The organism is Sutterella massiliensis (genome assembly GCF_016899755.1).
Lineage (GTDB): Bacteria > Pseudomonadota > Gammaproteobacteria > Burkholderiales > Burkholderiaceae_F > Sutterella > Sutterella massiliensis.
This window is the reverse complement of sequence record NZ_JACJJC010000001.1, coordinates 57,672-282,876: the sequence shown is the minus strand read 5'-3', so window position 1 is coordinate 282,876 and position 225,205 is coordinate 57,672. Positions and strand designations below refer to the sequence as shown.

General features: G+C 57.8%; 209 protein-coding genes, 2 tRNA genes and 1 riboswitch (2 of these 212 only partly in view). Of the genes, 70 read left to right on the top strand and 141 right to left on the bottom strand.

Annotated features, from left to right (window positions below; all coding sequences use genetic code 11):
* The 5 genes from H6A60_RS01305 to H6A60_RS01285 form a co-directional block, all read right to left on the bottom strand.
* Positions 1-1,784: the 5' portion of a type IV pili methyl-accepting chemotaxis transducer N-terminal domain-containing protein gene (locus tag H6A60_RS01305; protein WP_205101533.1), read on the bottom strand. Its footprint begins 22 nt before the window's first position; only the first 1,784 of its 1,806 coding nucleotides appear in the window; its start codon is at positions 1,782-1,784; the stop codon falls past the left edge of the window.
* A gap of 104 nt (positions 1,785-1,888) precedes the next feature.
* The gene (locus H6A60_RS01300; RefSeq protein WP_205101532.1) at positions 1,889-3,514 is read right to left on the bottom strand and encodes an NAD(P)-binding protein; all 1,626 of its coding nucleotides are present in this window, start codon (positions 3,512-3,514) and stop codon (positions 1,889-1,891) included.
* 17 nt (positions 3,515-3,531) lie between these two features.
* Positions 3,532-4,599, bottom strand: coding sequence for a thiamine pyrophosphate-dependent enzyme (locus H6A60_RS01295; RefSeq protein WP_205101531.1), 1,068 nt, complete (start codon positions 4,597-4,599; stop codon positions 3,532-3,534).
* A gap of 3 nt (positions 4,600-4,602) precedes the next feature.
* The gene (locus H6A60_RS01290) at positions 4,603-5,868 is read right to left on the bottom strand and encodes a transketolase C-terminal domain-containing protein (protein WP_205101530.1); all 1,266 of its coding nucleotides are present in this window, start codon (positions 5,866-5,868) and stop codon (positions 4,603-4,605) included.
* Complete coding sequence (locus H6A60_RS01285; RefSeq protein ID WP_205101529.1) at positions 5,861-6,442, bottom strand: 2-oxoacid:acceptor oxidoreductase family protein; 582 nt, start codon at positions 6,440-6,442, stop codon at positions 5,861-5,863. The genes H6A60_RS01290 and H6A60_RS01285 overlap by 8 nt, the downstream gene beginning before the upstream one ends.
* Before the next feature lie 317 nt (positions 6,443-6,759).
* Here H6A60_RS01285 and H6A60_RS01280 point away from each other — a divergent pair, with 317 nt between their 5' ends.
* Positions 6,760-7,269 carry a DUF3455 domain-containing protein gene (locus H6A60_RS01280; protein WP_205101528.1) on the top strand — a complete coding sequence of 170 codons (510 nt, stop codon included), beginning with the start codon at positions 6,760-6,762 and terminating at the stop codon, positions 7,267-7,269.
* A 160-nt stretch (positions 7,270-7,429) separates the two neighbouring features.
* Positions 7,430-7,924, top strand: coding sequence for a DUF1801 domain-containing protein (locus tag H6A60_RS01275; protein WP_205101527.1), 495 nt, complete (start codon positions 7,430-7,432; stop codon positions 7,922-7,924).
* A gap of 54 nt (positions 7,925-7,978) precedes the next feature.
* On the opposite strand, the gene H6A60_RS01270 is transcribed toward H6A60_RS01275, so the two are convergent.
* Both H6A60_RS01270 and H6A60_RS01265 read right to left on the bottom strand, forming a co-directional pair.
* Complete coding sequence (locus tag H6A60_RS01270) at positions 7,979-8,935, bottom strand: alpha/beta hydrolase (protein WP_205101526.1); 957 nt, start codon at positions 8,933-8,935, stop codon at positions 7,979-7,981.
* A gap of 2 nt (positions 8,936-8,937) precedes the next feature.
* Positions 8,938-10,278, bottom strand: a complete 1,341-nt coding sequence (locus H6A60_RS01265) for a sigma 54-interacting transcriptional regulator (protein ID WP_205101525.1) — start codon at positions 10,276-10,278, stop codon at positions 8,938-8,940.
* Positions 10,279-10,434: 156 nt separating this feature from the next.
* On the opposite strand from H6A60_RS01265, the gene cydP reads away from it, so the two are divergent.
* The 5 genes from cydP (at position 10,435) to H6A60_RS01240 (ending at position 14,245) form a co-directional block, all read left to right on the top strand.
* Entirely contained in the window at positions 10,435-10,638 is a 204-nt protein-coding gene (gene cydP, locus H6A60_RS01260) for a cytochrome oxidase putative small subunit CydP (protein ID WP_205101524.1), read from the top strand.
* A 42-nt stretch (positions 10,639-10,680) separates the two neighbouring features.
* Positions 10,681-12,231, top strand: a complete 1,551-nt coding sequence (locus tag H6A60_RS01255; protein ID WP_205101523.1) for a cytochrome ubiquinol oxidase subunit I — start codon at positions 10,681-10,683, stop codon at positions 12,229-12,231.
* 18 nt (positions 12,232-12,249) lie between these two features.
* A complete protein-coding gene (gene cydB, locus H6A60_RS01250) occupies positions 12,250-13,389 on the top strand; it encodes a cytochrome d ubiquinol oxidase subunit II (RefSeq protein ID WP_205101522.1) in 1,140 nt (379 codons plus the stop codon).
* 158 nt (positions 13,390-13,547) lie between these two features.
* On the top strand, positions 13,548-13,853 hold the full coding sequence (locus H6A60_RS01245) for a cyd operon YbgE family protein (RefSeq protein ID WP_205101521.1): 306 nt from the start codon (positions 13,548-13,550) through the stop codon (positions 13,851-13,853).
* A complete protein-coding gene (locus tag H6A60_RS01240) occupies positions 13,850-14,245 on the top strand; it encodes a globin domain-containing protein (RefSeq protein WP_205101520.1) in 396 nt (131 codons plus the stop codon). The genes H6A60_RS01245 and H6A60_RS01240 overlap by 4 nt, the downstream gene beginning before the upstream one ends.
* Positions 14,246-14,283: 38 nt before the next feature.
* Here H6A60_RS01240 and H6A60_RS01235 read toward each other — a convergent pair whose 3' ends face one another.
* Positions 14,284-14,844 (bottom strand): YaeQ family protein, encoded by a 561-nt coding sequence (locus tag H6A60_RS01235; protein WP_205101519.1) that lies wholly within the window; start codon positions 14,842-14,844, stop codon positions 14,284-14,286.
* 97 nt (positions 14,845-14,941) lie between these two features.
* Positions 14,942-15,349: a DUF4870 family protein gene (locus tag H6A60_RS01230; protein ID WP_205101518.1), complete on the bottom strand. Its 408-nt coding sequence runs from the start codon at positions 15,347-15,349 to the stop codon at positions 14,942-14,944.
* A gap of 107 nt (positions 15,350-15,456) precedes the next feature.
* Here H6A60_RS01230 and H6A60_RS01225 point away from each other — a divergent pair, with 107 nt between their 5' ends.
* From H6A60_RS01225 to H6A60_RS01210, 4 genes are all read left to right on the top strand, one after another.
* Positions 15,457-16,092 (top strand): hypothetical protein, encoded by a 636-nt coding sequence (locus tag H6A60_RS01225; protein WP_205101517.1) that lies wholly within the window; start codon positions 15,457-15,459, stop codon positions 16,090-16,092.
* Positions 16,073-16,729 (top strand): response regulator, encoded by a 657-nt coding sequence (locus tag H6A60_RS01220; protein WP_205101516.1) that lies wholly within the window; start codon positions 16,073-16,075, stop codon positions 16,727-16,729. Before H6A60_RS01225 ends, H6A60_RS01220 begins: the two co-directional genes overlap by 20 nt.
* A gap of 23 nt (positions 16,730-16,752) precedes the next feature.
* A complete protein-coding gene (locus H6A60_RS01215) occupies positions 16,753-18,090 on the top strand; it encodes an ATP-binding protein (RefSeq protein WP_205101515.1) in 1,338 nt (445 codons plus the stop codon).
* Positions 18,091-18,292: 202 nt separating this feature from the next.
* Positions 18,293-19,747, top strand: a complete 1,455-nt coding sequence (locus tag H6A60_RS01210) for a DegQ family serine endoprotease (protein ID WP_205101514.1) — start codon at positions 18,293-18,295, stop codon at positions 19,745-19,747.
* Between the two features lie 175 nt (positions 19,748-19,922).
* Here H6A60_RS01210 and H6A60_RS01205 read toward each other — a convergent pair whose 3' ends face one another.
* The 6 genes from H6A60_RS01205 to H6A60_RS01180 form a co-directional block, all read right to left on the bottom strand.
* Positions 19,923-21,203: a dicarboxylate/amino acid:cation symporter gene (locus H6A60_RS01205; protein ID WP_205101513.1), complete on the bottom strand. Its 1,281-nt coding sequence runs from the start codon at positions 21,201-21,203 to the stop codon at positions 19,923-19,925.
* A 210-nt stretch (positions 21,204-21,413) separates the two neighbouring features.
* Positions 21,414-22,082 (bottom strand): TetR/AcrR family transcriptional regulator, encoded by a 669-nt coding sequence (locus H6A60_RS01200; RefSeq protein ID WP_205101512.1) that lies wholly within the window; start codon positions 22,080-22,082, stop codon positions 21,414-21,416.
* Positions 22,082-23,545: an efflux transporter outer membrane subunit gene (locus H6A60_RS01195; protein ID WP_205101511.1), complete on the bottom strand. Its 1,464-nt coding sequence runs from the start codon at positions 23,543-23,545 to the stop codon at positions 22,082-22,084. The genes H6A60_RS01200 and H6A60_RS01195 overlap by 1 nt, the downstream gene beginning before the upstream one ends.
* Before the next feature lie 111 nt (positions 23,546-23,656).
* Positions 23,657-26,818 carry an efflux RND transporter permease subunit gene (locus H6A60_RS01190; protein WP_205101510.1) on the bottom strand — a complete coding sequence of 1,054 codons (3,162 nt, stop codon included), beginning with the start codon at positions 26,816-26,818 and terminating at the stop codon, positions 23,657-23,659.
* A gap of 18 nt (positions 26,819-26,836) precedes the next feature.
* Positions 26,837-28,027, bottom strand: a complete 1,191-nt coding sequence (locus H6A60_RS01185) for an efflux RND transporter periplasmic adaptor subunit (protein WP_205101509.1) — start codon at positions 28,025-28,027, stop codon at positions 26,837-26,839.
* Between the two features lie 91 nt (positions 28,028-28,118).
* Positions 28,119-28,331, bottom strand: coding sequence for a hypothetical protein (locus H6A60_RS01180; RefSeq protein WP_205101508.1), 213 nt, complete (start codon positions 28,329-28,331; stop codon positions 28,119-28,121).
* Here H6A60_RS01180 and H6A60_RS01175 point away from each other — a divergent pair.
* Positions 28,318-28,965, top strand: coding sequence for a MarC family NAAT transporter (locus H6A60_RS01175; protein ID WP_205101507.1), 648 nt, complete (start codon positions 28,318-28,320; stop codon positions 28,963-28,965). The genes H6A60_RS01180 and H6A60_RS01175 overlap by 14 nt on opposite strands.
* A gap of 75 nt (positions 28,966-29,040) precedes the next feature.
* On the opposite strand, the gene glmS is transcribed toward H6A60_RS01175, so the two are convergent.
* The 9 genes from glmS to hemE all read right to left on the bottom strand — a co-directional run bounded on the left by glmS (position 29,041) and on the right by hemE (position 40,222).
* Complete coding sequence (glmS, locus tag H6A60_RS01170) at positions 29,041-30,870, bottom strand: glutamine--fructose-6-phosphate transaminase (isomerizing) (protein ID WP_205101506.1); 1,830 nt, start codon at positions 30,868-30,870, stop codon at positions 29,041-29,043.
* Between the two features lie 32 nt (positions 30,871-30,902).
* Entirely contained in the window at positions 30,903-32,267 is a 1,365-nt protein-coding gene (glmU, locus tag H6A60_RS01165) for a bifunctional UDP-N-acetylglucosamine diphosphorylase/glucosamine-1-phosphate N-acetyltransferase GlmU (RefSeq protein ID WP_205101505.1), read from the bottom strand.
* A 143-nt stretch (positions 32,268-32,410) separates the two neighbouring features.
* Positions 32,411-33,922, bottom strand: a complete 1,512-nt coding sequence (locus tag H6A60_RS01160; RefSeq protein WP_205101504.1) for a high affinity choline transporter 1 — start codon at positions 33,920-33,922, stop codon at positions 32,411-32,413.
* Positions 33,923-34,198: 276 nt separating this feature from the next.
* A complete protein-coding gene (locus H6A60_RS01155) occupies positions 34,199-35,188 on the bottom strand; it encodes a Tim44 domain-containing protein (protein WP_205101503.1) in 990 nt (329 codons plus the stop codon).
* A gap of 65 nt (positions 35,189-35,253) precedes the next feature.
* The gene (ubiE, locus tag H6A60_RS01150) at positions 35,254-36,039 is read right to left on the bottom strand and encodes a bifunctional demethylmenaquinone methyltransferase/2-methoxy-6-polyprenyl-1,4-benzoquinol methylase UbiE (RefSeq protein ID WP_205101502.1); all 786 of its coding nucleotides are present in this window, start codon (positions 36,037-36,039) and stop codon (positions 35,254-35,256) included.
* 24 nt (positions 36,040-36,063) lie between these two features.
* The gene (locus tag H6A60_RS01145; RefSeq protein ID WP_205101501.1) at positions 36,064-36,480 is read right to left on the bottom strand and encodes a gamma-butyrobetaine hydroxylase family protein; all 417 of its coding nucleotides are present in this window, start codon (positions 36,478-36,480) and stop codon (positions 36,064-36,066) included.
* Between the two features lie 318 nt (positions 36,481-36,798).
* Positions 36,799-36,873: transfer RNA gene (locus tag H6A60_RS01140), tRNA-Arg, on the bottom strand.
* Between the two features lie 60 nt (positions 36,874-36,933).
* Positions 36,934-38,955, bottom strand: coding sequence for a replication restart helicase PriA (priA, locus tag H6A60_RS01135; RefSeq protein ID WP_338054820.1), 2,022 nt, complete (start codon positions 38,953-38,955; stop codon positions 36,934-36,936).
* 202 nt (positions 38,956-39,157) lie between these two features.
* Positions 39,158-40,222, bottom strand: a complete 1,065-nt coding sequence (hemE, locus tag H6A60_RS01130; RefSeq protein WP_205101499.1) for a uroporphyrinogen decarboxylase — start codon at positions 40,220-40,222, stop codon at positions 39,158-39,160.
* Between the two features lie 35 nt (positions 40,223-40,257).
* Here hemE and H6A60_RS01125 point away from each other — a divergent pair, with 35 nt between their 5' ends.
* Positions 40,258-40,581, top strand: coding sequence for a DUF167 domain-containing protein (locus H6A60_RS01125; RefSeq protein ID WP_205101498.1), 324 nt, complete (start codon positions 40,258-40,260; stop codon positions 40,579-40,581).
* A 7-nt stretch (positions 40,582-40,588) separates the two neighbouring features.
* Here H6A60_RS01125 and H6A60_RS01120 read toward each other — a convergent pair whose 3' ends face one another.
* The 16 genes from H6A60_RS01120 to mnmE all read right to left on the bottom strand — a co-directional run bounded on the left by H6A60_RS01120 (position 40,589) and on the right by mnmE (position 54,818).
* Positions 40,589-40,993 carry a universal stress protein gene (locus H6A60_RS01120; protein WP_205101497.1) on the bottom strand — a complete coding sequence of 135 codons (405 nt, stop codon included), beginning with the start codon at positions 40,991-40,993 and terminating at the stop codon, positions 40,589-40,591.
* 174 nt (positions 40,994-41,167) lie between these two features.
* Positions 41,168-41,587 (bottom strand): F0F1 ATP synthase subunit epsilon, encoded by a 420-nt coding sequence (locus H6A60_RS01115; protein WP_205101496.1) that lies wholly within the window; start codon positions 41,585-41,587, stop codon positions 41,168-41,170.
* Between the two features lie 67 nt (positions 41,588-41,654).
* Positions 41,655-43,058: a F0F1 ATP synthase subunit beta gene (gene atpD / locus H6A60_RS01110; RefSeq protein ID WP_205101495.1), complete on the bottom strand. Its 1,404-nt coding sequence runs from the start codon at positions 43,056-43,058 to the stop codon at positions 41,655-41,657.
* A gap of 33 nt (positions 43,059-43,091) precedes the next feature.
* Complete coding sequence (gene atpG, locus H6A60_RS01105) at positions 43,092-43,976, bottom strand: F0F1 ATP synthase subunit gamma (RefSeq protein WP_205101494.1); 885 nt, start codon at positions 43,974-43,976, stop codon at positions 43,092-43,094.
* A gap of 29 nt (positions 43,977-44,005) precedes the next feature.
* Complete coding sequence (gene atpA / locus H6A60_RS01100) at positions 44,006-45,547, bottom strand: F0F1 ATP synthase subunit alpha (protein WP_205101493.1); 1,542 nt, start codon at positions 45,545-45,547, stop codon at positions 44,006-44,008.
* Positions 45,548-45,564: 17 nt separating this feature from the next.
* Positions 45,565-46,116, bottom strand: coding sequence for a F0F1 ATP synthase subunit delta (locus H6A60_RS01095; RefSeq protein WP_205101492.1), 552 nt, complete (start codon positions 46,114-46,116; stop codon positions 45,565-45,567).
* A 2-nt stretch (positions 46,117-46,118) separates the two neighbouring features.
* Entirely contained in the window at positions 46,119-46,589 is a 471-nt protein-coding gene (locus tag H6A60_RS01090) for a F0F1 ATP synthase subunit B (protein ID WP_205101491.1), read from the bottom strand.
* Positions 46,590-46,689: 100 nt separating this feature from the next.
* Entirely contained in the window at positions 46,690-46,932 is a 243-nt protein-coding gene (atpE, locus tag H6A60_RS01085) for a F0F1 ATP synthase subunit C (protein WP_205101490.1), read from the bottom strand.
* A gap of 67 nt (positions 46,933-46,999) precedes the next feature.
* Positions 47,000-47,830, bottom strand: coding sequence for a F0F1 ATP synthase subunit A (atpB, locus tag H6A60_RS01080; protein ID WP_205101489.1), 831 nt, complete (start codon positions 47,828-47,830; stop codon positions 47,000-47,002).
* Positions 47,831-47,842: 12 nt separating this feature from the next.
* Positions 47,843-48,208: an ATP synthase subunit I gene (locus H6A60_RS01075; RefSeq protein WP_205101488.1), complete on the bottom strand. Its 366-nt coding sequence runs from the start codon at positions 48,206-48,208 to the stop codon at positions 47,843-47,845.
* A 179-nt stretch (positions 48,209-48,387) separates the two neighbouring features.
* Positions 48,388-49,257, bottom strand: a complete 870-nt coding sequence (locus H6A60_RS01070) for a ParB/RepB/Spo0J family partition protein (protein ID WP_205101487.1) — start codon at positions 49,255-49,257, stop codon at positions 48,388-48,390.
* Between the two features lie 11 nt (positions 49,258-49,268).
* Positions 49,269-50,063: a ParA family protein gene (locus H6A60_RS01065; RefSeq protein ID WP_205101486.1), complete on the bottom strand. Its 795-nt coding sequence runs from the start codon at positions 50,061-50,063 to the stop codon at positions 49,269-49,271.
* 75 nt (positions 50,064-50,138) lie between these two features.
* Entirely contained in the window at positions 50,139-50,810 is a 672-nt protein-coding gene (locus H6A60_RS01060) for a MarC family protein (protein ID WP_205101485.1), read from the bottom strand.
* A gap of 2 nt (positions 50,811-50,812) precedes the next feature.
* Positions 50,813-51,475, bottom strand: coding sequence for a 16S rRNA (guanine(527)-N(7))-methyltransferase RsmG (rsmG, locus tag H6A60_RS01055; RefSeq protein WP_205101484.1), 663 nt, complete (start codon positions 51,473-51,475; stop codon positions 50,813-50,815).
* A 28-nt stretch (positions 51,476-51,503) separates the two neighbouring features.
* Positions 51,504-53,423: a tRNA uridine-5-carboxymethylaminomethyl(34) synthesis enzyme MnmG gene (gene mnmG, locus H6A60_RS01050; RefSeq protein WP_205101483.1), complete on the bottom strand. Its 1,920-nt coding sequence runs from the start codon at positions 53,421-53,423 to the stop codon at positions 51,504-51,506.
* A gap of 18 nt (positions 53,424-53,441) precedes the next feature.
* Positions 53,442-54,818: a tRNA uridine-5-carboxymethylaminomethyl(34) synthesis GTPase MnmE gene (gene mnmE / locus H6A60_RS01045; RefSeq protein ID WP_205101482.1), complete on the bottom strand. Its 1,377-nt coding sequence runs from the start codon at positions 54,816-54,818 to the stop codon at positions 53,442-53,444.
* An 83-nt stretch (positions 54,819-54,901) separates the two neighbouring features.
* On the opposite strand from mnmE, the gene H6A60_RS01040 reads away from it, so the two are divergent.
* Complete coding sequence (locus H6A60_RS01040; RefSeq protein WP_205101481.1) at positions 54,902-55,216, top strand: hypothetical protein; 315 nt, start codon at positions 54,902-54,904, stop codon at positions 55,214-55,216.
* An 80-nt stretch (positions 55,217-55,296) separates the two neighbouring features.
* Here H6A60_RS01040 and yidC read toward each other — a convergent pair whose 3' ends face one another.
* From yidC to rpmH, 4 genes are read right to left on the bottom strand one after another with little or no spacing between them, the layout of a single operon-like run.
* On the bottom strand, positions 55,297-57,000 hold the full coding sequence (gene yidC, locus H6A60_RS01035) for a membrane protein insertase YidC (RefSeq protein ID WP_205101480.1): 1,704 nt from the start codon (positions 56,998-57,000) through the stop codon (positions 55,297-55,299).
* A gap of 15 nt (positions 57,001-57,015) precedes the next feature.
* On the bottom strand, positions 57,016-57,342 hold the full coding sequence (gene yidD / locus H6A60_RS01030; protein ID WP_205101479.1) for a membrane protein insertion efficiency factor YidD: 327 nt from the start codon (positions 57,340-57,342) through the stop codon (positions 57,016-57,018).
* Positions 57,339-57,803: a ribonuclease P protein component gene (locus H6A60_RS01025; protein ID WP_205101478.1), complete on the bottom strand. Its 465-nt coding sequence runs from the start codon at positions 57,801-57,803 to the stop codon at positions 57,339-57,341. Before H6A60_RS01025 ends, yidD begins: the two co-directional genes overlap by 4 nt.
* 35 nt (positions 57,804-57,838) lie before the next feature.
* On the bottom strand, positions 57,839-57,979 hold the full coding sequence (gene rpmH, locus H6A60_RS01020) for a 50S ribosomal protein L34 (RefSeq protein ID WP_040763118.1): 141 nt from the start codon (positions 57,977-57,979) through the stop codon (positions 57,839-57,841).
* Positions 57,980-58,561: 582 nt separating this feature from the next.
* Between rpmH and H6A60_RS01015 the strand changes: the two genes are divergently transcribed.
* The 6 genes from H6A60_RS01015 to H6A60_RS00990 all read left to right on the top strand — a co-directional run bounded on the left by H6A60_RS01015 (position 58,562) and on the right by H6A60_RS00990 (position 66,859).
* Complete coding sequence (locus H6A60_RS01015) at positions 58,562-59,908, top strand: chromosomal replication initiator protein DnaA (protein WP_338054819.1); 1,347 nt, start codon at positions 58,562-58,564, stop codon at positions 59,906-59,908.
* Positions 59,909-59,949: 41 nt separating this feature from the next.
* Positions 59,950-61,071, top strand: a complete 1,122-nt coding sequence (gene dnaN, locus H6A60_RS01010) for a DNA polymerase III subunit beta (protein ID WP_205101476.1) — start codon at positions 59,950-59,952, stop codon at positions 61,069-61,071.
* A 146-nt stretch (positions 61,072-61,217) separates the two neighbouring features.
* Positions 61,218-63,725 carry a DNA gyrase subunit B gene (locus H6A60_RS01005; RefSeq protein WP_439145071.1) on the top strand — a complete coding sequence of 836 codons (2,508 nt, stop codon included), beginning with the start codon at positions 61,218-61,220 and terminating at the stop codon, positions 63,723-63,725.
* Positions 63,726-63,791: 66 nt separating this feature from the next.
* On the top strand, positions 63,792-64,727 hold the full coding sequence (locus tag H6A60_RS01000) for a 5'-nucleotidase (protein ID WP_205101474.1): 936 nt from the start codon (positions 63,792-63,794) through the stop codon (positions 64,725-64,727).
* Between the two features lie 667 nt (positions 64,728-65,394).
* Complete coding sequence (locus H6A60_RS00995) at positions 65,395-66,099, top strand: Crp/Fnr family transcriptional regulator (RefSeq protein ID WP_205101473.1); 705 nt, start codon at positions 65,395-65,397, stop codon at positions 66,097-66,099.
* A 100-nt stretch (positions 66,100-66,199) separates the two neighbouring features.
* Positions 66,200-66,859, top strand: a complete 660-nt coding sequence (locus tag H6A60_RS00990) for a BON domain-containing protein (protein WP_205101472.1) — start codon at positions 66,200-66,202, stop codon at positions 66,857-66,859.
* Between the two features lie 101 nt (positions 66,860-66,960).
* Here H6A60_RS00990 and menA read toward each other — a convergent pair whose 3' ends face one another.
* The 3 genes from menA to H6A60_RS00975 are packed head-to-tail and all read right to left on the bottom strand — an operon-like array spanning position 66,961 to position 69,400.
* Positions 66,961-67,938: a 1,4-dihydroxy-2-naphthoate octaprenyltransferase gene (gene menA / locus H6A60_RS00985; RefSeq protein ID WP_205101471.1), complete on the bottom strand. Its 978-nt coding sequence runs from the start codon at positions 67,936-67,938 to the stop codon at positions 66,961-66,963.
* 9 nt (positions 67,939-67,947) lie between these two features.
* Positions 67,948-68,259 (bottom strand): YbeD family protein, encoded by a 312-nt coding sequence (locus H6A60_RS00980; protein WP_205101470.1) that lies wholly within the window; start codon positions 68,257-68,259, stop codon positions 67,948-67,950.
* Positions 68,252-69,400, bottom strand: coding sequence for a D-alanyl-D-alanine carboxypeptidase family protein (locus H6A60_RS00975; RefSeq protein WP_205101469.1), 1,149 nt, complete (start codon positions 69,398-69,400; stop codon positions 68,252-68,254). Before H6A60_RS00975 ends, H6A60_RS00980 begins: the two co-directional genes overlap by 8 nt.
* 257 nt (positions 69,401-69,657) lie before the next feature.
* On the opposite strand from H6A60_RS00975, the gene H6A60_RS00970 reads away from it, so the two are divergent.
* Genes H6A60_RS00970 through H6A60_RS00960 form a run of 3 tightly spaced genes read left to right on the top strand, consistent with a single transcriptional unit; the run spans position 69,658 to position 71,926 of the window.
* The gene (locus H6A60_RS00970) at positions 69,658-70,410 is read left to right on the top strand and encodes a biotin--[acetyl-CoA-carboxylase] ligase (protein WP_205101468.1); all 753 of its coding nucleotides are present in this window, start codon (positions 69,658-69,660) and stop codon (positions 70,408-70,410) included.
* Positions 70,411-70,413: 3 nt separating this feature from the next.
* Positions 70,414-71,196 carry a type III pantothenate kinase gene (locus H6A60_RS00965; RefSeq protein WP_205101467.1) on the top strand — a complete coding sequence of 261 codons (783 nt, stop codon included), beginning with the start codon at positions 70,414-70,416 and terminating at the stop codon, positions 71,194-71,196.
* A gap of 1 nt (position 71,197) precedes the next feature.
* Positions 71,198-71,926 carry an SPOR domain-containing protein gene (locus H6A60_RS00960; RefSeq protein WP_205101466.1) on the top strand — a complete coding sequence of 243 codons (729 nt, stop codon included), beginning with the start codon at positions 71,198-71,200 and terminating at the stop codon, positions 71,924-71,926.
* A 57-nt stretch (positions 71,927-71,983) separates the two neighbouring features.
* Here H6A60_RS00960 and H6A60_RS00955 read toward each other — a convergent pair whose 3' ends face one another.
* The 9 genes from H6A60_RS00955 to H6A60_RS00915 all read right to left on the bottom strand — a co-directional run bounded on the left by H6A60_RS00955 (position 71,984) and on the right by H6A60_RS00915 (position 80,589).
* Complete coding sequence (locus H6A60_RS00955) at positions 71,984-72,421, bottom strand: HIT family protein (RefSeq protein ID WP_205101465.1); 438 nt, start codon at positions 72,419-72,421, stop codon at positions 71,984-71,986.
* A gap of 48 nt (positions 72,422-72,469) precedes the next feature.
* Positions 72,470-72,685: a hypothetical protein gene (locus tag H6A60_RS00950; RefSeq protein WP_205101464.1), complete on the bottom strand. Its 216-nt coding sequence runs from the start codon at positions 72,683-72,685 to the stop codon at positions 72,470-72,472.
* Entirely contained in the window at positions 72,682-74,091 is a 1,410-nt protein-coding gene (locus H6A60_RS00945; RefSeq protein ID WP_205101463.1) for a M20/M25/M40 family metallo-hydrolase, read from the bottom strand. Before H6A60_RS00945 ends, H6A60_RS00950 begins: the two co-directional genes overlap by 4 nt.
* Before the next feature lie 34 nt (positions 74,092-74,125).
* Positions 74,126-74,986, bottom strand: a complete 861-nt coding sequence (locus H6A60_RS00940) for a septal ring lytic transglycosylase RlpA family protein (RefSeq protein WP_205101462.1) — start codon at positions 74,984-74,986, stop codon at positions 74,126-74,128.
* A gap of 12 nt (positions 74,987-74,998) precedes the next feature.
* Complete coding sequence (gene rodA / locus H6A60_RS00935) at positions 74,999-76,111, bottom strand: rod shape-determining protein RodA (protein WP_205101461.1); 1,113 nt, start codon at positions 76,109-76,111, stop codon at positions 74,999-75,001.
* Positions 76,108-78,030, bottom strand: coding sequence for a penicillin-binding protein 2 (mrdA, locus tag H6A60_RS00930; RefSeq protein ID WP_205101460.1), 1,923 nt, complete (start codon positions 78,028-78,030; stop codon positions 76,108-76,110). Before mrdA ends, rodA begins: the two co-directional genes overlap by 4 nt.
* A 14-nt stretch (positions 78,031-78,044) precedes the next feature.
* On the bottom strand, positions 78,045-78,527 hold the full coding sequence (mreD, locus tag H6A60_RS00925; RefSeq protein WP_239477499.1) for a rod shape-determining protein MreD: 483 nt from the start codon (positions 78,525-78,527) through the stop codon (positions 78,045-78,047).
* 93 nt (positions 78,528-78,620) lie between these two features.
* The gene (mreC, locus tag H6A60_RS00920; RefSeq protein ID WP_205101458.1) at positions 78,621-79,526 is read right to left on the bottom strand and encodes a rod shape-determining protein MreC; all 906 of its coding nucleotides are present in this window, start codon (positions 79,524-79,526) and stop codon (positions 78,621-78,623) included.
* A 19-nt stretch (positions 79,527-79,545) separates the two neighbouring features.
* Positions 79,546-80,589 carry a rod shape-determining protein gene (locus H6A60_RS00915; protein WP_205101457.1) on the bottom strand — a complete coding sequence of 348 codons (1,044 nt, stop codon included), beginning with the start codon at positions 80,587-80,589 and terminating at the stop codon, positions 79,546-79,548.
* Between the two features lie 274 nt (positions 80,590-80,863).
* Here H6A60_RS00915 and gatC point away from each other — a divergent pair, with 274 nt between their 5' ends.
* From gatC to gatB, 3 genes are read left to right on the top strand one after another with little or no spacing between them, the layout of a single operon-like run.
* The gene (gene gatC, locus H6A60_RS00910) at positions 80,864-81,151 is read left to right on the top strand and encodes an Asp-tRNA(Asn)/Glu-tRNA(Gln) amidotransferase subunit GatC (protein ID WP_205101456.1); all 288 of its coding nucleotides are present in this window, start codon (positions 80,864-80,866) and stop codon (positions 81,149-81,151) included.
* An 18-nt stretch (positions 81,152-81,169) separates the two neighbouring features.
* On the top strand, positions 81,170-82,627 hold the full coding sequence (gatA, locus tag H6A60_RS00905; RefSeq protein WP_205101455.1) for an Asp-tRNA(Asn)/Glu-tRNA(Gln) amidotransferase subunit GatA: 1,458 nt from the start codon (positions 81,170-81,172) through the stop codon (positions 82,625-82,627).
* Between the two features lie 28 nt (positions 82,628-82,655).
* Entirely contained in the window at positions 82,656-84,107 is a 1,452-nt protein-coding gene (gatB, locus tag H6A60_RS00900; RefSeq protein ID WP_205101454.1) for an Asp-tRNA(Asn)/Glu-tRNA(Gln) amidotransferase subunit GatB, read from the top strand.
* Between the two features lie 97 nt (positions 84,108-84,204).
* Here the strand turns inward: gatB and pyrE are convergent, their stop codons facing one another.
* Positions 84,205-84,882 carry an orotate phosphoribosyltransferase gene (gene pyrE / locus H6A60_RS00895; protein WP_205101453.1) on the bottom strand — a complete coding sequence of 226 codons (678 nt, stop codon included), beginning with the start codon at positions 84,880-84,882 and terminating at the stop codon, positions 84,205-84,207.
* A gap of 177 nt (positions 84,883-85,059) precedes the next feature.
* On the opposite strand from pyrE, the gene H6A60_RS00890 reads away from it, so the two are divergent.
* The 3 genes from H6A60_RS00890 to H6A60_RS00880 are packed head-to-tail and all read left to right on the top strand — an operon-like array spanning position 85,060 to position 87,923.
* Positions 85,060-85,839 (top strand): exodeoxyribonuclease III, encoded by a 780-nt coding sequence (locus H6A60_RS00890; RefSeq protein ID WP_205101452.1) that lies wholly within the window; start codon positions 85,060-85,062, stop codon positions 85,837-85,839.
* Positions 85,840-85,854: 15 nt separating this feature from the next.
* Complete coding sequence (locus tag H6A60_RS00885) at positions 85,855-86,565, top strand: pseudouridine synthase (protein ID WP_205101451.1); 711 nt, start codon at positions 85,855-85,857, stop codon at positions 86,563-86,565.
* The gene (locus tag H6A60_RS00880; RefSeq protein ID WP_205101450.1) at positions 86,565-87,923 is read left to right on the top strand and encodes an AmpG family muropeptide MFS transporter; all 1,359 of its coding nucleotides are present in this window, start codon (positions 86,565-86,567) and stop codon (positions 87,921-87,923) included. Before H6A60_RS00885 ends, H6A60_RS00880 begins: the two co-directional genes overlap by 1 nt.
* Positions 87,924-87,941: 18 nt before the next feature.
* Here the strand turns inward: H6A60_RS00880 and H6A60_RS00875 are convergent, their stop codons facing one another.
* The 4 genes from H6A60_RS00875 to H6A60_RS00860 are packed head-to-tail and all read right to left on the bottom strand — an operon-like array spanning position 87,942 to position 91,282.
* On the bottom strand, positions 87,942-88,655 hold the full coding sequence (locus H6A60_RS00875) for a YecA/YgfB family protein (protein ID WP_239477498.1): 714 nt from the start codon (positions 88,653-88,655) through the stop codon (positions 87,942-87,944).
* Positions 88,642-90,573 (bottom strand): phosphoenolpyruvate--protein phosphotransferase, encoded by a 1,932-nt coding sequence (gene ptsP / locus H6A60_RS00870; RefSeq protein ID WP_239477497.1) that lies wholly within the window; start codon positions 90,571-90,573, stop codon positions 88,642-88,644. The genes H6A60_RS00875 and ptsP overlap by 14 nt, the downstream gene beginning before the upstream one ends.
* A gap of 17 nt (positions 90,574-90,590) precedes the next feature.
* Complete coding sequence (locus H6A60_RS00865; protein ID WP_205101448.1) at positions 90,591-90,860, bottom strand: HPr family phosphocarrier protein; 270 nt, start codon at positions 90,858-90,860, stop codon at positions 90,591-90,593.
* Positions 90,857-91,282 carry a PTS sugar transporter subunit IIA gene (locus tag H6A60_RS00860; protein ID WP_338054818.1) on the bottom strand — a complete coding sequence of 142 codons (426 nt, stop codon included), beginning with the start codon at positions 91,280-91,282 and terminating at the stop codon, positions 90,857-90,859. Before H6A60_RS00860 ends, H6A60_RS00865 begins: the two co-directional genes overlap by 4 nt.
* Before the next feature lie 117 nt (positions 91,283-91,399).
* On the opposite strand from H6A60_RS00860, the gene H6A60_RS00855 reads away from it, so the two are divergent.
* The gene (locus H6A60_RS00855) at positions 91,400-91,792 is read left to right on the top strand and encodes a DUF1840 family protein (RefSeq protein WP_205101447.1); all 393 of its coding nucleotides are present in this window, start codon (positions 91,400-91,402) and stop codon (positions 91,790-91,792) included.
* Positions 91,793-91,809: 17 nt separating this feature from the next.
* On the opposite strand, the gene trkA is transcribed toward H6A60_RS00855, so the two are convergent.
* The 6 genes from trkA to fmt are packed head-to-tail and all read right to left on the bottom strand — an operon-like array spanning position 91,810 to position 99,453.
* Complete coding sequence (gene trkA, locus H6A60_RS00850) at positions 91,810-93,225, bottom strand: Trk system potassium transporter TrkA (RefSeq protein WP_205101446.1); 1,416 nt, start codon at positions 93,223-93,225, stop codon at positions 91,810-91,812.
* A gap of 51 nt (positions 93,226-93,276) precedes the next feature.
* Positions 93,277-94,128: a response regulator gene (locus H6A60_RS00845; RefSeq protein ID WP_205101445.1), complete on the bottom strand. Its 852-nt coding sequence runs from the start codon at positions 94,126-94,128 to the stop codon at positions 93,277-93,279.
* 38 nt (positions 94,129-94,166) lie between these two features.
* A complete protein-coding gene (locus tag H6A60_RS00840; protein ID WP_205101444.1) occupies positions 94,167-96,443 on the bottom strand; it encodes a sensor histidine kinase in 2,277 nt (758 codons plus the stop codon).
* Between the two features lie 6 nt (positions 96,444-96,449).
* Entirely contained in the window at positions 96,450-97,091 is a 642-nt protein-coding gene (locus H6A60_RS00835; protein WP_239477496.1) for a DUF4390 domain-containing protein, read from the bottom strand.
* A 2-nt stretch (positions 97,092-97,093) separates the two neighbouring features.
* Entirely contained in the window at positions 97,094-98,488 is a 1,395-nt protein-coding gene (gene rsmB / locus H6A60_RS00830) for a 16S rRNA (cytosine(967)-C(5))-methyltransferase RsmB (RefSeq protein ID WP_205101443.1), read from the bottom strand.
* A gap of 2 nt (positions 98,489-98,490) precedes the next feature.
* Positions 98,491-99,453 (bottom strand): methionyl-tRNA formyltransferase, encoded by a 963-nt coding sequence (gene fmt / locus H6A60_RS00825; protein ID WP_205101442.1) that lies wholly within the window; start codon positions 99,451-99,453, stop codon positions 98,491-98,493.
* Positions 99,454-99,650: 197 nt separating this feature from the next.
* Here fmt and H6A60_RS00820 point away from each other — a divergent pair, with 197 nt between their 5' ends.
* Positions 99,651-100,556: an alpha/beta fold hydrolase gene (locus H6A60_RS00820; RefSeq protein ID WP_205101441.1), complete on the top strand. Its 906-nt coding sequence runs from the start codon at positions 99,651-99,653 to the stop codon at positions 100,554-100,556.
* Positions 100,557-100,572: 16 nt separating this feature from the next.
* Here the strand turns inward: H6A60_RS00820 and def are convergent, their stop codons facing one another.
* Positions 100,573-101,106 carry a peptide deformylase gene (gene def / locus H6A60_RS00815; RefSeq protein WP_205101440.1) on the bottom strand — a complete coding sequence of 178 codons (534 nt, stop codon included), beginning with the start codon at positions 101,104-101,106 and terminating at the stop codon, positions 100,573-100,575.
* A gap of 455 nt (positions 101,107-101,561) precedes the next feature.
* Between def and H6A60_RS00810 the strand changes: the two genes are divergently transcribed.
* Positions 101,562-104,141, top strand: a complete 2,580-nt coding sequence (locus H6A60_RS00810; RefSeq protein WP_205101439.1) for a DNA topoisomerase III — start codon at positions 101,562-101,564, stop codon at positions 104,139-104,141.
* 105 nt (positions 104,142-104,246) lie between these two features.
* On the opposite strand, the gene paeA is transcribed toward H6A60_RS00810, so the two are convergent.
* On the bottom strand, positions 104,247-105,542 hold the full coding sequence (gene paeA, locus H6A60_RS00805) for a polyamine export protein PaeA (protein WP_338054817.1): 1,296 nt from the start codon (positions 105,540-105,542) through the stop codon (positions 104,247-104,249).
* A gap of 400 nt (positions 105,543-105,942) precedes the next feature.
* On the opposite strand from paeA, the gene H6A60_RS00800 reads away from it, so the two are divergent.
* The 5 genes from H6A60_RS00800 to H6A60_RS00780 all read left to right on the top strand — a co-directional run bounded on the left by H6A60_RS00800 (position 105,943) and on the right by H6A60_RS00780 (position 112,278).
* A complete protein-coding gene (locus tag H6A60_RS00800; RefSeq protein WP_205101437.1) occupies positions 105,943-106,962 on the top strand; it encodes an amino acid ABC transporter substrate-binding protein in 1,020 nt (339 codons plus the stop codon).
* Positions 106,963-107,094: 132 nt separating this feature from the next.
* The gene (locus H6A60_RS00795; protein ID WP_205101436.1) at positions 107,095-108,270 is read left to right on the top strand and encodes an amino acid ABC transporter permease; all 1,176 of its coding nucleotides are present in this window, start codon (positions 107,095-107,097) and stop codon (positions 108,268-108,270) included.
* Positions 108,271-108,673: 403 nt separating this feature from the next.
* Positions 108,674-109,387, top strand: a complete 714-nt coding sequence (locus tag H6A60_RS13710) for an amino acid ABC transporter permease (RefSeq protein WP_338054816.1) — start codon at positions 108,674-108,676, stop codon at positions 109,385-109,387.
* An 8-nt stretch (positions 109,388-109,395) separates the two neighbouring features.
* A complete protein-coding gene (locus H6A60_RS00785) occupies positions 109,396-109,875 on the top strand; it encodes an AtaL-like protein (protein WP_205101434.1) in 480 nt (159 codons plus the stop codon).
* A gap of 105 nt (positions 109,876-109,980) precedes the next feature.
* Complete coding sequence (locus tag H6A60_RS00780; RefSeq protein WP_205101433.1) at positions 109,981-112,278, top strand: Tex family protein; 2,298 nt, start codon at positions 109,981-109,983, stop codon at positions 112,276-112,278.
* Positions 112,279-112,365: 87 nt separating this feature from the next.
* Here the strand turns inward: H6A60_RS00780 and H6A60_RS00775 are convergent, their stop codons facing one another.
* Complete coding sequence (locus H6A60_RS00775; protein ID WP_205101432.1) at positions 112,366-113,694, bottom strand: solute carrier family 23 protein; 1,329 nt, start codon at positions 113,692-113,694, stop codon at positions 112,366-112,368.
* Positions 113,695-113,913: 219 nt separating this feature from the next.
* Here H6A60_RS00775 and H6A60_RS00770 point away from each other — a divergent pair, with 219 nt between their 5' ends.
* The gene (locus H6A60_RS00770) at positions 113,914-115,521 is read left to right on the top strand and encodes a peptide chain release factor 3 (protein ID WP_205101431.1); all 1,608 of its coding nucleotides are present in this window, start codon (positions 113,914-113,916) and stop codon (positions 115,519-115,521) included.
* 83 nt (positions 115,522-115,604) lie between these two features.
* Here the strand turns inward: H6A60_RS00770 and hydE are convergent, their stop codons facing one another.
* The 9 genes from hydE to H6A60_RS00725 form a co-directional block, all read right to left on the bottom strand.
* Positions 115,605-116,747, bottom strand: a complete 1,143-nt coding sequence (gene hydE / locus H6A60_RS00765) for a [FeFe] hydrogenase H-cluster radical SAM maturase HydE (protein WP_239477495.1) — start codon at positions 116,745-116,747, stop codon at positions 115,605-115,607.
* Between the two features lie 3 nt (positions 116,748-116,750).
* Entirely contained in the window at positions 116,751-118,010 is a 1,260-nt protein-coding gene (gene hydF / locus H6A60_RS00760; RefSeq protein WP_239477494.1) for a [FeFe] hydrogenase H-cluster maturation GTPase HydF, read from the bottom strand.
* A gap of 88 nt (positions 118,011-118,098) precedes the next feature.
* Positions 118,099-118,785, bottom strand: coding sequence for a cytochrome b/b6 domain-containing protein (locus H6A60_RS00755; protein WP_205101430.1), 687 nt, complete (start codon positions 118,783-118,785; stop codon positions 118,099-118,101).
* Entirely contained in the window at positions 118,778-119,134 is a 357-nt protein-coding gene (locus H6A60_RS00750) for an iron hydrogenase small subunit (protein WP_239477493.1), read from the bottom strand. Before H6A60_RS00750 ends, H6A60_RS00755 begins: the two co-directional genes overlap by 8 nt.
* A gap of 24 nt (positions 119,135-119,158) precedes the next feature.
* Positions 119,159-120,514: a [Fe-Fe] hydrogenase large subunit C-terminal domain-containing protein gene (locus tag H6A60_RS00745; protein WP_205101429.1), complete on the bottom strand. Its 1,356-nt coding sequence runs from the start codon at positions 120,512-120,514 to the stop codon at positions 119,159-119,161.
* Between the two features lie 525 nt (positions 120,515-121,039).
* Positions 121,040-122,356, bottom strand: a complete 1,317-nt coding sequence (locus H6A60_RS00740; RefSeq protein WP_205101428.1) for a coproporphyrinogen III oxidase family protein — start codon at positions 122,354-122,356, stop codon at positions 121,040-121,042.
* A gap of 106 nt (positions 122,357-122,462) precedes the next feature.
* Complete coding sequence (locus H6A60_RS00735; RefSeq protein WP_205101427.1) at positions 122,463-124,292, bottom strand: AMP-dependent synthetase/ligase; 1,830 nt, start codon at positions 124,290-124,292, stop codon at positions 122,463-122,465.
* A gap of 260 nt (positions 124,293-124,552) precedes the next feature.
* Positions 124,553-126,373 (bottom strand): ATP-binding cassette domain-containing protein, encoded by a 1,821-nt coding sequence (locus H6A60_RS00730; RefSeq protein ID WP_205101426.1) that lies wholly within the window; start codon positions 126,371-126,373, stop codon positions 124,553-124,555.
* Between the two features lie 69 nt (positions 126,374-126,442).
* Positions 126,443-127,975 carry a penicillin-binding protein activator gene (locus H6A60_RS00725; RefSeq protein ID WP_439145067.1) on the bottom strand — a complete coding sequence of 511 codons (1,533 nt, stop codon included), beginning with the start codon at positions 127,973-127,975 and terminating at the stop codon, positions 126,443-126,445.
* Here H6A60_RS00725 and rsmI point away from each other — a divergent pair.
* Both rsmI and ppk2 read left to right on the top strand, forming a co-directional pair.
* Positions 127,950-129,104 (top strand): 16S rRNA (cytidine(1402)-2'-O)-methyltransferase, encoded by a 1,155-nt coding sequence (gene rsmI, locus H6A60_RS00720; protein WP_338054815.1) that lies wholly within the window; start codon positions 127,950-127,952, stop codon positions 129,102-129,104. The two genes, H6A60_RS00725 and rsmI, sit on opposite strands and share 26 nt — an antisense overlap.
* A gap of 61 nt (positions 129,105-129,165) precedes the next feature.
* Complete coding sequence (gene ppk2 / locus H6A60_RS00715) at positions 129,166-130,515, top strand: polyphosphate kinase 2 (RefSeq protein ID WP_239477492.1); 1,350 nt, start codon at positions 129,166-129,168, stop codon at positions 130,513-130,515.
* Positions 130,516-130,806: 291 nt separating this feature from the next.
* Here ppk2 and H6A60_RS00710 read toward each other — a convergent pair whose 3' ends face one another.
* From H6A60_RS00710 to H6A60_RS00700, 3 genes are all read right to left on the bottom strand, one after another.
* On the bottom strand, positions 130,807-131,262 hold the full coding sequence (locus H6A60_RS00710; RefSeq protein WP_205101424.1) for a CBS domain-containing protein: 456 nt from the start codon (positions 131,260-131,262) through the stop codon (positions 130,807-130,809).
* 143 nt (positions 131,263-131,405) lie between these two features.
* Complete coding sequence (gene ttcA / locus H6A60_RS00705; protein WP_205101423.1) at positions 131,406-132,305, bottom strand: tRNA 2-thiocytidine(32) synthetase TtcA; 900 nt, start codon at positions 132,303-132,305, stop codon at positions 131,406-131,408.
* The gene (locus H6A60_RS00700) at positions 132,298-132,687 is read right to left on the bottom strand and encodes a dihydroneopterin aldolase (protein ID WP_239477491.1); all 390 of its coding nucleotides are present in this window, start codon (positions 132,685-132,687) and stop codon (positions 132,298-132,300) included. The genes ttcA and H6A60_RS00700 overlap by 8 nt, the downstream gene beginning before the upstream one ends.
* Before the next feature lie 105 nt (positions 132,688-132,792).
* Between H6A60_RS00700 and H6A60_RS00695 the strand changes: the two genes are divergently transcribed.
* The gene (locus H6A60_RS00695) at positions 132,793-132,984 is read left to right on the top strand and encodes a DUF2905 domain-containing protein (protein ID WP_205101421.1); all 192 of its coding nucleotides are present in this window, start codon (positions 132,793-132,795) and stop codon (positions 132,982-132,984) included.
* On the opposite strand, the gene H6A60_RS00690 is transcribed toward H6A60_RS00695, so the two are convergent.
* Both H6A60_RS00690 and H6A60_RS00685 read right to left on the bottom strand, forming a co-directional pair.
* Positions 132,981-134,108 (bottom strand): tRNA nucleotidyltransferase/poly(A) polymerase-related protein, encoded by a 1,128-nt coding sequence (locus tag H6A60_RS00690; RefSeq protein WP_205101420.1) that lies wholly within the window; start codon positions 134,106-134,108, stop codon positions 132,981-132,983. The two genes, H6A60_RS00695 and H6A60_RS00690, sit on opposite strands and share 4 nt — an antisense overlap.
* A gap of 10 nt (positions 134,109-134,118) precedes the next feature.
* On the bottom strand, positions 134,119-136,470 hold the full coding sequence (locus H6A60_RS00685) for a lytic transglycosylase domain-containing protein (RefSeq protein ID WP_205101419.1): 2,352 nt from the start codon (positions 136,468-136,470) through the stop codon (positions 134,119-134,121).
* Between the two features lie 69 nt (positions 136,471-136,539).
* Here H6A60_RS00685 and H6A60_RS00680 point away from each other — a divergent pair, with 69 nt between their 5' ends.
* A complete protein-coding gene (locus H6A60_RS00680; protein WP_205101418.1) occupies positions 136,540-137,160 on the top strand; it encodes a 5-formyltetrahydrofolate cyclo-ligase in 621 nt (206 codons plus the stop codon).
* Between the two features lie 155 nt (positions 137,161-137,315).
* Here the strand turns inward: H6A60_RS00680 and ahcY are convergent, their stop codons facing one another.
* The 3 genes from ahcY to metK all read right to left on the bottom strand — a co-directional run bounded on the left by ahcY (position 137,316) and on the right by metK (position 141,731).
* Positions 137,316-138,713: an adenosylhomocysteinase gene (gene ahcY / locus H6A60_RS00675; protein ID WP_205101417.1), complete on the bottom strand. Its 1,398-nt coding sequence runs from the start codon at positions 138,711-138,713 to the stop codon at positions 137,316-137,318.
* A gap of 26 nt (positions 138,714-138,739) precedes the next feature.
* Positions 138,740-138,861: riboswitch (S-adenosyl-L-homocysteine riboswitch) on the bottom strand.
* Positions 138,862-138,975: 114 nt separating this feature from the next.
* A complete protein-coding gene (locus H6A60_RS00670; RefSeq protein ID WP_205101416.1) occupies positions 138,976-140,280 on the bottom strand; it encodes a tryptophan--tRNA ligase in 1,305 nt (434 codons plus the stop codon).
* Positions 140,281-140,552: 272 nt separating this feature from the next.
* Complete coding sequence (gene metK / locus H6A60_RS00665) at positions 140,553-141,731, bottom strand: methionine adenosyltransferase (RefSeq protein WP_205101415.1); 1,179 nt, start codon at positions 141,729-141,731, stop codon at positions 140,553-140,555.
* A gap of 314 nt (positions 141,732-142,045) precedes the next feature.
* Between metK and H6A60_RS00660 the strand changes: the two genes are divergently transcribed.
* The 7 genes from H6A60_RS00660 (at position 142,046) to H6A60_RS13705 (ending at position 148,539) form a co-directional block, all read left to right on the top strand.
* Positions 142,046-142,924 (top strand): lysophospholipid acyltransferase family protein, encoded by an 879-nt coding sequence (locus tag H6A60_RS00660; RefSeq protein WP_205101414.1) that lies wholly within the window; start codon positions 142,046-142,048, stop codon positions 142,922-142,924.
* Positions 142,925-142,937: 13 nt separating this feature from the next.
* Positions 142,938-143,816, top strand: a complete 879-nt coding sequence (locus H6A60_RS00655) for a lysophospholipid acyltransferase family protein (RefSeq protein WP_205101413.1) — start codon at positions 142,938-142,940, stop codon at positions 143,814-143,816.
* A gap of 20 nt (positions 143,817-143,836) precedes the next feature.
* Positions 143,837-144,718 carry a diaminopimelate epimerase gene (gene dapF, locus H6A60_RS00650; protein ID WP_239477490.1) on the top strand — a complete coding sequence of 294 codons (882 nt, stop codon included), beginning with the start codon at positions 143,837-143,839 and terminating at the stop codon, positions 144,716-144,718.
* 49 nt (positions 144,719-144,767) lie between these two features.
* Positions 144,768-145,976, top strand: coding sequence for a class I SAM-dependent rRNA methyltransferase (locus H6A60_RS00645; protein ID WP_205101412.1), 1,209 nt, complete (start codon positions 144,768-144,770; stop codon positions 145,974-145,976).
* Positions 145,977-146,037: 61 nt separating this feature from the next.
* Positions 146,038-147,042: a CobW family GTP-binding protein gene (locus H6A60_RS00640; protein WP_205101411.1), complete on the top strand. Its 1,005-nt coding sequence runs from the start codon at positions 146,038-146,040 to the stop codon at positions 147,040-147,042.
* Positions 147,043-147,224: 182 nt separating this feature from the next.
* Positions 147,225-147,644 carry an RNA polymerase-binding protein DksA gene (dksA, locus tag H6A60_RS00635; protein WP_205101410.1) on the top strand — a complete coding sequence of 140 codons (420 nt, stop codon included), beginning with the start codon at positions 147,225-147,227 and terminating at the stop codon, positions 147,642-147,644.
* 103 nt (positions 147,645-147,747) lie between these two features.
* A complete protein-coding gene (locus tag H6A60_RS13705; protein WP_205101409.1) occupies positions 147,748-148,539 on the top strand; it encodes an HAD-IA family hydrolase in 792 nt (263 codons plus the stop codon).
* Here H6A60_RS13705 and H6A60_RS00625 read toward each other — a convergent pair.
* From H6A60_RS00625 to H6A60_RS00615, 3 genes are all read right to left on the bottom strand, one after another.
* Entirely contained in the window at positions 148,476-149,240 is a 765-nt protein-coding gene (locus H6A60_RS00625) for a HesA/MoeB/ThiF family protein (RefSeq protein ID WP_205101408.1), read from the bottom strand. The genes H6A60_RS13705 and H6A60_RS00625 overlap by 64 nt on opposite strands.
* A gap of 30 nt (positions 149,241-149,270) precedes the next feature.
* Positions 149,271-150,806: a S41 family peptidase gene (locus H6A60_RS00620; protein WP_205101407.1), complete on the bottom strand. Its 1,536-nt coding sequence runs from the start codon at positions 150,804-150,806 to the stop codon at positions 149,271-149,273.
* 77 nt (positions 150,807-150,883) lie between these two features.
* The gene (locus H6A60_RS00615) at positions 150,884-152,146 is read right to left on the bottom strand and encodes a murein hydrolase activator EnvC family protein (protein WP_205101556.1); all 1,263 of its coding nucleotides are present in this window, start codon (positions 152,144-152,146) and stop codon (positions 150,884-150,886) included.
* A gap of 196 nt (positions 152,147-152,342) precedes the next feature.
* Between H6A60_RS00615 and H6A60_RS00610 the strand changes: the two genes are divergently transcribed.
* From H6A60_RS00610 to H6A60_RS00600, 3 genes are all read left to right on the top strand, one after another.
* Positions 152,343-152,744, top strand: a complete 402-nt coding sequence (locus H6A60_RS00610) for a rhodanese-like domain-containing protein (protein ID WP_239477489.1) — start codon at positions 152,343-152,345, stop codon at positions 152,742-152,744.
* 166 nt (positions 152,745-152,910) lie between these two features.
* On the top strand, positions 152,911-153,441 hold the full coding sequence (gene secB, locus H6A60_RS00605) for a protein-export chaperone SecB (protein ID WP_205101406.1): 531 nt from the start codon (positions 152,911-152,913) through the stop codon (positions 153,439-153,441).
* A gap of 211 nt (positions 153,442-153,652) precedes the next feature.
* Positions 153,653-154,312 carry a response regulator gene (locus H6A60_RS00600; protein ID WP_205101405.1) on the top strand — a complete coding sequence of 220 codons (660 nt, stop codon included), beginning with the start codon at positions 153,653-153,655 and terminating at the stop codon, positions 154,310-154,312.
* 16 nt (positions 154,313-154,328) lie between these two features.
* On the opposite strand, the gene trmL is transcribed toward H6A60_RS00600, so the two are convergent.
* The 6 genes from trmL to ftsY all read right to left on the bottom strand — a co-directional run bounded on the left by trmL (position 154,329) and on the right by ftsY (position 160,185).
* The gene (trmL, locus tag H6A60_RS00595) at positions 154,329-154,799 is read right to left on the bottom strand and encodes a tRNA (uridine(34)/cytosine(34)/5-carboxymethylaminomethyluridine(34)-2'-O)-methyltransferase TrmL (protein ID WP_205101404.1); all 471 of its coding nucleotides are present in this window, start codon (positions 154,797-154,799) and stop codon (positions 154,329-154,331) included.
* Between the two features lie 113 nt (positions 154,800-154,912).
* A complete protein-coding gene (gene rpoH, locus H6A60_RS00590; RefSeq protein ID WP_205101403.1) occupies positions 154,913-156,007 on the bottom strand; it encodes an RNA polymerase sigma factor RpoH in 1,095 nt (364 codons plus the stop codon).
* Positions 156,008-156,140: 133 nt separating this feature from the next.
* The gene (locus H6A60_RS00585) at positions 156,141-157,028 is read right to left on the bottom strand and encodes a cell division protein FtsX (RefSeq protein WP_205101402.1); all 888 of its coding nucleotides are present in this window, start codon (positions 157,026-157,028) and stop codon (positions 156,141-156,143) included.
* Positions 157,025-157,696, bottom strand: coding sequence for a cell division ATP-binding protein FtsE (locus H6A60_RS00580; protein WP_205101401.1), 672 nt, complete (start codon positions 157,694-157,696; stop codon positions 157,025-157,027). Before H6A60_RS00580 ends, H6A60_RS00585 begins: the two co-directional genes overlap by 4 nt.
* 14 nt (positions 157,697-157,710) lie before the next feature.
* A complete protein-coding gene (locus tag H6A60_RS00575) occupies positions 157,711-159,177 on the bottom strand; it encodes a Ppx/GppA phosphatase family protein (RefSeq protein WP_205101400.1) in 1,467 nt (488 codons plus the stop codon).
* Positions 159,178-159,225: 48 nt separating this feature from the next.
* Positions 159,226-160,185 (bottom strand): signal recognition particle-docking protein FtsY, encoded by a 960-nt coding sequence (gene ftsY / locus H6A60_RS00570; protein ID WP_205101399.1) that lies wholly within the window; start codon positions 160,183-160,185, stop codon positions 159,226-159,228.
* A 30-nt stretch (positions 160,186-160,215) separates the two neighbouring features.
* Between ftsY and rsmD the strand changes: the two genes are divergently transcribed.
* Complete coding sequence (gene rsmD / locus H6A60_RS00565; protein ID WP_439145064.1) at positions 160,216-160,944, top strand: 16S rRNA (guanine(966)-N(2))-methyltransferase RsmD; 729 nt, start codon at positions 160,216-160,218, stop codon at positions 160,942-160,944.
* Positions 160,941-161,444: a pantetheine-phosphate adenylyltransferase gene (gene coaD, locus H6A60_RS00560; RefSeq protein ID WP_205101397.1), complete on the top strand. Its 504-nt coding sequence runs from the start codon at positions 160,941-160,943 to the stop codon at positions 161,442-161,444. The genes rsmD and coaD overlap by 4 nt, the downstream gene beginning before the upstream one ends.
* Before the next feature lie 21 nt (positions 161,445-161,465).
* On the opposite strand, the gene H6A60_RS00555 is transcribed toward coaD, so the two are convergent.
* The 14 genes from H6A60_RS00555 to H6A60_RS00490 form a co-directional block, all read right to left on the bottom strand.
* A complete protein-coding gene (locus tag H6A60_RS00555) occupies positions 161,466-163,691 on the bottom strand; it encodes an AsmA family protein (protein WP_205101396.1) in 2,226 nt (741 codons plus the stop codon).
* Positions 163,692-163,791: 100 nt separating this feature from the next.
* Positions 163,792-165,345 (bottom strand): alkyl hydroperoxide reductase subunit F, encoded by a 1,554-nt coding sequence (ahpF, locus tag H6A60_RS00550; RefSeq protein ID WP_205101395.1) that lies wholly within the window; start codon positions 165,343-165,345, stop codon positions 163,792-163,794.
* A 148-nt stretch (positions 165,346-165,493) separates the two neighbouring features.
* Positions 165,494-166,057, bottom strand: a complete 564-nt coding sequence (gene ahpC, locus H6A60_RS00545) for an alkyl hydroperoxide reductase subunit C (protein ID WP_205101394.1) — start codon at positions 166,055-166,057, stop codon at positions 165,494-165,496.
* A 154-nt stretch (positions 166,058-166,211) separates the two neighbouring features.
* A complete protein-coding gene (locus H6A60_RS00540) occupies positions 166,212-166,580 on the bottom strand; it encodes a helix-turn-helix domain-containing protein (protein WP_205101393.1) in 369 nt (122 codons plus the stop codon).
* A 188-nt stretch (positions 166,581-166,768) separates the two neighbouring features.
* Positions 166,769-167,863, bottom strand: coding sequence for a redox-regulated ATPase YchF (ychF, locus tag H6A60_RS00535; RefSeq protein WP_205101392.1), 1,095 nt, complete (start codon positions 167,861-167,863; stop codon positions 166,769-166,771).
* Between the two features lie 71 nt (positions 167,864-167,934).
* Positions 167,935-168,480 carry a 2-thiouracil desulfurase family protein gene (locus tag H6A60_RS00530; protein WP_205101391.1) on the bottom strand — a complete coding sequence of 182 codons (546 nt, stop codon included), beginning with the start codon at positions 168,478-168,480 and terminating at the stop codon, positions 167,935-167,937.
* Positions 168,481-168,492: 12 nt separating this feature from the next.
* Entirely contained in the window at positions 168,493-169,164 is a 672-nt protein-coding gene (gene pth / locus H6A60_RS00525) for an aminoacyl-tRNA hydrolase (protein ID WP_205101390.1), read from the bottom strand.
* Between the two features lie 110 nt (positions 169,165-169,274).
* Complete coding sequence (locus H6A60_RS00520) at positions 169,275-171,107, bottom strand: DEAD/DEAH box helicase (protein WP_205101389.1); 1,833 nt, start codon at positions 171,105-171,107, stop codon at positions 169,275-169,277.
* 283 nt (positions 171,108-171,390) lie between these two features.
* Entirely contained in the window at positions 171,391-172,005 is a 615-nt protein-coding gene (locus H6A60_RS00515) for a 50S ribosomal protein L25/general stress protein Ctc (RefSeq protein WP_205101388.1), read from the bottom strand.
* Between the two features lie 87 nt (positions 172,006-172,092).
* On the bottom strand, positions 172,093-173,052 hold the full coding sequence (locus H6A60_RS00510) for a ribose-phosphate pyrophosphokinase (RefSeq protein ID WP_239477488.1): 960 nt from the start codon (positions 173,050-173,052) through the stop codon (positions 172,093-172,095).
* Positions 173,053-173,196: 144 nt separating this feature from the next.
* Positions 173,197-173,271, bottom strand: a tRNA-Gln gene (locus H6A60_RS00505).
* Positions 173,272-173,281: 10 nt separating this feature from the next.
* Positions 173,282-174,157 (bottom strand): 4-(cytidine 5'-diphospho)-2-C-methyl-D-erythritol kinase, encoded by an 876-nt coding sequence (gene ispE / locus H6A60_RS00500; RefSeq protein WP_205101387.1) that lies wholly within the window; start codon positions 174,155-174,157, stop codon positions 173,282-173,284.
* A gap of 18 nt (positions 174,158-174,175) precedes the next feature.
* Positions 174,176-174,700, bottom strand: coding sequence for a lipoprotein insertase outer membrane protein LolB (locus H6A60_RS00495; RefSeq protein ID WP_205101386.1), 525 nt, complete (start codon positions 174,698-174,700; stop codon positions 174,176-174,178).
* Positions 174,697-176,601 (bottom strand): tetratricopeptide repeat protein, encoded by a 1,905-nt coding sequence (locus tag H6A60_RS00490; RefSeq protein WP_205101385.1) that lies wholly within the window; start codon positions 176,599-176,601, stop codon positions 174,697-174,699. Before H6A60_RS00490 ends, H6A60_RS00495 begins: the two co-directional genes overlap by 4 nt.
* 201 nt (positions 176,602-176,802) lie before the next feature.
* On the opposite strand from H6A60_RS00490, the gene mutY reads away from it, so the two are divergent.
* Positions 176,803-177,861: an A/G-specific adenine glycosylase gene (gene mutY, locus H6A60_RS00485; RefSeq protein WP_205101384.1), complete on the top strand. Its 1,059-nt coding sequence runs from the start codon at positions 176,803-176,805 to the stop codon at positions 177,859-177,861.
* Between the two features lie 37 nt (positions 177,862-177,898).
* Here mutY and rapZ read toward each other — a convergent pair whose 3' ends face one another.
* From rapZ to H6A60_RS00415, 14 genes are all read right to left on the bottom strand, one after another.
* Positions 177,899-178,792 carry an RNase adapter RapZ gene (rapZ, locus tag H6A60_RS00480; RefSeq protein ID WP_205101383.1) on the bottom strand — a complete coding sequence of 298 codons (894 nt, stop codon included), beginning with the start codon at positions 178,790-178,792 and terminating at the stop codon, positions 177,899-177,901.
* Between the two features lie 149 nt (positions 178,793-178,941).
* On the bottom strand, positions 178,942-179,439 hold the full coding sequence (locus H6A60_RS00475) for a PTS sugar transporter subunit IIA (protein ID WP_205101382.1): 498 nt from the start codon (positions 179,437-179,439) through the stop codon (positions 178,942-178,944).
* Positions 179,436-180,929 carry an RNA polymerase factor sigma-54 gene (rpoN, locus tag H6A60_RS00470; protein ID WP_205101381.1) on the bottom strand — a complete coding sequence of 498 codons (1,494 nt, stop codon included), beginning with the start codon at positions 180,927-180,929 and terminating at the stop codon, positions 179,436-179,438. The genes H6A60_RS00475 and rpoN overlap by 4 nt, the downstream gene beginning before the upstream one ends.
* Before the next feature lie 51 nt (positions 180,930-180,980).
* Positions 180,981-181,766, bottom strand: a complete 786-nt coding sequence (lptB, locus tag H6A60_RS00465) for an LPS export ABC transporter ATP-binding protein (protein ID WP_205101380.1) — start codon at positions 181,764-181,766, stop codon at positions 180,981-180,983.
* Between the two features lie 10 nt (positions 181,767-181,776).
* Positions 181,777-182,373 (bottom strand): lipopolysaccharide transport periplasmic protein LptA, encoded by a 597-nt coding sequence (gene lptA, locus H6A60_RS00460; RefSeq protein WP_239477487.1) that lies wholly within the window; start codon positions 182,371-182,373, stop codon positions 181,777-181,779.
* Positions 182,374-182,384: 11 nt separating this feature from the next.
* Positions 182,385-182,996, bottom strand: coding sequence for an LPS export ABC transporter periplasmic protein LptC (gene lptC / locus H6A60_RS00455; protein ID WP_205101378.1), 612 nt, complete (start codon positions 182,994-182,996; stop codon positions 182,385-182,387).
* Positions 182,997-183,530: a KdsC family phosphatase gene (locus tag H6A60_RS00450; RefSeq protein WP_205101377.1), complete on the bottom strand. Its 534-nt coding sequence runs from the start codon at positions 183,528-183,530 to the stop codon at positions 182,997-182,999. It lies immediately after the preceding gene.
* Between the two features lie 4 nt (positions 183,531-183,534).
* Positions 183,535-184,524, bottom strand: coding sequence for a KpsF/GutQ family sugar-phosphate isomerase (locus tag H6A60_RS00445; RefSeq protein WP_205101376.1), 990 nt, complete (start codon positions 184,522-184,524; stop codon positions 183,535-183,537).
* 150 nt (positions 184,525-184,674) lie between these two features.
* Positions 184,675-185,403, bottom strand: a complete 729-nt coding sequence (locus H6A60_RS00440) for an amino acid ABC transporter ATP-binding protein (protein WP_205101553.1) — start codon at positions 185,401-185,403, stop codon at positions 184,675-184,677.
* Positions 185,404-185,441: 38 nt separating this feature from the next.
* Positions 185,442-186,125: an amino acid ABC transporter permease gene (locus tag H6A60_RS00435; protein ID WP_205101375.1), complete on the bottom strand. Its 684-nt coding sequence runs from the start codon at positions 186,123-186,125 to the stop codon at positions 185,442-185,444.
* Between the two features lie 11 nt (positions 186,126-186,136).
* Complete coding sequence (locus H6A60_RS00430) at positions 186,137-186,871, bottom strand: amino acid ABC transporter permease (RefSeq protein ID WP_205101374.1); 735 nt, start codon at positions 186,869-186,871, stop codon at positions 186,137-186,139.
* 191 nt (positions 186,872-187,062) lie between these two features.
* Positions 187,063-187,962 carry an amino acid ABC transporter substrate-binding protein gene (locus H6A60_RS00425; protein WP_205101373.1) on the bottom strand — a complete coding sequence of 300 codons (900 nt, stop codon included), beginning with the start codon at positions 187,960-187,962 and terminating at the stop codon, positions 187,063-187,065.
* A 273-nt stretch (positions 187,963-188,235) separates the two neighbouring features.
* Complete coding sequence (locus tag H6A60_RS00420; protein ID WP_205101372.1) at positions 188,236-188,997, bottom strand: enoyl-CoA hydratase-related protein; 762 nt, start codon at positions 188,995-188,997, stop codon at positions 188,236-188,238.
* A 70-nt stretch (positions 188,998-189,067) separates the two neighbouring features.
* Positions 189,068-191,800, bottom strand: coding sequence for a bifunctional acetate--CoA ligase family protein/GNAT family N-acetyltransferase (locus H6A60_RS00415; RefSeq protein WP_239477510.1), 2,733 nt, complete (start codon positions 191,798-191,800; stop codon positions 189,068-189,070).
* 178 nt (positions 191,801-191,978) lie between these two features.
* On the opposite strand from H6A60_RS00415, the gene mtnA reads away from it, so the two are divergent.
* From mtnA to H6A60_RS00390, 5 genes are all read left to right on the top strand, one after another.
* Positions 191,979-193,070 (top strand): S-methyl-5-thioribose-1-phosphate isomerase, encoded by a 1,092-nt coding sequence (gene mtnA, locus H6A60_RS00410; RefSeq protein WP_205101552.1) that lies wholly within the window; start codon positions 191,979-191,981, stop codon positions 193,068-193,070.
* A complete protein-coding gene (locus tag H6A60_RS00405) occupies positions 193,067-193,777 on the top strand; it encodes a class II aldolase/adducin family protein (RefSeq protein ID WP_205101370.1) in 711 nt (236 codons plus the stop codon). The genes mtnA and H6A60_RS00405 overlap by 4 nt, the downstream gene beginning before the upstream one ends.
* Entirely contained in the window at positions 193,774-194,025 is a 252-nt protein-coding gene (locus H6A60_RS00400) for a hypothetical protein (protein ID WP_205101369.1), read from the top strand. The genes H6A60_RS00405 and H6A60_RS00400 overlap by 4 nt, the downstream gene beginning before the upstream one ends.
* Positions 194,022-194,525, top strand: a complete 504-nt coding sequence (locus H6A60_RS00395; RefSeq protein WP_205101368.1) for a hypothetical protein — start codon at positions 194,022-194,024, stop codon at positions 194,523-194,525. The genes H6A60_RS00400 and H6A60_RS00395 overlap by 4 nt, the downstream gene beginning before the upstream one ends.
* Before the next feature lie 62 nt (positions 194,526-194,587).
* Positions 194,588-195,634, top strand: a complete 1,047-nt coding sequence (locus H6A60_RS00390; protein WP_205101367.1) for a DUF7146 domain-containing protein — start codon at positions 194,588-194,590, stop codon at positions 195,632-195,634.
* Here the strand turns inward: H6A60_RS00390 and H6A60_RS00385 are convergent.
* From H6A60_RS00385 to H6A60_RS00355, 7 genes are all read right to left on the bottom strand, one after another.
* The gene (locus H6A60_RS00385; RefSeq protein WP_239477486.1) at positions 195,617-196,480 is read right to left on the bottom strand and encodes a DMT family transporter; all 864 of its coding nucleotides are present in this window, start codon (positions 196,478-196,480) and stop codon (positions 195,617-195,619) included. The genes H6A60_RS00390 and H6A60_RS00385 overlap by 18 nt on opposite strands.
* Before the next feature lie 127 nt (positions 196,481-196,607).
* Positions 196,608-198,401 (bottom strand): aspartate--tRNA ligase, encoded by a 1,794-nt coding sequence (gene aspS / locus H6A60_RS00380; protein WP_205101365.1) that lies wholly within the window; start codon positions 198,399-198,401, stop codon positions 196,608-196,610.
* 286 nt (positions 198,402-198,687) lie between these two features.
* On the bottom strand, positions 198,688-199,296 hold the full coding sequence (locus tag H6A60_RS00375; RefSeq protein ID WP_205101364.1) for a DUF502 domain-containing protein: 609 nt from the start codon (positions 199,294-199,296) through the stop codon (positions 198,688-198,690).
* A gap of 72 nt (positions 199,297-199,368) precedes the next feature.
* Positions 199,369-199,596 carry an FmdB family zinc ribbon protein gene (locus H6A60_RS00370; RefSeq protein WP_205101363.1) on the bottom strand — a complete coding sequence of 76 codons (228 nt, stop codon included), beginning with the start codon at positions 199,594-199,596 and terminating at the stop codon, positions 199,369-199,371.
* Positions 199,597-199,785: 189 nt separating this feature from the next.
* Complete coding sequence (fusA, locus tag H6A60_RS00365; RefSeq protein WP_205101362.1) at positions 199,786-201,837, bottom strand: elongation factor G; 2,052 nt, start codon at positions 201,835-201,837, stop codon at positions 199,786-199,788.
* Between the two features lie 222 nt (positions 201,838-202,059).
* Positions 202,060-203,478: an ATP-binding protein gene (locus H6A60_RS00360; protein WP_205101361.1), complete on the bottom strand. Its 1,419-nt coding sequence runs from the start codon at positions 203,476-203,478 to the stop codon at positions 202,060-202,062.
* Between the two features lie 72 nt (positions 203,479-203,550).
* Positions 203,551-204,273 (bottom strand): response regulator transcription factor, encoded by a 723-nt coding sequence (locus tag H6A60_RS00355; RefSeq protein WP_205101551.1) that lies wholly within the window; start codon positions 204,271-204,273, stop codon positions 203,551-203,553.
* A gap of 199 nt (positions 204,274-204,472) precedes the next feature.
* Between H6A60_RS00355 and H6A60_RS00350 the strand changes: the two genes are divergently transcribed.
* Genes H6A60_RS00350 through H6A60_RS00335 form a run of 4 tightly spaced genes read left to right on the top strand, consistent with a single transcriptional unit; the run spans position 204,473 to position 209,233 of the window.
* Positions 204,473-205,954, top strand: coding sequence for an efflux transporter outer membrane subunit (locus tag H6A60_RS00350; RefSeq protein ID WP_205101360.1), 1,482 nt, complete (start codon positions 204,473-204,475; stop codon positions 205,952-205,954).
* 17 nt (positions 205,955-205,971) lie between these two features.
* A complete protein-coding gene (locus H6A60_RS00345) occupies positions 205,972-207,273 on the top strand; it encodes an efflux RND transporter periplasmic adaptor subunit (protein ID WP_205101359.1) in 1,302 nt (433 codons plus the stop codon).
* Positions 207,274-207,293: 20 nt separating this feature from the next.
* Positions 207,294-208,028 carry an ABC transporter ATP-binding protein gene (locus H6A60_RS00340; protein WP_205101358.1) on the top strand — a complete coding sequence of 245 codons (735 nt, stop codon included), beginning with the start codon at positions 207,294-207,296 and terminating at the stop codon, positions 208,026-208,028.
* Positions 208,025-209,233 (top strand): ABC transporter permease, encoded by a 1,209-nt coding sequence (locus H6A60_RS00335; RefSeq protein ID WP_205101357.1) that lies wholly within the window; start codon positions 208,025-208,027, stop codon positions 209,231-209,233. Before H6A60_RS00340 ends, H6A60_RS00335 begins: the two co-directional genes overlap by 4 nt.
* 110 nt (positions 209,234-209,343) lie before the next feature.
* Here H6A60_RS00335 and H6A60_RS00330 read toward each other — a convergent pair whose 3' ends face one another.
* Entirely contained in the window at positions 209,344-209,835 is a 492-nt protein-coding gene (locus H6A60_RS00330) for a single-stranded DNA-binding protein (RefSeq protein WP_205101356.1), read from the bottom strand.
* A 42-nt stretch (positions 209,836-209,877) separates the two neighbouring features.
* The gene (locus H6A60_RS00325; protein ID WP_205101355.1) at positions 209,878-211,128 is read right to left on the bottom strand and encodes an MFS transporter; all 1,251 of its coding nucleotides are present in this window, start codon (positions 211,126-211,128) and stop codon (positions 209,878-209,880) included.
* 136 nt (positions 211,129-211,264) lie between these two features.
* Here H6A60_RS00325 and uvrA point away from each other — a divergent pair, with 136 nt between their 5' ends.
* Positions 211,265-214,114, top strand: a complete 2,850-nt coding sequence (gene uvrA / locus H6A60_RS00320; protein WP_205101354.1) for an excinuclease ABC subunit UvrA — start codon at positions 211,265-211,267, stop codon at positions 214,112-214,114.
* The gene (locus H6A60_RS00315; RefSeq protein WP_205101353.1) at positions 214,114-215,160 is read left to right on the top strand and encodes an SDR family oxidoreductase; all 1,047 of its coding nucleotides are present in this window, start codon (positions 214,114-214,116) and stop codon (positions 215,158-215,160) included. The genes uvrA and H6A60_RS00315 overlap by 1 nt, the downstream gene beginning before the upstream one ends.
* Positions 215,161-215,280: 120 nt before the next feature.
* Here H6A60_RS00315 and galE read toward each other — a convergent pair whose 3' ends face one another.
* Complete coding sequence (galE, locus tag H6A60_RS00310; protein WP_205101352.1) at positions 215,281-216,303, bottom strand: UDP-glucose 4-epimerase GalE; 1,023 nt, start codon at positions 216,301-216,303, stop codon at positions 215,281-215,283.
* Positions 216,304-216,436: 133 nt separating this feature from the next.
* Between galE and H6A60_RS00305 the strand changes: the two genes are divergently transcribed.
* On the top strand, positions 216,437-218,695 hold the full coding sequence (locus H6A60_RS00305) for a patatin-like phospholipase family protein (protein ID WP_205101351.1): 2,259 nt from the start codon (positions 216,437-216,439) through the stop codon (positions 218,693-218,695).
* A gap of 18 nt (positions 218,696-218,713) precedes the next feature.
* On the opposite strand, the gene H6A60_RS00300 is transcribed toward H6A60_RS00305, so the two are convergent.
* The 3 genes from H6A60_RS00300 to H6A60_RS00290 all read right to left on the bottom strand — a co-directional run bounded on the left by H6A60_RS00300 (position 218,714) and on the right by H6A60_RS00290 (position 220,270).
* On the bottom strand, positions 218,714-219,172 hold the full coding sequence (locus H6A60_RS00300) for a DUF2721 domain-containing protein (protein ID WP_205101350.1): 459 nt from the start codon (positions 219,170-219,172) through the stop codon (positions 218,714-218,716).
* An 8-nt stretch (positions 219,173-219,180) separates the two neighbouring features.
* Complete coding sequence (locus H6A60_RS00295) at positions 219,181-219,633, bottom strand: DUF2721 domain-containing protein (RefSeq protein WP_205101349.1); 453 nt, start codon at positions 219,631-219,633, stop codon at positions 219,181-219,183.
* 91 nt (positions 219,634-219,724) lie between these two features.
* Positions 219,725-220,270 (bottom strand): YbaK/EbsC family protein, encoded by a 546-nt coding sequence (locus tag H6A60_RS00290; protein ID WP_205101348.1) that lies wholly within the window; start codon positions 220,268-220,270, stop codon positions 219,725-219,727.
* A gap of 160 nt (positions 220,271-220,430) precedes the next feature.
* On the opposite strand from H6A60_RS00290, the gene ruvX reads away from it, so the two are divergent.
* Together ruvX and H6A60_RS00280 are read left to right on the top strand one after the other, a co-directional pair.
* A complete protein-coding gene (gene ruvX / locus H6A60_RS00285) occupies positions 220,431-220,841 on the top strand; it encodes a Holliday junction resolvase RuvX (RefSeq protein WP_205101347.1) in 411 nt (136 codons plus the stop codon).
* A gap of 13 nt (positions 220,842-220,854) precedes the next feature.
* Positions 220,855-221,670, top strand: a complete 816-nt coding sequence (locus tag H6A60_RS00280; RefSeq protein ID WP_205101346.1) for a lysophospholipid acyltransferase family protein — start codon at positions 220,855-220,857, stop codon at positions 221,668-221,670.
* A gap of 65 nt (positions 221,671-221,735) precedes the next feature.
* Here H6A60_RS00280 and H6A60_RS00275 read toward each other — a convergent pair whose 3' ends face one another.
* On the bottom strand, positions 221,736-222,593 hold the full coding sequence (locus tag H6A60_RS00275) for a symmetrical bis(5'-nucleosyl)-tetraphosphatase (protein WP_205101345.1): 858 nt from the start codon (positions 222,591-222,593) through the stop codon (positions 221,736-221,738).
* Between the two features lie 130 nt (positions 222,594-222,723).
* Between H6A60_RS00275 and galU the strand changes: the two genes are divergently transcribed.
* The gene (galU, locus tag H6A60_RS00270) at positions 222,724-223,563 is read left to right on the top strand and encodes a UTP--glucose-1-phosphate uridylyltransferase GalU (protein ID WP_205101344.1); all 840 of its coding nucleotides are present in this window, start codon (positions 222,724-222,726) and stop codon (positions 223,561-223,563) included.
* Positions 223,564-223,678: 115 nt separating this feature from the next.
* Here the strand turns inward: galU and rfaE2 are convergent, their stop codons facing one another.
* The 3 genes in view from rfaE2 to rfaD are tightly spaced (each overlapping or abutting the next) and all read right to left on the bottom strand, a layout consistent with a single transcriptional unit that may run on beyond the window.
* The gene (gene rfaE2, locus H6A60_RS00265) at positions 223,679-224,173 is read right to left on the bottom strand and encodes a D-glycero-beta-D-manno-heptose 1-phosphate adenylyltransferase (protein ID WP_205101343.1); all 495 of its coding nucleotides are present in this window, start codon (positions 224,171-224,173) and stop codon (positions 223,679-223,681) included.
* On the bottom strand, positions 224,170-224,742 hold the full coding sequence (gmhB, locus tag H6A60_RS00260) for a D-glycero-beta-D-manno-heptose 1,7-bisphosphate 7-phosphatase (protein ID WP_205101342.1): 573 nt from the start codon (positions 224,740-224,742) through the stop codon (positions 224,170-224,172). Before gmhB ends, rfaE2 begins: the two co-directional genes overlap by 4 nt.
* Positions 224,739-225,205, bottom strand: partial view of an ADP-glyceromanno-heptose 6-epimerase gene (gene rfaD / locus H6A60_RS00255; protein WP_205101341.1) — the 3' end only. Its footprint extends 538 nt past the window's final position; the window shows 467 of its 1,005 coding nt (coding positions 539-1,005); its start codon lies beyond the right edge, outside the window; the stop codon is at positions 224,739-224,741. Before rfaD ends, gmhB begins: the two co-directional genes overlap by 4 nt.

Here is a 225,205-nt window from a genome sequence, read left to right as displayed (position 1 = left end):
CTCTCAAGGAAAATGCGGGTACCGTGCTCAGGCGCCTCAAGTCCCTCAATGCGAATTGTCGCGCCGATCGCCTGCGCACGTTCCTTCATGATGCCCAGTCCGAAATGCTTGGCCTTTTTCGCATGTGCCGGCAAACCGACGCCGTTGTCAAGCACCTCGAGGCTGAAGCCGCCTTCGCCTCGACGGCTTACCCGAACGATGACGTGCGTGGCGCGGGCATGTTTTTCCACATTAGCGAGCCCTTCACTCAGAATGTGACCAAGATGCACTTGTTCGTTGGGTGAAAGTGCAAGTCCGAGCAGGTCGTTTTTGACCTCGACAGCGATGCCGGTGCGCTCTCGAAATGCCTCCACCGTCTCATTGACCAGACCAGAAAAACCGCTCGAATGAATTTGCAGGCGAAACGCCGTCAATACCTCCCGCAACTGCCTGTAAGCAGTCGAAATGCCCATATCGATTTCGCCGGTAATCGCTTCGATCTCTGCCGAGCTCGCTTGAGCCGAAACCGCACGCCTCAGGCGAAGCACTTGAATACGAGAGAAAGAAAGCGTCTGTGCGATGGAATCGTGAAGCTCGCGTGCAATCGTCGATCGTTCTTCCAGAACCGCAAGACGCTGATCGTCTTCAAAGCGCAATCCCGCAGCCACCGCTCGACCGATGAGCGCCGAAAGCATTGAGAGAAAATTCGCCTTCCAGTCGGGGCAGCCCTGCGGCATGCGAACGCAAAGTTCGCCCAAGGGCTTTTGCGAGTCTGCGCCGCAGAAAACGAGACGTTCAATGTGCCCGGCCGAATCCAGCTGCCGCCAGCTCTGCGTTTTGGCAAAGAGCGCTTTCTTCGCGCCGTCTTTTTCGTTTGTTTCCGAAAGATAAACGGCCGCTCCGGTAGCGTCGAGGAAGCGGATGCTGCGCTCTAGCACGCCCTCCAGGCTCGCCTGCAGGTCACCGACAGCAAGCAGCACCGTCGAAGCCTGCGCCAGTTCCTGCAGACCTTTGTTGCGCCGATCGAGATCCTTCGTTTTTTCGGCTACTTCCTGCTCGAGCGAACCGTAGAGGCGCTCGAGTTCGCTCACCATGAAGTTGAAACCGCGTCCAAGCCGACCAATTTCGTCATTCGATCGATCCGAACGCGTTCTACTAGAAAACTGACCTTCGCGCACTCGCGCGACGACGCCTTCGAGCTCAAAGAGCGGCAGAAAGATCTTTTTTCGCAGGATGCGAAGCATGGCATAGGTGAGGAGAAATGCGCCGACGAGCGTACCGAAAAGGATGGCTTCGAGCAGTGCGAGACGTTTGCCGAGCGTGACTTCGAGCGACTGTACAAAACCGTCGACAAGATCTACGAATGCCGGTATCCGTTCCATGAAGTTGCGCCGCGCGCTTGCGTCATCAATGCCCTTAAGAGCGAGGGGACGCACCTGCGTCTCGAAACGCTCGCGCACCGCCTCGTACTGCTGACGAACAGGATCGGCGGCATCGTCAGGAATATCTACGAGCAGTGAATCGTCGCGAAGACGTCTGTCGAACTCAGCCACGGCCGCTTCCGTTTCGTGTCGTCGCTCAGCGGGCGTCGCATAGGGATTCGAAACGGCAACCGTGAGTCGGTAGCTCATCATTCGCAGACTCCCTGAGACGTTGATTGCGCCGCCGGAGCCCGTCGAGCGCTCGATCAGCAGAATAGCCGGTACGGAAGCAATGACGACTGCTGTGAAAATCACCAGAAAAACAACGAGAAATTCTCGGTAAAGCGAGCGCTCCCCGCTCAGTCCGAAACGCATGGATGCCATGATCGCTTCCTTGAAAAACGCCCCGTCTCGACCTATGCCGAAACGGGGCGACTGTCCGAATCGAAAGGCTCGCAACACAAAGCGCCGCGAGCGCGGATTCGTTCTTAAATGTCCTCGCTCACCATATCGATTGCGCCGCAGGGGCACTCGTTGGCACAGATGCCGCAGCCCTTGCAGTAATCGTAGTTGATGCGGAACTTCTTACCCGGACCGAGCTTGATGATCGCGTTATCGGGGCAGACGCCGTAGCAGTTGTCGCACTCGAAACAGTTGCCGCACGACATGCAGCGGCGCGCTTCAAAAAGCGCGTTGTCTTCAGTGAGTCCCTGCAACACTTCTTCGAACGTCGTCTGACGGCGAACAAGGTCAAGCTGCGGACGCACGGTCTTGGGCGCATCAGCGTAGTACCACGAATTAAGGCGCGCAAAGGTCGCAGGCTGCTCGGGTGCAGGCGCTTCATAGGCACAGCCGGCCAAATAGGCGTCAATCGCGCGCGCGGCCCGCTTGCCGTGGCCGATGGCGGTCGTGACGTTGCGCTCGCCCGGCACCATGTCGCCGCCGGCAAAAATGCCCGGAACGCTCGTCATCATCGCGGCATCCACTTCGACTGAGCCCTTTTCGATCTTGAGCCCGTCGACGCCCGAGAGGAACGAAAGATTCGTTTCCTGACCGAGCGCCAACACGACGCTGTCGGCTGCGATCGTTTCGAATTCGCCCGTCGGCTGCGGGTAGCCGGACTCGTCGAGCGCCATTTTCTCGATCTTGATCTTGCCTTCATCGGCCTGCGAAATGGTCGAGAGCCACTTCATCGACACGCCTTCTTCGAGCGCCTCTTCGATTTCGAACTGGTGCGCCGGCGCGCGTTCGCGCGTACGGCGGTAGACGACGATCGGCTCGGAACCGAGACGTTTGGCGGTACGCGCCACGTCAATGGCGGTATTGCCACCGCCGTAAACAACAACGCGGCGCCCGAGGAGCGGCTGCTCGTCGGACTCCATCGAACGCAGCACGTTCACGGCATCAAGAATATGGGCGGCATCGCCCGCGGGAATGTACGCACGGCGAGCCATACTCGCACCCGCACCGAGAAAAACGGCGTCGTAATTGCCCGCTTCCATTTCAGCGGCAAGATCCGTCACCTCCCGGTTGTATTCGATCTCAACACCGAGATCAACGATACGGGCCACTTCGGCATCGAGCACTTCACGCGGCAGACGATACTTCGGAATGCCATAGCGCATGGTGCCGCCCGCCTGCGGAGCACCGTCGACGACATGCACGTCGTGACCGAGTCGAGCAAGGTGGTACGCGCAGGACAACCCCGCTGGACCCGCGCCCACAACGAGGACACGCTTGCCCGAACGCGCCTGCGGCTTCGGGAAGCTCCACCCCTTTTCGATCGCATGGTCGCCCAAGAAGCGTTCGACCGCGTTGATGCCGACGGACTCATCGAGTTCGCCTCGATTGCAGGCCGATTCGCACGTGTGATAGCACACGCGCCCCATGCAGGCCGGGAAGGGGTTGTCCTCAACAATCTGACGCCAAGCGCCTTCGTAGTCCCCGCTTTCGGCGTGAAAGAGCCAGGCCTGGCACTTTTCGCCCGCCGGGCACTTCGCGTTGCAGGGCGGCTGTCGGTTGACATAGACCGGCTTCATCGTGCGCCAGGTGCCTGTGCGGTTCGCGAGCGAGGTCCCGACGTCGAGCGTAATGGCAAAAGGCTTCGTAACCATTTTTCTGACGAACTCCTTCAAATCTGATGCGAACGTTCTTCAGCCTGTTCGGGCACGGGAATCGGCATTTCCGGCTCGTCCTGTACGTCGAGAAGACCGAACTTTTCGATGTTTCTGTCGGCGAGCTCCTGCATGCGTGCGAGCACTTCCGGGTTGGCCTTCTTGCCGAAGAGATGCGCAAAACGCTTTTGCAGCTTCAGGTACGCCTCCACGGGCTGCTTGCGACGGATCTTATGCACGCCCGTCACCTCGCCGTATTCCGCCTCGAACACCGGGAAGATGCCCGTTTCCTGCGCAAGGCGCGCAAGCGTCACGGTCTTGGCGGACGCGGCCCCCCAACCGAGAGGGCACGGCACCAGAATGTGGATGTAGCGCGCGCCGTGGAACTGCATCGCCTTTTCAACCTTGCGCTCGAGATCGCGCAGATCCGCCACGGTCGCCGTCGCAACGTACGGAATACCGTGCGCCATGGCAATGAGCGGTACGTTTTTGCCCTGTCCCCAGGCGTTGCCGGGCTCGTCCCCCGCAATCTGCGTCGTGGCGGTACGCGCCGAAGGGGGCGTCGCCGACGAGCGCTGAACACCCGTGTTCATGTAGGCTTCGTTGTCGTAGCAGATGTAAAGCACATCATCGTTGCGCTCGAACATCCCCGAGAGGCACCCGAAACCGATATCGGTCGTGCCACCGTCGCCGCCCATAGCAATGACGCGCGTCATAGGCTTGCCGGACTTCTTGGCGCGAATGCGGTAAGCAGCAGCCATCCCCGTCGCCACAGCGGCCGTATTGCCAAAGAGCGAATGGAACCACGGCATCTGCCAGCTCGTTTCAGGGTACGGCGTCGAGAACACCTCAAGGCACCCCGTGGCATTGGCCGCAGCCAAGTTGCCGTTCGTGGCACGCATCGCTGCGTCGACTGCATAGCGGGCACCGAGCGCCTCGCCGCACCCCTGACACGCACGGTGACCGGACGTGAGCGAATTGAAGCGCTGCATCGAGGATTGAAGCGAGCGCTGCGACTCGTCGAGCAGGCGGTTGCCGACGGTGAAAGTCCCCGTCTGATAGAAATGAATCGTATTCTCGGACATGACTTAAACCTCCTCGCCGCGCGCGATCTTGCGCTCGTTGACGTGACGATTGAGCGCCTCGGCAACCGGTCCGATGTGACGCAGCGAACGCTCGCGCTCGAGCTGGCGCGTAACGAGTTCTTCGTCGAGATCGAGGAACACCGTGTCGTCGGGCAGCTTCCCTTCAAAAGCGTCGCCGAAGACCTTCTTTAGCGAAGCGCGCGTAACGGCGCGTCCGCCAAGCCCCGCTATGACAGAGTGCTGCTCGATGGCAAGCCCCTTGAGTGCCTTCATAACGTCAAGGCAGAGCGCACCGCCCGTGCCCGCGCTCACCATGCGCTCCATCACAATCACCTGCTTGGCACCCTTGAGCGCTTCGCGCACAGCAGCATACGGGAAGGGGCGATAGCACTTGAGCGAGAGTACGCCGATCTTGAGACCGGCTTCGCACATTTCGTCGACCGCATCCTTGATCGTACCGAGCATCGAACCCATCGCAAGAACGACGACTTCGGCGTCTTCCATGCGGTAGGTCGAAATGAGGCCGCCCGAGAGGCGTCCGAAAGCGGCTTCGAAGTCGCGGCTCGTACGCTCGATGACGTCGATCGCGTCAAGCATGCGATGATGCGCAAGCCACCGGACTTCCGTAAAGGCCTCAGGTCCAACCATGGCGCCGATCGAGTAGGGATTCGCCGGATCGAGCACTTGCCGCGGTTCATAGGGCGGCAGGAAGCGGTCGACCTCTTCCTGCGTCGGAATGTCCATGCGCTCGAACGCATGGGTAAGCACAAAACCGTCCATGCAGACCATAACGGGCAGAGACACTTCTTCTGCAATGCGGAAGGCCTGAATGTGCAAATCGCAGGCCTCCTGATTGGTTTCGGCAAAAAGCTGAATCCAGCCGCTGTCGCGCTGGCTCATCGAGTCGGAATGGTCGTTCCAAATATTGATGGGAGCGCCGATGGCACGGTTGGCAACCGTCATTACGATCGGCAGTCCGAGGCCGCCTGCGTTGTAAACCGCTTCCACCATGTAGAGCAGCCCCTGACTCGCCGTCGCCGTATAGGCGCGTCCGCCCGCGACGGAAGCGCCGATCGCCACGCTCATCGCGGCGAATTCACTTTCGACATTGATGTACTCGCAATCGGTCAGAATGCCCTTTCGACAAAGAAGACCCAAGTTTTCAACAATGTGCGTCTGCGGCGAAATCGGGTAGGCGCAGACAACATCGGGACGACACAGGGCAACGGCCTGCGCAACGCCCTGACTACCCTCGAGCTGCTTAAGCATGTTGTTTTTCTCCCAATTGAGCCTTCACGGCTTCGTAGGCAAGTTCGGCCACTTCAGCATTGGCCTGCGCAACGCGGCCGGCGAACTTCACGTTGTAGGCCGCCTGAACGCTTTCAAGCTTCATGAGGCCAGTCATGGCGGCAAAACCAGCAAGCATGCCCGCGCCCGGCAACGGACGGCCGATTCGGTCAAGTGCATAACGCGTGGCGGGCACGCAGAGCACGTGTCCTTTGGGCAGCTTGGCAACCAGATCCGACAGTCCGAGCGCTTCGGGCGTCTGGCTCGAGTTGATGAGTACGTAGCCCTGCGGGCGCAGGCCCTCAAAGACGTTGACGCTGTCGAGCAGCGTGCGATCCTGAATCAAAACGGCATCGGGTTCGAGAACGGGTTCGCGAAGGCGAATTTCATTGGGCGCCAGGCGCGCAAAAGCCACAACGGGCGCCCCCGTTCGCTCCGAGCCGAAACTCGGAAACGCCTGGGCGTTGTGTCCTTCCATAAAGCCCGCTAGCGCGAGCATTTCGGCAGCGGTCACAACACCCTGCCCGCCTCGGCCGTGAATGCGGATTTGGTACATGCCTCCCCCTATTGTTCCGTGGAAAGGTTGATCAGCAGATTGTTCTCTTTGCGGCTCCCGTGCGCATCAACCTCATGCCGAGCGTCTTCGGGATCCGTGGGATGCCGGCGCAGCGGGGTTCTGCCGCACCGGTGCGAGGCCTAGCAATGTCACCGACACTGTCGGGATTCGCCTCGGAAAAAGTCTTCGTAACTCTAGCAGTATTGAACCGCCGCGAACAGTGATCCGAAGGCAAGGTTCTCCCGTTGCACGGCTAGACTATGAGGACGAACAAACGGTGCCCCTGTCTTTCGGACCGCTCAGAAGGAACAACTGTCATGGCAAGACACTTATTCGGTTTGCTCGGCAAAGCCGCTGCACTCGGCTTGGCGGCGCTCGCCGCCGGCTGCAGCACGTTCGTGACGCAGACGACGCAGCCCACGGAAAACGTCACCGCTATCTACAGCTGGCATGCCAAAGGCAATATGGTCTTTACCTGTGCTTACGACGCAGAGGGCGCATATTGGCGATTTCTGAAGCCCGAAGGCGCGCTCTACGATGAAAGCGGCCGCAAGCAGGCCGACCTCCTTGCCGATTTCGGCATCCGTGCACGCGACGGCTCGCGTATCACAGCACGCATCGTCAAACAGACCGATACCGACGACGCGCGGAACCTGAAACCGGCACTTTTTGAAACGTCGGGCGCAAGCAAAGGAATTCTCAAAGGCATCCGTTATGTCGAGCGCCGTTCGCCAAAGGGCGGCATGCCGCTTGCAGGCTGCTCGGCATCGCAACGCGGCAAGCGACTCGCCGTTCCTTTTACGGCACGCTATATTTTCTATCGATAAAACGTTTTGATTTTTCTAGTAACGTAAAGAAGGCAACTCCCTCAGCCTCTGCGCACGTGCATCTGTTCGAACGCAAAACTTGCTAAAATTAACAGCATTTGCCGCTTCGCACGACTTTCCTGACTGCCTAGCGGCCAATCGTTTTTTTCGGAGAGATGTAATGGTCCCTGCAGCCACGACGGTCGGCGGCTACCTTCAGAGCCTGCCCAACGACAGGCGCGTTGCAATGGCAAGAGTCTGCAGCATGATTCGCCGCTCCGCTCGAGGCGTACGCGAAAGCATGCGCTTCGGCCTTGCATTCTATGAACTCGATGGTCCGATCTTCGCCGTCGAGTCGCATGAAAGATCCCTCGTTCTTTACTACGCTGAACAGGACGCCGCTGCCGGCCACGAAAATCAGTGGAAGGGCCTCGATACGACTCGCCGCTGTGTCGAGTTCAAGGATCTCAACTGTCTGCCGCTTGACGTTGTGGAAGGCATTGTTCGCGCTTCGCTCAAGCTGCGCCGCGCGCGCAACGGTGCTGACATTCCCTCGCAGGCTGAATTGCTCGAAGTCTGGGGCATTCGCGAGGAAGACGCCGCAGTCGCGCCGCCCATCGTTCGCATTATGGTCAATCACGACGAAGATGCGCAGGAATCGAAGACCGAGGCGTAAGCCGGTTTCTCGCATCAAGTAAAGACCGCGTCCCGAAGGCGCGGTCTTTTTTGTTCATGAGAGTGCGCCGCCCTGCCGAGAACCGATTATGGCAAACCACTCAAGCAGCTGAGATTCGATTGCCTCTGGACACTCCGTAAGCGGCCAGTGCACGCAATCGAGTACTGAGAAATCGCCCCCAAAAGATGCCGTCCAAGTGCGCAGCTTGTCACTCTCGGTATAGGCACCCGCCTTGGAAGCGAACACCAGAACGGGACACTGCGAGAGTCTCTCGGGCGTCTCGTCGAGGTGCCGCGAGACCTCGAGCAGATCACGCGCATAGTCGGCTAGGTGCATATGCTTGAGATCTGCCCAGGGTGACGAATAAGCCTTCACAAATGCCTCGAGCGCCGCGCCGCCTTCGGTAAGTTTCGCACGAGCCACTTCATCGCTTGCTCTGAGACTGTATCTGTCGAGGCGCCGACGAATGCCAATCCCGTTTGCCAAACGTCCGAGCATTTCGAGCGCCGAAAGAACCCAGCGCCGCTTTTCGTAGTCTTTTGACAAATCGGTGAGAACGCTGCCGATAAGTGGATCGATCAGCACCACGCCCTCCGTGCGCAGCGGGTGCCGAGCACAAAACTGCAGCACCACCTGCGCACCGAGGCTGTGCCCGACCAAAAAGCAAGTGTCAACCCCAGCAGCATCAAGTATCGCAGCGATGTCATCGGCATGACGCTCAAGCGTTGCCGGACGCAATCCTTCGCTTGCGCCGTGGCCGCGCAGATCAAAGCGCAGGAGAGTCCACGAGCGCGCGAGCGCCGTCTTTTCAACAAAGTCCTCCCAGCGACTCGCATTCGACGCCGCGCCGTGCACGAAGACGATGGCTTTCTGCGGCCGTTGATCCCCGACCTCTGCCCGTCGAACGGCACAGCAAAGTGTCGCCTGCGGCGTTTGAACGAAAAAACGCTGCTCGCCGGGCACGAGCTCGAAAGCAAGCCGCTCCAGTGCCTGCACATATTGCTGCGTCATGATTAATCGCGCTCCGAATAATTGTGCTTTCGCAAAAGTCTGTAGAGCGTACGTTCGCTGATACCGAAGCGCCGCGCCAAAGCCCGCTTGGAGCCGTTCCATTCAGAAAGCGCCTTCATGAGTGCTGCCGTCTGCGTGGCAGTGAGGCGACGCCGCGCTTCTGGCACCGCCTCGGAAGAGCCGTCGAGTCCAACCGAAGCGGTGGGAACGGGGACTCTTCTCTGCTCGCTCAAAGCTGCGAGCGGCTCTTCTTCAAACTTTTCGAGTTCTGCGCGATCGAGCTTCTCCGCATCGGAAAAAAGCGCCGCACGCTCGAGAAAGGCCTCAAGCTCTCGTACGTTGCCGTCCCAACGACGCAGCTGCAGATAATCGATCGCATTCGTTGTAAGCGGCTTTTGCGGCGCTGCACCCGTGCGCATGATTTCCTGCGCAAGCTCTTCAATGTCTTCAATGCGGTCATTCAAACACGGCACATTGACTCTGCAGCCCGAAAGCAGATAGTAGAGATCTTTGCGGAATGCTCCCGCCAGCGTGCGCTCGCGCAGATCGTATTTCGTCGCACAGAGGATGCGGTAGTCGACCGCACGTGCTTCAGCCGAACCACACGCGCGAACCATACCGCTCTCGATAAGCTGCACAAGCCGCCGCTGCAGCGGTTTCGAGAGAAGCGCCACTTCATCGAAATAGAGCGTGCCGCCTGGCTGCGCAGCTAGCCCGCCCTGACGACGTCCGCTGCCATCAACTGCGCCGAGACACTCCGCTTCGAAAGCCCCCTCCGTTAAGCCGTCGCAATTCATGACGATGAAGGCGTTGGCCGCACGCCTTGAGTTTTCATGAAGCGTCTTTGCGAAGCGCTCCTTGCCCGTACCGGACGCTCCCACAAAGAGAACGGGCACGTCAAGCGACGTAATTCGGGAGAGCTTCTGCAAAACAGCCCGTACCGCGGGACTTCGAGCAACGATCCCTGCACCGGCGCCGAAGGTGTTACCGCCGCGAACGAGTACGCGTTCCATAAAAAAGGCGGGGGTCCCGTCCGCATCTGGTACGGGTGTAACAGTGATTTCAAGGAAGCGCTCGCCGCCAGGGACGAGCTCGCGGCGCAACAACGTTTCGGCCTGATTGGACACGAGCGCTCGATCGAGCGGACAAGCCTCGCCGCAAACCGAACACGGTTGCAGTTCGTGGAACAGCACTTCGTGGCAACGCCGACCGACATGATCGACCAAACCGAAACGCCGGCGAAATGCCTGATTGGCGTAAGCAATCGTGTAATCGGAGCGAACGATGAGCTGCGGCTCGTCTAAAGAGTCGAGGACCGTCCGAAAAGTCTGATCGACGGACATGGCATGCGACAAACTATGACTAATACCGCCAAAGTCTGACAGAGAAAACCCGACTGCGTCAACTTCACCGATTTAACTCGACTTTTGGAGGGACAAACGTTCGCCTCGTCGGTAACATAGCGACAGCTATAGTCGTTATCAATGGCGAATTCAGATATGACAGAAAAAGACAACTCCGCTCGTCGTCCGCGGCTTCTCTTTGAGATTGCCGCGGTTATCGCCTGCAAGCTGCTTTTTATTTTCTGCCTCTGGTATTTCTTCTTCAGTCCAGCGCACCGGCCTGAAGTGACGCCGCAGACCATGAGCAGCGTGATTTTCGGTGACGTTGCCGAAACGACTCCGGCAAAGCCTTCCCGCTGATCTCTCAGCATTCGATTCAAAACACATCAGGAGAAGTCTGCAATGATCCCCTCTGATCTTGTCGACCTGTCGCGCCTGCAGTTTGCGCTGACCGCGATGTATCACTTCCTCTTCGTGCCTCTCACGCTCGGGCTCTCATTCATGCTCGTCGTGATGGAAGTGACGTATGTCGCCACGGGCAAGCAGCTCTATAAAGACATGACCCGCTTTTGGGGCAAGCTGTTCGGTATCAACTTTGCGCTCGGCGTTGCGACGGGCGTAACGATGGAATTCCAGTTCGGCACGAACTGGGCCTACTACTCGCACTACGTCGGCGACATCTTCGGCGCGCCGCTCGCGATTGAAGGTCTGATGGCCTTCTTCCTGGAATCGACCTTCATCGGCCTCTTCTTCTTCGGCTGGGACCGTCTCTCCAAGGGCAAGCACCTCCTTGCCACCGTTCTCATGGCGCTCGGTTCAAACCTCTCGGCGCTTTGGATTCTCGTTGCCAACGCCTGGATGATGGATCCGGTCGGCGCGTCGTTCAATTTTGAAACGATGCGAATGGAGATGACGAACTTCTGGGCGGTTCTGTCGAGCGAATGGGCACAGGCGAAGTTCGTTCACACCGTCGCCGGCGGCTATATGACGGGCGCCTTCTTCGTGATGGCGATTTCCGCCTACTATCTGCTGCGCCGCCAGGACGTCAAATTTGCGACCTCAAGCTTCCGTATGGCTGCACTCTTCGGTGTCGTTGCCACGATCATGACCGTGCATATGGGGGACGAATCCGCCTTTCTCGTGACGCGCGATCAGCCTACCAAGATCGCCGCGATGGAAGCCGTGTGGGACACCAAGGAGACGCCTGCGCCGCTCGCGCTCTTTGCACTCCCCGACCAGGAAGCGCGCACGAACCACGCTGAAATCGAAGTACCCTGGCTCTTTGGCATTATGGGCACGCGTTCACTCTCAACCCCGATTCCGGGCATCAATCAGCTTGAAGCGCAGGCGCTCGAGCGCATCGAACGCGGACAGAAGGCGCTTGCCGTTCTTGAAACGCTGCGTCAGGATCCGAAGAACGAGTCGCTTCGTGCCGAATTCACGTCGCTCAAGGATGATCTCGGCTTCGGTCTGCTTCTGAAGCGCTACACCGACGACGTGCAGAATGCGACCGACGAAATGAAGAAGGCGGCCGCCGCCTCGACGATTCCGCAGGTTGCCCCGATGTTCTGGGCTTTCCGCCTGATGGTGGGTTGCGGCCTCGTGATGGCGCTTGTCTTCGTGCTCGGCGTCTTCTTCTCGGTTAAGAAGTCCCTTGCGGAAAAGCCTTGGTTCCTCAAGCTCACGCTCATGGCGCTGCCGCTGCCGTGGATCGCCTGCGAAGCCGGCTGGTTCGTCGCCGAATACGGCCGTCAACCCTGGACCATTTACAACGTGCTTCCGACGCATCTGTCGGTCTCGGCGCTCGGCGCCGGCGAAGTGCTTGCTTCGCTGATCGGCTTCGTGGTGCTCTACTCGGCGCTTCTCGTCGTCGAAATGTGGCTGATGATCCGCTTCGGCCGCAAGGGCCCGAGCTCGCTCGGTACCGGCCGCTATCACTTTGAACAGAAATAAGACCGGGAGTACTCGAAAATGATCGATTACGAAATCCTCAAGGTCATTTGGTGGCTTTTCATCGGCGTGCTGCTCGTCGGCTTCGCCATCATGGACGGCCAGGACATGGGCGTCGGCACGCTGTTGCCCTTCCTTTCGAAGGACGACGCCGAGCGCCGCGTCATGATCAATTCCGTCGCTCCGCACTGGGACGGCAATCAGGTCTGGCTCATCACGGGCGGCGGTGCCATGTTCGCAGCATGGCCGCTCATGTATGCCGCTGCCTTCTCAGGCTTTTACTGGGCGATGCTCGTTGTTCTGCTCGCTCTTATCCTTCGCCCGGTCGGCTTCGACTACCGCAGCAAGGTCTCCTCGAACAAGTGGCGCACGAATTGGGACTGGCTTCTTTTCATCGGCTCGGCTATTCCGCCCGTGATTTTTGGTGTTGCCTTCGGCAACCTGCTTCAGGGCGTGCCCTTTGAGATCGACGCGACGATGCGCCCGATCTACACGGGGAGCTTCTTCGGCCTTCTCAATCCGTTCGGGCTTCTTTGCGGCGTGCTGTCGCTGCTCATGATCGTCTTCCACGGCGCGAACTACCTCGTTCTTCGTACGGAAGGCGCCCTGCAGGCGCGCGCTCGCAGCGTTGCCGTTGCGACTGGCATTCTGAGCGCAATTCTCTTCGTGCTCGGCGGCGTCTGGACCTACATGGGCATCGACGGTTATGTCGCGACAGCGGGCCTCGACCCTGCTGGACCGGCGAATCCGCTTGCCAAGACCGTTGAGCTGCAGAGCGGCGCTTGGTTTGCCAACTATGCGGCGCTACCCGTTCTATGGCTCATCCCGGCCGTTGGCGTCCTCGGTGCACTCGCTGGTGTCGTCATGATTCGCGCCAACCGCGCGTTGGCGGCGATTATCTGCTCGTCGGCGTCGTTGCTCGGCATCATTCTGACGCCGCTCGTCTCCATGTTCCCGTTCGTCATGCCGTCTTCGACGATGTTCAACGCCGGTCTTACGATCTGGGACTGCACGAGCTCGCAGCTCACGCTTGAGATCATGCTCTTCGTTACGCTGATCTTCCTGCCGATCGTGCTTGTCTACACGAGCTGGGCTTATAAGGTCATGAGTGGCAAGCTTTCGACGAAATACATCGAAGAAAACACACATTCGCTCTACTGACGAAAAGCACCTGTCCGTCCGAGCCGCTGAGTGTGTGCTCGGACGGCTCGACAACCTCTCTAAACAAACGAGGCTAACGATGTCTTACTTCTACTGGCTCATGGGCCTTTGCTTTGCTGTCATGCTCGCCGCGCTGATCGAAACGGCTTTCTCGCGCAATGAAGACAACTGATGCGTCAGCGGCATCGAACGCCAAAAGCCCGCTGCTCACGCTCTGCCGCGTGTTCACCTTCACGGCCGCACTTGGGTTCATGGCACTCATTGTCATTTACCCGAGAGCGATTGCCGACGACATGTCGAGCGTTCCGCACGGCGCGCTCGTCGGTCTGCTCTTCGGCATGAGCATTGCCTGGGTGTGGGGGCTCGGGTTTGTTCCGAAGCGTCCAGCGTTGCGGCTGCTTTTTTCGCCTTGGTTGGCCTGGGCGCTCATGCTCGTCTTTTCCTGGATCATCTTTATTAAATGACGCAACCACCGAAGAGCAGCACTTTCTACGAGAGGATGGGCGGCGATTCCGGCGTCAAAAAGCTTGTGAGCGCGTACATGCGGATCCTTCAAAGTGACCCGCAGGCGACCGAACTGCTGAAATGCTATGAGCGCATATCGCTCGAACGTTACGAAACGCGACTCGGCGAATTTCTATCCGGCTGGCTCGGCGGCCCCGCGCTCTATCAGTCGAACCATGGCATGCCGATGCTGCGGGAAAGCCACCGCAGCATCCGCATCAGTCGCTCGCTCATGATCGCGTGGGTCGGCTGTATGCAAAAAGCGCTTGAAGAAACTGTTGAAGACCCTGCGTTGCGGCTTCACCTCGCGGGGCGCTTCACGAGGATGGCCGAGAGTCTCGTCAACGCTTAGCAGAACAACTTTTACGCCGAAAACGCTACGATCGCTCGTCAGCGATCGTAGCGACCACGCTCGCGCTGCAGCCAATCGAGATCGATCTGGATGTTGCACGCGTCCGAACTCACCCAAATCGTGCCGTCCTGAATAGTGACGGCGAGCTTCATATTGCGTTCACACATCCTGTCGAGTGCTTCGCTTGCAGCATCCTTGACGGCGATGACGGTAAGTTTGAGGATCTTGCCCATTTCGCCCGCATTGGCTTCCCACCAGGGACCGATGCGGGCTTCGTCATAGGCGAGCACCGTAACGTGCTCGCTGCGGCCCGCAGCCTTTCTTACAGTACGCACATCGGGTGTACCGAGCTCTATCCAGCTCACGATGCTGCCGGTGTCGTCAATTTCCCAGAGCGCGGGCTCGCCTTCCGTTGAAAGGCCTCGACCGAATTCGAGTTTTTCGCCGGCATGCAGACAGAAGGCAAGAATGCGTAGCATCAGCCGCGTTTGTGTTTCGGAAGGGTGCCGAGCAACGGTAAGCACATGCTCCGCGTAGTAGTTTCGGTCGAGGTCCGAGAGAGCTATGTTTGCTTTGTAGACCGTTGCGCCCAGTGCCATGATTCGATTTCTCCTACGCCGTATATCTCAAGTATGTCCGGCGCAAGAGTATACGCTCGGGAAGCGCTACTGCCCGAGCCTCGAGACCTGATTCGGATTACATCGACACGGCGTCACGACGAGCAAGCCTCACCCAGCCGTAAATGATTCGGTAGGCCACCCAGATGCCAAGAACGAGCAGACCCACAATCAAAATGAGGAATCCGACGCCGAAGAATGCAAGCGGCATGCCGATGAGATAAATGAGAACGAGCCAAAGAAGCGCAAACCAAAACGTTCGGATTTGCCAGGAAAAATGTGTCTCGAGGTACGTCCCGCGCGCATCACCTCTGAAGATGTAGTTAAGAATCACAGCGAGGATCGACGGCGCCGAAAAAATGAACGCCCCAACGATTGTCGCACCCGCCGTCAATAGCCCGGCAAGGATCGATACCGTGTGAAGTCCATAAACGATGTTGGCGACCGCAAACGTGCCGCTCGAGGGTTCATACTGAGCCGGAACCATGGGTTTTCCTTATTGCGCATCGGGCTCTTTCAAAGAAAATGAACGCTTTTCGATTGCGCTCCGCCCCCATTGTATGTGACCTTGCCGCGCAGCAGAGGTGCCGTTAGATGCTTTTTCCCGAACTGTCCGCCCCAGTGAGCGCATTCTTCACTCAAGCTGTTCAGACTGCGGATGTCTTCATCGTTTTCTGCGTCGGCTTCTTCGACCAAGAAATCGGCGCCGTGCTCGCGGGACTTTTCTCTCGAGAAGCCGTCGCTCAACCTTTCGCGCTAATTGCAGCCGCGTTCGCCGCTGGCCTTCTGCGCGCCGCGCTTCTCTTTGAGGCAGCGGCACGCGGAACTGCCGCGATTGCGGACGACCCGCAATCACATACCGAAAAGCTCCGTATCCGACTGCGACACACGCCTTTCCTTTGGATAGCGGGCTTACAATGCTGTTTTGCATTCCGCTGGACGTTGCCCGTCTTGTGCGCGAATTTCCGTATCGGTCGACTATGCTTTTACGGCGCCTCGGCTGCGGGACTCGCGGCGTGGTGCGGCGCCCTCGCCTTTGCAGCCCGCTTTTGGCTCGATCTTGTCTACCCTGGGCTCCTTGGCCGAGCCGAAGCCTCGCGAGTCATGCTGGGCCTCACGGTCGCGGCCATTGTTGCCGTTATTGTGGTCAAGGCCGTCTCGCGCCGGTGGGCCGAACGCCTTCAATCAAACAAGAGAACATCCGACAACCATGAGAATCCTGCTCGTTGAAGACGATGAAATGATCGGCGAAAGCGTTGTGGCCGGTCTTGAAAGCGAAGACTATGCTGTCGACTGGGTTAAGGACGGCGACTCCGCCCTGATCGCAATGAACACAACGCCGTTTTCGCTCGTCATCCTCGACTTGGGGCTGCCCGGAAAGGACGGCATTCAGGTTATTCGCGAATTGCGCGCGCGCCGCAATCCGACGCCGATTCTCGTGACTACGGCGCGCGATACGGTCGACGACCGCATCCGCGGCCTCGACAGCGGTGCGGACGACTACCTCATCAAACCCTACGATTTGGACGAACTTTCCGCGCGCATTCGCGCGCTGCTGCGCCGCTCGGCGGGGCGTGCCGATCCTATCATCGAGCGGGGCGAACTGCGTATTTCGCCCGCTACGCGCGAAGTCACTTACCGCGGCCAGCCCGTTATTTTGTCCTCCAAGGAGTATGCGCTTCTCGCCGCGCTCGCCGAACGCCAAGGCGTCGTCTGGAGCCGCTCGCAGCTCGAAGAAAAGCTCTACAACTGGGACAACACCGTCGGCTCGAACGCCATTGAAGTGCACATTCATCATCTGCGCAAGAAACTCTCCGACAGCGCTATCAAAACGGTGCGCGGCGTGGGCTACCTCCTCGAAACCTAAAACGCCTCGGGCACATTCGAGCGATGACCTCCATCCGCAGAAAGCTTCTGCTCACGCTGATCGGCGCGCTGCTCGCCGCTGGTTTTGCCGCGGCGACGGCGACCTTTTTTTCCGCACAGGCGGAATTCAATGCGTTTCTTGACACGCACTTGAAGGAAACGGCGGACTCGCTTGGCGAGTCCGTTCGTCAAAATCTGCCCTTTGCCTCACCATCGCATCTGACGATTGTCGGTGACGCCCCGACCTATAAAACGGTCATCCAGGTGTACGACTCGGCAAGTGGCAGTCTCTGGCGTCGCGACGGCACCCCCGCGCTGCCGCTGCCCGAAGGTCCGGGGTTTTCACTCGAGAAAATCGAAGGCAAGACCTGGCGCACATATTCCGTGAGTGCGGGCCCGCTTATCATCACCGTTGCGCAAGATGTAGCCGTTCGAACGGAACTCGCCGCCACGGCCGCGTTCCGCATTCTGCAGCCGCTTTGCTTTCTTTTGCCCTTTATCGGCATTGCAGTCTGGATTGTGGTCGGCAGCGGCCTTGCGCCTTTGGAACGCACCGCCCGCTCGGTAGCCCGGCGTTCGCCCACATCGCTCACCCCCATTTCCACCAAGGGCCTCCCGACAGAACTCGCCGGGCTCGTGAATGCCATCAATCAGCTTCTCGAGCGCCTCGGCGAAAGCCTCACCGCGCAGCAGCGCTTCGCTTCGGACGCTGCCCACGAATTGCGCACGCCACTCACGGCACTCAAGCTCCAGGTTCAGCTCGCGCAGCGAGCAAAAACGCCTGAAGCGCAGGCCAAGTGCTTCGTTCGCCTCAATGAGGGCATCAACCGAGCCACCCGACTCGTGCAGCAGCTTCTCACGCTCGCACGTCTCGACCCCGACGCCTCCAAAAAGCCGATGAGCACGATCGAGCTCGCGCCGCTCGTGGCGAGCATCAGCGAAGACATGGCGCCGATCGCTCAGCAAAAGTCGATCTCAATTACGCACAACGCGCAGCCCGCGCAGCTCGACGGCATGGAAGACGCCATTCGGCTTATGGTTACGAACCTTACCGACAACGCCATTCGCTACACGCCAGAAGGCGGCCGCATAGAACTGCGCTGCTTCACGCGCAACGGGCTTTCCGTCGTAGAAGTCTGCGACAACGGCCCCGGCATCGCCCCCGAAGAGCGTCAGCGCGTTTTCGACCGCTTCTATCGTGCGCTCGGCACCAAAACTTCGGGTACCGGTCTCGGACTTGCCATCGTCAAGCGCATCGTCGACATCCATCGCGGCACGATCGAAATCGACGATGGCCTCGACGGCAAAGGGACCACGTTCCGACTCACGTTCCCGCCTTTGGGCGCTTCGCAGCCGGTCTAGCCGAACGCTTTTCAGTCGCGCAAGAACGAGTTGCCGCCCCGTTAGCGGTTCTGTTACAAATTTAACGTCCTTCATACAGGCTCGCGCGCGAAAAAAGGGAAGTCCGCCTCAAAAAAGACTAGAGTTGAATCCGTCCACATCAAGCATGCTGCACGGACTCAGGACGGCATGCGTCATCGATCAGGCGGAGAAGAAAAAAGAAATGAAAACCACCTTTATGAAGTCCACTTTGGCTGCGGCCTGCTGTGCCGCACTTGCGCTTGGCGCGGCTTTCGTCCCGGCCGAGCCTGCGCACGCAATCTCTTTCGGCTCGAGCGAAACAAAAGCGGAACTGCCCGATTTCGTCAAGCTTGTTGAAGAAAACGGCCCCGGCGTCGTCAATATTTCCGTCATCAAGAATGCCCGTACGGTCGACGTACCCGGCTTCGGCATCCCCGGCTTTGACGAACGTCACGCCGAGATTTTCCGCCGCTTCGGCTTCCCGATGCCCTTTGAATTTGGCGGCGGTAAGGAACGTATTCCCGAACAGCGCGGTACGGGCTCGGGCTTCATTATTTCGGCCGACGGCCTCATCATGACCAATGCCCACGTCGTTGAAGGCGCCGACCAAATTCTCGTTCGCCTGACCGACAAGCGTGAATTCCAGGGCAAAGTGCTCGGTACCGACAAGCAGACCGACATTGCCGTCGTCAAGATTGACGCCAAGGACCTTCCGGTGCTCAAGATCGGCGATTCGAGCCAGCTCAAAGTCGGTCAGTGGGTGGCCGCCATCGGTAGCCCCTTCGGACTCGACAATACGGTGACCGCAGGCATCGTCTCGGCGCTTTCGCGTAACCTCCCGAGCGACCAGTATGTGCCGTTCATTCAGACCGACGTCGCCGTGAACCCCGGCAACTCGGGCGGCCCGCTCTTCAACATGCAGGGCGAAGTTGTCGGCATCAATTCGCAGATCTTCTCCACGTCGGGCGGCTTCATGGGCCTCTCCTTCGCCATTCCGATCGACCTTGCCATGCAGGTGAAAGACCAGCTCGTCGAGAGTGGCTCCGTGACGCGCGGCTACGTCGGCGTCTACATCCAGGAACTGACGCAGGAACTCGCCGACAGTTTCGGCCTCAAGACGCCGCAGGGCGCACTCGTGACCAAGATTGAAAAGGACAGCCCTGCCGAAAAGGCTGGCCTCAAGGAGGGCGACGTCATTACGAGCTTCAACGGCAAGAAGGTCACCTCCTCGGTGACGCTGCCGATGATCGTGAGCACGATGAAGCCCGGAACCAAGGCCGACATGACGGTCGTGCGAGACAAGAAGGAAATGACGATCAGCGTCACGGTCGGCACCAACGCCAAAGCTGCCCAGGAAGCTGCGGGCGCGGCCAATTCGCATAAGCTCGGCGTGACGGTTCGTCCGCTCACGAAGGAGGAACTCGTGCAGGCCGATACGTCCGGGCTTCTTGTCGAACAGGCTACGGGCTTTGCTGCGAAGAACGGCATCATGCCCGGCGACATCATCGTGAGCGCCAACGGCAAGCTCGTCAAGAGCGTCTCCGACCTGCAGGCGGCCTGTCAGAAGGATCAGGTGCTGCTCCTCGTGCAGCGTCAGGGCGGCCGCATTTTCGTACCGATTCGCTTCACGGATGACGAAAAGGACGCCAAGAAGTAACGCGTCAAGCGATTGACATCTTGAGACCGCCCGATGCGGTCTCAGAGGCAAATCGAAAAGCTCCGGAGAGAGCAAACTCTCCGGAGCTTTTCATATTTATACATCGACCTTCCCGAACCTCTCAGCCGATCGCGAGCAGCCGACGTCGAAAGGTTTCCACGAGACGATGCAGGCCTTATCGCGTCCGGTGTCGTCCGAGCACGGCATCAAGCTTGGTGTTGTCGACCTGCTTGCACCAGTGCCCCACGACGACGCAGGCGATGCCATTGCCGATCATGTTAGTGAGCGCTCGCGCTTCCGACATAAAGCGGTCGATCCCGAGAATGAGTGCCAAGCCAGCAACGGGCACGTGCCCTACCGCCGAGAGTGTAGCGGCAAGCACAATAAAGCCCGAACCGGTCACGCCCGCCGCACCCTTCGAAGTGAGAAGGAGGACGAGCAGCAGCGTGATCTGCTGACTCATCGTCATGTCGACGTCGCACGCCTGTGCGATGAAGACCGCAGCCATCGTCAGATAAATTGCCGTACCGTCAAGATTGAAGGAATAGCCCGTCGGGATGACAAGCCCCACGATCGAGCGGTCAACCCCAGCCTGCTCCATCTTGGTCATCATGCGCGGCAGCACCGATTCCGAAGACGAGGTGCCGAGCACGATGAGAAGCTCCTCCTTGATGTAGCTGATGTAGCGAGTGATCGAGAAGCCGTGCCAGCGGCAGATGATCCCGAGTACAACAAAGATGAAGAGTAGACAGGTGATGTAGAAAGTCCCCATGAGCTTCGCAAGCGGTATGAGCGAAGCAATGCCGTACTTACCGATCGTGAAGGCCATAGCGCCGAAAGCACCGAGCGGCGCAACGCGCATGATCATGCCGACGATCTGGAAAAGCACGAAGGAGCTCTTTTCAATCACGTCGAAAATGAGCGTGCCGCGACCGCCGAACTTGTGCAGCGCAAAGCCAAAGAGGAGCGAGAAAAAGAGAACCTGAAGAATTTCGCCTTCAGCGAAGGCGCCGACCACAGTGACCGGGATGATGTTCATCAGGAACTGCGTCGTCGTCTGCATCTTGCCCGGTCCAGCATAAGCAGACACCGCCGACTGATCGAGCGTACTCGGATCGACGTGCATGCCAACGCCCGGCTGCACGGTATTGACGATGAGCAGGCCAATCACAAGCGCCACTGTCGAGACGATTTCAAAGTAGAGCAGCGCAAGACCACCCGCTTTGCCAACCATCTTCATGTCGCTCATACCCGCAATGCCTGTCACTACCGTACAGAAAATCACAGGCGCGATAATCATCTTGATGAGGCGAATAAAACCATCGCCGAAAGGCTTCATCTGTGCGCCGATATCTGGAAAGAACATGCCGAGAAGCACGCCGATCACGATGGCGCAGATCACCTGAAAATAGAGCACCTTGTAGATAGGCGTTCGTTTGGCGGAAGAACCTGCCATGGCGGAATTCCCTTGTTTTTATGCAATCAAATCCGTGAGCGTCAGGGAGCGGGCCTCGTGCGCCGTGCCCTGCGCATCATGCAAACGGTTGGAAATTTTACGCAGAATCGAAGTACAACCTTGCGCAAAACTCCGTACCAATTACAAAAAAGCGGACCGAACGGCCCGCTTTTTTGCATGATTTGCGCCGAAGATCCCAACTGGGGGTTCTCAACCTCTGCCGATCGTCTCCCGGATGACGGACTCGAGCTCGATTCCGCGCCACGACGCGACGTCGCACTGCACCATCAGAATGAGGCGGTCGACAACCACTTTACGCAGCACCTCGCGGTCGAGGTCGGGCATGAAAAGGATCGTGCCGCGGAGCGCTTCGAGAAATGCGCGGCTGATCGCAATCTGCGCCGTAAGAAGCTTGAGATCGGGCTCCGCACCGTTTTCGCGCATGTCCCCGGCAATGTGCTCGAGAAGGTAGTTGCGAAGGCGCTGATCGGCCTTGAGCTTGATCTCACGCACGCGCGGATTGACGAGCGCTTCGCTCGCGATGAAAATCGAGATTCGAACCGACTCGGGATCGAGATAAGCGTCCACGACGCGCTCGATGCAGAGGCGGGTGCGCTTATCTCGGTCGAGCTCCTTGTCGGACTCGTTCTCGCGCAGCATCTCCAAGAAGGCCTGCGTCTGGCGCTCGACGAGCGCCTCCACAATCGCTTCCTTGTTCTGGAAATAGTTGTAGAGATTGCCGAGACTCTTGCCGCTTTCGCGCGCAACATCGCGCAGCTTCAGTTGATGCAGCCCCTGCGCCTTCACGCAGCGCTCGGCTGCATCAACAATTTCCGCGCGGCGCTGCTGAACCATGTCGAGCGTCGCTTCTGCAGGCATCAGCCTTCTCCACCTGTCGGCTGCGCCTCCTGGACCGAGGCCTCGTCTTCAGGCAGAACCGAGCCGCCGCCGAGCACCTTGTAGAGCGTCACGAGGCTCGAAGCGCGCGAAAGTTGCGTCGAGATCAAGACCTGCTTGGCTGCAACGGCCGTGCGCTGTGCGTCGAGCACTTCGGTGTAGGCCGCGGCACCAGCCTTGTAGCGCGCGTCAGAAAGTTCGTACGTCTTCTGCGCGGCATCCGCATACTCTTCGCGTGCCTTCATTTCGCGCTCAACGGTACCTTCCGTAGCGAGCGCATCACGCACCTCGCGGAATGCCGTCTGAATCGTCTGCTCGTACTGCGCCACGGCAATTTTCTGCGTGGCTTCAGCCGCGCGCAGATTGGCGAGGTTCAGCCCCCCCGTGAAGATCGGAATGGTGAAGTTCGGCGTAAAGCTCCACATCCCGGAGCCGCCGCTGAAAAGATCGGAAAGGTCGAGCGCACTCGAACCGATCCCTGCCGTGAGACTGAAGCTCGGGAAGAAAGCGGCACGCGCAGCACCGATCTGCGCATTGGCCGAAAGCATGCCGCGCTCGGCGCTCCAGATGTCGGGACGGTTGAAGAGCACTTCGCTCGGAAGCCCTTCGGGGAGCGACGCTGGGAGCGTTGCATTGAGTTCAAGTCCCGTCGGCAGGAGCTTCTCGTCAACAGACTTGCCGACAAGAAGGTCGAGCGCGTTCTTGTCCTGGGCCACGGCGCGCACGTAAGAGGCGATCGCCGCGCGGGCGGCCGTCACGGTCGTGCGGGCCTGCTCGAGGTCGAGGCGACTCGCGGCGCCGGCCTTGAAGCTCTCTTCCATGAGCTTGTAAGTTTCTTCCTGGCTCGCGAGCGTTTCTTTCTGGAGCGCAAGCTGCGCGCGATCGGCGCCGAGCGTGAGCCACGCCATGGCGATTTCAGCAATGAGCGAGCTCTGCGCCGTGCGGTGTGCGTCTTCGCTCTGCAGATATGCCTGCAGCGCCTGTTCGTTCAGGTTGCGGATGCGCCCGAAGAAATCAATTTCGTAGCTCGTCATTGCGAGCTGCGCGGTGTAAGTGTGCGTCGTCGAGCTTTCGCCGAGCGCGCTCGTCGTTTCAGGCGTGCGCTGCGCGGTTTCCTGCGCAACGGCCGCTACAGTCGGGAAGAGCTCGGAGCGCTGCACGCCGTACTGGGCGCGGGCGAGCTCAACATTGAGTGCTGCCTGGCGCAGACTGCGGTTGTTCTTGAGGCCCTCTTCAATCACCGTCTTGAGGCGCTCGTCACAGATGAAATCCTGCCACCGCGGCAGGCTTGCGCGCTTCATTTCGGAAACAGCGTAGGCTTCGCCGTCCTGCGGCCACACCTCTTCAATGGGCGAAGCCGGACGTTCATAGGTCGGCGCAAGATTCACGCAGCCCGCAAGCAGCAGCGCGGCAGCAAGGGGCATCAATCGAAGCATCTTGTTCATTTTCTTTTCTCAGGATCCGCATTCGTCGCCTGCGGATGGGTCTTCGAATCGTCGTCGAGGCGAGTCCGATTCGCCCCGACGACATTTCATTTTATTGGCGCGATCGTCCGATCAGGCGGCCTGCGCAGGAGCGGAGGGATCCTGCGGCTTCTTACGGCTGAAGAAGCTCGAGAACTTCACCACCATCACGTAGAAGGCCGGCACCATCGCCACGCAAAGGACTGTACCGGTCACCATCCCGCCGAGCACGCCGACGCCGATGGCATTCTGCGCGCCCGAACCAGCACCATGCGCAACGGTAAGCGGGAAGACGCCGAGACCGAACGCAAGCGAGGTCATCAGAATCGGACGCAAACGCAGGCGGACGGCTTCAAGGGCCGCATGCACGGCATCTTTGCCCTGAGCCATCAGGTCCTTGGCGAATTCCACAATCAAAATGGCGTTTTTCGACACCAGACCGACCGTTGTCAGCAGACCCACCTTGAAGTACACGTCGTTGTGCATGTCAAGCAGCCACGTGAGGCCGAGCGCGCCGACGACGCCGCAGGGTACCACGAGCAGCACCGCGATAGGCACGGACCAGCTTTCATAAAGCGCGGCCAAGCAGAGGAAGATCACGAGCAGCGAAATCGCATAAAGCGATGCCGCCTGGTCGCCTGCCTGACGTTCCTGGAAGGAGATGCCGTTCCATGAAATGCCGTAACCCTGCGGGAACGTGCGCTGCGCGATCTCGATCACCGCATTCATGGCCTCGCCCGAAGCAACGCCGACGGCGGGGCTGCCCTGAATATTCACGGCAGCAAGACCGTTGAAGCGTTCAAGACGCGGGCTGCCGTACTCCCAGCTCACCGAGGTGAAAGCCGAAAGCGGAACCATTTCGCCGCTGTTGTTGCGAACATGCCAGCGATTGAGGTCCTCAGGCTGCATGCGCGAGCTCGCGTTGCCCATCATCCAGACCTGCTTAACGCGGCCGCGATCGATAAAGTCGTTCACGTACGTGCCTGCGAGCGCGGTCGAAAGCGTGCTGTTGACGGACGCAACGTCGAGACCGAGTGCGGAGAGCTTCTCGTAGTCGACATTGAGGCGCATCTGCGCGGTGTCGTCCATACCATTGTGGCGGACCATGGTGAGTCGCGGATCCTTCGCGGCTTCAGCGAGGAAGGCATTTCTCACGTCCATGAGCTTGGCGTGCCCCTGGCCCGACAGGTCCTGGATGTAGAAGTCAAAGCCGTCGGCGACACCGAGTTCCGGCACCGCAGGGAGCGGGAAGATGAACGTGCTCGCGTTCATGAATTCCGGACTCATCATGAGGGGGCCCATGACGCGGCGCTGCATAGCCGTAACGCTCTGGCTGTCGTCGGGTCGCTCGGACCAATCCTTGAGCTTCAGGAAGCCGAGGCCCATGTTCTGCCCGGAGCCGGCGAACGAGAACCCGCGAACGACGAAGTACGAGTCGAGTACGTTTTCCTCGGTCTTCGCGATGAAGCTTTCAATGCGCTTCACTTCGCGGTTCGTGCGCTCCATTGAGGCGCCCTGCGGCAGCTGAATCTGCATGAGCGCCACGCCCTGGTCTTCCGCCGGCATAAAGGCAGAAGGAATCTTCATGAAGCCCAGAACGACGCCAGCAAGCACGAGCGCGTAGCAGATGAAGACGACGACCGGGTGCTTGATGAGGCCTTCAACAAGATCGCGGACCGCGTTCGTCATGAGTTCGAACCCGCGGTTGAACCAGCCGAAGAAGCCGCCCTTTTCCATGTGTTCGCCGTGGTCGATCGGCTTAAGCATCGTCGCGCAGAGCGACGGCGTGAGCGTAAGCGCTATCACGACCGAGAGCGCCATGGCAGAGACGATCGTGATGGAGAACTGACGGTAGATCACGCCCGTTGAGCCGCCAAAGAAGGCCATCGGGATGAACACGGCCGAAAGTACCATGGCGATGCCGACAAGGGCGCCCGTAATCTGGCCCATCGACTTCACGGTCGCATCGTGCGGACTCGAGCCGTCTTCACGCATCACGCGCTCGACGTTCTCGACAACCACAATGGCGTCGTCAACGAGCAGACCGATGGCAAGCACCATGGCGAACATGGTAAGCATGTTGATCGAGAAGCCCGTAATCGCGAGCATTGCGAACGTGCCGAGCAGAACGACCGGAACGGCAATCGTCGGAATGATCGTCGCGCGCCAATTCTGCAGGAAGAGGTACATAACGAAGACGACGAGGATGATAGCCTCAACGAGCGTCTTCACCACTTCATGAAGGGCGGCGCGAACGAACGGAGTCGTATCGAACGGGTAGACGACTTCCACGCTCGGCGGAAAGTTTGGACGCATCGATTCGACTGCAGCAACGACGGCCGCCTGCGTTTCGAGTGCATTCGAACCCGAAGCGAGCTTGATAGCCATACCTGCCGATGGATAGCCGTTGTACGTGCCGAAGGCCGTGTAGCTTTCCTGACCGATCGCCACCTCAGCGACGTCCCTTAGATAAACGTTGGCGCCAGCCTGCGTGACTTTGAGCAGGATGTTGCGGAACTCCTCAGGCGTTTCGAGCATGCTCGCCGAAGAGATCGTCGCGGTGTATTCCTGACGGCCGTCAGTAGGCTGTCCGGCGATGCTGCCCGTCGAAACCTGCGCGTTCTGCGCTTCGACGGCGGAGATCACGTCCGCGGGTGTGAGCTGATACTTCACAAGCTTATCCGGATCGAGCCAGATTCGCATGGCGTACTGCGCACCGAACACCTGCGCTTCACCGACGCCCGAAACACGGGCGAGCGGCTCCTGCATGTTGGCCACGAGGTAGTCGCCCAAGTCGGTGGCCGAAAGCGAATGGTCCGTACTGATGAGACCGACGAGCATCAGGAAGTTAGCCGACGTCTTTTGAATCGTCACGCCAAGGTCCTGCACCACCTGCGGCAGCGAGGTGATGGCCGTCTGAATCTTGTTCTGGACCTGCACCTGCGCCATGTCGGGGTTCGTGCCCGCTTCGAACGTCACCGTGATCGAAATGCGGCCCGACGAGTCGGATTCGGAGCTCATGTACATGTAGCCGTCGAGACCCGTCAGGTTCTGTTCGATGATCTGCGTCACCGAGTTTTCGATCGTCTGAGCCGAAGCGCCGGGATAGGTCGCAGTGATGGAAACCTGCGGAGGCGCAATTTCGGGATACTGGCTTACCGGCAGCGTCGAGATCGACAGCAAGCCGGCAAGCATGATCACGATTGCAATCACCCAGGAGAAAACCGGGCGATCAATAAAAAAACGTGAAAACATAATCCAACCTGCTCCCGATTAGAAGATGGGCTTGGGTTCGGGAAGCGTCTTCGGATCAAATTCCTTGGCATTCACAGTTGCGCCCGGCTTGGTGCGCTGGAAGCCTTCGTACATCACACGCTCACCCGCCTTCACGCCAGAGTCGACAAGCCAGTAGGTGCCAATCGTCTGCGACACGGAAACCATGCGCTGCTCGACTTTGTTGTCGGGCGTAACGATGTAGACATAGGCGTTGCCGCGCGTGTCGCGCATGACGGACTGCATGTGCAGCAGAATGCCGTCGGGACGCGTGCCTTCTGTGAGCTTGGCGCGAACGTACATACCGGGCAGGAGATCCTGGTTCGGATTCGGAAACACGGCACGAAGACGGACGCTGCCGGTCGTTTCATCGACCTGCACGTCCGTAAAGGTGAGTTTGCCTTCCTGCGCGTAAGTGGTGCCATCGGCAAAGGTGAGCTTCACGGGAGCGCTGCCATCGGGATTGACCTTGAGCGTGCCCTGCTCGATTTCGCGCTTGTAGCGCAGAAGCGCTTCGGCTGTCTGCGTAACGTCGACATAGATCGGATCGAGCTGCTGCACGTTCGTAAGCGCCGCGGTCTGATAGGCCGAAAGCAGCGCGCCTTCGGTGAATTCGGAACGGGCGATGCGGCCCGAAATCGGCGAGCGCACCTTCGTGTAGTCGAGGTTGATCTTCGCCGAGACGACGGCGGCTTCGCCCGCCTTCACGCTTGCTTGCGCGGTCTTGAGAGCAGCCTGCGCGGCATCGTCGGCCTGTTTGGAAACGGCGTTGACCTTCAACAGGGCCTTGGAGCGCTTCGCATCGGCCTGAGCCTGAACGAGCGTAGCGCGCGCCTGCGCGAGCGAAGCTTCGGCGCTCTTCAGAGCCGCTTCATATTCGGCAGGATCGATCTGATAGAGCTGATCGCCTGCTTTCACTTCCTGGCCTTCGGTAAAGAGGCGCTTCTTGAGGATGCCGTTCACCTGCGGACGGACTTCGGCGACATAGTAAGCGTTCGTGCGACCCGTCAGAACCGTTTCAATCTCGATTGGCTGGGCCTTAGCCGTAACGACCTTCACCTCCGTCGGCGGCATTTCCCGCGCTGCAGCAGCCGTCCCCGCAGCACCCTGCTCTTTGCAGCCTGTCAGCGCCGCAGTAGCGCTCACGGCGCAAACAAGGGCGGCATAAAGCATTTTTCGATGTAACAGCATCTTTTCGTACCCTGTTGGTTTTCTTTCTTTTTGCAATCCGATATCGGGCATTCTGAAGGCTGAACAATCGTTCAGAATGCGGATTGCGTGATTATGGCACAAGTCCTATTGCAATGGCTTTCACGTCTTGAAACAAATCTCGAAAAATTGTTTTCTTTCTTTCGGTCGGCTCGATACAATGGCCGCCTATCCGACGAAATTCAATCCGGACGGCGGTTGCCCGATCATTCGGGCTCTTTTGCCGCATGTCGCTCATGCGGCGCATCGCCCAGCCAGGCGCCTGAAACATCATGCTGGAAGCCATCCACTTTCAATACTTCCTCGGCGGTCTCATCTCTTTGCTGACGATTACAAATCCACCTTCGAAGATTCCGCTCTTCATCAGCCTCACGCAGGGCATGAGTCCCGAGCAGAAGATTGATCAAGCCAAATGGGCTGGCATTTATTCGGCCGCCATCATGCTTGTGAGTCTCGCGGGCGGCAACATCCTCCTCACATTCTTCGGCATTTCCTACGGCGCCATGCGTATTGCAGGCGGCCTCGTCGTTGCGGCAATCGGCTACCAGATGCTCTTCGGGGGCAACTCGCCCAACAAAGCGCCGATCGTGCGACGCGACAAAGACGACTACTCGTTCTTCCCGATCGCCATGCCGGGCATCGCGGGGCCGGGCACCATTGCCGTCGTAATCGGCTTTTCGACCGAAATCGTCGAACTCGACGACTACGTTGACATGGCAATCGCCTTCGCGTGGACGGCGCTCGCAATCGTGGCAACGGCAGCCACCTCGTGGTTCGTCATGCGATACGCCGACGTCATCACCCGCCGACTCGGCCCCTCGGGAACACTCGTGCTCGGCAAGCTCATGGGCTTCCTCCTGATCTGCATCGGCGTACAGTTCGTGGGCTCGGGCATCCGCACGTTTGCCACGGGCGGCTGATCGATCCGCACTCAAGGCAATAATGCCCCGGTTTCTTTCGAGAACCGGGGCATTTTCACGTGCAGTACCGCGTTGCTATTCAACCGTTACGCTCTTGGCGAGATTGCGCGGCTTATCGACGTCCGTGCCGCGCACAAGCGCCGCATGGTACGCCAGGAGCTGCAACGGCACGACGTGCAGGATGGGCGAAAGGTCGCCATAGTTTTCAGGGAGTCGAATGACGTGCATGCGCTCGTCGGCTTCGATGGACGAATCGCCGTCGGCGAAAACGTAAAGCTCACCGCCACGCGCCCGCACTTCCTGCATATTCGACTTGAGTTTTTCAAGGAGCTTGTCGTTCGGCGCCACCGTCACGACGGGCATTTCGCGGTCCACAAGCGCGAGCGGCCCGTGCTTGAGTTCGCCCGCGGGGTAAGCCTCGGCGTGGATATAGCTGATTTCCTTGAGCTTCAATGCACCTTCTAGTGCAATCGGATAGTGAATGCCGCGCCCGAGGAAGAGCGCGTGCTGCTTCGTGGCGAAGCGCTCCGCCCAGGCGATCACCTGCGGCTCGAGCGCAAGAACAGCCTGAAGCGCCGCCGGAATGTGGCGCAGGCGACGCAGCGCTTCGTCTTCGGCTTCGCTCGATAGACGACCCTTCGTTTTTGCCAGCGTCAACGCAAGCAGGTAAAGCGCCGCAAGCTGCGTCGTAAAGGCCTTGGTGGACGCAACGCCGATTTCAACGCCCGCACGCGTGATGTAATGCAAGCGCGTTTCGTTCACCATGATCGAAGTTGCCACATTGCAGATCGCAAGCGAATTCTTCATCCCGAGCTCGTCACGCGCGTGACGAAGCGCCGCCAGCGTATCGGCCGTTTCCCCCGATTGCGAGATCGGCACAACGAGCGTGTCCGGATCAGGAACGGAAACGCGATAGCGATACTCGCTCGCAATTTCCACGTCGCACGGGATACCCGCAATGGCCTCGATCCAGTACTTGGCTGCGAGCCCCGCATAGTAGGACGTGCCACAGGCGAGGAACAACAAACGCTTCGTCTGCTCGAAAATCGGCCGCGCGTCGGCACCAAAGAGCGTCGGCGAAATGCTCGCAAGCCCTTCGAGCGTGTCACCGATGGCCCGGGGCTGCTCAAAGATCTCCTTCTGCATGTAATGACGATACGGCCCAAGGTCGACTGCGCCTGAATACGCATGAACAATCTTTTCCGCACGCTCGACAGGCTTGAAGCCGCAGCCCTCGCGAGCAAAGATGCGCCGTCCTTCCGGCTTGATTTCACAGACATCGCCCTCTTCAAGATAGACGATTCGATCGGTAATGCCTGCAACGGCCATCGCATCGGAAGCGGCGAACATTTCGTTTTCGCCGACACCGACCACCAGTGGGGAACCCTGTCGCGCAACCACGACGCACTCGGGCTCATCACGGCAGATAACGGCAATACCGTAGCTGCCTTCTAGCTGCACAATAGCCTTTTTGACCGCTTCGAGCAGATTGCCTTCATAGCAGTCGTTAATGAGATGCGCAAGCACCTCAGTATCTGTCTGACTCGTAAATTCAAAGCCTTTTTGCTCAAGGCGCGCTCGAATCGACTCAAAGTTCTCGATGATCCCGTTGTGCACTATGCCGATGAAGTCGCGCGAAAAATGCGGATGCGCATTGCACACTTCGGGAGCACCGTGCGTCGCCCAGCGCGTATGCGCAATGCCCGTCTTCGCCTCGAGCTTTTCAGCCTCTGCCTGCTCAACGAGTTCGCTCACGCGAGCCACGGAACGCGCGCGGTGCAGACCCGCATCATCCACGGTAGCAACACCGCAGGAATCGTATCCGCGGTATTCAAGACGTCGAAGGCCCTCGAGCAGAATCGGAACAATATTTCTGTAGCTCGCGGCAGCAACAATCCCACACATAGTTGTCTTGTCTCCCAGTTAGTTCTCTGTCGTCAGGCTTTCTTCGTCGGTCGATGCCAGCCTTCGATTGTCGTTTGCCTGCTGCGAGCAAGCGTGAGCTTGCCCTCGGGCGCCGCCCTCGTAATCGTCGACCCCGCACCAATCGTGGCGCCGTTACCAATGACAACAGGGGCGACGAGCTCGGTGCCCGAACCAATGAAGGCATCGTCGCCGATCACGGTACGGAATTTGTTCACACCGTCGTAATTGCAAGTAATTGTGCCCGCCCCGACATTGACGCGCTCGCCCACGGTTGCGTCGCCGATGTAGGTGAGGTGATTCACCTTGGAGCCCGATCCGATTTCGGATTTCTTCACTTCGACGAAATTGCCGATGTGGTTTCGCCCGGCGAGCGTCGCTCCCGGACGCAAGCGCGAATAAGGCCCGACGCGCGACTGCGCACCGATATCGGCCCCCTCAATATGGCAGAAGGGCAAAACCTCCGTACCCGCGCGAATGACGGCATCCTTGACGATACAGTTGGCGCCGATGCGAACACCACTCTCAAGAACGACTCGACCTTCAAACACGCAGTTGACATCGATTTCCACGTCCTGCGAGCAGAGGAGCTCGCCGCGGATGTCAATTCGCGCCGGATCGATCAGCGTGACGCCCGCGTCAAGGAGTGCATCTGCCTGCGCGCGCTGCCAGGTGCGCTCGAGCTGCGCGAGCTGGCGCTTGGAGTTGACGCCTTCTACTTCGTAAACATTCTCCGGATGTACTGTCGCAATCCTCGAACCTTCGCCCGCAGCCAAACCGATCACATCCGTCAGGTAGTACTCGCCCTGCGCATTGGTATTCGTGAGTGCCGAAAGCCAAGCTTCGAGTTTCGCGGTCGGCAATACCATGATCCCGGTGTTGACTTCCCTGATGAGCTTTTCTTCGGCCGTCGCATCCTTTTCTTCAACAATCGAAGTTACGCGACCAAACTCATCGCGCACGATGCGCCCGTAACCCTTCGGGTTGTCAAGCTTCACGGTGAGGAGAACGAGATCGTTCATCCCACACTCCTCGCGCATGGCCGCGATCGTCTTTTTCGAAAGGAGCGGCACATCGCCGAGGCACACAAGCGTGTGAGGATCGCCCGCGCAGAGGTGGGGCACCGCAGTCATCAGCGCGTGACCGGTCCCGAGTTGCGGTTCTTGAAGCGCAAAGACCAAGTCGTCGCGCTCGTCGTAACGTGACTTCACTTCGTCGGCGCAATGGCCAACCACCACCACGCTCGGCGCCTCGCTGAAACCTCTGGTCGTCTCGAGCACATGGTCGAGCATCGGGCGCCCGGCAATCGGCTGAAGGACTTTCGGAAGCCTGGAATGCATGCGTTTGCCCATGCCTGCAGCAAGAATGACGATATTCATTTCTTCGATCTTGTGTTTTTCGATCGCCGCTTTTGAGGCCGCGCTCGTCTGATTGGCTGAGATTCAGGGCATTCTAAAAGAACAAGCCATGCGTGAGCATGGCTTGCATCAAGGGTTATTCGTGACGATTGTTTATCGTCCTATTACGTCGAAGCGGAAGCCGCAGCCGGCGCAAGTGCGGGATAGCCTTCCGTCGCCTGAGCGCCGAGGGCCTGCTCAGCCTTCATCTGGCGCTCGAGACGAAACTTGCGATTGCCCTCCGTCGGCAAAAGCGAGCCGACCACCATGCCGATGCCGGCAACAAGGAAACCACCCAAAACATTCGGGAAGACCTCGCCCATCGGCGTCCAAGTAAGGAGCGACCAGCAAATCGTGCCGAAGAGGATCGACACGTAGCAACCCTGGCGTGTAGCCTGCTTCCAGTAGAGTCCGCAGACAAGCGGCCAGAAGGCACCGACCACCGGGAACTGGTAAGCCATCGCCACCATGTCGTAAATCGCTGCGCCTTCAAGTGCAATCGAGTAAATGAGCACAAAGAGCGCAAAGAGCGCGAGCGTCACACGCATCGTGCGCAACATATTCTTCGGATTGAGCTTCACGAAATGCGGCAGCACGTTTTCGACAAAAGTCGTCGAGGGCGCGAGCATCGTCGCCGAAGCAGTCGACATCACAGCCGAGAGCACGGCGCCAAAGAAGATGACACGCAGCCAAATCGGCATGTGGTCGCGCACGAGCGTCGGCAGCAACTGCTGCGGGTCCTCAGCAAGGAGCTTTCCGGAAACGTCGGGCATCGCCAATACGGCGGCAACAACGATAAGCATCGGCACGAAGGCAAAGAGGATATAGACCGAGCCGCCGATAATCGGACCAGCAACCGCTGTGCGAACGTCCTTGGCAGACATAACGCGCTGGAAAACGTCCTGCTGCGGAATCGAACCAATCATCATCGTCATGGCAGCCGAAATCCAGAAGAGCCAACCTGTGGGCGTCGGCTCGGGCAACGCGTGGAAGAGATTCTTTTCGCGAGCGTACTCGACGACATTACTCATGCCCCCCGCAAGGTCGGCCGCAAAGAAAAGAATCGCAACGAGCCCCGCAACGATGATGATCATCTGGAAGAAGTCCGTCCAGGCGACCGACCACATGCCGCCCACCATCGTGTAAAAGAGCACGACGACAGCACCGATCACCATGCCGGCCGTCACGGAAATCATGCCTTCGGTAATAAGGTTCAGCACGAGACCGAGCGCCGTCACCTGAGCCCCTACCCAGCCGAGGTACGAAATGACGATGGCGATCGAGCAGAGCATCTCCACACCCGTGCCATACCGATCGCGATAAAAATCACCGATCGTCAGGATGTTGAGACGATAAAGCTTCTGGGCGAAAAACGTGCCCACAAGAATAAGCGCCATACCGGAACCGAACGGCTCCTCAATGACGCCGGCAATGCCGCTTTCAATAAAGCGCCCCGGCAGCCCGAGAATGGTTTCGGATCCGAACCACGTGGCAAAAGTCGCCGTAATGACCATGGGCAGCGGAAGGCTGCGACCGGCAAGCGCGAAGTCGTTCGTATCTTTTACGCGTCGGGATGCCCAGACGCCGATGCCGATCGTAACGAGGATATAGAGCAGGACAAAACCAATCAGCGTCATCTTAATAATCCTTCTAAAAAAACGACGTTGAACGGTGAAACGGCTGGCGCCGTTTCCTTTTTATTGATCAGATTCGGGCGAATTGTATGATCAGACTACCTGAACGCTTGTTACAGGACGTCTTTTTTTTGTCCTCAGCCCACCCAATAGGGCAAACTTTCATCGAAATCAAAAAAAATGCGCTGCGTTCGTTAAAACACAGCGCTATCAGGGCATTAGAGGTCAGAAAAAGTGTAGACACCAGGCGCTTTTTCGCACCTGAAATCGTCCGCTTTCCTAAGCCGAAGCCGGTTCGTTCTGCTTGATACCGGCAAGAAGCCAGCCACCTGCGCCTTCGACAGGCTTCACAAGCGTCCACGTTTCGTCAACGAGTTCTTCTTCGCCATTGATCGTGAGCTTACCGATGAAGCGAACGCTTGCCACGTATTCGCCGCCTTCACGGGCAATGCCGAGAAGTTCATTTGTAAGGGACTCAATCTTCGTGACGTACGTTTCGTTGCCGCGTTCGCGAAGCTGATGCGTGATCGCGATGAAAACATCGTTCGTCGTGAAGTCGGAAATCGTAATGACATTGCCGCTATCCCAGGCAGCCTGCAGTTTGATGTAGTTATCGCGCGCCGTCTGCAGGAACCCTTCGCGATCGAAGTCTGCCGGCGTGATGTCGACAGCCCCGGTAGCCGAAGCTTCAGCTGCAGGCGCATTGCCGCCGTTCATGAACTGATCGAGCACGCTGCCACCGCGCACCGCTGCCCCAGTCTGAGCGGGCTCTGCCTGCATGGCCGCAGGTGCCTGCTCTTCACGACGGATCGGCTCTTCAACCGGCATATGAGCTGCGCTCGGTGCTGTGCCGGCCGTCTGCTGACGACGACGGGAGCCCATGAAGAACTTGAATGCGGCAAAAGCAGCAACCACCAGGAGAAGCCCCATCACGAAGCTAACCATGCCGGCGCCGTTGATACCGAGCAAGCTCAGGAGCGCAGAGATGCCGAGAGCGGCCGCCATACCTGTGAGGATGCTACGCATCATGGAAGGACGCTGCGCGGTCGCGGGATTCGCTCGCGAAGCCGCATTGGCGGCTGCGCCTTGCTGCGTCGTGGACTGCTTGGCCGACAGCGGTGCCGTGCCGGGCGTCGGCGCCTTCTGACTGAAGGTCGGCGCGGAACGGCCGAAAGAAGAGCCGCCACCAAAACGTCGGGCAGCGTCAGCATCGAAGGATGCAGTCGCCAGAGCGGCGCAAACACAAAGAACAGTGATGAACTTCTTCATTTCAGGTCTCTAAAAATAAAGGGCAACCTCGCGAATGCGAGGCAAACAGTCTGCCTGGCGAAACGTCAGCTCGCCTTCGTGCCGATATGCAGCGCGCAGATGCCGAAAGTAAGATTGTGCCATTTCACGTCGGCAAAACCGGCTTCGGACATCATGCCGGCAAACGTCTTTTGATCTGGATGCATGCGGATGGATTCGGCCAAATACCTGTAGGACGGGCCATCGCCGGCAATTTTGGAGCCAGCCCAAGGCATGAAGACAAAAGAGTAAAAATCGTAAAAAGGTTTTAACCATCGCTGACAGCGAGAAAACTCAAGAACGAGAAGTCGCCCGCCGGGACGAAGAACACGGAGCATTTCACGCAACGCCCGATCCTTGTGCGTCATGTTGCGGATACCGAACGAAACCGTCACCACATCAAAGACATTGTCTTCAAAGGGAAGCTGTTCGGCATCGGCTTCGACAACCGCTGCCCCTGTGCCCGCCGCAGCAAGGCGCTTGGCGCCGATTTCGAGCATCTCGTGGTTGATGTCCGAAGCCACAACGTTGCCGTGTCCGGCGCGTCCGGCGAGTGCGAGCGCCAGATCCCCCGTACCGCTCGCAATGTCGAGGACTTTCATGCCCCTCTCAACCCGCGCTTCGCTAATGCATCGCCTCTTCCAGAGACGATGCGTCCCGAAGCTGAGCAAATCGTTCATCAGGTCGTACTTCGGTGCCACGCTGTCAAAAACCTCGCGAACTTTTTCGACCTTTTTCTCCTCATCGATCATTTCGTAGCCGAAATCGATCTGATGATGCTGAGAGCCGGCCACCCTCGCCGAATCGTCCGACGTCTTGCTCGTCTTATCCATTTGAGCCATCTCCGCCCGTTATTCTCACTTGTGAGCGCAGCCTCGCTGCGGCTTCATTTTTTCCAAAAAAGGGCGGTTTGCTGGATCGTCCGGATCACGCGAAGCGCCCGCAGCCGCGAGATCGGCGAGATAGGCCTCCCATCTTGCAGCTTTCGTGCGCGCCAAATCCTCAAAGTAGTCCCAACTGTACACACCCGTATCGTGTCCGTCCGAAAAAATCAGCTTGAGTGCATACTGTCCAACAGGTTCAACGCCGACGAGTGCTACGTCGCGCAGCCCTACCTGCAGTATGGCTTCCGAAGGGGCGTGTCCCTGCACTTCGGCTGAGGGCGAAAAAACACGCAGAAACTCAAACGGGAACTGCACATTCGTGCCGTCCTGATAGACAAGCTCAAGCTCCTTGCGCTTGCCGTGCACGAGCACCTCAACAGGCACCTTCATTTGAGAGAAGCCTCCTTCCCTGGAAGTCGTTTCAAAAAAAAGAAAATCCCGCACTGTCGACTACAGAACGGGATCGGATTTCTGCATCGCCCGTCCATCCTGCTGGCGGAGCAGGCGCCTCTCTCTCGTCACTGGCGCCTCATCCCGGCTGAAACCGCGAGTATCAAAAGCTGGTTTTCAAGCCGCTGAATGATACACGATTCGCCTTTTTCCCTGATTCAACCAGCTAAACCCGTTCACCCTGTCGCCCCGACAATCGAAAATTGATGGCCCGTAAAAAGAAAATCCCGCACCGAAAAACGGTACGGGACGGGTATTTGGTCCCCACGACAGGAATCGAACCTGTAACGCGGCCTTCGGAGGGCCGCATGATATCCATTTCACCACGTGGAGGATAGAGCTCAATAGTCTACGCGACAGCTCCGGAATTTGCAAAAAACGCGACTGTCTGCCTCAAACGTCCGTCGGATCGATTTCCACCTGCCAAACGACGTCAGAAGGCGACTTGACGCCTTCGAGCAATCCACGAAGGAATCGATGCAACGTCTTGCGCTCGTCACCCTCGACAAGAAGTTGCGCGCGCTCGCGATTCATGAGACGAACAAGCGGCATCGGTACGGGATCGAATACGCGAACCTCCCCGGAAGCGACGCCACGCCCCCTGCGAGCGATAGTCTCGAGGAAAAGAACGGCTTTGGCAAGCGCATCGGATTCTGCTGTAATGAGTGCCTGGTAAACAAAGGGGACGCTGAAGTTTTCCCGTCGTTCCTCAAGCGTTTCGTTGGCAAAGCGCCGATAGTCCTGTAGCCGCAGAGCTTCAAAAAGCGGTTCATCCTTGAAACGGGTTTGAATAAGTACGCGCCCCTTGCCGTTCGCACGCCCTGCGCGGCCGGCTACTTGCATGAGCGTCGAAAAAAGGTGCTCCCGCGCCCGAGCGGCCGGGCTCAGCAGCTGTGTATCGGCGTTGAGAATCACAACGAGTCCGACATTCTGAAAATCGTGCCCCTTGGCAATCATTTGCGTGCCGACCAATATGTCGACTTCACCCGCATGCACACGAGCAAAGGCTTTTTCGGCCTCATGCTTTTTGCTTGTGCTGTCGCGGTCGATGCGCAAAATGCGTTTCCCGGGAAAAAGTCGCTCGAGCTCTTCCTCAAGCCGTTCGGTTCCCGTTCCTCGCGGCAGGATGTCGACGTTGCCGCAGACAGGGCACGCATCGGGCACAGGTCGACGCCAGCCGCAGTGGTGACAGATGAGGGCCTTTTCTCGTTTATGAAAAACAGTGAAGGCCGAACACCGAATGCAGGCACTTACCCAACCACAGGAGGGACAGCTCAGCACCGGAGAGTAGCCGCGCCTATTGAGGAAGACAAGTACCTGCCTGCCGGCATCGAGCTCGGAGCGAATGCTACCCTCGGCTTCGGGCGAAACGAGCATGCCCGAACCCTTGGGATTCGGATCTATAAGGTCAATCTGAGGAAGCTTCGCCTTTGACATCGCTCGCTGCGTGAGAGTAAGCAGTACGTACTCTTTCTTGAGCGCCTTGGCCCAGCTTTCAAGCGACGGCGTGGCCGAACCGAGCACGACAGGACAGCTGTTTTTTGCGGCGCGCCAAACGGCAAGGTCGCGCGCGGAGTAGCGCAAACCGTCCCCCGCCTTGTAAGAAAGGTCGTGTTCCTCATCGACAAGAATCAGAGCGAGTTTCTTAAAGCTCGAAAAAATGGAAAGTCGAGTACCGACGAGGATACGAGCACGCCCTTCGTGCACGGCAAGCCACGCTGCAGCACGCTCTCCATCGGAGTATTCCGAATGCATGGCTGCCACATACTCATGCGGGAAACGCGCCTTGACGCGCGCCTGAAGCTGCGGTGTGAGATTGATTTCGGGCACGAGAAGCAACACCTGCGCTTCAGGATCGCGATGCAAAACTTCTTCCATCACGTGCAGATACACTTCCGTTTTGCCGGAACCCGTCACACCAAACAAAAGAAACGGAACAAAGCCCTTGGCGCTGACCACTGCATCGACTGCAGCCATCTGCTCGGCGTTCAGAACAGGTTTGCTCTGCGTAGAACTTCGCTCTACCGATGGTGCGATGCCTTTACGGCGAAACTTCTCAAGCATCGCACGATGATTTTTCTTCGGTAGACGCTTGAAAAAAAGTGGAAGCGCGCTCAATGCGGCCTCACCCCAGCCACGAAGGTAGTAGAGCGAAGCAAATCGTGTGAGAGCAAGCCATTCTGCCGACAGAGGCGGCACATCGTTCAGTACGCTCGTAATACTTCGGATGCGTTTACCCTGCAGGTCTGTTGCATTCTCAAGCGCTGCAACGACACCCACGACCTTTCGAGTCTGAACATTCGCCGTGACGCGGTCGCCGACAGCAACCAGCATGTCATCAGGCACTTTGTAGTCGAGCGGCCCGAGCCCAGGAACGTCGACCAAGACCTTCGCGTACAAGTTGCCCTCTGGCACGATGCCCCTCGCCTCCTCTCCGAAAATATATTTCTGCGTCTTTCCGCTTGTCTCGGAAAATAGCATGTTTGCAATAGCTAGACGCGGTGAAGCGGTTCTACTGGCGTACCGAAAAGAAAGGGCCTCGGCTTGCCTCACCGAGACCCAGAAAAATGCGAGTGCCCCGAATCAGTATGATTGCGGGCGCACTCGTCTTTGCCGCTTAGTGATAGCGGCGGCTATATTCGTGCACTTCGTCAACAAGAATCTGCACACTTTCAACGGGCGTGAACTGGTTGATGCCGTGTCCGAGATTGAAGACATGGCCACCGTCCTTCACTGGACCAAAACCGTCAAGAACACGGCGCACTTCGCGACGAATCGTTTCTTCCGTACCAAAGAGAACGTACGGATCCAGGTTGCCCTGCAATGCAACACGGTCCGCCGTTTCGCGACGGGCACGCGCGATGTTAACGGACCAATCCAAGCCGACGGCGTCGCAACCGCTGTTGGCAATTGCCGAGAGCCATTCACCACCGCCCTTTGTGAAGACGATGGAGGGAACGGGTTCACCGTCAGAGACCTTCTCGAGCTTGGCGAGAACCTTCATCGTATAAGCCAGGGAGAAGCGCTGGAAGTCACCGTCAGCGAGCATCCCGCCCCACGTATCGAAGATCTGCACGGCCTGTGCGCCTGCCGCAATCTGAGCATTGAGGTAAGCAGCAACGGCTTCGGCATTGACGTCAAGAACGCGCTCGAGCAGATCGGGACGGCGATACATCATGGTCTTGACCGTTCGAAAATCACGACTGCCTCGGCCCTCGATCATGTAGCAAGCAAGTGTGAAGGGCGAGCCCGAAAAACCGATCAAGGGAACGCGGTTGCCAAGAGCTCGACGAATGCTCTTCACCGCATCCATCACGTAACCGAGTTCCACATTAGGATCGGGCACATAAAGCGCATTGACTGCTTCCTCCGTCTGAACGGGTTTGGCAAATACGGGCCCTTCACCCTGAACAAAGCTCAGCCCGAGCCCCATCGCGTCGGGCACAGTGAGAATGTCCGAGAAGAGAATCGCTGCATCAAGACCGTAGCGATCGATCGGCTGCAGCGTCACTTCTGTCGCATAATCGGGATTCTGAGCCAGGCCCATGAAGCTACCGGCACGCGAACGCGTTTCGCAGTATTCGGGCAGATAACGTCCGGCCTGACGCATCAGCCATACCGGCGTAAATTCCGTCGGTTTGCGCTTAAGAGCGCGAAGGAAGCAATCGTTCACTGGTTTCATGAGCATACTCGCTGAATTGTTTTTGATCGTTACTTATGCCGCCCACTGCAACCCCGACGCCGAGCTGGCTCGTCATCAGCAAAACAGGAACACTGCAACTCCTGCTTCACGTTCAGCCCAATGCCAAGCGCACGGCCGTGGTCGGAGAACACGGCGAAAGACTCAAAGTCGTTCTGTCAGCTCCACCAGTAGACGGCAAAGCCAACGCAGCACTCGTGAAGTTCTTCGCCAAGTCCTTGGGACTGTCAAAATCGCAGCTTCTGATAACAGCTGGGGAAGGCAGCAGAGAAAAGCGGCTCGAAGTTGTCGGTCTCAGCGAGACCGAACTTCTAGCCGCTATCAAGGATCTTGCAGCTTGAAGAGTCGTCAGCGCACAACGAGCACCGGGCGATCGGCGAGACTCAACACCTTCTGCGTTTCGCTACCGAGCAACAGCGCGCCTAGCGTGCCAAGACCACGGCTCGCCATGACGATATAGCGCACGTCATAGCGGGCGGCGCACTCGAGAATGGCTTTTGCGACGCTGTCGCCATGTTCGGCAACGACCTCGCAAGGCACATTCTTTTCCGCAGCCTTGCGCGAAATGGCCTCCAAGCGATCCTTGGTCTGCTGATCTTCGGCAACAAAGCCCGCTGCCGGCGGAGGAGCGAGCACGGCGGTCATGCCGATAACCGTCCCGTCGAACTGGCGAGCAAGCTCAATTGCCGTTTCAACAGCCTTGTCGCTCAAATTAGACCCGTCTGTAGTTACGAGGATCTTAACAGCGTCCATGCACATCTCCTTAAACCTAATCGGCTTGAAAGACCGCCCGAGAGCGGCGCGGCCTGCACCATAATCGTACCTCGAATCGACACGGAGCCGAGGAGCAACCGATCTACGAATAAAAAAAGACGGAGTTCCGCTGGGAAAACTCCGTCTTTCGGCGAATCGTCAGAATCCGATCTCTTAGCGCTTGAGCTTGAGCTTGCGAATTGCTGCGAGTTCTGCGGCCAAGGCAGCCATTTCGGCTTCGATCTTGGCGATTTCCAGATTGCCCGTAGCAGTCTTGCGAGCCTCTTCGGCAACGGCAAGCGCTTCCTTGGCCTTCTGTTCGTCGAGATCCTTGCTTCGGATGGCCGTATCGGCAAGAACCGTCACAACATCAGGTTGAACATCAAGGATGCCGCCTGCAACGAACACCTGTTCGACTTCTTCCTGCCCCGGGCGATGAATGCGCACGAAGCCGGGACGAATCCCGGTAATGACCGGCAGATGCCCAGGCATAATGCCCAATTCGCCAGACGTACCGGGCAGCGAGACGAGCTCAGCCTCACCAGAGAAAATATTCTCTTCGGCGCTGACAACGTCGACTTTAATGGTAGCCATATGAGTTGCTCCGTTTGTCGGGCGCTTGCGTGGCCGACTCGAAAATCAAGTCGGCCCAGCCCAAGCATTACTTGAGGGTCTTCGCCTTTTCGAAGGCTTCGTCGATCGTGCCGACCATGTAGAACGCCTGTTCGGGCAGTTCATCACATTCGCCGTCAACAATCATCTTGAAGCCGCGGATCGTTTCCTTAAGCGGAACGTACTTGCCGGGCGCACCCGTGAAGACTTCCGCAACATGGAACGGCTGCGAGAGGAAGTTCTGGATCTTACGAGCACGCTGAACGACAAGCTTGTCCTCGGGAGAGAGTTCGTCCATACCCAGAATCGCGATGATGTCGCGCAGTTCCTTGTAGCGCTGCAACGTTTCCTGAACGCGGCGAGCCGTCTGATAGTGTTCTTCGCCGATGATGTTCGGATCGACCTGACGGGAGGTCGAGTCGAGCGGGTCAACGGCGGGGTAGATACCGAGTGAGGCGATATCACGCGAAAGAACGACGGTCGCGTCAAGGTGACCGAAGGTCGTCGCAGGCGACGGGTCGGTCAAGTCGTCAGCAGGGACGTACACGGCCTGAATCGAGGTAATGGAACCCGTTTTCGTCGAAGCAATACGTTCCTGCAGCTTACCCATTTCTTCAGCAAGCGTCGGCTGGTAACCCACAGCAGACGGCATACGACCGAGCAGGGCGGACACTTCCGTACCGGCCAGCGTGTAACGGTAGATGTTGTCGATGAAGAGCAGGATGTCACGACCTTCGTCACGGAAAGCTTCAGCCATCGTCAGCCCCGTCAGAGCAACACGCAGACGATTGCCCGGCGGCTCGTTCATCTGACCGAACACCATGGCGACCTTGTCAAGAACCTTCGACTCGCCCATTTCGTGGTAGAAGTCGTTACCTTCGCGGGTACGTTCACCAACACCGGCAAACACGGAGTAACCACCGTACTGCTTGGCGATGTTGTTGATGAGTTCCATCATGTTGACGGTCTTGCCCACGCCGGCGCCGCCGAACAAGCCGACCTTACCACCCTTGGCGAACGGGCAAATCAGGTCGATAACCTTAATGCCGGTTTCGAGCAGGTCAACGGAAGGCGAAAGCTCGTCAAACTTCGGGGCCGTGTTGTGAATCGGACGGATTTCTTCGGCACCGATTTCACCGCAGTCGTCAATCGGGCGGCCCAGGACGTCCATAATACGGCCCAAGGTCTTCGGACCGACCGGCACAGAGATCTCGCGGCCCGTGCTGACAACCTTCATCCCGCGGCGCAGGCCGTCGGAGGTGCCCATAGCGATGGTACGGACGACGCCGTCACCAAGCTGCTGTTCAACTTCGAAGACCAAGCCGCTTTCGGCCAGGGTATTGCTCTCATCCTTTTCGAGAACGAGGGCTTCGTAAATCTTCGGCATCTCGTCGCGCGGGAACTCGATGTCCACCACGGCGCCGATCACCTGAACGATCTGTCCGATACTCATGGGGTTTCCTCAGTTATCGATTTTTAAATTCGATTAAGAAGACACAGCCGCGGCACCGCCGACAATTTCAGTCAGTTCGGTCGTAATGCCAGCCTGGCGGGTCTTGTTGTAGACGAGCTGCAGTTCGTCAATGAGCTTCTTCGCGTTATCGGAAGCCGCCTTCATTGCCACCATACGAGCGCTCTGCTCGGAGGCCATGTTTTCTGCAACTGCCTGGTAAATCAAAGCCTCGACATAGCGCTTCAAAAGCTCGTCGAGAACGGTTTTGGCGTCGGGCTCGTAGATGTAATCCCACGAGTATTTGCGCTGCGGCTCGTTTGCACTCAGGTGTTCGTCGGTCAGCGGAAGGAGCTGTTCGACAACAGGCTCCTGCTTCATGGCATTCACGAAACGCGAATAGGCCAAGTAGACGGCATCGACCTTACCTTCCTTGAAAGCTTCGATCTGAACGGCGATGGCGCCGATCAGGTTGTCGAGGATCGGACGATCGCCGAGCTGAGTAACCTGACTGATGACAGGCACGCCGAGGCGCTGCAGGAAGCCGTAGCCCTTATTACCGATGGCAGTGGCATCGACACCGATGCCCTGCTCGGTCCACGTCTTGATTCGCTGAAGAATCAAGCGCTGGATATTGGTATTAAGAGCGCCGGCAAGCCCCTTGTCGGTCGAAACGAGAATGAGACCGACGCGCTTGGCGCCTTCGTGTTGGACCAGGAACGGATGTTTGTAGTCGGTCACGTTAGCACGAGCGAGATGCGAGCTGATCACTCGAATCTTGTCGCCGTACGGACGGGCCTGGAACATCCGGTCCTGAGCCTTGCGCATCTTCGAGGCCGCAACCATCTCCATCGCCTTGGTGATCTTTCGCGTGTTCTGCACGCTCTTGATCTTGCCGCGAATTTCCTTTGTACTGGGCATGGAATTGGGTCCTCTTGGATTTTTGACGCTTAGACAGCGCCGTTCTTCTTGAAGTCTTCGATAGCAGCCTTGAGCGCGGATTCAATATCCTTGTCAAGAGCCTTCTTCGTTTCGATTTCGTTGACGAGTTCGGCGTAATGCGTCTGCATGTAGTCGCGCATGGCGCGTTCGACACGCATCGCGTCGCCAACCTTCACGTCGTCGTAGTAGCCGTTGTTGACGGCATAAAGAACGAGCGCTTCTTCCCAAACCTGAAGCGGCTGATACTGCGGCTGCTTCATCAGTTCGGTAACCATGCGGCCGCGTTCGAGCTGCTTGCGGGTCACTTCGTCAAGGTCGGAAGCGAACTGTGCGAAGGCAGCCAGGGCGCGGTACTGAGCAAGCGCCAGACGGACACCGCCGCCGAGCTTCTTGATGATCTTCGTCTGAGCGGCACCGCCCACGCGAGAAACCGAAATACCCGGGTTGATGGCCGGACGGATACCGGCATTAAACAGGTCGGTTTCAAGGAAGATCTGACCGTCGGTAATCGAAATGACGTTCGTCGGAACGAAAGCCGTCACGTCGCCGGCCTGCGTTTCGATGATCGGCAGGGCGGTCATCGAACCGGTCTTGCCCTTCACTTCGCCGTTGGTAAAGCGTTCGACGTATGTCGCATTCACGCGAGCCGCACGTTCGAGCAGGCGGCTGTGCAGGTAGAAAACGTCGCCCGGGTAGGCTTCACGTCCCGGCGGACGACGCAGCAGCAGCGAGATCTGGCGATAGGCCCAAGCCTGCTTGGTCAAGTCGTCGTAGACGATCAGGGAGTCCTGACCGCGGTCACGGAAGTATTCGCCCATCGTGGCGCCAGCATACGGAGCAATGTACTGCATAGCAGCCGATTCGGAAGCCGTAGCGGCAACGACGATGGTGTAGTCCATGGCGCCGTGCTCTTCGAGCTTGCTGACGACGTTGGCGATCGTCGAAGCCTTCTGACCGATCGCGACGTAGACGCAGATGAGGTCCTTGCCCTTCTGGTTGATGATCGTGTCGATAGCAACGGCGGTCTTACCGGTCTGACGGTCGCCAATGATCAGTTCGCGCTGGCCACGGCCGATCGGCACCATCGAGTCGATGGACTTAAGACCAGTCTGAACAGGCTGCGAAACCGACTGACGATCGATAACGCCAGGAGCAACCTTTTCAACAACGTCGAAAATCTTGGCTTCAATCGGGCCCTTGCCGTCGATCGGCTGGCCGAGAGCATTCACAACGCGGCCGATGAGTTCCGGGCCAACGGGCACGGAGAGAATGCGGCCAGTCGTCTTAACGATGTCGCCTTCGGAAACGCCTTCGTATTCGCCGAGAATAACGGCGCCGACGGAGTCGCGTTCGAGGTTCAGAGCAAGGCCATAGACATCGTTGGGGAATTCAAGCATTTCGCCCTGCATCACGTCGCTCAGACCATGAATGCGGGCGATGCCGTCGGACACCGAAACAACGGTGCCCTGCGTGCGAAGATCAGCGGATACGCCGAGGCCTTCGATTCGCTTCTTCAGCAGATCGCTGATTTCACTGGGATTGAGTTGCATCTTACAGCTCCGAATTTTTATGCAGTAAGCGTCGTCTTCATCTGCTCGAGACGAGCGCGAATCGAGGCGTCGAGCAGCTTATCGCCGACGTGAACACGCACGCCGCCGATCAAATCCTTGTCGACCGTCACGATCGGGTGAAGCTTCACACCTGGGAATTTCTTCGCAAGCGCCGCCACCAATTCGCTAACCTCTGCGTCACTGAGCGGGAAAGCCGTCTCGATGAGGGCGTCGGCAACGCCTTCAGACGCATTTTTCAGATTGCGAAACTGCCGGGCGATTTCAGGCACGGCTTCCAGACGATCGTTCTGCACTACGGTCTGAAGCAGATTCTTGACTTCCGCAGGCACATCACCGGCGAGCACACCTTCGATAACATCGAAAACCTGCTTGTCGGTCACCTTCGGATCGCCAGCGAGTTCGAGAACCTGTGAATCCTGCGCCACACGGGCAAGCAGATCTACGGCCTCAAGAACTCGAGCCATTTCTTCTGCGCCGGCCTTACGATCCTGAAGCGCCTCGATCAGAGCTTCAGCGTAAGGGCGCGCTATTGTTGAAAGTTCCGCCATAGTTAGAGCTTCGCCTTCAGTTGATCAAGCATGGTTGCGTGAGCAGATTCGTCGACCTCGCGAACAAGAATCTGTTCAGCGCCCTGGACGGCAAGCGCAGCGACCTGATCGCGGAGCTGTTCCCGAGCGCGCTGCATTTCCGTTGCAGCTTCGGCCTTTGCGGCCTCGATGATGCGGTCGGCTTCGATCTGAGCCTGAGCCTTTGCATCGTCAACGATGGACTGAGCGCGCTTTTCGCCGTCGGCGACAATCGTCGACGCGCGGGCACGCGCAGCAGCCTCGATGGCCTTGCCTTGTTCGGTCGCCACAGCAAGGGCCTTTTCACCCTTATTAGCGGCTGCCAAACCGTCGGCAATCTTCTTCTGGCGCTCTTCGATCGCTCGGATCAGAGGCGGCCAGATGTACTTCATGGTGACCCAGGCACCCAAGAAGAACACGACCATCTGTACGAACAGAGAGGCATTAATGTTCATTATCGGAACCCCGTTATGTCGGAAGCGCCGGCCAATCTTCAGGCGTCAGCGCTACCGACAGCGTCATTAAAAAAGAGGACGTTTTGCGCGCAGCTGCTAATTAGCCGACGAACGGGTTTGCGAAAGCGAACATCATGGCGATACCGACGCCGATCAGGAACGCGGCGTCGATCAGGCCGGCGAGAAGGAACATCTTCGCCTGAAGGGGTTCCATGAGTTCCGGCTGACGAGCGGAGGATTCGAGGTACTTAGAACCCATCACGCCGATGCCAAGGCAAGCACCGATAGCGCCGAGACCGATGATGAAACCGCAGGCGATAGCTACTAAACCGACGTTGGTCATTTTTTAAAGACTCCTAGAGGAAAGAAAGGGAGTAAAGCACGTGAAGTTGAAAGAAATTGTCCGCTGCTTAGTGGCTGCTGTGAGCCTGGCCGATGTAGACCAGCGTCAGCATCATGAAAATAAAGGCCTGCAACAGAACAATCAGCACATGGAAAAGCCACCAAACCAGACCGGCGACGACTTGACCAAGTCCTGCACTGGCTGCCCCGACCGCCCCGAAATCCAGAGCGAAGCCGCCGAGAAGCGCAACGAGGAAGAACACCAGTTCACCGGCGTACATGTTGCCGAACAGTCGCATACCGAGCGAAACGAACTTCGCGAGATATTCGATGAAGTTCATCGCAAAGTTGAACGGCCACAGCAACGGGAACTTGCCGAACGGCGCAGTAAAGAGCTCAACGACAAAGCCCGAGAAACTCTTGACCTTGATGCCGTAATAGAAGAGGAGCAGAAGCACACCGAGCGAGAGACCGAGCGTACCGTTGAGGTCGGCCGTCGGCAGCGGACGCAGGTAGTGCACGCCAAAAAGGCCTGCAATCGCCGGGAACAGATCGACCGGAATAAGGTCGATGCAGTTCATCATGGCGACCCAGCAGAACACCGTCAGCGCAAGCGGGGCAATGAACGTACGATCGCCGTGGACAAGGTTCTTGGCCTGATTGTCGACCATTTCAACAAGCATTTCCACTGCGCACTGCATCTTCCCGGGGACGCCCGAAGTGGCCTTCTTCGCGCCGAGACGCAGAATGAAGAACACCGCCAGCAAAGCCAAAACGGAGAAGAAGATGGTGTCGTAGTTCACTACGGAAAAATCAATGATCACATTCTGCTTGAGCGACTGCAGATGCTGCATGTGATGTTGAATGTACTCAGTAGCGCTCGGGGCGTTGGTTGCCATGAATACCAATCCTTAGTGTTTTTTGAACAGTACGACGAAGTAGCTGTTCACTACCGCTATCAACGAAACGAGAAAAGCGGGCCAATTTATGTTTTCAAAGATGAGGACGCTCAATAGCATCAGCAAGAGAGCAACCAGAATCTTGACAAACTCTCCGACCAGCACCGCCATCGCGTTGAGCGTGGCGTGCCTGATGTGTCGACGCATAAACTCGATGGAGACTGCATACAACGTCGTAGGCAACGCGTAGGACAGACCGCCGAGCAACGCCGATATTGCCGCATCTCCATCTGCAAACAAAGCAAAGAGTGCGGCGACGACTGAAACCAGTGCATACTGCGCCAGAGCGACGCGCATCATACCAGAAATGACAGGCATCACAGATAACGCAACAGAAGATTTCTAAACTTCGCGGATTTTACGGGCCGTAGCATCTTTTAACAATTAGCCGAAAGGTGACTTTTGATACCGCTTAATTGGTAGAAACACTATTAGGGAATTCAAACACCCTGATCTGTTTTCCTTAACGTGACTAAACAACCGGAAAAAGCCAGCTATTACTGCTGAATCCGATCGACGATTCCTTGCAATTGCTCGAGGTTGGAGAACTCAATCACGATGCGCCCTTTACCCTTGCGATTAGCCGTGAGCTTTACTGTTGTGCCGAGCGTTTCCGCGAGCGCCTCTTCGAGACGTTCATCGTCGCGCGTCTTGATGACGACCTTCCTTTTCTTCGTTGATCTGCCTTCGAGCAGATGCTTGACGAACTCTTCGGTCTGACGCACTGAAAGCGAGCGCTGCGCTACGGTCTTCGCAGCAAGAATCTGCTGCGCACCGCTCAGCGCGAGAAGCGCTCTAGCGTGCCCCATGTCGATTTCCCCCGCAGAAAGCATCGACTTAACCTCTTCGGTAAGTTCGAGCAACCGCAGCAAATTGGTCGTGGCGGATCTACTGCGACCGATCGCCTCGGCAGCGGCTTCATGCGTAAAACCGAACTCCTCAATCAGTCGTAGGACACCCTGCGCCTCTTCAAGGGGATTGAGATCTTCGCGCTGCATGTTCTCAATGAGCGCCATTGCGAGAGCTTGCTTGTCATCAACATCGCGAATGATGACGGGCACCTTTTCAAGGCCGGCCAGTGCAGCAGCGCGAAACCGCCGTTCACCAGCGATGATCTCGTAGTTAGCGCCCCCCGTCGGACGCACGACAATGGGGCTGATCACACCCTGGGCCTTGATGGACGAAGCAAGCTCGGCCAGAGAATTTTCGTCCATCGCCTGACGCGGCTGATACTTGCCCGCATGCAGACTCGCAAGCTCAACCTCTTCAATGTGCCCGCTGAGCTCGACGGCATCGCCGCCAAGCCCCTCACCGAAGAAAGCATCTAGACCTCGGCCGAGACCTTTGTTTTTCCGACTTTGCGCCACTCACATCTCCCTTATCGGCGCTCAGCTTTACGCTGAGAGGCTCCGCCTTCGAGTCTGGTCAGAATTTCATCGGCAAATGCCATATACGCTTTGGCACCCTTGCTCGAACGGTCGTAAGTCACGCCGGGCTTGCCGTAACTCGGTGCTTCCGCCAAGCGCACGTTGCGCGGAATCACGGTGTCGAACACCTTGGCGCCGAAATGTTTTTTTAGCTGTTCGCTCACTTGTTGCTGCAGCGTGATTCTCGGATCGAACATCACTCGCAGAATCGAAATAATGCGCAAGCCCGCATTTTTGTCTCCATGCACACGCTTGACGGATCCGACGAGGTCTGTAAGCCCCTCGAGCGCAAAGTACTCGCACTGCATTGGAATGATTACCCCGTCAGCGAAGCAAAGCGCATTAAGCGTGAGCATAGAGAGACTCGGCGGACAGTCGATCAGAATGTAGTCGTACTTACCGATGACGCCCGAGAGCGCCTTCTTGAGACGCAGATCCCGATCGGCAAAGCTCACAAGCTCTACTTCGGCCCCCGAAAGCTCGCGATTGGCTGGCAGTACATCGAACCCCGCTTCCGAATGCCGCACAACCTCTTCAAAGGTCTTTAATCCGAGAAGCAGTTCGTAGACGGACGCGTCGAGCATGTGCTTTTCCACACCGCATCCAGTGGTGCCGTTGCCCTGCGGATCCAGGTCAATCATCAAGACTCGTCTGCCGCGAAGCGCTAAGGCGGCGGCAAGATTGACGGTCGTCGTTGTCTTTCCGACGCCACCCTTTTGATTGGCAATGCAAAAAACTTGAGCCATTGTGTGCGCTTCTTCTTTAAGTCCAAAAATTCAATGCTGTTTGGAAGTGTCATGGTCGATTGTCCATGACATCGTTTATCGTGCGTTGAGCTCGAGCCACAAATCCGAGAAACCCTGCCAGAAAATCGACACGCCCAAGCAAATCAGAATGAATGCGAAAATTCGAGCGAGTGCGTCGGCCCCCGCCGCTCCGACGGCTTTGCTTACTCGGTCGCTGTAGCGATAACAAAGCCAGATCACGATCACCGTCACAATGGTGGCGCAGATCGTGCCGGCAATGTTAGCGACGTTGAAAGGCAGGCTCGTGCCAAGCGCCACAGAGACGGCAATAGCCCCCGGCCCCGTCGTGAGCGGCAGCGTGAAGGGGAAGAATGCCATAGCTTTTAAGCGTGAGCGCGGCAGCTTTTGCTGCTCTTTGGCATTCGACTCTTCGTGCGAAGGCGCGTTGAGCGCAGACCAGCCGGCAGCGAAGAGCACTATGCCGCCCGCACAACGCAGCACGCCAACAGAAATTCCGAAAAAACCAAGAATTAAGTGTCCGGCAAAAAGAGAGACGATCAGGATAATCAGCGAAAAAACGGCAATTCTGCCTGCTACGTACGCTCGATCCTCATCGGAGAGATGATTCGAAAGCGCAATGAAAAACATCGCTCCGCTGAAGGGATTGATCACCGGAATCAGCGTCGTAAAGGTGTAGATGAATGCACCGAGAAACGCTGAACTCAAGCTGCCGAAAAAGAAATCCATGACTACTCACTCCCAGTGAGCCTCATCACATAAAGATGGCGCTCTTCATTAAGCCCGGGAACCGTAAGCTCAATGACGCGCTCGATTCGAATCTGCTCGGCGAGTTCGCTTTCTTCGACTGAGGACTGCACGCCTTTCATGGCAAGCCAGACGCTCTGTTTGCCGAGCAGGTGATGTGTGAGCTGCGTGAAGTCGCCCAAACTCGCAAATGCTCTCGACGTTACGACATCGAACTCTCCTTCGAGTTCTTCGACGCGAACATGCTCTGCCCGCAGATTCCTGAGGCCGAGCTCAATGGCAACCTGCTGGATAAAGGCGGCCTTCTTGCCGACGGCATCTACAGCAAGCACTCGAATTTCCGGACAGAGAATCGCAATCGGCACGGCAGGCAAGCCGCCACCAGAGCCCACATCAAGCACGCTGCCCGCCGTTGGTGCAATGGCCTTCAACTGCGGTACGAGCGAAGCCGAATCGAGCAGGTGGTGCGTAAGAATCTCCGCATCCGAACGAATGGCAGTGAGATTGTAGACGCGATTCCACTTGCCGAGGAGCTCGGCATACCGCGCGAAAAGCTGTACCGTTCGTTCGCTGGCTTCGAGTCCGAGCGCCTCAAGTCCAGCACAAAGCGCTTCTATATCCACCGCAACGTCATTCTGTCTGCGCATTCTTACCTTCATCGCTTATCCTCGGGCCTCAGCCGGCCGATTTTTCTGATCTGTAGAAATGCCGCTTCTTCAGGTGCACCAACAGGAGCGTTACCGCAGCGGGCGTAACCCCCGAAATGCGCGACGCGTGCCCGATCGTTTCGGGACGGATTGTCTTGAACTTTTGCCGCACCTCAAAAGAAAGCCCTGGCACCTCGTCATAGTCGATCTCGGCTGGAATCTTGAGCGCTTCGTTGGCAGCGGCACGTTCGATTTCGTCCTTCTGCCGCGAGATATAGCCCGCGTATTTCACGTTGATTTCCACTTGTTCACACACGTCGGCATCGACATCCGACAAGTCGTAAGCAGATTCGCCGCCGTTCTTTTTGAGCGTAGCCATCTTCGCCATCGTGACGCCCGGACGCGCAAGCAGGCTGCGCAACGAGTATTCGTGCTCAAGCGGTGCGCCGAAAACGCGCTCGGCCTCCCCCTCGGCCAACTGCTTCGGCGTAATCCAACTTTTCTCGAAGTCGCCCATGATGCGTGCCACAGCTTCACGCTTGCGGCTGAAAGCTTCAACCTGGGCCTCGGAAAGGAGACCGAGTTTGGCTGCAATGTCGCTCAGGCGCATGTCGGCATTGTCTTCGCGCAGGCTTAAGCGATACTCGGCACGACTCGTGAACATGCGGTAGGGCTCCGTGACACCCTTTGTCGTCAGGTCATCAACCATGACACCCAGGTAAGCCTCGTCGCGCTTCGGCACCCATTCGCCTTCGTCACGTGCGAAGAGCGCCGCATTAATGCCGGCAAGAAGGCCCTGCGCAGCAGCCTCTTCATAACCCGTTGTGCCATTGATCTGGCCCGCAAAAAAGAGACCGGGCATCGCCTTGGTCTGAAGCGTTCGATAAAGTCCGCGAGGATCGTAGTAGTCGTATTCAATGGCGTAGCCAGGGCGAATTAAATGTGCGTTCTCCAAGCCAGGCATCATTCGAACCATACGAATTTGCACATCAAAGGGCAGACTCGTGGAAATGCCGTTGGGATAGAACTCATTAACGCGCAAACCTTCGGGCTCCAAGAACACCTGATGACTGTCCTTGTCGGCAAAACGCTTTACCTTGTCCTCGATAGAAGGACAATAGCGCGGACCAACCCCTTGGATGATGCCTGTATACATCGGCGAGCGATCAAGGTTAGCCAGAATCAGCTCGTGCATCTGCGCATTCGTACGCGTCACCCAACAGGGGCGCTGCGCGGGATGCTCAATCTTGGGGTTCCAGACAGAAAAGTGCGGTATGGGATCGAGGTCGCCCCATTGCTCTTCGCACTTTGAAAAGTCGATGCTGCGCCCGTCAATGCGTGCCGGGGTTCCCGTCTTCAAGCGCCCCTGCGGCATGCCGAGCTCTTTGAGGCGTTCCGCAAGCCGAATGCTCGACGGGTCGCCCATACGACCGGCGGAATAGTGCTCGAGACCAATGTGAACCAAGCCGTTCAAGAACGTACCTGCACAAAGAACAACCGCGTTACCGTAAAACCGAATGTCGGTCTTAGCTACCACACCTCGTGCGCGACCGCCTTCGACAATCAAGTCGTCGGCAGCCATCTGGAAGCACCACAGATTGGGCTGCGTGTCGATGCGCGAGCGCATCGCTGCACGGTAGAGTTGCCGGTCGATCTGCGCTCGCGTCGAACGAACGGCCGGTCCTTTGGAGCTGTTGAGAATTCGAAACTGGATGCCCGCCTCATCGGTCACGGCCGCCATTGCGCCGCCCATGGCGTCGAGCTCGCGAACGAGATGACTTTTGCCAATGCCGCCGATGGAAGGATTGCAGGAAAGCTGGCCGAGCGTGTCGAGGTTGTGCGTCAGGAGCAGCGTGCGCCGGCCCATGCGAGCAGCGGCAAGCGCCGCTTCGGCACCTGCGTGGCCGCCGCCGACGACGATGACCTCAAATGTTTCAGGAAAATCCATTTCAAATGCTTTGTCAGATTATTTGCCGATGCAAAACTTGCTGAAGATCATCCCGAGGATGTCGTCGGCAGTCGTCTCGCCGAGAATCTCGCCCAGCGCGTTTCCTGCGAGTCTCAACTCTTCGGCAAGGAGCTCAATCATACAAAATTCCCCCTTCATCTCTGAGGCGAGCGAGAGGTGCGCGCGCGCTTCTCGCAGGCACGCGAGATGGCGCTCACGCGCCATGAAGAGGCCGTCGGTCGAGTTCTGCATATTCACGACGGAAAGGAGCTGCTTTTTGAGTGCGTCGAGCCCTTCGCCCGTTCGTGCCGAGATAAAGCAGCAGTCCGCTTCTAGAGCCAGCTTGCCGGCACGGACCGCCTTGTCAGACTTGTTGGCGACGGTAATGACTGGCACCGCTTTCTTCACACAGCGCCGGACGGTTTCGAGCACCTGAACATCGTCAGGGATCTCGCCCGAAGCGTCGACGAGGTGCAGCACGACGTCAGCTTCCCCGAGCGCCTGAAGCGTGCGTTCGATCCCTTTGGCCTCCACGATATCGACCGTTTCTCGGACGCCCGCCGTGTCAATCATCTTGATCGGGACACCGTTGATTGTCACCCAGTGTTCGATGCGGTCGCGCGTCGTGCCCGCAATCTCCGTCACGATCGCCACGTCGTCACCCGCAAGGGCATTGAGAAGACTTGATTTGCCGACGTTGGGACTGCCGACAAGCGCCACGGAGACGCCGTCATTGAGGACCTTGCCCTGATGCGCCTTCGAGAAAATCTCGTCGAGTTCGACGAGACACTCATCGATGCGCTCAAAGATGCGGCCGCTCGAAAGATGGTCGATCTCTTCTTCTGGAAAGTCGAGGATGGCTTCTACGTAAGCGCGCAGCTCGTTGACGCCGTCGCCGAGGTGTTCGATCTTCTTTGAGAAAACGCCGCTCAGGGAACGCGATGCGGCGTGCGCTGCCGATTCGCTCACGGCATCGATCAGGTCGGTGACGGCCTCGGCCTGCGCCAAATCCATACGGCCGTTCAAAAACGCCCGCTTCGTAAATTCGCCGGCTTCGGCAAGCCGCAGCCCGAGGTGCGCACACTTTTCGAGGCACGCACGCAGAATGAGCTTCATTAGCACTGGGCCGCCATGCGCCTGAATCTCGACGACGGATTCGCCCGTGTAGCTCGCGGGTGCCTGAAAGAAAAGAACGATGCACTTGTCGAGAAGCTCGCCTTCGGCGTCGGCAAAGGGCAGGAGATGCGCATAACGCGGCGTAAGGTCGCTGTGCCCGAAGAGCGCCTCAAGCACACAGGCACTCTTTTCCTTTTCAAAGGACAGGCGAACGATGCCGATGCCGCCGCGTCCGGCGGCCGTCGAGATTGCTACGATCGGATCTTTATCGCTGTACATACGCTGTTTCTTCCATTGCAATGAACGGCCGTGATATGTTCGAACCTCGAACAATCAGTCCATCCGAGATTTGGAGCTATCCAATGTCATTGATGCCGCAACAGCCGAAGAAAAGCGGCCCATCGGGCCAATTTTTCGGTCCCGCCCTAGTCGGCGCCTGCCTTGCCGTCGTGCTTTCCGTACCTGCGGCCGCTTACACGGCCGCCTGGATCGGCGACACTTACACCAAGCGTGCGCTCATCTATTCCGCGTTTCTGCTTTGGGCCTTCTGCGGCGCGGCCGTCATTTTCGCGAAAACCTTCCGGCAGGAAATAAAGCCGCTCTCGCTCGGGCGCATCTTCCTCTGGTTCGCGTCCGCGTGGCTCTGGCCGCTTCTGCTGCTTGCTAGGAAAAAATAAGTCTGATCGAAAAAAAACCGAGACAGTTCGCACCGCCTCGGTTTTTTTATTTTCAAGCAAACAAAGCGTGAGCCGTCGTTTTACTTGTGCGTGCGAGCACGATTTTCACGTTCCGCAGCGATCGTCTTGTTGATCCACCACTGCTGGAGGATCGACAGGATGTTGTTCGTCAGCCAGTAGAGGACCAACCCAGCGGCGAAGATGAAGAACATCACCGAGAACACGAGCGGCATGATGTACATCACCTTTGCCTGCGTCGGATCCGCGGGCTTCGGATTGAGGAAGATCTGCAGGAACATCGTGATCGCCATCAGGAGCGGCAGCACGAACCACGGGTCGGGCATGGCCAAGTCCTGTACCCACAGAATCCACTCGGCGCCGCGAAGCTCAACCGAGCCCTGAAGCACCCAGTAGAGAGCGAGGAACACGGGAATCTGCAGCATGATCGGCAGGCATCCACCGACCGGATTGATCTTCTCGTTGCGGTAGAGCTCCATCATGGCCTGATTGAGGCGCTGCTTGTCGTCCTTGTACTTATCCTGCAGGGCCTTGATGCGCGGCGTCACTTCCTTCATGCGAGCCATCGAGCGGTAGCCCGCGGCGGAAATCGGGTAGAGGATCGCCTTGACGATGCAGGTAAGGAGCACGATAGCCCAGCCCCAATTCCCGACAATGCCGTAAAGGAACGACAGAAGCCAATATATAGGCTTGGCAAGGAAAGTAAGCCAGCTGTAGTCAACCACGAGCTCCAATCCCGGAGCAAGCTGCTCGAGGCGTTGCTGCTCCTGCGGCCCAGAATACAGAATCGCCGTAGTGGTTTCCGACGCGCCCGGCGCAATCTCCTTCATAGGAAGGAGCGTACCGACTGCGTAGAGATCCTTACTCACTTCGCGCACGTAGTTCTGGCGGGCTTCGCCCTGATTGGGAATCCAAGCACTCACGAAATGGTGCTGGATCATGGCAACCCAGCCGTTGTCCGTCGATTCAACGAACGAAGCATCTTTGCTCGCAATGTCCGAGAACTGAATCTTCTGGAAGTTTTCTTCCTCAGAATAAACGGCCGGCCCCGTGAAGGTTGAATACATCGAGTTTTCACCTTCGGGCTTACCACCATCGCGCGAGATCTGATAGTAGATCTGCGGCTTGACTGGCGCAGCACCTTCGTTCGTCACGGTCGTTGCAACTTCAATGCCGTAGTTACCGCGCGTGAAACGGTAGGTCTTGACAACTTTGACGCCCCCCTTAGTCGCTTCGAACGCAACCTCGAGCTTTTCATCCGAGCCCATATCGAGCTTGGAGCTCACGAGCTTAAACTGATCGAGGTGTGTCGGATAGTCGCCGCCCACAAGGCCGCTCTGCGCCATGTAGGTACGATTCTTGTTCAGCTCAAACAGATGAACGTTGCCGAGGTCTGCGGCAGGCTCATTGCCAAGGATTTTGCCGGCGAGACCAACATCCGTCCATGAAGCCTGCTGCGGGAAAAGGAGCATCTCCGAGCCAACCACGCGAGCGCCGTTCAGATCGAACGTCACCTTCATGCGATCGGTCGTGACGACTACGGGCTCACTCGGCGCCGAAGCGACCTGCGGCAGGGACTGCTCCTTGGCAGCGTTCTGAGTCGTCGGGATAGCGTCCGCCGAAGCCGCCTCTTCAGCAGGGGCCTGGACCGCAGCAGGGCCGAAAAATGACTCTCCGCCTTTGTAGACCTGATAGTTGTCCCAAAGCATGAAGAGCGAACCGAGCAGAATGACCCATAGCAGGGCGCGCTGTACTTCTTTTCCCATGGGGATCCCGTTTGCTTAACGATTTTGAAGGTTGAAGAGCGAGGGCTTTTCGGTCGTTTCGCCGCCCGAAGCCTCTCGTTCCGAACTGCACTCGCTGCAAAAGCAGCGCCATCGGAACTTGATGGGCACAGGGTCGTAGCCCCTGCCGCCGAGCGGGTGGCATCGAGCAAGTCGCATGATCGTCAGGTAGCCGCCCTTAAGCGCACCGTGCCGCTCTATTGCTTCAGCCGCATACTGCGAACACGTAGGCAAATAGCGGCACTCACGTCCCACCCAAGGCGAGAGCGTCAGCTGATAGAAGCGAATCGCACCTAGCATCAAGAGGGCAATCGGATTTCTCATGCGAGACCTCCGTCCGACTTGTAGCGACCCCTCATACGCTGAGCAACAAGCTCAAGAAGCTTTTTCGCATCTTGGGCGAGGAGCAGCTTGCGAGCTGTGTGGGCACTCGCCAGTCCGGCAGACGCTATCGGCGCCTTCAGTCTGAGCGAGACGTCGAGACCAAGCGGTTTCCCCGAATCGTCGAGAAGCGCTTTCAAAGACGCCGCGTTTTGGCGGGCCGCCTCACGAAGAATTCTTTTAACAGTCGCACGGTCGACAGAACGATGTGCATTGCGCTTGCCGACGGTGACGCCGAAACGAAGACGACCGACTGCATCATTCTCCATGCAGCCGGCACTGAAGAAAGTCGAATGAACGCGAAACGTCTTTTCGTTTCTCGTTCTGGCAATCGCCCCGAAGCTACTCGTCTCAACGATTCGCAAGCTTCGGGGAAAGCCGAACCTCTTCTCCAACGGAGACATAGCGGCTTGCGACTTCCGACGCCGCTACACCGTTATTAGAGGGCGAGGACGTGACGGCCCTTAGCGCGACGACGAGCCAGGACGCGACGACCGCCCTTCGTGCGGCTGCGAACGAGGAAGCCGTGCGTGCGGGCGCGCTTGACCTTGGAAGGCTGATAGGTACGTTTCGTTGCCATTTTGTTTTCCTTAAGAAGTAAAGCTCCGTGAAGCCTCTTGTCAAGGAATCTTGGGAGCGTGAAGTCAAAAATCCAGAAGCAACTTTCTGAATCCGTTTATCGGTGCTCCCACCCATGCTGCAGGGAATTCTAAAGCACCGCGATAACGGAACGGACGCGCGCTTCCCTTGCGCGCGAGAAGAAAGTGCGAAAAGCCTGTTATTAGACTTCACTTTCTGCCAGTTTGTCAATTGATTACGTCGGACTTTATGCTTTGATTCGGGATTTTTCGGCCGCTGTAGTAGTTCGAAGCTCGCACATACAAGATCTAGTGTTCAAGCCACACACCGAACACAGTGTCTTGTTGACATTTCCACCCCCGTCGGCTCGAAAGTCGGTCAAGCCTTTGATATTTCCGAATAAAGTTATCAACAACACTCTGTTAATAACACAATAAAGTCTGCGGGTATCATTTGGGATATTCCAATGATTTCAATACTGTAGTGAACGAATTTTCAATTTTTACCCCTCGTTCGCCAAGCAAGGTTTCAACCGTTAAAATGACGAGTCTTTTCAATCGCGGTCGAATTTCATCTCATTGATATGAATGAGTTTTGGCAAAACTGCCTTCTTGTGCTTCGTGAAGTCTCCGGGCTCGCCCCGAGAAGGCATGCAAAACTGTTCGGCGAAATCTGCCCGCAATCCCGTCAGCGGCTTTCTTTCGCGCTCCTCCCGGCAACCGCTGGCGTGCCTGTCTTGCCGAATTCTCCGGCACTCTTCTACCGACCAGCAGAGATGCGCTCCGCCCGTCTCCCCCAATCGCTCCGTTCGCACGAAACCCATGAAGGACTTTCGCGTGAAGCGGAGGGCCCGAGCTTTCATCGTCAAGCCACTCAAGCCGAACTTGATCGACGCAGCAAAACCGGACTACTGCCCGGACTTACTTTCGAATCCTACGTCACCGGACACGCGAATCAGCTTGCAGTTACCGCTGCAGAGCATGTTGCGCACACGAGCGGTTCGCAATACAACCCTTTGCACGTGTTCGGCGCCTCGGGCCGTGGGAAAACCCACCTGCTTCATGCCATCGGACATCGCTATCTCGAGCTTCATCCGAAGGCTAAAGTCCTTTGCACTGGCGCTCTTGTGATGGTCGAAGAGCTCAGGCGTGCGCAGACTCAGGGAGAGCGCACGCTTGAAACAATCGAAGACCGCTACATCGGACTCGATATGTTGATTGTCGACGACCTGCAGGATATCGCCGCAGCCCACGATATCGAGCAGAGTTTAGGATGCCTCCTTGCAGCGCGTGCGACTGCCGGCCGTCAAACCGTTTTTGCAACCGATGAGGGCGTGAAAACGCTCAGAAGGTTGGGGGCCCCGCTTGCCGAACAACTCTCTCAGGGCATGAGCGTATCGCTCGATATGCCCGACCAGGAAATGCGAACGGCGATTCTGCTTACCAAAGCGCACGACATGCGCATCGAGCTCACCGATGAGACAGCCGCCTTCATCGCCAAGCGTCTCAAGACGAATATTCGAGAGCTCGAAGGAGCGCTGCAGCAAATCGTTGCCTTTCAACGTTTTCAGTTCGCCGTGCCTGGGCAGGTTACGATAGAGCAAGCCAAAGCTGCGCTTCACGATCTGCTTCTGAACGAAGGAGCTGCCACCGTCCCCAGGATTCTGCGCACGGTGGCGGATTACTTCAAAATTTCAAAAGACGATCTGATTTCAACAAAAAAAAGCCGGCGTATTGCGCTTGCACGTCAGATAGCCATTTATCTCGCCAAGGAGCTCACGCAATGCAGCCTCCCAGAAATCGGCGCGCAATTCGGCGGACGCGATCACGCTTCCGTTGCCCACGCCGTCCGTAAAATCGCACAGGATAGGCTTTGCGACGACACGCTCAACCACGAAATTCACGTCCTTGAGCAAATGATCCGCGGATAACGCGGGCCGCTAGAACCGACAACAACAAGCAAAATCACATCATGAAATTCATCCGCTGCACCTGCGAAAACTTGTCAACCCCCGTCAAAACCGTTGCCGGCATCGTCGAGCGCAATCAGTCGCTCCCCGTTGTGAGCAACATTCTGATCGAACAGAAGGGGGCCAACGTCCGTTTCACGACAACCGACCTTGACATTCAGATTCAGACGCACGCCCCCGTTGGCGTCGAGGGTACGGAGATGTCGTGCACGGTTTCCGCGCAGAAGCTCGGTGAAATCATCAACTCGTTCAAAGGTCAGGAACCGATCGAACTCGAGATCGACGACGAAAACCGCATCACGCTCTCGAGCAAGAGCGGGCAGTTCAACATGCAGACGCTTCCGGTGCGCGACTTCCCCGTGATTGCCGGCAACGACTGGCTCGTCGACTTTCAGATCGAAGCCAAGACGCTTCGATATCTGCTCTCAATGACAAGCTTTGCCATGGCCAACAAGGATATCCGTTACTTCCTCAACGGCGTCCTCATGATCGTCGAGAGCGGCACGGTCAAGTGCGTAGCGACCGATACCCATCGCCTCGCATACTGTGATGCTCCCGTTGATGGCATTCCCGAACTGGAAAAGCCCATCAAAGTGACGATTCCGCGCAAAACGGTTCGCGAACTCCTTCGTATTCTTCCCGAGGACGAGACCCCCGTTGAAGTGCGCCTCTCAAGTTCGCAGTGCGCCTTCGAATTCGGTGCAGTCGAGTTTCTCAGCAAGCTTGTTGACGGACAGTTCCCCGACTATGCGAAGGTCATGCCGACCCTTGAAATCAATTCGCAGCCTGTCAATGTCAATCGCGAAGACCTGATCACGGCGCTGCGCCGCGTGCAGATTCTTACGAACGAAAAATTCCACGGCGTACGCTGGCTTCTCTCGAAGAATCAGCTCCTCATCCAAGGCAGCAACTCAGAGCAGGAAGAAGCCAATCAGGTAATCAACATCAATTGGACCTGGAACGACCTAGATATCGGCTTCAACGTTGTTTATCTGCTCGATGTGCTCACAGCACTCAAGAACACGGAAGTCACCTTCCACTTTGCTGCGACGCCTAAGAGCGTGCTCCTGACGATGCCGGACTCCATGAACTTCCAATACGTCATCATGCCCATGCGCATCTAAGAAGAGCCCAAGGAGCCGCAGTTTATCCTGCGGCTCTCGGTACAATTGAACGTTTGCTAAACCATCACACAGCTGAAATGAACGAGACGGATATTCAGACGACCGACGTCACCGAGGATGCGGTCCCACACACGGATTTAAAGCGTATGGACGTCAATTTGGACGACATGCCTGGTCCGGATGAGACCGCCTACAATGCGACCAGCATTCAGATCCTCGAAGGCCTCGAAGCCGTTCGGAAACGTCCCGGTATGTACATCGGCGATACGGCTGACGGCTCTGGTCTGCACCATTTGGTTTACGAAGTCGTCGACAACTCTATCGACGAAGCGCTCGCAGGCTTTGCCAAGCAGATCGAAGTCACGATTCATACCGACAACTCCGTTTCGGTCATTGACGACGGACGTGGCATTCCGACGGCCATCAAATGGGACGACAAGCATGAACCGAAGCGTAGCGCTGCGGAAATCGCACTCACGGAACTGCATGCCGGCGGTAAGTTCGACAACAACGGCTACAAGATCTCCGGTGGCCTGCATGGCGTAGGCGTCTCTTGCGTCAATGCACTCTCGACGTGGCTGCGCTTAGTCGTGCGCCGCGATGGTGAAGCGCGCTTTCTCGAATTCTCCCGGGGCAAGGTTCTGAACCGGATCGTCGAAAAGCAGCAGAATCCCATCACGGGCGAATTCTGCGAAATCTCGCCCATGAAGCTCCTCGGCAACACGAACCGCCGCGGTACGGAGGTTCATTTCCTGCCCGATACGGAAATTTTTGAGCAGATCACAGAGTTCAGCTACGACACGTTGCTGTCGCGCCTTCGTGAACTCTCATTCCTCAACTCGGGCGTTGCCATCACGCTCAAGGATTTGAGAACTGCTCATGAGGCGCACCTCAAGACGGATAAGGGTCTCATCGCGTACGTCGAGTTCAAGAACCAGAGCCGCAACGTACTGCACCAGAAAATCTTCCACGCGAAGGAAACGGTCGTCAGTAACGACGTCCCCGTTGAAGTCGAAATCGCCATGCAGTGGCAGGACGGCTACAACGAGGTGCTCACCGCCTACACGAACAACATTCCGCAGCGCGACGGCGGTACGCACGTCACAGGGCTTCGTGCAGCCATGACTCGCGTACTCAAGAACTACATCGCCAAAAACGAGCTTGCCAAGAAGGCAAAAGTCGACCCGGAAGGCGATGACATGCGAGAAGGCCTCACCTGCGTGCTCTCTGTGAAGGTTCCTCAGCCTAAGTTCAGCTCGCAGACAAAGGACAAGCTCGTCTCGAGCGAAGTTCGCCCCGCAGTGGAAGAGGTTGTCGCTCGCGAACTTGAGCTATTTCTCGAGCAAAACCCCGCCGACGCAAAGATCATCTGCGAAAAGATTGTCTCAGCCGCACGAGCTCGCGAAGCGGCGCGAAAAGCGCGAGACATGACGCGTAAAAATGTCATGGGCGGTGGCCTGCCCGGCAAACTTGCTGACTGTCGCGAGAAGAACCCTGCGTATTCCGAACTCTTCCTCGTGGAAGGTGACTCCGCCGGCGGCTCGGCTAAGCAAGGGCGAGATTCACAGTACCAGGCGATTCTGCCGCTCCGAGGCAAAGTGCTCAACGTCGAAAAAGCCGCACAGGACAAGCTACTCGACTCAGAGCAAATTCGCATGCTCACACTTGCGCTCGGCACCAATATCGGCAAGAACTTCGACATCTCCAAACTGCGCTACCACCGCATCATCATCATGACCGATGCGGACGTCGACGGTGCGCACATCAGAACGCTACTTCTGACGCTCTTTTATCGCCAGATGCCACAGCTTATCGAGAACGGATACGTCTACATAGCACAACCTCCGCTCTACAAGGTGCAAAAGAGCCGTCAGGACAAGGGGCGCTTCCTCAAAGACGAAGCGGAAATGGATGCGTACCTGAAAGAACTTGCGTTGCAAAATGCAAAGCTCTACAAGAACGCACAGGACCGCAAAAACGATGTAGCCGTTCGAGGCACGGAACTAGAGATGCTTGTCGACGAGTATCTTGCCGCCAACAACGTCATCAAGCGTCTCGGCTCCGCAATTGACAAGGCCGTGTTGCTCGCGATCGCTGCCGGTGTCGAAGTCGACCTTGAGAATGCTTTCAGTGCATCGGAGTCCGCCAAGCGCCTCGAGCAGGAAACGCGTGACCCGAATGTCAAGATTGAAGCCGTCTACGATGAAGCCAACGAGAAGCATCTTCTCAAAATCCATCGTCTCAAGCACGGCAACTACAAGACAACGACGATGCACCCCGAGTTCACATTCTCGGCAGATTACAAGAAGCTCCAGGAAAGCGCGCACCTTCTGCAAGGCGTCATTGAAGCGGGGGCTGTCATCGCTCGCAACGATGCGGAACACCCCGTCAAGAATTTTGCCGAAGCCGTCAACTGGCTTCTTAAGCAAGCCGAAAAGGGCATCATCCGCCAACGCTACAAGGGGCTAGGGGAAATGACGGCGGAGCAGCTCCGCGACACAACGATGGACCCGAAAGTTCGCCGCATGTTGCGCGTACGCATTGAGGACGCCGCTAACGCTGACGCCATCTTCTCAATGTTGATGGGGGACGTCGTTGAACCGAGACGCGCATTCATCGAAACCAATGCGCTTTTTGCGAGCATCGATACCTAACATTCAATACAAACGCCCTTCGACGATCGATTCGTACGGAGGGCTTTTTTACAATCGGAGCGCCTAATGCCCCAGAACCCCGAGCAACTCGTCGTCGCCGTCTCCTCGAGAGCGCTCTTCGATCTCGAGGCAGAGCACAAGCTTTTCGAAGAAGAAGGCTATGCGGCGTTTCGAGACTACCAACAGCAAAACCAAGACAACCCGCTTAAGCCCGGCGTTGCCTTCCCATTCGTCAAACGCTTGCTGGGCCTCAACAAACTATTCGGTGATTCGGAGCCCTTCCGCGTCGTCGTTCTTTCGAGAAACTCGCCAGAAACAGGCAGACGCTTCTTCAACTCCTGCCGGCACTACAAGTTGCCGATCAATGCGGGTGCATTTACATCCGGACATTCAACATTTCCATTCATTCAAGCATTCAATGTCTCTCTTTTTCTATCAGCCAACCCCGAAAATGTAGAAAAAGCCGTTCAAGCTGGACTCCCTGGCGGTCTCGTGCTGCCTAATCCGGTCGAAGATAATTCGCAAGACAGCGACCCCACCCTCAAAATCGCATTCGATTTCGACGGTGTACTCGCCGACGACGAGTCTGAACGTCAATTTCAAAAAGAAGGGCTGCAAGGCTTTCAGAAGTTTGAACAGGAAAAGGCAAGGACACCTCATGCACCGGGACCGCTTCGAAATCTGTTCCAAAAACTGTCAGCCTTTCAAAGACTTGACTACAAACTACGCGGCCAATATGACCCCTATTTCAACCCAGCGATTCGCATTTCAGTTGTAACCGCACGCGGTGCGCAAAGTGAAGAGCGACTCATTACCACTCTTAAAAGCTTCGGTATGAACGCCGCAGAGCTCTTTCTTCTCGATGGACTATCCAAAGCACCGATTCTCGAAGCCATACGCCCTCACATATTCTTTGACGATCAGGTCCGTCATTTGACGGCCGTTGAGGCACAGATCCCATCCGTACTCGTTCCCTTCGGCATCCATAACGCCAAACGCTAACCCCAACGAGCACATCGCGATCGAAGCTTCATCAAGTCAGAACACTTAAACATGCGGCCCCGAGTACCAACTCACTGGGCCGCTTTTTTTGTTTTCGTACAGTCGAGTGCAGTTATACCCAAGACCGAAATTCTCCAGCCACTAATAAATATACATGTGATATCCATAGAATATACACAAACAAACCCCGAACAACCAACAGTTGTTTGAACGGGTTTTCAACCACTTGCTCAACTGGCGTTCGAACAGCACTTTCTTTAGTCGAGCTAAGGAGTTCTAAATTTTGCGCCTCAAGAAGCGTCCTTTAAAATGTCGGACGACTTCTTCCTTACTTATTATTCTTTTTTATTCTTTAAATTAGTCGTTAGTAGTATGTAGGGAAGGCTCCTCCTTGTTGATATCGTTGTTTATTTTATAAAAATCAATCAATTAAGTTCGTAATAACCCTGTTGAGAACTAACCTGACAACTTGTTGGCTGCCGTGAACAGTGTGTTGAGAAGCTTTTAAGAATCTGGTGATGTCCTGGGTTTATCAACAAAACGTCTCAGCAACAAAGAAGTTATCAACAGAATTTATCCACACAAATAACATCATTTTTGTTGTTTCGATTGCATGTTTTCCAGCAGTCAAATCCTTCCCTGGTTTTCTCCTAAACTGTCTCGTTCCATGGCCGGTGTCATGCACGGGTTAGGACACAGTGTTGTCTTTCGCAGAGGCGAAGTCATCTATCAGACACCGGGGTTCTTTTCCAAGCTGATGTTTGTGCGGCGCGGACTTGTCGTCAAAGCACTCACGGATGCGTTGCATGAGGATCCGTTGCTGGTATCAATCGCGGGACCAGGTACGCTCTGCGGCAGTTTCGAATCTCTCTATCTGGCCGATAGGATGCCGAGACAACATTGGTGTATGACGACGACTGAAGTACTCGTTGTCAACGCAGAGCTACTGTTGCGAATCTGTGACCAAAATGCGGTTTGGCAGAAGGAGCTTTACAGCTACTCGGCAGCCTGCGCGCTTTCAGATCGTTGCGGACTGCTGGTGAATCATTCAGCTGATCTTGAAACGCGTTTGGGCGTGTTTTTTCTGCTCTGTGCTTCGCAGCTTGATAAAGCGTTTGCTGAGGGACTGAAGGTGCCGACAGTTGAATGGCTCGGCCTTGCTGTTCCACCCTCGAGAAAAGTGGCCGCAACGCTTTTAGGGGCAAGTCCGGAGAGTGTGAGGGACGTACTTAGAGACTGGCGTGAAAGCGACATCATTCGCTTCCGTTCCCACAAGCTTCTTTTGAAACGAAGTCGCTTCCTTCAGTACTGGGAACGAGCGAGCAACGTGCTTGGTTCACAACTGACGTTCAACGAAACTTCAGAGCATTGAGGCGAGTTCTCTACTGGCGTAGACTGAAAAAATTCACGCTTGCAGGCTTTTGAAGCGGGCGGAGGCTTTTTGATTTCCCGCGAGATATGGGATGAAACAAATGAACAACAACACTCAACGCGCTGCATGTTGCGCAACTTTGACTTCGCTCGTCGTGTTGCTTTCCGGGTGTGTCGCCGCACCGTTCATTGTGGGGGGCGCCGCTGTGACAACTGCTACCGTTGTGACCGACCGACGTACGACGGGCACGATTGTGAGTGATCAAGTGATTGAGCAGCGTGTTTCCTACGAAGTGGATCAGGCGCTCGGTCAGTCGAAGCGTCATGTAACTGTAACGAGCTACGAGGGCCGCGTGCTGCTTTCGGGTGAGGTGGCAACACTCAATGATCGCCAAACAGCTCAGCAGGTCGCTGCTGCGAGTCTTGACGTGCGGGAGGTAATCAACGAACTCGCTGTCATGGATCCAACTTCCATGACGACGCGCCTCTCTGATTCGATGCTTGCTACGAAGGTCCGTTCGGCCATCATTGGCAACAGCCGCATCTCGCTCAATCAGATGAAAGTGACGGTTGATCGGGGCATTGTCTACCTGATGGGGCTCGTAACCCGAGAGGAGGCGCAACTAGCAGCTCAAACGGCAGCAGAGGTCTCTGGCGTACAGAAGATCGTGACGTGCTTTACAGTTGAATCTGCCGAAGAGGTGGCGCGCCGCATGCAGAATGTCGACAGTTCTAATGCGTCGACCTCTGAACAGCCCTGATCGATCGAATCCTGACGTTGCTTGCGTATAAGAAAAACGCTGTCCCAAACGATACGAGGCAGCGCTTTTCTATTGCACACGTCGGTTTTGCTGTAGCTCTGTCAGAGCGTGAATTGACGCACGGTGAGTTGCATCAGCAACGATTGGATCAACGCACCGATGACGAACAGCCCGCAGAACTTTACTTCGAGTTTCACGCAGGCAAACATGACCTCGTTGAGTGCTTCGTGTTCGAGCTTTTTGAGTTTCTCTGGCAGTCGCATGCAGTCGGGAAAGCTGGCCATGACGAGAAAGTAAGGCCAATACGTCATATCCTTGACAACGATGATTGCGACCAGAATGTAGGGCAGCACGATCATCGCTTCAAAAAGTTTCAGAAAACCTTCTTCGGACATAACGACCGCGAGCGTCCGTCTGCCGACGCTCGCGTCGTGTGCTCTGTCTCTGAAATTATTCACGGCGAGCACTGCCGACGCGATGCAACCTAATGCAACGCTCAGGAGTACAGCATTGAGGCTTACAAAGCCCGCTTGCAGGTAAAAGGTACCGCAAACGGAGGTGAGTCCGAAGAAGATGAGCACGAGGCATTCGCCGAACGGCGTGTAGGCGATTGGTTTTGGGCCGCCCATATAGCAGTAGGCTGCGATGATCGACGCGATGCCCACGACTGTGAAGACCCAGCCGCCGAAATGGATCAGGACTGCCGTATTCAAAAGGCCTAGCACGATGACGGCTCGTATGGCTGCTTTGGCTGCACTCACCGAAATCCAGCCGCGTGTCGTTGCTCTCGGCAGACCTCGTCGATTGCCGACTTCAGCTTTTCGCTCCGTATAGCCGAGATCGTTCTCCATGTTTGTGAGCATCTGCATGAGCACGGCTACGGATACGGTGAAGAGTGCAATAATCGGGTCGAAGATGTGCTGTTCGCTCCAGACGAGGGCGAGTGCGGCCATCACCGGCGCTACGGTGAGCCCCCAGGTTTTCGGACGCGTGAACGCGAGCCAGGCTCCCAAAAGGCCGGGGTAGTCTACCGGGTGCTCCGAGTGCGGCTTCTCCGAAGAAGAGTTGGGTGAGGACATTGCAGCGGGTTAGAGAACGATTTTTACCTTGGGGTGGGAAGTATAGGTACGGTAAACGTTGTCGAGCTGATCTTTTGACTGAGCGTTGACCGTAATCGTCACAGACATGTATTTCCCCGTGCGGGAGTATTCCGTCTTGGTGAACTCTTCGCTGAAGTCTTCAAAGTGTTCTCTGGCAATACCATGAACGATATCAAGAAAGTCTTCTGTTGCAACTCCCATGATTTTGATGGGGAATTCCATGGGGAACTGCATGAGAGACTTTGTTTCGCTCGGGGGCAGTTCAGCGTTGAGGTCTTCAGTTTTTTTCGATTCAGTCATTTTTTTCTTGGTTCCTGCTGTTTTTTGAGCCGATTGCAATCTTGATAGTATCGGTGAGTCTGCGTAAAAAATCGCCGCGGCGAATATCTTCGGCCGCTACGAGCGGCGTTGTCGCTACTGTTCGGTCGTCCACCGAAATAATCAGTTGCCCGATCGAAGTTTCTTTGTCTACAGGTGCGACGATTGGTCGGTTGTATTCGATACTGAGGCTGAAGGCGCGTTCACCCAATTCGAGCATGCGTTCCTTGGTGAGCGTGACAAAGACATCCTGCGTAGTACGAAGTTCGATTTCCTCTTTGTTGCCCTTATAGATTGGCACGCTGCCGACGACATCTCCGCGTTTGAAGACCCGAACGGTTTCGAAGTCTCGATAGCCTCGCATCAAGAGTGTCGTAATTGTTTCGGCGAATGACTCTTTAGATGCTTCGTGAAGTGAGATGGCGAGCAAGCGGCGCGTTCTGCCGTTTGTGCGGGGATCTTCAGCGAGAATTGCTCCGTTGACTGCGTTTTCGGCCACATGTGCGAAGACGCCCGTTATCGCTTTGTTCTGTCGTAGAAAATTTCCGTTTTCAATATCGCGATTACCAAATTTGACCGAATCCGAAGATGTCCAAATTCGAGTAAAGGGAAAGCGTCGGTAGAGGTCGGCAGCAAGTTTGGCTGTGTCGGCAGCGGTTGTTGTGTTTTTGCGTGTACCGTCACTCGGAAATGGAGTTTCGAATCGGGATGCGGCGAGTCCGAGCCTAGCCGCCTCCTCGTTCATTGAGCGAACGAAGACGCGGATATCTGCACCGAAGTGGTGCACGATACGCTCGATAGCCTCTCTGTCATTGGCAAGAAGAACGGCCTCAATTGCGTCGGCAAGGTTGGGCGTACGCTCGTTGTTGGTTTTCTCATCCAGCGCAACGACCGGCTTTTCAAGGCTCTCGTCGTGTTGCTGCGCAAGCGACAGTGCTGTGTAGGCGACCATCAGGCCCGCAGTCGAATTGTTTTCAATACGTTCATCGGCAGCTTCCGACAAAATGGTCTGTCCGCTTTCGAGGTCGACGAGGCAGCTCTGTGTTTCGGCACGAACGAGTGTTGCGAAAAGTGTCGCGGCGAGCAAAGTGAGCAGAGCTTTAAGTTTTGTCTGTCGAAGCATCGTCAATAAGCGTACAAATACGTGTAAATTGCCCATCTTTCAGCTGGAGGACGCCGCTTTGCGCCGTCGAGCTCTGCTTCGAAAAGCATAACGGCGCGCGATGGAAAGTGTGCCTACTCTGCTTCTCAAAAGACAGGAGGGCTATTCTAGCGGCTTACTCCCAGCATCGCAAAAATAATCGATAAATCAAAGTGATACAGCGTTTCCTATCTTTGAGTCTTGCCGAGAGTTTGCTCGCGCCAGCCGGGGTTGATGTCATGTTTCTCGATGAAACGGGCTCAACAAACGACGATTTGAAGGCAGTGGCGCGCAGGCGAGCGTTTGAAAAGCCGCTGCTCGAAGTAGCTCTTTCTCAACGCGCTGCTCGAGGGACAAAAGGACGCGAGTGGCGTCCTGCAGGGAGGGGACTCTATTTTTCTGTCGGCATGCCGATTGAACGTCAATGCGGATTGAGTGCAGTTGTGGCGGGCATCGCTGTTGTAAAGGCAGCAAGGCGTTTTGGACTCGAGCTTTCACTCAAATGGCCAAACGATCTTTGGGCGGTAGATGGCAAAGCGGGCGGTATTCTCTGCGAAACCGTACAGGACGAACGGCGCGAACTGTCGCTTATTGTCGGGATCGGTCTCAATTTGCAAGTTGATGTTTCCGCAGTCACAACGAACGGGTGGCCGATTCGAGATTTTCGTGCATTGGGGGGCGAGCAGCTTCTGACAAGCGTTGAAGCTCGGACGGCCTTTCTTTCGGCGGTCGTGATTTCGCTCGTCGAAGAAGTTGCACAAATCGGGACTACCAACCCAGCAGTGGTCCAAGAGGATTGGGCTCGTGCCGACGCGTTTTTCGGGCGAACGGTGAACTGGACGAGTGATGGGGAGGGTGTTCAGATCGGCATCGACAGAGGCATAGACACGCAAGGTCGTCTTATGCTTGAGGTTCCGAATGACGGTGCGCTGGGGACGGGACAGTATTTCTGTCTCTCGGGTGAACTTTGTTCGTTGAAAAATATCCGTTAAAACATGACGAACCTATTAATTGATTTAGGCAATACGGCGCTCAAATGGTGTCTGCCGGGTGAAGAGGATAATCCTCATACGGTGGTACACCGCGATACAGAGGGCTACAAGAACAAGCTTTACGAAGAGTGGCTTGCGCTTAAGCTCTCGCGTGTTGTCGGCTGCACGGTAGCGGCGCCAGAAATCGCTTTTTCGATGACGAAATTCTTTAACGACCACGGTATCAAGTGGGAGTGGGTTCGTCCGCAGGCGAGTTTCCACTGTCCGACTTTTTCGCTCGAAAACCGCTACGCACGAACTGGACAGCTTGGTGCTGATCGCTGGTATGCTGCGGTGGGTGCCGTCGATGTGCTACGAGGAATTGCCCACGATGCCTCCATTCTCGTTGTGCAGATGGGAACGGCGGCAACAGTGGATGCGATACTCAATCTGGGCGGGGGGCGATACCAGTTCCTTGGCGGGCGGATTGCGCCGGGACCGACCTTGATGCACAAAGTGCTTCGAAACGGGATTCCCGCCCTGGCAAGCGATATCGGTAGCTGGGCCAGTTTCCCGAATAGTACGGCGGATGCGATGGCGACGGGCATTCTTGATGCACAGGCTGGTCTTGTGCAACTCGCACTTCACGAGTTGAGAAAGTACGCTCCGTCGACACGTGTGCTGCTCTCGGGGGGCGCATCTGCTTTTGTGGTTGATCGCCTTCGAGAATTCATTCCCGACCTGATTGTGAGGCACAATCTTGTCTTGCGCGGCCTCGCCGCAAGAGCTGCCTGCGCAGGAGTGTGAAATGAAAATTTTGACGCCGGTTTTGGTTATTGTCGCTTGCGTGGCTGCCGCTTTTTTATGGATGGAACGCGATCAAACTGTCGCTCGCTCGGTTCCCGAACTTGCGCAGGCATCCGTGAGCAACTTCGCCTATCGCAAGCCGCTGATTGTTCAGCCGACCGAAGCTGGTGCTGCCGAGATGACGGCGCCAACTGTAGTCGAGGCGGACAAGTCTGGCGTCGAACCGATTGGGTTCGACGCGTCTGTGCCGGTGGTGCCACCCGTTTCAGTCGAAGACGCCGACTGCATTGTGCTGTCGCCCATTGCGGAAGCACGGCTTCCCGATTTGAGAGTTCGACTCGAAAAGACGGGATTTATCAACCGCGCACTCATTCAGCCTGCCGAATATTTCAATCTTCTCGTCTATGCCGGGCCATTCAAGAGGGAAAAGTCAGCCCGTCAACTTTCGCGGCGTCTTGCAGAGAAAGATATGAAAAATTACGTCCGTCAGACGAAGGACGGACGCTGGCGTGTGGAACTCGCAACTTTTGCTGACAAATCGGAAGCGAGTCGCTGGGCTAAGACGTTGGCTCACGAGGAACAGATTGAAAACATTGTCGTGAGTGCTCAGTCGAGCGGTCACAACAATGTTCAGATAGTTTTCGCGCAACTGACGCCTGAAGAGAACGGACGCATTCGCGCTACCTTCGGTAGCACGGGGAATGCGTCCTTCTTTGTTTGTCGCCAGTAAGACCTTTTACACATGTTTGTGCGCCAAGGTTGCCAACGCATTTAGGCAGGTAGCTTTTCAAGCAGGAAGTTCAACTGCATCGAGCAGCGCGGGCAGTGCTTTGAGGAGTTCTTTCGTATGTGCACGCCTCTCTTGCGTGGTACGAGGGTCGAATGTCCGCTGTTTGGATCCCCAAGGGCATTCCGGGAAGTACGCGTCGTCGCGCCAGCGAGCAATCATATGCCAATGCAGATGCGGGACGAAGTTGCCGAATTGTGCGTAGTTGATCTTGTCAGGCGAGAGAAATTTACGCATCGCTTCTTCGAGCGTTTCGAGAAGCCGCCACAAATAGAGGCGCTCGGACTCACTGAGTTCGGACATTTCGGCGACATGCTTCACACTCACGATCCGGATGAAGCAAGGGAATTCGTCCGTCGATGCGTCGATCGCGTAAAAAAAACGATTTTTCCAGATGGCTTTTTCAAGTAGCGTTTCACAGAGCTCACAGTGGGTCATCGTCCAATCCTTGTGCTGTTTGTTTGGTCTTCAGACTGCTCGGGAAAGTCAGTCAAGTAGGCGCAGCCGGCCCTCTTCATCCTCAACGATCGAATAGTTCCACTTTTTGTTGCCGTGCATGTCCTCGAGCCATGCTGCAGACGGCTCGCCGAGTTCGTCGAGTTCAATGTTGATAAAGCGTTCCGCTTCGAAGGGGGTCGCGAAATTTTCGAATTCTCCGTTCGGCCATTCCACGATGACTTGGGTTACACAGTCTCGTCTCATTTTTTACTTCTCGGGATTTTTTCGATTACGTCGGCAATGACTTTTGTGAGCTGTTCGGCATAGGCGAGGTCGATCGACTCGTCAGGTGCGTGCGCATGCTCCTTCGTGCCGAGCACGCCCGTGTTGAAGAAGGGGGAGCCGGGGAAGATTTCGCCGAAATCCTTCATCGTTCCGATGGTGGCGCCTTCGAAAATGCGTTCACAGGGATTGCCGAAATATTTGATGCTCGCTTCGTCGAGTGCAGCTTCAAGCCAAGGGGCGAGTGCAGGCACGTCAAAGCCGCTCTCGGCACGTTTGTCGTCAATGGTCACTGTTGCACTGCACGGAATGTCGTGCATAAGCACTTCTTCTGCTTGTGCAAGCGCGGTTTTTGCGTCTACGTAAGGGGGAATGCGGAATGAGAGCAACAGAGAGGTCGACGGTCGAATGAGCGCGCTCGCTTGCGCTGAGGAAGGCAGGCCGTCTGCACCTAAAACAGATAGCGTCGGTTCCCAAGTATTGAGAACGATCGCTTCGCGCGGATCCCGACTTCGCGGTTCGGTGGCGTCCTTCCAAGGAAAACTTTTCCAGACGGCTTCACCTCGTAATTTGGCTGATTGCTCCAGGGTCTTATGGTGCCGCTCAGGCATCTGCGTGTGGAATGCCGAAAGCTTGACGCGGCCTGTGAGCGGATCTTCAAGCCGGTCGAGGAGCGCGCGCATGACGGCAAACGAACTCGGTACGATGCCACTAGCGCTGCCCGAATGTACGGGCGACTCGAGTACCTCGACCGTGAGGCGGAAGCTGACGACTCCGCGAAGGGACTGCGTGAGCCAGACGCGGTTGTAGTCGCAAAGTGACAAGTCGAGAATACCGAGAAAAGCGGGACGGCCGAAGCGCGGCTGCAATTCGAGTAGGAAGTCCTTCAAGCCGTAGGAGCCGGATTCTTCGTTTGTTTCAAAAAGTCCGACAATGCGTGCGTGCGCGATGCCTGCGCATTCGAGTGATTTGACGGCGGTAAGTGCCATGTAGAAGCTGTAGCCGTCGTCTGCAGCTCCTCTCCCATAAAGACGCCCGTCCTTGACTACAGGCGTCCAAGGCCCGAGGCCGTCGCTCCAGCCCTCGGTTTCCGGTTGCTTATCGAAGTGGCCGTAAAAGAAAGCGGGATCTCCGTCGTGACCAAGCGTGGCGGGAATTTCAACAAAGAGCGCGGGTGGTATGCCGGGCTTTCGGCAAATCTCAAACGTTGCGCTTGGAAACAGCTTCCTTCCCCAAAGAGCGGCTTCTTCGAGTGCTTGAGTGAGGAAGCCATTTTTTTCCCAGTGCGGATCAAATGCGGTGCTCTTGGAAGGAATACGCACGAAAGCGGAAAGCGCTTCGAGTGTCTCGCCCGACCAAGCGGTTCTGATGAAGTCTTCTTTTTTCATGATGTTAGGTCAAAGTTCCTGCGACGGATACCGATTACTTTTCGATGGCAAAGGCACCGCACCCCAAGCGTGCACCGATGTCCTTGGCTGCAATAGAGGCGTTGCCGTGCTGCATACCCTGACCGACGATGACACGGTAAAGGGGACCATCCTGCACAATGCGACTTGTCATGGCGTTGCCAGACGATGAGAGCACCGCTTCTGCGTGGGCTGCGTACTTAAAGGCGTTTTCGCGCAAGGAGAAGGAACCGATCTGCACGCCCCAGCCCGCTACGGGTGCTGTAACTGTCGGGCCAGCAAACGAGCCGCTCGGAGAGGTTTCGACGGGGGTAGCCGCAGCTTGTCCCTGGTTCAACCAAGTGCCTGCTGCAATTTCCGCATTCGTGAGGCGAACGACTTCGACGCGGGCTGTACCCTTGTTGACATAACCGAGCGTTTTCGCGGCAGCGTAGCTGAGGTCGATAATGCGGTTATTGAGGAAGGGTCCGCGATCGTTAACGCGGACGATAACGGAGCGGCCATTTTCAAGATTTGTCACGCGTGCGTACGATGGCAACGGCATCGTTGGGTGCGCTGCGCTCGGCTTGTACATGTCGTACGTTTCGCCGATCGAGGTCTTGTTACCGTGGAATTGCTTGCCGTACCAGGAGGCCTCGCCCTGCTGCTTCATCGCAATGTCTGCCGTTACGGGGACGTAGCGCTTACCAAAAACAGTGTATGGGCGATTGGCTGCGGTCTTGAAGGGTTCGACATGCGGTACGGCGCTCTCGTCGGACGTCCCGGTAAAGACTGATGGGGGGCCGTCGTTTTGATAGTAATTGTTCGAGCTGCAGCCTGCCAAAAGCAGCGCAGCCGCGCCGGCCGCTAAGGCGGACAAGAGTCGGAAGTTGACCATTGAAAACTCCTGTTAATCTCGCGTTTCAGCCGAAATCGAGAGAAGAATGCCAGTGCAGATACCGAGCATCAAAAGTGCGGTGCCGCCGTAGCTCATGAAGGGCAATGGCACGCCCACGACCGGCAGGATGCCGCTCACCATCCCGATGTTGACAAACGTATAGGTGAAGAAAATAACCCCGATGGAGGCGGCGAGCAATCTTGAGAAGCGGGTGCTTGCCGTGCCGGCAATAACAAAGCTGCGGGCGATGAGGACCGAGAAGAGTGCCAGAAGTAGTACGCAGCCCACGAAGCCGAACTCTTCACCGAACACTGCAAATAAAAAGTCGCTCGTTCGCTCCGGAATGAAATCTAGATGCGCTTGGGTGCCCTCCATCCAGCCTTTACCGGAGATGCCTCCTGAACCGATGGCAATCTGTGCCTGCAACGTGTGGAAACCTTTGCCGAGCGGATCGGTGGTTGGATCGATTAGCGTCAAAATTCGCTCGCGCTGGTAGTCGTGTAGAAAATTCCACGCAACGGGCAACGATAACAGACCGAGGATGCAGACGGCTGAAACGGCTTTGATGCTGATGCCAGAAAAGAAAATGACCGAACAACCTGCAATAGCCACGAGAATTGAGGTGCCAAGGTCGGGCTGCTTCATGATGAGGGCCACGGGCACGATGAGCAACCCAAACGCAACGATGTGGTCCCACCAGGTGGTCGCTTCACCGCGTCTGTAGTAGTACCAAGCGAGCATCATCGGTACGGCAAGCTTCATGATTTCAGAGGGCTGAATCCGTATGCCGAGATTGAGCCAGCGTGTGGCTCCCTTGACGGTGACGCCTATCAACAGCGTCGCCACAAGCAGCGCGCAGCCGAGAAGAAATACGGGCAAAGCTGCTTTTTCGAACCATTTGACAGGGATATGCGCAACAAAAAGCATCACAATGCCCGCCACGACGATGTTGCGAACCTGTCCTTCAATGCGCCACGGGAAACTGTAGCCCGCGGAAAAAAGCGTGATGAAGCCGATCGTTGTGATCGTCATGACAATCGCAAGCAACATCAGGTCGATGCGCATCAGCCTCGAAAGCACAAAGCGTCCGGAGACATGCAGAAATCTGCCAAGTTCGTTTTTCATCGGTGTGACGGTCGCCTAGTGGTGAGAGCATTCGGTTGGGTTTTGATCGGCTGTACGGATGCTGGTGGAGGTAGGCCGAGCGTATTTTTGCCTGTGAGCCAATAGTCCATAACGGTTCTCGCAATTGGTGCGGCGGCTTTTGCGCCGAAACCGCCGTTCTCAACGAGAACCGCAAGCGCGATCTTGGGATTTTCCGCCGGAGCAAAGGCGATGAAGAGCGCATGGTCATGGTGCTGTCGCGAAAGCTTTTTCTCGTCATAGCGGCTGTCCTGTGCAATTGAGACAACCTGCGCCGTGCCGGTTTTACCCGCAACTTTGTAGGGCGCATCCTTGAAGATGGCACGCGCCGTACCTGTGCTCGTCACGTCTACCATCCCTGCAATGACTGTGTCGACATTGGATTTCTTGAGCTTGATCACGCCTGCAGGACGTGCGCCGACGCGTTCCGTTTTTCCTGTAACAGGATCGGTAATTGAGTCGACCAGATGCGGCGTCATGACGCGCCCTCGATTGGCAAGTGTGGCCGTCGCATGGGCGAGCTGCAAAAGCGTGAACGCGTTGTAGCCTTGACCGATGCCGATTGGCGGCGTGTCGCCCATGTACCAAGGCGTGTTAAAGCGTTTTTCCTTCCATTCGCGGTTCGGCAGAATCCCTGATTGTTCGCCGACAAGATCGATGCCCGTTTTCTGACCGAATCCCCAGGGTTTCATGAACTCATGGATGCGGTCGACGCCGAGCTCGGTCGCAAGCCAGTAGTAGTAGATGTCAGACGAAATTGCGATCGAGCGACGTAGGTTGACGCGTCCCTTGGGGGAGCCAGTGACATCGCGGAAGCGATGGTTACCGAGCTGAAAGACTCCGGTGTCATTGAGCACATAGTCGGGGGTCGTGACCCCTGTCTCGAGGCCTGCAAGCGCCACGAAGGGTTTATAGGTCGAGCCGATCGGATAGAGCCCGCGCATGGCGCGATTCAGAAGCGGTTTCGTTTCAGCCGTGTTTAGATAGTTCCACGATTCCGGATCGATCCCGCCTGGGAAGAGGTTCGGGTCGTAGGTGGGCATCGAGGCAAAGGCAAGGATGCCGCCAGTCTTCGGTTCGATGGCAATGAGCGCACCAACCTTGTCTTTGAGCGCATCTTCGGTAACGCGTTGCAAATTGAGGTCGACCGTCAGTTTGAGATTTTTGCCAGGTTTTGCGGGGGAGAGCGAGAGCGTTCGCACAGCATGGCCGCCCGCTGTCACCTCAAAGCTTTCGTGACCGGGCTCGCCATGCAGGAGATGTTCATAGCTGCGTTCGATGCCAACCTTACCGATGTTGCGCTCTCCTTCGTAAAGCGAAAGTGAGCCTTCTTCGTCGAGACGCTTCTTGTCCCACTGAGAAATAGAACCGATGTAACCAACGATGTGGCTGCCGGTGTTCTTTTGCGGATAAACGCGATTTTCTCGCTGGTTGATCTCGACGCCGGGAAAGCGCCAGCGCTGTCCGATGAAGACGGCGATTTCCTCAGGCGTGAGGTCGTAGCGAATGGGAATGGAATCGTACCTGTTCAGGTCTTCTCTGAGGCGGCGAAAGCGTCGCTTGTCCGCTTCTGTTATTCGGACAACTTCCGAGAGCTGTTCGATGGTCTGATTGAGGTCGTCGGTCTTGTCCGGCGTGATTTCGAGCGTGTAATTCTGTACATTGCCCGCAATTAGAGTGCCATTTCGATCGACGATGAGACCGCGCGCGCCCTGCGTAGTAATGCTGACGGTGCGGTTTTTCTCCGCGCGTTCGACGTAGTCGCTGCGATTAATGATCTGCAGCCACGCCAAGCGAGCAGCCAATACGAGGAAGAGGCCGATGATTACAGCAAAGATAAAGAAAAGCCGCCGCTGAAACGGCGCGACATCTTCGCTTTTTGCTTTGAATTCAAGCGCCATCCGAAAGCCTTTCTTCAGATGTTCGCGGCGCTTTCACGTCTGCGAAGCGACAGTACCATTGACCAGATTGGCCAGAGGCATGCACCTGTTACGCTCTGAGCAAACCAAATCCAGCCTGGCCAAAGACCGTCAAACCAGAGGCGAACAAGCATGACGAGAATCTGTGCCAAGAGGAGCATCGGCAGGACATGCAGTGCCTGACCGATTAAGTCAAACCAAGGCAGGCGTCGGTGAAGCGTAAAAGCAAGGTACGAAAGCGTCACGTAAGCGAGCGCCTGTTGTCCGAGTACACTGCCGTTGGCCACATCCATAAGGATGCCGCACACAAAGGCAATTGTCATGCCGACAGACTGCGGCTGATGAACGCTCCAGTAGATGAGTGTGAGTGCGAGCAGGTCAGGCAGCCAGAGAATGTCGACGGAGGCGGTTGCCAGCATGACGACATAGGAGAAGGCGAATGTCCCGAGGATCCACAAAGAGGAGGCGGGGCGGACCAAATTTCGGTCGGCGCCTTGGGACTCTAAATTCGCGAAGCGGTTCATGGATGATCGGTTCGAGTTCGTATGTCGGTTCTGAAAACGTGTGGCGCTTTATTGCGAGCGTTGTCGCCTTCGGCGCTCAAAGGGATCCGTTTTGATCTTCTCTTCGTCGAGAGCAGCCGATGGGGTCGGATTGGTGAGGACGACCGTCGCAAATTGAATGTCCGACGTATCCACGCTCGGAATCGCACTCACGCGCTGATAAGTTTCTCCGGGCTGATAGTCGATGCCGTCGACTGTTGCAACAAGCACGTTTCTCGGGAAGAGGTGATCAAGTCCGGAGGTAACCAAGCGGTCTCCTGCTTTAATGTCTGCTTTGGGAAGTACGAAAAGCACGTCGAGCGTTCGGTCGCCCGTGCCCGCAACGATATAGAGTTCGCTCGTGCGTTCGTTCATGACGGCCACCTGCTGGCGATGGTCAGTCAAAAGCGTCACCTCGGCTGCGTGCGCTACGATACGCGACACCTGACCGAGAACACCGTAGGCTCCTATTACGGGCATTCCGGACTGGAGGCCTTCCTTTTCGCCGACGTTGATCTGAATTCGATTGGTAAAGGGGTCCGCCACGCGGCCGATCACTTCGGCCGTCACTACCTGACTTGAAGATCGAGGAACCGCGTTGACAAGAGCTCGAAGTCGCTCGTTCTCGCGCGTCATTTCGTCAAGTCGTGCCGCTTTAAGCTGCAGAAGCTGATTTTCTTCCGTAAGGCGGCGATTTTCGCCGGCGAGCTTCGTTTTACTCGTAAAGTAGTTGCGGCCATGCCCAATGGCCTGCGCAGGGAAAGCGACGACCTGCACTATCGGCGAGGTGAAGCTGATGATGGCGCTTCGGAGGCCTTCGAGCGCGCGAAGACGCCCGTCGACAAGAATAGCGACAAGCGAAAGCACGACAAAGAAAATGAAGCGTGCTCGAGCGGAAACGCCCTGGCGAAAGAGCGGCGGCGGCCCGTACTGCATCAGCTGGCCTGCCCGACAATCAGCCCACTGCGAATGCAGTGCGAAGCTTGTCCATGTTTTCAAGTGCGATACCGCATCCCTTCACCACGCAGTTGAGGGGTTCTTCGGCAACATGAACGGGCAGACCGGTTTCTTCTTTGAGAAGTTGGTCGAGGTCTCGCAAAAGAGCGCCGCCGCCAGTGAGCATGAGGCCATGCTCGGCAATGTCTGCACCTAGTTCGGGCGGCGTCTTTTCGAGTGCGTTCTTAACGGCAACGACGATTTGGTTGAGCGGCTCGGAGAGCGCTTCAAGAATTTCGTTCGAGTGCACGGTAAAGGTGCGGGGCACACCTTCAGCGATGTTGCGCCCCTTTACTTCGATTTCCATGACCTCGGAGCCTGGAAACGCCGAACCGATGCGCTTTTTGATGAGCTCAGCCGTAGGCTCGCCGATCAGCATGCCGAAGTTGCGGCGGATGTAATTGATGATGGCTTGGTCGAATTTATCGCCGCCAACGCGGATTGAGCCCGCGTACACCATGCCGCCCAGGGAAATAAGACCGACTTCGGTTGTGCCGCCGCCGATGTCGACAACGAGGGACCCAGCTGCTTCGTTCACGGGCAGACCTGCGCCGATGGCAGCTGCCATCGGTTCCTCAATGAGAAACACTTCTGAGGCACCTGCAGCAAGCGCGCTTTCTTTGATTGCGCGACGCTCTACCTGGGTGGAGCCGCACGGAACGCAGATGATGATGCGCGGGCTCGGCGCAAAGAGACGAGACGGATGAGCCATGCGGATGAACTGCTTGAGCATCTGCTCGGTCACAGTGAAGTCCGCGATCACGCCGTCCTTCATCGGACGAATGGCGCTGATATTGCCCGGCACTCTGCCGAGCATCTGTTTGGCTGCTTTGCCGACGGCATGGATAGTGGTCTTGCCGTTTTGGCCGCCTTCCTGGCGAATGGCCACAACGCTCGGCTCATTGAGCACGATGCCCTTGCCTCGCATGTAGATGAGCGTATTGGCCGTACCGAGGTCAATGGCGAGGTCGTTGGAAAAGTAATTGCGGAAGAAGCCAAACATGGTGTTTTGCAAGCAACGGAAAAGGATTTGCACGGGTGTTTACGCCGAGCGCACCAGTTAGGGAAAGCGCTCTTGCACAAGCGCTCACCCCCGCCTTGTCTTGTTCGGCATAGCCCGCATAAAGGATGGGTAATGATAAACTAACTGCCCGTCCGACGCAGACGAAAACCCTTCAATCTCAGTTGCTTCCTTGTTTAGGTTTGTTACTGAGCGGCAGGGATTTCGAGGCGCGAGCGCCGAATTTCACAACCACATTTTCCGAGAAGAGTCTCACATGCCTTTAAGTGCGGGCGACATTCGCCGGATCGCCGATCTTGGCCGCATAGACCTTTCTGAAGAACAGACTCAGGTCATTCAAAACGAACTCAACGATATTTTTCAGATGATCGAGCAGATACGCTCCGTCAACACGGACGGCATCGAACCCATGCCCAATCCGCACGACGGCGTTGAGCGTCTGCGCGAAGACTGCGTCAGCGAGTCCGACAAGCGCGAGGAAAACATGAAGAACGCCCCCGAACAAGCTGACGGCTACTTCCTGGTTCCGCAGGTCATCGAATAAAAACAAAAGAGTTCCCTTATGTTGGAAAAGACTTTTACTTCCGTTGTCGAGCTGTCTCGCCTCCTGAAGGATCGGCAGATTTCCGCCGTGGAGCTCGCTGAGTTTTATCTGCGCCGCATTGAAGAGCACAAAACGCTCAATGCTTACCTTGACGTGCGTCCCGAGGCGACGCTCGCGCAGGCTGCTGAAGCGGATCGCCGCATTGCAAGCGGCGAGGCTGGTCCCCTCACGGGCATTCCCGTGGCGCACAAGGACATTTTTGTGACGAAAGAATGGGCTTCTACTGCCGCGAGCAAGATGCTTGAAGGCTACATGAGCCCGTTTGACGCGACCGTCGTCCGTCAGCTCAAGGACGCCGGGATGGTGTGTTTGGGCAAGCTCAACTGCGACGAGTTCGCAATGGGCAGCGGCAACGAAAATTCCGCTTTCGGAAAGGTGCATAATCCCTGGGATCCCAACGCCGTGCCCGGTGGCTCGTCGGGCGGCTCCTCAAGTGCCGTTGCTGCGGGCCTCGCACCGATCGCGACCGGTACCGACACCGGCGGCTCGATTCGCGAACCAGCAGCCTTTACGGGCGTTACGGGCATCAAACCGACGTACGGTCGTCCCTCGCGACTCGGCATGATTGCGTTCGCCTCTTCGCTCGACACTGCCGGTCTTCTCGGTCAGAGTGCCGAAGACTGTGCGACGGTGCTCGGTGCCATGGTCGGTCATGACCCGTGGGATTCGACTAGTGTCGACATGCCTGCCGAAGACTTCACGCGCGATCTTGACAAGGGCGTCAAGGGGCTGCGTATCGGCGTGCCGCGTCAGTGGATGGGCGAAGGCCTCGACAGCGAAGTTGGCGCCGCAATCGACGAAATGCTTCGCGAGTACGAGCGTCAGGGGGCTAAGATCGTTGACATCGATCTGCCGACCGCACGCCTGGGCGTTCCTGTTTACTACGTTGTTGCCTGCGCTGAAGCGAGCTCGAATCTTTCGCGTTTTGACGGCGTGCGTTATGGCCACCGTGCGGCAGAGTACACAGACATCATCGACATGATGAAGCGTTCGCGAAACGAGGGCTTCGGTTCCGAACCGAAGCGTCGCATTATGATTGGCACCTACGTGCTCTCGCACGGTTACTACGATGCGTATTACCTCAAGGCTCAGCGTGTGCGTCGTCTGATCGCTAACGAATTCCATGAAACCTTCAAGTCGGTTGATGCCATCGCCTGTCCGGTGACGACGGGTACGGCCTACGACTTCGGCGCCAATGCCGATCCGGTTTCGGCATACCTTTCCGATCTCTACACGGTTCCGGCTTCTCTTGCCGGGTTGCCTGGTATTTCCATGCCTTGCGGCTTCCACTCGAATGGTCGCCCGATTGGCGTGCAGCTCTTGGGCGAACACTTCACGGAAGCCCGACTCTTCGGGATGGCCGCGGCGTGGCAGCGTGCGACTGATTGGCATCTGCGCCACCCGGCTGGCTATTGATTGGCCTCTCAGTTAAAAGGAAATCGACATGAAGTGGGAAGTCGTTATTGGCCTCGAGACGCATGTTCAGCTCTCGACCCATTCGAAAATTTTCTCCGGCGCGCCCTGCCATTTCGGTGATGAGCCCAATCGCAACGCGTGCTATATCGACCTTGCGCTCCCTGGGGCACTTCCGGTACTCAACAAAGGGGCCGTTGAGAAGGCGATCAAGTTCGGCCTTGCGATCAAGGCAAAAGTCGCCAGTCACTCGGTATTCGACCGCAAGAACTATTTTTATCCCGATTTGCCGAAGGGCTATCAGATCAGTCAGTTCGAGTTGCCCGTCGTTGTGGGCGGCGAGCTGACGTTCCCCGTCGAACCCAAGGACGGTGAACCCTATGTCAAGACCATTCACCTGACGCGCGCGCACCTGGAGGAAGATGCGGGCAAGTCGGTACACGGCATCGTAGCTGGTCACTCGGGTATCGACCTTAATCGAGCCGGCACTCCGCTTCTTGAAATCGTGACCGAACCCGAGCTGCGCTCGGCTGCGGAAGCCGTCGGCTACGCCAAGGCGCTTCATGCGCTCGTCGTCTGGCTCGGCATCTCCAACGGCAATATGCAGGAAGGCAACTTCCGCTGCGACGCCAATGTGTCCGTTCGTCCCGCTGGTCAGAAAGAATTCGGCACGCGCTGTGAAATCAAGAATCTCAATTCGTTCCGCTTCCTGCAGGAGGCGATCGAGTACGAGGTGCAGCGCCAGATTGAGGTGATTGAGGACGGTGGCAAGGTTGTCCAGGCCACGCGTCTTTACGACCCGCAAAAGGGTGAAACGCGTTTGATGCGTACGAAAGAAGACTCCATGGATTACCGCTATTTCCCGGATCCGGACCTTCTGCCGCTTGATATCAGCGACGAGTGGGTTGAGCGCGTTCGCAGCGAAATGCCCGAGTTGCCCGAAGAAATGCGTGCGCGTCTCGTGCGTGAATTCGGCCTGCCCGAATATGATGCTTCGATTCTTACGTCCGGCCGCGACATTGCCGACTACTACGTTGCGGTGGCCGCGCTCGTTAAGGACAAGAAGATGGCGGCCAACTGGGTGATGGGTGAGGTGGCTGCCGCACTCAATCAGACCGAAGGCTTGACGTTCGCTCAAGCGCCCGTGACGCCTGAGATTTTGGCTCGAATTCTCGAACGAGTCGCCGACGGCACTATCAGCAACAAGGGCGGTAAGACTGTGTTCGCCGCCGTCTGGGCTGGCGAAGGCACCGATATCGACTCGCTCATTGAAGCCAAGGGGCTCAAGCAGATCTCGGACACAGGCGCGCTCGAAGCGATCGTTGAGGAGGTTCTTGCTAAGAACCAGCGCTCGGTTGAAGAATTCCGCGCCGGCAAGGCCAAGGCGCTCAACGCGCTCGTTGGTCAATGCATGAAGGCGACGAAGGGCAAAGCCAACCCCGCGCAACTCAACGAACTTCTTCGTAAGAAGATCGGTGCATAAGCGGGCTACTGCGGGTTAGGTCTGCAGTGCAACCGACAAAGAACGGCGATACCCTTTCGGGATCGCCGTTCTTTTATCGCTTGAAGCGCTTGAGCGATCAGGCACCGTATTTCTGGCGATAAGCCGCTACGGCATTGCGGTACTGCGCGACGCTTTGAGCTTTTTCGGAGCCGCTGTCCATGAAGGCGAGCAGATCCTTGAGACTGATGATCGAAACGACCGAAAGGCCGAGGTGTTCTTCAACATCCTGAACGGCGCTCGTCGCGGTGAGTTCGGTGGCCGTGCCGCCGCGCTCCATGCGGTCAACGGCAATGAGTACACCCGAAGGCGTAGCACCTGCGTTAGTGATGATCTTGACGGATTCGCGCACGGAGGTGCCCGCAGAGATCACGTCGTCAATGATGACAATCTTGCCCTTGAGCGGGGAACCGACGATGACGCCGCCCTCTCCGTGATCTTTTGCCTCCTTGCGATTGAAGGCCCAGGGCACGTCACACCCCAAACGAGAGAGATTGATCGCAACGCTTGCGGCAAGCGGAATGCCCTTGTAAGCCGGGCCGAAGATCATGTCGAACTCGATCTTGCCCGCATCGCGGGCGGCCAGCAGCGTCTGTGCGTAAAAGGCGCCGAGCTTGTCGAGAAGCGCGCCCGTGTTGAAGAGGCCCGCGTTGAAGAAGTAGGGGGAAAGACGGCCTGCCTTGGTCTTGAACTCGCCAAAGCGCAGGACATCGGCCTCAAGGGCAAATTCGATGAATTGCTGCTGGATCGTCTGCATGATGAGGTTCGGTAAAAGCTAAAATTTTCGGCTTTTCAGCTGCTTGTTCGCACTGAATCAAGTTGCTCCGCTCGCCGGAGTGCCTGCATTATAGAGCCGGCTTTTTTCGACTTACTTCCTGAGGTTGTCGAACAGCTGAGGTACGCGCCGTTCGACCGATTTGTTTGGGGTTTTCGCATGTTTCGAATAATGAGCTTTAATGCCAACGGCATTCGTTCTGCCGCTCAGAAGGGTTTCTTCGACTGGTTCGACCGTACGGAGACTGATGTGCTCTGTGTGCAGGAGCTGAAAGCGCAAGAGAGCGATCTTGGTGAGCAGTTCACGCATCGTACGGGCTACAAGTGCTTCATGCACACGGCGCAAAAGCGCGGCTACTCGGGTGTCGCGCTCTGGAGCCGTATCGAACCTAAAGACGTGCGGATCGGATTCGGTAGCAGCGAATTCGACGCAGAGGGACGCTACGTTGAAGCCAATTTCGGGAATCTCACAGTTATTTCAGCGTATTTCCCATCGGGAAGCTCGAGCGAGGAACGCCAGCAAGCGAAATTTCGTTTTCTCGACGAGTTTCTGCCGCATATGGACACCCTGCAGGCTTCGGGGCGCGAAATCGTTCTGTGCGGCGATATCAATATCGCCCATAAGGAAATCGACCTTAAAAATTGGAAGTCCAATCAGAAAAATTCGGGCTTTCTGCCCGAAGAGCGCGCGTGGATGACGACTCTCTTTGAGAAGCACGGTTGGGAAGATGTTTTTCGCCGACTCGATCAGCGGCCGGAACGCTACACGTGGTGGAGTCAGCGCGGACAGGCTCGTTCGAAAAACGTCGGCTGGCGCATTGATTATCAGATCGCAACGCCCGGGATTGCTGGTCTGGCCAGAGCAACGGATATTTACGCTCAGGAAAAATTTTCCGACCATGCGCCGCTTTGGGTCGACTACGATATTTCGGTGGACTGACGGGGATTCTCCAAAATGAGACTGGACGATCTGCTTTTTACGCAGGGCTTCGGCACGCGTTACGACTGCCGCCATATCGTGCTTTCGGGGGCAATTTCGATTGACGGCATCGTGCACGACGATCCGGATGAAGAGGTGAGCTGCGAGGGCCTTGTCTTTTCATATCGCGGCAAAGAGTGGCCCTATTTCGAAAAGGCGATCATTGCGCTTAATAAGCCTGCTGGCTACGAGTGTTCGATGAAACCTTCGGCGCACCCGTCCGTTATGAGTCTGCTACCCGGGCAGCTGCGCACCCGTCGTGTTCAGCCCGTCGGACGGCTTGACGTCGACACGACGGGACTTCTTCTCTTGACGGATGACGGCGCGCTATTGCACAGGCTTACTCACCCGAAGCGGCATGTGAGCAAGGTTTATGAAGCAACGCTCAAGCATTCGGCCGCTGATGATCTCTGTGCGCGACTGCTCGCGGGCGTCGTGCTTGATGATGACCCGAAACCCGTCTTTGCCAAAGAAGTGCAGCTTGTCGACGGAGCACGCAGGCATCTGCGTCTGACGCTTACGCAGGGGAAATACCATCAGGTGAAGCGCATGATTGCCGCATGCGGCAATCGTGTTGAAGCGCTGCACCGAAGCGCAGTTGGCCAGTACCGACTGCCCGACGGCTTGGCGCCAGGCGAGTGGTGCTGGCTCTCAAGTGCGGATGAGATCTTCGGGACGCGCACTTGATGCTCAAAGTCCAGAACAATTCGACTGCTCGTGCACCCGGCCGGTTTGCCGTTTGGCGCGTCTATTTGGAACCCAACAGCATCCGGATGCTCTTTTTTGGCTTCAGTTCCGGTTTACCGCTTCTGCTTGTGCTTGGCACACTCGGCTTTCGACTTCGCGAGGCAGGTGTAGAACTGACGACGATCGGTTTTCTGTCTTGGGTTGGCTTGGTTTACGGTTTTAAGTGGCTCTGGGCACCCGCTGTTGACCGGGTGGCGCTACCGTTTCTTTCCACGAAACTTGGGCGACGTCGTTCGTGGCTACTTGCTTCGCAGATTGCGCTCTGCACGGGACTCGTTCTGATGGCGCTTACCGATCCGCAAGCGACGCTGATGCCGCTCGCTGTGGCAGCTCTTTTCAGTGCTTTTGCTTCTGCGACGCAAGACATCGCGCTCGACGCTTACCGAATCGAATCGGCTGATGGAAAGCGGCAGGCCGCGCTCGCAGCGATGTATCAGGCTGGCTATCGTCTCGGGATGATTTGGGCTGGGGCAGGCGCGCTTGCGTTTGCTGCTTGGGCACAGGCTGATGGCGTAGCGTACGACCCGAATGGTTGGCGGGTGAGTTATCTCATCATGGCGGCGTCTGTTGGCGTGGGCATTTTTGCGACGCTTTCGGCTCGGGAGCCCGAGAGCATTGTGCAGTCTGCTGCACCGAGCAAGGCGTCAGCGTGTCGCGCCTTTAGCTTCAAAGCGCTGGCCGAGCCAGTCACCGACTTCTTTCGACGTTTCGGTTCGACGGCGGTGCCGGTTTTGCTTCTGATTGCTACGTATCGAATCGCCGATATATTGATGGGCGTGATGGCCAACCCCTTCTATGCTGATATCGGCTTTACGAAGGCGGAGGTGGCGGGCATTACGAAGGTGTTCGGTGTTTTGATGACGCTTACGGGCGCATTTGTGGGCGGCGCTGCCACGATGAAGTTCGGCGTTATGAAGACGCTCATGTGCGGCGCACTTCTGTCGAGCCTTACAAATTTTCTTTTTTCTGTATTGGCCGAAATCGGGCCGAGCGTTTGGTTCCTTGCCGTGACTGTTTCGGCCGACAACCTCGCCTCCGGGCTTTCGGCTGCCGCATTTCTCGCCTATTTGTCTGGGCTCACGTGCAGGTCGTACACTGCGACGCAGTATGCGCTCTTTAGTTCCCTCATGTTGATGCTGCCCAAATTCCTGGCAGGCTTCTCTGGCCTCATGGTGCAGTCGCTCGGCTACAGCAACTTCTTTTCCGTTACGGCTTTGATCGGCCTGCCGGTTTTTTCACTCGCGTGGTACGTTTCGCGTCTCGGCGTGAAGCGCATTGAGGAGCTGGAGCGGAATTGAACCGCTGATCAGCTGCGATTAACGGCGGCGGCGAAGAGCCGTTCTTCCGGGGGCTTTTTTACCGGACGAAATGGACTTACCGGGGGCGACACGCCGCTCCTCCTTGGGAAGAAAGCCTCGAGTCACGGAGGCGATCTCTGCGCAGCTCATGGCGAGGTCTTCCTGCGCTTCCTTGAGGTTTTCGAGCGGGCTTTCTAGTTCGAGATCATTTCGAATGTCTTCGAGGTCTCCAATCTCGTCTTCCGGCAGGTGGCGCAGAATACCGAGAAGCGCGCTATTGACAAGCTCATCGTCGGAATCGGCAAGCCCCGGCCATCGGTTCATGGCTTCAAGGAACCCAGAAGCAAAGGGGGCGAGCGCACGAATTCCTTCCCAGCCGCCAACCGGACGGCCGCGTTCGTCTTCAATGTCGTAAGTGATGGGATCGATCGGTCGAACATGCCGCAGCGTCGACTCGATTGAGCGGTAGCGCCGGTAAATGAGCTCTTCGAGTCGGGCTTCGTCAGCTTCGTCAGCTAGCGCAGCTTCCGTTCGACCGTCGGCGTCCAGGATGAACGGCATCCATTCGCTCGGTGTAATGCGTTGCGGTAGAAGCGCGATTGCTGTTAGAAAGCCGTCCATGTGGTCTGCTTCCATCGGCTCGAAAGGCGCGGGCATAGCCGCAAGGAGCTCGCCGAGCTCGACGAATTCTTCGTCTTTGAGCGGAACGGAAAAGGGGTCAGGCATCGACATGAACGTTCTCCTTAACGGGGTTGGCAAGCGCGAACTCTGCGATGGCTTTCCGGGCACTTTCGCTGCTTTTTCGTCGAATCAGGCTTCTGGCAAACTCTTCACAGGCCTCAAGATTTAGGGTGAGAATTCGTTCCTTCACCGAGGGAATGTGTGAGGAATCCATGGAGAGTGCGCGGCAGCCTAGCCCGATGAAGAACGGCGTGAGATCCGCGCGACCGGCCATTTCGCCGCAGACCGAAATGTCCTTGCCCGCACTCAGTACGCGCTTGATGCTTTCGGAAATAAAGCGCAAAACGGCCGGATGAGTTTCTTCGTAGTAGCTCGAGACAGCCGCATTTGTACGGTCCACAGCAAGGGTGTACTGCACGAGGTCGTTTGTGCCGAGCGAGAAAAAGTCAAGCAGCGGAATAAGGTCACCGAGCATGGCGATCGCTGCCGGTGTTTCGATCATGCCGCCCACACGAACTTCGTCGCAGTAGCGCAGATTGTCGCGTTCAAGTGAGTTCTTCGCTTCTTCGATAGCTGCAAGCGCGTTGCGCACGTCTGCCAGACTCGAAATCATCGGCAGCAGAATTCGAACGGATGTGTTGACGCCTGCGCGCAGAATGGCGCGCAGCTGCGTCTGGAAGAGTTCTGGATAGGCGAATGAAAATCGCAGCGCACGCAGTCCGAGTGCCGGATTGGCTTCGTCTATAGGTTCTTCCTCAAGAAGTGACATAGACTCTTTCGAGAGCATTTTGTCGCCGCCGAGGTCGGCCGTTCGGATCGTGACGATACGATCTTTCATGCCGCGGATGATTTTCCGGTAAGCGCCTGTTTGCTCTTCCTCGCTCGGCAGGTCCGTTCTGTTCAGATAGAGGAACTCCGTTCTGAAGAGGCCGATACCCTCGGCGCCCGCACGGCGGGCGTCCGTTAGGTCTTCCGAGAGTGCGATGTTGGCCCAAAGCGAAATGACTGCACCATCCTTTGTGACGGCCTTGGCTGTTTTGAGCTTAACAAGCTCGCGGCGGCGGGCGCGAATTTCGCGCATGAACTTTGCTGCCTTTTTCTTCTCGGCAGCGTTTGGACCGATGCGCAGGATGCCTTTTTCTGCGTCGACAAGAACTTCGTCGCCGCTTTGTACCTGTTCGAGTACGTCGTGTACGCCGACAAGGGTCGGGATTTCGAAGCTGTGCGCAAGAATCGCTGCGTGGCTCGTAACGCTCCCTTCGGCCATGACAATGCCGACAATGTCTAGGTCGTCGCGTTCTCTGAGCTGCAGCATGTCCGCAGGATCAAGACTGTCGGAAACGAGAATGACCGGCGCGTCGACGGCGTCGGCGCTCAGCAGGCTCTTGGCACTGCGGCGTCCCGCGAGTACGCGCTGGATGCGTTGAAAGACCCATGCGATGTCTTCAATGCGCTCGCGAAGGTAATCGTCTTCGATCTGTTCAAAGTCGCGTCGAATTTGTTCAAGTCGCAGCGATAGGGCCCACTCAGCGTTAACGAGTTTTTCTCGGATGATCACGCCCGTTTCGGAAATGAGCGTCGGATCTTCAATGATCGAGCGGTGTACGTCAAGGAACGATGCGGCCTCGTTGAGCGTTTCGTCTTCAAGCTCGGAAGAAAGTCCTGCGAGATCCTTGCTCACCGTAGCTGCGGCCATTCTCAGGCGCTGCAGTTCGCCGCGAACAGCGCTCGATTCGATTTGGAACTGCGAAATCTCAAGGTCGGATGACGAAAAGAAAAAAGCGGTGCCGCAGGCGACCCCCGGGAACACTGAAAGGCCCTGCAGATCATCTGACTGCGTTGCGGTGACAGGCGCCGTTTCTTCTGGAGCGGCGTCGGTGCGTGCGGCAGCGGGCGATTCGCCGACAGCCGCAGGGACAGCGGATTCGGACGAAATGTCGCAGGGGTCTGCGGGCTTTTTTTCAGCCATACGATAGAGCTCAGATGTCATTCGGCTTCGCCGAATCGGTTTGTGAAGAGTTCGGTTAGATGCGCGAGGGCCTCGTTCTCGTCAGGGCCATTCGCACTGAGCTGAAGCGTCGTGCCGCAGGGCAGAGCCATAGTCATGAGCCCCAGAATGGATTTGGCGTCAACGGATCTTTTCTCGTGCGTAAGTGTGATCGACGAGCGATAGAGATTGGCGGCCTTGGCGAGCTGCGCCGAAGGTCTTGCGTGCAGGCCGAGCTTATTGAGAACGGAAATTTCTACCGTTTTCATGCCTCTGTTCCTTCGGGCACTCTGCCGATGCGAGAGGAAATACCAGCGTGTGCCGCCCCCTCGGCAAGCGTCATGACCTGATTGACCGGCGCGTCCTTCGGCGCCGAGAGCGCTGTGATGATCGCAGGCAGATTGACGCCCGTAACGATCCGTACTTTCGGGTCGTCGAGAAAGTTATGAGCAATATTGGACGGCGTGGCGCCGATGAGATCCGTGAAGATCAAGATGCCGTCGTTGCACCTAAGACCGTCGATCAGCTTGGCGGCATGCGCGATGCCCGCATCGACATCGAGATCGGCGGGCACGTCAAAACAGGCAATGCCGTCGCAGCCCGCATCTTCCGTCGTACTGTAGATATGCTGACTGCAGCTTTTAAGCGCGGACGCGAGCGGTGCATGGGCGATGATGCATATCCCGACCACGAGGATTTACTCCAACAACTAAACGCAGGCAGTTTAGCATTGAGGCTGTAAGGGGAGAATGGAAGATATCCGACAGTCCCCGTTCTCTCATCCCTTTTTAACTAAAAAAGACACGATATGGCTTTGATTCAATTTAGCTCGGTTGCTGCTGGGCCCTTCATCATGTTTAAGGAGACGGTGGAGGAAATCTTTAAAACGATTTCCGAACCTTTTTCGCCGAAAGGAGCCTGGGGGGCAGAGGATTTGTCGGATGTGTTGCGTCGACTTGAGGCGGCGGAAGTGCGAGACAAGGCCGAAGCCAGGCGGCGCGAAGAGGAGCTCGAAGCCATGAGCCGAGCGTCTTTTTGCTTCGATCCCGCAATGAAGGGGCGAGAAGAGGAATTGGCAAAGTTAATAAAGGAAAACGAAGCCCGCATCAATTTCTATCAGCGAGTTGTGCCCCTCAAGAGCATGATTCAGCGTGCGATCAAACACAAAAAGCCCGTTATGTGGGAAATGATGGGCGGTTGACTCTGCGTGGGGTGTACTTAGAAGAAGCCGACGTCGACGGCAAAGAGACGCTCGATCTTCGATATTAGCCGTCGATTGGGGATGAAAATGATGACGTGGTCTTCCGATTCGAGGACCGCGTCGTCGTCCGGAATAAGAACACTCTGCCGGCCCTCTTCGTCCTCACGCAGGACGGCAGCGAAGCGACACCCTTCGGGAAGTTTTATTTTAGAGAGCGGCCGGCCGACCACCTTCGAATTTTCTTTGCCGCCGTGAGCAACGATTTCAAGCGCTTCGGCAATGCCGTGGCGCAGCGTATAGGCTGCCGTGACGTCGCCGCGGCGAACGAAGCGAACGAGTTCATCGAGTGCGGCCTGAGTCTGAGAAACGGTGACGTCGATTTTTGAGCCCTCAATCAGCTCGCCGTAGACGCGGCGGTTGACGAGCGCAATAGTGCGTTTGGCCCCCAAGCGCTTCGCGAGCATGGCCGAAAGGATATTGTTTTCGTCATCGGGTGAAAGCGAAATGAAGAGGTCGCAATTTTCTACGCCGGCCGAGGCGAGCGTTTCTTCATCGTCGAAGTCTCCGCAGAGTACGGTGGCCTCGTCACCGAGTTCGACGGCGAGTTTTTCCGCTTTATCCGGATCAGCTTCAATGATTCGGATGTTGGCAGGTCCCGTCGGATCGGTGCGGTTTCGACCGCGGAAGGCGCCGACGAGGCTACGCCCCATGTCAATGCTGCCTGCAACGATAAGGCTGCGGACGATGCCCGCACGCCGGCGTAGCTGCGTTGTTGCAAGCCGCGCGTGGCGACTGTCGCAAAGAATCAGCACTTCGTCGTCTGCTTCAATCAGCGTTCTCGGGCGCAATTCGATAATGCGGCCCTTGCGGAAGATCGCGACAATGCTCGCACAGGCATGCGGGATGTGCGCCCGAAGCTCGCTGACAGGGCCGCCGACCATGGGACTCCCTGCTTCGGCGCGTACTGCCACGAGTGCGGCTGTTCCATCCCCGAACTCCTTCACCTGCAGAGCTTCGGGCATCTCGACAAGTTTGACGATGTAATTCGTGAGCGCCTGTTCGGGCCAGATGAGGGTCGTGGCTGCAAAGCCTTCTTCCTTGAGAATGCGGGGAAAGTTTCTTAGTTCGCTGTTACGTACGCGCGCGATGCGCGTCGGAATGTTGAAGATTCGCTCGGCAAGCAGACAGACCGCAAGATTCGTTTCGTCGCTCGAGGTGACTGCTAGAAGCATGTCCGTATCATCGGCACCGGCCTCTTTAAGTAGCGAAGGGCTCACTGCTTCGCCGATGAGTCCGCGCAAGTCGTAGCGGGCCATCAGGCCCGCGATATTGTCGACATTGCGGTCGATAAGCGTAATGTCGTTGGCTTCGGAAACGAGGCTTTCCGCAACCGCAGAGCCAATGCGGCCCGCACCGATAATCAAAATCTTCATGGCAATCGAGCCTGCCAGCCCCCGTCGGGTGGCCGGTCTTGAAAAGGCGGATCAGGTCTGGGATTTCGGATCAAGCGCTGCACCCTCAGGCGCGTGAAGCAGTTCCGAATCCTGTAGCGCACCGCCCGTTTGAACCAGCGCGTTTGTGCCGTTCGCAGTGTGCGAAGCGACTTTTCGTGGCGCCTGCGGGCCGTGCGTGAAAACGAGCGGATCCTTGTCGAGGCCGAGACGGCTCGCTTCGCGGTAGGACTCCATATCGATACCGAGCGAACGAACCTTGCGGTAAAGGTGCGTGCGCTCGAGTCCGGCGTGGCGAGATAGTCCCACAACCGAGTGGTTGACGAAGCGCAGAACTGTGAGGAAGTACGCGCGTTCGATGGTTAAGAGCACCTCTCGGAAGGGCTTGTTGAAGTCGAGCGTGAGGTTGTATTCGGGAATGTCGAAAGTCGGCAGATTGGGTCGATTTTCCATCATGCGGCGCCGACGTCGTCGACTGTCCTCTGCGGCGCGCTCGGCTTCCTCTTTGACCGTCTTCTCATGCCACTTGATGAGCGCAAGATCGATGGCATTGAGGAGCTTCTTAAGGGAAATCGGCTTTTCGAGGAAGTCGACTGCTCCTTGGCGAAGCGCCTCTTTGGCGGATTCGATCGTAGCGTGTCCCGACATGATGACGACCGGGAACTGAAGCTGGTTTTCCCGATTCCACTCTTTGAGAAGTTCAAGACCGTCCATCCCCGGCATCCAAACGTCAAGAAGTACCACGGAGTACTTGTGATCCTTCACAAGCTCCTTAGCTTCCTGTGCATTGGCCGCCGTTGTTACGTAATGTCCAGACTCCACCAAAATTTCGGAGAGGACGTTGCGTATGCCGAGTTCGTCGTCGACTACGAGGATGTCTGCCATACCTTGCTTCGTAATGAGGTTGATCTTTAATTGTACTTTCAGCGTCCGCCTTTCGCTTCAAGACGCTTGAAAATGATGTCCACCTGCGCCCCCATGATGAGGCATCCCGAGGAATCGGTTCGGTTCGAGAGGCGAATTGAGGCGTCGTGCTCGTCAAGGATCTTCTTGACCATCGGGAGGCCGAGCCCCGTACCCGTTTCTTTCGTGGTGACGTAAGGCTCAAACGCTTTCTCTAGAATCGTGCTGCTGAAACCCACACCGTTGTCGCTGATGCGAAGTAGTACCGCACTGCCGTCCGTATCCGTACCGATGCGTTTGGTTTCGATCACGATTTCGGGACGATCGCCTTCTGTGGCGTCCACACTGTTCGAGATAAGGTTGTGTAGCACCTGCCTGAGCTGCGCCGGGTCTGCTTCAATTCCCGGAATGCGCTCGTCGAGCTTGAGCCGAACAGGGACATCCGCATCGTGGTAGAGCTGCGCGGCTTCCGTGAGGAAGTCGTTGAGCGAAATGAGCGAAAGCTTCGCAGCGGGAATTTTCGCGTATTCGCGGAAGTCGTTCACCATTTGCTTGAGCGCGTCGACCTGTGTCGTGATGGTCGCAATTGCTCGATGCAGAAGGTCGATATCCTCTTCGCGCTGTAACTTGTCTTCGAGACGCATCTCAAGCCGCTCGGCCGCGAGACGAATCGGCGTGAGCGGGTTTTTGATTTCGTGCGCAAGACGTCGAGCGACTTCACCCCAGGCGGTGGCGCGTTGCGCGGCCATGAGTTGCGAGACGTCATCAAAGACGAGTACGAGGCCGTTAGCGCCAGAGCGCAGCGGCATGAGCGAAATCTTGATGAAAAGCGGCGTACGGTGCGAGGCTTCGCCATTCGATCCGCTTGGGTTCGCGTTGAGCTCATACTCAAGACCGACAGTCGGTACTTCGCCGAGCGCGAGCGTAATTTTTGCATTGCTCGCCGTCTGTGCTAGATCCGGAGCCTTTGCGCGGAGGTCGCTGCCGGGTTGGCAGAGGCTTGCCCCAAGAATCTTTTTCGCTGCCGGGTTGGAAGAAACGGTTCTGTAGTTAGCGTCAAGCACTAGAACGCCTGAAGAGATGTTTGCAAGCACGCGCTCGAGGTAGGCTTGCGCCTGTTCGGCCTTGAGGCGTTGCGCTTCGATGCCGCGGCGCGATTCGGCAACTTCGCGAATCATCGTATTGAAGGATTGCGTCAGGACGTTGATTTCGCTGTTGCCGTGGAATTCTCGGATCGGACGGTAGTTACCGTCGGCTACACGACGCGTGCCCTGTTCGAGCTGCATGACGGGTTCGGTCGTTTTACGGGCAAATGCCAGTGCAGCGGCAATGGCGCCGAAAGCGGCGAGGAGCAGCACGAGGGAAAGCGTACTTGTATAGATCGTCTGTAAAGAAGCGCGAGAAAGTACGAGCGTCTGATAGTCGCGATAGCCTGCTACCAGCTCGGCCGCATTTTTCGTTGTTTCACTCGAAACGGGTTGAATGACCTGCAGATAGAACTGCGGCTGGCGGCTGCCAACGGGCAGGAGCGCGTTGCGACTGGTCGGCGCAACGGGATCGACCGACAAGTCGTCCGCATCGGCAATCGGTACGATAACGCGGATCGAAAGTTGACTCGATTCGGTGATCCCGTCGGGATTCTCGAGCGCATCACCGTCGATTACGCTGTAGATGCCTGCAGATCGGACGGTCTGTAGCTGCAACGGCGTTGGCAGGTCGGGCAACATTACGTTAATGCGAGAACCCGCGGCTGCAACGGCTGTGCCGCTGCCCGTGAAGACGAGCGCCTCCATGTTCTGACGCCCTTCGAGCAGGTGCATCAGGTCCGACATGATGAGCGAAGCCGGCGTATTGGCCAGCATTTCGGCCATGTGCCGCGCCGCAAGCTCCGTTTGTTTTTGTTGCTCGGTGAGAATGCCGCGCGTGATTGTCACGCCGGAATCGAGGGCGCGCTCGACACGTACGTCGAACCACGAGTCGATGGAACGGGAAATGAAGACGTTCGAAACGATATAAATCGTGATGCAGGGGATGAGCACGATGAGCGCCATGACCCCGGCGAGCTTTGATGTCATGTGTGCGCCGAATTCCCCCGCGCGAATGCGTTGCCAAAGTCGAACGATCATGGCGACAACAACGGCAAAGAGCAGTACGGCGATGGCGCGGTTGACAATGCTCAGCACTGGGAACCACTTCTCAAAAAGCTTCGAATCGGAGCTCGTTGCTGCGAGTCCAAACAGCGAAATGCCTGCGACGGCAAGCGCCGCAATGAAGAGATATCGAAGCCAAGAAGGCATGCCGCGCTACTCCACGGGAACTTCTACGACATCCGAGGGGATTGGGACGGGGGCCCAGTCGCTCTCGACTGTCCAGTCGACGGAGTCGTTTGTCGTGACCTGCATTGGTTTGGGCAGCTTTTCCGTATCGAGGAAAAAGCGGATTTCCGCGGCAAAATCTTCCGTGTTGGTAACCGCACCGCTCGGCGCGACTCGCCATCGGCGCAGACTTTTGATGTAAGGAAGCGCCTGTTCGAGGGAGTCGAAGTTGAGCGAAAGTCCGTTGTAGGCTACGCCGTAGCGTCGCGTGAGAGGATTGAAAGCAAGGCGAATTGTGAATTTGCTTTCTGCAACGGGTTTGTCGAACCAATACCAGCGCGTTTGCACGAGCGAAAACTCGTGTGTGAAATAAAGCGAAATCCCGCGATGCAGTGCGTCGATGAGCGGTTGCGGCAGGTCGAATTCGTAGTGGTCCGCCACGAAAAGGCCGGGGCGTTCGCCCGGCTCATCGCGCGTAATTTCCACGGCCAGAAGCGTTGCCTCGACTGCCTGTGCTGTTGCGGGCAGGAGCGCAGTCGCCAAAATGCAGGCGGCAAGCATCACCGCCGCAAGTCGGTTGAGCTTGCAGCGCGTGAGGGCGGCTGGCTGTTGGGCGCAAAAGTACAGCATTTTCAGGCGGTTTTCTGAAGCAATGCGTAGAAGAAGCCGTCGTGAACGGGCGGCTCGAAGGTGAAGCGGTCACGTGCGGCCGCAGCTTCATCATACGTGCTCGACTCCTCACGGGGAAGGAGTGTGAGCATGTTGACATGCGATTTGCCGATCGGTATGCAGCGGGCATCCGCATTTTCTGACATGAAGCGGCGAATCTGTTCGATGCCTTCCTCAGGGAAAATCGAGCAGGTGCAAAAAAGAAGCTTGCCGTTCGGTTTGACCGTCGGCCAAAGAGCTTTGAGAAGTTTCGCCTGGGTTTTCGCAAGCGAGTACGAATCATCGGGACGGCGCGTCCAAGGCACATCAGGCTGTCGCCGGACGATACCGCTTGCGGTACAAGGGGCGTCAAGAAGCACCGCGTCGAACTGTCGACCATCCCACCACGACTTCGGGTCTGCTGCGTCGGCGCAGGTAACGCGTGCAAAGAGGCCGAGGCGCGCAAGCGTTGCTTTGAGAAGTTCTGTGCGCTTCGGATCGATTTCGAGCGCCGTAACCGAGCAGTCAAAAAGTTCGAGCAGGTGTGCGGTCTTGCCGCCCGGTGCTGCGCAGGCATCGAGTACTGCGTCGCCGGGGTTGGGCGCGAGCAAGTGTGCGGCCATTTGCGTGCCAGCATCCTGAACGGAAACGAGCCCCATTGCAAAACCGGGAATTTCTTCAACAGGGCGGGGCGATTCGAGCAGTATGGCCTCCGGGCCGATGCGACGCGCGGCAATGCCGGCTCGGTTCAGAACCTCGAGGTATTCCTCTGGCGTGGTTCTTCTGCGGTTGACTCGTAGCGTGAGTGGGGGCTTTTGGGCAGCAAGCTCAAGGATTTCCGTCCAATGTTCGGGGTGCGCAGCTCGAATACGCTCGATCCACCAGCGCGGCGCGTTAAAGCGCACTTCGGGATCTTCGGCGATTCGGTTTAAAAGCAAAGTTTTTTCCCGAATCGCGCGACGAAGCACAGCGTTGACGAGTCCGGCAAACCGCTCCGTCCGGCGATCGAGCCGAGCGGCTTCAACTGCCTGGTTCACGACGGTGAATTCCGTATACGTACCGCCGAAGAGGAGTGAAAGCGCCGTTTCGACGAGCATCTGTACTTGTGGCTTTGGCTGGCGCGCCATCAAGTACTTTGCTGCGGCATGCGAGCGCGCTCTGGAGCGCTCGCAGAGATAAAGAATGGACTTCAGTGCGGCGCTTTCATGCGAGGCCAAACCCACGCAAGCCGCGTCGAGCATGTCGGCAAAAGAGAGCTTCTGTTGCGAAGCTTGTAACTTCGCGGCGACAACTTTGACGATAAGTCTGCAAAGCGGTAGCTGGCGATGCTTGGGTACAGCAGTGCGCTCCGACTTTGCGCCGATATTTTGGTTTTGCATGGTTAGGCCAGAATTTCGCCGATATCAAAATGAACGCTCTGCAGGAAACCCACTGCCGGCATACGGCCTTTGCCAGGGCGCTGCAGGATGGTTGCTTCAATGGCATTCTTGCCGCAGGCAACAACGAATTTTTGCTTGGCTTCAAGAACGGTACCGGGCTGCGCGTCGCCGTCGTAGGACGTCACTTTCGCAGCCCAGATTTTCATGAGCTCGCCGTTCTTTTCGAACTGCAGGCCAGGAAACGGTGTAAAGGCGCGCAGTCGTCGCTCGATCTGCTCGGCGTCATCGCGCCAATTGATGCGGCTTTCGCTCTTGAGGAGCTTCTCGGCGTAGTTGACGCCTTCTTCGGGCTGTGCTTCGAAAGTGAGAGCTTCTGGTGCTTTGAGTGCGCGAACGATCAGCTCGCCGCCCATGTGCGCGAGTTTCTCCGTGAGCGACTCGCTCGTGTCTTCGGCGGTAATCTCAAGCGAGTCCTTCATGATCATGGGACCAGTGTCGAGGCCGAGCTCCATTTTCATGAGCGTAATGCCCGTTACGGCGTCGCCTGCTTCAATGGCACGAGAAATCGGCGCTGCGCCACGCCAGCGTGGCAGCAGACTCGCATGAATGTTGATCGCTCGGATATCGCTGTTCTTGCCAATGCCCTTGGCGCAGTCAAGAACGGGTTGCGGCAGTATGAGGCCGTAGGCGGCAACGACGAGAACATCTGCGTTTTCTGCGCGCAGCCGTTCGTGAATCGCCGCGCTTTCTTCAGGGGCTTTCTTGAGGCTGAGCGTGAGCGGCGTGATCACTTCAATGTCGTGCTTTTGGGCAAGAAGCTTCACGGGCGAAGCCGTGAGCTTCATGCCGCGCCCGCTCGGTCGATCCGGTTGCGAAAGAACGAGTGAAACGTCGTGACCGGCTTCAATGAGGCGCTCAAGCGCGACAGCCGCAAAATCCGGCGTACCGGCAAAGATAATCTTCATGCTTTCGTTCGGCTCGGCCGGCGGTCCGTCCGTTGCCATTCTCTTCTGATGGGGTGGATCAACGGAGAGCGCGATCGAATCGGCGCACGCTGCGCGGCGTCATTCTCTTTCGGCGATTCCTCTCCGGCTAGACGCCTCATTGTAATGGCGCTAGTTTGATAGGAGTTTCCGACCGAAGACTTGGACCGGTGAAAATCATGCAATTGAAGGAAATTCTACAGAGCGGCGACTTTCGATACGCGTATCGTCGATTCGGCGCCCCCGATGCTCCCGCAGTAGTTCTTCTGATGGGGCTCGGCATGTCGATGGACGCATGGCCGGAAGCTCTGGTCTCCGGACTTTTGGCCGAGGGCTTTCAGGTAATCACGCCAGACAATCGCGACAGCGGCGCTTCTTCGCGATGCGAGAGCTGGCACGTGACAAGGCGAGACGTGTTGGGTGCCATCGCCAAAGCCCTTCTGCGCAGGCCGGTTCAGGGCGAGTACGGTCTTGAAGACATGGCGCTCGATGTCGAGCGCCTGCTTGATGCACTCAATATCCGTCGAGCGCATGTTTGCGGCATTTCACTCGGGGGCATGATTGCCCAAGTGCTCGCCTGTCAGTGTCCGAATCGAACGGCGACGTTGACCTCCATATCCTCGGCCGTTGGCAATCCGGCAACGGGGTTCGGCCGATTGCGAGCTATTGCTGCGGTGCTGCGGCAAGACGGCGGGTCGAAAGAGAATGCCGCTAGAGCGCACCTACAGCGTGTTCTTCAGGCACTCGCTGGCAGCAAGTATCGGCCGACGCCGGCTGACATTGATGAGGCGCTAGGGAAAGCGCACCTTCTGCAGTTCGACCCTCAGTCAGTGATGCGGCAGGTCATGGCGCTTCTCGTGAGTGGAGACCGCTCGGCGCAAGTACGTCAGATACGGGTTCCTTCACTCGTTATTCACGGTACGGACGATCCGCTTCTACCTTATGCCGCGGGCGAGGAGACGGCGCGTCTGATACCGGGGGCGCGGCTTCTGTCGGTCGAGGGACTTGGGCACGGACTGCCCCTCGCGGTGGTCGGTCGATACGTCAAGTGGATAGCCTCGCACTGCCACGCGCACCCGGCATGAAGATCGCCGCACGGACTTATTCGTCGGCCTTCTTGTCTTTTTCGCGTTTTTCTTCGCGGCGAAGTTTGGCGAGCTTCGTGCAGGCACGCGTCTTCTTAAGGCGGCTGAGGTGGTCAATGAAGACGGTGCCGTCCAAGTGATCGATTTCGTGCTGCAGACAAATGGCGAGCAGGCCTTCGGCTTCAATGTCTAACTCCGCTCCCTCAAGGTTCTGCGCTCTGACCTTGACTTTGGAGGGACGCTTCAGATGCTCGTAGAGCCCCTTGAGCGAAAGGCAGCCTTCTTCATGGTCGACAAGTTCGCCGCCTGTTGAAAGAATAAGCGGGTTGACGAGAACAATCAGATCGGACTTGTCTTCGGAAACGTCAATGACAACGATGCGTTTAAGGACGCCCACCTGATTGGCTGCAAGGCCAACGCCCGGCGCGGCGTACATCGTTTCGGCCATGTCTTCTGCGAGTTTGCGCAGTTCATCATCAAATACGGTGACGACTTCGGCTTTGGCGGCAAGAGTGGGATGCGGATACTGAAGAATGGGCAGCTTTGCCACGGCCAACGGCTCCTAAGCAGGCGATTCGGGGCGCTCGACGAAAGCACAGGAAGCGCGCCGAGTCATAAAAATGAAAGAGTCTCGGGTTGATAGCCGTCCCGAGAAAGTCGGAATTATAGGTATTTCAGGGACGAAGGTGATGCGTATGTCTGGTGAGTTCCGCTTTTGTTCGTCAGCAGCTTTCCGCTCGGCGAAGTGAATGAAAGGCAGGGTAGCAATTAAGGAGAGTCGGCTAGATACTCGGAAAACATTGAAATTAGAGGCCTTCTCGGCAATTGCTCCGGGGCGGGTTTTTGCGAGGGACCGTGTGTTTGCGGGCAAAGGATGCCATAATGCCGCCCAAATCATCCTCCGATTCGAGTGAGGATGCGTATGAGAAAACACAGCAACAAAATGCCGCGGTCCTTGCAGTCCGGTTTCTTGTCGGATTCGGATCGCGCACATTGGAGTGACGCATGGGCCAGACTTTAGTCATCGCAGAAAAGCCTTCCGTTGCGGGCGACATTGCCCGTGCGCTCGGCGGCTTTAAAAAGGACGGCGATTTTTGGGTCGGCGAATCGATGATTATCGGCGCAGCCGTCGGTCACCTGCTTGAGATCAAGGCGCCCGAAGAGTATGACGTCAAGCGCGGTAGGTGGTCGTTTGCCAATCTGCCCGTTGTGCCGCCCTATTTCGATTTGCAGCCGATCAAGAGCTCGCAGGCCCGCTTTGAGTCGCTTGCTAAGAAGATTCGCAGTAGAACCGTGACCGACATCATCAATGCGTGCGACGCGGGGCGAGAGGGCGAATTGATCTTCCGTTACATCATTCAGGCGACGGGGACAAAGAAACCGATTCGCCGCCTGTGGCTGCAGTCGATGACCAAAAGCGCCATCCAGAACGCTTTTACCGAATTGCGCTCGGACGAAGAAATGAAGCCGCTCGAAGCGGCGGCTCGAAGCCGTTCGGAAGCTGACTGGCTCGTTGGCATCAACGGCACGCGCGCGCTCACAGCGTTCAACTCCAAGGAAGGCGGTTTTTTCCTTACGACGGTCGGACGCGTTCAGACACCGACGCTCGCAATTGTTGTTGCCCGAGAAGAGGAGATCACGCATTTTAAACCGGTCCCCTATTGGGAGGTGCACGCCGTTTTTGGTGCACAGGCTGGCGACTATGCGGGGATTCGCGTCGTCGATCCTTTCCAGAAACCCAAGGGGGCGAGTGATTTAAAGGCCGAGCGCATTTGGTCTCTCGAAGAGGCGCAGGCTATCGTCGACAAGTGTGCCGGTAAGCCTGGTGTCGTCACGGAAAGCTCTAAAAAGACGACGTCGTTGTCGCCCGCACTCTTCGATCTGACGAGCTTGCAGCGCGAGGCGAACAGTCGCTTCGGGTTCCCTGCGAAGATGACGCTTGCCATCGCGCAGCGCCTTTATGAGCGCCATAAAGTGCTCACCTACCCACGTACCGATGCGAGAGCGCTCCCGGAGGACTACTTGCCGACCGTTCTCGAAACGATCGGGCATATCGGCAAGATGGACGCCTACAGCGGCTTCTCGCGGGCCATTCTCGACAACGGCTGGGTCAAGCCGGACAAGCGTGTTTTCGACAACACCAAGATCAGCGACCACTTTGCCATCATTCCGACCGGTGAGTTGCCCAAGTCGCTCGAAGAAACTGAGCAGAAAGTCTACGATCTTGTCGTGCGCCGCTTCATGTCGGTGTTTTACCCGGCTGCCGAATACAACGTCACGACGCGAAAGACGATTGTGGAGAACGAGTGCTTCCTCACGGAAGGCAAGGTGCTCGTGAAGGCCGGGTGGCTCGAGGTGGCGGGCCGCGCAGGAAAGACTTCTTCAGATCTCGTTCCCGTAGGCGACAAGGAAGTTGTTTCGACGCTTGAGATGGAACTCAAGGCCGACCAGACGCGTCCGCCTGCGCGCTTCACCGACGCGACGCTCCTCACTGCCATGGAGTCGGCTGGTAAGAAACTCGAAACGGGCGAGCTGCGCGATGCTATGGCTGAAAAGGGGCTCGGTACGCCTGCGACGCGTGCGCAGACGATCGAAGGTCTTATTGAGCAGAAGTATCTGCGGCGCGAAGGCCGTGAGCTCATTCCGAATGCCAAAGCCTTCCAGCTCATGCAGCTCGTGCGCGGACTTCGCATTGACGAACTGACGCAGCCCAAGCTCACCGCCGAGTGGGAGCATAAGCTTTCGCTGATCGAGCACGGTCAGGTTTCCCGCGAGTCCTTCATGGAAGAGATTCGCAAAATGACCAACGAGATCGTTGCCGCCGCCAAGCAGTATGAAGGCAACAGCATTCCTATCGTTAATCCGATTCATTTCAGGAACCGGTGCCCGGCCTGCGGCGGCGAAATCGTCGAGAATTATCGTCGCTTTGCCTGTACGACGCCCGACTGCTACTTTTCGCTACCCAAGCACCCGTCGGGTCGTGCATTCGAGCCCTTTGAGGTCGAGGAGCTGCTTGCCAATCATCGCGTCGGCCCGCTTTCTGGATTTCTGAGCAAGCGCGGCTTCCCCTTTGAGAGCGAGCTTATTTTGGAAAAGGATCCGGAAACGCAACAGTGGGGGCTTCGCTTCGATTTTGAGGAGCGCCCAGAAATCGCGCCTGAGGAATTGCAGAGTGCGCAGACGGTCGGCACCTGTCCGGTCTGCGGTGCGCGCGTGCTCGACCTCAACGAGCAGTACGTTTGCGAACATGCGCTCACGGATCGCAAATGTACCTTCCGCGTAGGCAAGGTGATTTTGCAGCGACCGATTTCTGCCGAAGAAGTTAAAGCGCTCCTTGAAGAGAAGCGTACGCCGCTCTTGGACGGCTTTATCTCGAAACGTACCAACCGTCCTTTCAAGGCGTTTCTTGTTTATGACGCACGAAAGAAGAACGTTGGCTTCGAGTTTGAAAAGCGCGAGAAGACGGAAAAGGCCGATAAGGTTGAGAAAAGCGAAAAGGTGGTCGAAGATGCCGCCGAAAAGCCCGCAGTCCGTAAGCGCGCCGTGAAGTCGGCCGCAACCAGGCGGACGGTCAAGGCGAAGTAACGCTTGTGCCCTTCGGGTACCCGTTCAAATGGAAATAAAAATGCCGAAGCAGTCTCGATGAGGCGCTTCGGCATTTTTGCGAGCTCGTTTTCGGAGTCGTTAGCTTTATGCAAGCGTACCGCTCGACTTAAGGGCGTCGCGCTTCTTGTTGCGAGTGACGAGGACTTGGTCGATGCGGTTGTTGTCGACGTCGAGTACTTCGAACGTATAGTCGGCGCAGACGACTTTGTCCGTGCGCTTCGGAATCTTGCGCAGCATGTACATCATGAAGCCCGCAACTGTTTCGTAGGCGGAGTCTTCGGGCAGTTCGTCGATTTCGAGTGCATGCTCCAAGTCATCGATCGGAGTCGAACCGTCGACAAGCCACGTATCCTCATCGCGTTGAATGATTTGAACGTCGTCGGCTGTGAGTACGAGGTCGCCCATCACGGTTGACATCACGTCATTGATGGTGATCATGCCAACCAAGAGGGCGTATTCGTTGATGATGACGGCGAAGTCTTCGTGCGTGCGCTGAAAGACGTCGAGCACTTCGGAGAGCGTGAGCGAATCCGGAATGAAATGGCAGGGCTGCACGAGGTCCGAGCCTTGGAAGGTGAGGGGCTTCTCGTCGAGCACGCGCCGCAATAGATGCTTGGAATCGACAAATCCGATTACGTGGTCGAGATCCTTGTCGCATACCAAAAAGCGGTTGTAGGGAACGGTGGCGATTTTTGCTCGGATGCTGGCTTCTGTTTCGTCGAGCGTGAAGTAGACGATGTTTTCGCGAGGCGTCATGGCAGAGGGCGCGAGACGGCTTTCAAGCTCAAAGACGTTCTGGATGACGGCTTCTTCCTGCGGGGCGATGACGCCGGCTGCAGCGCCCGCGCCAACGCTTGCGAGAATGTCTTCGGAAGTGATCGTTTCCTGGCGCATCGTCGGTACGCCGAGCGTTTTCAGGCAGGCGTCCGAGAGCTTCTCAAGCACGAAGACAATCGGGCGCAGAATACGGATGAGAAAACGCATAGGGCGCGCTGTTGCCATGGCGATCGTTTCAGGGCGGGCAATGGCAAGACGCTTCGGCAACAGGTCGGAAAAAATGACAAAGAGTGCCGTCGCTATGACAAAAGAGATGATGAAGGAGACGTTGCTGAGGTCGTGGTTGGGCAAAAGACGCTTGAAGCACCACTCGAAAAGCGGCGAGAAAGCAGCGTCACCCACAATGCCGCCCAAAAGCGTCACGGCGTTGACGCAGACCTGAAGCGCGGAAAAGAACTGCCCAGGGTGCGATTGAAACTCAAGCGCAACAGCGGCGCGGCGGTCTCCTTCGTCAGCTAGCGCTTGAAGTCGTGTTTTGGAGGCTGCGGCGAGCGATATTTCTGCCGATGAGAAAAAGCCAGCCGTCACGACGAGCAAAAACAAGCACGCTACCTGAACATATGAGGACATAAACCACCGAAAGAAGTGAAGGAACCACGCATTCTAACACATTAACGAATTGATATTTTTCGAAATTTGAGAGTTATCCACAGCGTTTGATCGTGATGCGCGGTTTGTCGTAGAGCGCTTGCAGAAAAACGACTTTTGTCAGAGGTACATCACTTTTTCCATGCGCCAGATCAGGTTTAATCTTCGATTAGGGGTACACTAGGCAGTGCGGTTTGTGGGTTCGAATTCTTGGATTCGTTTGTAAGACTAGCAAATACATTATATTTTCGGATAAACCACAAAACCAATTTTCCCGGAGGGATTGGTTTGCGCGGCATGCTTGTCGCTTCGGAACAGACAGATGCAATCGCGACTAACGATATTGAGGGACGCTATGAATTCGAAGCTTCTTTCCGTTGCCGTTCTTTGCGGCATGTGCTTCAGCGCGACGGCTTTCGCCGGTCCGACGCTCGACAAAATCAGGGCTCGCGGTGAGCTCGTCTGCGGCGTAAACACCTCTGCGCCTGGTTTTGCCGCCGCGAACAGCCAGGGCAAATGGGAGGGGCTCGACGTCAATCTGTGCCGTGGCGTGGCAGCTGCGATTCTGGGTGATGCGGACAAAGTGAAGTACGTGCCGCTCAGTTCCACGCAGCACATGACAGCGCTCGGCTCCGGTGAAATCGACATGCTCGCGCGTAACACGTCTTGGACGATGACGCGCGATGCAAGTCAGGGTGCGGCTTTCGTCGTTGTTTCCTACTACGACGGGCAGGGTTTTATGGTGCCAAAGGCGTTGGGTGTCAAGAGTATCAACGAGCTCGACGGTGCAACAGTCTGTGTGCAGACGGGAACTACGACGGAAAAGACGACAGCCGACTACTTCAACTCGCACAAGATGCAGTACAAGACGGTCGTTTTCGATACGACCGAAGCGACACAGAGCGCTTTTATTTCTGGACGTTGCGATGTCTACACTTCAGACCTTTCCGATTTGGCGGGCGTCCGCACAGTAGCGCCCGATCCTTCGAAGTTTGAAATTCTTCCCGAGACGATCACGAAAGAACCCCTTGGGCCAGCCGTTCGCCGCGGCGATTGGGAGTTTTTTGAAATTGTTCGCTGGTGTTTCCAAGCCTTTGTTGGCGCAGAAGAGTACGGCGTGACGCAGGCGAACGTAGACGAAGTTCGCAAGACGGCTACGGATCCCAATGTCAAACGTCTTGTGGGCACGGGAGAGGACATGGGGCGCATGCTCGGTCTCGACAAAGACTGGTCGTATCGTCTCATTAAGCAGGTCGGTAACTACGGCGAATCCTGGGAAAAGTATTTCGGTCCCAATTCGGCGCTCAATCTGCCGCGCGGTCTTAACAAGCTCTACAAGGACGGCGGCCTTATGTATGCACTGCCGATCCGTTGAGTCGCGCTGTCGGTATCGGTGATCCGAGGTGCGTTCCTGCAGCTTAAGCGCATGTCGGGCGCAACTTTCCCAAAGGCTCCCCTGCAAGCGGGCGGAGCCTTTTTGAGATTCGGAACAAGATAAGCGGTTTTTATGTTTCCCAAAGACAAGTTGGACGCGTCGGGTGACGCTTCGTGGCGCAGACGCGAGCAGGTACGGAAACGCCGGGAATTTTTCCTGCAAGCGCTCTTCGTCCTTGCGCTCCTTTTGGTGGCGGGCTTTTTTGTTGCCAATGTCGAGAGCAATTTGGCAACGAAGCACGTTCGGAGCGGCTTTGGCTTCATGAGCGACCGCGCGGGCTTTGAGATCAGCGATCAACTGATTACTTACTCGAGTAGCGACCCGCTTTGGAAGGCCTTCCTCGTGGGGCTCCTCAACACACTCAGAGTGGCTGGCCTCACAATCATTACCGCGACGATACTCGGCGTCGTGGTCGGCCTTATGCGGCTTGCGAAGAATCCGTTGTTGCGTTTTCTAGGCGCGGCACACGTTGAGGCATACCGCAATATTCCGCTTCTCGTTCTCCTGCTGGCGCTCTATCTTGTTGTGACCGAACTTTTACCCGGTGCGCGCGAGGCGTTCCATGCGGGCAGCTGGATTTATCTCGCTAAAACGGGACTTTATCTTGCTGTGCCTCAAATTGGGACAGCGGCTGTTTTGTTGGCGCTCGGTGCAGGAGGTGCGGTTGCTGCTGGCGCTTTTGTTCTATTGCGGCGCAAGCTTTCCGTTTGGATGGCAGCCGTCTGGTCCCTTGCGGTTTTTGCCGTTGTGTGCGTGTTTGCATGGGTTTCCTGTGGGGCTCTGAGCGGTTGGGATCATCCGACGCAGACGCGATTCTCCATGCGCGGGGGGCTACAGATTACGCCTGAATTTCTTACGCTCTGGCTCGGTCTCACGCTTTTTACGTCTGCTTCGATCGCAGAAATCGTGCGTGCGGGGGTGCAGTCTGTTCGAACTGGACAGTGGGATGCTGCGTACGCGCTCGGATTGACGCATTCCGATGCCGTAAGTTACGTGATCTTTCCGCAGGCGCTGCGCCTAATCGTACCGCCGCTGTCGAGTCAATTCATGACGCTTACGAAAAACTCGTCGCTCGCTGTGATGGTCGGTTATCCGGACCTCGTTAATGTCGGGACGACCGCACTGAACGTCACAGGACAGGCGCTCGAAGTCATCTGCATCATCATGCTTGTTTACTTGAGCGTCAATCTGGTGATTTCCGTTGTCATGAACGCTTTCAATGCGCGCGTCACGGCGGCCAAAATTTGAAGCAAGGGGTGAAGCGATGAATCCGAATTGCGAAGCGTCCCCCGTGCAAAGTGAAGGGTTTGGCGAGCGAATCCGCTCACGGTTTTTCTATTCGCCGATCTCGTCGATCCTGAGTATTGGTATTGGTGCGGCACTTGTCCTCATTGCTGTTTTACTTTTTAAATGGGGCATTCTCGATGCAGTTTGGGCCCCTGATCTGCAGATGTGCCGATCTACACAGGGCGCCTGCTGGGGTTTTGTGGCAGAAAAGTGGCGCCTTATTCTTTTTGGGCGTTTCCCTTATGAGGAACAGTGGCGAGCGGCGACGGCGACTTTGCTCGTCGTTCTGATGCTCATCGCAACGGCGGTTCCCGCGTTATGGCGAAAGCCGAGAGCTCGTTGCCTATTGCTTGGCTGGGTTATCGTGCTTGGCGCTTTCTTCGTGCTCATGTACGGCGGCGTTGCAGGACTTTCGTCCGTTGACACCGATATGTGGGGTGGACTGCCGCTCACCATTATCGTGACGCTGATTGGGATGGGGGTTTCGTCGCCGATCGGTATTCTCCTTGCAATTGGGCGGCGCAGCCGCCTGCCCGCGATTTCATTCGTTTCCACCGCCTACATCGAACTCGTGCGCGGAGTCCCGCTCATCACAGTGCTTTTTGTGGCGACCTTCGTTTTTCCGCTCCTTTTGCCGAGCTGGATGCAGATTGATGCTTTCTGGCGCGTGACATGGGCAATCGTCCTCTTTCAGGCCGCCTACATGGCTGAGACGGTTCGCGGTGGTCTACAGACGGTTCCGCAAGGGCAGATTCATGCGGCGAAGTCGCTCGGCCTCACAACCGTTCAGTGTTACGTTCATGTCATTCTTCCGCAGGCACTCGCTGCCATCATTCCGGCATTCGTCAACAGTCTGATTTCGTGCTTTCTCGATACGTCGCTCGTGACAATCGTATCCATGTACGACCTTACGGGGAGTCTGCGTCTTGCGTTGGGCGACGCACAATGGCGCGCCTTCTTCATTGAAGGCTATATATTCATTGCCGCTGTCTACTTTGTGTCTAGCTTTGCGGTTTCCCGCTACAGTCAGTGGCTTGAGAGACGCGTTCTAGGCGGACAAAGGCATTCATCTCATTAAAGTTGAAAATGAAGTTTCACGAACACATCATTCGGGTCGGAGAACCTGGTCTTCCTGGACCGTCCCGCGAAGATTTCTGGCGTGGCGTCGTTGCGTTTGCCAAGCGACCGGAGGCTTTCTACGGTGAAATCGCTTCGAGCGAACTCGGTGCGGAAGAGTCGGGAGAAAATGGCGAGCGCTCATTTACGCGTGTCGTACGCTTTCAGTCGGGCGGACTTGCCTTTGAGGAGCGTGTTGTTCTCGACGATAAAAAGCATGCGTACCGAACGTTTTTCAAGGGTGATGCTGAGCGGCCCGCTTCGGATTTTTCGATCGAACTCGCCGAACCCGAACCCGGTAGTCTTTTCGTTCGTTTTACATACAACGAGGAAGTAGTTTCGGGTGCACCTATACTGCCGCCGATGCTCGCAGGTCTTCGTAAACAAGCTTATGAAGCCAAGGATATGCAGGTCGTTGAGGGTATTCTGCAGTTCCTCGCGCGCGACTGAAGTCGTTGCGTGCGAAGGTAGAATTTCCGTTTTGCTTTTTTTTTTGCGGGCGCAGCAGCTCCAAGGAGCGGCGGGCGTCCGCTTTTTGATTGAGACGGTCTCGATATGACCCAATCCACACTTTCGGCTCATCTGCTCGAGCGGCTTTCAACGGATATTGCGGCAGCGCCTCGACAGGTTGTTGCTGCAGTCGAGCTGCTCGACGGTGGGGCTACCGTCCCTTTTATTGCGCGTTATCGAAAGGAAGCGACGGGCGGACTTTCTGACGATCAGCTCCGACTCCTCGAAGAGCGCCTGATATATCTGCGCGAACTTGAGAGTCGCCGCGAAACCATCCTTTCGCAGCTCGAGCTGCAGGGAAAACTCACCGATGAGTTACGTGAAGACATTTCCCGCGCCGATACCAAGCAGGCGCTCGAAGACATTTACGCTCCCTTCAAGTCCAAGCGCCGTACCCGCGCAATGATTGCTCGAGAAGCCGGGCTCGAATCGCTGGCAGACCAGTTGTTTGCAGATCGCTCGCTTGTGCCGCTTGAGGCGGCAGCTAAATTCGTCAATGCCGATAAAGGCTTTGCGGATGCGTCGGCAGTTCTCGGCGGTGCACGAGACATTCTTGCCGAGCGGTTCAGTCTGGATGTGACGCTGCGAGAAGCACTTCGTCGGTTTCTCGCAGCAAGTGGCGACCTTGTTTCTCGTGCGAACACCGAAGTGTCGAACGACGAAGCCGAAAAATTTCGCGACTACTTTGATTATCGAGAGCCCTACGAGCGGGTGCCGTCGCATCGCGCGCTCGCGGTCTTTCGCGGCCAACGGGAAGGGTATCTCAACCTTTCAATTGAGCTCTCCGAGGCCGATGAGTCACTGCCGAAGCACCCGTGCGAGCGTTTGATTGCTGAGCATTTCGGTATCGGTGAAGGGGACTATCCCGGCGAGGAATGGCTGCGAGGTGTCTGCCGCTGGGCTTGGCGAGTCAAGTGCCGTACCGCGATCGAGGGTGATCTTTTCGAGGCACTGCAGCAGCGTGCACAGGAAACCGCCATTTCTGTTTTCGGCGACAATCTCAAAGATCTGCTGCTCGCGGCGCCTGCTGGCAACTATGCGGTCGTAGGGCTCGATCCGGGGTTCCGCACAGGTGTGAAGCTCGCTGTGATTGACAAAACGGGGCGCGTCCTCGCGCATGACGTGCTGATGATGCATACCTCGAAGCAGCAACTCGAGCTCTCAAAGGAGAAACTTTCTCGCTACATTCGCGCGAGCAAGGCAGCGTTCGTTGCGATCGGCAACGGTACGGCAAGCCGCGAAACCTCGCAGATCGTGGGCGAGGTTCTCAAAGCTGATCCGTCACTTGGTGCGCGACGCGTGATCGTGAGTGAGGCGGGGGCCTCCGTGTATTCGGCTTCCGAGCTTGCCTCGCAGGAGTTGCCGGGGCTCGATGTGAGTTATCGCGGCGCCGTTTCGATTGCTCGTCGTCTGCAGGATCCGCTCGCTGAGCTCGTCAAGATTGAACCCAAGGCAATCGGTGTTGGTCAATACCAGCATGATGTGGATGCAGGCAAACTCGAGAGGCGCCTCAACGCCGTCGTCGAGGACTGTGTGAATTTTGTGGGCGTTGACGTCAACACCGCAAGCGCTGAGCTTTTGGGGTACGTGGCAGGTTTGACAAAACGCGTAGCCAAAGAAATCGTGTCGTATCGCGAAGCCAACGGACCTTTTGTCGACCGCACGGAGCTTCTCAAGGTCCCGTTCTTGGGAAGTGCGCGCTTTGAACAGGCTGCGGGTTTTTTGCGCATTCCGGGCGGACGCAATCCGCTTGATGCGACGGGCGTACATCCGGAATCCTATCGTCTTGTCGAGCGGCTCCTACAGAAGACAGGTCGCAAGAGCGTACTCGAACTCATGGGCGACGCGGCCTTCTTGCGCAGTCTTCGTCCGGCCGACTACGCCGACGAGCGCTTTGGAGTCCCGACGGTTGCCGACATTTTGAAGGAGCTTGAAAAGCCCGGGCGGGATCCGCGCGCCGAATTCAAGTCGGCCGACTTCAATGATGCCGTTCAGAGCATCGAAGATCTTCGTGTAGGCATGAAGCTTGAGGGGGTCGTGACGAATGTCGCGGCTTTTGGCGCCTTCGTCGACATCGGCGTGCACGATAACGGTCTTGTGCATGTGTCCGCCATGGCGGATCGATTTGTGAAAGATCCGCGCGATGTCGTGAAGGTCGGCGATGTCGTTAAGGTGACGGTGATCGACGTCGATCTCAAGCGGCGTCGCATTGCACTTTCGATGAGAAGCGATGGTGCTGCAGGGCCCTCTTCGAATCGCTCGGCTGGGCACAAGTCGAGCGGGAAAGACAAGGCTGCTCAACAAACTGCGCTTGGGGCTGCCTTCGCTGCGTTGCGCCGCTGACGTGGATTGCTTTATTCGTGTTAGGCGAATAAAAATGCCGGCGGCATGTTCTGCGGCCGGCATTTTTTTGAAACAAAGCGTTTTGGATTAGTCTTCGAGCTTATTCGTCAGATCAATTTCGTGAGGTTTCTTCTGGATGCGCTCTTCGCCGAACTGCATGAGCGCATTGAGGATGATTGCGCCGAAGGTTGCCGTGCCGATGCCGCCAAGCGTGAAGTTTCCAAGGTGCAGCGTAAAGTCTCCGCCACCGAGGATAAGCGTCACGGCCGCGACGATGAGGTTGCGGTTGTCTCCGAAGTCAACGTGATTTACAACCCAGACGCGGGCGCCGGCAACGGCAATCAGACCGAAAACGACGATCGAAGTGCCGCCAAGGATAGGCTGAGGAATCGTCTGAATGACGGCGCCAAACTTCGGCGAGAAGCCAAGAACGATGGCAAAGCAGGCCGCAACCGGAAAGAGAAGCGTCGAGTAAACACGCGTGGCAGCCATTACACCGATGTTTTCACCATAGGTCGTTACGCCGGTGCCGCCGAAGGAGGCGGAGAACATCGTAGCAAGGCCATCGCCCAAAAACGCGCGGCCCATGTACGGGTCGAGGTTGCGGCCGGTCATGGCGGTGACGGCCTTGATATGGCCGAGATTTTCGCCGATGAGAATGATGACGACGGGGACGATGAGCGAAATCGCGCTCGTGGAAAAGGTCGGTGTGGTAATCGTCGGCAATCCGAACCATGCAGCGTCGGAGATTTTTTGGAAGTTGATCGGCGTGCCCATGCCGAGACCGTTCGTGAGGACGGCGTAGATGACGTACGAGAGCGATAGGCCGACGAGAATCAGAAGTTTCTGAACAAAGCCACGGGTGTAGACTGCAACGCCCCCGACGCAGAGGACGGTGAGCAGCGCGATCCACGCATCAAAGTCGGTCGAACCGACGCTTTTGACCGCAGTCGGTGCGAGGTTAAGACCGATGACGGCGACAACCGCCCCGGTGACAACGGGCGGCATGAGGCGCTCGATCCATTTGACGCCCGTTGCCATGACGATCAAACCGACAACGGCATATATCAAGCCACAAACGATGATGCCGCCGAGCGCCACAGAGATGTTCGTGTTCGGACCGGAGCCTGCTGCGTAACCCGTAGCGGCAATCACAACACCGATGAAGGCGAATGAACTGCCGAGGTAGCTCGGAACGCGGCCGCCCACGAGAATGAAGAAAATGAGCGTACCGATGCCGCTCATCAGAATGGCCGTGTTTGGGTCAAAGCCCATGAGAATCGGAGCCAGGATGGTGGAGCCGAACATCGCCACGACGTGCTGAACGCCGAGCGCCAGCGTTTGCCCGAGAGGCAGTCGTTCGTCCGGTGCGATGATGCCTTCGGTCTTAAGCTTCCACTGCGGGAAATAACCCATTTTTTCAACTCCCAAAAATAACTGCGACTAATGCGCACAAACGGTTCCTATTTTAGGCATCGGTCGTAACGTTTTGTAACTTCAACTTTCGGCTTTGATCGCTTCGCTGGGGCAAAAGCGTGCAAGGGCACTGTTCGTTAAAATGGCGGCCTTCAGCAATGGATGAACGGAGCGGTGCGCGGCGCTGTCCGTCGTCCGCTTCAATTCGCAAAAGGCTTTATGAGTAGTTCCAATCCCGCATTGGTTCGCGACGTTCAGAAGCGCCGAACCTTTGCCATCATCTCGCATCCGGACGCGGGCAAAACCACGCTGACGGAAAAGCTGCTGCTTTTCGGCGGCGCCATTCAGATGGCGGGCGCAGTCAAGGGTAGAAAGGCCTCACGGCACGCGACTTCCGACTGGATGGAGGTGGAAAAGCAGCGCGGCATTTCGGTGACGAGTTCCGTCATGCAGTTCCACTATGCGGATCACGTTATCAATCTTCTTGATACGCCGGGTCACGAGGACTTTTCCGAGGACACGTACCGTGTACTTACCGCGGTCGACGCTGCTGTGATGGTGATCGATGCCGCCAAGGGTGTCGAAGCTCAGACGATTAAACTGCTCGAGGTTTGTCGTCTGCGCAATACGCCGATCATCACTTTCATCAACAAGCTCGACCGAGAAGTGCGCGATCCGCTCGAACTGCTCTCCGAAATCGAAAGCGTTCTCAAGTTGCAGTGCTGCCCGATCACTTGGCCGATCGGTATGGGTAAGACCTTCCGCGGCGTTTTTTCGCTGCAGAAAAACCGCCTCGTTCGCTTTACGGCGGGCGAGGAGCGGCTTTCGGGCGAAGCGCACGAAACGATCGAAGGGCTCGACAATCCGCGTCTTGATGAGCTTTTCCCGCTCGAGATGCCCTATGTACGCGAGTCGATCGAGCTTGTCGAGGGGGCTACGGAGCCCTTCAGCCTCGAGCGTTTCCTGGCTGGCGAGCAGAGCCCCGTCTTTTTTGGTTCGGGTGTCAACAATTTCGGTGTTCAGGACGTGCTCGACGCACTCGTTGCGTGGGCGCCGTCGCCGCAGCCGCGCGATGCCGGTGCTCGCTTTGTCGAGCCGACTGAAGAGGACTTCACCGGGTTCGTCTTCAAGATCCAGGCCAATATGGATCCGCGTCATCGCGACCGCATTGCATTCTTCCGTGTTTGCTCGGGACGCTACCAGACGGGCATGAAGGTGCAGCACATCCGTGAAGGTCGTGAAATGAAGATTCCGAATGCGCTTACTTTCATGGCGCAGGACCGTGTCATCATGACCGACGCCGTCGCGGGCGACATCATCGGTATTTACAACCATGGGCAGCTTCATATCGGCGACACGTTGACTTCGGGCGAAAAGCTTGCCTTTACTGGTATTCCGAACTTTGCTCCGGAACTGTTCCGTGCGGCGCGAAGCAAGGACCCGTTTAAGGCCAAGCAGCTGCAAAAGGGGTTGCAGGAGCTCGGCGAAGAAGGCGCCATTCAGGTCTTCACGGGTGAGTTCGGTAACATCCTTCTCGGTGCCGTTGGGCAGCTGCAGTTCGAAATCGTTGCGCAGCGCCTTTCGACCGAGTACAAGGTTGATGCCATCTACGAGTCGACCGACGTATCGACGGCTCGCTGGCTATCTTTCCCGGATGAACGTACTCGAAAGGACTTCGAAGCCGAGCAGGCTGCGCGTCTTGCGACCGACGTCAACGGCAACGTCGTCTATCTCGCGACGTCGATTTACAACCTGGAGACCACCATGAAGCACTGGCCTCAGGTGACGTTCCACACGACACGCGAAATGAATCAGACGTTCAACTGAGCGTAGGTTTCTTCAAAAGAAGAGGGGCGCCTGCAGGCGCCCCTTTTTGTCAGATAGTCGTTGATACGTTGCTGCGTTGAGTGTTAGGTTCCCGTTCTTGTGTGCCAGCGCAGCGACGAACCGAGCTGGTTCAGTCCGAGACGACGGTGCGCGATTTCCACGATGTTGTTTTCGACGAGAACGTTGGATTCGGCACCGACTTCGCAGCCGGCTTTGTTGTCGTAGAGCTGATAAGACGATCGTGTTTGCTGCGGTGTAATGTTCGGCATGATGACATTGCAACCATGCAGAATGCCTTTGATGCGGCCGTTGGGCTCAAGGGTTTCCAGAGCCGTTGCCGCGGCAATGTTGACGTTTCGCATCATGAGGCGCGTTACCGCAATCATGTTGAGCGAGAGCTGCATGAGCTGCGCTTTGGGAAGCATACCTTCAGACACCATGTCGGCACCGTTACTCGTGATGTAGGGCCCCATGCCGATCATGTCCGCGTCAATGCGCTCGAACGTTCGAATGTCTGCAACGAGATCTTCGATTGTCTGGCCTGGCAGACCGATCATGACGCCAGTACCCACTTGATAGCCTGCGCGACGCAGATCTTCAAGCGCGCGGTAGCGATGTTCAAGCACTTTTTCGTTCTTGCCGGGTGTGCAATGCAGTGATCGGAAAAGCGTCGGATTGCTCGACTCAATGCGAAGGAGGTAGCGCAGTCCGTTTGGGTTGCCGCTCGCTTCGGCCCAATAGCGATAGACGTCGTAAGTCTGTTCGCCTAAGCTCAGCGTGATGCCGAGCCCGGACGGAAGCGCATCGTTCACGGTACGTGCGTGAATCTTTTTGAGAAGGTCGGCGATCCACTCGATCCACTTCGGATCTCGTCTCTCGCCTGCCTGAATAGCGATCGAGCCGTAGCCGCTGCGCGCGGCGAGTTCCGCACATGCAAGAATGGTTTCTTCCGAAAGCGTGTAGCGCTCGACAGCGTGATTGTTCTTGCGGATGCCGCAGTAGCGGCAATTGGCCGTGCAGATGTTGCTGATCTCGATCAGTCCGCGCAGGTACACATTCTCGCCCAGCAGTTCGGTCGTGAGCGCATAGGCGCGCTCCTGGAGCTGTCGACATTCGTCTGGGGCCGTGAGCGAAAGGAGACGGGCGGCTTCCTCATCTGTGAATGTCTGCTGTTCGAGAAGTTGGACAAGCGGTTTGGTCATGGCAAGAAATAGCAGGTGATCCAAGCTTTATTCGTTGCGCCCGTCTGAACGGGCGAGCGCTGCGCGGTACGCGGCGAGCGCTTCGGGATGGCAGGAGAGAACGCGCTCGAGCACGCCCTGTAGGAAACAGATCGTAAGGCCGTAGTTGGTCATCGGCACGCCTTGGGCACGAGCGCGGCGAAGGCGCATCAGAAGATGACGACGTGTAACGACACATCCGCCGCACTGAATGAGGACGGCGTAGGGGGTAAGGTCGTCGGGGAAGTCCTTGCCGACAGCCACTTCGATTTGAAGATTCTTTCCGGTCTTCTCGCGAAGCCAGCGCGGAATTTTGACGCGGCCGATGTCGTCTTTTTGAGGGTGATGGCTGCAGGTTTCGCAGATGAGGACACGATCGCCGTCTTTGAGGCTCGAGAGCGCTGCGGCGCCTTCGGCGAGCAAGGCGATGTCGTTCTTTGCATAGGCAAGCTGCACGGAGAAAGTCGTAAGCGGCACGTTTTCGGGCGTTTGCTTCGCAACCGAAACGACGACCTGCGAGTCCGTCATTACGAAAGCAGGCGGTCGCTTGAGCTCGTCGAGCGCTTCGGCTACGCGGTCCTCTTGAACAACAAGTACCTTGGCATGCACGTCGAGCAGTTCGCGGATAGCTTGCACCTGCGGCAGGATCAGGCGTCCCTTGGGCGCCCCCGTATCAATCGGCGTTACGAGGACAGCAGTATCGCCTGCTTTGGCAAGTTGTCCTGCAATCGGGAGGTCCGGTTCGGTTTCAGCGTCGGCAACCTGAATAATCGCTTCTCGTAGTGCGTCGATGCCACTGCATTCGGCTGCATCGGTCACGACGACGGGCAGACCGAAAGACTTTGCACGTGCGAGAAGAGCTTCGTTCGGAGCTGCTAGCCCCGATTTGTTGAGTACGAGGATGGCAGGCGTGCCAAGTGATTGCGCTTTGCGCACGATACGCTCATCGTCTTCGCTGATCGCTTGTGTCGAGGCGACGATGAGTGCAATGTCAACCCATTCGAGAACGGCGAGTGAGCGTTCGATGCGAGCCGCGCCGAGCGAGCCGACATCGTCAATGCCAGCCGTGTCGATGAAGACTACAGGGCCGATGGGGGCAAGCTCGCAAGCTTTTTCTACCGGATCGGTTGTCGTACCTGGGACGTCGGAAACGATCGAGATGTGCTGATTCGTCAGGGCGTTGGCAAGTGAGCTCTTGCCGGCATTGCGCCTGCCGAAGAGTCCGATATGAAGGCGCAGTCCCTTCGGGGTTCCCAAAACCATAGGCATCTTTTGCCTCTCTCCAATGAAAACGGGGCGATCGATTATCGATCGCCCCGCTTCTTATATCACGAAAGCCAAACAGCTATGGGAGCCGTTACTTTTCGATGTTGGTGCGGATAACGTCGCGTTCAAGCCACGTCGGCGCATGGTGTTCGGCGGCTTCCCAGGAGATGGTACCCGGACCAAGACGCCAGATGCCCTTGAAGTGTTCCATCGAGAGCAGAGCGAGCGGGATGTGCGCGCAGACAACCAGCACCGAGCAGATGATCGAACCCCAGACATGGAAGTAGAACATCCACTTGTAGACGAGCTTGCCCGTCACGGGCGCGCCGATCCACAGCATCCAGCCGGTAACAGCCAGCGCGGCGACCATGCCGATGAAGAGGAGGTACGAGGCTTTCTGACCGCCGTTGTAGCGACCCTGCGGCGGAACTTCGACCGGGCCGAACGGGATCTTGAAGAAGCGACGCGGATAACCACCGAAGTTGCGGAACCAGTAGATCGTATTGCGGTCCCATTCCAGGCAAGCACGCAGAATGAGAGCAAAACGGTCCGGAGCCAGCACGATAAAGGCGAGCAGGTTGAACGTGAAGATGGCGCCCAGGATCAGGTGGGCAAGCATCGTCATTTCAGCCGCTTCATCGGAGGGGTTGCAGAAATACACGTACACGCCCGTGAAAAGAAGGGCGAACCACGTGATGGCGTTCAAAGAATGAAAGACCTTGTCCGGCGCATGGAAGCGGAGGATGCGGTCATTGGGGGCGGCGTTCGTATTAGACATGTTCGGCCTCCAAAGTCGCGAGCATGGTGCGCGGATAGTAGTGGGTGTGAAGCAGCTCGTGCATCGTGTGGTCGACCGGCTTCGTGCCGAGGTCCTTGTACACGGACATCACGACTTCGTTCTGGTGCGAGGACGTCAGACCCATGGCCTGGCAGAGCTTGTCGTCCTTGTAGAGACCAGCCTGACGGGCTTTGATGATCTGGCCGCGGCGGGCAACCATGTCACCGATGGCCCAGCCGCAGACGACGGCCGCACCGACGCAGAGGCCGCAAACCTTCAGAAAGCCGCGGCGCCCGAGAATGAGGGCGGCCGGGCGTTCGGCGTACGAATAATTTTCAGAAAGCAGCATTTTTATTCTTTCCTTGCGTCTGAATTAGATACGGAGCGGCAGGGGCATCGTCGGATGCAGCCAAGCGGTGCCTGCGGACTGGACCGGCTGGCCGCCACCGTTGACGCAACCGCCCGGGCAGTTCATCACTTCGATGAAGTGGTAGCGGTTCTTGTCGACGCGGACGCGGTTGAGGACTTCCTTGAGGCCCTGGTTGGCGCCGTTGACCACGCAGACGCGGACTTCAAACTTCTTGCCGCCGAGCGCCTTGATGGGCACGGGAATCGTGGCTTCAACGATAGCATTGTCGTAGCCGCGGACGATTTCGATGTCGGCGTTCTTGAGCTCTTCGCCAGAGAGGGCGAAGTAGGCCGTGCGCAGAGCGGCTTCCATAACACCGCCCGAGCAGCCGAAGATCGTGCCTGCACCCGAGTAAACCTCGAGGGGCTTACGTTCGCGGGTCTTCGGTTCAAGCAGCGGGTTGATGCCCTTGCGGCGCATCAGTTCGGCAAGGTCGCGGGCCGTGAGCGAGGCGTCAATGTCCTGGAAGGACGGCGTGTCCTTCGGAATGTCCTTGTTGGCAACGAGGTAGCGCCAGGCCGTGTTCATTTCCGGGCGAGCGGCTTCGAAGATCTTGGCCGTGCAGGGCGTTACGGAAACGAAGTAGATCTTTCGGGGATCACACTTAAGGATGTACTTGGCAGCCCACGTCTTGGCGAGCGTGCCGCCCATCTGCAGCGGCGACTTAGCCGTCGAAAGATGCGGCAGCATGTCGGCGTGATACGTTTCGGCGTTCTTGATCCAAGCCGGGCAGCACGACGTGAAGTGCGGGAACGGGTGCTTGGCCATTTCGTCGACTTCCGGACCGCGTTCGCCGAGGATCCAGTACTGGATCTTCTTGACGAATTCCGTGCCTTCTTCAATGATCGTCTGGTCAGCCGTGCTGTTGCAGTCGTAAACGACAAAGCCCATCTTTTCAAGAGCGTTGACGAGCTGTTCGGTCGAGAGTTCGCCGGGTTCACCGCCGAATTCTTCGCAGATCGAGACGCGAACGGCGGGCGACGGGTGTGCGACGACGATGCGGTCGGGGTCATTGAGCATGCGTTCGACTTCGTCAACGAAGCTCATCTGTTCGATAGCGCTGAACGGGCAGGCAATGAGGCACTGGCCGCAGTAGACGCACGCGTCGTCCACGATTTCATGCTTGGCGCCGAGACCGCCCTTAATGGCGTCGGTCGGGCAGAACTTGCGGCAGGTGTCGCAACCGACACACTTGTCCTTATTGATGTGGATGATGCCGCGCAGCTCCCCCTTACGGAGGTTGCCTTCATAGGCGGGACCACTTTCCCCGTGGGCGTTATCGCCCGGCAGGAAGGTAGTGACCTGGATCGTATGGGACATTGAAATTTTCTCCGGAATTGAAGAAGCGGCTTCGAACGGGAATTGAGGCCCCAAACGTTCGCGCTGCTTCTCGTTCTTCGCGTTCGGCATCGTCGTGCCGACAGCGACGCACAAACAAATTCTTGTTCGCTGCGCGCGGGGTCGTCGGCTGCGTAAAAAGCGATGCCGCTCTTGGCTGAGCAAGGGCAGGTCTGTCGGGAAATCGAACCGCGACAAAGGCCCTCTGCGAAACAAGCCAATTCTACGAGAGGCGACAGAAGCGGACTAGTGTGAACTAATACAAAAGAGGTAGTTTTAGAGTATTACTCGTACTGCCGAAACAAATGTTTCTATTTGTCATTTAATCCAAATCAAATACGTCTGTTTCGCCTTTGCAAATGGCTAACCATATGAATCAAAAGAAAACCTGACTAATTTGATCGGGTTTTGCATATCTGCTTACGTGGGGGTGCGTACGAAAAAACGGAACTTTCCGTTAAGGGAAGTTCCGTTTTATCGAACAAGCTCAAGCGCAAGCGCAAATGCTTACATGTCCTCTTCCTTGAGCGGTGCGCGTAGCTCGGCGCGCACATTGTCCATGGCCGAGTAGAAGGCCTTCATCATGACGAGACCGAGGAACTTGCCCGCTTCGGTCACGACAATTTTGTCGGGATCGCTCGGGTCATTTTCGATCGCGCCTGCAAGGCGCAGCCCGAGCATTTCCTTGAAGAGATAGCTGTCGATGTCGACGCCGTGCACGTCGCGGAAATACTTTCTCGAGAGGCGGTGCGAGAAGAGGCCGAGCATCAGACGGTACTGTACGATTGCGTGCTTGTCGAACTGGCGGCGGCGTTCGACGCCCGTGTTGCCTTGTGCGATGCGCTCGCCGTAGCGGCGCAGACTAAAGGTGTTCACGTAGAGACTGTCGCCCAAGAAGCTGAATGCGCCCGAACCGATGCCGAGGTATTCGTCGTAGTCGACTACATATTCGTCGAACCCTTCGTCGTGCGTACGGCCGAAGGTCCAAGACGTCAGGTGCTGATAGTGGTTGCCGAGCGTGTCGACGATCGTGCGGTACTGGTCCGCAAGCTGATTGCCTTTGGCGGCAATAGCGCCCTTGACGCTCTTTCTCGTCTGCGACGTGATCATGAGCGGGTAGGTGGTCACCTGACGCGGATTAAGGCGAACGATCTTCTCCATGTCGTCGTGGATGGAGTCGAGAGTCTGGCCTCGGAAGCCGAACATCATGTCGACGTTGCAGGTCGGAAAGAGCTCCTTGGCGTACTGCAAGCGTTCGTAGATCTGTTCACCCGAGCCGAACTTCTCGTAGCGGTCCGAGAGCTTCAGGATGTCGTCGTTGAAGCTTTGCACACCGATCGACATGCGGTCGACCAAACCTTTGAGGTTGCGGAAGGCGGGAGTTGTGATGATCTGCGGGTCGGTTTCGCAGGATACTTCGCGGATCGACGGGAAAAGCTTCTTGGCGTACTCGATCGTTTTGATCAGTTCTTCCTCAATGATGGTCGTCGTACCGCCGCCCACATACATGGAATGGAAGTCGTAGCCGAGCGCCTTCACATAATCCATTTCCTTGCGCAGATTGACGAAATACTCGCGAGCCTTCCACTCCTTGAAGATGAAGCGGTGGAATGTGCAGTACGTACAGAGCGTTCTGCAGAAAGGAATGTGTGCGTAAAGCAGGTACTTGTGACCGTCCTGAGGAGGCGGCGGATTCTTGAGAATGACCGGATCGCAGTGCAGGTAGCGCTGCGTGTAGTAGTCCATCACTCGATCCGTAACGCCGATCATCCATTCGGGCAGAAGCTTGCGCGGCGCCGGGACGTAGCGTGAAGTTTCGTTCATGTCTGTCATACCGCCGTAAACGGCGACCGAAAAAAGTCGATTGTACAAAAGGGAACCGAGCGGCGCAGTGTATCCGGCCGCTCGGAGTGTGCTTCTTCAAAGCTTCTTAGCCGTGCGTTGCGTAGAGCTGCTCGATTTCCTTCTTGAAGCGCTGATTGAGCGGACCGCGCTTGAGTTTCAGCGTAGGAGTGAGGAGCCCGTTTTCGATAGTCCAAGGATCCTTCGTGAGGACGATCGCGCGCGGCAGCGCATAGTTCGGGAAGTTTGCCGCCGCAGCCTTTGCACGCTTGAGTGCGGCGCTCTTTGCTGCGGGCGATGCCAAACTCGCTTCGCCAGTGGGTTCGAGTCCGAGCGAATCCGTTAAGCGTTGCCACTCAGCGGGATCCACGACAGCAATGAGGCTGATGTAGGGTCTGCCTTCACCCAAAATGAGCGTCTGCGAGAAAAGGGGATCCGTCTCGATTGCTGATTCGAGATCCGCGGGCGGGACCTTCTCTCCCGTGGAGGTCACGATGATTTCCTTGATGCGCCCCTTGATCTTGAGAAGGCCTTCGGGTGTGAATTCACCGACGTCACCGGTTCTGAGCCAGCCGTCCTTCGTGAAGGCAGTGGCCGTATCATCGGGGCGGCGCCAATAGCCCTTCATGACGGAGGGGCCGCGAACTTGAATTTCACCGCCTTCGCCCAAGCGAACGTCGAGATTGTTGAACGGTTTGCCGACCGTATCGGGCTGATTGAATTCGACCGAGTTACCAGCGATGATCGGACTCGTTTCCGTCATGCCGTAGCCCTGAATGATGGGTAGGCCGAGACCACAGAACGTCCGAGCAATTTTCGGATTGAGTGCTGCGCCGCCGGAAATCGCGATGCGCAGCCGTCCGCCGAACTGCGAAAGCAGCGTTGAGGCGACTTTGCGCATCAGAAAGCCCCGCACGAAACCATCAAGCCAGGCACGTCCAGAACGTTCAACAGGCATGCGGTTCTTTTTGCAGAAATCGCGCCAACCGACTTCGACAGCCCAGTCAAAGAGGTAACGTACCGCGGCGCTTGCCTTGGCGAGCGTGTTCTGCACGCGCGCGTAGATGCGCTCGTAGACGCGAGGCACCGAAATGATAACGGTCGGTCGAACGGTCTTGAGGTCTTCGGCGAGAAGCAGGATCGAGCGGTTGTAGACGATCGTGCAGCCTGTAGCAAGCGGCAGGTAGTAGCCGGCCGAACGTTCAAAGGTATGCGACAGAGGCAAAAACGACAGGAAGATGTCGCCGTCTCGAGGCGAGACGCATTCGAGAGTCGCCTTGACGTTGCTCACAATGTTCTTATGCGTGAGCATCACGCCCTTGGGGCGACCGGTCGTCCCTGACGTATAGACGATTCCGGCAAGGTCGTCTTCGAGCGGGCCAGCAGGAAGCTCTTCGGTCTGCGCCTCCCGTGCGAGCCAGTCTTCCAGCGTAACGATTTCGACGGGTTCGTGCGACTGGATTTCTTCATGCGGGTCGGGGTCGGTAACGATCACGAGCCGCAAGTCCGGAAGGTCGACGCCGGTGTTGAGAATTTGGCGCCAGCGAGCAACCTTGTTCGTAACGAGTGCTGTGGCCTGACTATCGATCAGGATGAACGCACAGGCGCCCGGGGTATCGATCGCATGCAGTGGTACGGGCACAAGGCCGTTGGCGAGCGCACCCTGATCGGCACAGACGGTGTCGACGCCATTGGGCATCAAAATAGCAACGCGGTCGCCGCGGGCAAAACCCGAGGCCTGCCATGCATGGCGCCAGCGGGCGACTTCGTCGCCGAGCTCGCGATAGGAGACGCTCTTCCAGAGATTGGCTTTCCGATCGTATTGACGCAGCGCTTCCCTGTCCGCGTAAGTTTCAATGCTGCGGTTTAGAAGTTCTGGCAGCGTGGTCAGTCCGTCGAGTTCGCTTGATCGACCCATGATTGAGTTCTAAAGATTGAATTGGATTCGTTCGCTTTCGGGGCCGATGTCAGTGGCCCCGGAAGCGGCGATGAGGCGGCATTGCCGCAAATGCATTGGTAAGATCTTAAGGCCTTCGGATGTCCGCATGCGTGTCCGTGCCTGCGTGCAAACGCGCGGCTCGAAGCGTGTAACGGGAAGAGGACCTTGAGTGAACGCCTTGTTCCTGCCGTACTTAACCAAAGTAAGCGTTCACTAATAATTGCTTTTCGAAGGTTGCGTTAACTCCCTTCAACTTGCGCACGTTTCGTTTCGAGTGCCTCCCATCGGTCGAAGCTTTCGGTGAGCAACACCTCGATTTCCTTCAGCCGTTCGTTGTCAGCCTTGATTTCCTGCGGGTCTCGAGCGTGGTAGCCCGTCTCGCTCATTTTGGCAATCAAACCCGTTTGCTCGGTTTCAAGTGTTTCGATCGTCTGGGGAAGTACCTCAAGTTCTTTGAGCTCTTTGTAGCTCATGCGGAGCTTTTGTATTTTGGGCTTGATACGCACGGGCGCGGCAGGTTTGGGGGCGGACTTCTCTTCTTTTGGGGTCGGTCGCTGCGCGAGCCAGTCGGAGTAGCCGCCCACGTATTCACGCCAACGGCCGTCGCCTTCGGGTGCCAAGACTTCGGTAACGACATTGTCGAGGAATCGGCGGTCGTGACTCACGAGGATGATCGTACCCGGGTAGCTCATGAGCGTCTGTTCGAGAAGCTCCAGCGAATCGATGTCGAGATCGTTCGTCGGCTCGTCGAGCACGAGCAGATTGGCCGGCAGTGCAAAGAGCCGGGCAAGGAGCAGTCGGTTGCGTTCACCACCGGAAAGTGAGCTCACCGGGACTTTGGCACGCCTCGCCGGGAAGAGGAAATCGCCGAGATACGCAACGATGTGCTTGCGTTGACCGGCAATTTCCACCCAGTCCGAGCCCGGTGCAATCGTTTCTGCAACGGTTTTGGTGAGATCAAGTTGCTCACGCAACTGATCAAAGTAGGCGATCTGCAGGTTGGTACCCAAGCGGATCGAACCCGAGTCGGGCGCGATTTTTCCCAAAAGAAGCTTAATGAGCGTGCTTTTACCGACGCCGTTGTGCCCGATGAGACCCAGACGGTCCCCGCGCATCAGTGTGAAGTCGAGGTCTTTAACGATCGGGCGATCGCCGAAGGACTTGTTGAGGCCCTTGACTTCCACAACGATCTTGCCGCTCTTTTCGCCCGCATCGATTTTGAGGTTGATGGAACCGAGGCGTTCGCGGCGTGCAGCGCGCTCGCGGCGAAGCTGCTCGAGTCGCCGCACGCGACCTTCGTTACGAGTTCTGCGTGCCTCAATGCCCTTGCGGATCCAAACCTCTTCCTGCGCCCAAAATTTGTCGAAGCGACGCCGTGCGAGCGACTCCGCCTCGAGCTCTTCCTCTTTTCTGGCTTCGTATGCGGCAAAGGTGCCGGGATAACTACGCAGAACGCCGCGGTCGAGTTCGACGATGCGTGTGGCGACGTTGTCTAGGAACTGTCGGTCGTGCGTGATGACGACGAGCGAACGTTGGTTCTTGAATTCGTTTTTGCAAATCTCTTCAAGGCGCGAGATCGCCGTGATGTCGAGGTGGTTGGTCGGTTCGTCAAGAAGCAGTAGGTCGGGGGTGAGCGCGAAGGCAAGCGCGAGAGCCGCCCGCTTCTTTTCTCCGCCCGATGCTCGCTCGGGCGAAGCGTTTGCGTCGAGTTCGAAGCGGTGCATGTATTCGTCAAGGCGCGCAAGCGTCTGCCACTTTTGCGGTGTGTCTTCAAGCGCGTCAAGACCGCCTCGCTTGACGAGGCTCTCTTTGATTGTTTCGGCTGCTGGTAGAAGCGGCTCCTGTTCCACGTAGCACGTCTTCAGGCCGTCCTGCCTCTGGATCAATCCGTCGTCAAGTTTGAGTGTGCCCGCGAGGACGGCAAGCATTGAGCTTTTTCCCGTACCGTTTCTGCCGATGAGGCCGACACGTTCTCCTGTTTCGAGAGAAAAGGCTGCACCGTCTAAAAGCGGGAGATCCCCCCAGGCGAGACTGGCGTTGAGTAGGGTGATAAGAGACATGCTGCAATGAATAAGAGTGTCGCTGATGAAATACAAACGTGTTGAGATGGGACGCGTTAACTGTGTCGCTTAATGGTTAGGCTGACCGAAAGTTGAGGCGCTGTCCGTTTGAGGCTCTACAGAAAGTTCGGGCGGTATCGTTTCGACGGCAGTCTCACGATGTAGGGGCGCGAAGTCCTGCGAAATCGGCGAGGGTGCAGCGCCCGAGGGCATTTGCGCGGCGGTCCCGTTTTCGGGAAGCGGTTTCGGTTTGGCAGGAAGCATCGGTGTCGGTATCGGGTCGGGCAGCGACTGCTGCGGATCGATCACGATCGACTTGACGTCCGTTCTGCGTACGTCATTGAAAACTTCGTCAACTTGAACGAGCGGTTTGTCGCTCGCAGGCGACACCGCTTCGGTCGATGCGTTTGACTCTGTCAATCCACTCACTGCAGCGGTGTCGGGCGACTCGATATGCGGCAGGCGCGTCTGCGCGACTGCTTCTGGCTCAGCCTCAAGGAGCTCTCCCGACTGAATGACGATTGTCTGCGGCGTACGAAGGACTTCGGGCGAGAGTTGCCTGTCAAGCGTCAGGTGACCCGTTTCACCGTCAAACTGAATGCGTTGCTCCTTGCTCGACCAGAGGCGTGCAAGTTCGTAGGCGTCGGCGCCAAGTGCAAAGAGGCGCTTGGCAGCGAGCGAGTAGGGCATGGCACTTTCGAACCGGGCGGTGAACCCTTGCGCATCGTATCGAACGACGATCGGACAATCCGAGAAGACCATTTTGTCGAGGTCGTAGGCAAGTGCGGAGGCGGTCGAACTTTCACGTGGGTCGCCTGGGTTCGACGCTGAGGTTGCCCAGATGCGCATCTGCTGATGCAGGCGGTTGCGCACAAGGCTTGCACTCTGTGCATCAAGTGCGAGGAGTGCCGCTTGGAAGGGCGGCTCCGACGTGGCGATTTTGGCGCGGCGTTCGGCATTGATGGCGGCGATGCGACGCTTGAGCGCAGTGGTCCCGGCTGGGTAGTCCTTATAGGCCTGTGCTTTTTTTGCCTGGAAGACGCTTTCTTCTTCTTCCGTGAGTGTCGGCTCGGTGCGCTTTTGCAGCGTAGGCAGTGTCTCATCGGTGACTTCGATCACTTCGTACGAAACATTGGCGTGCGCGAGCGTTTGTTCGAAAGCTTCGGCGATTCGCTGCTCCCATGCATCCGACGAGGTGATGATGGCAACCTTCGCTTCTCCGTAGCGTTCGGAGGCGGCGGGTAATGCTTTTGCGGCAAGGCCGGCGATGTAATTCGCTTCGGACTCCGTCGAGACGGACATCATGATGAGGTTCTCAGGGGCTGCGCCTGAGAGTGCCTGCGAGGGCACATTCAGAGCAACCGTCGGTAACGGTAGCGATTCGCGATATGCGAGTTCCGTGACCGCATTTCGTTCGAGCGGTCCTACAACGACATCCGCTCCGGACGCGATGGCCGCTTCGAGCTGGTTGTCGAGCGAAGCAGAGCTTGTAGCCTCAATGAGAAGGATTTCGGCAGCCTGCCCACTTGTTTTGCTCGCCGCTGTAAGGCCGTTGCAGACGATTTTGGCTGCGGCCATGAAGGGCGAGCCGTCTTGCGGCATCAGCACCGCGATCGTGAGTGGCCGCCAGGTCGGCATCGGCGCAGCCTGTTCAGCCGGACTCGACGTCGACGCTGTCTGCGCAAGCGAGCTCGCCGCCGCATCTGTGCCCGCCGGCAAGGGCTGTGCGATCGTTTCCGGTTCGGTGCATACCCCCAAAACGGGTAAAGTTAAAAGCACAACGCTGATACAGCGGGCAGCGAACGCCCGATTGACTTCCAACATGACTTCTCAAGCAAATTTTTGGTCTGAAAATTCTTTGATGACAACGGCAGGCCTGCCGGAGCAGACGGTGCCTGACGGCGCACTTTATGTGGTCGGTGTCCCCATCGGAAATCTCGGCGATATAACGCTGAGGGCGCTTTGGGTTCTTTCAAGAGTAGATGCGGTAGCCGCGGAAGATACCCGGGAAACGAGGAAACTTTTGGACAGATTCGGCCTGTCGCCTCAATTGCTTTCCGTGCGTGAGCATAACGAACGTATGGGCGCAGAGCAAATTGTGGCGCGGCTTTCTCGCGGCGAAAAAGTTGCGCTTGTAACGGATGCGGGAACGCCGGCTGTTTCTGATCCGGGGGCTCGCGTCGTCGACGCCGTGTACGAAGCGGGGCTGCGCGTCATTCCGATTCCGGGGGCGAGCGCCGTCGTGACTGCGCTCTCGGCGGCCGGGCTTCTTGGTTCGGGTTTCCATTTTGTGGGTTTTGTGCCGCCGCAGGCCAAAGCACGCCGTGCGGCTCTGGCAGAACTCGCCGAGCACAAAGCACCCTTTGTGCTCTACGAGGCGCCGCATCGCGTGGTTGATCTGCTGAAGGATCTCGGTGCGGCTCTGAAGCCTGAGCGGCGTGTCGTTGTTGCTAGGGAACTGACGAAGCGCTTTGAAACGATTACCCGTCTCACGGCAGGTGAGCTTTGTGCGTGGGCACAGGAACATGAACCGCGAGGGGAGTATGTAATCCTGATTGATGAAATGCGTACAGCGGCGGTAGGCTTAAACGAGGAGGCGCGCAAGTGGCTGAGGGCGCTTTCCTCCGAACTTCCTGCCTCCCGGTTGTCTGCCGTTGGCGCCAAGGCGACGGGACTTCCCAGGCAGGCAATCTACGATTTCCTCTTGGACGGCAAGCGGGAAGAACAATAACGAGTCCGGTGCCTGTCCGAGATTTCGCGCACTCATCAAAAAAAGACTAGGAGTCCGCCTAATGACAGATATGCCCAAAAAAAATACGGACAACCCTCAACCGAACAGCGCCATTCCTGGCGACAAGCCCGACGCCAGGCAACAGATCACTGTTCCTCAGGCCGAGGCACGGCAGGCACCCGAAGCCGCTCACGAAGGAGCGCCTGAGCAGCAACGCGTTCAAGCGTCAGAAGAGACCGTCGGAAAGACCCCTGCGGGCAAGCGCGTTCCGCCCCTTTATGCCAATGAAAAAATCGATCGACCTCCACGCTTTCGCAACAGTCGTGACATCCTCAATCACATCAAGCATTCGATGACGGAGCGTGGTCACGCCCGTAAAGAGGACATCATTAACGACATCTTGTCGGGGCAGTCGCCGGAAGATCGCGAAGCGATTTTGCGCGAACTCTTGAGAGAGTTCAGTAAGCATCGCGGCAAAACTGCGCAAGAAAAAGAAGCTGAGGACAACCAACTCAACCCCGACTGGACCAAGGGCGCGTATCCCTATGTCAACCGGATGCGCAGAAAGGTCTATGAGTCCGAAAAGTATCGTCTGCAGGTCGAGCTGCTCAAGCTTCAGGCTTGGGTGAAGGAGACTGGTCAGCGTGTTGTCGTCCTCTTTGAAGGCCGTGATGCCGCTGGCAAGGGGGGTACGATCAAGCGTTTCATGGAACACCTCAATCCACGCGGCGCACGCATCGTTGCTCTCGACAAACCTACCGAAGTCGAGCGGGGGCAGTGGTATTTCCAGCGCTATATTCAGCATTTGCCCACTAAGGGTGAAATCGTTTTCTTCGATCGCTCTTGGTACAACCGCGCAGGTGTCGAGCGCGTCATGGGCTTTTGTTCCGATGAGGAGTACTACGAGTTCATGCGTGAAGTGCCGGGTTTCGAGCGCAACCTGGTTCGCAACGGTATTTATCTCATTAAGTTCTGGTTCTCGGTGAGCCGCGAAGAGCAGCGCCGGCGCTTTAAAGAACGCGAAGTGTCTCCCTTGAAGCGTTGGAAACTCTCGCCGATCGATCGCGCTTCACTCGATCTTTGGGATAACTACACTGCTGCCAAGGAGGCGATGTTCTTCTCGACGGATACGTCTGAGGCGCCCTGGACCGTCATCAAGAGCGACGACAAGAAGCGTGCTCGCCTAAACGCCATGCGCTACGTGTTGCACGCCATTCCGTACGCACATCGTGATCTCAAGGCCGTCGGCCCCGTTAATCCGCTCATCGTGGGACGTGCGAGCGCCATGTTCGAAACCGCCGAAAATCGCGGCGGTCTGGGCGGTCTCGGTATAGGTCATCACGGAATGAGCGACGAGGTGCCCAGCTATCTGCCGACAGGTAAGAAGAGCGATCGTAAGCTTAAAAAGTAATCGACAGCTTTCTAAGCTGCAAAACAGAGAAAGGACCGCGTTTCGGCGCGGTCTTTTTTTCGTGAAGGAGTTGTTGTGATCTGAGATGCTTTGTGATTCAGCAGTCTCGAAGAATTTGTCAAATGCGTGTTTCACGTGAAACATGTTGACCGCTGCTGGTGGGACACCGTGAAGAAAAGTTTGTTGCATACGAACAGTATGTATGTTTCACGTGAAACACCTCGGTGCAGAGAGCGATGCAAAAAGGCCCCGACTGTTGCCGAGGCCCTTCTGCGAAAAATAGCCGAAGACTTACGAGCGGAGCGTAACCTCACGCGTCTTCGACGAATGAATATTGCGAACGAGCCCGCCCAAGAGTTCGGAAAGCTCTTCAATCAGATTCGAGTTAGAGATAACGCCTACAATCGTGCCGTCTTCGCCAACGATCGGTAGGCGGCGGATGCCGAATTCACGCATGCGGGCAAGCGCCGTGACCATACCTTCATTCGGCGAGGCGGTGACGACGGGAGCGGTCATAACATCTTTGACTTGCAGCTCTTCGGGGTTGCGCTTGAGGGCGACGACTTCAATAGCGATGTCGCGGTCCGTGATCATGCCGATCGGCTTGCGTTCGTCATTGATGACGACGAGACTGCCGACGTGCTCGGAACGCATCTGGGCCGCGCATTCCTGAATGTTCTTGTCGGCGGTGATGGTTGCCACGTCGTGGACGGCCATATCAATGACTTTAAGGGAACGGGTACGCATCTCGAAATAAGGAAAAAGAACACTCGGAGAAAAAAGCAATTCCCAAGTGCTGGTGGAGTAGGAAAGCGAATTCGATTGTATCGAAAAAAGAAAATAGAGGCGGCGGGTCCTCAATTTTCGGGCACTTCAGAAAGCTGTCGAATTTATTGCGCTGTGATTGCGATTCGTTCGAAAGCGTCAAAGTCGTAGAGGCTCTTGTCCATGAGATGAGATGCGGAGACGCGCTGCAGGCTCATGAACGTGTTATAGACGCGTCCGGGGAATTCACGATCCCAGTCGCGAATGAGTGCTTTGATTTCTTGACGCTTGAGATTTTCGCCGGCGCCGCAGATACCCTTTGCCGCGAGGGGATAGCTGCGAATTTTGGCCATCTTTTCCGTTTCTCGTTCGCGAACGTACACGAGCGGCCGGATGACGATGTTTTTTCCGTCATCGCTGCGCAGCTTGGGCGGCATAGCCTTCATACGGCCGCCATAAAAGAGGTTGAGGAGAAATGTGCCCACAACGTCGTCCATATGGTGACCGAGTGCGATCTTCGTGCAGCCGAGTTCGCCTGCAACTCGGTAGAGGATGCCGCGGCGCAAACGTGCGCAGAGCGAGCAGACGTTCTTGCCTTCCGGAATAAGACGTTCGATGATCGAGTTGGTGTCCTGATCTTCGATGTGATAAGGCACCCCTGATGCGGCCAGATGCGTTCTGAGCGATTCGAGGGGAAATTGCGGAATGTGCTGATGGACGTTGACTGCAATGAGGTCGAAATGAATGGGAGCACGCTCGCGAAGCGTCTTGAGCGCATCAAGAAGTACATAACTGTCTTTGCCGCCGCTCATTGCCACCATAACCTTGTCGCCCTCTTCAATCATGTTGAAGTCAGTGATGGCTTGAGCGGTGAGGCGAATGATGCGCTTCTCGAGCTTGCGCTGCGAGACGGAGAGTTTATTGCGGTCGGTGAGAAGCATGCCGGACGAGTGGTCGCCTTCGCGGCGAAAGACGGCTTCGGTCTCGGTCGGCGCGGGAACAATGGGAATAACGTGATCAGTCATCGGATTCGAAAGTTTTGGAAAAGGATTCGCCGACGCGCCACTCCTCAATGCCGATCGCGTCCGCGTCGGGATAGGCGTCGGGTTTGGCGCTTGCCAAACGGACGAGTACAACGGAGGGCAACGCCGCGATCTGTTTGATGAGACGGTCGACCAGCGTTTCCTGCAGATTCGTGTGCCCAACAGCTGCCTGCCGCAGAATGGCGCCGATGCGGTCGTAATCGAGAACAGCCTCGAGCGAGTCGGTACCGACAGGGTGCTTGAGCGCCCAGACGTCGCAGTCAAGCGTCAGCTGTTGCCGATTTGCCTTTTCATGGTCGTAGACGCCGATGGAACAGGATAGGGCGAGATTGCGGAAGAAAATGCGTCGACAGTGCGTCTGCAAAAAAATAGGATCGGGGATGCAGGTCTTTCGGGTGAACATTTATTTGGAAAAACGAATTACAAGAAAACTTGAGCGAGTGAAGCGGCGCTTTAAAATGACGAAATCATGCGATGGGCTTTAGTTACATTCATCTTTCTGATCGTCATTCTTACCTGCATTCCGACGCTTCGTCGCTTCGGGCTTGGCAGGTTGCCCGGCGACATCAGCTTCAAGGTGTTCGGTCGACAGATCGAACTGCCTTTCATGAGCACGATTCTGCTTTTCATGGCTGCCGTGCTCGTCGGGAAGCTTCTCTAACTGCCTTCAGACGCTTGCCAAGCGGCGCGAACAGCATCGCATCGTGCATTCAGTACGGCCGATGCAATGTCGCGCGGGTTTGTCTGCGTTTTTGCGACGGCGCCCGCATTGACACTGCACCACGCTTCAAGCGCCGCTTCAATGCGCCGCTGCAGTTGTTTTGCCTGCGAGCCGAGCGTTTCGGGGAATACTCGACTTCCGTACTCGAGCAACAGCATCATGCGATCGCGTCGGCGCAGCGCGTCGGCTTTGAGAAATACTTCCACGGCATCTTCGGCCGAAGCGAGTCGCTTTAGCGGTACTTCAATGCGTTTCAGTGTTTCGGCAAAGGAGACGGTGTCGGCGCTGGCTCTGATCGAGGTTAAAAAAGCTTTTACGTGCCTTTCGTCGGCAAGTTCCGTCGTGAGCGCAGCAAACCGCATGCTGACAGGAAGTCCCGAGAGAATGCAACGGTGAAGTGCTTGCCTAGTCGCCGAGCCGAGCGGAATGTCGGCGTAGCGACGCATCCAGAAACCGCAGGCTTCAAGTACGTCGAGCATGCGGGATGGGACGGGACAAGCAAGCCCCTTGGCGAGCTCAGCCAGCACGCGTTCGGGTACGAGCGCATCGGCTTCGCCGCTTTCGACCATTTGTCGCATCAGCGCCATCGTCTCCGGTGCAACGGAAAAGCTCGGGAATCTTGCCGCAAAGCGAGCCAACCGCAGAATGCGGACAGGATCTTCTGCAAACGCGTCACTTACATGTCGTAGTACGTGCGCTTTGAGGTCGCGCATGCCGCCGTAGGGGTCGATGAAGTCACCGCTTTCGGTCATGGCAATGGCGTTGACGGTGAGATCCCGGCGCTTCAGGTCTTCTTCGAGCGTGACGTCCGCTGCTGCGTGAAACACAAAACCATGGTAGCCAGGCGCCGTTTTGCGCTCGGTTCGTGCGAGGGCATACTCCTCGTGCGTTTTCGGATGCAGGAAAACGGGGAAGTCTTCTCCGACGGGTTTGAAGCCCCTGCGGATCATGCTTTCGGGAGTTTCGCCGACGACCACCCAGTCGCGGTCGTTCGGGCGGGCGGCGGAGCCCTCGGCGCTTAGAAGCAAATCTCGAACGAAGCCGCCGACAATGTACGTTTGCATAGAGGCGTAGTTAAGGAATGTTGGGATTCGTTGCGCTGCTCGGCTGAACGGTGCTGATGAACTGCGTGAAATTCTTGATCGGATCTCCGTCAAGAAGACTGTAGGTGAGCGTGTTCGCGAGCACGTTCTTCACGTAGGTACGCGTTTCGAAAAACGGGATGGTTTCGATAAAAATCGCGCTTTCCATCGGTTTTTCAAGTGCAGCGCGCCAGCTTCTTGCTCGTGCGGGGCCCGCATTATAGGCGGCGGTCGCGAGCACGTAGCTCGAGTTGAGGTCCGAGTAGAGAATATTGAGGTATGCGGTTCCGAGCACCAGATTCATCTCCAAGCTGGTCAGATGTTCTCGGTCGTAAGCCGTGATGCCGAGCTTTTTGGCAAGCCATTTCGCCGTAGCAGGCATGACCTGCATGAGGCCTTGCGCTCCGACCGAGGAACTTACCGTCGGAATGAAGCGGGACTCCTGTCGGATGAGACCGTAGACCCAAGCCAGCGGTATTTTTTGCGTGCTGCACACGTGCGAGAAGAGCGAAAAATGCGGCATGGGATAGCGTTGAGCGATGTCGACAGTTTTCTCGCCCGAGCGCTGGCTCGTGTTGATCATCCTGTGAATGAGAAGATTCTCTTTGGCGTAGGCGGCCAGAACAATGTAGTCGCGCTCTTTCAATCCTCGCATTGCCCAATTCCACTCTCTGTGACCTTCGACATAGAGATGCATGCGGTAAAACGCACGCGCGCGCGCAATGCTCGGATTGCTTCCCCAGGCATTGATTTCATCGCTGCGGGGCGGTTCAAGCGGAGGTTTCCCCACAGGGTAGGGGCGCCGGATGGCATCGGCCGCGAGTCGACCGTAAAACGTGAGCCGGTTCGCAATGCGCTCGAATTCTTTGGCGGCTTCGCCAGAGAGGCCGCGTGCCGAAAGCGCTCGTGCGCGCCAGTAGATCCAAGTCTCTTCATTGCGGAGCGATGCGGGCATCGCGTCGATGATTTTGTTGAGCGAATACCAATTGCCTGCACGCATGGCCGCTCGAGCCTGCCAAGCCTGTAGCTGCTCGGCATTGACGACGAGCTGCGGGCGTTGCGTGAAGGCGCGTCCGGCTTTCCGATACCAGGCGAAGGCCCTGTCGTCGAGATTCACCGTGGCTTCGTAACCGATGCGCATCCAGACGAGCGATCGCCAGAAGGCGTCGGCCTTTTTGTCAAGGCACTTCTCGGCGATTCGAGCCGCGCGCTCGGGTGACGAGTGGCTCATGCGAAGCGCCGCAAAGACCGCTAAGCGAGCTGGCAGCTTCGAAAGGTCTTTTTGTCTGCGCATCCAAGTATTCGGACGATCGATGATTTCGTGCAGCCGAGAAAGGGATGCAGGGAGCTCGGGGCGCGGGACGTCGCGCAGCGCATACTTGACTTCGTTCCATCGTCCGTGCTGCAGGAGAATTACAACGCGCGGCCACGCCCAGGAACGGTCTCGTGCGACGATGGCGTCGCCGAGCGATCGATAGGCTTTCGAGTGTGGTGCCGAAGCGTCGCGATAAAGGCTTTTGGCATCGTTGAGCGCTCCCAGACTCGGTTTGGTGTCGGGGGTGCCAAGCGTATAAATGGCGTGCCAAGCGGCAATTTCGGGATCGGTTTTGTTCCAAGCGAGGCGCTTGAAGAAAAAGTCGAAGCGTTCCGCATTCATTCGCTCTGCGGCAAATTGCAGATATTCGAGCGCAGCACGTTCGCCGATATAGTCTTCTGGATGCAGTTCAATGAAGCGTTCGAGCGCGAACGTTGCTTCGGGCGAATCGGGTTCTTTTTTCAGACGAAGCGTTAGTGTCCAGAGCTCGATGTAATCCTTGAGGAGATGCGTCGAGAGAATGGGGGCGAGTTTTTCGAGTCGAGCGAGGTCTCCACGGACGTAAGCTTTCCGCGCGTCAAGAAATACATTGTCAAGCGGTTCGGGCGGAACTGCGTAAAGCGCTACGTCGAGTGGATCAACGACCGGTTCGTTGAGAAGTTCCGCTGTGACGCGCCCTGCGGCATCGGTCGCCTCATCGGCAGCCGCTTCGGTGAGACCGCTCTCGAGCAGCACCGGTTCTCTGGCAAAAGCACGGTCGACGCTCAGAACGACTTCGGCAGGGTCGACCGCGGCCGCGGATTCCTCAATGATGAGCACTTCACCGTCGGCCGTATTGAGCGACTGTAATCGCTCGGCAATGGTGACGGGGACGAATCTGTGGGGAATCGGCCGTATGAGGGGGCTTTCCCCCGATTGTGTCGACTGAGATGCCTGCGGATCGGCGGCGTACGCCGCCTGCGCAAGCGCAAGGCTCGCGAGCAAAAGCGAAGCCGCGCACGTTCGGCGCCAAGAGGAAGCTAAAGACATCTCGTTTCTGCGGAAATACAAGGAATACAAGCCGTTAATATAACGGGCCATCCGAGAAGTTTTTTGAGAATGACTCAGGTACAGATGTCCGAAGCCAAAATCGAACGCCGCAAAGCTTTGCGTGCATTGCGTAGCACCGAATTGATCGATGCAGAAGAAAAAATTGTCGGCAAACTTGCGCGCCTCCTCTCAGGGAACGCGGTCAACGAAGCCGAAAAGCGCCTCGCAGAAGCGCTCAACGCGGTGCGCATTGTCGGCATCTATTCACCGCTTTTGGGCGAACCCGATCTGAGGGGGATTTTCTGCGATTGGCTTGATCTGGGCGAAGGCCGAACGCTGGCACTGCCCTTCATTGATGCTGACGACATGATGAGTTACAGAGAGTGGGATCCAGAGGCTGATGGCAACATCTGCCGCGATGCCAAAGGCATTATTTCCTCAACGGGGCATGCCGTTGAACCTGCGGCGCTCATCATTCCCTGCGTGGGATATTCAAATGCGTGTCATCGACTCGGCAATGGCGGTGGTTTTTTCGACCGCTACATTGCACGTGTTCGTCAAGCTGACGGGGCTGCACCTTTTCTCTGCGGCGTCGCATGTGATGCCTGCACTGTTTCGCCCTCGCTCTTCGAGCCTTGGGATGAGCCGCTCGATTGCATTCTGACGGAGTCGAAGGTGCTGTTTCGTTAATTAAAGATCCCGATAAGGAGCTTTTGACTCTGATGATTCCACAAGAAACGGCCGCTTGGCGTGAATGCTCAAGCGGCCGTTTTTAATCCGGATCCGACGCTTCTGAAGGCGAAAGCTCTTTGGAGAAAGCGCGCTTCAAGCACCTCAAGGTCGGATTAGTAGCGGTAGTTTTCCGACTTGTAGGGACCTTCCTTCGGAACGCCGATGTAAGCTGCCTGCTCGTCGGTGAGCTCGGAGAGCTGAGCGTTGAGGTTCGTGAGCTGCAGGCGTGCAACCTTTTCGTCGAGGATCTTCGGCAGGATATAGACACCCACCGGGTACCGTTCGGGGTGGCAGAAGAGTTCAATCTGCGCGAGCGTCTGGTTGGCGAACGACGAACTCATCACGTAGGAGGGATGACCCGTAGCGCAGCCGAGATTGACAAGGCGCCCTTCGGCAAGGAGCGTGATTCGGTTGCCCGATGGCAGCGTGATGTGGTCGACCTGCGGCTTGATGTTTTCCCAGTGATACTGGCGCATCGAGGCAACGTCGATTTCGCTGTCGAAGTGACCGATGTTGCAGACGATTGCTTCGTTTTTCATCGCGATCATGTGTTCGTGCGTGATGACACGGACATTGCCCGTCGCAGTGACGAAGATGTCGGCCTTGTCCTTGGCGTAGTCCATCGTGACGACACGGTAACCTTCCATCGCCGCCTGAAGCGCGCAGATCGGGTCGATTTCGACAACCCAAACCTGGGCCGAAAGCGCGCGCAGAGCCTGTGCGCAGCCCTTACCTACGTCACCGTAGCCGACTACGACGGCAACCTTACCAGCGACCATAACGTCGGTGGCGCGTTTGATGCCGTCAACGAGCGACTCGCGGCAGCCGTAAAGGTTGTCGAACTTCGACTTCGTTACCGAGTCGTTCACGTTAATGGCGGGAACCTTGAGTTCGCCACGCTGATGCATCTGATAGAGACGATGCACGCCCGTGGTGGTTTCTTCCGTGATGCCCTTGATGTGCGCGAGACGCGTCGAATACCAGTGGGGATCGGCTTCAAGGTGCTTGCGAATTTCGGCAAAGAGTGCCTTTTCTTCGTCGGACGTCGGATTGTCGAGCACGCTGATGTCGTTTTCGGCGCGAGCACCAAGGTGCAACAGCAACGTTGCATCGCCGCCGTCGTCAAGAATCATGTTCGAGAAACCGCCGTCGGGCCACTCGAAAATGCGGTGCGTGTAGGACCAATACTCTTCGAGCGATTCGCCCTTCTTGGCAAAGACGGAGACACCGTCTTTAACGATGGCCGCGGCAGCATGGTCCTGCGTTGAGAAAATGTTGCAGCTCGCCCAGCGAACCTCGGCGCCGAGAGCAGTAAGCGTCTCGATCAGGACGGCCGTTTGAATGGTCATGTGCAGGGAGCCCGAGATGCGCGCGCCCTTGAGCGGCTGCGTGGCGGCATATTCCTTGCGGATGGCCATCAGGCCCGGCATTTCGACTTCGGCGATCTGGATCTCCTTGCGGCCCCAGTCAGCCAGGTCGAGGTCGGCAATAACGTAATCGTTGGCGTTCATTGTTTGTCCTCTAGTTGGGAAGTCAGGAAAAAAGAGCGCCGTTTTGAAATGAATGACCGAGGCGCACGGTTTTGCGCGCTGTGGTCGGTCGCTACTGCCGAGCCTGGCAATCGCGGTATCGGCGATCGTCGCAGCGCTCCTCGACAGAGGACGTATGGATGTCGGCAGTCAGAGCGGGTACCGACAAAAGCGGCGGCTATTATAGGCCGCCGCCCGAGGGTTTTACAGATTTAGGTGAGTAAGTATTTGCTTTCGCTAATATTTACTCAGCCTGAAGGCGATTAATGGCTTCACTAATTTCAGTATCAGTCGCATCGGTGCACTTCGTTACAGGTGCTTGAGCGAGGGCGTCTAGCCCTTCGGTCTTGATGCGACCGATCCACTGGCCGGCATCGCGCCCGGATTCGAAGCCGCTCGAGATGAGGAGTTCCTTGCCGGCGGCGACAAGTTTGAAGTAGAAGAGTCCGTCTGCTTCGCGATATTGCTTGAAGAGCGTATCGGCGCCGGCCTTTTTCGCCTTCTTCTTTTTGCCTTCGGCAGCCGGAGCAGTCGTAAAGGATTTCAGGCCCACGGCGTGCATGAGGTCGGCGAGGAAGGGTGTCGCGATTGCACGTGCCTTCTTCGCACCCGCCTGCAGGATTTCTTCGAGCTTTTCGGGATGTGCCATGAGCTCTTCGTAGCGCATGCGCATTGGGCCGATTTCAGCGTCGATTTTTTCCGCCAAACGCTTCTTGGCGTCGCCCCAGCCGAGGCCGTCGCAGAGTTCTTGACGGAACGCGGCTGTTTCTTCTGCGGTTGCAAAAGCCTGATAGAGCACGGCGAGCGAGGAGCTGTCCGGATCCTTCGGTTCTCCCGGCAGGCGCGAATCCGTGACGATGCGCGCGATCGCTTCGTCGAGCGCTTTGCGGCCGCCCTCAAAGAGCGGAATCACGTTGTTGTAGGACTTACTCATCTTGCGGCCGTCAAGCCCCGGGAGCACTTCAACATCACTGCCACCGGTCGCCTGCGGCAAAACAAAAAAGGGTTTGTCAGCAGGCGCATAGAGATTGTTGAAACGCTGTGCGGCCTCGCGTGCCATTTCAAGGTGCTGAATTTGGTCATGGCCGACGGGCACCTCGTTGGCATTAAACATCAGGATATCGGCTGCCATGAGCACGGGGTAGCAGAAAAGCCCCATCGAGACGTCCGCATCCGGGTCGCGGCCTGCGGCGACGGCGGCATCGACCTTGGCTTTGTAAGCGTGGGCGCGGTTCAGGAGGCCCTTCGACATCACGCAGGAAAGCAACCAGTTGAGCGTCGGGATTTCCGGGATGTCGCTTTGGCGGTAGAAAACGACGCGCTCAGGATCGAGTCCGCAGGCGAGCCACGTTGCCGCAATCTGCATGCGGCTGCGCTCGATGCGTGCCGGATCCTGGCACTTGATGAGCGCATGCAGGTCGGCGAGGAAGAGGAAGCTTTCAACGTCCGGATTCCGGCTGTCCTGAATGGCGGGGCGGATCGCACCGACATAATTGCCGATGTGAAGGGTACCGGTCGTGTTGATGCCGGTGAGCACGCGTTTTTTCATGATCGATGCTTTCTTACGAGACGAAATGAATGAGGTGTATGGAACGCCGCTCAAATGACGCCGCAGAGAGGACTTCGCGGGCGGCGAATAGAAGATATTACATCGCAGGGCAAGGGGTATCGGCACTCGAAATCCCGTCGTGACGCTAAAGGGCGGGTTTGCCGCGTCAGCACCTATACCAACGAAAAAGCCGGTACGGCACACGTGCCGTACCGGCCAAAGGCAAATCAGGCAATCGTTAAGCAATCAACGGCTTTGCGCTCCAGCGGCTCTCAGAAGCCGGCCTGGACACGAAGCGCTTCGGCCTTGTCCGTCTTTTCCCAGGTGAATTCCGGCTCTTCGCGGCCGAAGTGGCCGTAGGCGGCCGTCTTCGAATAGATCGGACGGCGCAGATCGAGCATCTTGATGATGCCGCGGGGACGCAGGTCGAAGTTGGCGCGAACGAGCTCAGCGAGCTTGGCATCGCTCACAACGCCCGTGCCACGTGTGAACACCGTGATGTTCATCGGTTCTGCAACGCCGATCGCGTACGAAACCTGCACGAGGCAGTAAGAAGCCAGACCGGCGGCAACGATGTTCTTGGCCACATAGCGGCAGGCATAAGCTGCCGAGCGGTCGACCTTGGTCGGATCCTTGCCGGAGAAGGCGCCGCCGCCGTGCGGGCAATAGCCGCCGTACGTATCGACAATGATCTTGCGGCCGGTGAGACCGCAGTCTCCCTGCGGCCCGCCGACAACAAAGCGGCCGGTCGGGTTGATGAGGAACTTCGTGTCCTTGAGCCATTCGGCCGGCATGACCGGTCGGATGATTTCCTCGACGATCGCTTCAATGAACTCGGGCTTCATCTGGGTGCCGAGGGACATGTCGGGCGAGTGCTGCGAGGAGATGACAATCGTATCGGCGGCAACGGGCACGCCGTCGCGATAGCGCAGCGTCACCTGACTCTTGGCGTCCGGACGCAGGAAGGGCAGCGTGCCGTTCTTGCGCACGAGTGCCTGGCGCTGCATGAGCTGATGCGCGTAGTAAATCGGTGCGGGCATGAGCGTCGGCGTTTCCGTGCAGGCAAAGCCGAACATGAGGCCCTGGTCACCGGCGCCGAGGTTGAGTTCGTCATCTGCAGCCTTGTCCACGCCCTGCTTGATGTCCTGCGACTGCTTGTCGTAGCCCACGAGTACGGCACAGCCTTTGTGGTCGATGCCATATTCGGTGTTGTCGTAGCCGATGCGCTTGAGAACGTTGCGAGCGAGGTCGATGTAGTCGACCGTGGCGTTCGTCGTGATCTCGCCGGCCATGACAACGAGGCCGGTCGTGCAAAGGGTTTCCGCGGCAACGCGGCTCAGGGGATCCTGCTCAACGCAGGCATCAAGGACGGCATCGGAAATCTGGTCAGCCACTTTGTCCGGGTGGCCTTCACTGACAGATTCCGAGGTAAAAAGATATTCGCTGGCCATTTCGCCAATGCTCCGTAATAGGAAAGTTGAAAGGCAGCGCCTAACGCAGTGGCTCAAATGGTTCCGTGCGACAGACGCTTTAGCGGTATTTCGTTCGCCCCGCAAGTTGTCTTCTTAACTCGGCGATCCGCGCATCATACTGCGCGGCGACAAGACTTGCTAGTCGAAAAGGGGGCAAACGCAAACGCGTGTCGACGCACGGCGACGGCTCCGAAAAGAAAACGTTAAAAATCAAGGCCCGAAATGCAGGGCGAAGTTTCTTAAAATAACCAGCCTCTACTGAAATTCTTCGGGCACTGACAGAGGGCTCCTGCATGCATTGGGTGATGCGGCTGTTGGCAAAGCTGCCACTGCGGTTTTTACAAGTTGTCGGCGCGGCGATCGGCGAGTGTGCGTTTTGGCTTTCGCCGACTTATCGGCGCCGAACCCGCGCGAATCTGCGCGCCGCGGGCTACGAGGATCGGCGCCTTTTCAGCCGAGTCGGACGCAATGCCGGGCGTCAGGCGATGGAAAGCATTTGGGTGTGGTACCGCCCGGTCGAAGACGTACTTAAGGAAGTGCATGCGACCGAACGTGCGAGCAAGCTGATTGGTGATGCGATGCGAAGCGGTCGCCCGATTGTCTTCATGACGCCGCATATCGGGTGCTTCGAGGTGTTGCCCGTCTGGCTGGCGGAAAACTTTTTCCGCGAAACCGGTCGAAACATCACGATTCTTTACAAGCCGCCCAAGAAGAGTGTGCTGCGCAAACTCGTGGGTGAAGCCCGTCAAGCGCCTGGCATTGAGGCTGTACCGACGAATCTCAACGGCGTCAAACGTGTCATCCGTAATCTGCGCGCTGGACACACATTCGGCGCACTTCCCGATCAGGTTCCCTCGCGGCACGGCGACGGTGTTTGGGCGACTTTTTTCGGCCGTGCTGCCTATACGATCACGTTGCCCGTCAAGGTGGCCAAGCAGTTTGATGCGATTCGTATTTTTGCTTGGGGTACGCGCGAGTCACACGGCTGGACGCTTGATGCTGAAGAGTGGGATGTGCCGCTTACAGGCGACGTCCTCGTTGACGTGGAGGCGATGAATCGCCACATCGAAAGCATCATTCGCCGCATGCCTGCGCAGTATGCCTGGAGCTACAACCGCTACAAGTGTCCAAGAGGCATCACGCGGCCGGCAGAGGCCGCCGAGCAGAAATAAGAAGGGCTCTTTTATGAACAATTTTTTCGCCCGCCTGTGGGTGGCGCTCGTGAAGCGCCTTCACGGCGTGTCCATGCCGATGCGCTGGCGGCTCGCCAGATTTGCCGCATTTGTTCTTTGGCGAGCGGTCCCGAAGCGACGTCACGTCATTCTCACGAATCTGCGGCTTTGCTTTCCTGAACTCTCCGAGGAAGAGCGTGTAGCGCTCGCAAAGCGCGTCTATGTGCGCCTAGGCCGCGCGGCAATCGATCACGGCACGCTCTGGATGGGGACGCGCGAGGAAGTTCAGGCACTCGTACGCTTCAAGGGGCTTGAACATCTTCTGACGCCGGACGGGCGGCCGACCATCTGCATATCGCCTCATTTCGCTGGACTCGACGCTGCGGGCATTGCGCTCAATACATACGTACGCGGCGTTTCGCTTTATCAGCGTCAGAGTAATCCGGTTTGGGACGAGGCGCTTCTCAAGGGGCGGCTCCGCTTTTCCAATCCCGTTCTGATTCCGAAGAGTAACGGCAGCGACCTGCGGCCCGTGATGCGTGCGATGCGTGAGGGGTTGCCTTTCTACTATCTGCCCGACATGGATCACGGGCGGCGCAATTCTGTTTTTGTGCCTTTCTTCGGGGTTCAGGCTGCGACGATCCCGATGGTGTCGCGACTGGCTAAGGTCATGAAGGCAAAGGTGCTCTGGAGCTTTGCCGTGATGACGGAGGACGGATATGAAGTCGAAATTACGCCGCCGCTCGAAAATTTCCCGACAAACGATCCCGAAGCCGATACGAAGCGCCTCAACGAGGAGCTTGAGGCCCGCATCCGTCAGCACCCCGACCAGTATCTCTGGGTGCACCGGCGCTTCAAGACACGGCCTGAAGGCGAACCGAGCGTGTACTGAGCATTGAGGGTCGAGCGAAAATGAATCTTTTGCCCTTTACGAAAATGCAGGGTGCCGGCAACGATTTCGTTGTACTCGATGGCATGACGCGGCTGCCACCCGTTGACGAAGCCTTCATTCGGCGTTTAGCCGATCGAAAATTCGGCGTCGGCTGTGATCAGGTGTTGCTTCTTGCGCCTGTCGAAGCCGATGACGATGAAGCGGATTTTCGCTATCGAATTTTCAACAACACGGGTGAAGAGATCGAACAGTGCGGCAACGGCGCCCGTTGCATCGCGCGTTTTGCGATTCTCAAAGGCTATGCGCGCGGTCCACTTGTTCGGCTACGCGTGAAGAAGGGTGTGATCAGCGTTGTCGCCGAGTCCGATAGCGAACGCATGACGGTGGACATGGGGGCGGCAAAGCTCGACTATGCCGATATCCCATTTGACCCCGAAGGGCTCGTTCGAAGGCGAGTGGGCGGCATGATGCAGTACGGTATCTGGCGTTCGGATGTGGGCGAGTATCTGTGGCTGTGCGTCGTCAATCTCGGTAATCCGCACGCAGTGATTTTCGTTGACGGCAGTGTTGACGACGTACCGGTTGGCGAGCTGGGGCCGTTCGTGCAAAATTGCGGGCACTTCTCCGAGGGCGTCAACGTGGGCTTTGTTGAGGTACTCGACGAGCGACGGGCACGCATTCGCGTTTACGAGCGAGGCTCCGGTGAAACGCTCGCCTGCGGCACTGGAACCTGTGCGGCGTACATTGCCGGGCGGCTTCAGGGGCGTTTTGATGAGGAAACGGCCTTTTACGCGCGCGGCGGCGAATTGCTCTGCCGCAGCATAACAACGCTCGAAAGCGTGACGCTCTCGGGCAATGCGTCCGTGGTTTTTGAGGGCGCCTTTCCGATTTCGGATGCGTGATTCGCCGCGGCCGAACAGAACGATTTCAACGTTTTTGCAGAGAGTAATCATGAACAGCTTGATTTTGAAGAAGGACAAGGAAAAGTCGCTCCTTCGTCGTCATCCTTGGGTTTACGACACGGCGGTCAAGCGTGTCGAAGGTAAGCCCGCGAGCGGCGAGACGGTGGCCGTACGCGCGCACGACGGGCGCTTCCTCGCCTGGGCGGCCTATTCTCCGACCTCGACGCTGCGTGCGCGCTGCTGGTCGTACCGTGAGGACGAGGCGGTTGATGCGGCGTGGTTTGCCAAGAAAATTGCCGATGCAGTAGCGGCCCGCGCGCCGCTTCGCGAACGCACGAATGCTATTCGCCTTGTTTTCGGTGAAGCCGATCAGCTGCCCGGTCTGATCGTCGACCAGTACGGCGACTATCTCGTCACGCAGTTCCAGTCTGCGGGCGTTGAGGCGCATCGCGAAATCATCGTTGATACTCTGATCGAGGCTACGGGCGCCAAAGGCGTCTTCGATCGTTCCGACGCCGCTACGCGCCGCCGCGAGGGTCTTGAGCTTCGCACGGGGCTGTTGCGAGGCGAGGAGCCGCCCCAGGAAATCGAAATCAGCGAGGACGGCGTTCTTTACGGCGTCGATGTGCGTGTCGGGCACAAGACGGGCTTTTATATCGACCAGCGTGAAAGCCGCCTGACCGCACAGAAGGTTGCAGAGGCATTCCGTCGCAAGCACGGCCGCGGCATGCGAGCGCTCAATTGCTTCTGCTACACGGGCGGCTTCTCGCTTGCTCTTCTCAAGGGCGGCGCCGACGAGGTTGTTTCGGTCGACTCTTCGCAGGAGGCGCTCAACATGGCTGCACGCAATGCTCGCCGCAACGGCTTTGCTGAAGAGCGCACCAAGTGGGTTTGTGACGACGTTTTCCAGGCACTTCGCCGCTATCGTGATGCGGGCGAGCACTTCGATCTTGTGATTCTCGATCCGCCCAAGTTCGCTTCGAGTCACTATCATGTCGACCGTGCCGCGAGAGCGTATAAAGACATCAATCTCAACGGCCTGCGGTTGCTTGCGCCGGGCGGCGAGCTCTTCACGTTTTCGTGCTCGGGCGCGATCGACGTGGACCTCTTCCAGAAGATCGTCGCCGGTGCCGTGATAGACGCTCGCGTCAATGCGTGGGCCGTGGGTCGCTTTGGCGGCGGCGAGGATCACCCGCTTTTGATGACGTATCCCGAGGGCGAATATCTGAAGGGCCTGCATCTTTGCGTTCGTCCGTAAGGCGAGCCCTTCTCAAGAGACATTTCTTTCGGCTTTAAAGCCGAATGCTGAGGTGTGAAAGATGGTAGTAGAAGAACCGCAGGAACCGGACATTCCGGTGACCATTCTCACAGGCTTTCTCGGTGCTGGGAAGACGACGCTGCTCAACCGCATTTTGTCTGAAAACCATCAGTACAAAATCGCGGTGATCGAGAACGAATTCGGGCCGGAAAACATCGACAACGATCTCATTGTGAGCACGAACAAGGAGCAGATCGTTTCCATGAACAACGGCTGCGTGTGTTGCACGATTCGCGGGGATCTGTCGCGCGTTTTGACGGATTTGCGCCACAAGCGCGATCGAGGTGAGATCGAGTTCGACTATGTCGTGCTTGAGACCTCGGGTGTTGCAAACCCCGGTCCCGTCGCGCAGACGTTCTTCATGGACGATGCCGTGGCGCCCTTTTTCCGCCTCGACGGCGTCGTGACGGTCGTTGACGCCAAGTACGGACATGAAACGCTCGACAAGGAAGCTGCCGCTCGCGAACAGGTGGGTTTTGCCGACCGCATCCTGCTCTCGAAGTGCGACCTCGTGAGTGAAGAGGAGGCGCTTGCGATGGAGGCGCGTCTGCGCCAGATGAACGCGCGTGCGCCGATTCGTCGCGTTGATATGGGCAAGTGCCCCGTTTCAGAAGTCCTCGACATTACGGGCTTCAACATGAACGACGTGCTCGACGTGGATCCGGCCTTCTTCAATGACGATCATCACCACCATCACCACAGCGACGACATTCACACGTTCGTTTACGAGACTGAGCGTCCGTTCGATCCGGTGAAATTCGAGCGCTACATCATGTCACTCACGAGCGTTTACGGCCCGGATCTGTTGCGCTACAAGGGCGTTCTTTGGCTTCAGGGTTCGGACTTCCGCGTGGCGTTCCAAGGGGTACACATGCTCGCTGTCTCGGACGTGCTTGGTCCCTGGGGTGACAGGCCTCGCTACTCGAAGCTTGTTTTCATCGGCCGCAACCTTCCCGAAGAAGCGATTCGTGCCGGCATGAAGACATGCGAAGCAAAAAGCGATTGATCGGCGCTTTGCCCCAAAACCGATCGTTTGATGTGGCAGAATTGCCAATTATTCGCTATAAAGCCACCTTGCTTTTTGTTCCGCCGATTGCAGCGAATTCGCTTTAAATGCTCCGACTTGTGGGGTAAACCGAGGTGATGCAATCGGCTCTACAGCTCAGCCAGCGTATAAGGATGACGACAATGGCCGCGAAAAAATTGCTTACGGCGGAAGAAATTCTCCAGATGTCCGATGACGATTACATGAATGATCGTCAGCTCGAATTCTTCCGTCATCGTTTGAGCGAAATGGAGGCCGAACTCCGTGCCAATGCCGATCAGACGACCGTTAACCTTCGTGAAACGACCGTCGCGCCTGATCCGGCCGACCGTGCCACGATTGAAGAGGAGCACGCGCTTGAACTGCGTACGCGCGACCGTGAGCGCAAGCTTCTCAAGAAGGTTCAGGCGGCGATCAAGCGCATCGACGACGGTGATTACGGTTACTGCGAAGAGACGGGCGATCCGATTGGTGTTGCTCGCTTGATGGCACGCCCGACGGCGACGCTCTCGCTTGAAGCGCAGCAGCGCCGAGAGCTTAAGCAGAAAATGTACGGCGACTGATCGAGCACTGCGATCGGTAGCAAGACGAACACGGCTGTTGCGCCTCTTATAGCGGGCGTGCGGCCGTGTTTTTTTGTCAGCGAACGTGCGGAGGCTATTTCAAGTGAATTCAGCGACTTCGATTCAAGACCGCTTGAAGGGTGCTAAGCGGTGTGTCGGTAAGGCGGGTGCGGTACCGAAGCTTTGGTTCATCGACCTTGACGACACGCTCTTTGAAGCGTCGGGCGGTATGCTCCACGCGATCCATCTGCGCATGAACGACTTCATCTCAAAGCGGCTCGGACTCGACTGGGAGGCGGCCGGACGCTTGCGAACTGCCTATTGGGCGCAGTACGGGTCGACCTTTCTCGGTATGTGGAAGCGCCACCGTGTTGATCCGCGAGAGTTCCTATCTGCGACGCACGACTTCGATTTTTTGCCCTTCATCCATGTCGAAGGTGATCCGAAAGCGGATTTGAAGGGGCTGCCCGGGCGCAAGGTCGTTCTCACGAACGGTCCGCGCAACTACGCGGATGCGGTACTTGCCGGCCTCGGTATGAGCGACTACTTTGACGAAGTCATCACGAGCAGCGACATGCGTCTGTTTGGTGAGTGGCGTCCGAAGCCCAACGCAGCCATGCTGCGCGCGGTATGCACGCGCTTTTGCGTGCGTCCGAACGAAGCGGTGCTTGTTGACGATACGCTCGCGAATTTGAAATGCGCCAAAGGTGTGGGGCTCAAGACTGTTTGGTGTACGGGCTACCGTCGCCGAAACGGCAAGCTTTCGCATCGCATTGATCCGCTCTACGTCGATGCGTCTGTCGTTCACATTCGCGAGCTCGAGCGTTGTTTTCAGCCGTGCGCGCGCTTGCCGCAGACGGGACAGTCGCGGCGCTTTTTAAAGCGCACGGTTTGAAAATCCGCCGAGAGTAGATCGATCATCAGAAGGCGGCCGACAAGCGGCGAACCGATGCCGGCCGCAATTTTGAGTGCTTCAGAAGCCTGCAACAACCCGACGACACCTGTGATCGGCGTGAAAACACCGTAGTCGAGCGCCTTCTGGTCGTTTTCGGGGGCGTCCTCTTCAAAGAGGCAACGGTAGCAGGGCGAGTCGGGCGAGCGAAAGTCGAAGACCGCCACTTGACCGCTGAAGCGTAGCGCAGCGCCGAAAACGAGCGGTTTACCGAGTTCGAGCGCGCACCGACTGATCAGTTGGCGTGAGGCCAGGTTATCCGTGCAGTCAAGGACGACATCCGCATCATTCATGAGCGTTTTGAGAGTGAGCTCGTCGCTCATGCGGGCAGCCACGGGCACGACGCGAACCTCCGGGTTGAAGCGGCGCAAGGCGTGAACGGCATTTTCAGCCTTGTTGACGCCGATGTCGTCGGCCGAGTGAATGAGCTGCCGGGAGAGGTTGGAGATGCTCACTTCGTCGTTGTCCGCGACCGTGATGTTCACGGCGCCCGAAGCGGCCAAATACATGAGGGCGGGCGAGCCGATACCGCCCGCGCCGATCACGAGAAAGCGTGTTTCGGCTATGGCGGCCTGCCGCTGCGGGCCCATTTCCGCGAGGCCGATTTGGCGAATAAGCCGCGAGCGAAGCGATTCCGTTAGCATCTCGTTGTCTCTCCGATAAGGTACTAGCGGTTATTTTTTCTCGGCGTCTTTTTGAACGGCATCGGCGGATTTGTCCTCAGATTGGGCTTTGCTCTTCGCCTTGGCTTCATCGGCCTTCTTCTGCGCCTTTTCTTCAGCCTTCAGCTTCTTGACGACCGAGATGGGCTTGCCGCGGTACTTCGATTCGACAACAGGTTTGCCCTGCAGGTGGTTGACTGCCTGCTGAAGCTGCCAGTCTTTTTCGTCGCCGAACATGTACTGATAATCGGGCGCTTCGGCCGCATCGTTGTCGTCGTAGGGCAGGTCGTCCTTGGCGGCCTTTTTGCCGTCGGCCTTCTTTTTGTCGTCCTCGTTGACGAGATGATGCGCAAGGTCGGCCTCGCGAATCTGGAAGGAGGGATAGTTGCCCTTGGGCGTGTCGTCGACATAAATGTCGGGTTCGATGCCGCGCGCCTGAATCGAGCGGCCCGACGGCGTGAAGTAGCGCGCCGTCGTGAGCTTGATGCCGACCGTCTTTTCGCCGAAGGTCATCGGCAGAATCGTTTGCACGGATCCCTTGCCGAAGGATCGGTCGCCCATGAGCGTCGCGCGCTTGTGGTCCTGCAGCGCACCGGCGACGATTTCCGAGGCCGAAGCTGAAGACGAGTTGATGAGCACGACAATCGGCACAGTTTTGGCCTTTGCGGTGAGCTCTTCGAGCGCACGAACGGCGTTGCCGGCACGGTAGTCCGACTCGATCGCCTTAAAGACATAGTCGGACTGCGGCGCACGACCCTTCGTCGAGACGATGTCGGCATTCTTCGGCAGGAACGCCGCCGAGACACCGATCGCAGCCTGCAACAGACCGCCCGGGTCATTGCGCAGGTCGAGCACGAGCCCCTTGAGGTTGCCCGCTTTTTCGAGGTCGTTGAGGTGCTTGGCAAGGTCCTCTGCCGTTCGTTCCTGGAACTGCGTGATACGGATGTAGCCGATGCCGTCTATGAGCTTTTGCATCTTGACGGACTGCGTCTTGATCATGGCGCGTTCAAGTTCGAAGTGCAGCGGTTTCATGACACCCTTGCGGGCGACTTCGAGCTTCACCTTCGTCTTCGGTTCACCGCGCATGAGCTTCACGGCATCCTCAAGTGTCAGGTCGGCGGCAGCCTCACCGTCGATCTTCGTGATGATGTCGCCCGCGCGAACGCCTGCTCGCGCGGCAGGCGTATCGTCGATCGGAGAGATAACGCGCACGCCGGCAGGGTCTTTCGTGACCTCGAGCCCGAGCCCGCCGAAAGCACCGTGCGTCGACTCGTTCATGTCCTCGAAGCCTTTCTGGTCAAGGAAGTTCGAGTGCGGATCGAGTCCGCTCACCATGCCTTCGACCGCCGACTGCAGCAGTTCCTTATCCGTGATCGGGTCGACGTAATAGTCCTTTACGGCATTGAAGACGCTCGTAAATTGCCGGATTTCCTGAAGCGGAAGTTCTTCGGCGGCCTGCTTGGCCGCATAGGCCTGCAGGCCGATGCTCGCGAAGGCGCCGAGGCAGACGCCCGCACCTACGAGCGAAAGCGCTCGAAAAGATTTCATGGCTGAAATGCTGGAAAAATTTGTGGTTCGTTTAGGGGTCGGACTCGTGCTCGGCCGCCGCGGAGAACAATTGTCGCCTATTTGCGCAACCACGGGGTCGGGTTGACGGGCTTGCCCTTGTAACGGATCTCGAAATAAAGCCCCGGCGTGTCGTCACCGCCGGAATTGCCGACTGTGCTGATCGTTTCACCCTGTTTGACGCGATCGCCCACATTCTTGTAGACCGTCTCGTTGTTGGCGTAGACCGACATGTAGGTGTTGCCGTGGTCGATGATGATGAGATTGCCGTAGCCGCGCAGCCAGTCGGAAAAGACAACCGTGCCTGATGCGCAGGCCGATACTTCGGCGCCTGCAGGCGCGCGGAAGAGAATCCCCTGCCACTTGGCCGAACCCGTCCGTTTCGCGCCGTAGTTGGCGGCGATTTTTCCTGAGACAGGGCGCGTGAGCTTGCCTCTGAGCTTGGCAAAGTTGCCCCCCTTCATGAGCGGGATGGGCTTTTGCTGCGTGCGCGAGCTCGCTGCTTTTCTCGCCGCTTCGGCTTCGCGGCGCTTCTGCGCGGCTTCTTCGGCAGCACGCTCGGCGGCTAGCTTTTTGTCGATGAGCGCCACGAGGTTGCCGAGCCGCGCCTGGTCCTTCTTGAGCTTTTCTATAGCGGCCTGCTGTGAAGCGATTTCACGATTGAGCCTGCTGACGGCCTGCTGGCGGTCTCGTTTCTCTTCGAGAAGCTCCTTGCGACTTTTTTCCTCTTCAAGCGAGATGCGGCGCAGTTCCGAGCGGCGGGCTTGCGTTTCTCTGGCGACATCTTCGATGCGGCTTTGTTCGGCTGCGAGACTTGAGATGGCTCGGGCCTGCGCATGCGCAAGGTACTTGAGCTGCGCTGCCGTTCGCGTACGCGCATTCGGATTTTCGCCGTCAAGGAATGATTGCCAGCTCGGCTGACGCATGTTGAGGTACTGGGCACGCGCAATCTGCTCAATGATTCGCTGCGCCGACGAAAGGTTTGAACCGACGCTGCGACTCTCCTTCTGCAGTTTTTCAAGGCGGTCTTCGACCGTGACGCGTTCCTTTTTGAGCGAAGAAAGACGACGGTTGGCGTTTGAAATCGCTTGATCGGCCTTTTTGAGAGCAGCTGAGGCCTCCTCGGTCTGCTGGGTTTGCTCCTCAAGTTTTTTCTGCAGATCGGAAAGGCGTTTTTCAACATCGGCACGTTCGCCTTCGACCTTGGCTTTCTGCTGGGCGGTCTGCTCGGATTTGAGCGTACTCGCAGCCGCAGCAACGCTTGCCGGCTGGGCAAAGGCGCCCAGCAGCATGCAGAGAGCGAAAAGGAGGCGGATATTCATCACGATGAAGTGGTCGTGGCACGATGCGCATCGGGAAACCGAGCGAGCGCGTTTGCCCGCGTGGGTGGCCGAGGCGCCGAACTTTTATAATCAAAAGCTATTTCGAATTTTCGCAGACTTTGCCGGCGGCATAGACGGTGCGAAACAACCATTTTCGTACAACACGCGCCGCGGGGTTTGCCAACCGTTTTCCATCATGCAGTTTCTCGCCAACAATATCGCTCTGCTCTTGATCATCATCATCGCTGCTGCAGGCCTGCTGATGCCGTACATTACGGCACGCCGTTTCGGGCCGCAGGTGGATTCGCAGACGGCCGTTCAGCTCATCAATAAGCAGAATGCTCTCGTCGTCGACGTGCGTGCGAACAAGGACTTCCGCAAGGGGCACATTGCCCGCGCCGTCAATATGCCGGCCGACGAAATCCAGGGCCGTCTTGCCGAACTCTCCAAGGAGCGCCCCATCGTCCTCGTGGACCAGACGGGCGTTCTCTCGAGAACCGTTTCGCGTCTGCTGCGCGGCGTCGGCTTCAAGGAGGTGTACGTCCTTGAAAGCGGTCTGCTCGGCTGGCAGCGTGACAAAATGCCGCTTTCGAGCTGAGCGAACGATGCTCGGACTTGAATCCGCTCTAAGCATCCCCATATAAGAAGGAACGATTCGGCGGCGGCTCCGCGCTTTGCGGATTGCCGGCGGTCGAAGCATTACCAGTCTTGCGGCAGAACGAGCGCCAGGCACTGTACGCCGCAGCAACCACCAAGGTGTAAAAATGGCCGAAAACGAAAACATTCAGACGTCCGGTTCTACCGATCCGCAGCAGGCTCCCGAACAGCAGGAAGCGCCTGTCTTCCAGATGCAGCGCTGCTATCTGAAGGATGCATCGCTCGAAATGCCGCACGCTCCTGAGATCCTCATGCAGCCGCAGCAGGAAGCGCCGCAGGTCGACATCCAGTTCGAGGTGAGCCAGCGCGCTATCCAGGCCGATCTCATTGACGTTACCGTGCGCGGCACCGTGACGGTCAAGGCCGGCGAAAAGGCCATCATCCTCGTCGAATGCAAGCAGTCCGGCATTTTCGCCGTTCGCGGCATTCCGGCTGAGCCGCTGCAGCATGTCACGAATGTGCTCTGCCCGTCGATCGTCTATCCGTACCTGCGCGCTAACATCGCCGACCTGATGACGCGCGCCAATGTTCCGCCGGTTCATCTGCCTGAAGTCAATTTCGAAATCCTCTACCAGCAGCGCCTTGCTCAGGCGCAGGCCGAGGCCCAGCAGCAGGCGGCTGCCAATCAGCAGAACTGATTCCGATGAGCGCCGCGCCTGTGAAGGACGCGGCCGCACATTGAAGCAAGACGCCGATGCCTCGCGGGTCGGCGTTTTTTGTTGCCGGTTTTTCACGCAAGATCGGTGTGAAAAACACTTGCTACAATCGGTCAATTCGGTTTCACACGAACGATGTCTAGCAAGTTCGTGAAGGCGATCCTATCGGCTGTTTTTATTTGGGCGCAGTGCCATGATTCGAATTCTTCTTATCGACGATCACACTCTCTTTCGCAGCGGCGTCAAGGCGCTCCTGCAGCGGCAGCCCGACTTTGAAGTCGTCGGCGAAGCGAGCGACGGCCTTGAGGGCGTCAAGCTCGTTGAACAGGTCGAGGCCGACGTGGTACTGCTCGATGTGGACATGCCGAGCATGAACGGTCATGAAGCGCTCGCTCAGATTCGCGAAACGCATCCGGATCTTGCCGTACTGATGCTCACTGTGAGCGAAGACTGCGAAACGCTCAGCGAATGCCTCAAGCTTGGTGCCCGAGGTTATCTCCTCAAGAAGATCGATCAGGACTTTCTCCTGCGTTCCATTCGCTCTGCCTATAACGGCGACAGCGTGATTTCTCCGCAGATGATGACGAAGTTTGTGAGCCGACTAGCCGATCCCGATGCGGGTAAGACGCGTCCGGCCGGCGGTCAGGATCCGTCCGTTTTGACGCGCCGCGAACGCCAGACGCTCGCTTGGCTTGCGCGCGGTGTTTCCAACAAGGAAATTGCACGCGCACTTGATCTTGCCGAGTCGACCGTCAAGGTGCACGTGCAGAGCATTCTGCGCAAGCTCAACCTTTCCTCGCGCGTGCAGGCCGCGATTTACGCGATCGAACACAAGATCGACAAAGAACTTTGAGCGCCGGTGGCCGGTGTCAAATACCGCCTTCGTAGTCGTTTTGCCGCCACGCTTCAAAGACCGTGACGGCAACGGTATTTGAAAGATTAAGCGAGCGGTTGTTCGGGCGCATCGGCAGACGGATGCGCCGCGAAGAGGGGAAACGTTCGCGGATTTCCTCGGGCAGTCCCGCGCTTTCCGAGCCGAAGACAAACCAGTCGCCCGGTTTGAACTGCACGCGTGCAAAGGGGGTACTCCCCTTTGTCGTCATGGCAAAGAGGCGCTCGGGATCGGGCGCTGCGTTCTGCAGAAATGCCTCGAACGAATCGTGAACTTTGACCGAGACGTACTCGTGGTAGTCGAGTCCTGCACGCTTCATATGCTTGTCTTCGAGCGAGAAGCCGAGCGGCTTGACCAGATGAAGCTCGCATCCCGTATTGGCGCAGAGGCGAATGACATTGCCCGTATTGGGCGGGATCTCCGGACGAACAAGAACTACGTGAAACATGCTGGGGATTGATATTTTTTGAGAAGCGGATTTAAAAGGCGAATCCTTGAAAATCGACGGCCCGCCAAGGCACACTGCCCAAGAGGTCGATGCGCGCACACGTTGTGCTGCGGCTAGAACATTTCTTCACCGACGAGCGCTTGACGGAGCTTGACGATCGCAGCCTTTTCAATTTGTCTGACGCGTTCTGCAGAAACGCCGAGTTCTTTGGCGAGCGATTGCAGTGTGGCGGCTTTGCCTGTGCCGCCCGCATCTTGGAAGAGGTAGCGCGCCTCAATGACTCGACGACTTCGTTCGTCGAGCGTCTTGAGCGCTTTGTGCAGTCCTTCTTGCTCAAGACGCATGCGACTTTCCTTTTCGAGCATTGCCTCGGGCTCGTCGTCTTCGCGCGAGAGCCAGTCCGACGGGGCGAATCCGTCGTCGTCATCCGCATCGCTCGGGCCGTCCAAGCTTGTTTCCTGTCCGTAGATGCGCTCTTCCATTTCGAGCACTTCCTTAGGCTTGACGTCGAGCGTAGCGGCTATTTCCTCGGCCTGCTGATTCGTGAGCGCCGCCTGCGAGTCGTTTTTGAGCTGACGGAGATTAAAGAAGAGCTTTCTCTGGTTCTTCGTTGTCGCGAGCTTCACGATGCGCCAGTTTCGGATGATGTATTCCTGAATTTCGGAGCGAATCCAGTGCTGCGCAAACGTCATGAGGCGTGCGCCGCGATCCGGGTCGTAGTGGCGAATGGCCTTCATGAGCCCGATGTTGCCTTCTTGAATCAGGTCGGCGTAGGGCAGTCCGTAGCCGAGGAATCCTCGCGCAATCGAGATGACGAGCCGCAGGTGACTCAAAACGAGCTTTTGTGCGGCTTCAACATCGTCGTTGTCTCGCAGACTCTGCGCGAGCGATCGTTCCTCTTCGGCGCTCAGAAGCGGCGCGCGTTCGGCCGCGCGCATGTAGGCCTCAAGGTCGCCAAGCTGCCCGACGAGCGCAGGCACCTTTCTCGCTTCGTAGGGAACAATGGCGCCTGCGCTGCTCTTTGCTGGCACAAGCGCTCGCCCGGTGGCGGCACGCTTCTGCTTAGTGGCTGCGGTTTCGGAAGACTGCGTCGGTTCGTAATCGATCACGTCATCCGCAACGGCGTCGAATGCGCCGCTCGGCTTACGTGCAACATGCGCACGGCCTTCGGGCACGGGTTCGACAAGGGTGGTTTGCGGTTCGGACATGACGGGAAGAAAAGAGAAAGCGGCAACAGCGTCAAACGAAAAACACGAGCAAACGAGCTCGCGCATCAGCTAACGATAGCACGTCGAGTTTGCGCCGCTCGGACTGTACCCGGGAAACAAAGCGTGAAAATGGTCAGCGAATCTTTCGCCAGGAGTCGCCCGCGGCGAGGGCGGCCACAATGGCGCCGCAGAAGGCCGAGCCAAGTACGAAGAGGGCGCACCACTTGAGGGCGGGCAGCTGCAGCACGATGCTTGTTTCGTAAAGAGCGGCCGCTTGCGAAACTGCGTGTCCGAAAATAAGGATTCCGGCTTGCGTAAGGCCGAGTGCAACGAAGGCTGAGGCCGTCATGAGGACGGCGCCGCGCCAGGCGTAGGGGCGGATGGCGAAGGCGGGCGATGCCCCGAAAAGGTGAAGCGCGAGCATCTCCGACTTTGCCGAAAGCGTCATCATGCGGATCGCTGCGGCGAGCACGAGAATAACGAGCGTGAACACCACGAGTCCAAGGCACGCGAGGCCGATGACGGCAGCGTCTGTAACAGACCGAAACTTTTCGTGCCAACCCGCTTCGTAGGCGACGAAGTCGACGCCCTTGATTCCTTCGATCGCTTTGGCTGCCGCTGCTGTCTGTGCTGCGCTCACATCCTGCGCAAGCGTTGCGATGACGATATCGGGCAACGGATTGGCGGCATTTTTTTGTTGCCGTGCACCCAGACTCTCATTGAGCGCTTGGAAGGCTTCCTCTCTGCTGACGATCTCCGTTCGGATGACGCGCTCGACGGAGGCAATACTCTTTTCCAATGTCTCGACTTTGGCGTCGGCTGCGGTAAAGACCGTGATTTCGACCGAAGTCGGCAGCGTTCTAAGGGGTTCGGAGAGGCCGTAGCCCACGCATGCGATAAAGAGCGGAATAGAGAGCGCGAGTGCGGAGAGCAGCGTCGAGAACGAAAAGAGTCCGACGTTGCTTGCGATGCCGCGTACGGTTTCACGAAGCGCCCATTGGCGGGACGACATAAAGCTCATGAGGCCTCCTGCGCGCTCTGCGTCGTGAGAAGCACTTCACGGAAGGGAACGCGTACGGGAGCAATGTGTTCGTGGCTTGCAGCAACGACGGTGACGCCGGCACGGACGAATGCGGCGAGCAGCTCCAGGAGCGTGCGGGCATTTTCCTGGTCAAGGTGCGCGACGGGTTCGTCGGCAAGAATGACGACGGGGCGATTGACGACTGCACGCGCCAAAAGTACGAGCTGACGCTGTCCAGCGGAGAGCGCTGCGGGCGAGAGCGTCGCGAGGTCGCCAATGCCGCACTTTTCGAGCGCCAAAAGTGCACGACGCCGAGCTTCCGAGAAGCTTTCCTCAGCTGCGAGCGCCGGCAGCATGACGTTTTCGTGAACGCTGCGATCATCTAAAAGTCGGCTTTCCTGCATCATGAGCCCCATCGAGCGGCGAAGCCAGCGGCGCTGCATAGCGTTGAAGAGGTCGACTCGGTCGCCGGCTACGATGACTTCCCCCGCGCTCGGGCGCACAAGGCCGGCGAGCAGGCGTAGCACGGTGCTCTTGCCACACCCAGTTGCGCCGTGCAGGAGCACGAACTCGCCGCGGCTCACTCGAAGCGAGAGTCGATTGAGCGCGGGGAACCCGTTTGCGTAGACGACGTTTACCGCGCGCAGCTCAAGAAGCGGTTCTGCCATGACTGGTGAGGCTCTCAGAAGCGCTCGAAGGTCACCTGTCGGCCGATCTTGGCCCAAGCGGCGGATTCGTCCTTGAGCAGTACGTCGGTGAGCGGGTGTGCGTTAAGCCAGACACCGTCGAGCTTCACGACAAGTTCGCGCGGTCCCTTGCGGATGAAGGTCATGACGGGCAGTTCTACCGGACGTCGGGCATGCGCGAAGATCACGGCAAGCCGCAGGGCGAACGCCGCTTCGCACGTGATGATCGTGTCGAGCGCGTCTTCGATCTTCTTGAGGTTGCCGCGTTGCGAAAGCACGAAGGTCGCCATGATGTCTTGATCTTGGCGACCGAAGCCCGGCATGTCGGCATTGCTTACAACGTACCAGCTGTGCCGGTGGTAGCGCGACGAGGAAATATTCATCCCGACTTCGTGCAGGAGTGCGCCCCAGCGGACGTACTTGAGGTCGTCGGGCGAAGCACTCGGGCGAAGCGCGGTGTAGAGCTTCTCGGTGATGTCGGCGACACGGACGGCCTGTTCACGGTCGATCTGAGCGGCGCTCATCATGCTTTCGACTGTGATGTCGCGCGTGTCTTTGTCGCTCACGCGCCCGAGCAGGTCGTAAAGGAGCCCGACGCGAAGCGCGCCCGAGGCCGGTCGCATCGTTTCGATGCCGAGCGTTTTGTAGACGGCGAGCAGCACGGCCAGTCCGCCAGCAATCACCTCTTTGCGGTCTTCCTTGAGGCCATCGAAACGGATGTTCTTGACGTCTTTGGCTTCGAGAAGCTGCTTGCGAATTCGTTCGAGATGCTCGAGCGTTACCGTTCCGTCGCTCCAGCCTGAGGCGCGGGCGATATCGGACATGGCGCCGAAGGTGCCCGCCGAACCGAAGGCTTCTTCGTAGTTGCCGGCGCCAAAGCGGGTGATGCTCTCTTCGAGCTCTGCCTGGCAGGCAAGGACGGCGCGTTCGATCGATTTGGCGGTGATGCGCCCGTCCTGGAAAAAGCGAATCGACGTGTTGACGCAACCGATTCGGAAGCTTTCACACCGCTCGGCTTCAAGACCTTCGCCGATGATGAGTTCGGTGCTCGCGCCCCCGATATCGACGATAAGGCGTCGCTTCTCGGAGGGCGGCAGCGTGCGTGCGCAACCCTTGAAAACGAGGCGGGCTTCTTCATGGCCGCTCAGGATGTCGATTTTGTAGCCGAGCGCAGCTTCGGCTTTCTTCAGAAATTCTGCCGAATTGGTAGCAGCACGCATTGCCTGTGTGCCGACGGCACGCACACGTTCGGGCGGCAGGTTACCCAATCGTTCGCGAAAGCGAGAAAGCGCGCCGAGTGCTCTTGCCTGTGCTTCGGGTGTGAGCGCACCAGCTTCGTCAAAACCGCCTGCGAGGCGAATGGTTTCTTTCCAGTAGCTTTGCGTCGTAATGCGGTCGCCATGCACTTGACCGATTTCCACGCGGAAGCTGTTGCTTCCCAAATCAACGGCACCTAAAAGCATTTGAGCATCTCTACGAAAGGGGAACCTGGTTGCCCAGTTGGTTAGGTATCAGTTCGACGATGCGGTTTCCGGATAGTCCGGGTCGAGTCCGACGAGTGCGTTGGCAAACGGAACGGCGCGGAAGCGCTGTAGGTCTGCGAGCTGTTCGCCCACGCCGATGAAATAGATCGGTAGCGGTGCTTCGGCGCGCATGGCGCAAATGGCCGCCAGTACGCCGCCCTTGGCCGTGCCGTCGAGCTTCGTGATGATAAGCCCCGTGACCTTGACGGCCGCGTCAAAGGCCTTTACCTGCGCGAGCGCGTTTTGGCCGTTCGTGCCATCGAGCACAAGGAGCACCTCGTGCGGAGCACCTTCGAGCGCCTTATTTTGCGAACGGTGGATGCGGCGAAGCTCTTCCATGAGGTTCGCCTGCGTAGGCAGGCGTCCGGCCGTGTCACAGATGACAACGTCAATGCCGCGGGCTTTGGCGGCGCTCACCGCATCAAAAACAACGGCGGCGGGGTCGCCGCCCGTCTGTGAAATCACTTCGATACGGTTGCGCTCGCCCCAGACGGCGAGCTGCTCGCGCGCGGCGGCGCGGAACGTGTCGCCTGCTGCGAGAATGACGGACTTACCTTCCTCGGCAAGGAATTTGGCCAGTTTGCCGATTGTTGTCGTTTTGCCTGCGCCGTTAACACCCGTCATCATGATGACGAAGGGTTTTGAGGTTTCGACGTCAAGTGCGACTTCGGCGGGCTTCAGAATTTCGGCGAGCGCGTCGCGCAACGAGACGCGGACTTCTTCCTGCGTCTTGAGGCCCTTGAGCTTAATGTCGTCGCGAAGGCGTTGTAGGATACGGGACGTGGTTTCAACGCCGACGTCGGCGCTGATGAGCGCATATTCCAGTTCTTCAAGGAAGTCTTCGTCGACAACGCCGCCGGAAAAGAGGCCGACGATGTTGACGCGTGTGCGTGCAAGGCCGTTCTTGAGGCGGGAGAGCCACCCTTCAGAAGAAGATCCGAATTTCATACAGAGAGCAGTTAGAAGTCTTTTTTCGTAATGTCCGGTCGCAGCAGAGCAATGGGAGAGCGCAGCCGCTCGAATCCTTCAAGTTTAGCAACCTGTCGTTCGTCAAGGGCGGGAAGCGGTGTCGTCAGAATCGTGGGTGGTAAGTGGCGGCGCAGCCCGCTGGCGGTTGCTTCGCGCGCGGGGCTTCGGCCGACGCCCGAGCGTGTTCGCGAAACGGTGTTCGATTGGCTCAACCATCTCCTCGGCAGTCTTGAGGGGCTTGAGGCGCTCGATCTTTTTGCGGGGTCGGGCGCCATGGGCCTTGAGGCGGCGAGCCGAGGCGCAGCGCGTGTGCGGCTCATTGAAAAAAACGGCGAATCGGCGGCGAAAATCGACGAGTCGGTTCGACGTCTTAAGGGGGAGGACTGTTGTAGTGTCGTCCGAGGGGACGCTTTCGAGCTCATTCGCGCCGATGCGGGCCTTTACGATGTGATCTTCATTGATCCGCCCTACGATGCGTTGCTTCAAGTGAAGGCGGCAGCCGCCGCGCTTGAGCGAATGAAGGAAGAGGGGTTGCTTTATATCGAGCGCCCCGAGGGTAGCGCGCTTGATTTGACCGGACTGCCGCTCACGTGCGTTCGCAGGGGGACGGCCGGGCAGGTTGTTTTCGAACTCTATGCCCGAAACGGCTCTTTCATGGCGGGGCAGGCGAAGCTTCCCAAAGAAAAACTAACGAAAGCGCAGAAGGCTCAGCTTAAGCGCAAAGAGGAAGCGCAATGACGACGGTGGTTTATCCCGGGACGTTCGATCCCATGACGCGCGGACACGAGGACATCGTTCGACGTGCGGCCAAGCTCTTTCCGAAGGTGATTGTTGCGGTCGCCAAAAGCAGCGGCAAGCACCCGCTTCTCACGCTAGAAGAGCGTCTGCGCGCGGCTGAGGCTGCGTGTTCGGAGATCTCGAATGTGGAGGTTCGGGCATTCGAGGGACTTTTGAAAAACTTTGTTCTTGAGAACGGGATCGATGCAATCGTGCGCGGTGCGCGTGCAGTGAGCGACTTTGAATACGAATTTCAGATGGCCGGTATGAACCGGCGTCTGATGCCCAATGTTGAAACGGTTTTTCTCACGCCTTCGGACGACTATCAGTTCGTGAGCGGCACGTTCGTGCGTGAAATTGCTCTGCTTGGGGGGGCTGACGCCTCACAGTTCGTTCCTCCGGCTGTCTGGCCCATTCTTCAGACGGCCGCTGACCGCGCCCGGAAAGCCAAGCACGGTTAGACAGTAGCCTTTGCGATCAAATCAAATTGATCGGGGATCGGCGTTGGTTTCCGCCATCGGCGCGCTCGGGGCAGTCTGTGCGGGTGCGTCGTCCTCCCACGGCCAACGCCAGTTGTCGGGGAGCGTCGGCAGCTCAAAGTTCGGTGTCGAGATTGATTCTTCAAAGCTCGGTAACGCCGGCGCCTCGAGTCCTTCCCAGAAATCGCGTAGCGTACGCTTGAAGCGGCGCAACGCCCCTTCGATTGAGAAGCCGCTTGGGAGGATCTCTTCGACGTGCGCGTAGGCGCGTTGCCAATCAGGTGTCCAAACATATGCAGTCGGTGAGGCGCTGCGCTTGAGTTCCGCCGCAAGCGGCACATGCGGACGATCCTCGCCCAGAGCAACGTCAAAGCGTGTCTGCAGGGCGCTGCGGGTACCTGAGAATCCAGCATGCCAGTTTTCGCCGAGCGCTTCGCCTTTGATTTCGACGGCCGGAGCTTCGTCCACGGAGCTGCAACCCAGACACACATCGAAGCGAAGTGTCTCAAAGGGCGTTGCAGCTTCGGGCTTCACCACTTCGGGAGGCGTTTCTTCCGGGCGATCTGCAACGAGGATGTCAACGGCTTTGACGAGGTCGAACCCCTTGAGCACCCCCGTTCGAACAACCCCGCGAGCTTCCAGTTTCGAGAGGTAGGTCTCTGCGGATATGCGGCCTGAGGCGACAAGTTCGCCGCTCAGAACACCCGAGGCGACCGGCGAGAAGCCGAGTACACCAAAAAGACTTCCGGCGCTGCCGTCTGCGATGACAGCTTTCGCTCGCCAAGTTGCGTCGGGAGCGAGCGTTGCCGTGAAGGCAGTTTCACCAGAGAAACACTGCGCATTACGGCTCGAGACCGTGACGCGTCCGGCTTGGGCAATGACATCGGCCTGGAATGCGGTGGCCTGCGCATCGGCGGCAAGTCCAGTGAAGTCGAGCGTGCCCTTGAAGTCGATGTGGCGGGCGGCTCGCGCAAAAAGGCCGAGAAGCGCGGTCTCGTGTTCGGTCGGCTCGCCCGTGCGAATGCGTCCTTCGAGCAACGGGCGCTCGCTCGGCGAAAGGCCGGGAAGCGCAATGCGTGCTTTGAGTTCGGCGGGTGCTCCGAAGAAGAAGCCGTCGAGCGCAACGGCGCCCGAGCGCTCGGTGCGATCAATCTCAAGGGAGCCGGTCAGACGGTTTGCAGCGCCGGCGGCATTCCCCGGAGCCGTATCGATTGCGAGCTGCGAAAGTGCAGTGCGACCTGTTCCGAAGGCGTGTTCGAGCGAGCCGCTGGCAAGAAAGTTGAGCGTTTCCTCGCCGACTCGAGCTTGTACGTCGATTCGGAGTACGGCGGCAAAATCCGCCTCGGTGAGTCTGGCGCGAGGGGCAGTTGCCGAAAGCGTGAGACCTTCCGCACTTTGTGCGCGAACCGACAGATTCGAGACCTCGAGCCCTTCGTTTGCTAGCACGAGTGAATCGGCCGCGAGCGAGAGCTCAGTCTTTTCTTCGAAGGCAAGGCCAGAGAAAGCGGTACTGAGGGCATTGGCCCTCAGGCGACCATCCTTGCTTCGGGTGACAGCGGTCGATCCGAGGAACTCGCCCTTGAAGCCGCCGGCTATAAGAGCGGTGTTGATTTGAAGCGTCGCACCGTTTTCCGAGAAGTCCCTGAGTACGAGGCGCGTTCCTGTGAGCGTTGCGCCGGACGCGGCACCTGAGAGACGAATTTCGGCGTCGCGCAGTTCGATTTCATTAATTGTCCAGAAAACGTCGGATTCGCTCGAAATTCCCGGTTTTTTAGGTTGTTCGATTCGGTCGAGCTCTTCGTTCCCGACGCGAGCTTCGTCAGTCGGAGGTTCGGTCACAGAGGACTGCGCGGAACGCGGAAGTCGGATGCGCTCGGTGGGGACCTCCAGTACGGCACCGTCCACTTCAATGCGGGCGATTTTGGGTGTTTCGGCAAAGAGCGCGAAAGGTTCGAGCGTGAAGACCGCGCGATCGAACGCACCGAGCGCACAGCCAGTCTTTACATCGACGATTTCGCCAGCAGGGAGGGTTGCGACGAGTTTCGGAAAGCGCTTGAGCTCGGCGGGCTGCGGATTTTCAAGCCTGAGGCCTGCCGTCACCTCAAGAAAATGATTGAGACGTGCTCCGACGCGTTCGGGCGTCGTGAAGAAGAACTGCGCCGTCACAACGATAAGCGTCAGGACGGCGAGGATCAGGAGAACGGTGAGAAAGTAGCGCAGGTATCGCATGTGGGCGCGGAGCTCGAAGCTCGTCGAAACTCAAAGTGGCGACAGTTTGCCACAGCTCGAGCGGCAGCGACACGCACCCCCATGCCGTCTCTCGAAGTGTTTACTCGTTGCGGATGAGCCAGTCGAAGGCACTCAGTGCCGCCTTGGCGCCTTCGCCGAGAGCGATGACGATCTGCTTGTAGGGTACGTCCGTACAGTCACCTGCGGCAAAGAGCGCTTCGGCCGATGTGCGGCAGCGACTGTCGACGACGATCTCGTTCCAAGCATTGCGCTCAAGCGTCCCGGCAGCCCATTCCGTATTGGGAATGAGACCGATTTGAACGAAGGCGCCGGCAACGGAGAGCGTTTTATCTTCACCCGTCGTTTTGTCCGTGTAGCGAATACCCGTGAGCGTCTGACCGTCGCCCTCGAGCGAGGAGACTGCGGTGTTAAGAATGACGGTGGCGTTCTTGCAGGCCGCAAGGCGCTTTTGAAGCACTTCGTCGGCCGTCAGGGCACTGCCGCGTTGCAGCAGCGTAACGCTTCTGCAGATCCCCGCGAGGTCAATAGCGGCTTCAACCCCCGAGTTTCCGCCGCCGATTACGGCGACATCCTTGCCCTTGAAGAGCGGACCGTCACAGTGCGGGCAGTAAGCCACCCCTTTGCCCCGGTAATCGTCTTCACCCGGTACGCCGAGGGTGCGCCAACGTGCACCCGTCGCACCGATGAGAGTCTTCGTGCGAAGCTCTGCGCCCGATTCGAGCCTCACACGCCAAAGGCCATCCTCGGTCCGTTCGACGCTGTCAGCGACGGCAGGCGAGATCGTATCAACGCCGTAGCTCTGAACATGGCGCATGAAGGCCGAGCCGAGCGCCGGGCCGTCAACCTTGAGCTGCGAAGTGAAGTTTTCGATGTCGGCGGTTTCGTTGACTTGACCGCCGAGCCGCTCGGCGACGATACCCGTGCGAAGACCTTTGCGCGCTGCGTAAATAGCTGCGGTTGCGCCCGCGGGACCCGCGCCGAGAACAAGCACGTCGAAAACTGGTTTTTCCGAGAGCGCTGCGGCGTTTCGCGAGGCGAATTCGCTGTCGAGCTTCTCAACGATTTCCACGAGTTCGCGGCGCCCCGAAAGGAACGGTTCGCCGTTGAGGAAAACGGCGGGCACGGCAAGCACGTGGCGCGCTCTCACCTCTTCTTCAAAGAGGCCGCCGTCAATCACGGTGGTTGAAATGTTCGGGTTAAGCGAAGCCATCAACGTGAGCGCCTGCACAACGTCCGGACAGTTGTGGCAAGTGAGCGACATAAAAACTTCGAACTTAAAGTCGCCCGAGAGTGTACGGATGCGCTCGAGAATTTTCGGGTCCGCCTTGCTCGGATAGCCGCTTGCCTGAAGCATCGCGAGAATGAAGGACGCGAATTCGTGCCCCATCGGCAGCGCCGCAAAACGGATTTTCATGTCCGTGCTCGTCCCCGAGATGGAAAAGCTCGGACGGCGCAGACCGTCCGCATTGTCCGCAACGACGGAAATTTTGTCCGAGAGGCCAGCGGTATCGGCGAGAAGCTCGGCCATCTGGCGCGAAGCGTCGGAGTTGTCAAAAGCGGTTTTGAAGACGATCGGCTCAACGAGTTTGTCGAGGTAGACCTTGAGCTGTGTTTTGGTAGCGGTGTCGAGCATGTAACAGGCTGCGGTCGGCAGAAGAAGAGTTCTCAAGACAAAGGGCCTGCGCATCAATGCGAGGCCCTTTTTTGCGGCGGAATTTTCGCTGAGAGGGGCTTGGTGAACCCTCCCTCGAAAAAGCGCTCCTAGTGTGCGTCAGCAGTGATTAGATCTTGCCGACGAGGTCGAACGACGGGGTGAGCGTCGCCGAACCCGGGCGCCAGCGGGCCGGGCAGACCTGGCCGGGGTTCTGTTCGACGTACTGCGCAGCTTCGACCTTGCGAAGGAGTTCAGCAGCATCACGGCCAATGCCTTCGTCGTGGTGTTCCATCGCGACGATCTTGCCTTCGGGGTTGATCACGAACGTGCCGCGCTCGGCCAGGCCGGCTTCCTCGATCAGGACATCAAAGTTACGCGAGAGAACAAAGGCCGGGTCGCCGAGCATCGGGAACTGAACCTTACCGACAGCCTGGGAGCTTTCATGCCAAGCCTTGTGCGTGAAATGCGTATCGGTCGAAACGGAGTAGATCTCGACGCCGAGCTTCTTGAATTCCTCGTAGTGGTCGGCGAGGTCTTCAAGTTCCGTCGGGCAGACGAAGGTGAAGTCGGCCGGGTAGAAGAAAACGACGGACCAGTGACCCTTGAGATCGGCATCCGTCACCTTCTTGAAGGCGCCGTTCTGGAAGGCATCGACCGAAAAGGGCTGAATTTCAGTTCTGAGCAGAGACATCGCGGTAATCCTTTAAATGAGAATGATCCGTATCGCGGATCGTTTTCAGAAATATAGCAGAAAAATATTAACGCATGCAAATTCGTAGGTTTTAGCTATTGTAACGGCGCGTTAAACAATGCCGAATCCATTGGGCAGGAGCAGAGTAGGGCTTTCAGCGGAATCGCTTTCTAAGTTCTCGTCTGATGTTCGGAGCGAGTCGCTCCAGTGCATCGAGTGTCGTAAAGATAGAGGCGCGGCCGCGCTGTGAAAGTTCGCGAAAACGAAGCAGAAGTTCGTTTTCTTCTTCCACGACGAGATGCCGTTCGTCGGCAATGATGTAGAGAATGTCAAAGCCGCAGGCATAGAGTCGCGGCATACGATAGATGCCCGGATCGGCTTCGCCGGACTCGAAGCGCGCGTAGACATCGATGGGCACGCCGAGCAGTTGAGCGATCTGCTGAGGCGTGTAGCCGAGGCGCTCGCGCTCCTCGCGAAGGCGTCGACCGGTTTCCTGACGTTTCTTGGTGGAAGTGGTTGCCATCTGCGTAGCGGGGATCGGGGGCGAGAGTGAAGAATGAGGACGGTTTCCGAGGGCCATGCGGCTCTCGGCTCGATCCTGTTGTTCGCAGTCAGTATAAACGAAGGCCGAAGGCCGACAACTGCGGCACTCCGGCCCATGGTGCGGCCGCTCGCCTCTCGGACGGCGGCCGGGCGTCAAGCAAAGGTTCTTTAGACGTTGAAAAGGAAGTTCATCACGTCGCCGTCCTGAACGACGTAATCCTTACCTTCGGCGCGCATTTTGCCGGCTTCCTGGGCACCCTTCTCGCCGCCGTAGGCAATGTAGTCGTCAAAGCCGATCGTCTGCGCACGGATGAAGCCGCGCTCGAAGTCGGTGTGGATGACGCCGGCGGCCTGCGGCGCCGTATCGCCCTTGTGGATCGTCCAGGCGCGCACTTCCTTCACGCCCGCAGTGAAGTACGTCTGCAGACCGAGCAGGTCGTAGGCTGCGCGAATGACGCGGTCGAGACCGGGCTCATGCATGCCCATGTCTTCGAGAAACATCTGCTTGTCGGCCTCATCAAGGTCGGCAATTTCGGCTTCGGTCTTGGCGCAGACGGCGACGACCGGGGCGTGTTCGGCCGCGGCGAGTTCGCGAACGGCATCCAGAAGCGGATTGTTTTCGAAGCCGTGATCTTCCACGTTGGCCACGTACATCGTGGGCTTGACGGTCAGCAGGAAAAGCGGACGCAGGATTTCGAGCTCTTCCTTCGTGAGCTTGGCTGCGCGAACCGACTTGCCCTCGTTAAGGAAGGGCTGAATCTTTTCGAGCACGAGCACGAGCTTGAGTGCTTCCTTGTCGCCGCCCGAGCGGGCCTGCTTGGCGTAGCGATTAAGCGCCTTTTCAACCGTGGCGAGGTCGGCGAGCGCAAGTTCGGTGTTGATGACGTTGATGTCGTCGATCGGGTCAACCTTGCCGGCGACGTGGACGATGTTTTCATCGTCAAAGCAGCGCACGATATGTGCGATGGCGTCGCACTCTCGGATGTTGGCGAGGAACTGATTGCCGAGGCCTTCACCCTTGCTCGCGCCGGCAACGAGGCCGGCGATGTCGACGAATTCGACCGCTGCGGGCACGATACGTTCGGGGTGAACGATTTCAGCGAGCTGCGCGAGACGGGGATCGGGCACCTCAACGATGCCGACATTGGGCTCGATCGTGCAGAACGGATAGTTTTCGGCGGCGATGCCTGCCTTGGTCAGTGCATTGAAAATGGTCGACTTCCCGACATTGGGGAGTCCGACGATGCCGCATTTCAAACCCATGGTTGTGCTTCTCTAATAGGAAATGGTTTTGCGGTTCGATAAGCAAAGCATTCGAACCGAACGTGAACCAACTATTTTAACGAATCGGCTTTGCCGTCCGCGTTGGCCGTGTTGAGGGCTTCGGTTTGCAGAAGTGCCGCGAGCGCACCCAATTCGGTCTCGTCAAAGCATTGCACGCCCATCGCTTGAAGTGCGGCAGCGGCAACACCTCTGCCACACGTAAGACGACCTGAAAAAGTGCCGTCGTAGATGGCATGTACGCCGCAGGAGGGGCTTTTGGCTTTGAGGAGCGCGAAGCGCGTACTCTTTTCTCGCGCTTTGGCGCAGGCAAGCTGCGCGCCTCGTACGAATGCTTCGGTTCGGTCAACGCCAGCCTTGTCGCGTACGAGAGCGCCGCCGTTCAGCACGTCTTCACCGCTCGCGCCAGGCTCGATTTCGCTCGGCGCACGCGGTGCGGTGAGACCGCCGTCCGACTCCGGACAGATGTCAACGAAATCGAGCTCCATTGCGCAGTTAGAGGCGACTAGCTCTAGCATTCCGAGCTCGACGGGTTTGCTTTGTCCGTCGTAGCGGCAGGGTACCCCCAAAAGGCAGCGGCTGATCAGAAGCGTCGTCATGCGGATTTTGCTTTATTTGGCCGAAGAGCTTTCGGCAGTTGCGGCTTCATCCTTGGCGGCTTTCTTGGGCGAGGGCGTCTTCTTCGGAGCACCGAATTTTGCGAGTGAACGGGTTGCACGCGTCATGTCACCCTCGGCAAAGAGATCCGTCACCTTGAGCGCTTCACTAATGCAGCGCTCGATGGCTTCTTCGTGTTCGGCAGACGGCGCGGAAAGAACGAAATCAAAGACCTGCTGTGCCAGGCCGAGCGTTCGGGGGTGTCCCGTGCCGAGACGAAGGCGCCAGAAGTCGGGTGTACCGAGTTTGGCAGTAATGTCCTTGAGGCCGTTGTGACCGGCGTTGCCGCCGCCGCACTTAAGCTTCATGCAGCCCGGGGGCAGGTCGAGCTCATCGTGCACGACAAGGATCTCGTCGGGCAGGATTTTGTAGTAGAGCGCGAGTGCGACAACGGCCTGACCGGATGCGTTCATAAAGGTCGTGGGCTTCAGAAGCCACACGTCGTGTCCGTTGAGACGCACGCGGCAGACTTCGCCCTTGAACTTGCTCTCTTCGCGGAACATGGCGCCTTCGCGCCGCGCGAGTGCATCAAGAAGCCAGAAACCTGCGTTGTGGCGCGTGCGAACGTATTCGGCGCCCGGGTTACCGAGACCGACGATAAGACGGATGGGTTTGGGATCGGCCATCTGTTATCTCATTGAGGATGAATTCGAAAACGCGGCAGTGGCCGCCCGCCGTATCCGCAATATTCTGTGCTGCGGGCGACCGGCCGCCATCATAGCTGCCTACGCTGGGCTTAGCGACGCGGACCTCTGCGCCCGCCGCGGGGGCGGCGTTCGGCCGCGTCAAAGCGCTCAAAACGCTCGCTTCGGTCGGCGCGATCGCTCCGATCCTTGCGAACGGAGCGTTCACCGTCAAAACGCTTTTCCTCGCGCTTTTGCGGGAACGAGTCGCTGTTTGATCGGCCTTTTCGCTGTGGTTGACCGCCGTCGAGTTTCACCGTGACGGTACGGCCCTTGAAGCGTGCATCCTGCAGGGCGGCGACGACCGTTTCGGCTGTTTCGCTTTCTACTTCGGCAAGTGTGAAACGATCCGAGATTTCGATTGCGCCGATCGCCTTCGAGGAGATGCCGGCTTCGTTAGCGATGGCGCCGACGATGTCTCCCGGGCGAATACCGGCAAAGCGGCCCGCGCCAATAAAGATGCGCGTCATGCCGGGTTCGGGATCGCCCGTACGGTCGCTGCGCGTGCGCTCGCCGCGCTTTTCCTGGCGGGTGCGCTGGCGGTCGGTAAAGGTCGGGATGTCGGTGTCGTCATCGTCGGCGCCTTCATTTTCCTGCGCCAGCTTGAGTGCGGCAGCGGCAACTTCAAATGGGTCATGCTCTTCACAGAGCGATTCGACAACGACGCGGAATCGCTCAAGCGCCTCGGTGTTCTCGGCTGCGAGAATCTCTTCAATGCTGCCGCGAAGCAGTTCCAGGCGCTTGGCGCGCACGTCGGTTGCCGAAGGTACGGAGCAGATTTCGATCTTCGCTTTCGTTACCTTTTCAAGCATGCGCAGATGGCGGTGTTCGCGCGGCTCGAGAATCGTGATGGCAGTGCCGCTACGCCCCGCGCGCCCGGTGCGGCCGATGCGGTGAATATAGGTCTCGTAGGAGGCAGGGATGCCGAAATTGATGACGTGCGTAAGGTTCTCAAGGTCGATCCCGCGCGCTGCGACGTCGGTTGCAACGATCGCATCGACCTGCCCGGAACGAGCTCGGCGCATGACGCGGTCGCGTGTCGGCTGGTCGAGTCCGCCATGGAGCGCTTCGACGCTGAAGCCGCGCGCGCGAAGTGCTTCAGTGAGGTCGTCAACTTCATTGCGGGTGCGCGCAAAAATGATGGCGAGTTCGGGTGCTTCCAGGTCGAGAATGCGGCCGAGTGCAGGAATGCGGTAGTTCTTGCCGACCACGTAGGCAATCTGCGGCACGCGCGGCGTTTCGCCGTCTGCGGCGGGCGCCTTGGCGATCGCGATGCGGATTGGGTCCGAAAGGCGGTCTTCGGCAATGCGGGCAATTCGCGGCGGAAGCGTCGCGGAAAAGAGTGCCGTCTGTACCTTGCCGGGAAGTGCGTCAAAGATCGCGTCGAGTTCATCGGCAAAACCGAGGTCGAGCATCTCGTCAGCTTCGTCGAGCACGACGGCTTTGATGCTCGCAAGCGAAAGCGTGCCGCGGGAAATATGGTCGAGTGCACGCCCGGGCGTAGCGACGACGACGTGCGTGCCACGCTTTAAGGCACGGATCTGGCGGCCGTATTCCTGACCGCCGTAGATAGGCGTAACGACGATGCCAGCGTCGCGGCCGAAACTGTGAAAGGCTTCGCTCACCTGCAGGCAAAGTTCACGCGTGGGCGTGACGATGAGAACAAGCGGTTCGGCGGCTTCTTCGCCCAAAAGCCAATGTTCAAGAAGCGGCAGCGAAAATGCAGCGGTTTTGCCGGTACCGGTCGCAGCTTGGCCGAGTACGTCGCGACCGGTGAGCAATGCCGGAATTGCTTCCTGCTGAATAGGAGTCGGCTCTTCAAAGCCGAGTTTAGTCAAAGCGTCAACGACGACGGGCGAGAGTCCGAGATCTGAAAAGGTAGTCATGTATGGGGCTAAAAATCAGATCAGCCGCACGCCTTGCACAAACGTTCTTCAACTCGATAAAAGGCAGAGGCTGATTCAATGGAAAGTCCGCATTACTGCGCGGACGGATAGCTTGGGAAGCGTTCAGGCGCGAGCGGCCCGTGAAGCGCTATGGGGAAGAACGGCGTACGCCAACAAATTAGAGCCGGTTTCTTCGGGGTGTCGAAAACAACACAAGGCCCGCAGAATCATTCCTGCGGGCCTCGCGGGTTTCAAACCTTAAACGGCTTGAAATTCTCTTTGCTTAGGCAGCGGGAGCGGGAGCGGCTTCGGCAGCGGGAGCAGCTTCGTCGGCGACCGTGACTTCTTCTTCCACGGGCTTGATGACCGAAGCGATAACGACATCGGCTTCAACCGTAACGCCTTCGGGCAGAACGAGGTTCTGCGAGAAGAACGTCATGCCGGATTCCATCTTCGAGAGGTCGACGCTGATGAATTCGGGCAGGTTGCGCGGCAGGCAGGTCACTTCGACGTAAGCAACGGCGTGGCTGATGATGGCCTTGTCGAGCTTGACGGCGGGGCTTTCTTCTTCGCCGTGGAAGTGCAGCGGCACGCGCATCGTGACGTTTTCGTTCGGGTCGATGCGCTGGAAGTCGATGTGCATGACCTGCGGCTTGTACGGATGCATCTGGAAGTCGCGAAGAACGACGAGCTGTTCCGTACCGTCAAGTTCCATCGTCAGGATCGAAGCGTGGAACTTTTCCTTGCGCAGAGCGTAAAAGATCGGATTGTGTTCGAGCTCGATCGGCGCAGCGGGTTCCTTGCCGCCGTAAAGAATGCCCGGCAGCTTGTCCGCACGGCGCAGACGGCGGCTCGCACCCGTACCTTGCGCTTTGCGCGTGGTGGCGATGACTTTCATGGGTAACTCCAAAAGAGATTCGTAATTAAAAGAAAAACATTTGTCCGCAATCGCGACCAACTGCGGACAGACGTGCCTCGTAAAAAGTTATTCCGTGAAGAGGCTGCTCACGGAGTCTTCACGCGCGATGCGCAGAAGCGTTTCGCCGATGATGTTCGCGCAGCTGACCTGGCGGATCTTCGGGCAGGCTTCAGCGGCCGTCGACAGCGGAATGGTATTCGTGACGACGAGCTCATCGAGCGCAGAATTCGTGATTCGTTCGATAGCGGCACCGGAGAGCACGGGGTGCGTGATATAGGCAACGACGCCGAGCGCACCGCGTTCCTTCAGGGCACCGGCGGCATTGCAGAGCGTGCCGGCCGTATCGACGATGTCGTCCGTGATGATGCAGGTACGGCCCGAGACGTCACCGATGATGTTCATGATTTCGGCGACGTTGGCGCGCGGACGGCGCTTGTCGATGATGGCGAGGTCCGTTTCGAGGGCTTTGGCCATGGCGCGGGCGCGAACGACGCCGCCGATATCGGGCGAGACGACGATCGGGTTTTCCAGCTGACGGGTTTTCAGGTCTTCGAGAAGCACCGGCGTTGCATAGATGTTGTCGACGGGAATATCGAAGAAGCCCTGAATCTGGTCAGCATGCAGGTCCATCGTGAGGACATGATCGGCACCGGCCGACTGGAGCATGTTGGCCACAACCTTGGCGGAAATGGCGACGCGAGCCGAACGAGGACGACGGTCCTGACGGGCGTAGCCGAAGTACGGAATGGCAGCCGTGATGCGACGGGCCGACGCACGCTTGAGCGCGTCGATCATGATCATCAGCTCCATCAGGTTGTCGTTCGTGGGAGCACAGGTGCTCTGCAGCACGAAGACATCCTTGCCGCGGACGTTGTCAAGCAGCTGAACGTTGACTTCGCCGTCGCTGAAACGGGTGACGGTCGCTTTGCCGAGCGGAATGTTGAGGTACTGCGTAACGGCTTGGGCAAGCTTGGGATTGGCATTGCCCGAAAAAACCATCATAGTTTCCGGCACGATCGAGGCCATGATTTCTCTCTTCTCTCAGTCGGGAGCGTCTGCTCTCGAGGGTTAACTGAGTCTGACGGGCGGGCCCCGTCAAGGCTTGGGAAACCGGTCGATGAATTCACCGGCCGGCAAAGATCGGGCGAACCCGAAAGGAATTCGTGCGTTTGGCAGGGGCAGAAGGATTCGAACCTTCGGTACACGGAATCAAAATCCGTTGCCTTACCGCTTGGCTATGCCCCTAGCGCCATTTTCAATTCATCCATCCGCAGAGCGGATGTTCGTGCAGGCTGCGTACGCGGAAGTGACGCCAATTCGACGGCAAATCGCCTAGCGCAGGTCCCTGTCGACCGGTCACGGCAAACACCGCGCTGCCCGACCCCGTCATGCGGGGGCGTAGCCCTAAGCGTTTGAGCGCTTCTAAGGCTTGCGCGATCAGAGGTTCGACGTTCTCGGCCACCGGCTGCAGGTCGTTTCGACCCGGCAAATCCGGCCAGTTGTCCTGGATGCTCTTTGAAAAGACAGACATTTTGAGGGATTCGGTATTTCTTGTCAAGTTTGGCGAGCGGAATATTTCGGCGGTCGAAACCCCTTTGCCGGGCCAGAGAATTTCGTACTCGGCCTGCGGGATTTCAAAGGAAGAAATGCGCTCGCCGATGCCCTCGACGAATCCCGATCGGCCCCAAATAAAGAAAGGGACATCGGCGCCGAGCGTCTCGCCGATTTTCATGAGTTCTGCTCGAGAAAAGTCGAGTTCCCAGAGTCGGTTGAGGCCGATCAGGGTGGTTGCTGCGTCCGAGCTACCGCCCCCCAAGCCTGCGCCAGCAGGGATGCGTTTTTGGACAGAAATGTTTGCACCGAGTTCGGGCCGGCCCGCCGCGGTTTTGAGTGCGCGCGCAGCTCGCGTACAAAGGTCGTCTTCGGCGCAGCAAAGGAGGTCGCCCGTGCGCACGATTCTGTCGTCGGACCGCACAACGAGGTCGATCTCGTCGGCGAGCGATACGAGCGTAAAGATCGACTGCAACAGGTGCTTGCCGTCTTCGCGGCGACCGATTACGTGCAAAAAGAGATTGAGCTTTGCAGGGGCGGGGAGGCGCAGTGCACTGCGGGCAGTGACGTCGGGAGTCATGGCTTAGGTCTTACTGGGTCACGCGTCGTTCACGGCGAGAATAAGTTTGATTTCCGGGATTTGTCCGGCACTTTCGTGTCTAAACACCAGGCGCCGAGGCGTACCCGAGCTCGTTCGCGAGGAGATTTCGTACTGCCAGCCGCCCGCACTGCCTGTATCAGCGCTGCCGTTTTCGCCCGAAAGAAGGTCAATCAAAAGTTCGACCGGAACGGTGAAGCCGAGGCGTCTGAGCAGAAGTGCGTCGATGTTCGGCGCTGTTGCGGGTTCGGAACTGCTGCCAAACCAGAGGCTTGCGCCTTGCGATGTCGATTCGATGCGGGCAATCACACCCGAGAGCGGCGTCAAAAGGTCGAGTCTGCGAAAGTCGGGGGCTTCGACGAGTTCGAAGCGCCCCGTTTCGCTGACGTTCTGCGCAGCCGAATGCGCAACGAGCGAGAAGCGCCCCTGCCAGCGTCGGGCTTCTCGGGGCAGTGTCTGACAACCCGAGAGAATGGCTGCGGCAACAAAGCACGCGAGTCCGAGAAAAGCGCGACGGCCGATCACTTGAGCGCCTCAGCGGGCGAGCGCATGAATGCGCGGTTCGAGTTGCCGGCAGCGTCCTTTTCTTTCGGCAGCGTGAGCTTGAACGTTTCGGCTGCTTGCGCCGCTTCAGGGGTGATGCCGTTGCGCTTTACGAAACTTTCGAGCGAGCGCTGGGCCTCGGCTGTTCGGTTGGCGGAGGCCAGTATTGCGATGAGGTGAAGTTCCACTTCCGGATCGTAGAGACGCTTGAGCGAAGCCTGCGTAAATTCGTATGCCGCTTTGAGCTTGCCTTCGCGGAAGCAGAGCCAGCCCATCGAATCGAGGATGAACGGATCGAGCGGCGCCGCGTTGTAGGCACGCTCAAGGAGTTCGCGCGCCTTCTCGAGATCGGTGTTCTCTTCGACAAGCAGGTACCCGAGCGCATTGTTGGCTTGAACGTGGTTCGGGTTGAGTGCGAGCAGATGCTCGAGTGTCTCATGCGCTTTATCCGAGTGTCCCGTTTCCTCGGCAATCATTGCGGCTTCATACAGAATTTCGGGTTCGTTAGGGAAGGCCTTCACAGCATCGAGCATGACACCGTAGGCTTCGTCCGGACGATTCTGCTCGAGAAGGAGCTTAGCTTCGGCTCCCCAGAACATGGGGGCGTCAAGGGGCAGCGTGCTTCGCGCTTCCTGCAGGATGCGGCGCGCTTCTTCGACCTTGCCCGTATCGGTGAGGCAGAGGGCCTCGCGAAGTCGCGCTTGCGAGGCAAAGGGCCCGGTCGTTAGTTCCGAGAAGTATTCGGCAGCACGGGCGGGGGCGTTTTGCATGAGCGCGGCATTGCCGAGCTGCAGCCACACATCCAATCGTGAAAGATCAATTTCGGGACTCTCTTCACGAAGAGTCTCAATATAGGACTTGTAGTATTTCTCGGCGAGTACTGGATTTGCACAGTCGGCAGCAAGCTGTCCGGCATTGAAGAAGAGCTTCGGGTCTTTCTTGGGGTGCTTCATGGCGCGGTCGAGTGCCGCGAGTGCAGCATCCCTGCGTCCAAGACGCTGCTCGACGCGCCCGAGGATGAGACGAATGTAAGGATCGTTGGGGTTGCGCTTGAGGAAGTCCGTCAGGAGCTTGCGCGTGGCGCGCGTGTCGGTGCCCCAGCAGACGTCGGCGGCTTCCCCGGTGAGCTGCGTGTCGTCGGGGGTCTTGCGGATCGCATCACGCGCGATGCGGCAGGCCTGCGGTCCGTTGCCTGAGGCGAGTTTAAGCTGGGCGAGCGACATGAGAACGTCCGGACGGTTGCCGTATTTTTCTACGTAGGGGGCGACAAGTTCGCCGAAGGTGTCCATGCCCTGCTTCTGGGTACGCGCAAAGACGCGCATCACGCGGGCGAGCCAAGCGCCGGGTTCCTGCGGCTTGTTCTTAGCGGCTTTCTCGGATTTGCTCGGCTTGTTCGATTGGGTGTCGGATTTCGCATTGGCGCCGAGGGCGGCATCCATTGCCGCGAGCGCTTTAGCCATGTCTTCCTTGTCGTTGCGGTCGACCGCATCGGCAAGCTTCGTTTGCAGGGCCATTTCCGAATTCGGATCGAGCGTGAGCCACAGATCGGCTGCTTCCAGCAAGCGCGAAGAATTGCGCGAAGCGACGGCCGCTTCCCAGGCGTAAGCGGCAATCTGTGCGTTCTTTTCCTTTTTCGCCGCGTCGGTGAGTGCGGCGTAGGCGTAGTCGAATTCGCCTCGGTGTACCGCAATGCCGCTCGAGATCAATTCAAAGAGCGTCATGTCCGGGTGCGTCATCTTCGGATGTCCCTCAGGGAGCACAGGGTGTCCCGCCGGCAGCTTGGGGGCGTCTGTTGAGGGCGTGTCCGCGAGCGCCGGAACGCAGGAACTGCAGCCGAGGGCGGCCAGGAAGAAGAAAAAAGTTTTGAGCTTGGAAGCTGACATGGCGCAGGGGGATCGAACGATTCCGTTCGAGCGCATTGAACGGTCAAAGGAAGGAAACATTCTATCTTTTGCGACCCGAGGATAGCGGCAGCGGTACTGCAGACAAATGTGCAAAAACGCTTCCATACTCGCGCAACGCGGTCGGTTTTGTCGCCCTATGAGACAATTCGGCCCTGGATTTACGTCGCAATGGAGTTTTGGATGCAGTCCTTCGCGCAAGCCGTGGCGAGCTGGCAGCTCGCAGCCGGCCGACTAGATTTGCCGTGGCAGAAGTTCTCCTCGCCCTACGAGCGGCTCGTGAGCGAAGTAATGCTGCAGCAGACCCAGGTCGACACGGTGATTCCCTACTTCCAGCGCTTTCTCGAAAAATTTCCGACGGTAGAGGCACTTGCAGAGGCTGCCGAAGACGATGTCTTCGCACTTTGGGCCGGTCTCGGCTACTACACACGTGCGGCTAATCTTCGAAAGGCTGCTCGGTACGTGGTCGAGGAGCTGCACGGGTGCTTTCCGACGGATGCCGAGGGACTTCTGGCGCTGCCTGGCGTGGGACCTAGCACGGCTGCAGCCGTGGCGGCCTTTACGAGCGGTGAGGCAAAACACCCGATGATCGACGGCAACGTCAAGCGCGTGCTTTCGCGCGTCTTTCTCATCGATGGGCGCATCGGGGAAAAGTCTTTTGAGAAGGCTGTTGCCGAAAGAGCGTATCGCGAGTTGCCCGAGAGCGAAATCATCAGCCCGTATACGCAGGGGCTCATGGATTTGGGGTCTGGTGTCTGTAAGCGCACGAAGCCTTTGTGTGATGCATGTCCGGTTGCCCAGATGTGCCGAGCTCGCCGCACGAGCGATCCCTCGCAGTACCCAGGCAAACGTCTGCCGCCGAAGCGAACGGAAATGCGTGTGGCGTTAGCGTTTGTTGTCGACCAGCGCGGTGTGTGGCTGCAAAAGATCAACCGTTCGATCTGGAAGGGCCTTTGGACACCGCCCTGCGGTATGTGGTCTGCAAGCGAGGTGTCTGAGGCAAAAATCGAGGTTTTCCTCTCGGAGCTACGTGGCGAAGTCGGAAGCGCTCACATCGAAAGCGAGCGCTCACTTTCTGTTTTTGCGCACGACCTTACGCACCGGCGGCTTTACGTTGAGCCTTACGTTTTTGTGGTCAAGGGGCTGGAGATACTGACGGGGTGCGAGCATTTCGCCTTTGAGGCGTTGCCAGGCGTTCCCAAGCCCGTTGCTGCGGTCCTCTCGCAGCTCGCGCTCGATTAACTTCAAGTTTGAGCGGGCAACGAGCCGCTCTCGACCTTCAGATCGTCTGAAGGCGCCGCTCGCCCGCGTGCGACGTCTGGTCGAGCATGCGGTGGCGGACGATAGTGGCGGTTTCTTGGGCGAAAATCCGTCCGAGGGACTCTGCGACGTAGACCGAGCGGTGCTGTCCGCCCGTGCAGCCGATGCAAACGGTGAGATAGTGACGGTTCTGTGCCTTGAAGTGCGGCAGCCACTTTTTAATGTAGCCCGCAATGTCGCCGATCATCTCGCCCACGAGCGGCTGGGCGGCCAAGTAGTCGGCGATCGGCTTGTCGCGGCCCGTGAGTGGTCTAAGCGCAGGGACGTAGTAGGGATTCGGCAGACACCGTACGTCAAAGACGAGATCCGCTACGACTGGGATGCCGTTCTTGTAAGCAAAGGATTCGAATGTGAGCGTGAGCTTTGCTTCGGGCTCCCCGATGAACTGCTGCACCCAACGGCGCAACTGTGATGGCAATAGTCCCGTGGTATCCATGACGTGCGCAATAGCGGCAACCGGTTCGAGCAACTCGCGCTCTTTACCGATGGCTTCCTGCAGCGTGACTTCCTGAGCGAGGTGCTGCGCGTGGGTCGAGAGCGGGTGACGGCGGCGCGTTTCCGAAAAGCGCCGCACAAGCTCGGCACTCGAAGCGGTGAGAAAGAGCACTCGGATGTCAAAACCTTTGCCCTTGAGCGTATCGAGCGTCTTGAGCGTACCTTCGAATGTGGCATGCGAGCGCGCGTCAATTGCGACTGCGGCAGAACGGGTTCCAGACGCTGCAAGGCTTTCGGCGACAGGGAGTAGAAATTCGGCAGGCAGGTTGTCGATGCAGTAGCACCCGCTGTCTTCAAGCTGTCGAATGGCAATGGACTTGCCGCTGCCGGACAAGCCTGTAACGAGCGTGAGTTGCATGGGCGAAACACTATCAGGACGGTGGATTGAAAAGCGGCATGAGCATTGCTCGGCCAGCGTCTGTTTTAGCAGTTTGATCGTCCCGATGCGCGCTCGGGTGCCCGAAAAGCGTCTTTAGCAAAAGGCTTTTCGAGACGCTGTTGGCAGAATCAGGCCTCGTGAGTGCTCGTAGCAGCGGGTTGCTCGGCAAAAGGAGAATTCCAGTTTGCGATGAGTTCGCACGCCCCCACGGCTTCCGTCGTGTTGAGGAGGCCTTCGCGCACGGCGTCGTCGGCGAAGAGTGCCGCAATTTCGCGAAGGATCTGCAGGTGTTCTTCGGGATTGTCTTGGGGGACAAGCAACGTCATGAAGAGCCGCACGGGCTTGTCGTCAGGCGCATCGTAGGCGATGGGCTGCTTCGTTCTGAGCAGAACGAGTGCGGGCTCCTGCAGCGACTCGAGGCGCCCGTGCGGCACTGCGCAGCCGTGTCCGAGCGCAGTGGAGCCGAGACGCTCTCGCGCCATGAGGGCCTCGAAAACGGTATCGTGGTCTTCACCGTAGGCAGTTTCAATGGCAAAAGAGGCTTCTTCAAAGAGCCGCTTGCGGCTCACGACGTCGATGTCGAGTCTGACGGTGTCTATGGTGAGGTACTGCGAGAGAAGATTCATGACTGGGAGAGTCTGCGCGCTCTCAATCGCGCAGGGGGAATGCCTTCAAGATCGCGGTATTTTGCCACCGTTCGTCGGGTGATGTCGCATCCCTCTTTGACGAGGCAGTCCGTGAGGGCCTGGTCTGAAAGCGGGGCTTCGGGGGATTCCGTGCGGATGATTTCGGCGATGCGGCTTCGGATCTTCTGCTGTGAAATGCTCTCGCCGCGCGCTTCTCCGCCCTTAAGTGCGGCTCGGGTGAAAAGGGTGCGCAGCTCGATCGTTCCTTTGGGCGTTTGCAGAAATTTCCCCGATACGGCACGCGACACGGTGGACTCCGAAAGACCGAGCGCGGCTGCCGTTTCCTGAATTGTGAGCGGCACGAGTGCACTTGCGCCGGCATCAAAAAATTGGGCCTGCCGATCCACAGCAAAGCGTGCAGCGGCAAGGAGCGTTGCATGGCGCGCTTCAAGTGCGGCGACAAGGTTCCTGGCTTCTCGCAGATAGCGAGCGAGGGGCGAGTGCTCGTCAAACGAAGCAAGGTGCGAGCTGCTCGAGAGCCGCAACTGCGGAACCGCATTGGGGTTAAGGTGAACGAGCCAGGGCGAGGCGCCTTTTTCAGATGCCTCGGCACGAACAACGAGCAGGTCAGCGACGACATACTGCGGTGCCTCGACCGAGAAGTCGGCTGCAGGATGAGGGTTCAAGTGCGTGACGAATTCGAGCGCCTCCTCAAGGATCGCCTCGTCTTCTGGCATGCCGATGCGCTTGAAAACCGAACGCAAGCGCTTCATGTCGCGCTTAGCGAGTGCGCTCAGGTCGTTCTTGAGAATTTCGCAAAGGAGATCCGCGCCCGCTTTTGAGACAAGGCCGTCGTCACAGGCACGCTGCGTTTCGATGACAAGCGCTTCAACGGCCGAGGCTGCGCCGACGCCGGGCGGATCGAATGTCTGAAGCGTCTTAAGGGCAGTCGACCACGCTTCAAGCGGCACATCGGCAACCTGCCGGTAGCTCTGCGCAACTTCTGCAAGCGGTGTCGAGAGGAAGCCGCGCTCGTCAAGCTCTTCAATGAGGCATTCAACTAGCAGGTGCTCGGTGTGCGCCAACGCGAGCGAGGCGAGCTCGGCAAGAAGGCGCTTTCTGAGCGATTCGGGTTGCGCAACTTGTTCGACGGGTGAAATGTCGTCGCGATACGAGCCGCTTGCTGCCGGCCACTCGGTGTAAATGCGCTCGAGCGGACTCTGCTCGGTGACGCCGGGAGGCGTTTCACCGAAGCGGTCGGCGGACTCTCCGGGTTGCGAGGCGTCCTCACGCTCGATGCCCGTCGTTACGTTGACGGGTAACGGGGTCGAGAGTTCGTCTCGTTCGAGAAAGGGGTTTTCTTGTGCAGCGAGTTCGGCTTCGGCAAGAAGTTCTGCCGCGGGCATCTGTAGCACCTTGAGGGCAAACTGCTGTTGTGGTGCGAGCGCCTGCTGCTGTGTTTGGAGGACGGTTAGGCTGTTGGTCAGCATCGGATAAAAAATGGACGGGCGCTCGAGAAATCGAAGGCACCCGCCTTGGCGCTACATGCTGAAATTGTCGCCGAGGTAGAAGGCTCGGACGTCGGGATTGTTGATGATCTCGTCGGGCAGGCCCGAGGCGAGAACACGGCCCTCGTTGATGATGTAGGCGTGATCGCAAATGGCAAGCGTTTCACGGACATTGTGGTCGGTGATCAGAATGCCGATGTTGCGCTCCTTGAGGAATCGAACGATTCGCTGAATTTCGATGACGGCGATTGGGTCGACGCCGGCGAAAGGTTCGTCAAGCAGAATGAAGCGTGGATTGGCCGCAAGTGCGCGTGCAATTTCCGTTCGGCGGCGTTCGCCCCCGGAAAGCGAGAGCGCCGTGTTGGTACGGATATGCTGAATCTGCAACTCGTCCAGAAGCATTTCGAGGCGCTCGTTGATTTCCTTCTTGCCGAGCGGTCGGCCGTTGTCGTCTTGCTGCAGCTCGAGAATGGCCTTGATGTTTTCTTCGACAGTAAGCTTGCGGAAAACGCTTGCTTCCTGCGGCAGGTAGGAAAGGCCGAGGCGCGCACGCTTGAAAATCGGCATGTGCAGAATCGACTGGCCGTCCAGTTCGATGCTGCCGTCGTCGGCGACCACGAGGCCGACGACCATGTAGAAGGTCGTTGTCTTGCCGGCGCCGTTCGGACCGAGCAGGCCGACGACTTCACCGGACTTCACGGAGAGATCGACGCCGTTGACAACGCGGCGCGATCCATAGTGCTTCTTGAGCCCTTTGGCTTCAAGCGTGTGGACGCGGCGGTGCAGCGGTGCATCGCGGTTGAGTTCGTTCGCGGTCATTCTTCAAAAATTACTGCTTGGCGGGAGCGGAAAGCGTTTCGGTGCTCGAGAGCGAGGCGCCGTCTCGCGGCGCAGCGTTCTTGTTGCTACGAGGCGCGATGATCGTCGTGACCCGCTGGCGCTTGCCGCCGACAACACCGCCGTCAACGCTCGAACGGGCGAATCGCATGTCGTAGACAATCTTTTCGCCTTGTGTCATGTCTTTTTGCTGGCCGTTTTCGGTGCGGGAGAGCTTGGCGCCGCCCGTAAGCGTGACAGTGTCGGTTTCTTCGTCATAGACGATGCGGCTTGCCTGTGCGTGCACCCATTCGTCGATGTTAGGCGTTTTCGGGTTCGGATCGCGCTGTTGCTTGAAGCGCGCGGGCGAGCCCGTGATGGTTGCCTGGCGGTAACCCTTGGGCGTGATTCGCAGCTCGAGGCGTGCGCCGAGGAGATTCATCGACCCCTGATCGACGCTCACGTTACCCGAGTAGACGGCTGTCTGCTTGACCTCGTCGCCGTTGAACTGATCGGCGTGGACTTCGATCGGCTGTTCTCGGTCCGTGGCAAGCGCAAAAACAGGCGAGACAAACGCCGCGGCGATGGCGGCAACGATGAATTTCTGCATGATCATTGGCCTCACTGAGCGGAGGGCTGTTGGAAATTCTGCGGATGAAGCACCGTGTGGACGCGGCTGCGCAGCTCAACGGTTCGGGCGACGTTATCGTACACCATGCCGCGCGCTGCTTCGCTCGTGTCCGTACCGCGCGTCATAAAGACGGGATGTTCCGTTTCGAAGCGGTGCGTATCAAGCCATCCCCGCAGATACTCCGTTCGGAACGTAACTTCCGGGGCAACGCCAAACGGCGCCTGGCGAACGAACACGCCGCCCGAAAGCTCGATCGTTTCAAGGCCATCGTCGCTCCAAGCTTCATCGGCACGGGCGGTGATTTGCGCGCGTGCTGGGTCGAGCGTCAGGAATCTCGCATCAAGCGCTCGCATCCGCTCGTCGGAAAAATGTTCCATGCTCGAGGCGACGAGGCGTTCTGTCGCCACGCCCTTTTCGTTGAAGTCGGTGAGCGTGACGTTCTGCGCGGTAAAGTCCGGGCTCGATTCGCTCGGGATATAGCGCAGGCCGCTCAGCGTCGTTTGAATCGAGTAGTAATAGCTGAGGCCGATGAGCCCGAGCAGGATGCTCGAGCCGACAATGGCGGTGATGCGCTCACGGATGACTAGCCTGCGGTGTGCCATTTACTGCCCTTGCGAAAGGTAAAGCGAAGCGACAAGTTCGTCCCATTTGCCTTGCGCTTTGAGAATGCGCTCGGCAAGCTCGCGAACGGCACCGCGACCGCCGTCGAAGGACGAGCGCCAGTGCACGTACGGGGTCAGTGCATCGCTGCCATTTTTGGGCGTCGCAGCGAAGCCCGCGACGCGCAGGCACGGCAGATCCGGCAAATCGTCGCCCATGTAGGCAAGTTCGTCGGGACGAATGTCGAGCGCTTCGAGCATGCGCAGTAGAGTTGGACGCTTTTCGAGCTTGCCTTGTTCGACCTGGCGGATGCCGAGCTCCGCGGCGCGGCGCGCGACGATCTCAGACGTGCGTCCCGTGAGAATCGCGACCTCAATGCCGGCTCTTTGCAACAGCTTGATGCCGAGACCGTCGCGAACATTGAAGGACTTGAAGAGCTCGCCCGTCTGCGAAATAACAATGCTGCCGTCGCTCAGAACACCGTCGACATCAAGTACCACAAGACGAATTTTAGTGAGACGAACATCGAAACTCATAGTGTTAGATCACCTTTGCTTCCATGAGGTCGTGCATGTGGAGTGCGCCGATCAGGCGTCCTTCGGCATCGGTGACGAGAAGCTGATTGCACTGGAACTGTTCGAGCTGCTTGGCAGCGGCAGCGGCAAGCTCGTTTGCACCGATCGTATGCGGGCTCCTCGTCATGACGTCTCCAATCTTTACGTTGCGAATATCGCCGACGCGTTCGATCAGACGGCGCAGGTCGCCTTCGGTGAAGATGCCGACCACTTTGCGTTCGTGATCGACAACGGCTGTCATCCCGATGTGCTTTCGGGTAATTTCACGAACTGCCTCGAGCATCAACGTTTCGGGTGTTACGCTCGGAACGGCCTCGCCGCAGCGCATGACGTCTTCGACATGGATGAGCAGACGACGACCGAGAGCACCGCCAGGGTGGCTACGCGCGAAATCTTCCTTGCGGAAGCCCTTGGCCGACAGGCAGGCGACGGCAAGTGCATCGCCAAGCGCGAGCGTGCAGGTCGTCGAACTTGTCGGCGCCAGGTTGAGCGGACAGGCTTCGCGTTCGACATGGCAGTTGATATGAAGGTCGGCGTGCTTGGCGAGGCTCGATTCGGGGTTGCCAGTCATGGCGATGAGCGTGGCTCCTTCGCGCTTGAGCGTCGGGACGATCATGAGAAGTTCGTTCGTTTCGCCCGAATAGGAAATGCCGAGCACGATATCGTCCTTGGTGATCATGCCGAGGTCGCCATGTGCGGCTTCTGCAGCATGAACGAAAAAGGCAGGCGTACCCGTAGAGGCAAACGTCGCAGCAAGCTTGCGGCCGATATGACCGGACTTGCCAACGCCGCTCACGACAAGGCGTCCTTTACAGCCGATGATCAGGCGGACCGCTTCTGCAAAGTCGGGCGTTTCGGCGATCCTATCCGCCGCACGGCGAACGGCGTCGGCCTCGTGCAGCAATACGTCGCGCCCGAGGCATACCGCCGCCTCGGCATTGAAAATTGTGGGCATTGGAGACCCCTGCGAAAAAAAGGACTGTCAATCTGTTAATGATACCTTTTGATCGAACGATCGAAAGCGCTGAGGCCCTGGGGCAGTTGAAACAAAAAATCCCGCGGCCGGCATGCCCGGCGCGGGATTTGAGGCTATTCGAGGATCGAATTAGTGATTGAGGATCTTCGAGAGGAACTTCTGCGCGCGATCGGTGTGCGGTGCATTGAAGAATTCCTGCCCCGGAAGGTTTTCGATGATTTCTCCCGCGTCCATAAAGATCACGCGATCGGCCACCTTGCGGGCAAAACCCATTTCGTGCGTGACGACCATCATGGTCATGCCTTCCTTGGCGAGGTTCACCATCACGTCAAGCACTTCGTTGATCATTTCCGGGTCAAGCGCAGAGGTCGGTTCGTCAAAGAGCATGCAGACGGGGTCCATGGCGAGCGCGCGAGCGATGGCGACGCGCTGCTGCTGGCCGCCGGACATCTGACCAGGGAACTTGTCGGCATGCTTCAGGAGTCCGACACGATCAAGGAGCTTAAGACCACGTTCTTCGGCTTCTTCACGGCCGCGGCCGAGGACCTTCATCTGGGCGAGAACGAGGTTTTCGCGGATCGACAGGTGCGGGAAGAGCTCGAAGTGCTGGAACACCATGCCCACGCGGCTGCGCAGCTTCGGCAGATCCGTCTTCGGGTCGCCCACGGAAATGCCGTCGACGATGATCTCGCCCTGCTGGAAGGGTTCGAGCGCATTGACCGTCTTGATGAGCGTCGACTTGCCCGAGCCCGAAGGGCCGCAAACGACGACGACTTCACCCTTTTCGACGTTCACGGAACAGTTCTTCAGCACCTGGAAGTTGCCATACCACTTGCTGATGTTCTTAATTTCAATCATTGCCATGGGAAATTTTCCTGATGAGGTCCGCTATAGAGTTAACGCGCGGAGGCCATTTTCGACTGCACGCGGCGCACCAGCATGGAAAGCGAGAACGACACGGCTAAGTAGCACAAAGCGGCGAAAGAGTACATTAAAACGAGCTGGCCGTCACGCTGTGCGATCTTGGTAACGGCACCCATAAAGTCGTTGCCGCTAATAACATACACCAAACTCGTATCCTGAAAGAGAATGATGAGCTGCGTCAGAAGCACGGGAAGCATGTTGCGCACGGCCTGCGGAAGCACGATGTAGCGCATGGTCTGACCGTAGCGAAGTCCAAGTGCTTTGGCCGCCGAGAGCTGTCCCTTGCTCACCGACTGAATGCCCGCTCGCATAATTTCCGAAAAATACGCCGCTTCAAAGAGTACGAACGTGATGATTGCGGTGAGATCTGCACCGATCATGACCGGGTGATCGAGCCCGAGGATCACTTTGAGAACTTCCGGCATCAGCAGGAAGAACCAGAATAGGATCAGAACGAGCGGGACCGCACGCATGAGATTCGTGTAAAAACGCGAGAAGTTCGAGAGGAACTTGTTGCGCGAGAGCCGGCAGAGTGCGAGCGCAGTGCCAAGCGCAAGGCCGCCAACGGCGGTGATGGCGGTGAGCTCGAGCGTGTAGCGGATGCCCGAGAGGATGTAATCAGCCGAGCCGGTGATGGAGGTGAAATCAATCGACATGTCGGCGCTCCTTACTTCGAGGCAATAAAGCCGGGGATGGCGCAACGCTTCTCAACGAAGCCCATAAACGTGTTCACGGCGAGCGCAATAACGATGTAGATGATCGTCGCCCAGAGGTACGCAGCGAAGAACTGGAAGGTGTTTTCACCCATTTCGTTGGCGCGCATCGTCAGCTCCGGAAGTCCGATTGTGAGGGCCACAGCGGTGTTTTTGACCAGATTCATCGCTTCGCTCGTCAGCGGCGGGACGATGATGCGCATTGCCATCGGAATGACCACGTAAAGGTACCCCTGCAGACGTGTCATGCCGAGTGCACGAGCGGCGTTCGGGAGTCCCTTCGGGATCGACGAGATGCCAGAACGAACCTGTTCGGCCACGCGCGACGACGTAAAGAGTCCCATGCAGATGAAGGCCGTAAAAAACTGTGACCAGATCGGATCGTTCTCGATCATCCATTCCTTGTACCAGGGGATGAATTCCGGGACGACAAAAAACCAGATGAAAATCTGAACAATCAGCGGGATGTTGCGAAAGAGTTCAATCCATCCCTCGCTCAGAATGCGAAGTGGCTTGTTGTCAAGCGTGCGAAGTGTGCCGACGATGATGCCGAGCAACAGCGCGAGCGCGAAAGCTGAAAGCATCAGACCGATTGTCCAGCCCGCGCCGCCGAGAATATAGAGCCACCAGGGATCGTCGCTCAGAAGCGACGTTTCCGTAAGGGAACTCAGGTTGAAGTTGAGCGCCATGCGTAAGCCTCTTTTTTTATTCTTGTTTGCCCGTGCGGCCCGACGAAGGGTTCGGGCCGCAATCGGAGCTGGATAAACCTGCCTCACTCGAGCGAGGCAAGAAGCTCCCTGCACGGCTTCATGAGCTAGCTTGCCGTGCAGGGAGAAAACGGTGGAACCGGTGAATCGCGGCCGGTTCCGGTTGCCCTAACTCAGATGCCCTTGTCCGAGGGATTCGCAAAAAGTTCCTGCGTGAACTTGTTCATCTTGAAGTTGAGGTTGACGTTCTTGGGCGGAATCGGCTCCTCAAACCAAGTGTGATAAAGCTTGCTGAGTTCGCCCGATTTGATCATGTCGGTGACGGTCTTGTCGACGAGGGTTTTGAACTGCGGATCGTCCTTGCGGAACATGGCGCCGTAGGGCTCGACCGAAAGCGCTTCGTCAAGGATCTTGAAGTCCTGCGGGTTGGGAAGGTTGGCGATCTGCCCCGCGAGCAGCACGTCATCGAGCACGAATGCGTCAGCACGCTTCTGCGCGACGAGCTGCATGGCTTCGGCGAAGTCCTTCGTCATGAGAAAGCGGACCTTGATGCCGTTTTTCTTCTCAAACTTCTTCATGAGCGCGACTGAGGTCGTGCCGGACGTGACGGCGACGTTCTTGCCATTGAGATCTTTGATGGTGTTGATGCCGCTCGATTTCCAGACAGCCGCAGAAACCTGAATACCAAAATAGCTCACGCTGAAGGCAGCTTCCTTCTGGCGAACCATCGAATTCGTCGTGGAGCCGCACTCGATGTCAACTGTGCCGTTCTGAATGAGCGGAATGCGGTTGGCGGATGTGACAGCCTGGTACTTGACGTCGAGCTTCTCAAGGCCAAGCGTTTTCTGCGCGGCGTCTGCAACCGCTTTGCAGACAAGGAAGGCGTAGCCAGTCGGTTTGCCTTCGGCGTCAAGGTAGGAGAAGGGAACGGAACTCTCGCGATAGCCGAGTGTGATCGAGCCGGTTTCCTGAATTTTCTTGAGCGTTCCCGTCAGTTCGGCCGCATTCGCAGCTGTTGCTGCGGCAAGCGTCAGACCTACGACGACGGCGGCAAGGCGATTCAGTTTGGTCATGGCGGACTCCTTAGGGCATGCGTTTATCGTTGTTTTCGTCGTAGCGACGAATATCGGATGTTTTCTTTTCTTTGAAGCAAACGCCGTGCCAAAAGTGTTTTTACGGTCCGCTCGGATCTTTTTCTAGGTGAAAGAGCTCAAATGAAAATGTGTTCGATCAAAAGAGAACCGCCCGCGCGTTATTGATGCGCGAGCGGTGGTTTCGGGGTAGGAGCTGTTTGTTTGCGGGCTTGCACCAAACGAGTGCAAATTATGCCGATTTGGTGCGCAACTTTAGTCGTCCGTGTGGAAAACGGGTTTTCTGCCTTCCACGAAAGCTTGAAGCGCTTCAGCAGCCTCAGGGGTGGCGGCTTGGCGTTCGTAGACGCGCTCTTCGAGTTCGGCGCCTGCGCTCAGCCACTGATCGCGAGCTGCACGCATGACAGCCTTCGTGGCGGCTACTGCCTGCGGCGGCAACACCGCGAGGCGAGCGGTTTTTGCCGCAACAACGTTTTCGATGTGCTTTTCGTCAACGACGGCTGTAATGAGGCGCATTTCGCTCGCTTCGTCTGCGCTGATCGGTTCGGAAAGAAGAAGCTTCTCAGCTGCACGCGAGTAGCCAGCGGAGAGCGTCATGAAGAAGGCGGCGCCGAATCGCGGCGAGCGGGCGAGCGCAACGGACGGGATGCTGAAGAGGGCGCGGTTGCTTGCGTAGACGAGATCGCACCAAAGCAGAATCGCAAAGGCTTCGCCTACGCACGGGCCCGTAATCTGCGCAATGATGGGCTTCGGGAAGCGCTTAAGCGCGTCAAAGCACCGGTGCATCGCCTCGTCGATCACTTTCGGCGTCTTGAGGCTTTCTTCAAAGTCGGCGCCTGCCGAGAAGATGTCTTCGCCGCCTTTGAGCAGAACGACTCGCACTTTGGGATCGTCGGCAGCCGCGTCGAGCAAGTCGGCGATCTGGCAGAACATATCGCCGGAAATCGTGTTGCGGCGGGCCGGACGGCTGATGGTCAAACGAAGGATGCCGTACTCGACAGCGGAAATGATGCTCATGGGCGTTACCGGTGCGTGAAAAAAGAAATGGAAAAGGCGCCCGAAGCCGATCTGCAACGGGCCCCAAAAGTCAGGGCGCCATTATAGGAGTGCCGGACGCGGCGAGCGGCTTGCTCCAGCGGTTTACCTCCGAGCCCATATGCTCGGGGGCTTTGCCGATTGTGAAGCCGAGCGCCGACATGAGACCGTCCATGGCGGCATTGCCATTCAGCACATAGCCGACGAGCGTCGTCTGTCCGGCTTCAAGGGCTTCGGTTTCAATTTTGTGCATCAGTCGCCGTGCGAGGCCGAGACGTTGCCTGTCGTCTCGAACGACAACACCGAACTCGGCCGTCTGCGACTCTTCGGTGATGTGCCAGCGCGCTACTGCGCAGAAACGTTCGCTGCCGTGTTCATCCGTTTCGGTTGCGACCCAAGCACCTTCGCGGCTGTAGTCGAGTCGGCAGAAGGCGGCGATGCGTTCGTCGGATATGCGAACGCTCGAGTGAAAGCGCAGGTAGTAGCTCTTGTCGCTCAGTGCTGCAATGAATTGCTTGAGCCGTTCAAAGTCTTCTTCAAGGAGTGCGCGCACGACGAAGCGTTGTCCGGGCTTAGGTTCGAATGGTTCGACATCTTCAATGGGGGCAGCTTCAACGACCAGGTGCGGGAAACCGCGCTCGGGTGCAAGCGGCGCATCGTAGAGCGAGATCGAGCCATCGAGAACGGAAATTTGACTCTCGAAGGGCACGACAGGCTCAAGCCTGATTTCTCGGATGGCAGGCAGTGCCTCTGCCAAGTCCGAAAGGCGGCAGAGTGCGAGCGCCATGAGGAGGCGGTTGACGGGCGGCAGGCCTCGGAATGCGTCAAGTGCCTGCGCCGATTCGATACTCGAAACGAGCGAAAGTGCTTCAGGTAGCGGCAGTGGAGGGATTGCCGAACAGGCGTTGCCTTTAAAACGTCCAAAAAGCCCCGCCGCAGCGTACTCGATCACTGGTCCGAGTACGGCGTCGTAGCGGATGCTCATACGGAATTCGCGCTCGGGCCCGTGATCGAGCATCTTTTCGACCAATATGCCTTCGGGCTGCGCGAGCGGCGCGCCCTGCACAAGGTTGTCGGCGAGTTTTGCCCAAGCTTCAGTGAGTTCTTCGCGACCCGCAATGTGCAAAAAGACGAGTCCGGCTTCCGTGCGCCGCGTCATGCCGAGCGCAACGGTCTTGAGTGCGACTGGATAATGGAGTGCGGCCGCTGCGTCAAGCGCTTCCTCGAGTGTTCGCACAAGGCGACAGGGCACGGTTGTGAAGCCTGCTGCACTGAGAAACGATGCCGTTTCGAGAGCGTTCAGCGTGTGGCGCCCCTCGGCGAGTGCTTCTGTGCAGATGGCCCGCAAGGTGGCGAGCGCCTCGGGCGCGAGTCGCCAGCGTGTTGCTTCAAAGGGCAGACGTTTCGCATTGTTGGTCGCGTTGCGGCGAACAAGCATGCCGAGGCCCGTTGCGGCGTCCTCGAGTGATCTTGTTGCGATCAGCTTCGAGTCGGGGACGCTCGCGATCTGCTGACGCACCGACGCGGTGAGCTGTTCACTTATCCAAGCTGCGGCAACGGGTTTCACGGTTTTGATCGAGCTCTGCGCGAGCAGCTCGAAGGTCGGATCGCAGCTTGCCATCGGACCGGGGGCTAGCGCAACGAGCACGTTGTCGATGCTCGGGTCCTGCAGCACGATTTCGAGCGAATCCCGGATCTGTTCGGGTGTCGCACTAGGGCCGAGCACGAGCGGGTTGTTGGGCACGCGCGCGAGCGGGCGAAGTGCATGCAGCTGTGCGGTTGTTTTTGTGGAAAAGCCTTCAATGAGGAGATGGTTGTTGGCTGCGGCTTCAGCCGCAATGCCTGCAAAACCTGCGTTATTCGCGATGACGGCTGTGCGGCGGCCGTTGCTGCGCCGTGCACTGGCAAACGCAGCGACAGCTGCGCAAAAGTCCTCAAAACGTTTCACGCGGATCGCGCCCGCCTGGCGGCAGAGTGCTTCAAAGGCTGCGTCTTCGCCCGCATCGCAGTCAAAACGTGCGCTCGCGATGCGGTCGGCGGCAAAACCAGCCTCGCCGCCTGCGTGCAGGATGACGATGGGCTTCAGTTCAGAGGCGGCGCGCACGGCGCTATAAAAACGGCGCGGATCGCGAAGCGCTTCAACATGCAACGCAATGACGCGGACCGAGCGGTCGGCGGCAAAGCTGTCGACGAGGTCGGCGAGCCGAATGTCCATTTCAAGCCCAACGTCGACGACACAGGCAAACCCGAGTCCCGTGGCCTGCATTTGATCGACGAGGCTCGTTGCCACCATCCCTGAGTGTGCGGCAACAGCAATGTTGCCCGGACTCGGGAGCTTCGGCCAGTAACTTGCGTTGATGCCGAGGTGCGGCATCATAAAGCCGATTGAGTTCGGGCCCACAACGCGCATGCCAAGTGTATGTGCCTGATCGAGCAACTCGGCGATTTCGCTCTTGTCGCTTAAAAGCCCCTCTTCCTGTGGAGCAAAAAGCACGAAGCGGGGCTTTTTTTTCGCAAGCGAGCGAATGACCTCGGGGAAACGCCGCCGTTCGACGGCGACGACCGCCAGGTCGATCTGCGCGGGAATGGCGTCGACGGTGGCGTAGCAGCGCGTTTCGCCCACGTATTTGTATTTCGGATTGACCGGCCAGATATTCACAATGCCGCTTGAAGCGCTCACGGCGCGCCAGATGTGAAAGCCCCGACTGCCGAGCCGCGCGCTCGCGCCGATGACGGCTACCGAGCGCGGTCTGAGCATGTCCGAAATGAAGGAGAGGGGTTCCATCTGCAAAAATGGCCGGCCGCAGGGCGGCAGACCGACAAAGCGACGAGATGAGAGACAGTTTAGCGAATGGGGGACGCGCGGCAAATCGAACGGGCGAGCAGGCGCAAGAATAGCGCCGTGTTGCTAGACTCGAAGGATGGGGCTCTGCGGAGCCCGCTTGCGCCAAGCTTTTCCGATTATGAAGATCAACGGTATTCCCACACGAACCATACGCGCGATCGATAACGGCGCCGCCGTGGAGATCATCGACCAGACACTTTTGCCGTACCGCTTTGAGAAGCGGGTTTTGAGCGACTGGCGCGACTGCGTCGAAGCCATTTCGGTGATGCGGGTGCGCGGCGCACCTCTCATCGGTGTCACGGGGGCCTGGGCTGTGGCGCTGGCCGTTCGCGAAAATCCAGAAAATGAGCCGCTTCTGAAGGCCGCAGAGACTATTCAGAACGTTCGGCCGACGGCGGTTAATCTGCAGTGGGCCGTGCAGAAGATGCTTGCGACGCTATTGCCCCGCGAGCCGTCGCTTCGCTTGGAGGCGGCGCTCAAATGCGCAGCCGAAATCACACAGGCCGATGTCGAAACGTGTCGAGCGATTGGGGAGGCGGGCGCTGGCCTCATCAGCGAGCTTTATTCAAAGTTGCGCCGCCCGGTCAATGTCCTCACGCACTGCAACGCAGGCTGGCTCGCGACGGTCGACTACGGCACGGCGCTTGCACCGATTTATGCTGCATTTGAGCGTGGTACGCCGCTCCATGTCTGGGTCGGCGAAACGCGCCCGAGAAATCAGGGACTTCTGACCGCCTGGGAGCTCGAGCAGCAGGGGGTACCGCATACGATCATCGTTGACAATGCAGGTGGGCAGCTTATGCAGCATGGCGATGTGGATGTGGTGATCGTGGGGGCCGATCGCATCACGCGCCGCGGCGATGTGGCCAATAAGATAGGCACCTATCTCAAGGCGCTTGCGGCTGCAGACAACGATGTGCCTTTCTATGTGGCGGCACCCTTCTCGACAATCGACTGGAATCTCAACGACGGCAAGCGAGAAATTCCGATCGAAAACCGCTCGAGCGACGAGGTGCTGAGCATCCGCGGGGTGGACCGCTCAGGTGCCGACATCACTGTTCAGCTCGCCAGTGCTCGCGAAGCGGCGGCCAATCCTGCGTTTGATGTCACGCACAATCGCTTCATCAAGGGCATCATCACCGAGCGCGGCGTTTTTGCGCCGACGGAACTCTGCTTGGCCTATCAAGACGTTATCGAGTCGATGCAATGACCGAAATGGATACCGCGCGCCTGCGCGCACGCGTCATAGAAGTCGCTCGTGAAATGAACGCGCGCGGCATTAATGTCAACAAGTCGGGGAACGTTTCTGCACGCGCGTGTCGTGCCGCCGCGGATGGGTTTGTAATTACCCCGACGGGCGTGCCCTACGAAACGCTTCGCCCCGAGGATCTCGTCTTTGTGCCGCTTGCTGAACCGCTTTCGGTGCGGGATGCGATTGGGCGGTATCTGCCTTCGAGCGAATGGGAAATGCATGCACGCGTCTATCTAGCGCGTCCCGATATCGAAGGGGTCGTACACACGCACTCAGCATACGCAACAGCGCTCGCTTGTCAGGAAATGCCGATTCCCGCGTTTCACTACATGGTTGCTTGTGCCGGCGGCGCTTCGATCGATGTGGCGCCATATCGTACTTTCGGTTCAAGCGAATTGGCGCAGGAAGCCGCAGCTGCGCTCAAAGCGCGCAACGCGTGTTTGCTCGCGCACCATGGCGTGCTTGCAGCGGCATCTACGGTTGAGAAGGCGCTCGTTTTAGCTGCAGAGGTTGAAAATCTTGCGCACCAGTACGCGATCGTTCGTACGCTCGGTACGCCGAAGCTCATCGAGGAAGACGAGATGCAGCGCGTGATTGAGAAGTTCCGCACGTATGGACAGCCGCAAAAGCGTTTGTCGGGCAACGAGACAGGAGGAAGCGAATGAACGGGCCAGTGCCGCCGGAGCGGTGGCTCAGAGCCGACGGCACGACCGTGGCTTGTACCGAATCGATCAAGGTGCTTGAAGAGAACTGGCATGAAGCTGTCGAGCTCTTGCAGGCGATGTATGAGGACGCCGTTTTGCTTGGCGTCGGTAAAGTCGCTTTCAAAGAGGCGATGCACGGGCTCGTTGATGCGCTCGAGTGCGAATACGCCGAAAAGCAAGCGCCCGAGCGGGAGGAGGAAGAAAAATGAAGTTTCGTCAATTTTTCCGAGCCGCATGCCTGACGGCTGCGGCAGCGATTCTTGTCGGGTGTGCGCACCCGGATTTGATCGATATGTCGACGCCTAAGAGTGAAGTGACCGCATCGCTCGGCGAACCCGATGCGACCGTGGCGCTTGCGAATGGACAGACGCGGCTCGTTTATTCACTGCAGCCGATGGCGCAGGAAGTCTGGTGGATTACGCTCGACGAGCAGAATCGCGTCGTCTCCAAGGAGAACATTCTCGATCGCGAACACTTCGCGCTGATCGAACCCGGTCGCTCGACCGAAGCCGATGTTTGGAATCTCTTGGGGCGCTGTGCGCAAACCTATACGTTTGCGCTCAAGAACGAGCATGCCTGGATGTATCGCTTCCTTGACGAAGGGATGTTCCACATGGCCTGCTGGGTTCAGTTCGATACGCGAGGCGTTGTGACCGAAGTCGGTTATACGACCGATCCTTGGCACGATCGGGACGGCGACTGGTTCTGAATCGGGCGGCGTTCTTCTGAAATGGTCGACAATGTTGTCTCTTCCATCTGAAGAGAGCCGCAATGCCGATCACAAATCCGACAGCTCACCCGACCGATCGAATCGACCGCATCAAAGCCTGCGCGAGCGGCAGATGGCGCGAAATATTTGTGCGTCTTGGGATGCCCGAGACGCACTTTCTTCGGCCCAACAAGTCCTGTCCGCTTTGCGGCGGCAGGGATCGCTTTACGTTTTTCGCCAATGAGGCCGATGGCGGCTGGCTCTGCCGCCGTTGCGGGCATGGTGACGGTATCGAGCTTGTGCGTCGGTTTTGTTCGGCGAGCTTTCCACAGACGCTCGAGAAGCTTGAGACCGTTCTCGGTCTGCCTCATCCAAACGAACGTTACAGCCGACGCCGTTTTGACTTGAAGTCTGCTCGGCAGGCCGAAGAGGCACGGCTTGCTGCACTGGCCGAGGTGTGGGAGCGAGCTCAGCGTCTTTGTGTACCCGTAGCTCACACAGAAACCAATCCTGCGCTTCGCTATTTGAAAAGCCGCGGCCTTGGCGAATGCGATCGCAGCACCGAGCTGAGATGGCTTGCCGACGAGCCCTATTGGGAGACGGACGAAAAAACGGGGCGGCCGGTGAAGGTCGCGTCTTACCCCGTCATGCTCGCTCGCGCAACCGACGAAGCGGGGCGCCTCGTGGCATTGCACCGCACGTACCTTACGGCGGCAGGCGAAAAAGCCCCGGTTTCGGCAGCAAAGAAAATGAGTGCGGGCGCGATGGGTAACGCGCTTGTCCGGCTCTTTCCCGCGTCGAATCTTCTCTGTCTCTCCGAAGGGATTGAGACGGCGCTTTCAGTGCATATGCTGACGGGGCTGCCGGCTTGGTCCGTCATCTCGCTCTCGGGCTTCAAGCGCTTTGATGCGGTGCCCGTGGGTCTCGAAAAGCTTTTGATCTACGGCGACAACGATGCGTCCTTCAGCGGTGCGGCGGGTGCTTACGAACTCGCTACGCGTCTCCGTGCAAAGTATCCGCACCTTGCTGTCGAGGTTCGGATACCGACGCGCGTTGGTGAAGATTGGAACGATGTCTGGCAGCGCGAGCGTTTATCGCTTGGCCGCTGATGGTTTAGCTGTCGAGCGCTTGGTGAGAAGTGTTGCGGTAATCCCCGCAGCAATGATGATGCCGATGCCGACGGCGCTCTGCAGCGAGATCGGCTCGCTAAAGAGTACGAGGCCAAGAAATGCTGCAAAGACAATCGCAGAAAACTGCAGCGCGCTTGTAAGGAGCATATTGCCTGCGCCCCAGGCGCGCGTCATGCAAAGTTGCGCAATCGTCGCAAAGATGCCCATACCGAGGAGCGGCGGAATGTTCTGTGCCGTGAGCGGATGGAGGCCTCCGTCGAGAAGCTGACCGACCAGTCCCCAAACGGTGCCGAAAAGCGTAAAGAAGAAAACGATGCGCCATTCGGGCTCTTTCATGACGCAAAGCTCTTTCACTTGGAAATAGGCAAGAGCCGTGAAAAAACCAGCGCTCGCGCCGATGAGCGCGGCGGCTTCGTCACCGGCTCGCAGTTCCGGGCGCAATACCAACGTGATGCCGAAGAAGCCGACGAGGACGCTCCCGACGAGACCAAGCTCCAGGGGCTCTTTCCTGCGAATGGCGAGTATTGTCAGGATGAGCGCCATGTAGAGCGGGTTCGTGTAGTTGAGCGTCATCGCCGTACCGAGCGGCAGCGCGCCGATCGCGAAGAACCAGATCGAGAGCGCGAGCGTACCGAGGAAGCTGCGCTTCATGTGCGAGAGAAAGCGTTCAGTGCGGATACTCAGTCCCTTGACCAGTGCCCAGCCACCGATCGTGACGACGCCAAAAAGCGAGCGGTAGAAAACGAGCTCGAACGTGCCGAAATCTTGGGCGCCGAACTTGGTGCAGGCTGCCATGAGCGAGAAGCAGGCAGCCGCGGCAAGCATCCAAAGGCTTTGCATGAGAAAAGAGAGGGGGGAAAGAAAAAAAGAAACCCGCCGCAGCTTGGACTGACGGCGGGGAGCGTGCCGTACCGAATCCGCTTCAGCGAGCGGATTCGGTCAAGCCGAAAGCTTATTCGGGCTTGGGTTCGCGGCGCAGCTTGATGTGCAGTTCACGCAGCTGCTTTTCATCCACGGGCGCCGGGGCGTGCGTGAGCAGGCACTGAGCGCGCTGGGTCTTCGGGAAGGCGATGACGTCGCGAATCGAGTCGGCACCGCACATCATCGTGACGATGCGGTCGAGACCGAAGGCGATGCCACCGTGCGGGGGCGCGCCGAACTGCAGGGCTTCGAGCAGGAAGCCGAACTTCTGACGGGCTTCTTCCGGACCGATCTTGAGGGCTTCAAAGACCTTTTCCTGAACATCTTCGCGGTGGATACGAATCGAGCCGCCTCCAATTTCCCAGCCGTTGAGCACGCAGTCGTAGGCCTTGGCGTAGCAGTGTTCGGGGTCGCTGATGAGCTTGTCTTCGTGACCGTCGAGCGGGCAGGTGAACGGGTGGTGGCACGAGACCCAGCGGTCTTCTTCTTCCGAGTACTCGAACATCGGGAAATTGATGACCCACAGGGGTTGCCAGCCTTCCGTGAAGAGGCCGTGCGACTTGCCAAATTCGGAGTGACCAATCTTCAGGCGAAGTGCGCCGAGGCTGTCCCAAACGATCTTGGCCTTGTCGGCACCGAAGAAGACGACGTCGCCGTCCTTGGCACCCGTGCGCTCAAGGATGCCCTTGAGTTCGTCGTCCGAGAGGTTCTTGACGATCGGCGACTGCAGACCTTCGCGGCCACGGGCGAGTTCGTTGATCTTGATATAGGCGAGGCCTTTGGCGCCGTAGATCTTGACGAATTCGGTGTAGGCGTCGATTTCCGAGCGCGGCATGGAGGCGGCGCCGGGCACGCAGAGGGCGACGACCTTGCCGTTGTGGAGGTTCTTCACGCCCGAGAAGACCTTGAACTGCGAGTTCGCGACGATGTCGGTGACCTCCTTGAGTTCAAGATGCACGCGAAGGTCGGGCTTGTCCGAGCCGTAGCGGGCCATCGCCTCGTCCCAGTGCATGGTCGGGAACGGGTTCTTCAGGTCGACGTCGAGGACTTCCTTGAAGACCGTGCGAACGAGCTCTTCCATGAGGCCGCGGATTTCGTCCATCGTGAGGAAGGACGTTTCAATATCGACCTGAGTGAATTCGGGCTGGCGGTCGGCGCGAAGGTCTTCGTCGCGGAAGCACTTGACGATCTGGTAGTAGCGGTCGAACCCGGCGCACATCAGCATCTGCTTGAAGAGCTGCGGCGACTGCGGCAGCGCGTAGAAGCAGCCCTCCTGAACGCGCGAGGGCACGAGGTAGTCGCGGGCACCTTCCGGGGTCGAGCGCGTGAGCATCGGCGTTTCGATGTCGATAAAGCCGTGCGCGTCGAGGAACTTGCGGAAGGCCATTGCCGCGCGATAGCGCGTGCGCAGGTTCTTCTGCATCTGGGGACGGCGAAGGTCGAGAATGCGGTACGTCAAACGCGTCGTTTCAGAAAGGTTCTGATCGTCAAGGTTGAACGGAGGCGTGGCGGACGCCGAAAGAATTTCGAGTTCCTGGCAGAGAACTTCAACGCCGCCCGAGATGAGGTTTTCGTTCTTGGTGCCTTCCGGGCGAGCGCGCACAAGGCCGACGACCTTGAGGCAGTATTCGTTGCGGCACTTGTCGGCCGTCGCGAAAACGTCGGGACGGTCCGGGTCGCAGACGACCTGCACGAGACCTTCGCGGTCGCGAAGGTCGATGAAGATGACGCCGCCATGGTCGCGGCGGCGGTGGGCCCAACCGTAGAGGGTCACAGTCTGGCCAATGAACGATTCATCGACCAAGCCAGAGTACACGGTTCGCATAGAAGCTCCCAGAAAAGCCGAATAAGAACGCATTCGGTCGGTTGATTTAAGAGACGCGCAGCAATCTGCGCGTGCCGAAACTTGATAGGTTGAAACGCTGCCCCGGTTCGGAATCGGGCCTCGAAAGGCAAAGGCTAGCCGTCAAAGGTGCTCTTTTCAAAGAGCGCGCATAGCAAAAATTTTAGCGCCAACAAAGGTACGGGAAGGTGTCGGCGCGCAATTTCAACGGCACCCTGTGCCTCGGACGGTATTTGCAAAGCCTTTTCTGGCGTCGATTGTTCGTTCATCAGGCACTTTTGTCAGCCGCCGGCGTCATCACCCCGAGGGAAATATGGAATTTGAAGGCTTCGTCAACCGTGGCCGAAGTGGGCTTGAGTGCGCTGCGTTCAACCATGAGGACATAGCCCGACGTCGGGTTCGGGGCTGTCGGCACGAAAACGGTTACAAGCGACTCGCCCCCGATCTCCTTGGCTGTTTTTTTACCCGGTTCAGCTACGACAAAACCGTAGGTCCAAACGCCCGGACGCGGGAATTCGATCAGAACCACCTCCTTGAAGCTCTGCGTCTGGTCAGAGAGGATGGTCTGTAGGATCTGCTTGACGCCGGAGTAGATCGGTCGCACGAACGGGATTTTTTCGAGAAGCGATTCCCAGGCGCGCAGCACCCACTGGCCGATGATGTTGGCTACGAGAACTCCGGTAACGAGAATGACAATCCCGGCAATGACGAGTCCGATTCCCGGCACGTGAAAGCCGAGAAAGGCGTCCGGACGCCAGTCGGGCGGCAGCAGACCGAGAAGTGAGTCGCTCCAGCGGATGATCGATTCGAGCACCCAGACGGTGACGGCGAGCGGAATCCAGAGCAGAAGACCGGCAGAGAAATATTTCTTGAGCATGGCGAATACAGAAAAAGCCGCGGCTTCCCGTCAAAGGAAAGGAGCGCGGCTTTTTGGTGTTTGTCTGCGACGTCAGTTTTTATTGTTGCGGGCGTGCACTGCGGGTACGGCCTTGGGGCCGCCGCCGAAGTCGGTCGCAGCCCAGCCGGAACCCTTCAGTTCGAAGCCGGGTGCGGAAAGTTCCTTTCGGAAAGTGTCTTTGCCGCAGTTCGGGCACTTCGTAAGCGGCTTGTCGCTCATCTTCTGCAGATAGTCCTTTTCAAAGCCGCAGGAAGAGCATTTGTAAGCGTAAATCGGCATTTTCTTTTCTGACGCCAAAGTTTTCTTGAAGAGACGTGATTATAGACGCGCGCGCCGCTCCAACACCGTCTGCGGACGACACGAACGAAAAAAGGCCGGTATCCGAAGGACCGGCCTCTTTCGTCAATCCGCTCGGGTCCGTTCCGAACGAGTTCGGAACGGACGATTGCGATGCAGCTTTGAGGACGCTTAGTCGACCTCTTCCTTGCGCTGGAACTTAGCAGCAAGTTCTGCCTGCTTCTGCGCGGGCAGCGGCTGGTAGCTATCGAGCGTCATGCTCCAGGCACCCGTGCCCTGCGTGATGGCGTGCAGGCGCGTCGCGTAGTCGTCGAGCTCGGCCAGCGGCACAACGCCAGTGATCTCCATGATGCCGCCGGGGAGCGATTCGGTATTGGAGACTTGACCGCGGCGGCTGGCGAGGTCGCCCGCAATGTCACCCATGTAGCTTTCGGGGGCGGTGATTTCGACCGAGACGATTGGTTCGAGCACCTGAGGTTTGGCCTTTTCGAGAGCGTCGAGGAACGCCTTGCGGCCTGCGGCGACAAAGGCGACTTCCTTCGAGTCGACAGGGTGGCTCTTTCCGTCGTAGACAATGACGCGAAGGTCCTGCAGCGGATAGCCAGCTGCGTAGCCCGTGGCGAGCACTTCTCGCACGCCCTTTTCTACGGCAGGAATCAGGTTGTAGGGGATGGCGCCGCCCTTAACCTGATCGACGAATTCGAAGCCCGCGCCGCGCGGCAACGGTTCGACGCGCAGATACACTTCGCCGAACTGGCCGGCGCCGCCCGTCTGCTTCTTGTGGCGTGCATGCCCTTCGGCCTGTGCGGCGATCGTTTCGCGGTAAGGAATCGAAGGTGTCGAGGTTTCGACTTCAAGCTTGAAGTTGACGAGCATGCGCTCGAGAATCGAGCGGACATGCATGTCGGTCAAGCCGCGGATCACCGTTTCGTTCAGAACGGTGTCGTGTTCGACGACCATCGTCGGGTCTTCGGACTGCATCTTTTGGAGCACTTCGCTCATGCGGCTTTCATCGCCGCGGCGGGCGGGCTTGATGGCAAGGCCGTACATGGGTTTCGGGAATGCGATCGGACGCATGTGAACGCCAGTGAGTTCCGGGTCGCCGTGAATGACCGAGCCGTAACGCAGTTCGTCGATCTTGGCGATGGCGCCGATGTCACCCGGGCAGAGCGAGTCGGTTTCAGCCGTATTCTTGCCCTGCAGAATGAGCGGATGCGCAGTCTTGACGCCCTTCTTGCTGTCGTCGATGTAGACGACGGAGTCCTTCTTCATCGTGCCCTGATGCACGCGGAAGACACCGATCTTGCCGATGTACGGGTCGTTGACGATCTTGAAGACCTGAGCGATGAGCGGCAGATTCTTGTCGGGTACGGTCTTGTAGGGCGTGCCGTCGGCATTGAGGAAGAGCGCGTCGTTGGCTTCGGCCGGACTCGGCAGATGGCGAATGATCACCTTCATGAAGTCGCGGATGCCGATGAGGTTCTTCGCGGAGGTAAAGCAGACGGGGATCACATGGCCTTCGCGCAGTGCCTTCGTAACGAGCGGATGGAGCAGGCGCGGGTCAACGTGACCTTCCTCGAGATACTTCTCGAGCATCTCGTCGTCTTCTTCGATGATGCGCTCGATGAAGGCACGGTGCACGTCCTCAACGCTCATGATGTCCGATTCACCTGTGTCGCGGTCGAAGCAGTCGATCACGCGGGTGCGGTTCTTGGTCGGAAGGTTGATCGGCAAAACGCCGGGACCCCAGGTTTCACGAAGTTCTTCGAGCAGTTTTTCGAGATCCGCGTCGGGCGCGTCGCACTTATTGACGACAATCATGCGGCAGAGGTTGCGCTCCTTGGCCGCCTGCATCATGCGGATTGTGAGGAGTTCCGGACCCTTCGTGGCGTCAATGACGGCTGCGACGGATTTGACGGCATCAAGCGCCGAGAGGTCCTGACCAAGGTAGTCGGCATAGCCCGGGGTGTCGAGCACGTGAATGCGTACGGGCGTGAGGTCGGGCATGGCCGTGTCGATATGCGCCACGGCAAGGCGAATCGAGTGCTGAACCTGCTTTTCGAGCGGGTCGTTGTCGCACATGGTGTTGCCGCGCTCGACGCTGCCGAGTTCGGAAATCATGCCGGAACGGTAGAGCATGGCTTCGATGAGGGAAGTCTTGCCGCAGGAGCCGTGCCCTACCAACGCCAAAGTACGAAGATTTTCAGTGGAATAGTTGCTCATATGAACCGCCCCTAGATGATTTGGAATGGGTTGCAGATCCACCCATTTTGCGCCGACGATTCGAATGAGCAGGTCCTGTACTGCGTCTCTTTGACGCGGATCGAGAAAGCGCTTTGAGAAGTTTTCCGTGGGCGGTTTTTTGTCAGATAATGAATCTTCTATGCGAGCAGCTTTTGTGAAGAAAACGGTCCGATGCGGCCGAGCGGCTGCGTCGTAGTTTCGTCAAACGGCGGCCTTTTTCAGGCTGCCGTTTTCAGTTTGTACGGGCAAGGTAATTTCGAATTCAAGCCCGTGCGGGAGGACGTTTTTGGCCGACAGCGTACCGTGTTGACTCGCAACGGCGCTTTTGGCAATTGCAAGGCCAAGACCGAACCCAGTACCCGTATGTTCGCGGTTGCCGCGCACGAACGGGTCGAACATGCGAGCGAGCTCTTCTTCTGACATTCCGGGGCCCTCGTCGATGCAGCGGATGAGCAAACCTTTGGCGCGCAGCTCGACGGCGAGCGTGATGGTACCGCGCTCGGGTGTGAAGCGCAGTGCATTGCGCCCAATGTTGATGAGTGCGCTCGAGAGCGCGGCTTCATTGACTTCGAGCGTGATGTCTTCTGTCAGCCGATCGACGAGCTTTACTTCAACGCCGCGGCTCTGCGCTTCAAAGGCGAGCGTGTCGCGCACGGCGCCCAGAAAGGCGCGAGCCGATACGGTTGCCGTCTCAAGCACAATGCCGCCCTCAAGTCGTGCATAGGTGAGGAGGCTTCCTATCAGTTCGTCAATGGCGCGAACCTCTTTTTCGATGCGTTCGAGCGAAGCGGGTACGCGACTCGGATCGAGCTTGGCAAGGTCAGTGGCCACTTCAATGCGGGCCAAGGGGCTTCTGATTTCATGGCTGACGTTGTGAAAAAGCTTGCGCTGCCGGTTGATGAGCTTTTCAATCTGGTCGGCCATCCGGTCGAAAACCTTGGCAAGTGCTGCGACCTCGCCGTCCGCGGGGCCGATGTCCTTTTCGATTCGCGTGCTGAGGTCGCCTTCAGCCACTTTCCGCATCGCTGCGTCGAGCCGACGCAGGGGACGCGAATAATAGAGCGCGAGAAGCCACGCGACGCAGAGCGTGAGTAACAGTGCTGAAACGATGGCCGTAAGCGCCGGTGTAAGGCTGTTGAAGGGGAAAAGATTGAGCCGCACGGGGGGCAGTGAAGTGTGCACGGCAAATATGAAGTAGGGCTTGCCTCCGATCTCAACTGTTTTGACCGCTTCGGAAGGGAAACCTTCGCCTCGTGCGTCGGGGACCTTGCCGCTCTGCAGGGCTTCCAGGAGCTGACGAGCACGTTCCGGTACCGTTCGTCCGCTCAGTTCGACCCCTGATTTTGTCATTACGAAGACAGTCGGCCTTTGGTTGGCATCGCTCAGAAGCCACTCGACGAGCCCTGCCTCGCCCGCGTAGCGGTGCATGATGAAGGCCGTTTCGACTGCGCGCTGTCCGCCGTAGCGAAGCGAAAGCGAATTTTCGAGCTTGGCGACGACCTGCGACTGCACGACGTAGGCGGCGGTCCAAACCGCGGCGGCCGTTGCCAGAATGACGGCAATGAGGCCGCAAAAGAGGCGCCAGAACAAACTGTTGAACGAAGCGGGCAGCGGCGGCACTTTCAGACTCCGGACGATCGTACGCGCTAGCTAGACCGCCGATGCGGCCTATTTGCGCGCGAGGCGGCAAGTTCAGTTCTCTTCGGGGGGCAACGGCGTTTGCGAGAGGATCACTAGCTGGTAGCCGACGCCGCGGATGCTGTCGATTGCAAGGGCTTTGCCGACGGCTCTGGCGAGTTTGTGCCGAATGGAGGAAACGTGCACGTCAATGGCACGATCAAAGGGGCCCATCGCACGGCCGAGCACCTTCGGGTAGATGTCCTCTTTGGCAACGGGTTTGCCGACGCTCCGCGCGAGCATGTCAAAAAGCGAGAATTCCGTGCTCGTGAGATCGATCGGACGGTCGCCGCAAGAGACGCGGCGCTTGCTCGGGTCAATGGTAACGGGGCCGACTTTGAGCGGCGCGATCATGGCCTCCGCGTGGGCTGAGCGACGCAGAATAGCGCCGATGCGTGCAACGAGTTCGCGCGGCGGGCAGGGTTTCGGGACATAGTCGTCAGCACCGAGTTCAAGCCCCAAAATGCGGTCGACGGGGTCGCCGCGCGCAGTAAGCATGAGGACGGGAATCTGACTTGTAGCGCGAATTTCGCGCAGCACGTCAATGCCGCTCATGCCGGGCATCATCACGTCGAGCACGACGAGATCGAACGTGCCGTGCTTGAGCTGCGCGAGTCCTTCCGGACCGTTATAGGCGGGAGTGGTCTGAAGGCCTTCAAGCGTGAAGTAGTCGACGAGGAGCGTCACGAGATCGACGTCGTCGTCAATGATCAAAATGCGGCGAGGCGACTTATGCATGGCTTTATTCACAGTTGACTGATCCAAGGCAACTATCGAATCATCTTAACAAAAGACGATCAGCAAAAAATTTTTACGAGCTTCGGGGCGAACTTAACGCTTGCAATAAGCAACTTCACGCTCAGCTTGATCAGAATGGAGCTGAGAATAAGAATCAGCGTTTGTACGCAAAAAACGACAGCAAATAAAGAGGAAGCCGATGCGCGACACAACGACTAAACGAACGTTCAAGCTCTGTGCGGCAGCGATCTCGGCGCTGCTAGTTGCGGGGTGCGCCGTCGAGCAGCCTAATGTAAACGAAATGTCCGCTGCGGTGATGCCACAGGGTTGGTCCAATGCGCCGCTGCCTTTCGGCGATGCGGCGGCATTCAAGCATTTCTGGCTGCGCTGGAACGATCCGGGGCTTGCCGCGGTGGTTGAGCGAGCTACGCTGGCCAACACCGATGTGCTCACGGCTGCCGCCAACCTGCGTGCCGCCCACGCGAGTCTTATTTCAGCAAACGCCTCGCTCTGGCCGAGCGCTACGCTCGACGCCAACACGAATCGCAATCGTGCGCAGCACCAAACAACGACCGATTACAGCGCTTCCGCTTCGGGGGCTTGGACGCTCAATCTGGCGGGTGCTCAATACTGGTACGCCGATGCGGCGGAACTGAGCCTGCGTGCCTCGGCCTTGTCGCTTGAAGATGTCAAGGAGTCCGTTGCCGCCGAAGCGGCTCAGGCCTATGTGAATCTGCGCGCTGCGCAGGCGCAACTCGCGCTCGTGCGGGCGACGCTTGAAAACTATCGAGAAACGGCCGATACGGCAAGGTGGCAGTTTGAGGCGGGTACGGGCGCTGCTTCCGAAGCCGAAGATGCGCTCGTGCAACTTGCTTCGGCGCGGGCGCGAATTCCGCAGATCGAGTTGAGCATCACGCAATACAAAAATGCATTGGCTCGCCTCACTGCGCTGCCGACCGACCAACTGCCGATCTCGGCCGAAGGCGTCATCCCCGTGCCGCCCGCAGGCTGTGCTGTTTCGATGCCCGCGGCGCTTCTCGAACGGCGTCCAGACATTCGCAGCGCGCAGCGCTCGCTTGAAGCGGCCGTTGAAAGCCTGAGAAGCGCCAAGTCCAATTACTGGCCGACGCTTTCCATTCGCGGCGACATCGGGACGACTGCGGCCACCGTGAGTGCGCTCGGTGCTTCCGGCACGGGCATCATCGGCTTGGTGGGCGCGCTTTCGGTGCCGGTTCTCAACTGGGGAAGCCTCATCGCAGAAGAGGAAACGGCTGCCGCACGTCTTGATGAGGCACGCGCTTCATACATTTCGGTGCTCTTGCGGGCTCTGGAAGAAGCGGATAACGCCATTGCAGGGATCGCGAGCGCCGAGCGGCGCAATTCGGATTTGGTGCTTGCCGTCGAACACGCAAGGATTGCCGAGCAGCTCTCGCGCACGGAGTACGAAACGGGGATCGGTGACTACGCCATGCTGCTTACGACGCAGCGCTCGCTCATCTCCATGCAGGAAACCGAACTGGCCAATCGGGCCGATCTCGCAAACAACTACATCATGCTTTACCGGGCTTTGGGCGGCGGCTGGGCAGTGCGGCAGGCTGAGAATGAATCGTCGGGGCAGCCCGAAGAAGACTCGCAGGCTGCTTCGTCCACGAACGTCGGGCTGGTGTCGAGCGGACAGTGAAAAGGGATCAATAAAAAATGACGACGCACAACAAAATCGATTCAGGAAAAACTGTCGCGGCGGGCGACAAAAGCCGTCAGGCGGCTCTGCTCGACGAGCCGAAGCGCCCTTGGTACGTTCGTGCAGGCATCGGACTGCTGGTGCTGGCGGTTGTGGGGGCTGCGGGCGGCTATTGGTTCTTCGGGCGGGACACGGGCACAAGGATTTCTTACGTCACAGAAAAGGCGGTTAGAGGCGACCTTAACGTCACTGTCACGGCCGACGGGACGCTCAATCCCATGCGAACGGTGACGCTCGGCTCGGAGCTCTCCGGCATCGTTCGGCGTGTCAACGTTGATGTGAACGACACGATCAAGACCGGTCAGACATTGATCGAACTCGATACGCGCAATCTCGAAGCGAAGGTGCTCTCGGCGCGTGCGTCGGTGGCGAGCGCCAAGGCGAGACTCGCCGAAAGCGAGGCGACGCTCAATGAAGCGAAGATCCGCTATCGGCGCCTCTCAGACCTCAACAAGCTTTCGGGCGGGAAAATGCCTTCGCGTGCCGATCTCGACGAGCAGAGCGCGACTGTAAAGACGGCCGAAGCATCGGTTGCTTCGGCCAAGGCTGCGATTGACGACGCGCAGGCCTCGCTCAAAACTGCGGAAACGGACTTGAGTAAAGCTGAGATCAAGTCGCCCATTGACGGTGTCGTGCTCGCGCGCTCGGTGGAGCCGGGCTACGCCGTGGCGGCGAGCCTGCAGGCGGTAGAACTGCTGTCCCTTGCGACCGATCTGCGCGAACTTGAACTGAGAGTCGACGTCGACGAGGCCGACATCGGCGTCGTGCAGCCCGGGCAGCCCGCCTATTTTACGGTGAGCGCGTACCCTGATCGGCGTTTCCCTGCGACGCTCAAGAAAGTGGCTTACGGCTCGACCGAGACCGAAAACGTGGTGACCTATACCGCGTACCTTGACGTTGCAAATGCCAATTTGCTCCTGCGTCCGGGGATGACGGCTTCGGCAACGATTTCGACGGCGCACAGGGACGACGTTCTGCTCGTGCCGAATTCGGCCTTGCGTTTCAAGCCGCGCATTCAGAAAGAGGAAAGTTCCTTCCGGATGGGGCCGCCGCATCGTAGTGACGCGCAGAAAATCGCCAAGGAAGAGGGCGGGCACGCGCAGCGCCAGCGAACGATTTATGTTCTGCGCTCGGGTACGCCGATACCGGTGACCGTGACCACGGGCCTCACGGACGGGACGCGTACGGAAGTCATTTCGGGCGAGATTGCCGAAGGTGAGGCAATCGTTGTCGATCAGCAGAATGCGGCTGCGAAGTAGCGAGCCGGCGGAGGATTGCCATGACTGCAGATACGCCGCTCATCGAGTTCCGAGGCATCGGCAAGCGCTACGGCACGGGCGAGGCGCAATTTGTTGCGCTTCAGGACATTTCACTCACGATTCGCGAGGGCGAGTTTGTCGCCATCATGGGGCCGTCGGGTTCCGGGAAGTCGACGGCGATGAACATCATCGGGGCGCTCGACCGTCCGTCCTGGGGGGAATACCTCTTCAGCGGCGTGCATGTTGAGAACCTCACGAACGACCAACGCGCTATTCTCCGGCGCAAGTATCTCGGTTTCGTTTTCCAGGGGTTTAATTTGCTGCCGCGAACGACTGCGCTCGAAAACGTGGAGCTGCCGCTCGTCTATCGAGGGCTCTCCGCCAAGGAGCGGCACGTGCTCGCACGCGAGGCACTCGACCGCGTGGGACTCCTTGAGTGGGAGTCGCATACGCCCGCGGAGCTTTCTGGCGGTCAGCAGCAGCGCGTCGCGATTGCGCGTGCCATCGTGATCAAGCCGAAGCTTCTTCTTGCGGACGAACCGACGGGCAGTCTCGACAGTGCTCGAAGCGTTGAAATCATGGAGTTGCTCACGGACCTCAACCGTTCCGACGGCATCACGATTGCGCTCGTGACACACGAACCCGACATGGCTGCCTACGCCCGCAGGCACATTGTTTTTAAGGACGGCCGTTTGGTCCGCGACGATCAGGGGTTGCCAGGGAAAGCGGGCGCTGTTTCGAGGAGTGCCGCATGATCTGGAATGCTTTTCTTCTTGCCGTGAGGCAGATTTGCCGTAATCCGATGCGTAGCCTTCTCACGGTGCTTGGCGTCGTGATCGGCGTGGCAGCCGTCATCACGATGGTGACGCTGGGCAACGGCGCAACGAATGCGATTCGCTCCGAGATCGAATCGTTCGGTATGAATCAGATCATGCTGCGCCCGGGGATGCGCCTCGGGCCAGGTCAGAAAGTAGGAGCTCCCGATTTCAAGGTCGAGGACGGCGAAGCGATTCGTACGCAAATTGCGGGCGTCGATGCCGTGGCGCCTCAAACCTCAAAGTCGCTTACGATTGTAGCCAACGGTCGAAACTGGCAGACATCTGTGATCGGCTCGAGCAACGACTACTTCACGATCGACAATCGCGAGCTCGCCGACGGGCGCTTTTTCGAAGACAGTGAAGAGCGATCGGGGGCGGCCGTCTGCGTGATCGGGAGCACCATCGCCAACGAACTCTTTGGCACGACAAAAGATGTCGTCGGTCAGCAGATTCGAACGGGGGGCTTTTCCTGCCGCGTCATTGGACTACTTAAAACCAAGGGTTCGGCTGCCATGGGCGGCGACCAGGACGATCTCGTCGTCATGCCGCTCAAAACCGTTCAGCGCCGTATTCTGGGAGAAAACCGCATTTCGGCGCTCCTGGTAAGCATGAATCCGAACTCCGATCGAGAACGTCTGAAGTTGGCCATCACCGATCTCATGCGCGAGCGCCGCTCGCTCTCCGAGGGCGAAGACGACAACTTTACGGTGATGGATACGGCCGAAATCGCCGAGAAAGTGGCTTCGACTACCCGCATCATGACGACGCTTCTCGGGGCTGTTGCAGGGGTGAGTCTTCTTGTGGGGGGCATCGGCATCATGAATATCATGCTTGTATCCGTTACCGAGCGAACCCGAGAAATCGGTATTCGTTTGGCGATCGGAGCGCTCGGACGAGAGGTACTGATGCAGTTTCTGATCGAGGCGCTCATGCTTGGGTGCTTGGGCGGACTGCTCGGGGTTGTCATTGCACTTGGTGCCTCGAAAGCGCTCTGCATGATGATGGACGTGCCCTTCATCTTCAATCCGGCCATCAACGTGCTCGCCTTCACGGTGTCGGCTGTTACGGGGGTTGTCTTCGGCTTTTTCCCGGCGCGCCGTGCGGCTCGTCTTGACCCGATTGAGGCGGTTCGCCACGAATGATGAGGTCTGCCGACGGCTGAGAGAGTTTAGGCAAATGTGGAAAGAACAAAAGCCCCGTCCAAATGCAGAACGGGGCTTTTGTTCGAATGCGGCGCAGCTGTGCCGGTCGCTTAGAACGGAACGTCTTCTTCGAGCTGATCGATAGAAGCGGTTGTCGCGGCGGGCGAGCTCTGCATGGCGGGTGCAGCAGGCTGCGGCGCGGGCATAGGACGGGGCGCGGGGCGAGGTGCGGATTCGAAACCGTCGGGAGCGCCGGCTCCAACGGCGTCGTTGCGAGAGCCTACGAATTGCATGTTTTCACAAACGATTTCGGTCGTGTAGCGATCCATGCCGTTCTGGTCCGTCCACTTGCGGGTGCGAAGACGGCCTTCTACGAAGACCGAGCGGCCCTTTCGCAAGTAGTCCTTAGCAAGCTCGGCAGTGCGCCCGAAGAGCACGACGCGGTGCCATTCCGTTTCGGAAACAGGCTGGCCGTCACGGTTTTTGTAATTGCGGTTCGTCGCTACATTGAGCGTCGCAATGGCGGCGCCGCTTTCGGTGTAGCGAACATCGGGATCCTGGCCGAGATTGCCGAGGATCAAGACCTTATTGATCGAAGCCATGGTCTAAAAACCCAAAAAAATCAGCTGTACAAAAATCGATAATCAGACTTCAAGAGCATCGCCCGGCTGACGAATCGTGCGAACGGGCTCCCTAAGGCCGGTTGCGGATGCGAATGAGCAGAGCATAACAAAAGCTGCGGCGATGAACACGGTTTCGGCGTTGAAGTGCTGAGAGATCCAGCCGCCAGCCGCGCCGCCGACGAAAAGTCCCAGATTCTGCGTCGTGTTGTAGATGCCGAGTGCAAGTCCTTTGGCTTCTTTGGGTGCCGAGCGTGAGATGAGTCCCGGGAGCGTCGCCTCAAGCACGTTGAAGCACATGAAAAAGAGCGCGAGAAGAAACGCGATTTCCCAAACGGAGTGCATGAGGAAGGCAAAAAGTACAAGCACAAGGCAGAGAAGCAGTGTCACGATACGCAGAATCGGAACGGTTTTTGCCTTCTTTTCGCCAATCATGATGGGCGGCCCCATAAAGAGGAAGCCCACGAGAACGGCCGGCAGATAAATGTGCCAGTGCTCGACGGCGGGTAGCTTCATTTCGATGAGGCGTGTGGGTACGACGATGAAAATACCGGTCAGTACGGCGTGCAATGCAAAAATCGCTATGTTGAGACGCACGAGCTGCGGGTCGAAAAAGACGCGCTGCCAGCGCACCGACGTTGACCGAGTGTCGCTCTCGGTTTCTGGCGAAGCAGAGGCGTCTGGCACGACGAACTTCACGACCAAAATGGCAAGAACGGCGAGAACACCCGTGAGAAAGAAGAGACCGTCGACGCCGAAGGCCTTCGCCAAAGGCGGCGAGATAACGAGTGAGAGGGCAAAGGTGAGACCGATTGAGGCGCCGACCATTGCCATCGCTTTTGTGAGGACGGTTTCGCGCACCGAATCGGAAATAAAGGCCGTGACGGCGGCGGAAATTGCGCCCGCGCCTTGAATGGCACGACCGATCAGCGTGAGCCAAATGTTGTCAGCAAAAGCAGCGAGAAAGCTGCCCGCGGCAAAAATGACGAGACCTACCGCAATGACGGGTTTGCGGCCGAAGCGGTCCGATGCCGCACCAAACGGAATCTGCAGGATGCCCTGCGTCAGACCGTAGATGCCGAGCGTGACGCCGACGAGGAACTCGTTTTCGCCGCCCGGAAGCTGGTGTGCGTAGACCGCAAAGACCGGCAAGATAACAAAGAGGCCGAGCATGCGAAGCGCGAAAATGCTTGCGAGCGCGAGGCTCGAGCGTCTCTCAAGCGGCGTCATGCGGAATGCGGATTGCGGGCTGTCGGGATGCGCGGTGCTGGCCATGGCTGCAGGGCATCGCGCGCCCGAGCGGCGCGCAGGGAGCGCGAGGCACGGCCGTGCGGTGCGTTCGGGTGTGAAGATCGATCGAAAGGTTATATGCTTTTCAGTTTGGGTTTTCCTTAAGAATTGGGCTACGCAGATGGACGTCATTTCCATTCGGGGCGCTAGAACGCACAATTTGAAGAACGTCTCCGTCGACCTCCCGCGCGGTCGCTTGATTGTTTTCACAGGGCTTTCGGGGTCGGGGAAGAGTTCGCTCGCCTTCGATACGCTTTATGCGGAAGGCCAGCGCCGCTACGTCGAGAGCCTTTCCGTCTACGCAAGACAGTTCCTCGAGCTGATGCCGCGTCCCGACGTGGACCGCATCGAGGGGCTCTCGCCCGCGATTTCGATCGATCAGCACAGCGCTGCGTCCAATCCGAGATCGACTGTGGGGACAGTGACGGAGATTGCCGATCATTTGCGTGTGCTCTTTGCCCGTGCGGGTACCCCCTATTGCCCGACGCACGATATGCCGCTCAAGGCCGAGTCCATTGCCGCCATGGTCGACAAGGCGCTCAAGCTGCCCGAAGGGACGCGTTTGATGGTAGTGGCGCCCGTTCGCCGGCAAATGAAGCAGGGGTTTGCAGCCTTTTTTGCCGAGCTCGCCGCCAAGGGCTACAGCCGTGTTCGCATTGACGAAACGGTGATGACGCTTGAAGAGGCCGAGCACTTCGAATTCGGCGGGCGTGCTCACGACATAGATGTCGTTGTCGACCGTGTCCGCATGCGCGCTGACATTCGCGAGCGTCTTGCAGCGAGCTTTGAAACCGCTGCGGAACTCGCGGGCGGGCGCGTCGTGCTCGTCGGCATGGACGCGCCGCTCGTTCTGCGCTTTTCTTCGAAATTTGCCTGTCCTGTGTGTGACTATTCCGTCGGTACGCTCGAGCCGCGGCTTTTTTCAGCCAACAGTCCACAGGGTTGCTGTCCGCGATGCCGCGGTACGGGTCTGAGCGACGATTTCGATCCTGACAAGGTCGTTCGCTTGCAGCAGCTTTCTGTGGCGCGCGGAGCGATTGAAGGATGGGACGCGCGAAATCCGAAGAAGTTCGACCGTATTGCTGCGGCTATTCGTGCGCTCGGCGCGGATCCCGAAACGCCTTGGTGCGAGTATCCGGCTGCCGTCCGAATGGCGCTTCTTTACGGCAGTGACGTTACCCGCAGACTCGAGCCCGCCTTTGAGGGCGTCATTACGGAGATGGAGCGCTTTTGGAACGAGTCGAGCGAGACGCTGCGGCGCGTGCTCGAGCGCTTTCGTGCCAAGTGCACTTGCCCCGAGTGCGGTGGCAGCGGGCTCGGCGCGGTAGCGCGCAGCGTCTATTTGGGGGAGGGAGAAAATCGACGTACCATTGTCGACCTTTCGGCTCTCTCACTTGGCGATTTGATGCGTTACTTCAAGACGCTTGAACTCGCAGGTGCAAAGGCCGAAATTGCACAAAAACTCCTCGAAGGGATTCTGTCGCGACTTGAAATTCTCAACGATTTGGGACTCGGCTACCTGTCGCTCGAGCGCCGTGCGGGCACGCTCTCGGGTGGTGAGAGCCAGCGCATTCGATTGGCCGGACAGATCGGCTCCGGGTTGACGGGCGTCATGTATGTGCTCGACGAGCCGAGCATCGGTTTGCATCAGCGCGACAACGATCAACTGATTCGCACTATGCAGCACTTGCGCGACCTGGGTAATACGGTGATTGTGGTCGAGCATGACGAGGATGTTATTCGTGCGGCGGACTTCGTTGTCGACATGGGGCCGGGGGCGGGTGAGTTCGGCGGCGAGATTCTTGCGGCAGGCACGCCGAAGGCGATTATGGAGAGCGAAGCTTCGATTACCGGACGGTTTCTAAGCGCAGAGCGCAGTATCGTCATGCCGGGGTCGGACTTCGATCGAGCGAATGCGCCGTGGTTTCAGCTCTCGGGTGCGTGCGGACACAATCTCAAACATGTGAACCTGCGGTTTCCCGTCGGCGCTATCACCGTGGTCGCAGGTGTATCGGGGTCGGGGAAGTCGAGTCTCATCAACGACACGCTCTATCCGCTGCTGGCAGCGCAGTATCACCGTGCGGAAACGAAACCCCTTGCGTTCGACCAGGTCGATGGACTTGATCTCTTTGACAAGGTGATCTGTGTCGATCAGTCGCCGATCGGACGAACGCCGCGCTCGAACGCCGCGACGTATACGGGACTTTTCTCCCTCATCCGAGAAGTCTTCGCGCAGACGCAGACAGCGCGCGAACGCGGCTACGATGCGCGCCGCTTCAGCTTCAATACGAAGGGTGGGCGGTGCGAAGCCTGTCAGGGTGACGGCGTGGTGAAGGTGGAGATGCAGTTTTTGCCTGCACTTTATGTGACATGCGAAGTTTGCGGAGGGAAGCGCTACAACCGAGAAACTCTTGAGGTCCGCTACAAGGGCTTGAGTATTGCCGAGGTGCTCGAACTCACGGCGCAAGAGGCGCTCGCGTTCTTCGATGCTTATCCGGCGATCAAGCGCAAACTCCAGACGATCTGCGATGTTGGTCTCGGTTACATCCGGCTCGGTCAGAGTGCGCCGACACTTTCGGGCGGCGAAGCGCAGCGCCTGAAGCTTGCGACAGAGCTAGCTAGAACGGATACGGGGCGCACGCTCTACATTCTGGATGAGCCGACGACGGGACTGCATTTTGCTGACGTTTCGCAGTTGCTCGGCGTGCTGCGTCAGCTCACGGCTCTCGGCAACACCGTGCTCGTAATCGAGCACAATCTTGATGTCATTCGTTCGGCTGATTGGGTGATCGATATGGGGCCGGAAGGGGGCGCCGCGGGCGGCCTCGTGTTGGCTGCAGGCACGCCGAGCGAGATTGCAGAAAACCCGCAGAGCGTGACGGGGCCTTACCTTCGACGACTGCTTGAGGGTGTGGCTGCGGCGGCGCCGAAAAGGAAGCGGAAGCGTTCGGATTCCAAGGACGGAGCGTGATGATCGACGCCAACGAACGCATGAGCGTGGACGTCCTGCTGACGGGGGCGAACGGTCGGCTCGGGGAGGCTGTCGCACGCGAATTTGCGCACACGGCACCGACGCTGCGGGTTGCGGCGCTCGGCCGCTCGTTGCTCGATGCGGCGGAGCAAGAGGCCGTGCATGAAGCGTTCTCTCGCCTTGCGCCACGGGTCGTCGTCAATGCGGCTGCCTTCACCGATGTTGCTGCGGCACAGGCGGCAGCGCGGAACTCTGCAGCCCTAGACGTCGTGATGCGGGCGAATGCTCGTGCCCCCGAAGTGCTGGCGCAGGCTTGTGCGGCGCACGGCGCCTCGCTTATCCATTTTTCTACCGATTACGTCTTTTCGGGCGGCGGTAGCCGCATGCGAACCGAAGTTGAAAAGCCGCGGCCATTCGGTGTCTACGGCAGAAGCAAGCGCGCGGGTGAAGCGGCACTCGAACACGTCGGGCGACAAAACCCGACATTTCGGTATTTGATCTTTCGACTGAGTTGGCTTCACGGCGCACCAGGCGACTTCGTCTCCAAGGTTCTTGACGCAGCGCTTGCAGGCCGACTCTCTCGCATGAGAAACGATCAGTGGGGACGACCCACTTCTTACGAGAGTGCGGCAAAACTCGCGGTGCAGACGACGCAGCGCGAACTTATGAATGAGGGCGCACAGAATTCGCTGCACGTAACGATTCCGCGCGGCATCTATCACTTTGCGGAACCTGGCCCCGTTGTCAATCGATTGCGGCTCGCGAAGCTTATTCTGGGCATGGGGGCGGTTAAGTTGGCCGAACGCGGGTGCTTGTTCGAGAGTGAAATGTTGCGGCGCGCGGGCGAATCGCTTCAGGGCTGCCGAATGCACGACCGAGCAAGACCGGCCAATTGTAGGCTTAATTGTGGAAAACTCAGTGGATTGATGGCAATTGATTGTTTTTCTTGGAATTATTATGTTGATAAGTCCGTGGAAAACTTTTTGCAATCACGCCTTTTGGGAATGGAAGAAGCCTCAGATACATGCTTGGACAAAGAAAACTGAGTTAGTCGGTGTCAAACCGAGGGAGAAATAACGGCAGCGCCTCGAAAGGCCGCTGCCGTTACTGCTTTGTTAAGCAACGAGCCGCAGGATGGACATTACGAGCGACTCGCGACAGGCGTTTCAGTCGGCGCGCTGTTTTTGCGCCGCACGCATAGACTCAAAGCGCCAGCTGTCGCGGCACATCGCATCAATGTCGTACTTGGCTTCCCAGCCGAAAAGTTCTTTGGCAAGCGTCGGATCACACCAGTTGGCAGCAATGTCGCCCGGGCGGCGTTCGGCGAGACGGTAGGGAACCCGTCGACCGCTCGCTTTCTCGAACGCTCGGATGACTTCAAGCACGCTGTAGCCGCGGCCGCAGCCGAGGTTGACAGCAATCCAGCCCGTGTGCGCCACTGCGTAAGGGATGGCTTTGGCATGGCCTTCTGCGAGGTCCATTACGTGGATGTAGTCGCGCACGCCCGTGCCGTCGGGCGTGTCGTAATCGCTTCCGAAGACGGCAAGTTCGGGCAAGCGGCCGTTGGCCACGCGTGCCACGTAGGGAAGGAGGTTGTTGGGGATGCCGTTGGGGTCCTCGCCAATGAGGCCCGACGGATGCGCGCCGATCGGATTGAAGTAGCGCAGGCACACGACCGAGAGCGACGGATCGGCCTTGGCGCAATCGGCAAGAATCTGTTCGATGTGCAGCTTCGTGCGTCCGTAGGGATTCGTGGCTTCGCCCGTCGGGCAGTCTTCCGTGAGCGGAAGCTTTTCAGGCGTCCCGTATACGGTTGAGGATGAAGAGAAAATGAGGCGGCTGACGCCTGCATTTCTCATGGCCTGCATCAGGCGAACGGTTCCGACGATGTTGTTGTCGTAATACTCGAGGGGCTTTTCGACGGATTCGCCGACGGCCTTGAGGCCCGCAAAGTGAATCACTACCTCGGCACCGCTCTCTTTGAGTGCCTTTTCAAGCAGTACGCCGTCACGGATGTCACCTTCAATAAAGGTCGGCCGCTTGCCGGTAATGACTTCGATGCGATCGACGACGTCGGCGTCGGCATTGGACAGGTTGTCGTAAAGCGTGACGTCGTGGCCAGCTTCAAGCAGTACGACTGCGGTATGCGAGCCGATGAAGCCCATGCCGCCGGTGAGGAAAATCCGCATGCAAAAACCTCGTAAACTGTGTGGAAGTGTCGGGTCTCCGCCGCCTCCGGGCGGGGTCTCGTTGTTGTTCGATAAGTCTACCGTCTCCGAAACAAGCTCGAGCTCGGCGTCGGTTCGAAGCGAGAGTTCGGGCATGGTTTCCGCAAAAAAAATCAAAGCGGCAGCAATTGTCGCGCTTTGCATGAGTGCGGCAGTTGCTAGTGCGCAGACGCCTGAAGAAGTGCGTGCACGTTGTCGTGCCGAAAACCGGCCTTGCGTCGGGCTAGTGCTCTCCGGGGGCGGTGCCAGAGGCTTCGCGCACGTCGGCGTCATTAAGGTGCTGGAAGAAATGGGGATTCGCGTCGACGTGATCGCCGGGACGTCCATGGGTGCTATGGTAGGTGGCGCGTACGCGGCGGGTTTCTCCTACGAGCAGCTCGAGTCGACGGTGCTGGGCGTGGATTGGGATCAAATGCTCGCCCCGCGTCCGGATCGTGCCATTCTGCCTTTCCGTCGCAAGCTCGACGACTATAAAAGTCTGCCTTCGAGCGGCATCGAAATCGGAGCCGACGGCGTACCGACGTTGCCCGACAGTTTCGTGCCCTCCGAAGAGCTCGCGCTCTTTCTTAACGAGAAAACGGGCACGGTGTCGATGATCGAAGACTTAGCCCGTCTCTCCGTGCCGTTTGCGTCCACAGCGACGGATCTCGTTTCGGGCGAGCGCGTCGTCATGCAGAAGGACTGCACGCTCGGTCAGGCTATGCGGGCGTCCATGTCGCTGCCTGGCGTGTTTGCGCCACTGCCCTATCACCGCAAGCTTCTTGTCGATGGAGGGCTTGTGGATAACCTCCCGGTAGAGCTCGCGCGCAGCATGGGAGCGGAGGTGCTGATCGTCGTCAATGTCGGTACTCCCCTCTCAAAGCGAAGCGAACTCAACTCGGTTGTCGGCGTCATGGCGCAGATGGTGAACCTACTCACGGAGCAGAACGTGCGCGAGTCGCTCGCGAGCCTCACCGACGAAGACGTTCTCATCACGCCCGATCTCGAGGGTTTTACAAGTGCGGACCTGAAGCGCAGCGCCGACATCATCAAGCGCGGCGAAGAGGCTGCGCGCAAATCGCAGGCGGCGCTCCTTAAATTTGCGCGCCCGAGAGCGGAATTCCTAGCGTGGAACGAGACGCGCATGCGGCCTTTTGCTGATGAAGACGCTCGCAAAGTGCACCGGCTCTCCGACATCCGCGTCGCATCGCGTCGGCGATCGGCGGTTGCGCCCGAGCGTGTTCTTAACGTGGCCGACATCTCGGCTGACAAGCCCGTCACGAATGCTGAACTCGACGATGCGTCGCGTCGTGTTTGGGCCGAAGGCAACTTCGAAACCATTACGTATCGCTTCGATCCGGGGCCTAACGGCACCGAAGTGCTCGTCTTCGAGCCGCGCGAGAAGCGCCGCGGCTATTCGAGCGTGCGGCTTGGCGGTTCGGTGCAGACGAATTTCGAAGCGGACAATTCGTTCAATCTGCTCTTCTCACACTCCTGGAACCTTTTGAACGACTGGGGTGCGGAGTGGCGCAACGAAATTCAGGTGGGCGAAGAGCGGCGCTTTACAAGCGAGTTTTATCAGCCGCTTGGGGCTGGGTCGCCTTGGTTTATCCAGCCGAAGGTGGAGTACGCGAGAGAGCCCTTTGATGTCTATGAGTACGGCGATCCGGTCGAGCGGCGGCGCAACGAGACGCTGCTTGTCGATTTCATGCTCGGCCGCGAGATCGATCGATTGGGCTTTGCGGGCGCATCTCTTGGCTGGATTCGTACGAAGTCTTCGCAGGAAGTCGGTGTTGAGGGGACGAGCGATAAGTTCTCGAGTTGGTACTTGGGCGGCGAATTCCTTTACGACACGCTCGACAACATCAATTTCCCGACGCGCGGGGTGCGATTCTCGGCTTTGGGGCGCCTTACGAACGATACATCCGGCAACGAGGGTGGCGACGAGTACTACTCGGTTGACGCGCTTGTACCGTATTCCGTCGGACGTTGGACCCTCACTTTTAGCGGCGAGGTCGGCCGTTCGACCGTTTCGAGCGCCTTCTCGCTCGGTGGCGCGAAGAGACTCGCCGGCTCCGCGTACGGACGCTGGACCGGCTCGCGCATGCAGTACGGGCGGCTTTCGCTCGCCCGTGAGATTTCCGGTACGTTCGATGCCATCAAGCAGCCGGTTTGGATCGGTGCTGCAGCTGAGGCCGGGCGCGCTTGGAATCCGAATGCGCCGAAGACAAGCGAAAGTTCGGACGACGACTGGCATTACGCCGGGTCGGTCTATGTTGGGATCGACAGCCTGATCGGTCCGCTTTTCTTTAGCTACGGGCGTACCTTCGGCGACGAATCCGCGTTCTTCTTCCTGTGGGGGCGCCGCGACTAAAGCCGACGCTGCTCGCGGTTACTTCTCGTCTTCGACTTGCGGCAGGTGCGAGATCGCCAGACCGAGCGCTTTGAGCGAGAGTCCGATTTCTGCCGAGAAAAGCAGGGCGGAGACGACGATGAGCGTAATGGCGGCGACGAGCGTGATGCCTTCGAGCGCACTCAAGTCGATGTCGAAAAAGCGCGAGCAGACGCTCACGGTCACAAGCAGCGCGGAAAAGACCGCTGAAATGGCGACGGAGAGAACGCCTCGGCGCAGCAGCGACGCGCGCAGATAGATGATCTCGATTTCCGCATCAATATCGGGTTCGAAGCGTGCTTCGCTCGTGTCGCGCTTGGCCATCAATTGACGGATGCGGTTTGTCGCATGGTTGTAGCGATTCGTCATGCAGATCATCAGCAGGCCTACGCCCGAGATGAGGGTAATCGGCGTGAGGGCGCCCGCGAGCGCCTGATTGAATTCGACAATGCTCAGCATGATGTTTCTTATTGGGCGTTGGACTTGCGGCCGGGTAGGTGCTTGACGGCCATGCCGAGTGCGTGCAGGGAAATCGTGACCTCGACGCAGAATGAGAGTGTTGACGCAACAATGAGGCCAAGTGCAAGGACGAGCCACACGGCCGAGACCGTCACGAGATTGACCTGCGAGAAGTGCGCAAAGACGTTTGTGGCGACGAGCAGACCCGAGCAGACGGCCGAAAGGGTGAGCGAAAGCATCGCAATGCGCAGGTAACGGGCGCGCTTGTAGATCAAGCGGATTTCGCGATCAATGTCGGGTTCGTTGCGCCAGCCGCCGTCTTCTCGCTTCTTGATGAGCTGACGAATGCGGTCTGTTGCGTGGTTGTAGCGAGTCGTCATGCAGAGCATCAGCAGCCCCACGCCCGAGATGAGCGTGATAGGCGTCAGTGCATTGACGAGCATGTCGTTAAAGACGTTCATTTGGATTGCATCAAAGCGTATTGAGAGTCAAAAGTCGAGCAGGCGCCGAAACCTTGACGCCTGCGGCTGAGAAAGTTAACGGTGTTAGGCTTCAGGCGCTTTGCGTACCGACTTGGGCGGGTTCTGGCGCGGGATCGCTTTCGGGCGCAGCTTCGCGAAGGAAGTCGGCTTCTTGGGGCGCAACAATACGGCGATAGTCTTCCGTTCGGATGATGATTGAAGCGTCGAGACGTCCGGCGTTGAAAGCGATTTCCTCGTAGCGCGTAAAGAGCGACGGATCGGCAACGACAACGAGTGCGTCGGTAAAGCTCACAGGCGGGACGGCACCAAAGACACTTCCTGTGAGATCCATGACTTCTTCGGGACTTGCGAGCGCAGCGCGTCGGCCACCCACAGCCGCGGCGAGCTTATGCAGATCCGCCTGCTTGTCGGCAGGGAGGATTCCGAGGACATGGAGTTTCACGCCGTTGCCTTTGACCGTACAGCAGAGCGCTTTGGCACCCTGGCCGAGTTCCGTGCCGCGAATTTCGGCGACCGACTGGCTCGATTTGCCGCTCGCAGGGTGATGCATGACGCGATAGCGGGCGCCGCCTTTGTCAAAAAGTTCGCAGAGTTTTTCAAAGACGTTCTCAACCATTGGAAGCCGCTCCCGGTCAGGTAAAAGAAAGAATCATTGCGCTTCGAAGAAAGTCGAAGGGCTTTTCGAAGCGCCGTAGAATACGCCGATCGCATGTCGTCATGTGTCGACGACATAGTCAACAAAGAGAATGTTTACTCAGATCAAATAGCAATCGAACATGCAGAAAAAGAGACTGCCTGACGGCACGATCCTTTGCTTCGATTTCGGCCTTGCACGAACAGGTGTGGCTATCGGCAATACGCTGACGCGAGAGGCGCGACCGCTTGAGATTGCAGTTACGCCGACAAACGAGGCCCGCTGGGCGCGCGTTGAGGCGCTTGCGACCGAGTGGGCGCCCGTCGCTTTCGTCGTGGGCGTGCCAAGGCTTGGCGATGGGGCGCCGAGTACGCTCACGGCGCGTTGCGAGCGCTTCGCGCGGCAGCTCGGCGCTCGCTTGAAGCGACCGACCTTCACCGTGGACGAGCGCTTCTCGTCCGTTGAGGTTGAGAGCGGGCGTGAGAAGATCGACGACGAGGCCGCCGCCGTCATCCTGCAGCAGTTCTTCAACGAACTCGACAGTGCGTCCTAAAGGAAAGTTGAACATGCGTTATCTGATTGGCTCACTGCGGCTCCTCCTGGTCGGCCTTTTGATTCTCTTCATCCTCTTTTTGATTTATTGCGTTTTCCCCTTCATGAATTGGCGGGCGAGAGCGCGCATCATCAAGCCTGTAGCGCCCTGGATTCCTTGGGTGCTAGGGATGAAGCTGTGCGTCAAGGGACGGGTGCCGGACGCGTGTGCCGCCGAGCGCGGCTACCGAAGCGAAGGCTGCGGCTACATGGTCTGCTGCAATCACATCTCGTTTGTTGACATCTTCGTTCTCGATTCCATCTTGCCGGTGCACTTCGTGGCAAAAAAGGAAATTGCTTCCTGGCCGCTCTTTGGCGCCATTACGACTGGCGTCGGCACGATCTACATCGACAGAACGCGCCGGCGTTCGGTCATCGAAGTGGCTGAAGCGATGCGAACGACCCTCGAGAGCGGCGAAAACGTACTCTTCTTCCCCGAAGGCACGACAGGGCCGGGGGATGCGCTTTTGCCCTTCCACGCCAATCTCTTTTCCGCCGCTTGCGCGGCAAAGGCGCAAGTACTTCCCATAGCGCTTCGCTATACGCTTGAGGGCAAAACTTCAACGATTCCCTCGTATGCGGACGTACCGCTCTTTGACGTCATCAAACGCATCGTTTTTACGCCCGGACTCGTCGCCGAGGCGACGATTCTCGATCCGATCGATTCGAGTGAAAACGACCGGCGCGCGATCAATGCGATCGCTTCGGCCAATATGGCTGCCGCACTCGGCTTTGTCGATGCAACAGCCGAAGCCGCATTGAAGCGACGCGAGTCGGCGACAAGCGAATAGTCCCAAGCGTTTTTGATAGCGAATCAAATGCGACGGCCGCCGTCCGAGGCCTAGATGGACGGCGGCTATTTTTTCTTCTTTTTGGAAAAAGCGAGCGGGTCGGCCCAGCAGGGACAGGGTTCTTCGAAAAAACGCCTGTCAGGGAAGCGAACAGCGGTGAGGCGTCCGCCCCAGAGGCACCCAGTGTCGATTGCAACAATGTTCGGACGGTTGATGAGCCCGAGCATCGACCAGTGACCGAAGCAGACAAGGACATCGGCCGTTTTCCTATCGGGGTATTCGAACCACGGGACGAAGTCTGCTGGTGCGCTCGCGACACCTTCCTTGAGGTCAAAGTCGAGTTCGCCCGTTTGTTTGTTGACGAAGCGCATCCGCGTGAAGGCATTCAAGACGGCGCGCATGCGCTGCGGACCTTCAAGACTTTCCGACCACTGGGTGTTGCCGTACATGCCCTGTAGCCAGGTGCGCCAGTCCGGTCCGGAGAGTGCTTCGTGTGCTTCGGCTGCGAGCTCGCGTGCTTTTTCGAGCGACCAGAGCGGATGGATGCCTGCATGCACGAAGACGACGCCCTCGTCTTCGACGAGAAGCGGCTGAGCGCGCAGCCAATCGATTAGCGCTTCGGCATCGGGCGCCTCGAGAACGGATTGAATGGTGTCTTTTTTGTGTGCTTTGCCCGCGCCTGCCGCGACGGCGAGCAGGTGCAGGTCGTGGTTGCCGAGCGTCGTGCGTGCACGGTCGCCGAGCGACTTAATGAAGCGCAGCGCTGCGAGCGAATCGGGGCCTCGATTGACGAGGTCGCCCACGAAAACGAGCCGAGCGTCGGCAGGGAGTTGTTCGAGGAGACCTTCAAGACTTTTGAAACATCCTTGAATATCTCCGATGGCGAAGACCTCGCTCGAATTCGCAGTTGTCGGCAGAAGCATGGCAAAATTTCCGTTTGAATCGAGCCCTCCCAAAGACCTTGTCGTGCATAGTGAAGCGTTTCACTGCGTCTTCGGCGGCTCATTGAGGCGCCCCATTTTATAAGCGTCGGAAATCATAAAGGAACCTTAAATGAAGCCCGTCCGCAAAGTTGTTTTTCCGGTCAACGGTCTTGGCACGCGCTTTTTGCCGGCCACGAAGGCCATGCCCAAAGAAATGCTCCCCGTGGTAGACAAGCCGCTGATTCAGTACGCGGTTGAAGAAGCGGCTGCTGCCGGCATTACCGAAATGATTTTTGTCACAGGTCGCAACAAGCGCGCGATCGAAGACCATTTCGATACGCACCCCGAGCTTGAGCGCGACCTGCTCTCCAAGGGGAAAACCGAACTGCTTGAAATCGTTCGTGGGATTGTGCCTCCCGGTGTTAAGTGCATCTATATCCGCCAGCCCGAACCGCTCGGTCTCGGTCACGCCGTTCTTTGTGCGCGTCCTGCTGTGGGGGATGCGCCTTTTGCCGTCATGCTCGCCGACGACATGATCGACGGCAAGACATCCTGCATCGGTCAGCTCGTCGAGGCGCGCGCTGCCATGGGTGGCGGCTCGGTCGTCGCTGTCCAGGATGTAGCGCCCGAAGAAACCAAGAAGTACGGCATCGTGAGCGTTGACGATGCTTCGCAGACGACTTCTCGCTTGCGCGGCATCGTTGAAAAGCCCGAACCCGCTGTTGCACCTTCGCGCCTGGCGGTGATCGGCCGCTATGTGTTCGAGCCCGAAATCTTTGACTACCTCGAAGGTCAGAAGCCCGGTATCGGCGGTGAAATTCAGCTCACCGACAGTATTGACGGCTTGCTGACGGATTCGCCGTGCTACGCTCATCGCTTTGAAGGCACGCGCTTTGACTGCGGCAGCAAGCAGGGGTTCCTCGATGCGACGGTGCACTACGCACGCAAGCGCGGCTTTGCCATCAACTGACGCGATAGCTGACGGAACATAAGCGCAAATAAAAGCCGGTTGCAGTTTTGGAATGCTGCAACCGGCTTTATTTGTTCGTATTGACGGAGTGCTGTCTTCAGTGCCGGAATACTTATCAGCCGGCACGAATTTTTTCGAGAAGCCGCGTTGTCGACTTTTCATGCTCAAACGCAACGGCAACGGCCTTGCCGCCCCATGTGGCGGCAAGCTTCGTTTCCGGGAGCGTCTCGATCTCGTAGTCACCGCCCTTGACATAAATGTCGGGGCGGGCGAGCTCGAGGGGCTTCAAGGGCACTTTTTCTTCGAAAATCACGACGAGGTCGACCGATTCAAGCGCGGCGAGAACGGCGGCACGGTCGGCTTGAGCATTGATCGGGCGGTCATCGCCTTTGCCGAGCATCTTGACGGAACTGTCGCTGTTGACGGCAACGACGAGACTTGCACCCAAAGCACGGGCCTGTGCGAGATAGGTGACGTGACCGCGATGCAGGATGTCAAAAACGCCGTTCGTGAAAACCACCGGATGCGGCAGCTCTGCAGCGCGCTCGGCGAGCTCGTCGAGCGAGACGACTTTTTTCTCAAAGTCGGGGACGGGAAGGTGCTTGCTCATTGGGCGATCTCTTTGAACCATGGGGAGGCAACGGCCTCGGCAAGCGAGCGTGCCGAGCGGGTGGCGTCGGGAGCCGAAGCGATGTCGGGAAGCGCTTTGCCATCGGTGCCAAGCAGTACGCGCTCCGGGCAGCCCGCCGCACGTCCGGCTGTGCAGTCGCCCGGTTTGTCGCCGAACATGATGCTTGCGCCAAGATCGAGATCGAGCTCTTGCGCGGCGCGAAGCAACAGTCCCGGCTGCGGTTTTCTGCAGCCGCAGTCCAAACGATATTGCGCAAGCGCTTTTTCCGGATGGTGCGGGCAGAAATAGACGCCCTCGAGCGGTGCGCCCGCACGGGCAAACGCCGCTTTCATCCAGTCGGTGAGCTGCTCGAAATCGGCTTCCGAGTAGTAACCTCGACCAATGCCGGACTGATTGGTGACGACCACGAGCGCGTAGCCAGCGTCCTTGAGTGCTCGGGCGGCTTCAAGGACGCCCGGCACCCACTCGAATTCGTCGACTTTGTGCACGTAGCCGTGGTCGACGTTGATGACACCGTCCCGATCGAGAAATGCGGCGCGGCGCATCATCGCTCGCCGTTCGGGTATTCGACGAGGAGCTTGCGAATGTAGTCGCGCGTACCTTCCTGTACCGTGCGGAAGGGCACGTCGCAACCCGAGGCACGGAGCTTCTCGAGATTGGCCTGCGTGTACGCTTGGTACTTGCCCTTGAGGGCTTCGGGGAAGGCGATGTATTCGATTTCTCCCGAGGCGACGGCCGCTTCGAGGCTCAGCGTTTCGCGGCCTTCGGATTCGCGGATGGCGTTGACAACCGAGAGCGCGACATCGTTGAAAGGCTGCGCACGGCCGGTGCCGCAGTTGTAGATGCCGCTCACCGGGCGGTCGAGGAAGTGCATGAGCACGTTGCAAACGTCCTCGACGTAAACGAAGTCGCGCATCTGTGCGCCGTTGGCGTAGCCGAGGCATCCTTCGAAGAGCTTGACTTTGCCGTCTTTGCGGTACTGGAAGTACTGATGGAAGGCAACGGACGCCA

Excerpts from the sequence above, each read along its gene's own strand:
- H6A60_RS01300 (WP_205101532.1), bottom strand. The coding sequence starts at position 3,514 with ATGGTTACGAAGCCTTTTGCCATTACGCTCGACGTCGGGACCTCGCTC.
- H6A60_RS01295 (WP_205101531.1), bottom strand. The coding sequence starts at position 4,599 with ATGTCCGAGAATACGATTCATTTCTATCAGACGGGGACTTTCACCGTC.
- H6A60_RS01290 (WP_205101530.1), bottom strand. The coding sequence starts at position 5,868 with ATGCTTAAGCAGCTCGAGGGTAGTCAGGGCGTTGCGCAGGCCGTTGCC.
- H6A60_RS01285 (WP_205101529.1), bottom strand. The coding sequence starts at position 6,442 with ATGTACCAAATCCGCATTCACGGCCGAGGCGGGCAGGGTGTTGTGACC.
- H6A60_RS01280 (WP_205101528.1), top strand. The coding sequence starts at position 6,760 with ATGGCAAGACACTTATTCGGTTTGCTCGGCAAAGCCGCTGCACTCGGC.
- H6A60_RS01275 (WP_205101527.1), top strand. The coding sequence starts at position 7,430 with ATGGTCCCTGCAGCCACGACGGTCGGCGGCTACCTTCAGAGCCTGCCC.
- H6A60_RS01270 (WP_205101526.1), bottom strand. The coding sequence starts at position 8,935 with ATGACGCAGCAATATGTGCAGGCACTGGAGCGGCTTGCTTTCGAGCTC.
- H6A60_RS01265 (WP_205101525.1), bottom strand. The coding sequence starts at position 10,278 with ATGTCCGTCGATCAGACTTTTCGGACGGTCCTCGACTCTTTAGACGAG.
- cydP (WP_205101524.1), top strand. The coding sequence starts at position 10,435 with ATGACAGAAAAAGACAACTCCGCTCGTCGTCCGCGGCTTCTCTTTGAG.
- H6A60_RS01255 (WP_205101523.1), top strand. The coding sequence starts at position 10,681 with ATGATCCCCTCTGATCTTGTCGACCTGTCGCGCCTGCAGTTTGCGCTG.
- cydB (WP_205101522.1), top strand. The coding sequence starts at position 12,250 with ATGATCGATTACGAAATCCTCAAGGTCATTTGGTGGCTTTTCATCGGC.
- H6A60_RS01245 (WP_205101521.1), top strand. The coding sequence starts at position 13,548 with ATGAAGACAACTGATGCGTCAGCGGCATCGAACGCCAAAAGCCCGCTG.
- H6A60_RS01240 (WP_205101520.1), top strand. The coding sequence starts at position 13,850 with ATGACGCAACCACCGAAGAGCAGCACTTTCTACGAGAGGATGGGCGGC.
- H6A60_RS01235 (WP_205101519.1), bottom strand. The coding sequence starts at position 14,844 with ATGGCACTGGGCGCAACGGTCTACAAAGCAAACATAGCTCTCTCGGAC.
- H6A60_RS01230 (WP_205101518.1), bottom strand. The coding sequence starts at position 15,349 with ATGGTTCCGGCTCAGTATGAACCCTCGAGCGGCACGTTTGCGGTCGCC.
- H6A60_RS01225 (WP_205101517.1), top strand. The coding sequence starts at position 15,457 with ATGCTTTTTCCCGAACTGTCCGCCCCAGTGAGCGCATTCTTCACTCAA.
- H6A60_RS01220 (WP_205101516.1), top strand. The coding sequence starts at position 16,073 with ATGAGAATCCTGCTCGTTGAAGACGATGAAATGATCGGCGAAAGCGTT.
- H6A60_RS01215 (WP_205101515.1), top strand. The coding sequence starts at position 16,753 with ATGACCTCCATCCGCAGAAAGCTTCTGCTCACGCTGATCGGCGCGCTG.
- H6A60_RS01210 (WP_205101514.1), top strand. The coding sequence starts at position 18,293 with ATGAAAACCACCTTTATGAAGTCCACTTTGGCTGCGGCCTGCTGTGCC.
- H6A60_RS01205 (WP_205101513.1), bottom strand. The coding sequence starts at position 21,203 with ATGGCAGGTTCTTCCGCCAAACGAACGCCTATCTACAAGGTGCTCTAT.
- H6A60_RS01200 (WP_205101512.1), bottom strand. The coding sequence starts at position 22,082 with ATGCCTGCAGAAGCGACGCTCGACATGGTTCAGCAGCGCCGCGCGGAA.
- H6A60_RS01195 (WP_205101511.1), bottom strand. The coding sequence starts at position 23,545 with ATGAACAAGATGCTTCGATTGATGCCCCTTGCTGCCGCGCTGCTGCTT.
- H6A60_RS01190 (WP_205101510.1), bottom strand. The coding sequence starts at position 26,818 with ATGTTTTCACGTTTTTTTATTGATCGCCCGGTTTTCTCCTGGGTGATT.
- H6A60_RS01185 (WP_205101509.1), bottom strand. The coding sequence starts at position 28,027 with ATGCTGTTACATCGAAAAATGCTTTATGCCGCCCTTGTTTGCGCCGTG.
- H6A60_RS01175 (WP_205101507.1), top strand. The coding sequence starts at position 28,318 with ATGCTGGAAGCCATCCACTTTCAATACTTCCTCGGCGGTCTCATCTCT.
- H6A60_RS01180 (WP_205101508.1), bottom strand. The coding sequence starts at position 28,331 with ATGGCTTCCAGCATGATGTTTCAGGCGCCTGGCTGGGCGATGCGCCGC.
- glmS (WP_205101506.1), bottom strand. The coding sequence starts at position 30,870 with ATGTGTGGGATTGTTGCTGCCGCGAGCTACAGAAATATTGTTCCGATT.
- glmU (WP_205101505.1), bottom strand. The coding sequence starts at position 32,267 with ATGAATATCGTCATTCTTGCTGCAGGCATGGGCAAACGCATGCATTCC.
- H6A60_RS01160 (WP_205101504.1), bottom strand. The coding sequence starts at position 33,922 with ATGACGCTGATTGGTTTTGTCCTGCTCTATATCCTCGTTACGATCGGC.
- H6A60_RS01155 (WP_205101503.1), bottom strand. The coding sequence starts at position 35,188 with ATGAAGAAGTTCATCACTGTTCTTTGTGTTTGCGCCGCTCTGGCGACT.
- ubiE (WP_205101502.1), bottom strand. The coding sequence starts at position 36,039 with ATGGATAAGACGAGCAAGACGTCGGACGATTCGGCGAGGGTGGCCGGC.
- H6A60_RS01145 (WP_205101501.1), bottom strand. The coding sequence starts at position 36,480 with ATGAAGGTGCCTGTTGAGGTGCTCGTGCACGGCAAGCGCAAGGAGCTT.
- hemE (WP_205101499.1), bottom strand. The coding sequence starts at position 40,222 with ATGAAACCAGTGAACGATTGCTTCCTTCGCGCTCTTAAGCGCAAACCG.
- H6A60_RS01125 (WP_205101498.1), top strand. The coding sequence starts at position 40,258 with ATGCCGCCCACTGCAACCCCGACGCCGAGCTGGCTCGTCATCAGCAAA.
- H6A60_RS01120 (WP_205101497.1), bottom strand. The coding sequence starts at position 40,993 with ATGGACGCTGTTAAGATCCTCGTAACTACAGACGGGTCTAATTTGAGC.
- H6A60_RS01115 (WP_205101496.1), bottom strand. The coding sequence starts at position 41,587 with ATGGCTACCATTAAAGTCGACGTTGTCAGCGCCGAAGAGAATATTTTC.
- atpD (WP_205101495.1), bottom strand. The coding sequence starts at position 43,058 with ATGAGTATCGGACAGATCGTTCAGGTGATCGGCGCCGTGGTGGACATC.
- atpG (WP_205101494.1), bottom strand. The coding sequence starts at position 43,976 with ATGCCCAGTACAAAGGAAATTCGCGGCAAGATCAAGAGCGTGCAGAAC.
- atpA (WP_205101493.1), bottom strand. The coding sequence starts at position 45,547 with ATGCAACTCAATCCCAGTGAAATCAGCGATCTGCTGAAGAAGCGAATC.
- H6A60_RS01095 (WP_205101492.1), bottom strand. The coding sequence starts at position 46,116 with ATGGCGGAACTTTCAACAATAGCGCGCCCTTACGCTGAAGCTCTGATC.
- H6A60_RS01090 (WP_205101491.1), bottom strand. The coding sequence starts at position 46,589 with ATGAACATTAATGCCTCTCTGTTCGTACAGATGGTCGTGTTCTTCTTG.
- atpE (WP_205101490.1), bottom strand. The coding sequence starts at position 46,932 with ATGACCAACGTCGGTTTAGTAGCTATCGCCTGCGGTTTCATCATCGGT.
- atpB (WP_205101489.1), bottom strand. The coding sequence starts at position 47,830 with ATGGCAACCAACGCCCCGAGCGCTACTGAGTACATTCAACATCACATG.
- H6A60_RS01075 (WP_205101488.1), bottom strand. The coding sequence starts at position 48,208 with ATGCCTGTCATTTCTGGTATGATGCGCGTCGCTCTGGCGCAGTATGCA.
- H6A60_RS01065 (WP_205101486.1), bottom strand. The coding sequence starts at position 50,063 with ATGGCTCAAGTTTTTTGCATTGCCAATCAAAAGGGTGGCGTCGGAAAG.
- H6A60_RS01060 (WP_205101485.1), bottom strand. The coding sequence starts at position 50,810 with ATGGATTTCTTTTTCGGCAGCTTGAGTTCAGCGTTTCTCGGTGCATTC.
- rsmG (WP_205101484.1), bottom strand. The coding sequence starts at position 51,475 with ATGCGCAGACAGAATGACGTTGCGGTGGATATAGAAGCGCTTTGTGCT.
- mnmG (WP_205101483.1), bottom strand. The coding sequence starts at position 53,423 with ATGGATTTTCCTGAAACATTTGAGGTCATCGTCGTCGGCGGCGGCCAC.
- mnmE (WP_205101482.1), bottom strand. The coding sequence starts at position 54,818 with ATGTACAGCGATAAAGATCCGATCGTAGCAATCTCGACGGCCGCCGGA.
- H6A60_RS01040 (WP_205101481.1), top strand. The coding sequence starts at position 54,902 with ATGTCATTGATGCCGCAACAGCCGAAGAAAAGCGGCCCATCGGGCCAA.
- yidC (WP_205101480.1), bottom strand. The coding sequence starts at position 57,000 with ATGGGAAAAGAAGTACAGCGCGCCCTGCTATGGGTCATTCTGCTCGGT.
- yidD (WP_205101479.1), bottom strand. The coding sequence starts at position 57,342 with ATGAGAAATCCGATTGCCCTCTTGATGCTAGGTGCGATTCGCTTCTAT.
- H6A60_RS01025 (WP_205101478.1), bottom strand. The coding sequence starts at position 57,803 with ATGTCTCCGTTGGAGAAGAGGTTCGGCTTTCCCCGAAGCTTGCGAATC.
- rpmH (WP_040763118.1), bottom strand. The coding sequence starts at position 57,979 with ATGGCAACGAAACGTACCTATCAGCCTTCCAAGGTCAAGCGCGCCCGC.
- H6A60_RS01015 (WP_338054819.1), top strand. The coding sequence starts at position 58,562 with ATGAATGAGTTTTGGCAAAACTGCCTTCTTGTGCTTCGTGAAGTCTCC.
- dnaN (WP_205101476.1), top strand. The coding sequence starts at position 59,950 with ATGAAATTCATCCGCTGCACCTGCGAAAACTTGTCAACCCCCGTCAAA.
- H6A60_RS01005 (WP_439145071.1), top strand. The coding sequence starts at position 61,218 with ATGGACGTCAATTTGGACGACATGCCTGGTCCGGATGAGACCGCCTAC.
- H6A60_RS01000 (WP_205101474.1), top strand. The coding sequence starts at position 63,792 with ATGCCCCAGAACCCCGAGCAACTCGTCGTCGCCGTCTCCTCGAGAGCG.
- H6A60_RS00995 (WP_205101473.1), top strand. The coding sequence starts at position 65,395 with ATGGCCGGTGTCATGCACGGGTTAGGACACAGTGTTGTCTTTCGCAGA.
- H6A60_RS00990 (WP_205101472.1), top strand. The coding sequence starts at position 66,200 with ATGAACAACAACACTCAACGCGCTGCATGTTGCGCAACTTTGACTTCG.
- menA (WP_205101471.1), bottom strand. The coding sequence starts at position 67,938 with ATGTCCTCACCCAACTCTTCTTCGGAGAAGCCGCACTCGGAGCACCCG.
- H6A60_RS00980 (WP_205101470.1), bottom strand. The coding sequence starts at position 68,259 with ATGACTGAATCGAAAAAAACTGAAGACCTCAACGCTGAACTGCCCCCG.
- H6A60_RS00975 (WP_205101469.1), bottom strand. The coding sequence starts at position 69,400 with ATGCTTCGACAGACAAAACTTAAAGCTCTGCTCACTTTGCTCGCCGCG.
- H6A60_RS00970 (WP_205101468.1), top strand. The coding sequence starts at position 69,658 with ATGTTTCTCGATGAAACGGGCTCAACAAACGACGATTTGAAGGCAGTG.
- H6A60_RS00965 (WP_205101467.1), top strand. The coding sequence starts at position 70,414 with ATGACGAACCTATTAATTGATTTAGGCAATACGGCGCTCAAATGGTGT.
- H6A60_RS00960 (WP_205101466.1), top strand. The coding sequence starts at position 71,198 with ATGAAAATTTTGACGCCGGTTTTGGTTATTGTCGCTTGCGTGGCTGCC.
- H6A60_RS00955 (WP_205101465.1), bottom strand. The coding sequence starts at position 72,421 with ATGACCCACTGTGAGCTCTGTGAAACGCTACTTGAAAAAGCCATCTGG.
- H6A60_RS00950 (WP_205101464.1), bottom strand. The coding sequence starts at position 72,685 with ATGAGACGAGACTGTGTAACCCAAGTCATCGTGGAATGGCCGAACGGA.
- H6A60_RS00945 (WP_205101463.1), bottom strand. The coding sequence starts at position 74,091 with ATGAAAAAAGAAGACTTCATCAGAACCGCTTGGTCGGGCGAGACACTC.
- H6A60_RS00940 (WP_205101462.1), bottom strand. The coding sequence starts at position 74,986 with ATGGTCAACTTCCGACTCTTGTCCGCCTTAGCGGCCGGCGCGGCTGCG.
- rodA (WP_205101461.1), bottom strand. The coding sequence starts at position 76,111 with ATGAAAAACGAACTTGGCAGATTTCTGCATGTCTCCGGACGCTTTGTG.
- mrdA (WP_205101460.1), bottom strand. The coding sequence starts at position 78,030 with ATGGCGCTTGAATTCAAAGCAAAAAGCGAAGATGTCGCGCCGTTTCAG.
- mreC (WP_205101458.1), bottom strand. The coding sequence starts at position 79,526 with ATGCAGTACGGGCCGCCGCCGCTCTTTCGCCAGGGCGTTTCCGCTCGA.
- H6A60_RS00915 (WP_205101457.1), bottom strand. The coding sequence starts at position 80,589 with ATGTTTGGCTTCTTCCGCAATTACTTTTCCAACGACCTCGCCATTGAC.
- gatC (WP_205101456.1), top strand. The coding sequence starts at position 80,864 with ATGCCTTTAAGTGCGGGCGACATTCGCCGGATCGCCGATCTTGGCCGC.
- gatA (WP_205101455.1), top strand. The coding sequence starts at position 81,170 with ATGTTGGAAAAGACTTTTACTTCCGTTGTCGAGCTGTCTCGCCTCCTG.
- gatB (WP_205101454.1), top strand. The coding sequence starts at position 82,656 with ATGAAGTGGGAAGTCGTTATTGGCCTCGAGACGCATGTTCAGCTCTCG.
- pyrE (WP_205101453.1), bottom strand. The coding sequence starts at position 84,882 with ATGCAGACGATCCAGCAGCAATTCATCGAATTTGCCCTTGAGGCCGAT.
- H6A60_RS00890 (WP_205101452.1), top strand. The coding sequence starts at position 85,060 with ATGTTTCGAATAATGAGCTTTAATGCCAACGGCATTCGTTCTGCCGCT.
- H6A60_RS00885 (WP_205101451.1), top strand. The coding sequence starts at position 85,855 with ATGAGACTGGACGATCTGCTTTTTACGCAGGGCTTCGGCACGCGTTAC.
- H6A60_RS00880 (WP_205101450.1), top strand. The coding sequence starts at position 86,565 with ATGCTCAAAGTCCAGAACAATTCGACTGCTCGTGCACCCGGCCGGTTT.
- H6A60_RS00875 (WP_239477498.1), bottom strand. The coding sequence starts at position 88,655 with ATGTCGATGCCTGACCCCTTTTCCGTTCCGCTCAAAGACGAAGAATTC.
- ptsP (WP_239477497.1), bottom strand. The coding sequence starts at position 90,573 with ATGGCTGAAAAAAAGCCCGCAGACCCCTGCGACATTTCGTCCGAATCC.
- H6A60_RS00865 (WP_205101448.1), bottom strand. The coding sequence starts at position 90,860 with ATGAAAACGGTAGAAATTTCCGTTCTCAATAAGCTCGGCCTGCACGCA.
- H6A60_RS00855 (WP_205101447.1), top strand. The coding sequence starts at position 91,400 with ATGGCTTTGATTCAATTTAGCTCGGTTGCTGCTGGGCCCTTCATCATG.
- trkA (WP_205101446.1), bottom strand. The coding sequence starts at position 93,225 with ATGAAGATTTTGATTATCGGTGCGGGCCGCATTGGCTCTGCGGTTGCG.
- H6A60_RS00845 (WP_205101445.1), bottom strand. The coding sequence starts at position 94,128 with ATGGCAGACATCCTCGTAGTCGACGACGAACTCGGCATACGCAACGTC.
- H6A60_RS00840 (WP_205101444.1), bottom strand. The coding sequence starts at position 96,443 with ATGCCTTCTTGGCTTCGATATCTCTTCATTGCGGCGCTTGCCGTCGCA.
- H6A60_RS00835 (WP_239477496.1), bottom strand. The coding sequence starts at position 97,091 with ATGCTGTACTTTTGCGCCCAACAGCCAGCCGCCCTCACGCGCTGCAAG.
- rsmB (WP_205101443.1), bottom strand. The coding sequence starts at position 98,488 with ATGCAAAACCAAAATATCGGCGCAAAGTCGGAGCGCACTGCTGTACCC.
- fmt (WP_205101442.1), bottom strand. The coding sequence starts at position 99,453 with ATGAAGATTATCTTTGCCGGTACGCCGGATTTTGCGGCTGTCGCGCTT.
- H6A60_RS00820 (WP_205101441.1), top strand. The coding sequence starts at position 99,651 with ATGCAATTGAAGGAAATTCTACAGAGCGGCGACTTTCGATACGCGTAT.
- H6A60_RS00810 (WP_205101439.1), top strand. The coding sequence starts at position 101,562 with ATGGGCCAGACTTTAGTCATCGCAGAAAAGCCTTCCGTTGCGGGCGAC.
- H6A60_RS00800 (WP_205101437.1), top strand. The coding sequence starts at position 105,943 with ATGAATTCGAAGCTTCTTTCCGTTGCCGTTCTTTGCGGCATGTGCTTC.
- H6A60_RS00795 (WP_205101436.1), top strand. The coding sequence starts at position 107,095 with ATGTTTCCCAAAGACAAGTTGGACGCGTCGGGTGACGCTTCGTGGCGC.
- H6A60_RS00785 (WP_205101434.1), top strand. The coding sequence starts at position 109,396 with ATGAAGTTTCACGAACACATCATTCGGGTCGGAGAACCTGGTCTTCCT.
- H6A60_RS00780 (WP_205101433.1), top strand. The coding sequence starts at position 109,981 with ATGACCCAATCCACACTTTCGGCTCATCTGCTCGAGCGGCTTTCAACG.
- H6A60_RS00775 (WP_205101432.1), bottom strand. The coding sequence starts at position 113,694 with ATGGGTTATTTCCCGCAGTGGAAGCTTAAGACCGAAGGCATCATCGCA.
- H6A60_RS00770 (WP_205101431.1), top strand. The coding sequence starts at position 113,914 with ATGAGTAGTTCCAATCCCGCATTGGTTCGCGACGTTCAGAAGCGCCGA.
- hydF (WP_239477494.1), bottom strand. The coding sequence starts at position 118,010 with ATGCCTATGGTTTTGGGAACCCCGAAGGGACTGCGCCTTCATATCGGA.
- H6A60_RS00755 (WP_205101430.1), bottom strand. The coding sequence starts at position 118,785 with ATGTCTAATACGAACGCCGCCCCCAATGACCGCATCCTCCGCTTCCAT.
- H6A60_RS00750 (WP_239477493.1), bottom strand. The coding sequence starts at position 119,134 with ATGCTGCTTTCTGAAAATTATTCGTACGCCGAACGCCCGGCCGCCCTC.
- H6A60_RS00745 (WP_205101429.1), bottom strand. The coding sequence starts at position 120,514 with ATGTCCCATACGATCCAGGTCACTACCTTCCTGCCGGGCGATAACGCC.
- H6A60_RS00740 (WP_205101428.1), bottom strand. The coding sequence starts at position 122,356 with ATGAACGAAACTTCACGCTACGTCCCGGCGCCGCGCAAGCTTCTGCCC.
- H6A60_RS00735 (WP_205101427.1), bottom strand. The coding sequence starts at position 124,292 with ATGGGTCGATCAAGCGAACTCGACGGACTGACCACGCTGCCAGAACTT.
- H6A60_RS00730 (WP_205101426.1), bottom strand. The coding sequence starts at position 126,373 with ATGTCTCTTATCACCCTACTCAACGCCAGTCTCGCCTGGGGGGATCTC.
- rsmI (WP_338054815.1), top strand. The coding sequence starts at position 127,950 with ATGAAGGGCGAGCCGTCTTGCGGCATCAGCACCGCGATCGTGAGTGGC.
- H6A60_RS00725 (WP_439145067.1), bottom strand. The coding sequence starts at position 127,975 with ATGCCGCAAGACGGCTCGCCCTTCATGGCCGCAGCCAAAATCGTCTGC.
- ppk2 (WP_239477492.1), top strand. The coding sequence starts at position 129,166 with ATGACAGATATGCCCAAAAAAAATACGGACAACCCTCAACCGAACAGC.
- H6A60_RS00710 (WP_205101424.1), bottom strand. The coding sequence starts at position 131,262 with ATGCGTACCCGTTCCCTTAAAGTCATTGATATGGCCGTCCACGACGTG.
- ttcA (WP_205101423.1), bottom strand. The coding sequence starts at position 132,305 with ATGACTGATCACGTTATTCCCATTGTTCCCGCGCCGACCGAGACCGAA.
- H6A60_RS00695 (WP_205101421.1), top strand. The coding sequence starts at position 132,793 with ATGCGATGGGCTTTAGTTACATTCATCTTTCTGATCGTCATTCTTACC.
- H6A60_RS00690 (WP_205101420.1), bottom strand. The coding sequence starts at position 134,108 with ATGCAAACGTACATTGTCGGCGGCTTCGTTCGAGATTTGCTTCTAAGC.
- H6A60_RS00685 (WP_205101419.1), bottom strand. The coding sequence starts at position 136,470 with ATGTCTTTAGCTTCCTCTTGGCGCCGAACGTGCGCGGCTTCGCTTTTG.
- H6A60_RS00680 (WP_205101418.1), top strand. The coding sequence starts at position 136,540 with ATGACTCAGGTACAGATGTCCGAAGCCAAAATCGAACGCCGCAAAGCT.
- ahcY (WP_205101417.1), bottom strand. The coding sequence starts at position 138,713 with ATGAACGCCAACGATTACGTTATTGCCGACCTCGACCTGGCTGACTGG.
- H6A60_RS00670 (WP_205101416.1), bottom strand. The coding sequence starts at position 140,280 with ATGAAAAAACGCGTGCTCACCGGCATCAACACGACCGGTACCCTTCAC.
- metK (WP_205101415.1), bottom strand. The coding sequence starts at position 141,731 with ATGGCCAGCGAATATCTTTTTACCTCGGAATCTGTCAGTGAAGGCCAC.
- H6A60_RS00660 (WP_205101414.1), top strand. The coding sequence starts at position 142,046 with ATGCATTGGGTGATGCGGCTGTTGGCAAAGCTGCCACTGCGGTTTTTA.
- H6A60_RS00655 (WP_205101413.1), top strand. The coding sequence starts at position 142,938 with ATGAACAATTTTTTCGCCCGCCTGTGGGTGGCGCTCGTGAAGCGCCTT.
- dapF (WP_239477490.1), top strand. The coding sequence starts at position 143,837 with ATGAATCTTTTGCCCTTTACGAAAATGCAGGGTGCCGGCAACGATTTC.
- H6A60_RS00645 (WP_205101412.1), top strand. The coding sequence starts at position 144,768 with ATGAACAGCTTGATTTTGAAGAAGGACAAGGAAAAGTCGCTCCTTCGT.
- H6A60_RS00640 (WP_205101411.1), top strand. The coding sequence starts at position 146,038 with ATGGTAGTAGAAGAACCGCAGGAACCGGACATTCCGGTGACCATTCTC.
- dksA (WP_205101410.1), top strand. The coding sequence starts at position 147,225 with ATGGCCGCGAAAAAATTGCTTACGGCGGAAGAAATTCTCCAGATGTCC.
- H6A60_RS00625 (WP_205101408.1), bottom strand. The coding sequence starts at position 149,240 with ATGCTAACGGAATCGCTTCGCTCGCGGCTTATTCGCCAAATCGGCCTC.
- H6A60_RS00620 (WP_205101407.1), bottom strand. The coding sequence starts at position 150,806 with ATGAAATCTTTTCGAGCGCTTTCGCTCGTAGGTGCGGGCGTCTGCCTC.
- H6A60_RS00615 (WP_205101556.1), bottom strand. The coding sequence starts at position 152,146 with ATGAATATCCGCCTCCTTTTCGCTCTCTGCATGCTGCTGGGCGCCTTT.
- H6A60_RS00610 (WP_239477489.1), top strand. The coding sequence starts at position 152,343 with ATGCAGTTTCTCGCCAACAATATCGCTCTGCTCTTGATCATCATCATC.
- secB (WP_205101406.1), top strand. The coding sequence starts at position 152,911 with ATGGCCGAAAACGAAAACATTCAGACGTCCGGTTCTACCGATCCGCAG.
- H6A60_RS00600 (WP_205101405.1), top strand. The coding sequence starts at position 153,653 with ATGATTCGAATTCTTCTTATCGACGATCACACTCTCTTTCGCAGCGGC.
- trmL (WP_205101404.1), bottom strand. The coding sequence starts at position 154,799 with ATGTTTCACGTAGTTCTTGTTCGTCCGGAGATCCCGCCCAATACGGGC.
- rpoH (WP_205101403.1), bottom strand. The coding sequence starts at position 156,007 with ATGTCCGAACCGCAAACCACCCTTGTCGAACCCGTGCCCGAAGGCCGT.
- H6A60_RS00585 (WP_205101402.1), bottom strand. The coding sequence starts at position 157,028 with ATGAGCTTTATGTCGTCCCGCCAATGGGCGCTTCGTGAAACCGTACGC.
- H6A60_RS00580 (WP_205101401.1), bottom strand. The coding sequence starts at position 157,696 with ATGGCAGAACCGCTTCTTGAGCTGCGCGCGGTAAACGTCGTCTACGCA.
- H6A60_RS00575 (WP_205101400.1), bottom strand. The coding sequence starts at position 159,177 with ATGCTTTTAGGTGCCGTTGATTTGGGAAGCAACAGCTTCCGCGTGGAA.
- ftsY (WP_205101399.1), bottom strand. The coding sequence starts at position 160,185 with ATGAAATTCGGATCTTCTTCTGAAGGGTGGCTCTCCCGCCTCAAGAAC.
- rsmD (WP_439145064.1), top strand. The coding sequence starts at position 160,216 with ATGTCCGGTCGCAGCAGAGCAATGGGAGAGCGCAGCCGCTCGAATCCT.
- coaD (WP_205101397.1), top strand. The coding sequence starts at position 160,941 with ATGACGACGGTGGTTTATCCCGGGACGTTCGATCCCATGACGCGCGGA.
- H6A60_RS00555 (WP_205101396.1), bottom strand. The coding sequence starts at position 163,691 with ATGCGATACCTGCGCTACTTTCTCACCGTTCTCCTGATCCTCGCCGTC.
- ahpF (WP_205101395.1), bottom strand. The coding sequence starts at position 165,345 with ATGCTCGACACCGCTACCAAAACACAGCTCAAGGTCTACCTCGACAAA.
- ahpC (WP_205101394.1), bottom strand. The coding sequence starts at position 166,057 with ATGTCTCTGCTCAGAACTGAAATTCAGCCCTTTTCGGTCGATGCCTTC.
- H6A60_RS00540 (WP_205101393.1), bottom strand. The coding sequence starts at position 166,580 with ATGGCAACCACTTCCACCAAGAAACGTCAGGAAACCGGTCGACGCCTT.
- ychF (WP_205101392.1), bottom strand. The coding sequence starts at position 167,863 with ATGGGTTTGAAATGCGGCATCGTCGGACTCCCCAATGTCGGGAAGTCG.
- H6A60_RS00530 (WP_205101391.1), bottom strand. The coding sequence starts at position 168,480 with ATGACGACGCTTCTGATCAGCCGCTGCCTTTTGGGGGTACCCTGCCGC.
- pth (WP_205101390.1), bottom strand. The coding sequence starts at position 169,164 with ATGGCCGATCCCAAACCCATCCGTCTTATCGTCGGTCTCGGTAACCCG.
- H6A60_RS00520 (WP_205101389.1), bottom strand. The coding sequence starts at position 171,107 with ATGACTACCTTTTCAGATCTCGGACTCTCGCCCGTCGTCGTTGACGCT.
- H6A60_RS00515 (WP_205101388.1), bottom strand. The coding sequence starts at position 172,005 with ATGAAAGTCATCGCCACCACGCGCAAAGCGCAAGGTACGGGTGCGAGC.
- H6A60_RS00510 (WP_239477488.1), bottom strand. The coding sequence starts at position 173,052 with ATGGCCTCGATCGTGCCGGAAACTATGATGGTTTTTTCGGGCAATGCC.
- ispE (WP_205101387.1), bottom strand. The coding sequence starts at position 174,157 with ATGACTCCCGACGTCACTGCCCGCAGTGCACTGCGCCTCCCCGCCCCT.
- H6A60_RS00490 (WP_205101385.1), bottom strand. The coding sequence starts at position 176,601 with ATGTCAGCTTCCAAGCTCAAAACTTTTTTCTTCTTCCTGGCCGCCCTC.
- mutY (WP_205101384.1), top strand. The coding sequence starts at position 176,803 with ATGCAGTCCTTCGCGCAAGCCGTGGCGAGCTGGCAGCTCGCAGCCGGC.
- rapZ (WP_205101383.1), bottom strand. The coding sequence starts at position 178,792 with ATGCAACTCACGCTCGTTACAGGCTTGTCCGGCAGCGGCAAGTCCATT.
- H6A60_RS00475 (WP_205101382.1), bottom strand. The coding sequence starts at position 179,439 with ATGAATCTTCTCTCGCAGTACCTCACCATAGACACCGTCAGACTCGAC.
- rpoN (WP_205101381.1), bottom strand. The coding sequence starts at position 180,929 with ATGCTGACCAACAGCCTAACCGTCCTCCAAACACAGCAGCAGGCGCTC.
- lptB (WP_205101380.1), bottom strand. The coding sequence starts at position 181,766 with ATGACCGCGAACGAACTCAACCGCGATGCACCGCTGCACCGCCGCGTC.
- lptA (WP_239477487.1), bottom strand. The coding sequence starts at position 182,373 with ATGCAGAAATTCATCGTTGCCGCCATCGCCGCGGCGTTTGTCTCGCCT.
- lptC (WP_205101378.1), bottom strand. The coding sequence starts at position 182,996 with ATGGCACACCGCAGGCTAGTCATCCGTGAGCGCATCACCGCCATTGTC.
- H6A60_RS00450 (WP_205101377.1), bottom strand. The coding sequence starts at position 183,530 with ATGAGTTTCGATGTTCGTCTCACTAAAATTCGTCTTGTGGTACTTGAT.
- H6A60_RS00445 (WP_205101376.1), bottom strand. The coding sequence starts at position 184,524 with ATGCCCACAATTTTCAATGCCGAGGCGGCGGTATGCCTCGGGCGCGAC.
- H6A60_RS00440 (WP_205101553.1), bottom strand. The coding sequence starts at position 185,403 with ATGATTGAAATTAAGAACATCAGCAAGTGGTATGGCAACTTCCAGGTG.
- H6A60_RS00435 (WP_205101375.1), bottom strand. The coding sequence starts at position 186,125 with ATGTCGATTGATTTCACCTCCATCACCGGCTCGGCTGATTACATCCTC.
- H6A60_RS00430 (WP_205101374.1), bottom strand. The coding sequence starts at position 186,871 with ATGGCGCTCAACTTCAACCTGAGTTCCCTTACGGAAACGTCGCTTCTG.
- H6A60_RS00425 (WP_205101373.1), bottom strand. The coding sequence starts at position 187,962 with ATGACCAAACTGAATCGCCTTGCCGCCGTCGTCGTAGGTCTGACGCTT.
- H6A60_RS00420 (WP_205101372.1), bottom strand. The coding sequence starts at position 188,997 with ATGAGCATCATTTCCGCTGTCGAGTACGGCATCCTTCGTTTGACCATC.
- H6A60_RS00415 (WP_239477510.1), bottom strand. The coding sequence starts at position 191,800 with ATGGAACCCCTCTCCTTCATTTCGGACATGCTCAGACCGCGCTCGGTA.
- mtnA (WP_205101552.1), top strand. The coding sequence starts at position 191,979 with ATGAAGATCAACGGTATTCCCACACGAACCATACGCGCGATCGATAAC.
- H6A60_RS00405 (WP_205101370.1), top strand. The coding sequence starts at position 193,067 with ATGACCGAAATGGATACCGCGCGCCTGCGCGCACGCGTCATAGAAGTC.
- H6A60_RS00400 (WP_205101369.1), top strand. The coding sequence starts at position 193,774 with ATGAACGGGCCAGTGCCGCCGGAGCGGTGGCTCAGAGCCGACGGCACG.
- H6A60_RS00395 (WP_205101368.1), top strand. The coding sequence starts at position 194,022 with ATGAAGTTTCGTCAATTTTTCCGAGCCGCATGCCTGACGGCTGCGGCA.
- H6A60_RS00390 (WP_205101367.1), top strand. The coding sequence starts at position 194,588 with ATGCCGATCACAAATCCGACAGCTCACCCGACCGATCGAATCGACCGC.
- H6A60_RS00385 (WP_239477486.1), bottom strand. The coding sequence starts at position 196,480 with ATGCTTGCCGCGGCTGCCTGCTTCTCGCTCATGGCAGCCTGCACCAAG.
- aspS (WP_205101365.1), bottom strand. The coding sequence starts at position 198,401 with ATGCGAACCGTGTACTCTGGCTTGGTCGATGAATCGTTCATTGGCCAG.
- H6A60_RS00375 (WP_205101364.1), bottom strand. The coding sequence starts at position 199,296 with ATGCTCAAGAAATATTTCTCTGCCGGTCTTCTGCTCTGGATTCCGCTC.
- H6A60_RS00370 (WP_205101363.1), bottom strand. The coding sequence starts at position 199,596 with ATGCCGATTTACGCTTACAAATGCTCTTCCTGCGGCTTTGAAAAGGAC.
- fusA (WP_205101362.1), bottom strand. The coding sequence starts at position 201,837 with ATGAGCAACTATTCCACTGAAAATCTTCGTACTTTGGCGTTGGTAGGG.
- H6A60_RS00355 (WP_205101551.1), bottom strand. The coding sequence starts at position 204,273 with ATGCATAAGTCGCCTCGCCGCATTTTGATCATTGACGACGACGTCGAT.
- H6A60_RS00350 (WP_205101360.1), top strand. The coding sequence starts at position 204,473 with ATGCGCGACACAACGACTAAACGAACGTTCAAGCTCTGTGCGGCAGCG.
- H6A60_RS00345 (WP_205101359.1), top strand. The coding sequence starts at position 205,972 with ATGACGACGCACAACAAAATCGATTCAGGAAAAACTGTCGCGGCGGGC.
- H6A60_RS00340 (WP_205101358.1), top strand. The coding sequence starts at position 207,294 with ATGACTGCAGATACGCCGCTCATCGAGTTCCGAGGCATCGGCAAGCGC.
- H6A60_RS00335 (WP_205101357.1), top strand. The coding sequence starts at position 208,025 with ATGATCTGGAATGCTTTTCTTCTTGCCGTGAGGCAGATTTGCCGTAAT.
- H6A60_RS00330 (WP_205101356.1), bottom strand. The coding sequence starts at position 209,835 with ATGGCTTCGATCAATAAGGTCTTGATCCTCGGCAATCTCGGCCAGGAT.
- H6A60_RS00325 (WP_205101355.1), bottom strand. The coding sequence starts at position 211,128 with ATGGCCAGCACCGCGCATCCCGACAGCCCGCAATCCGCATTCCGCATG.
- uvrA (WP_205101354.1), top strand. The coding sequence starts at position 211,265 with ATGGACGTCATTTCCATTCGGGGCGCTAGAACGCACAATTTGAAGAAC.
- H6A60_RS00315 (WP_205101353.1), top strand. The coding sequence starts at position 214,114 with ATGATCGACGCCAACGAACGCATGAGCGTGGACGTCCTGCTGACGGGG.
- galE (WP_205101352.1), bottom strand. The coding sequence starts at position 216,303 with ATGCGGATTTTCCTCACCGGCGGCATGGGCTTCATCGGCTCGCATACC.
- H6A60_RS00305 (WP_205101351.1), top strand. The coding sequence starts at position 216,437 with ATGGTTTCCGCAAAAAAAATCAAAGCGGCAGCAATTGTCGCGCTTTGC.
- H6A60_RS00300 (WP_205101350.1), bottom strand. The coding sequence starts at position 219,172 with ATGCTGAGCATTGTCGAATTCAATCAGGCGCTCGCGGGCGCCCTCACG.
- H6A60_RS00295 (WP_205101349.1), bottom strand. The coding sequence starts at position 219,633 with ATGAACGTCTTTAACGACATGCTCGTCAATGCACTGACGCCTATCACG.
- H6A60_RS00290 (WP_205101348.1), bottom strand. The coding sequence starts at position 220,270 with ATGGTTGAGAACGTCTTTGAAAAACTCTGCGAACTTTTTGACAAAGGC.
- ruvX (WP_205101347.1), top strand. The coding sequence starts at position 220,431 with ATGCAGAAAAAGAGACTGCCTGACGGCACGATCCTTTGCTTCGATTTC.
- H6A60_RS00280 (WP_205101346.1), top strand. The coding sequence starts at position 220,855 with ATGCGTTATCTGATTGGCTCACTGCGGCTCCTCCTGGTCGGCCTTTTG.
- H6A60_RS00275 (WP_205101345.1), bottom strand. The coding sequence starts at position 222,593 with ATGCTTCTGCCGACAACTGCGAATTCGAGCGAGGTCTTCGCCATCGGA.
- galU (WP_205101344.1), top strand. The coding sequence starts at position 222,724 with ATGAAGCCCGTCCGCAAAGTTGTTTTTCCGGTCAACGGTCTTGGCACG.
- rfaE2 (WP_205101343.1), bottom strand. The coding sequence starts at position 224,173 with ATGAGCAAGCACCTTCCCGTCCCCGACTTTGAGAAAAAAGTCGTCTCG.
- gmhB (WP_205101342.1), bottom strand. The coding sequence starts at position 224,742 with ATGATGCGCCGCGCCGCATTTCTCGATCGGGACGGTGTCATCAACGTC.